The organism is Paenibacillus sp. UASWS1643 (assembly GCF_008693195.1).
Taxonomy (GTDB): domain Bacteria; phylum Bacillota; class Bacilli; order Paenibacillales; family Paenibacillaceae; genus Paenibacillus; species Paenibacillus amylolyticus_B.
The window spans coordinates 1-201,411 of sequence record NZ_VXKZ01000105.1 but is presented as its reverse complement, the minus strand read 5'-3'; the positions used below and the strand labels follow the sequence as shown (position 1 = coordinate 201,411).

The following is a 201,411-nucleotide window of genomic DNA, read 5'->3' as shown; positions in this document are numbered from 1 at the left end:
GGCTTGTTTCAAACTTTCGCGTTCATTCTGCAAGCAGAATGTTTACTCACTCGTTGTTCAGTTTTCAAAGATCAAACTTATTTCGTTACCGAATGTCGTTCTCTTCAGCAACTTTTATATCTTACCACATCCGAACCAACTTTGCAAGCTCTTTTTTTAAGTTTCTTTCGAAGCTTATTTCGTTTGCTTGCCGCACCGTGTAAACCGTGTTTTCTTGGCCGGAATTAGAATATACCATGTACAGATTTTGAATGCAACTCTTTTTTTGAGTAATTATATATATTTCTTTAATCTTTCTGTTTTTTCTATATTTCCACACCTTATCTCACTTAAAAGGCCTCTCTATAAAAGAAAGACCCTCTCATCAAGTTACGCTAATATCTATTGTTATCCGATAACCTCTTGGATGTGAAGCTGCCGTTGCTGCATCAGATTAATGATGTTTCCTTCTACTGACACCATAGGCCGTGTAGGATGATCTCGATCAGAGAATACAATCTCTCCAATTAGGTTATTGCTGAGTTTCACTCGAATACCATTATGGATCTGGGTCGACCGTTGAACAAATACCCTTACGATTGCAGGGTCCAATTTCCCAAATGCCTCACTTTGGATCTGTTCTAGGACTAGGTATGGTGATTGTGCCTTGCGGTAGATCTTCTCCAGCGTCATGGCGTGGAAAATATCAGCGATAGCTACAATCTTGGCATAAATATGAATCTGCGTCCCACTAAGCTGCAACGGGTAGCCTGATCCATCCACTTTTTCATGATGCTGCAAAGCTGCAAGTCTGGCTCCCTCATTAATGGCCTTTGCCTGTTTAAGGATCTGATAACCATATTTCGTATGCTGACGAATCTCTTCCTGCTCTGTAGCCGTCAACGTGGATGGTTTATGGAGAATCTGCGGATCTACTTTGTTGTTACCAATATCATGGAACAAGCCTGCAAAAGCCACTTGCATCCAATCCTTGGAGGGGAGATCAATCCATTGAGCCAGTTGATAGGATGTGATCGCACTCAGTACGGCATGGTGATATACATAATCATGTTCTTGCATTACTCGTGGACTGAAAGTAAGCACATTATATTGTTTGAGATGTGCAAACACAGCCTCCAACTGTGTACGTAACTCATAGATCGGTAATTCAGCCGCCAGAGAGGACAGGAAAGCATTTTTCGTTAGTCCGACCATCTTCTCATACTCATCCTGCAAAGACGTTACTACAGAAGCTGTAGTGACGTTCCCTGTCTTCCCTGCCCGTTCAGCATTGTTATCATTGGCAGAACTTCCTGCGGACACAGATGCACCTTTGGTCCCTGTACTACTCGACGCCATTCTTTCTTGTTCAATATCTACCTGTTGAATCATAAAGGCTCTGAGCACTTCCATATCCTTGGGTAAAATGACCTTCCCCTTCTGAAGCAGAACGTTGCCGCGAAGTGTTTGTACATCACTCCCAAGTTTGAGTCCTGGTTTGACTTCTGACAGGGTGATTAATCCCATGTGTATTCCCCTCACTCATCGTTCTTCTATGTTAATACAAACAAGACCATAGTCCCGGTTTTTCATGATATTTCCCATTATATTACTCAGGAATCAGGCTGTACATCCCAGATTCGGAAGAATAGATTCCTTTATACAAACAAAAGGGCTCCCCGTGGGAGCCCTCGCAATCTTCTTCCAATCTCAAAGAGATCAGTCTTTATAAAATTCTATTTTATGCTTCCGAACCAGAATCGTCGTCGCCCTCAACTTCATTAACCTCAGCGTCAGAAACGGTGCCTTCTTCCAAGCTTACTACCGGAGCTTGGGACTCCTCACCTTCCAAGCCTTCAAGCGACTCATCGTCTGGTTCCTCTTCATTTTTGTCAATTCGGCTGACTGTAGCTACTGAATCCTCGTCACGAATATGAATCAGCTTCACACCCTGCGTGTATCGACCCATAGTGGATATGCCTTCCATGCTCATCCGGATCAACGTACCGCTAGACGTGATAATCATCAGATCCTCTTCGGTTTTAACCATTTTGAGGCTGACTACTGAGCCGTTCTTCTCTGTGACATTAATAGTCTTGATCCCTTTACCGCCACGAGTCTGCATCCGATAATCACTGACAGGTGTACGTTTACCGTAACCTTTGGCTGTAACGATCAGAACATCAAGCTCTTTATCAACTACATCCATGCCGATAACAGCATCCTGTTCATCCAATGTAATCCCTTTGACCCCGGTTGCGCTACGTCCCATGGAACGTACGTTGCCTTCCGAGAATCGAATAGACATTCCGTGAGCTGTACCCATAATGATCTCTTGCAATCCATCGGTCAGCTTAACATCGATCAGAACGTCATCATCACGTAAGGAAATACCGATCAAGCCGCCTTTGCGAATATTGGTGTAATCCTCAAGTGGCGTCTTCTTCACAACCCCTTGGCGGGTAGCAAAGAACAAGTATCGGTCACTTTCGAATTCCTGGACCGGAATTACGGCATTGACCGATTCGCCCTGCTCGATCTGGATCAGGTTGATAATCGGCGTTCCCCGTGCGGTACGTCCAAGCTCTGGAATCTCGTAAGCTTTGAGACGGTACACTTTACCTTTGTCAGTGAAGAACATGAGGTAATTGTGGGAGTTGGTCACAAACAGATGCTCGACAAAGTCGGTATCTTTCGTATCCATACCCACGACCCCACGTCCACCACGTTTCTGGCTGCGGTATGTGGATACCGGCAGACGTTTCACGTAGCCTGTATGAGTAATCGTAATGATAACCTCTTCACGTGGAATCAGGTCCTCATCCAGAATGCTCTCTTCACCTACAGTGATCTCCGTACGACGATCATCGCTGAAGCGGTCGCGGATCTCTTGCAGCTCCGTACTGATAATCTCAAGCACCAGATGCTCATTGGCCAGAATTTCGCGATACTCTCTGATTTTGACCATCAGTTCGTTATATTCATTTTCAATACGTTCGCGTTCCAGACCTGTGAGGCGTTGCAAACGCATATCGAGAATAGCTTGAGCCTGATCATGACTGAGTGAGAAGCGCTCAATCAAACCTTCTCTTGCTGCATCCGCATTACTGGATGAACGAATCAACGTAATAATCTCGTCGATATGATCCAGCGCAATACGTAAACCTTCTAGAATGTGTGCACGAGCTTCAGCCTTTTTCAGTTCAAACTGCGTACGTCTGCGAATAACCTCAATCTGATGTTGCAGGTAGTGATACAACACTTCGCGCAAGTTCAGGATTTTAGGTTCTTTATTAACAATCGCAAGCATGTTAATCCCAAAAGTGGATTGCATCGATGTATGTTTGTACAGGTTGTTCAGGACAACCCCCGGATTCACGTCTCTGCGAAGCTCAATTACAACCCGCATACCATTACGGTCAGACTCATCACGAAGGTCAGTAATGCCATCAATCTTTTTATCACGTACCAACTCGGCGATTTTCTCAACGAGTCTCGCCTTGTTTACCTGATAAGGCAGTTCCGTAACGATAATTCGCGCCTTGTTGTTATTCTCTTCGATGTTGGTTTTGGCCCGCATCGTTACAGAACCACGTCCAGTCTGATACGCCTGGCGAATACCTGAACGGCCCAAGATGTAGCCGGACGTAGGGAAGTCTGGTCCTTGAATGTAATCCATGAGCTCCATGGATGTAATGTCCGGATTTTGAATCATGGCCTGTACACCATCAATGACCTCGCCCAGATTATGAGGAGGAATATTGGTGGCCATACCTACCGCGATCCCGCCGACCCCATTGACAAGCAAGTTAGGAAAACGAGCAGGCAGAACGATTGGCTCATGTTCTTCACCGTCATAGTTCGGCTGGAAATCAATCGTATCCTTGTTGATGTCTCTGAGCATTTCCATAGCAATCTTGGACAAACGTGCTTCGGTGTAACGCATAGCTGCTGCCATATCACCATCGACCGATCCAAAGTTACCATGTCCATCTACATGCATATATCGCAGGGAGAAATCCTGTGCCATCCGTACCATCGTCTCGTAAACAGCAGAGTCACCGTGTGGGTGATACTTACCGATAACTTCGCCGACGATTCTGGCTGATTTTTTATGTGGTTTATCGGGTGTCATGCCGAGCTCTGACATCGCGTACAGAATACGCCGGTGAACCGGCTTCAATCCATCACGCACGTCAGGTAAGGCACGGCTAACGATGATGCTCATCGCATAATCCATAAACGATTCACGCATCTCGACGCCTATATCCCGATCTGTAATCTGAGAGTTCATTTCTTCCGCCATGCTGGACCTCCTTCTTGTCCTTCAACAAACGTTCCATTCCGTCATGCAAAAAATTGATTATATGTGAAAAGCCTAACAAGGCTAAAACCGCGCAAGAACGTTACTCTTTATTATATTACTTTCACAAAAGTTACACAATTAAACGTTCGCTGGGCAATAGCCTTTCTTCCGGGAACTTCTGCGTGTATGGGGATACGCCCTGCCTTCCTCCCCAATTGCACATACAATGCTAGAAAAACGGCATATGTACTGTGCCTACCGAGGCTAAAGCCGTTCCCGTCCTACGATCAAACTGCAAATTGTGCAGCTCATCGCACAAAACGCCATATTTCTCTATTATACCACTGAAATCGTCTCTTGTCCTTTGATTTCTCCGTGTCTGTCCCTCTTTAGAACTGAGCAAAACATGAAAGGACTGATGGATCTTGGGTATCCAACGCGTCTCCAGCAAATGGGCCAAAACAGCTGTGTTACAACGCAGTCGCATTGTGAATGAATATATCCCAGTGACCCGAAAATATAGCCGTCAAACTCTCGAACGAATGACTGAATTATTTGAGTCAAACTATATCAAACCGGACCGTGGTACTTACGGTAATGGCGTTATGCGAGTAAAAACAACCCGTTTATACGAACCTGTCGTTCATTCAGAAGATTCCACCACAGATGCGGAGGTTCCGGAAGAACCTACTGATCGGGACCTGCCTGATGAACCGGAAGCAAGTGCTGTTATCTCCAGAGATACCTATCTCACAACAACATATCAACTCCAATACGGTACAGAGGAGAGATCATTTCATTCCCTGGACGAACTCGAACGAGCACTGAATGATCGCATTCAGGAACGTGATTATATCATTCAACAGGGAATATCGCTGATGAAGCATGGAGATTTGCCTTTTGACTTGCGTGTGTTAACTCAGAAAAATCTGCAACACAACTGGGAAACAACAGGTATTCTGGGACGTGTTGCTGCGCCGGGCAAAATTATCACCAACATTCACGGTGGTGGGCGATTGGCCACGTTTGAAGAACTCGTACTCCCCCATCTTCACCAGGATGGCTTCAAAAAACTTCGCACAGAGCTGTACCGCTTAGGTATTCATACCGCTGTGCAATTGCAAACATCATTTCCAAGGCTCAAAGAGATTGGTATTGATATTGCGCTAGACGAAGCAGGGCGTCCCTGGATTCTTGAAGTCAACACACTGCCAGGCATTTATGCCTTTGGCTTATTACCGGACAAGGAGGCATACCGGAAGATTAAACGTTATGCGATTGCATACGGTCGTTTGCCCTCCAAAAAGAGTAGGAGCTCTCGTACATCCCCTAAAGCACAGGCCTCATCTGCCAAAAAACGTGTTCGCAGATAACAAAGGGATACGGAAGTCTATGTCTACTGCCTTCCCTATTCCATACTTCCCCTAATATAAAAAGGCGCCCTCGCAGGCGCCTCTTCGAATATGTTAAATGTCGAGGTTTTTCACGTATTTTGCATTTTCCTGGATAAAGTCACGACGCGGTTCAACGTTATCCCCCATCAGGGTGTCAAACATGGCATCAGCAAGGATGGCATCATTAATCGATACTTGCATCATGGTCCGACTCTCCGGATCCATCGTCGTTTCCCACAATTGTCCGGCATTCATCTCGCCAAGACCTTTGTAACGCTGAACGTTGAATTTTGCATTTTCGCCGAGCGTTGCAATAATTTCATCGCGCTCTTTCTCGGAACCGGCATAACGAATCACTTTGTTACGCTCAATCTTGAACAATGGCGGTTGTGCAATATATACATAACCTGCCTCAATGATTTTGCGCATGTACCGATACAGGAATGTCAGCAATAGTGTTCGGATATGAGCACCATCGACGTCGGCATCGGTCATCAAAATGATTTTGTGATAGCGGGCTTTGGCAATATCGAAGTCATCACCAATACCTGTACCCATTGCTGTAATAATTGCTCTAATCTCCGCATTCCCCAAGATCCGGTCGAGACGAGCTTTTTCCACGTTCAAAATCTTACCACGCAGCGGCAAAATCGCTTGGAAATGACGATCCCGGCCTTGCTTCGCTGATCCGCCGGCGGAGTCACCTTCGACGATGTACAATTCGCTGATTGAAGCATCCTTGGATGAACAGTCTGCCAGTTTACCTGGAAGTGAGCTTACTTCGAGTGCACCTTTACGACGTGTCAGTTCACGGGCTTTACGGGCAGCTTCACGCGCACGTGCTGCTTGCAGCCCTTTTTCCAAAATGCGACGGGATACGGAAGGATTCTCTTCCAGGAACTCCTGCAGCTTCTCGGCAAACAAGGATTCGACAATCCCACGCACTTCGCTGTTGCCCAGCTTGGTCTTTGTCTGTCCTTCAAATTGCGGTTCCGGAATCTTGACCGAAATAATAGCTGTCAAGCCTTCACGCACGTCATCCCCGGAAAGGTTCCCCGTGCTGTCCTTGATTACCCCTGCCTTACGGGCATAGTCATTGATAATCCGCGTAAGGGCACTCTTGAAACCTGATTCATGCGTTCCGCCCTCATGCGTGTTGATATTGTTGGCGAAGGAATAGATGTTCTCGGTGTAGTTGTCATTGTATTGCAGAGCAACTTCCACCTGGATGTTATCTCTGGAACCTTCAACGTAAATTGGATTCTCATGCAATACTTCGCGCTTCTGGTTGAGGAAGGAGACGTATTCGATAATGCCGCCTTCGTACAGGAATGAGTTGGTTGCACCTGTACGCTCATCGGTCAGTGTAAGACCAATACCCTTGTTCAGGAACGCCAGCTCACGAATACGGGCAAGCAAGATGTCATAGTCGTAAACTCTCGTTTCCGTGAAAATTTCAGGATCCGGGTGGAACCTAACCGTTGTTCCGGTTTCGTCGGTTGTACCGATCGTTCTCAGGTCATACTGCGGAGTACCACGACGGTATTCCTGTTGATAGACATGCCCGTCAACCTTAACTGTGACAACAACTTTTTCGGATAGTGCGTTAACTACGGATACACCTACACCGTGCAGACCACCGGATACTTTGTACCCGCCGCCACCAAACTTACCTCCTGCATGGAGGACGGTCATAACGACCTCAAGCGCAGGACGTTTCATTTTGGCATGTTCACCGACAGGAATCCCACGTCCGTTATCGACAACAGTGACACTGTTGTCTTCATGGATAGTAACCTCGATATGGTCACAATAACCTGCGAGCGCTTCATCGATACTGTTGTCCACTACTTCCCAGACCAGATGATGCAGACCTTTGGAACTGGTGGAACCGATATACATCCCCGGACGTTTCCGTACGGCTTCCAGTCCTTCAAGAACCTGAATTTCATCTGCACCATATGACGGTTGATTCATAGACATGCTTTCACCTACTTCTATAAGATTCAATATCGTAATTATGCGTTAACTAAGAATGTTTACTGAAAAAGGCAATGTACTTCATTCCAGCCAGCTGTCCAAATTAAAGACAAGCAGCAAAAGACACACCTTTTATGCCACACAACCGCTAGAGATCAGGAAAAATGTGAGCCCGCTTCTTCAGCGTGGCTGAGGAGATCGGCGAGTAGTACACAATGTTTTTGGTCACCACAATGGACTTGGCTTCCTCTTCCCCAATGTGTTCCACGGTTTTTTCCTGCTCGGCATGTGTCACATACTGCTTGGAGATCTTTGAGGATTTTTCAATCGATATATCAAAAATAGCGACCAATTCGGAAGAACGGATGATCTTCTCACCGCCCAGATGAATGTACATAAGCCCTCACTCCTTAGCGTTCAACCTGTCCGGCATGAACATGATAAATACTGGCATCTTTGAGCTTGTCAACGTTCAGGCTCTCGATCCCCGTAGCTGTAATAAAGGTTTGCACCTTGCTCTGGAACGTTTCGATCAGCTGCGTCTGGCGAAAAGGGTCCAGCTCTGACAGAACATCATCCAGCAGCAGGACCGGATATTCTCCGATTTCTTCGTGAATCAGTTCGATTTCCGCAAGTTTAAGGGACAACGCCGTTGTGCGCTGCTGCCCCTGCGAGCCATATGTTTGTACTTCCCGATCGTTAATGAAAAAGGACAGGTCATCCCGATGCGGCCCACTAAGGGTTGTGCCTCGGCGAATCTCCTGCTCTTTCATTTGTGATAATTTTATCATAAATTGGTCCATTAAGACAGCTTCATCTTCCTCAGTGGCTTCGCTGAAGGACGGAAGATAGGCCAGGCGCAAGACTTCTCCGCCTCCGGTGATCCCCTGATGAATCGTTTCTGCCCACTTTTGCAGTTTCTTTATGAATTGTTTCCTTTTTTTGACGATCTTAACACCATGCTCAACCAGTTGTTCATTCCAAACCTCAAGCATGGTCTGGGCTGATGCCCCTTGTCCCCAAAGTTGCTTAAGCAAATTGTTTCGTTGGACGAGCACTTTTTGGTATTGCTGCAGGTGATACAGGTAACCTGGTGCAACCTGTCCAATCTCCATGTCAAGAAACCGGCGGCGGACCCCCGGTGTGCCTTTTACAATCTCCAGATCCTCCGGTGCAAACATCACAACATTGAGCGCTCCGACAAAATCACTTAACTTGCGCTGCTCCAGGCCGTTAATCTTTGCTTTTTTGCCTTGTTGCGACAAAGATAGCTCAAGCTTGACCGATCCGTACTTTTTGTCGACCTCTGCTGCAAGTCTGGCACGTTCCTCACCGAAACGGATTAACTCCTTGTCACGGGATGTACGGTGGCTCTTGGTGAGTGCAAGTACAAAAATCGCCTCTGCAAGATTGGTCTTGCCTTGGGCATTTTGCCCGATCAACAAGTTTACGGGACCAAAAGAATCCAGTCTCAGATGTTCATAATTGCGGAAATTCTGCAGATCAATGCTGTTCACAAACACGCGGTAACCTCCCTTTTATCCCGTCCGTCAGGAGGCAGCAGGATCGAACTGGTCTTCTTATTCTGCAGCAACTTCGAATGTGCCTTCTCCGTCCACTTCAACGATATCCCCAGGGTATAACTTACGTCCCCGTCGTTCCTCAGGCTCTTTATTCACACGTACAAGTCCTTCCTGAAGCAGAGCTTTGGCCATACCTCCAGTTGGGATGCAATCAGCCAGTTTCAAAAATTGATCAAGCTTAATATATTCCGTACGAATCGTAACTTGGTTCACTGTGATCTTCCTTTCGTTAGTTGGTCGTCCGATATGGCAATATCACGTAAAGGCTGTGACTGTCATCCAGCGGTTTCAAGATGATTGGACTCATGACTCCTGTAAAAGCGATCATCAGCTGCTCACTTTCAACAACTTTCAGCACATCCAGCATGTATTTGGAGTTGAATGAGATTTTTAACGGGTCTCCTGTAAACTCGGCAGGTTCGATTTCTTCTCTTACTTTACCTAGCTCGGAAGAGCTTGAAGAAATTTCAACGGATCCAGAATCCATCGTTTGCATACGCACGATGTTTGTTTTCTCTTCACGCGACAGCAAATAAGCCCGGTCAATGGATTCACTTAATTTTTTTGTATCTAAAACAAGTTCTGTTTTGTATGACGTTGGAATAATTCTAGAAGTATCCGGATATGTTCCGTCCAAAATACGGGAGTAAAACAATACACGGTCGATTTTGAACAGGACCTGGTTATCTGCAACAACGATATCCACAAGGGTATTTTGATCCGGAACAATTTTGCTGAGCTCATTCAGCGTTTTACCGGAAATAACCACGTTGTTGAAGCGGATACCTTCTGCATTATCCAGCATTGCTGATCGAGTAGCAAGACGGTGACGGTCTGTTGCCACAAATTTCAATTCGTTGTCACCCAAACTCCAGAGTACACCTGTCAGGATTGGAGTAGTCTCATGTGTGGAAATGGAGAAGACCGTTTGTTTGATCATATTTTTCAACAAATCTCCTGGAATGGAGACCGTTTGATTTTCTTCGATGCTTGGCAGTACCGGGAATTCTTCCGGATCGAGACCTACCAGTTGAATCTCGGTAGCCCCTGCGGAGATAAAGGTGTTGAAGTTCTCTTTGACTTCCATGTGCACTTCCTGTGATGGCAGCTTCTTGATGATCTCCACGAAAAACTTGGCTGGCAAAACTACACTGCCGGGTTGATCTACCTGAACTACGCTTTTATCTCCATCTTCAAGCGGGATGAAGGATTGAATGGATATATCGGTGTCACTTGCTGTCAATGTTACACCTTGATGATTCACGTCGAATTTGATACCGCTCAGAATCGGAATTGTCGTACGGCTCGAGATCGCTTTGGATACTTGCTGTATGGAATCGTTTAAGTAGTTTTTCATTATGCTGATTTTCATGGTTTCACTCCTAGCTGATTTTTTGGGTGTTGGGGTGTTAAAAGGTGTTTTTCAAAGGCCGAAGGCTAAGCTCCGAAATGGCTATTTTGGAGATGATATCTTTAAGATCTTTTTAGTAATAATAGTAATAGGGGCACTGAATATGTGGATAAGTGGGTATAAACCCGTACACCCAAGCCTATCCACATGTGTATACGTTGTGCATAGGCTTGGGACTTGTTCAGGTTGGATTCTTGATTTTTTCGGTTAAGTTGTTGATAACTTTATAGAGATCCTGATCGTTTTTAATCGCTTGGGAGATTTTTTCGTGAGCATGTATGACAGTGGTGTGATCTCGTCCTCCGAATGCTTCCCCGATTTTGGGTAGAGAAAAGTCTGTCAGTTCACGAGAGAGATACATGGCAATCTGTCTTGGAAAAGCAACTGCCTTGGTCCGTTTCCGTGCTTTGAAATCTTCAAGCTTAAGGCTATAATACTCGCCGACCTTTTGTTGGATGTCATGAATAGTGATCATTTTGGGACGACTGGAAGGAATAATATCCTTCAGTGCTTCAGCTGCCAGATGAGTGGTTACATCTTGATTAGTCAGTGAAGAATAAGCAACGACCCGAATCAGGGCACCTTCCAGTTCACGGATGTTGGTGTCAATCTGGTTGGCAATGTACATCATCGCTTCATTCGGAATATCCAAGTTTTCCGCACGTGCCTTTTTCCGCAAAATTGCGATCCTTGTCTCCAAATCTGGAGGCTGGATATCCGTAATTAACCCCCATTCAAAGCGAGAACGAAGCCGTTCTTCCAGTGTCGGAATTTCCTTCGGTGGTCTATCGCTGGAGATGATAATCTGCTTCCGTTCCTCATGCAGCGCATTAAACGTATGGAAAAATTCCTCTTGTGTTGATTCCTTTCCCGCCAAAAACTGAATATCATCAATGAGCAAAATGTCGACGCTCCGGTATTTGTTACGGAAGCTCTCCCCGCGGTTGTCACGGATAGAGTTAATGAATTCGTTCGTGAATTTCTCAGACGACAAATAAACGACTTTGCTGCCCGGATCATGCTCCAGAACGTAATGTCCGATCGCATGCATCAAGTGAGTTTTACCGAGACCTACACCCCCATACAGAAAGAGAGGGTTGTAAGCTTTGGCGGGCGCTTCAGCGACCGCCAGCGATGCGGCATGGGCAAAACGGTTGCCCGGCCCGATGACAAATGTATCGAACGTATATTTCGGATTCAGCATGCTGAGTACCGCTTCTTCCTGTACAACTGTAGGCGTTGGTGCCGGCAGTTGCGGGTCCGGTTCAGCAGGCTTGTTCTCTTCGATGACAAATTTCACATCGACTTGCTTGCCAAGCAGCTCGTATACCGTCGAGCCAACCAATTTGGTGTAACGGCTCTCCAGCCATTCGACGGCAAACGTGGTTGGTGCGGAAATGACGATTGAACGATCATTAAGCTTGGTGGCTTTGGTTGCTTTGAACCAGGTGTCAAAGCTGGGTTTGCTGAGTTTGTTTTGTATGATTGATAAAATTTGCTGCCATAAATCGGAAGTATGGCTGTCCACAGACTGTCACTCCTTTTACATGTTCCAAGTGTGGCTTAAGCCATGATGCAGTGTCGAAATACGAGATATATTGTTGAATTTATCCCCAAACCCCCGCAGGTCGAAAACAAAAAAAGTATGAACAACGGAAAATTGTTCACAACTTTATCCACAGGCTGTTGATAATATTATGGGTCAGATCACATATTCACATCCAAAAGTAATACAATCATAGCAAAAGAAACCCCGCATTTCAACGTATCGCGTGATTTTATCCACAAATTCAATAACTTGTGTATAATTTTTAGTCACAACACAATATATTGTTTATAAACTGTTTAATTTTCGACAGAATGACCCAAAAACCAAAAATGTTTTATACACAGGTTATCCGTCAAATGATGCCAAATTGTGTGTAAAAGTATTCTTCGTTTGTGAATAACCTGTCTGTGGATAACCATGAAGTGAAAATGAAGTATGATTGAGATCGGAAAAAGCCTGACCCCTCACCCTCGTGTTTTTTTGCCAATGGGGTGATAATGAAAGCGACGAATTCAGTGTCTGGATGGGAGACGGAGAAGGGAGTAAACTCAATGCTTTTAATTGAACAAGATCAGTGATGTATTTTCTGAGCAGATGGTAATTCTGTGACGGCAATGTATAAGAATAATGGACATAGATGATTTCATTTTGAGACATATGTATGTGAATTATTAGGATCAAGAGGTAAGCTGATGCTCGAATATGGAGGTTGAAGTGTATGAATGTATAATATGAATTCAAAGGATAGATTATGCGTGTATAGCAAAAGAGGTTGTCGCCCAAAACCGATTTTTGGTTTTGGGCGACAACCTCTTTTTTTGGTGCAGAGACGAAGTATGGATTGATGATTTAGAGACGGGGAAGGGACATCTTACGCTGGAATTCAGCGATATCTGCGTATTCCTCTTCCAGTTTGCGAGAGATCCGAATAAAGATGGGCAGCAGCTCCTGGTAGACTACAGCATTCTCTTTGACAGGGGTATGCCGATGCGTTGTACCCACCATGGAAGAAACGGCATGAAGCGATTGGATCCGCCCTGTAGCGTACAAACCAAGCACGACGGCACCCAGACAGGAACTTTCGAAACTCTCGGGTACAACCACTTCCTGATTGAAGATATCGGACATCATCTGGCGCCAGAGAGGAGAACGCGCAAACCCACCTGTGGCTTGAATAGAGGTAGGTTGCCCAATCTGTTCTTCCATAGCTAGCAGTACCGTGTATAGGTTGAAAATAACCCCTTCCAGGACAGCACGGATCATATGCTCTTTCTGGTGATGGAGGGTTAAGCCAAAAAAGGAACCACGGGCATCGGGATTCCATAAAGGGGCACGTTCGCCCGAAAGGTACGGATGAAACAGAAGTCCTTCCGATCCCGGCCGGACACGTTCGGCAATTTTGGTCAGCACATCATAGGAATTGATGCCAAGTCGCTTCGCTGTCTCCACTTCAGACGCAGCGAATTCATCCCGTACCCAACGAAACAGCATGCCACCGTTATTCACAGGTCCACCAATGACCCAAAGATTCTCTGTGAGGGCATAACAGAAGGTTCGACCTTTGGGATCGGTAACCGGACGGTCTACAACGGTACGAATGGCACCGCTGGTTCCGATGGTTGCTGCGACAACACCAGGTTCAATGGCGTTTACGCCGAGATTGGATAAAACCCCGTCACTTGCGCCAATAACAAAGGGTGTGGAGGGGGAGAGAGCCATTTTTTCAGCCGCTTCGTGATTCATTCCTTCTAATATATGTGTTGTGGGCACGAGCTTCGAGAGATGTTCTGGTGTAATGCCTGCAATCTCAAGGGCTTCCACGTCCCAGTCCAGTTGTTCCAGATTGAGCAAACCTGTGCAAGAAGCAATGGAATGGTCGACGACATATTGTCCGAATAGACGGAAGAACAGATATTCTTTAATAGAAATAAATTTCGCTGTACGCTCAAAAATTTCAGGCTCATCGTGGCGCAGCCACATTAATTTGGTCAGTGGTGACATGGGATGGATGGGCGTACCTGTGCGCAGATAGATGCGATGCCCCAATCCATTCTCTTGCAGCTGGGCAGACCATGCTGCACTTCGATTATCCGCCCAGGTGATGCAACGGGTTAAGGGTGTGTTATCCTGTCCCATGGCAATGACACTATGCATAGCCGAGCTGCAGGATACAAACAGGATCTGCTCGGCAGCAACACCACTCTGTTCCATGACTCCACGCACAGAGCGGAGGGCCGCTTGCACAATCTCTTCAGGGTCCTGTTCGGCAACATCGGGTGCAGGGGTGTACAAAGGGTACTCCTGTGTTGAGGTGCTGATGACGGAGCCTTGCTCGGTAAATAACACGGATTTGGTACTGGTTGTACCAATATCGATCCCAATCATATAGTTGTTCATGTATTTAATCCTTCTTTCTCCAGAAAGCGATGAGATTTTAATTTCTTTCTACTATAGAGACCCCATTTATACCACTGTACTCAGAAGCAAAATAAAGATCAGTCCAACCACGGATAATAGTGTTTCCATAACGGTCCACGTTTTCAATGTCTGGGAAACGCTCATATTAAAGAATTCTTTGATCATCCAGAATCCCGCATCATTCACATGAGACAAGATGAGCGACCCTGCACCTGTAGCGAGTACAACCAGCTCAATATTGACACCTGGTGTGAGTGCAAGCACTGGAGCGACAATGCCGGCAGCAGTTGTCATGGCTACGGTTGCTGAACCGGTAGCTACACGAATGAGCGCAGCGACAAGCCAGGCAAACAGGATGATGTTGATGTTGGCATGGGTAGCGACATCAGCAATGGCGTTACCTACACCACTATTGATCAATACCTGTTTGAAGGCACCGCCTCCACCAATGATGAGAATGATGGTCGCCGTAGGTGCCAGACATTCACTGGTGAAGCGAGAGATATCATGTTTGGTGAATCCACGTGCAAAGCCTAGTGAAAAGAGGGCAAACACAACTGAAATGAGCAGAGCAATGATCTCATGACCGATAAATTCACTGAAAACAGTGAAGCCGCTCGTGGCATTTGGGTCAATGATGCTTGCTATGGAACCAATCAGCATCAAAATAACCGGCAGCAATATGGTAAACAGGGTAATACCAAACCCGGGCATGTTGCTGTTTGTTTTGGTTGCGAATTGTTCAGCCAGTTCAGCTGGCGGTTCGGTGTGTATTCTTTTACCTATAAATTTACCAAACAAAGGACCTGCAATAATTGCTGTAGGAATACCAACAATCAGGGAGTACAAAATGGTTTTACCCAGATCCGCGCTGTAGGCTTCAATCGCTATCATTGGCGCGGGGTGGGGAGGAACCAAACCGTGAACAGTCGACAGACCGGCCAAAATGGGAATACCGATCTGAAGCAGAGACATATTAGTTTTGCGTGCAACGGTGAAGATGATCGGAATCATCAAAATTACGCCGACTTCGAAGAAAACAGGAATACCAACGATAAATCCAACAATCATCATGGCCCAGTGCACACGTTTCACACCAAACCGATCCACCAATGTAGTTGCAATGCGCTCGGCACCACCAGATTCGGCCATCATCTTACCAAGCATCGTACCGAGAGCAATAACAATTGCGATGGTTCCAAGTGTGCCGCCAAGTCCCCCGGTAATGGAAGAGATTACATCGGCAGGTTTCATGCCTGTAAGCAAACCAAGCATTAATGCGGACAACAGCAGGGTGATAAAGGGATTCCATTTATACTTGGAGATCAAAACGATCAGAAAAACGATCGCAATTAACGTCCAGATCAATAATGTTGCGTTGTGGGATAGTCCAAAAAGAGTGCTCATGATGTTGTGTGCTCCTTTATTTCTGATATAGAACGCTTACAAGTAAAATTATCGTCAACAATTAATTGTGTGCCAGTACTGCAGAAGGTGTTGGCGAAAAAATGTAGTTTTATCATGCCCAAATTTGAAACAAAATCGCATTTTGTATACTTGTCGACAAGTTAAGCCGCAATCACTCACAGCGGATATGATTGCAAACACCCTGCTCCTTTTAGGAATCAAAGCTTTCGTGCAGGGTTTTACCGGAATCCTGGAAATACGTGCGGACTCCAGCCTGAATGAGCATTTTGTCACCGGATTCAAGTGCTTCAACGAGCAAACGGTGTTTTTCAATTACAGCGCTTACTTTCTGCTCACCTTGAACAAATACTCTGCGCGTCGTGAGCAGCATAACGGTCATCACAACATATCGAATACTCTTCCATAGATGTGAAATACGGGAATGCTGAGCAGCCTCAATGATGGTTTCGTGGAAAACGAGATCCTGATAGGCAAATTCGACGGCGTCCTGATGCCGTCCAGCAAGTTGCATTTTGTCGATCACGTTACGCAGCTGGGTGATTAATGATTCTGGGACTTCACCAGCGAGTCGCTGCTGCACAAAACTTTCAATCAGGAAACGGACATCATACAATTCTTCGACATCCTTGATTCGTAGTCCAATGACAACAACACCCATACGTTCAAGTCGAATAAGTCCTTCATTGGACAATGTTCGTAACGCTTCTCGGACAGGTGAACGACTGCTGTCAAAATCAGCCGCAATTCGATTTTCCGACAAAATCTCTCCAGGTCGAAGGGTACCGCTAATGATCCGCAGCCTTAATTCGCAGGCAATAGCTTCGCCACGGGAAGCCCCTTGAAGCCAGGAAGAAGGAAATAACATATGGCTAACGCTCCTATTAATAAGTAATCAGTTCATTACTGATCATAACATAACTATTTTGCAGACTGGACATTCAGTTCAATCCATAGTCTGTAGCCACAAGCTAACGGCTAATGTTTTTTTCAAAGGACTACTTGTATACAAGATGTGATTTTTATCCTACACCTTTCTCAAAAGCTTGTAAACCATAATTGAAGCGGATACAACATTATTGGAATTCGGCAATATCAATAGCCTATAATCATTATCCACATGTGAATAACTTCAAACAGAATGGAATAAAGGAGATAGCAGGCATTGGAGGGTGTGGATAACTATAAATGATGAAATATGGTGTTCTGATTAGGGTCTGGGGATAACTTTCAGGACTCTCTTTGAGGCTTGGTAACGGGATTCAAGTGAACGGACTGTGGTCATTACTTTGGATGAGCTGGAGAGGATATATAAAAGAGGGAGAAGCTGTGCGTCTTGCAGTTGACTTTTGCAGGTGGACATGGTTAAATATATAAAGGTGTTTTCTGTGAAGATGAAAGTGATTCATCACATAAGTATTTCCTTGTGAGGAGGTGCAATACATTGAGACCTACATTCAAACCGAACGTTAGCAAACGTAAAAAAGTTCATGGTTTCCGGAAAAGAATGAGCACGAGCAACGGCCGTAAAATTTTGGCCGCACGTCGCCTTAAAGGCCGTAAAAACCTGAGTGCTTAATGCATTGAAGACCACCGAGGTGGTCTTTTTTTTCTTAATGAGCTCAATTCAGACTGGATGCTGGTACAGATCAGGTCTGAAAGGTCTGCGAAAAAGTGCTGAACACACACGATGTATGTGGAGTGAGTTTTCCATTTTACGAAAACTTACCTTTATATAAGGATGAATGTTGTTTCGTTTCATTTGGCCGAGTAGCAATTATCCCGGATGAATGATTATGCGGTTCAATTAGCCGATCAACAATTCGTCCAAATGAAGTTGTCGCCAAGACGGTTTACCGTCATTCAAGAAAGCCTATACTAAATCAGTAATGAGGCCTCCGTCAATAACAATGATGGAGAACAGCAAGGAGAAGTGCCGTGTATAAAAGACTGCGTCTACGAAACCGGGCGGACTTTAGCCGCGTATACCGGTATGGAAAATCGTTTGCCAATCATCAATTCGTGGTGTATGGCTGTCGCCGTAAAGATACGGAACAATTCCGGGTCGGTGTATCCTGCAGCAAGAAAATCGGAAACGCTGTCGTACGCAACCGGATGAGACGCATGATTAAGGAAATTGTTCGTCATCATGAACATGAGATCGTTACGCAGATGGATCTGATTTTTATCGTCAGAAAAGGTGCGCTGGACATGCCCTATAAGGAAATGGAAAAAAGCCTGCTCCATGCGATGCGCAAGGGCTCACTTTTGAAGTCAAGTAAGCGGTAAGCTTCGGTTTATTTGTCCTCCTAATTATGGTATGATTTACGGTGGAATGGAATGGTTAAGAGAGGGGTTATGAAGTGTCGCGATTGAAGACATCAAAGGGGAAGTGGATTCTCCTCATTGCAGTCATTGCAATGGTCACCGTACTCGCCGGATGTACTCCACAAGGAGCCGGGGTTACTACGGAAGATCTGAAGAACAGTGGCTCATTCTGGCAAAGTAATGTTGTATATTGGTTTTCACTAGCGCTCGATACATTCGCCAACTGGTTTAACGGTGAATATGGACTGGCTGTCCTCGTGATGGTGCTTATTGTACGGACATTGATTTTACCATTAACAATGAAACAAGTCCGTAGCTCCAAAGCCATGCAGGCAATTCAGCCGCAACTGAAGGAGATTCAAGCGAAGTATAAAGATACACCTGAGAAAGTTCAGCAAGAAACAATGAAGTTGTTTCAGGAGAACAAAGTTAATCCGATGGCTGGTTGTCTGCCGCTTATAATTCAGATGCCGATTTACATCGCACTTTATAACTCAATTTATGGTAACTCCAGTCTGAGAACCCATGATTTCTTGTGGCTCCAGCTCGGGGAACCGGATCACCTGTTTATTTTGCCAGTGCTTGCTGCCATCACAACATTCATTCAAACATGGATGATGATGCGGATGAACCCTGCACAGCAAGTTGGTCCGATGCAGTTTATGCTTTGGGTATACCCAATTTTGATCTTCGTGATGTCTTACCAGTTCCCGTCAGCACTTCCGCTGTACTGGTTCTACAGTAACATCTACACGATCGTGCAAAACTATTTCCTTTACCGGAATAATGATAAAATCGTGGCTGAGGTCAACGTGAAGCAGAATAGCTCTTCCAAAAATGGAGCTAAACGCAAAAACGGTGGCAAAGCGACCGTCTCTGGAAAAGGGTCGAAAGGGGCCAAAAAATCGAAATGACCAAAGTCATTACGTCAGGAAAAACCGTTGAAGATGCTGTAAACCAAGGATTGACCGAGCTTGGCGTAAGTCGGGACAAGGTCGAGATACAAGTGTTAGAGCAGCCGTCAAAAGGATTCCTGGGTTTGTTCGGGGTGAGGGCGGCCAAAGTAGAAGTGAAATTATTGCCTTTACCGGAAGTTGTTCCACAGCCGATCAAGCCAGCTGCATACAAACCTGAAGTAGATGCATTACTTGAGGATGTTGCAGCTAAAAATCCCTATGAAGAAGCGGTTGCTTTCTTGAAAGAGGTCGCAGCAGGTATGGGACTGGATGTTGAAGTGCATATCAAAAAACAGCGGGATGGACATATCTTCAATATTGCCGGCGAAGATCTGGGCATGATTATTGGCAGACGTGGACAAACGCTGGATGCGCTTCAGTATCTAACGAACATTGTAGCGAACCGATATTCGGAAAGCTTCGTTCGAATTGTGCTCGACGCGGAGAATTTCCGTCAACGTCGGCGGAAGACGCTGGAGGACCTGGCCGAAAGGTTGGCTGGACAAGCAATCCGTACCGGTAAGGAAGTTGTACTGGAACCAATGCCTCCACTCGAACGAAAAGTCATTCATGCAAAACTGCAAAACCACCCGCAGATTAAGACGTTAAGTAAGGGTGAAGAGCCTAATCGGCGTGTGGTTATTACGACGAAATAACACGAAATTGAAGACGCAATGGCTTCCTGCCCGGTGCAGAAGCCATTGCTTTTTTCGTACAGAAGCAATTTGATAAGGTGCGTTAGAACAAGTCAAGAGTGAACTTAATACGATAGGCAACATGTCATATGCTATATCATTAATAGATTTGAAAATGGATATGGCGTCCCCCGAGGGGCGGCAATTTTAAAATAGAGCAAGGAGAGATAAACCATGATCAGTGATACGATCACAGCGATATCAACGGCTGTCGGAGAGGCGGGCATCGCCGTGATCCGGGTCAGCGGCCCGGATGCAGTGTCGGAGACGGAAAAGATTTTTCGTAGTAAAACCCCTTTAACTCAGGCAGCATCTCACACGGTTCATTATGGTCATATCATAGATCCCGTTAATGGGGAAAAGATTGAGGAAGTACTGGTTACGGTAATGCGGGCACCACGCTCGTTCACAACAGAAGATGTGGTGGAGATCAGTGCGCATGGCGGTGTAGTGTCTGTTAAACGGGTCATGGACCTGTTGTTGCAACTTGATATTCGTCTGGCTGAACCCGGTGAGTTCACAAAGCGTGCTTTCCTTAATGGGCGGATTGATCTGTCTCAGGCTGAAGGTGTCATGGATCTTATTCGTTCCAAATCGGACAGGGCTTTCTCGGTTGCATTGAAACAGGTTGAAGGCAAACTGTCTTCCAAGTTGCGTGATCTACGATACACGTTGGTGGAAACACTGGCTCATATTGAAGTAAATATCGATTACCCCGAGCATGATGTGGAGTCGTTAACGTCTGATTTTATTAAAGAAAAGTCCAGTCAGGTTATGACTGAAATTGATAAATTGCTGACTACAGCAGAGCAAGGAAAGATCCTGCGAGAAGGTATCACGACTGCTATTGTTGGACGACCTAACGTAGGTAAATCCTCATTGATGAATACACTTGCGCAAGACAACCGGGCCATCGTCACGGACATTCCAGGAACAACTCGTGATGTGATCGAGGAGTTCATTACGATCAATAATATCCCGCTCAAGTTGCTTGATACGGCAGGAATCCGGGAAACGATGGACGTTGTAGAGAAGATCGGGGTAGAACGTTCTCGTTCTGCGGTAAGTGAAGCCGATCTGATCTTAATGGTTGTCAATGCTGCGGAGCCACTTCATCCCGATGAGATTGAATTATTGGAACAAATCCGCGGTAGACAATCGATAATCATTATGAATAAAATGGACTTAACGCCACAGGTAGAACGTGACGTGCTGCTTCGTTACATTCCGGAAGAACGGCTTGTACCGATGTCGGTGAAAGATGATCTGGGTGTGGATCGACTGGAAGATGCCATCTCTACGCTATTTTTCAGTGGTAAACTGGAGTCCGCAGACCTGACCTATGTCAGCAATGTGCGTCATATTGCTTTGCTCAAGAAAGCGAAGCAGTCCCTGGTTGATGCCTATGAAGCAGCAGAGCAGTTCATTCCAATCGATATGATTCAGATTGATGTTCGTTTGGCGTGGGAGCATTTGGGCGAGATTGTTGGAGATACAGCACATGATGCATTAATTGATCAGATTTTCTCCCAGTTCTGTCTAGGAAAGTAAAAAAATATACTGCGGATTGACTTGAATCGTAGTGTATGATGGAAAGGTACAATTTCTGCCTGTTGTCAAAGGATGGAATGATGTTGTAGCCATTACGTGTTGGTTTTATATAGATAGGAATGCAAGTTCCGAGGAACGGTTAGAAGTAGTTTCATTATTGTAGAACATGATCCGTCTGTGTGAGTTACACCAAATACAGCGGAATAAGGAGGTAAACGGGAATGGCTTTTGATGGCGGCAGTTATGATGTAATCGTCGTTGGTGCAGGACATGCTGGTGTGGAATCCGCGCTGGCCGCAGCTCGTATGGGGTCCAAAACACTAATGATTACGATCAATCTGGATATGGTGGCCTTTATGCCTTGTAACCCATCTATTGGGGGACCGGCCAAAGGACATGTTGTACGTGAGATTGATGCACTTGGTGGAGAAATGGGACGGAATATTGATAAAACCTTTATTCAGATGCGAATGCTTAACACGGGTAAAGGGCCTGCTGTTCACGCGCTTCGAGCTCAGGCAGATAAATTCTCCTACCAGCATAAAATGAAGGAAACGATGGAGAATGAACGTAATCTGACAATGCGTCAGGGTATGGTTGATCGACTGATCGTTGAAGACGGAAAATGTGTAGGCGTTGTGACTCAGACCGGAACAGAGTATCGGGCTAAAGCGGTCGTTCTGACGACAGGCACATACTTGCGTGGCAAAGTGATCATGGGTGAGTTGATGTATGAGAGTGGACCAAACAATCAACAACCATCTCTTAAATTGTCAGAGCATCTGCGTGAACTGGGCTTTGATCTGGTTCGTTTCAAAACAGGTACACCACCACGTGTGCATAAGGATACGATTGATTTTAGCAAAACCGAAATTCAGCCTGGCGATGATGAGCCGAAGTTCTTTTCCTATGAAACGGAATCTTCTGATAATGAGCAGTTGCCTTGCTGGTTGACGTATACATCTGTGGAAACACATCAGATTATTAATGATAATCTGCATCGTGCACCGATGTTTTCCGGTGTAATTGAAGGGACTGGACCGCGTTATTGCCCATCCATTGAGGATAAAATTGTCCGGTTCAGCGACAAACCGAAACATCAGATTTTCCTGGAGCCTGAAGGCAAAAATACATCGGAGTATTATGTGCAGGGACTATCTACAAGTCTGCCAGAAGATGTCCAACTTGCGGTTCTGCGCTCCATTCCAGGTATGGAAAAAGTGGAAATGATGCGTAACGGTTATGCGATTGAATACGATGCGATGGTGCCAACACAATTGTGGCCATCACTTGAAACCAAACGTCTGCCAGGTCTGTTCACAGCAGGTCAGATTAATGGTACTTCAGGTTATGAAGAAGCGGCTGGACAAGGCGTTATGGCTGGCATTAATGCAGCACGCAAAGTACAAGATAAAGAGCCGATCGTGCTTGATCGTTCTCAAGGTTATATTGGCGTGTTAATTGATGATTTGGTAACAAAGGGTACAAATGAACCGTATCGTCTGTTGACTTCACGCGCTGAATATCGTCTGTTACTTCGCCATGATAATGCAGATATGCGTTTGACGGAAATTGGACATGACATTGGCCTGATCCCTGAAGAGCGTTATGCGAAATTCCTGGATAAAAAGGCGAAAGTCGAGCAGGAAGTTGCACGTCTGAAAGTGGCTAAAGCTCGCCCGGTTGAAGTGAATGCCAAGCTGGAAGAGTACGGATCTACACCTATTCAGGATGGCAGTACGTTGCTTACCTTGTTGCGTCGCCCGGAGCTGGGGTATGAACTGATTGAACAGCTCTCACCATCTGAGGTAGAACTGACAGCAGATATGAAAGAACAAGTCGAAATACAAATTAAATATGCGGGTTATATTGAGAAACAATTGATTCACGTGGAACGTTTGCAAAAGATGGAGAAAAAGAAAATTCCGGACACCATCGTATATGATGAGATTCATGGTCTTGCTATGGAAGCCAAGCAGAAGCTCGCTACGATTCGTCCAATCTCGATTGGTCAGGCGTCTCGTATTGCTGGAGTTACTCCTGCCGACATCTCCATTCTGCTGGTCTACCTGGAGCATTATAACCGTGTAACCGCAGCAAGGGGACAATAATGGACGATATTCAACGGCAGCTTCAGCTGCGCTTGAAAGAACATGGGTTGGAACTGGGCGAACTCCAGTTGGAGCAATTCGAACTGTATTATCAGGAGCTGGTATCCTGGAATGAAAAGATGAATCTGACCGGAATTACGGATCGTGAGCAAGTGTATACCAAACATTTCTATGATTCGGTATCGCTGGCTTTTTATACTGACATGACCAAAGTGAATAAGCTTGCTGACATTGGATCTGGAGCGGGTTTTCCGGGATTACCCCTGAAGATCTGTTTCCCGCACATTAAGCTTACGATCATCGATTCATTGAATAAACGCATTGGCTTTCTACAGCATGTGGTAGATATCCTTGGCCTGACAGACGTAGAGTTGGTCCATGGACGTGCTGAAGAGATTGGACGCAAAGAAGGGTATCGTGACAGCTACGATCTCGTTACGGCGCGTGCAGTAGCCAAGCTGGCTGTGCTGAATGAATTCTGTCTTCCGTTTGTTCGTAAAAGTGGAATGTTCGCTGCGATGAAGGGCGGAGACCCCCGTGGGGAAATGAAGGAAGCGGAGTTCAGCTTCAATCAACTGAAAGGACGGGTTAAGGCCGTTCATCCATTCCAACTGCCAGTTGAAGAATCAGAGCGTCATATCATTCTGATTCAGAAATTTGATAAGACACCCCATAAGTATCCGCGCAAACCAGGCACTCCAATGAAGACTCCACTGATATAGTTACGTGATGGTTTTGAAGTGAGTCAAAATATAATATAATTTTAGACATAGATAAAGAGGATGTTTCACGTGAAACATTCTCTTTTTTTTGTTTTCTGAAATGGAGGACTGGATCAACATTACAGATACTCCGTATTACATACCTCTTGAAGAACCTGTAATGATGAATTTTACGTACACTAACTCATGAACAATTTCATTAATTGAATGTGTGCAAGTCGTCATATTTCCAATATTCACAAAGAAAAAGCAGGAAAATTAGCAGAGTTTAAAGAATAGGTAAGCATAGGATTATGATAGAAAAGATGATAGAATAGAAGTATCCGATCCTGGGTCACAGCGATCATAGATTATATGTATAGATAGATGGATATGCGTTCGATGTTGTATGACAGGAAGCGTTATGAAAGGCAAAACTTATTCCAAGAACGATGCATGTGAAAGGTCGCTTATTGAATAAGAAGCACCTGCAAAGACTGTGGGAGCTATTACGAAACTAGGTGGTAATCTGCGGAATGAAAGAACAATTTTCGAAGTTGTTTGGTTTGGCGGAGCGCAATAACGGAGATGAGATCAAACAGATTCCGGTTAATGAAATTGTGAGCAGCCCATATCAACCCCGTACTATTTTTGATGATGATAAAATTGATGAGTTGTTGCAAACGATCAAAACACATGGTGTAATTCAGCCTATTGTCGTTCGCGTGCGAAATGGATCATATGAGATTATTGCCGGGGAACGTCGCTGGCGTGCAGTTCGAAAATTGGGTTTGGATACGATTCCGGCTATTGTGCGTGAATTCAACGACTCTCAGGCCGCATCCATTGCACTGATTGAGAACTTGCAACGTGAAGGATTGACCTCAATTGAGGAAGCTGTCGCTTATCAGAAGCTGATCGACTTGCATCAACTGACACAGGAAAGTCTGGCACAACGACTCGGCAAAAGCCAGTCAACCATCGCCAACAAAATTCGATTGTTACAGCTTCCAGAAGGCATTAAGGCCGCATTGATGGAACGCAAAATTTCTGAACGGCATGCAAGAGCGTTACTTTCTCTGGATACGGAAGAACTGCAGATGAAGTTGCTCGGTGAGATTATCGAAAAGGAATTGAATGTGAAACAGACAGAGGCACGTGTTGCCTTCTACAAGGAATCTTCTAAGATTAAAAAGTCTAGACGTGTTTCCTTTACCAAGGATGTAAGGCTTGCACTTAATACAATTCGCCAATCCATTGATATGGTAACTGGCTCTGGTCTGGACATCAAAACAAAAGAAGCAGACCATGAGGATCATTATGAGATCGTTATCCATATTCCAAAACGCAAATAATTGAAGCTTATGGCGGCAATAGGCCGCTTTTTATGTCTATAAAGCAAGTTAGGTCTGACATTTTTAAAGAACGGTCGGTATATTGATGGAACGGTAGTTGTTGTTTGTGTGGACGATAGCCGCCTGCTTTTTGTTAACAATATCTCACAACCTACAGAAAAGACTCCTATTTTATTTGAGGTGAAGTAATTGTCTAAGATTATGGCCGTAGCAAATCAAAAGGGCGGTGTGGGGAAAACGACGACATCTGTTAACTTGGGTGCAGGACTGGCTTCACTCGGGAAAAGAGTATTGCTTGTCGATATTGACCCTCAGGGGAATACAACCAGCGGAGTCGGAATCAATAAAGCAGATGTGGCTAATTGTATATATGATGTCATTATTAATGAGGTTCCTCCTCAAGAAGCGATTGTGGAGACTCAAATTGAAGGCCTTCATATCATACCTGCAACGATTCAGCTTGCCGGAGCCGAGATCGAATTGGTGTCCACGATATCACGGGAAGTTCGCCTGAAAAAATCACTCGCCATGGTGAAAAAAAACTATGATTACATACTGATTGATTGTCCACCATCTCTTGGTATGTTAACGATCAATTCGTTGACTGCTTCCGATTCGGTGATCATTCCGATTCAGTGTGAGTATTATGCACTTGAAGGATTAAGTCAGTTGCTCAATACGGTTCGCCTGGTACAGAAACATCTGAATACATCCCTGCAGATTGAAGGGGTATTGCTGACGATGTTTGATGCGCGGACCAATCTGGGGATTCAGGTTATTGAAGAAGTGAAAAAGTATTTTCAACAAAAAGTATATCAAACAATTATTCCGCGTAACGTACGGCTTAGTGAAGCACCATCTCATGGTCAATCCATTATTACGTATGACCCTCGTTCAAGAGGGGCGGAAGTGTACTTAGAGCTCGCAAAGGAAGTGATTTCTTATGAGTAAGCGGCTTGGAAAAGGTCTTGATGCCCTCATTCCTTCGCTTTCAATTAATGACGATGATAAAGTCGTAGAAATCCCGATTAGTCAACTGCGGGCTAACCCCTATCAACCACGTAAAGTATTTGATGAGGGCGCAATACATGAACTGGCTGAGTCCATTCGTCAGCATGGTGTCATACAACCCATTATTGTTCGTCCTGTATTACGAGGTTATGAGATTATTGCCGGAGAACGAAGGTTCAGAGCTTCGCAATATTGTGGTAATGCCACGGTACCGGCTGTAGTCCGGAACTTCAGTGATCAGCAGGTAATGGAGATTGCTTTGATTGAGAATCTGCAACGGGAGAATCTTAACGCCATGGAAGTTGCAGTTGCTTATCAGGGGTTAATGGATCAATTCGCGTTAACTCAGGAAGAGTTGTCTGTAAAAGTAGGTAAATCACGCTCTCACATTGCTAACTTCTTGCGTCTGTTATCGTTGCCGGAAGAAGTAAAAGACCATGTTTCACGTGGAACATTATCTATGGGACATGCACGTGCGATCGTTGGTGTGAAAGACGAGGTTGTGGTGAAGCAACTTGCCAAACAAACCATTGATCAGCAATGGAGTGTACGTGAGTTGGAGGAAGCTGTTCAACAATTGGATCGATCCAAAACAGGTGAGGCTAAAGCCAAATCGAAGTTAAAAAAGAAAGATCCATTCATTGATACGTTGGAAGAATCTCTGCGTGAACGTTTCAAAACAACAGTGAAAATCAAGCACAATAAAGATAAAGGTAAAATTGAGCTCAACTACTACAGTCAACAGGATCTAGAACGGCTATTGGAATTGTTACAATAACAGTCGGGTCTATGATTCATTAACAACATGCGGGGCTTACTCATGTCATGACATATCGCCTCTGTACCATGGAGAAACGATATGTCATTCTTTGTTTATAGGGTTATATGTGCACTATGTGCAGGGGAATTATTAAATTATGGGACAGAGGTGGTTGTGAGGTGGAGGGAGTTATCTATCTAGATCATGCAGCAACATCTTGGCCCAAACCACCTGCTGTCGGTGATGCGATGTTGAGTGCATTGGAGATTGCCGGAGCCAATCCTGGCAGAGGAAGTCACCGGATGGCTGTTCAGGCAAGTCGTGTATTGTTCGAGACGAGAAAATCCATATCCAATATCTTTGGAATCAAAAATGCGAATGATATTGCATTCGGATCAAATACGACAGAAGCACTGAATCTGGCGATTCAAGGCTCGCTCAGAGAGGGCGACCATGTGATTGCCACCATGGCTGAACATAACTCAGTCAGACGACCACTAGAGTATATGCGCAGACTCCGAAATGTGGAGATTGATTATGTACCTGTTGATGCTTCGGGAGCCATTGATCTGATGCAAATGGAACGTATGTTTCGTTCCAATACCAGATTGGTGGTATGTACACATAGTTCGAATCTGCTTGGCAGTATTCTTCCTATTGGAGAAATTTCGCTCCTATGTCGTAAACATCGGGCGATCTTATTGGTAGATGCGGCGCAGAGTGCTGGGGTTATGCCTGTGAATGTACAACAATTGGGCATTGATATGTTGGCTTTTCCAGGGCACAAAGGACTGCTTGGTCCTCAGGGTACAGGGGGCTTGTACATTGCGCCAGAGCTCGATATAGAGCCTTTACTTCATGGAGGAACAGGAAGTCAGTCAGAAGCTCTGGAGCAGCCAAAGGTGCGTCCTGATCGGTATGAAGCGGGGACGCCGAATACAGTCGGGATCGCAGGGCTGAATGCGGGTGTAAAGCATGTACTTGAGATGACACCAGCGGTCATCTACCAACATGAATGGGAACTGACCCAACATATGATGGATGGGCTATCATCCGTTAAGGGCATTCGAATGCTTGGTCCAGAGATTGGACAGCCACGCACCGGATTAGTATCTTTTACTGTAGATGGGTATGATTCGGCACAACTCGCTTTCCGATTAGATCGGAATTATGGGATTGCGGTTCGCTCCGGTTTTCATTGCACACCGCTTGCACACGAATCTGCTGGTACAACCGCTACCGGAGCAGTAAGAGCTAGTGTGGGATACAATTCAACTAGAGAACATGTGGAAGCACTCGTTAAGGCAGTGCTGGAATTGACTGGAGCAGACTAAACTAGAGTTGAAATGATGAACTCACTGGATACAGGATTGCTTGATTAAGCTTATGGATATCGGGTTGATTTATAATGAATGATAATATTACAGGACAGACGTTAATCTGATCAAAAATATAGAGGGGTAGTTGCAATTACATGGCTGAATTAAACGAGCTGATTCTGGAACAGCTGTTATGGATTATTGGCGGAATGGCATTACTTACGGTGATCTTGCTGATTGTGAGTATTGTTCAAGGGGCAAAGTTACGAAAGTTTAAACGTAAATATGAAGCCATGATGGCTGGCAGTGGAGTAGAGGACCTGGAATCGTTGCTGATTAATCTGAAAATTCAGATGGACAGCATTGAGGATGAACACAAACTGCAAACGAATCAGCTGCAAGTTGTCATGCAAAAGCTGACCCGCATTCAAGGTAAAGTTGGCGTGAAAAGGTACAATGCTTATGGAGAGCGTGGCAGTGATCTGAGCTTCTCCATGGCCATGATTAATGATAGCCAGGATGGCATGATCCTTACGGGGATATATAACCGCGACGGTTCTTACGTATATGCCAAACCTCTTAAAGGGGGAGAGTCCACGTATACTCTGTCCCCAGAGGAAAAGGAAGCTATTACTCTGGCACAGCAAGCAGAGTAGAACGTGTATGCCATTCCCGGATGGCAGAGTACAGACTGCTGGATATAATCTCGGACATACGCATAACAAGACTGAGCCGTGTGTTCTGTAGAACAAAGTATTCCATAAAGCCGCCGACGTTAACGATACCTGTCAGATGGATATCGCCGACCGGCGGTAATTCTTTATTTACCCCCGCACCCGGCTTGAGTGGACCATTCACAACTTGAATGCATCCCACACTGGATGATTGTCCGAGACAGGCGTCAATGCCAATCACATAAGGGTTATGGTGTGTTTTCTGTATGTTGTGGAGTGTATCTTGCAGGTTCATCGCATGGACTGGTTCATCCAAGGTACCATATAGATGGAATAAAGGGCTGTCCCACTTGGAAAGGGCTGATCCGACCAGAGGACCAAGGCAGTCGCCTGTTGAGCGATCTGTGCCGATGCAGACAATCACTACATTTTGCAGAGAATGGGCTTTATAGAGATGGAACATTAAACGATGGGTAATGGCCGAGTGAATACCTGGATCGGTATGGGGGATTTTCAAACTGGTCATGTCTTGTGATGAAAAGGAACGCGAAGTAGGATTCATAGGATCTATCCTTTCCCTTGGAATAGTAGTAACAGTATATGGAAAGGTAGAGCGTTTTATACTTCACGAGGACAAGCTTTTTCTCCAGGGTTGGCCGTAAGGCGAAAGGAGCCGGATATGGACGAATGGATTAACGATTGGATGCTGATAGCATTTGATTCAACCCAGCAGGCAATGCGTGCTGAAATGCTGCTGGAGTTTGCTGAAATAGAAATCGACTTGTTCCCTACGCCAAAAGAAATTACAGCAGGGTGTGCGCTATGTATTCAGTTTCCAAAAGAGGATCTGGAGCGAGTGCAGAAGATCATTCGTAATGAGTTTGTAGAAATCCGAGGCCTCTATTTCAAAACAGAAGACAGCTATGATAACATACCGATGTAGAGGAGGCAGGATGGATGTTGCCATTTCAATTTGCTCAAGGGACTACGGCTAGCAGTCCCTTAACCGCCGTTGGCGAAGCCCTTCGTTGGACAGATAAAGTATGGAACAAAATTGCAGATCCCGATATGTGGCTTAACATTATGTTCAGCTCAATCCGGATCATCATTATTTTTATCATCACCCGTATTGTCATTAAGGTGGTATATCGCATTATAGATCGTTCCATGGAACGCAAGCAGGAAGGCAAGATTCGCGTGAATCCGCGCAGATTCGTGACCGTAGGGGAACTGTTGAAAAATGCGACCTCCATAACATGTAATTTCATTATGATTCTGCTACTGTTATCTGAGATCAATATCCAAGTTGGACCGTTACTCGCGAGTGCCGGTGTGCTCGGGCTTGCCATTGGTTTTGGTGCACAGGGTCTGGTCAAGGATGTTATTACCGGTTTCTTCATTATATTGGAGGACCAGTTCGCTGTGGGGGATGTTATTCAGACGGGAACCTACAAGGGAACGGTTGAAGTGATCGGACTTAGAACAACAAAACTGGTCAGCTGGCAAGGTGAGGTACACATTATCCCAAACGGGGCGATTGCAAGTGTAACGAACTACTCCATGTCGAATTCGCTGGCGGTAGTGGATATTCCGATGAAGGCGGACTTAAGTCTCGATGAGTCAGTACATTTGGTGAAAAAGTCTTTGGTGGGGATTGAAGAGCGTGATCTAAATATTGTGAAGGTGCCGGATGTGCTCGGTATTCAGTCGATGTCTACATCTGAGTATGTGGTGCGAATTGTGGCTGAATGTATGCCTAACTCTCGTGCTTCGGTGGAACGTCAGATTCAGGGCGATGTGAAAAAAACGTTGGAGTATCATGAGATGAGCAATCAAGCCGTATTGGAACAGGCAGTAGCTTTGGAGAAAGATGAGGGGGATGGCACAGGTGGAGCGTAAAAGTTTCCAGCTTGGGGATATCGTGCAGATGAAGAAGCAGCATCCCTGTGGCAGCAATGAGATGGAGATCATTCGTATGGGTATGGATATTCGGATCAAGTGTGTCGGATGTAAACACAGCGTGTTGATTCCAAGAGCGAAATTCGAGAAAAACATGAAGAAGGTACTGCGTTCAGCCGACGATTCCACTGAATCCTGATCTTGTAATAATTCGGTATGTAGTACGCGTAATAACGGTTACATGCAGGCCCCGCATGGGTGTTGCGTTCTGTAAATGATCATGCTATAATCAATATTGCTGCGGAAAGGTACCCAAGAGGCCCAAGGGGGCTGACTCGAAATCAGTTAGGCGTGTCACAGCGTGCGTGGGTTCGAATCCCACCCTTTCCGCCACTTCAATTGTAATTTACTCAATACACATTGAGTTTAATAAAAAGATCGATAAGAAGACTTTCCATTAGGAAAGTCTTTTTTGTATAACGTTTTATTGAATATGTATTGACCACGTATCCATATCAGATGCATCATTAATGACTAAAACGAAAAATAAAGAGCCCCGAAGGGCTCTTTATCCGGCGGTGCATTTGTTTGTTAGGAAACAATCGGTCGTAACAATCAGACACTTGGTGTACTGCACGTAGCAATACGCGTGCTTCAGACGAAGGGCCTTACAACACATAACCACTTGCTTCTTAAATTACGTGATGAATCTCCAACAGCGAATGATCGGCTTCGTTGTCCAACGGAACCACACCTCTCTCGTGCACCGCCTAATTGTATTATGTGCTTTATTCCGTTTTGTATACATGGATTGTGAAAAAAGTATTGCGATTAATGGACGCGGGCTTTGGTCAGCTTCTTCCACTTACGATTATGATTGCTTGTTTCGGGAAAAGCTTCACCTTTTTGCAGCGTTACCCGCTTTGGGTTCTGAATTTCAGTGACAAAACTTTTTTCCCCAACTTCCGTGTACTCTCCATCGTTTGGGGCTTTGTCTCCTGGTTCAAACTCGGTTTTTTCACCCATGATAAAACCTCCTCTGCAGATTATGTTACTTTGTTGCTTCTGTAGTGTGCTCCATAGCCGGGCTGATCATGTGCCAATATGTACAGGGAACGTTTGCTTGCACTTTAACTCGGTATTTGTTATATTAATATAGTTCGAGTTTGTGCTCGTTCCTTGCTCTCAACCTAGATTGAGGGCCAGAGTCCATAAGGAGGTGAAAATTATGCGCAAATATGAAGTGATGTACATTATTCGTCCTGACATTGAGCAAGAAGTTGTTCAAGCTACAGTCGATAAATTCCAAGGCATCATCTCCAACGGCGGTGGTGAAGTTACAGCTCACGACGTTATGGGTAAACGCCGTCTTGCGTATGAGATCAAGAAATTCCGTGATGGTTTTTATGTTCTGGTACATTTCACTGCTGAACCAGCAGTTGTAACTGAACTTGAGCGTCTCATGAAGATTTCTGACGAAGTAATTCGTTATCTCATTACCAACGACGTTAAGTCTGCTTAATACTACTCGTGATTAACGCACCAATACGCTCTGAAGGAGGGGATTACATTGTTGAACCGTGTCATTCTGATCGGACGGTTAACCCGGGATCCTGAGTTGCGTTACACTCCAGCAGGAGTAGCAGTTACGCAATTTACTTTGGCAGTGGACAGACCGTTTACAAGCCAAGGGGGAGAAAAGGAAGCCGATTTCATTCCGGTCGTAACCTGGAGACAGCTTGCCGAGACCTGTGCGAACTACTTGCGCAAAGGACGCCTGGCTGCAGTCGAAGGACGCATTCAAGTACGGAACTACGAGAATAACGAAGGAAAACGTGTATACGTGACCGAAGTCATTGCCGATAATGTCCGTTTCTTGGAGTCAGCTAACCGTGATAATAGCGGTGGCGGCGGTGGGCAACCAATGCGTGAAGAGCCTTCTTATGGAGGCGGCGGACGCGCGAACAATAACAATAATTCGCGTAGCAACAATCAGGATCCTTTTTCCGATGACGGAAAACCGATTGATATATCGGATGATGATTTGCCATTTTAACATGAGCTGATACTCTTCAGAGATATGGGTTACATGATAGGAAAGGACTGAAAAGCATGGGCTTCAAGCAAAGAGAAGGCGGAGACAACGATAAAAGACCGGCACGTCGTGGCGGCCGTAATAAACGTCGTAAAGTGTGCTTCTTCACAGCTAACAAAATTACTCACATCGATTATAAAGATACGGACTTGCTTCGTAAATTTATCAGCGAACGTGGAAAAATTTTGCCACGCCGTGTAACAGGTACTAGCGCTAAATATCAACGCATGCTGACGATTGCAATCAAACGCTCCCGTCAAATCGCATTATTGCCATACACAACTGAGTAGTTTTTACTCAGCTTGCATACGAAGCAGTCGGCTTATAGCCGGCTGCTTTTTTTGTATGTATAGAATAAAATAACATGTTCACTCTAGCTAATCAGAGAATCCAAACTATGGTGATAGAAGCATTCAAGGCTCAAATGGATTATAATAGAGTCTAATCTACTGAAAAGGCTCAGTTAGCAAGAATAGCTTTATTTCAGAATAATCATCAGGAGTGGATATGAATACATCAAAACGTAAAGGCAAACAGAGAAAAAAGAGCAGTCTGAAAACCTGGATTATAGCTACTCTTTTACTTTCCATTATATATGTGTGGTTACAGCAAAAAGGTGATATAGATAACATGTGGCCTGGGACAACAATCCAAGAGGCTCTGCCAATCACCGGCCTACATCCTGTGGTAGCAGAAAATGAGAAATTATTGGTACGTAAGGCAGCGAGACGTGGAATAGAGATTGTCATCACCCACGGCTACCGAAGTTCCGAGGAACAAGATGTACTATTTAACCAAGGACGCTCAAGCGCAGGCAATATCGTTACTAATGCACGTGGTGGTGAGTCATATCATAACTACGGATTAGCAATTGATTTTGCACTGAGGACGCCTGAGGGTGATGTGGTGTGGGATATGGAACGTGATGATAACGGGAATGGCAAGGCAGACTGGATGGAAGTTGTGGATCTCGCCAAAGAGTTAGGTTTCACTTGGGGTGGAGACTGGGCAAACTTCCCGGACTATCCTCACTTGCAGATGGATTTTGGCTTGAGTATCAATGAGTTGAAGCGTGGTAAAAGACCTCCTGATTCTCAGTAAAGGGTGTTATATATACATTTAAATGAATAAATATTAGACAAGCTCTGCATTTTGCAGGGCTTTTTTCTTTCTTTTGTAAAATAAATGATAAAAGATGACAATTTGGTCTTTACATTAGCAAATAAATAAAACTATACTAGATTAACTAGATTTTTTGCTTTGATCGCACATATTATTTCAATTGTAAGCATAACAGCTCCGGTTCAATAAAATTCAGCTATGGATCGATATATAATCATCACTCATATATGTAACATTTACCTCACGCAAAATTAAGATTGTCTACTTAAATTAAAGCATACATATACATTAGATGTAACTACTATGTTATGTATATGTTATTTTGACTAATTGCCTATGTACACCTCACAGCCAAAAACAAGATAACACCTCTCAAAATTCCTGATATATGCCTTTATAGTATTACTAATATCCAAATCTGTAGTATAAAAAACATTTATACCAAAAATCTCAAAATAAGCATTGACGTTAGCTAAAATTACACGTATGATTACATTAATTATTTTGATATATAATTCCGCTAGGAATTATCAACATTAATTGACCAATGGTCTAAATATAAGTCTCTTAAACTTGTTTCTCCTAATGATTTGGTATTTTGTATAAGCTATTGTTCGTTATCTTCAAGAACTTGGAAATATACAGTGGATGCATTCCTCTACACACGAATACAATCTACGGAAATTATGGGGTTAGGGTGATTGATTTGAATACAGAGCTATTGGAAGTCAGAAATCTAACAACATCATTCAGAATTGAAGATGACTATTATGCAGCAGTGGATCACGTTAACCTTAAGGTGAAGAAAAATGAAGTGTTGGCGATTGTAGGTGAATCCGGGTCAGGTAAAAGTGCTTTTGCATTCTCTCTTATGGGTTTGCATAACAAAGCAAAGATCGAAGGCCAGATTCTCTATAAAGGACAAGACATTGCCAACATCTCCCCAAGCAAGTTAAACAAGCTACGCGGCAAAGAAATGGGCATGATTTTTCAGGACCCATTGTCCGCACTAAATCCTCTAATGATTATTGGTGAACAGATTGAAGAGATTCTCACACTTCATCAGTCCAAGCTTTCTTCCAGAGAGAAGAGAGAAAAGGTCATTCACTTATTGAATCAGGTAGGGATTCCACGTCCCGAACAAATATACAAGCAGTATCCCCACGAACTATCTGGTGGTATGAGGCAGAGAATTGTTATTGCCATTGCGATTGCCAACAAACCGGAACTACTCATAGCCGATGAACCAACGACGGCGCTTGACGTTACGATTCAACTACAGATTCTGGAGCTAATCCGTGATCTGAAGAATGAAATTAACGCAGGCATTATTCTGATTACACATGATCTGGGTGTCGTAGCTGAGATGGCTGATCGCGTAGCAGTTATGTATGCAGGCGAAATTGTTGAAATCGCAGATATCTTCACATTGATGAACGATGCGAAGCATCCATATACCCGCTCATTGTTGAACTCTATTCCCACCCTGTCTGAAGAAAGATCCAAATTACATGTCATCCAAGGTATCGTACCATCACTCAAAAATCTTCCTCGCAAAGGGTGCAGATTCAAAGCCCGAATTCCATGGATTAGTGAATCGGCTCATGAAGAGAACCCACAGATGCATGAAATTGCACCAGGTCACTTTGTACGGTGTACCTGTTACCAGCACTTTCATTTCCCTGACCAAAGCTGAGGAGGAATAACATAATGGCATTACTCGAAGTAGAAGGGCTCAAGATACACTTTCCGATTCGCGGTGGATTGCTTAAACGGGAAATTGGCAGTGTAAAGGCTGTTGATGATGTTAGCTTCTCCATTGAAGAAGGACAGACCTATGGTCTGGTTGGCGAATCAGGTTCAGGTAAGACAACAACAGGCAGAGCCATTATTGGGCTAAACCATGTCACTGACGGAAAGATTCTATTTAACGGGAAAAACTTGGCTACGGAGCGACGTAAGAACAAGCAGCTCCAGCGGGATGTACAAATGATTTTTCAAGACCCATATTCATCACTGAATCCTAAGAAGCGGGTTATCGATATTATCGCTGAGCCGTTTCGTAACTATGAGCGTCTGACAGCTACCGAGGAGAAAAGACAAGTAAGAGAATTACTTGAGAAGGTTGGCCTGAGTCCGGAATCAATCTACAAATATCCGCATGAATTCTCAGGGGGGCAGCGTCAACGGATCGGCATTGCACGGGCTATTGCACTGAAGCCGAAGCTAATTATCGCGGATGAACCTGTATCTGCACTCGATGTATCGGTACAGGCTCAGGTACTCAACTTCATGCAGGAAATTCAAAAAGAATTAAATCTGACGTATCTGTTCATCAGTCACGATCTGGGCATCATCCGCCATATGTGTGATGAGATTGGAATTATGTATAAAGGTCGATATGTGGAACAGGGCACAACAAATGATATTTTTGAGAATCCGCAACACATCTATACCAAACGTCTCATTGCAGCCATTCCGGATATGGACCCAACCAAACGAGAGGAAATGGTAGCCTTCCGTCAACAGGTCAAGTCCGAGTATGAACATTCATACCGAAATTTCTTTGATGAGGAAGGGCTTGCATACTCGCTCAAATCCATTTCCGATACTCACCGAGTAGCTCTACCTCAGAAAGGTTGAAGGCCATATGTGGAAAACGATAGTACGCAGAATTATCATAATGATCCCTCAGATATTTTTACTTAGTCTTTTGGTCTTTCTGATGGCCAAGGCCATGCCGGGCGATGCACTAACGGGATTACTTGATCCAAGCGTTGATCCCAAAGCATTGGAAGCGCAGCGAGAGAGACTGGGATTGAATAATCCTTGGTACGTGCAATATTGGGACTGGATCAAAAACGCCATCCAAGGTGATTTTGGACAATCCTTCCGTTTCAAAATGCCGGTTACCGACTTGATCGGTCAGCGTGTAGCAAACACATTCTGGCTCGCACTGGCGACGCTTGTACTGACTTACCTGATCGCTATTCCACTGGGTATCATCAGTGGTCGTTACAATGATACCTGGTCTGATCGGTTAATCACGGGATACACCTACCTGGGCTTTGCCGCACCATTGTTCATCTTTGCACTGGTAATGGTATGGATCTTCGGATTCCACTTCGGCTGGTTCCCGACAGGAGGTAGCGTTGCGCCAGGACTTACACCAGGCACATTCAGCTACGTAATGAGTAAGTTCTATCATCTATTATTGCCTGCACTATCCATGGCACTAATTACAACGGTATCTACGGTTCAATATTTACGTAGTGAGATCATTGATATCAAGCATAAGGAATTCGTTATTACTGCCAGAGCCAAAGGTGCCTCGGAATCCCGGATCTATAACAGACATATCTTGAGAAACTCGTTATTACCTATCGCCGCATTCTTCGGATATGAGATTACAGGGCTTATCGGAGGTACGGTATTTATCGAAAGTATATTCAGTTATCCAGGTATGGGGCAGTTGTTCCTGAGTTCCATCTCATTGCGTGACTTCAGCGTTGTGACTGCACTCGTATTGTTGTATGGCGTAGCTTCCATTCTCGGGGCATTGCTGTCTGACATAATTCTAGGAATTGTAGATCCACGTATACGGATCAAGTAAGAACTTGAAGATTTCGGGGTGAAAACAAGATGAGCAAGGCCAACGAGGTAGTTGTAACTTCACAAAAGGTTGATAAAAGCCCCTCCAGCTTGAGTATTTTATGGAGGGAGCTTGTCAGAGATAAGGTGGCACTAATCTCGCTCATTTTCTTGGGCTTGGTCATGTTGCTGGTATATGGCACGTCTCTCATTCTGAATCAGGATGATATCGTACGCGTAGATCTGTTTGCCTTATATGAACCACCATCAGCGAAATATTGGCTTGGAACGGACTATGGAGGTCGTGATGTATTTGGTCAACTGGTCATCGGTACACGTAACTCCCTGACCATTGGAATTATCGTAACGTTAATGACTGGCTTCATAGGTATCTTAATTGGCCTTTTATCCGGTTATTTCGGTGGAATGATAGACAATCTGTTTATGCGTGTTGTTGATTTCTTCATGATCCTTCCAATGTTGATGATTGTTATCGCGTTTGTTACGGCAGTACCGAAATACAATATCATCTCGTTCTCTCTAATCATGACGGCATTTCTCTGGATGGGTATTGCCAGATTGATTCGCTCCAAAGCATTACAGGAACGGGAACTGGATTATGTAAAAGCTTCAAAAACATTGGGCTCTTCTCATCTGAAGATTATGCTCTCACAGGTTCTTCCGAATCTGAGCTCCATTATTATCGTAACGATGACATTGAATCTCGCTGCCAACATTGGCCTCGAATCCGGGCTGTCTTTCCTCGGGTTTGGTTTTCCCGAAAGTACGCCTAGTCTTGGAACACTCGTAAGTTATGCACGTAATCCGCAAACCCTGGAATCCAGATGGTGGATATGGCTACCCGCATCGGTACTGATTCTGGTATTGATGTTGAGTATAAATAATGTCGGTCAAGCCCTAAAGCGTGCGACTGATGCAAGACAAAGAAGAGGTTAAAAAAAGGGAGGAAAGGTTCATGAAAAAGGGATTATTTTCACGGGGACTATTTTTCACGATGATGTTGGTCTTTGTATTGGTGCTCGCAGCGTGCTCTGAGAAAGAAGCAACTACTCCAGCTCCAGCTTCTAACACAGAAGAGGGAAAAACGGAGGAAAAACCCGCTAATGAAGAGGGCGTTTACTCCATTGAAGACTTCAACAATGTCAAAACGAATGAGGGTACTGCGATCGAGGGTGGATCGATTACATTCGGACTTGTATCGGATACTGCTTTTGAAGGTACATTGAACTTTAACTTCTATTCCGGTAACCCGGATGCACAGGTTCTTCAATGGTTCGATGAAGGCTTGCTGACTTGGGATAAAGACTATGTGTACACCAATGATGGTGCCGCAACATATGAGACTTCCGAAGATGGCAAAACGTTCACACTGACCATTCGCGACAATGTAAACTGGCATGATGGCAAGCCGGTAACGGCTGAAGATCTGCAGTTTGCTTATGAAGTTATCGGTAACAAAGCGTATGATGGTCCACGTTACGACTCCAACTTCACTAGTGTAGTAGGTATGGATGAGTATCATGCTGGAAAAGCAAAAACAATCTCTGGTATTAAAGTGCTGAGCGACAAACAAATCAGCATTACGTATAAAGAATCTACTCCGTCCCTGCTGACAGGTGGCGTATGGACATATCCGCTGGCTAAACATATCTTCGGAGATATGGATGTAGCAAAAATGTCTTCTTCCAAAGAAGTACGTGAAAAACCAATTGGTTTTGGTCCATTTAAAGTGGATGTTATCACTCCAGGTGAGTCTGTAACTTTTGTTAAAAACGATGACTACTGGCGTGGAGCTCCAAAACTGGATGGTGTAACTCTGAAAGTTATCAACCCGACAACGGTTGTTCAAGAACTGAAATCTGGCGGGGTAGATCTCGTGGATGCATTCCCGACAGATCAATACAAAGACAATGCTAACCTGTCCAACGTAGAATTCCTGGGCACAATCGATCGTGCTTATACGTACATCGGTTTCAAGCTGGGTACGTGGGATGAAGAGAACGGAAAAGTTAAAAGCAATGCCGAAGCAAAAATGGGCGACAAAAACTTGCGTAAAGCAATGTGGATGGCTGTAGATAACGATCAAGTAGGTAAACGTTTCTATAATGGCCTGCGTTGGAATGCAACAACCCTGATTCCACCGTCTCACCCAGAATTCCATGATTCCAACAATCCGGGTGTAGCATATGATCCAGAAGCAGCGAAAGCATTGCTCGACGAAGCTGGTTACAAACTGGATGGTGAATTCCGTACGAATCCGGATGGAACACCACTCGAAATCAACTTTGTATCCATGACTGGTGGAGACACAGCTGAACCATTGGCTCGTTATTATGTTCAATCATGGGCAGCTATTGGATTGAAAGTAAACCTCGAAATGGTTGAGTTCAACAGCTTCTATGACCGTGTAGGTAATACAGGTAAAGATGATCCGAACATTGATGTGTATCAAGCCGCATGGGGCGTTGGTATTGACGTAGATCCATCTGGTCTATATGGCCGCGATGCACTCTATAACTTCTCCAGATTCTCCAGCGAAGAGAATGACAAATTGCTGGCACAAGGTATCTCTGCTGAAGCATTTGATGTAGACAAGCGTAAAGAGATCTACAATCAATGGCAACAATACATGGTAGATGAAGTTCCTGTATTCCCTACACTGTATCGTGCAGTTGTAGCACCAGTTAACAAACGTGTAATGAACTATGCGATTGGTGATGGAACAGGCGTTTACCTGAGCGACCTGCAAGTTAATGCAGACAAAGCAGTTGTAGCTGAGTAACACTCTTAAATTAGCAGCTGTAAGGATTGGGGTCCTTTAAGAAGTCGGTTGCTAGATTATTAATGAAGAATTCTCCTGGGAAAATGAATAAAAAGTGTCTTTAAAAACATGGATTCTGTACACTCTGGCATGGGTGTATGGGGTTCATGTTTTTTTTGTAACCAAAAAATAAAAAAAATTTAACTTTTTTTCAAAAAAGTGCAGACAAAATGCCTCTTTACTTCGTCTATATAGGTAAGAGGTGATCATCTTATGAAAAAATGGTGGAAACGGGCAGGTATGCTGCTGGCTCTCTTGCTTATTATATATTTGGGTGTGAAACCGGACATGCTCGTAGGCAAACCGGGAATTAAAGCTGAATCTGCGGTATTAATGGATATGAACTCTGAACAGATCTTAATGGATTATAACGGTTCCGATGAGATTGCCCCGGCAGGCGTCAGTAAGTTGATGACAGAACTGCTAGTGATGGAGGCCGTAATCAATGGTGATATAGGCTGGAATGATCTTGTTAATGTGAGTCTGTATGCCAGCTCCGTGGGGGGTAGTCAACTGACCCTGAAACAGGGAGAGCAATTCACCGTTCAGGAGTTGTTTGAGATCGTAGCTGTCTATTCAGCCAATGATGCAGCGGTTGCTCTGGCTGAACATATCAGTGGTACAGAGCAGAGGTTTGTGCAACAGATGAATCAGAAAGCAACTCAGATTGGACTTTCTGAGGATACACAATTCACGAATTCAACGGGCCTCAGTGAAAAGCTACTTGGTCCTAACCGTCCGATGGAAATACAAGGGCAGACCTTAATGACGGCTATAGATGCATGCAGGCTTGCGCGATACCTGCTGAATAACCATCCCGAGATTTTAAGAATCTCCAGTCAAATGCAAGTATCAATGCATCAAAAAGGGATGTACATGAGTAACACGAACTGGATGTTGTCCTCTATTGGTGGGCCGTATGCCTACGATGGGAATGACGGATTAAAGACCGGGTATGATGAAGATTCCGGATATCATTTTGTGGGGACAGCTGAACGTGATGGCAAAAGACTGATTTCAGTTGTATTTGGAACAGATACTCGTGAAGGGCGTTTTGTGGAGACTCGGAAGTTATTCAACTATGGGTTTTCGGGCTCAAAATAAAGGGTGAACAAGGACATCATATAGGAGACTCTTCTCGCTGTTATATAGTGGTTAATCATGGTAAAATAACTTACGTATAATTCCATATTATTCTGCAATTCACTTTAAAGGGGGAAATCGTTTGAACGCGATTAGCAAAAAGGTATACGCTCTCACGCTTACCATGGCCATGTCCATTGCATTGATTCAACCAGCTGTACAGGCGGCAGAAGCCGTAAAACCTACAGCGGTAGTCTCGGAGGCTATTGCCTCCAAGGCGACACAAACACTACAGCAACTGGGATACATAGATGAAATCACAGAGTTAACAACTCCGATCACTCGTGCCGAAGCAGCGATCATTCTGCAACGTGTACTTAAAATGGATGCGCCTGCATCACTTACAGGTTTCGCAGATGTTTTGCCGGAAAATGAAGCTGCGCCTGCCATCTACGCTCTGAAGCAAGGCGGGCTCATTCAAGGGAAGGCAAAGGGCTTTGCCCCGGATGCGCCACTTACACGTGCACAAATGGCATCGTTGTTTACGCGTGCATTTGAACTGAAGGACAACGGAATTCAGGTAGTATACAGCGATGCCGATCAGATTCCAGTTGTGCATGCGAATGACGCTGCACGGGTTAAGCAGCATTTTATTATCGAAGGTAGTGCATTTAATGCCAAACAATCGGTGACTCATGGCGAATTCGCAGATGCGCTGTATCTTGCGCTCGGACTCGATGTAAAGTCAGAGGGGCTTACACCTCTGGAAGACTTCTTCAAACAGCCTGCTCAGGCAGGGTTCCAGATGTCACCTGACGGTAAACATCTCGCTTACCTGGAGCCATGGAACAACCGTATGAATATCGTAGTTACCGCAAACGGCCAGGATAAGCCTGTACGCATTACGAGCGAAACAGAACGTAATATCGCAGCATTTGCATGGGCGACCAATGACAAGCTGCTCTATGTGCAAGATAAAGCAGGCGATGAGAACTATCATTTATATATTACGGATATCGATGGTAAAAATAGCAAGGATCTGACACCGTATCCTAACACAAGAGCCATCCTGGTAGATCCGCTTGAGAATATCCCGGATGAGATTCTGGTAGGCATGAACAAGCGTGATCCACGCATCTTCGATGTATACCGTATTAACATCAAGACAGGGGAGGCTGTACTTGCCGCAGAGAACCCGGGTAATATTACAGGCTGGCTGACGGATCACGAAGGTAAAATTCGTGTTGCCGTGTCCAGTGATGGTAATGTGTCTTCGTTACTGTATCGTGAATCAGAGGATAAAGAATTTGAGCCGCTACTGACAACGAAGCTGGGAGAGACTTTTGCTCCAGTCATGTTCACGTATGACAACAAAAACATCTATGCCGTATCTAATTTGGAGCGGGACAAAACAGCAATTGTAGAGTACAGTCCAAGCAGCAAGAAGGTAACCAAAACTATTTATGAGAATAAAGATGTGGATGTAAGCAGCTTCATCCCTTCCAAAGAAAAAGGAACTATTCTTGCTGCTGTGTATGAGACAGATAAAGTGAACTATGAATTCTTTGATCAAGAGTTCAAAACGTTAGTGCAGGATATCAAAGCGAAAGTGCAGGGTAAGGAAGTTAGTCTCAGCAGCATAAGCGAGGAAGGCCAGGTACTGTTTGTAGCCTATAACGACAAAACGATGGGCACGTATTATTTCTACGATTCCAAAACAGGCAAACTCGATAAATTGGCTGATGCCGCACCTTGGATTGATGAGAGCCAAATGTCGGACATGAAGCCCATTACGTATAAGTCACGTGACGGTCTAACCCTTCATGGTTATCTGACACTGCCTCAAGGAGCGGAGGCTTCCGACTTGCCACTGGTGGTTGTTCCACATGGTGGTCCTTGGGCACGCGATTCATGGGGCTTCAATCCTGAAATTCAATTCCTGGCAAGTCGTGGTTATGCCGTTTTACAGGTGAACTTCCGTGGCTCTACGGGGTACGGTAAGGAATTCCTGGATGCAGGTAATAAAGAGTGGGGTAAAGCCATGCAGAACGACCTCACAGACGGCGTGAATTGGCTAGTTGCAGAGGGAACGGTTGATGCGAAGCGCGTAGCGATCTATGGTGGATCTTACGGCGGATATGCGGCTCTGGCAGGATTGGCATTCACACCGGACGTCTATGCTGCAGGCATTAGCTATGTCGGACCTTCCAACATCTTCACCCTTCTTGATTCACTGCCACCTTACTGGGAATCGGAGCGCAGCATGTTCTATGAACGTGTAGGAGATCCCGAGAAGGACAAGGAACTGTTAACAGCCATTTCACCACTCTTCCACATCGATCAGATGAAGGCTCCATTATTCGTGGTTCAGGGCGCTAATGATCCACGTGTCAAACAAGCCGAGTCAGACCAGATCGTTGAAGCATTACGCAAGCGTGGAGTTGATGTACCGTATATGTTAAAGAATAATGAAGGTCATGGCTTCGCAAACGTGGAGAATCGGCTTGATCTGTACCGTGCGATTGAGAAATTCCTGAATCGTCACCTGATGCAGCCATAGTACGTTAGACATTGAAGACTGGCCCGCAGGTTCGACCGAATCTGTGGGCAACTTATTTTATCGGATCAGAGGTAAAATGAACCATATAACCATATTATTAAATTGACATATGGTTTTCTTTTGTTTTAAAATGACCAGTGAGTCATTATTATTCAACTCATTTTAATATATATGTACCAAACCAACTGTACGATACTGAATTTACGATCTGATCGGGAGGTATCATGTGATGCAAAAACAAATGAAATGGCCGCTAATCCTGTTTGCCATAGGGGTATTTATGGCTGCGCTTGATAACGGGATCATCACCTCTTCACTGACCACCTTAAATGCATCATTTGGTGTGTCGCCAACATGGGGAGCATGGACGATTACGCTTTACACGCTTGGGCTTGCGGTGAGTGTGCCTATTGCGGGCAAACTGTCGGACCGTTATGGTCGCAAGAAACTATTTCTGATTGAAGTGGCGTTGTTTGGGATCGGGTCCCTGCTCGTCGCGCTGAGCACATCGTTTACCTTTTTCCTGATTGCTCGTGTCATTCAAGCTTTGGGCGGCGGGGGGATATTTATCATTGCCAGCTCATACGTATTAAGCAAGTTCCCAGCGGAGCGCCAGGGTACAGCTTTGGGTCTGCTCGGAGGTATGAATGGTGTTGCCGCTATTTTGGGACCCAATGTCGGTGCTTTTATACTGGATCTGACTGGAAACTGGCATTGGTTATTCCTGATCAATGTACCTATCGCCATTCTGCTGTTCATTGCAGGTATTCGATATATTCAGGAAGAGCAGGAACTGAATCGTGCAGCAGTGGACTGGAGCGGTATTGCTGTCCTAACGTTGGGTGTACTCAGTTTGATGTATAGCTTCAGCAATCTGGACGGTGTGAACATGCTTCAAAGCCTGGGGTCACCGATGTTCTACGGCTTTTTCTTGGCAGGTGTAATCATTCTGGTGCTCTTTTACTTTATGGAAAAAAGGCTGGAAGGATCTGAACGTGAACCTGTTGTATCGACACAGCTTCTGGGCATTGCGTCCTTTCGCTGGACGCTGTTGATTGCCTTTTTCTCGGGAGCCATTCTGGCCTCGGTGATCTTTATTCCCGGATTTGTTGAGCAATATCTCGGCGTATCCAATACAGCTTCCGGGTACTGGTTTACTCCACTCGCGCTGGCATCCGGCATCGGGGCAGGTGGAGGTGGATACCTCGTTGACCGCAAAGGTCCAATCTGGACGTTATCGGTTGCGGGCCTATTATCTGCGATTGGATTCCTGCTGTTCCCGCTATGGGTGGAGCATATCTGGCAATTTGTCATCGCGAGTACGCTCGTAGGTATCGGCTTCGGCATGATGCTTGGTGCGCCAGTTAACGTACTTGTCACAGAACAGGCAGGGGAGAACAACAAAGGCATCGCGGTAGCGACCAGCTCGTTATTCCGCCAGATGGCGATGGCTATTGCACCTACCATTTTTGCCGGATTCCTGGCACGTTCTTTCATTAATCTGGGGTCCAACATTCAGGCAGGATTCGCTGACATAGGAATTCAGGTGCCGCCCGAGATGCTACAACAATATGCCTCGGGAGGGGCATCAGGGAGTGACGTCTCCAGTCTGACAGAGGGCCTGTCCCAGATTCCTGATGAAGGTATCCGCGATGTGTTGCTCCAGGCAGTACATCAAACGACAGGGCAGGGTTACAATGGCCTTTTCTGGTCTGCGGTGGTATTCAGTGTGCTTACGCTGGTAGCTGCGCTTATAACGGGACGTCTGCGTCAAAAAGAGAAGAGTCATCATGTGGAAAGTGTATCCACGAACGGATAGGATCGCGTGTGAAAATGAAGAGAACAGTGTACCTTTTGTAGCTAAAAAGGAGTCGCTGTTCTTTTCAATTTAACCGGATTGTAACTTTTCTTGCTCCCGCAATGATTACAATAGAACGAGCGTAAGCGGTGTCTTGATTCAAGAGAGAGAAAACTTCAGTGAACACCGAGTCACAAGGCATCCCAGACGTTTAATTGGTATTATATAAGTTCAACGAATCGTTACACTGCATCACTGCGAGTTCAGAGTAACCTTCCGATCGCTGTTATCCCCAGATTTTTTGATTTCCTTTCCAAAGGTTAAAATCCGGTAATAAAGGCGAGCGCTACGCTTCTTCAGGTTTTCTCTGACCTCTCCGTTATTTGTGTAAATATTAGATGAAACTTATATAGCCAGGCAGTATCATTTTCATAGTGAAGAAGGAATCAATGGATGAAAAGCAGAACTAAAGATAAGAAGAAGAAAAGAAGAAAAGGCCTATATATAACGCTCGTTTCACTTGTTGTTTTGTTAATCGGAGGTTATTTGTTCCGTCAGCAACTGGCTGTAGCGGCATTTGATCTGTTTCTCGCCGGTTCGGTGGAAGATCAGTTATCCCGTTCTTATGTACCGCAAGAAGGCAACAATACGCCTGATCCAACGGTATACCGTAAGGAACCTTTCTCCGTGTTACTGCTGGGTTCGGATAAACGTGCCTATGAGAAAACGCGCGGACGTTCAGACACGGTTATCTATGCTGTAGTACGCCCCAAGGAATCCCGTGTGCTGTTGGTATCCATTCCACGTGATACGTATGTGCAGATTGTAGGACGGGATGCCAACAAGGACGGCGAAGATGATTATGATAAGCTGGCGCATGCCTATGCTTTTGGTGGGGAGAATATGTCCATCAATACCGTGGAGAAATTTCTTGATGCTGATGTGGGTTATTATGCAACGATCAACTTCGATGGAATCAAAAAAGTGGTTGATGCGCTTGGTGGTGTAAAACTGCCAATTGATGAGGACATTGTGAACAAGAACCCGGATCATGTGCAATTCACGATTGAAGGCGGTAAGCCGATCTATGACGGGCAGGAAGCACTGTATTATGTAAGATATCGTGAGGATAGCGATTTTAATCGTACCAAGCGGCAGCAGATTTTCCTCAACGCGATGGCGAATGAGATGCTGAATTTGAATCAAATCGCCAAAATTCCGGAATTGATTCAGATCATGGGAGACAGTTTCCAGACGGATATGCGAGCTTCTTTTATTATTGATCTGGCTAAACAAGTGCTTACTCAGGAGAAACCGCAGATTTCAAGCTTCACCATTCTGGGTGAGGGGATGAAAAAAGACGGTATCTATTATGGTCAGGCTGACGAGAAAGATGTCCAATATGCCAAAGAGCTGATTAACAACTGGATGGATCAATCGACCCCAGCCGGTGAAGTAATGATCCCTGACCGGCAAAAGATTGAATAACTAATTCCATACCAATGATGTGTTGTAGACCACAATCAGCAGTACGTTTATTCGCGGGCTGCTGTTTTTTTTCTTTGTAGTGAGAACTATTATCCTTTTGGAACATCCTGCGTTCTGATCCGTATAATATAAGTTGAGCGAGATAAGTTGAACGAAGAAATTCACAAGGAGGATACACAAGGGTATGAACATCGCATTTTTTTTGCTACCCAAACAAGAGGTTACGTGCGTGACGTCGGATTCTACGCTGCGGCAAACGTTGGAACGGATGGAATATCATCGTTTTACGGCGGTACCCATTTTGAATAAAGAGGGCAAATATATTGGTACGGTTACCGAAGGCGACTTACTGTGGTATATGAAGAATGCTGAGGGAAAGATTTCATTTGAAAACGCTTCAAAATTCTTGCTCAAAGACGTTCCACTTCGCTTGGATATTAAACCCGTATCCATTGACGCCAACATGGAGGACCTGATTAATCTGGCTAAAGTTCAGAACTTTGTTCCTGTGGTCGATGATATGGATCGGTTCATTGGTATTGTCAGACGGAGTCAGATTATTGAGTACTGCGAGGGTATTGTAGCCAAAGAATCGATCAAGGCTAAGTAAGGCTGTTACGAATTTAAACATTATTGTGTCATTAGGGATAATCACAGCCGTCCGGTATCATGTTAAACTTAAGAAGTCCTGAACCAAGGGCGCATTCGAAGTTTTTTACAAATATATAGGTCGATAGGATGTACGGAGGACTCCGCATAAGTACCTGACATCAGTTCCGGAGAACTTCTCCGCTTTTTGGGGTAATTTTGCGGGCCCTCTTTTTATGCTATAATCGAGAATAAAGCTTTTTCGGGGAGAGTGACTTTCGCCAAATGCCTAAAGAACTGGATGTAGCCAAACGCGCTAAAGTGATTGAATGGCTGAAAACCGAAGTGCTTGATCAGGTATCCCGATTATTCAAGGCGTTATGGGAAGGCAGTACAACTCGAATCGGGGACAGTCTTGCCAGTTTGATTATGAGTAGTTACATATTGGGCCGCAGGCTCGGTATTCCTTTCAAGGATCTGGATGCACTGCTAGTTGAGAAGTTGAAAAAGCATAAACAGGAAGGTCACCAGCTTGAAGACTGGTACCAGGATATTTCCTCGCTAGAAGATCATATGCGTAAGAGGTGAATTTGTTGAAATTTAGCTTTAAATCAGCTGTTTGGAGCGCAGTTTATCTGCTCTTGCTACTTTCGCTGTTAACTCCTTTATCGGTACTTGCCATATTTTTTATGATGATTCCGGGAGTTATTTTGTATGCTTCATTATCTTTAAAATCATTTATATGGCATCTCGTGCCCGTAGCCGTTATTTTGGTCGTATTCCACCCCATCTATCTGTTACTATTACTCATCTTTACCCTGCCTGCGATCGTTATGGGTCACGCGTATAAAACACGCAAATCGGCCCTGTTCGCGCTGATGGCGGGAAGTGGCATGATGTTGGCAGAATACTTGTTGTTGCTCTTGGTCGGCAGTGTCATTTTCCAATTCGACCTGTCCAGTTATATTGAAGATGTGGTCAAATTGACTATTGAACCGTTAACCAATACATCGAATCAGATGATCAACGGGTTTGCATGGACACCTGAGATGACCGAGGATGTTGCCAAACAAACACAGCTTATGATTCCGTTTGCTCTCGTTGTTACATCGATGGTAATGGCCTTTATTACACACGCCATTGCTCGTCCGATTCTGAACGTGATGGGTGTGGTGGTATCCAAACTTCCACCAGCGAGAGAATGGCGTATGCCGCGTGCGTTGATCTGGTATTATTTCCTCGCATTGTTGATTGAAGTGATCTCCAGACAAAGTGATGGAACATACTGGACCATGATTGCCATGAATCTGTCCCCGTTAATTAATCTGGGCTTCATGATTCAAGCGATCGGTTTCTTCTTCTTTCTCTCACATACAAAGAAATGGAATCCGGTTATACCATATTTTCTGGCGGCTGCGGTCTTCTTCATTGGTCCGCTTCGGATTATCGGAATTATCGATCTGGCGTTCCCGCTTCGTGAGGCAATATCGAAATCAAAACGATAGGGTGATGAGTCATGCCTAAATTTCTGAAGAAACGCTGGCACGGCTACTATACCGTATGGGCGTTCATACTGCTGCTGTTGCTCGTTATGTTCGTTACCATTTATAACTGGACGCTTGGTTTGATTAGTCTGATACTGGCTTCGGCGCTGGGAATCGTCATGATTAAGGCGGAGCTCGCGTTCCGCCGTGAGCTTAACGACTACATTAATGGCCTATCTATTCGGATCAAACGGATGGAGGGGGAAGCGGTCAGCATGCTTCCATTCGGAATTGTGCTGTACAGCGAAGATCGTACGGTAGAGTGGCATAACCGCTTTGTCGCGGAGATGTTCCAGGAGAAGACAATGGTGGGTAATCCGCTACTTAATTTGTTTCCCAAACTTCCTCAGCCTAAAGAGAAGAAGGATGGGACGAAGGAACATACATCCAAGGAGTTCCATGACGAATTCCAGTTGGATGATCGGCATTATGGAGTTATTCATAACCCGCAGGAGCGGTATGTATATGTATACGAGATTACGGAGCTAGCCATTCTTCGTGATAAATATGAAAATGAACGCCTTGCATTGGGAATTCTCGTTCTGGATAATCTGGACGAGGCTGCCCAGGGCATGGACGACCAGCAGCGTACAGCACTGATTGCCCGTGTGACTAGCGAGATTACATCATGGGCCAAGCAATATGAAGTGTACCTGCGTCGGCTGTCTTCTGATCGTTATCTGTTGATGCTGAATCATAAGTCTTTGCAGGAACTGGAGCAGAGCCGATTTGTCATTTTGGATGAAGTTCGGGAGATGACGGCTGACCTCAAAGTGCCAATGACACTCAGTGTCGGACTGGCGTTTGGATCAGATAGCATCAGCGAGATGGGAGAACTGGCACAATCCAGTCTGGACATGGCACTTGGACGCGGTGGAGACCAGGCTGCTGTGAAGTCCGGACAACGCCTGTCATTCTATGGCGGCAAGTCCAATGCAGTAGAGAAACGGACACGGGTAAGAGCACGTGTTATTGCGCACGCGCTGCGTGATCTGATGCAGGAGAGCGATCGGGTGCTCATCATGGGGCACAAAATTCCGGATATGGACGCGATCGGCGCATCCATCGGCGTATGGAAAGCGGCCAGTCTGTACAATGTGGAAGCCCGAATTGTTCTGGATGGGATTAATCCATCGATTGAACGCATGATGGAGCAAGTGAACAAGGATGAGAAGTTATCCAAGGCATTTGTATCACCGGAACAGGCAACTCAGATGATGACCGAGCACACGTTGTTGGTGGTAGTGGATACGCATAAGGCCTCCATGACCATGGAGCCGAAACTGGTGCAGTCTGCTACCCGTGTCGTAGTTGTGGATCACCATCGCCGGGGTGAAGAGTTCATCAATGACGCAGTGTTGATCTATCTGGAACCTTATGCGTCTTCTGCTGCCGAACTGGTAACCGAACTCTTGCAATACATTCATGACAAGGTACAGTTCACTCCGCTCGAAGCTACGGCTCTACTTGCCGGAATTACGATGGATACGAAGCACTTTGCATTGCACACGGGGTCCAGAACGTTCGAAGCTGCAGGCTTCCTGCGTCGTAGCGGTGCGGACACCATTATGGTCCAGCGGTTGATGAAAGAGGATCTGTCAGAATATATTGCTAAGGCAGAAATCATAAAGCATGCTAAAATGGTATATGGAAACATTGCGCTGGCGGTCACGGACCCTGGCAGCAAGATTTCACAGATGATGATTGCCCAGGTGGCGGACACATTGCTGAACATGACTGACGTAGCTGCTTCATTTGTTATTAGCGAGCGCCCGGATGGATTGATTGGCATCAGCGCTAGATCGCTGGGACGCATGAATGTTCAGGTTGTTATGGAACGACTGGGCGGTGGTGGGCATTTGACGAATGCTGCCGTGCAGCTTGAAGGAACGCTTGGAGAGGCAGAAAAACGGCTGACGAACGTACTGGCTGAAATCGAAAAGGAAGAGGGGCTGTTCGAATGAAAGTCATTTTTATAAAAGATATGAAGGGTCAAGGCAAGAAAGGGCAAGTGAAAGAAGTATCTGAGGGTTACGCACAGAACTTCCTATTGCCACGGGGAATCGCACGTCTGGCAACGGACGGGAACATGAAGACACTGGATAACCAGAAGGCGGCTGAAGAAAGACTCAAACAGGAAGAGAAAGCGGAAGCGGAAGCACTTGCGAAGAAGCTGGAAGCAGAAGTGACTGAACTGAAAGCCAAGTCCGGCGAAGGTGGTCGTCTGTTTGGCGCAATTACCAGCAAACAGATCGCGGAAGCTTTGTCTAAAAAGGGTCTGAAAGTAGACAAACGCAAAATTGAGCTGGACGAGCCTATTCGTACACTCGGCGTAACACAAGTAACTGTCAAGGTTCACCCTGAAGTGAAGGCAACCTTGAAGGTACAGGTAACGGAAGAGTAAGATGGGCGGAGAAATGTTATTCGACCGGATTCCCCCGCAGAACCTGGAAGCCGAACAGGCCGTGCTGGGTGCAATCCTGTTGCAGGGCGAGGCCCTGATTACAGCGATGGAACGGGTGCAAACCGAGGATTTCTATGATAAGCCCCATCAATTAATCTTTGAAGCGATGATCCAGCTTGGCGAGGGAAATCAACCGATTGACCTCGTGACACTGACTTCGCTTCTGAAGGATAAAGGTGAGCTGGAGGACATCGGGGGCGTTAGTTATCTGGCTAAGCTAGCCCATGGTGTACCTACAGCCGCGAACGTAGACTATTACGCTCAGATTATCGAAGAGAAATCGATGCTGCGTCGCCTGATTCGTACGGCAACACAGATTGTGAGCGAAGGATATACAGGCGGCGAAGATGTTGCAGCGATGCTTGGAGAAGCTGAACGTCGCATTCTGGAGATCTCCAACCGACGCTCCAGTAGTGGTTTTATAGCCATTCAGGACGTACTGATGGAAGTATTCGATCGTGTGGAAACACTTCATCAGAATAAGGGTACAACGACAGGTATTCCGTCCGGGTTCATCGATCTGGACAAAATGACTGCCGGATTCCAGCGCAGTGACTTGATCATTGTAGCGGCCCGTCCTTCCGTAGGTAAGACGGCCTTCGCCCTGAATATCGCTCAGAACGTTGCCATTCGGGCACAGGAGACGGTAGCCATCTTCAGTCTGGAGATGTCAGCTGCCCAGCTGGTGCAACGTATGATCTGTGCGGAAGCCAACCTGGATGCCAGCGTGATGCGTATGGGTGACTTCAAGGGTGATGAAGACTGGCAAAAGCTGACGATGGGTATTGCAGCTTTGTCAGAAGCCAACATCTTCATAGATGATACGCCAGGGATTACCGTAGCGGATATTCGTGCCAAATGCCGTCGTCTGAAGAAAGAGAAAGGCCTTGGCATGATCCTGATCGACTATCTTCAACTGATTAGTGGACGTGGTAAAGCAGGGGAGAACCGTCAACAAGAGGTATCCGAGATCTCACGTACACTGAAACAGATTGGCCGGGAACTGGAAGTTCCGGTTATTGCCTTGTCCCAGCTGAGCCGGGGTGTAGAGCAACGTCAGGACAAACGTCCGATGATGAGTGACTTACGGGAATCGGGTTCGATCGAGCAAGATGCCGACATCGTAGCGTTCCTGTACCGGGATGACTACTATAACCAGGAGACCGAGAAGAAAAATATTATCGAGATCATTATCGCTAAACAGCGTAACGGTCCGGTAGGTACGGTGGAACTGGTCTTCCTGAAAAACTTTAATAAATTCGTCAATTACGAGAGGGCACACAATGACGCCTTCGCGATGTAACGGGCAGATGCTGACAGCTTCGATCAGGAAGCAAATCCGTCTGTCCCGAAGATCAACCATTAGAGCAACTGAACTCAAACATGTCTTATAATTACCAGATATAGATTCACATTGAAATGGTTATCCTTGAACCGGTGATAGCAGTCAAGCAAGATTGGACTGAAGTCTCCGGTTTTTTGTGTTGAAATTACGGGTAAATCCCGAACATTACAGTTGTACTATATCTAATTGTTCGCCATTTGATTTGACTTTGAAAAAGGGTACTGGTACACTAATACTGCTGCGTTAAAGCAGCGAAAACCTTCCCTTGAATGTAATGGAAGGACATTTTTACTGTCCGTTAGCACGCTTCTCAGTCGGTTTATTGCGTAACATGCCTGCCGGGATAGAGGACGGACAGACCAATACAAAGGTGCGCAAGGCACCCACGGAGGAATGTTAACTATGTCAACGGTAGTTGTAGTGGGAACGCAATGGGGAGACGAAGGAAAAGGTAAAATCACGGATTATTTGGCGGAGAGCGCTGATGTGGTGGCTCGTTATCAAGGTGGTAACAATGCGGGTCATACAATTCTGATTGATAACAAAAAATATAAACTGACGATGATTCCATCAGGGATTTTCTACACGGATAAAGCGTGTGTTATTGGTAACGGAATGGTTATCAACCCGAAGGCACTCATCGAAGAAATTAATTATATTCATGACAATGATTTTACAACGAAGAACCTGTCCATCAGTGAGCGTGCACATATCATCCTGCCATATCACATGGTATTGGATGCACTGGAAGAAGAGAGCAAAGGTCCGAACAAAATTGGTACGACTGGCAAAGGAATTGGCCCATGTTACATGGACAAATCAGCTCGTATTGGTATTCGGATGGTTGACCTGATGGATGCTGAAGATTTCGAACTGAAACTGCGTCATCTGGTCAAAGAAAAGAACCGTGTCATCGAGCAAGTCTACGGCGGCCAGCCTGTTGATGTTGAGGAGATTCTGCAAGATTACCTCGGATATGCCGAAATTCTTCGTCCTTACGTACGTGATACATCCGTTGTTCTGAACGAATATATTGATGAGGACAAAAAAGTATTGTTTGAAGGCGCACAAGGCGTTATGTTGGACCTTGATCAAGGAACTTATCCATTTGTTACATCATCCAATCCGTCCGCAGGTGGCGTATGTATCGGTTCTGGCGTAGGCCCGGCTCGTATCCAGCAAGTCATTGGGGTAGCGAAAGCTTACACAACCCGTGTAGGAGATGGCCCATTCCCTACGGAATTGCATGATGCAATCGGTGACCAAATCCGTGAGACTGGACATGAGTACGGTACGGTAACTGGACGTCCACGTCGTGTAGGTTGGTTCGATAGTGTTGTTGTTCGCCACGCGCGTCGTGTCAGTGGAATCACGGGTCTGTCCCTGAACTCTCTGGACGTAATGACAGGTCTGGAAACCGTAAAAATCTGCACGGGATACAAATTCCGCGGCGAGGTCATCACACACTATCCGGCAAGCCTCAAAATGCTGGCAGAATGTGAAGCGGTATACGAAGAGATGCCAGGCTGGAGCGAAGATATCACTGGAGCTAAGAAACTTGAAGACCTGCCAGTGAACACACAGAATTATGTAAAACGTGTTTCCGAGCTGACAGGCATTCCAATTGCCATCTTCTCCGTTGGTCGTAACCGTGAGCAAACGAATCAAGTTCTTCCAATCTACGAGTAATCGAAGAAATAGAGAGATTGTTTCTTGAATTATAAAATAGGATCCTCTGCCGACTTAGGCATGTTAAGCCTCCAGTTGTTGCTTTTATAGCGATGACTGGAGGTTTTTTGTATGTTTTTCGGATATAATCCCGAGATTTCCGTCAATACTGGTTAACAGTAGAGTCACAGACCCGGATATGTGCATGTTAGACGGGTGGGATAATTGGAGGGAGAGAACGGAATGAAGTTGCTTGTGTGGTTTGTCAAAATCGTGCTAACCGTGTTGCTGGTCAGTTCACTGACACTGCTCACGACCGGATTAATTGTACAGTCATATGCGAAGTCGCTACTCGCGAGTTTCAATATTCAGTGGGAAGGTCAACCCATGGGGTTAACCGCCATGTTCCAAGGTGCCTTGGGCGGTAAAACCAGCGAGGGGAATAAATCGGGAAATGGGACGACAGATCAGCCGACAGGAGCGGACGAAGAGCAGGTTCCGGAAGATGCAGTTTCAGTTATGGGGAACGGGACAGAGAGCGGTCAATCTGGCGTAGATGCGGGCAACAATGCGTCCCAAGGGAGCGGCTCAAACGAGGGCACAGGGGAAGGTTCAGGTACAGATACGACTGTAGGATCAAACTCAGGCACAAGTGCAGGCAATGGGACGGATACGGGCACGGGTAATGACTCAGGAACAGATCAGGGTAGTGGTTCAGCTTCAGGCAATGGAACCGGAGCGGCCAGCGGCGGTGCTTCTTCAGGCAATGATGCCATTGTTGTATCACCGGATGACATTACAGGAGCGAAGGACAAGCTGCCAGCAGAGGAGAAAGAAAAAATCTTCAGCCTGCTCATGAACAAGCTGCCACAGAAAGAAATGCAGCAGATCTCAGGTGCCATGGAAGGTGGCCTAACGGAACAGGAATTACGTGAGATTGAACAGGTGATTTCGAAGTACCTGACCAGTGAAGAGTACGACAACCTGATGGAAGTACTGCAAACAGAATAAGATTGGAAGGTAAAGCAGGCGTGCTCATAGACGGGTATCGCCTGATTCATAATGTAATGGACTTGTCGATGGTGATTGAATATAATCTATTTAAATAAATACTGGAAATGCCTGTAGGAGGGAAAAGTGTATGAACTATAAAGGTAAAGAACACAACATATAAAAACGTTCAGGCAACAATGTAGAAACCTCCAGTCCAATTCGTGGACCTCCGTTCATGGGTGCATTCAAGAGAACCAATGGACTTGTGTTTATGAATACACTAATTGGAGGTTGTATTGACCATGAACTTATATCATTCTAATTCAGAACCATCAGTAAAAAAGTTTGCCGAGGCGGCGAAAGAGCGATACGAGCAAGGGTTGCAAGAGGCGGATCAGCCGTTTAGTGGCTGGGATTTTAGCTATGTAACAGGGAGTGAGCGACTTCAGAGTGGAATGTTGCCCTGGTCCTATGGAACGATGGCTCGTCGATTGTTGAATCAGACAGATCGAATGCTCGACATGGGAACTGGTGGAGGAGAAATGCTGTCTAGACTTCGCCCCCTTCCTCCATACACATGTGCAACTGAAGGCTATCTCCCCAATATACCGATTGCAGAGGAACGTTTGCAGCCGCTCGGTGTGAAGGTACTCCCGGTGACTGATGATTCGCAACTTCCTTTCACAGATGAGGAATTCGATCTGATTCTTAATCGGCATGAGTCGTATGATGAGCAGGAAGTTAGGAGGATTCTATCCGCAGGAGGACTGTTTCTGACTCAACAGGTAGGTTGGTCAGATTGCAGGGAGATCAATGATCGGCTCGGCATTCCTATGCCAGCGGATTACGCTGGATGGGAACTGGATCGTGCTGTTCTTCAGCTGGAGCAGTGTGGATTCCGTATTCTGGAGCAACGTGAAGCAACCCCTGCACAACGCTTCTATGATATAGGCGCACTGGTATATTATCTAAAGACCATCCCGTGGCAAGTACCTGATTTCAAGGTGGAACGGTTCCGTGAGACATTAATGGATATTCATATGGAGATGGAGCAAAATGGATTCTGGGAAGTTCAGCAGAAGCGATTTGTAATTCTTGCAGTCAAAGAATAGTGACATGAAAGTTAATTTCTATTGTGGCATGAGATGAAATCCAGTTTAAGATAAACGACAAACAGGTTGTTTACGTAATCCCTTATCAGAGTTGATCTGGTGAGGGATTTTATTTGTATTTTTATGAAAAATAAAGCATATTTCACTGGGTCTTAGAACCTAGTCTTAATTTGCGAACAAAAGTACATAGTACAGCCGATGTTGAGGCATAATGGGTGATGGACCAGTTGTGCCACCTTATGGATAATTCAGGGAAACCAAGCGGGGCGTGGCTTTGAGGTGTGACGTGTAGAGTTGAAATGAGTGTAAAACCTGTGTTAAAGTATACGGGTGTGATAAAATGTTAAAATTTTGACACTTTTACGAGCGCAGTTAAAGTCCTGATTTTGCGGACACCCAATACAATTATCAACGAGCATGGGACAGACACGATGGGTGATGTCTTGACAGAAATGCGAACTGAGAAGTGCTGAAAAGGAGAGAATCATGAAAGGTTTCAGAGGCATACGCCAACCGGGCAAAGACCGGGTACACGAACAATCCGGGGAACACCGGACGGCCGAAGACAAAAACAACATGAGCATGTCCACCTTCAGTGTGAATAAGAAGCGCGTTCTGGCCTCGCGCAAATGGATCATTACAGCAGCATGTGGTGTATTCATCGCAGCATCGCTCGGGTTCGCAGGCAAACAATATGTTACTGCAAACACCGTACCGTACTATAAAGTAATGGTTAAAGGTAGCGAAATTGGTACCATTGCAGATGAGGCACAATTACAACAACTATTTACAGACAAAACTGAGGAATATCAAAATAAATATCCGGATGCAGAGATGGTGCTGAACACGGATGGCATCACAACCGAAACGGTAAGAGCGTACAAACCTGAAGTGAACAGTGACGAAACGCTGGACAAACTGGGTCACATGCTGACAGCCTACGCTAAAGGTGTGGAGCTTAAGGTAGACGGTGAAGTCATTGGTATTGTGAAGGATCAGGCAACAGCGGATGCAATCCTGGAACAAGTGCAGAGCAAATACATATCGGCATCGGCTGTGCGAAGTTCGCTTAAGACGAAGTCGGTATCGGCTAATTCCTCGAAGAAAAACGAAGGACCAAGTACAACCCTGAAGTCGGTAGGCATCAAGGAAGATGTAGCGACAGATGTGGTGAAGGCTGATCCAAACAAAATATGGGATGTGTCCGAGGCGGTTAAAGCATTAACCGTTGGTAAAGACGCGCCTGTAACTTATGTGGTTCATGAAGGAGATACAATCTCTTCGATTGCTGCCAAGTATGAAATTACACAAAGCGAGATTCGCCAGCATAACCCGGGCATCAAGGAAACATCGCTTCAAATCGGTGACGAACTGACCTTGACCGTTCCGAAACCAGCGGTAACCGTTAAATCAGTTGAGCAGGTTGTTGAACAGATTGAGATTAAACCGCAAGTGGAAGTACGCAAAAGTGCTGAGTTGAAAGCGGGTATCACAAAAGTTGTGCGCCCAGGACAAAGTGGATTGAAAAGCATGCAGTACCGTATAACCAAAGAAAATGGTGAAGTCGTTCAGGAAGAGTGGCTTGGTCAGGAAGTGATTAAAGCGGCTGTAACTGAAGTGGTCCTTAGCGGAACAAAAGTTGTTGGTGAGGGCACAGGTGAATTTGCTTGGCCGGTATCCAATGCAACGATGAGCAGCAGCTTTGGCCAACGTTGGGGTCGCCAGCACAAAGGTGTCGATCTGGTAGGTAACCGCGATGTGAAAGCGTCTGATGAGGGTGTAATTACTTTTGCAGGACAGAAAAGCGGTTATGGTAATGTCATCATTATTAACCACCGTAACGGATACGAAACACTGTATGGACATCTGAACAGCATTGGCGTTAAGGTTGGACAAGTGGTTGAAAAAGGCGAGAGTATTGGCGTTATGGGTAACACGGGTCGTTCGACTGGAACACATCTGCATTTTGAGATTATTAAGAATGGAACGGTAGAAAATCCGTTAACGTATCTGAACTAATATAGAGCTTAAGTAGGCAAGGTTGGCAATGATGCTGGCCTTGTTTTTTACTGCTGTAAAAAATTTTCAAATGAAAGACCTTACAAGCCTCGGATCGGGATGTGACGGTGCTTCAGGTATGTTAAACTAGAGAGTATATACAACAAACTAGAGAAACCAATCAAGCAGGCTTGGTACAAGCTAAACATAGAAGAGAGATATAAACGCTAACGCGGATTAAGCAGGATATAGGGGTGAACTTAGCCGATGCAGGGGAAGATTTTGGTGGTGGACGATGAACAGCCCATCGCGGACATTCTGAAGTTTAATTTGGAAAAAGAAGGGTACGAGGTCATCTGTGCATTTGATGGCATTCGTGCGGTTGAACTGGCGTTATCCGAGAAACCGGATCTGATGCTGCTGGATCTGATGCTCCCGGGCAAGGATGGTATGGATGTATGTCGTGAGGTGCGCGCTCATCTGGAGATGCCGATCATCATGCTTACCGCCAAGGATGGCGAGATCGACAAGGTGCTCGGGTTGGAATTGGGTGCGGATGATTACGTGACCAAGCCGTTCAGTACGCGTGAGTTGCTTGCACGGGTGAAGGCACAGATGCGTAGACGGCAAAAGCTCGCGATTACGGCAGAAGCGCCGGAAGATGAGGAAAAGCAGGTCATGAGGCTATTTGATCTGGCGTTTGATATGGACATGTACACGGCTTACAAAGGTGGGGAACCACTCGATCTGACCCACCGTGAGTACGAACTTCTCTACTATATGGCGAAGCACTCTGGCAAGGTTATGACACGGGAACATCTGCTGCAAGCGGTGTGGGGATATGAATATTTCGGCGATGTACGTACTGTGGATGTCACGATCCGTCGTCTGCGTGAAAAGATTGAGGAGAATCCAAGCAAACCGGAAACGATTCTGACACGCCGCGGGCTCGGTTATCTCGTGCGCAGTGCCAAAAGCGTGGGGATATAATGGGCCGATTCGCGCGATTCTCGTTCTTCCGAACGATTCAGGCGAAATTGATCATTATCTATGTACTGCTGATTCTGATTGCGATGCAATTGATCGGGGTTTATTTTGTGAGCGCGATGAAGAACTCACTAACGAGTAACTTTACGGAAGACTTGCAGGCGCGTGCGGAAATGCTATCAGTTCTCGTGGGGGAGACGATGGCGGGTGGAGAAGCAGAAGCTGGCGAGGACAAAACGGAAAATCTGCGTGTGCTGGTGAACAACCTGTTCAACATTAACGGTGCCGAGATTCAGGTGCTGGATGCCAGCGGCAAAGTTCTGACAACCTCGCTAAGTTCACATTCGGATTATGTGGGGCGCAAAAATACCCAGACCGTTGTCAGCCGTGCGCTGCAAGGCATTCGGGACAATGAGGAATATATCGTGGACGAGGATAATGTTCGCAAAAAAGTCGTCGCCAAGCCGGTGCTGTCCGGCGGCAAGATCATTGGCGCGGTCTACATCGCGGCATCCATGAACGAGCTGTATTCCACGATGGAGGGAATCAACAAAATCTTTATCTCCGGCATTCTGATTGCCTTGGTGTTAACGGCGGTACTTGGCGTGATCTTGTCCCATACGATAACGCAGCCGATTAAGGAAGTGACTCGGAGAGCGACAGCGGTCGCAGAAGGTAACTTTGATCAGCAGACACCTGTATTTGGCACGGATGAGATTGGTCAGCTCAGTCGGGCTTTTAACTATATGACCAGCAGGCTTCGGGATGCACTTTCACTGAATGAAGAGGAGAAGGAGAAGTTGACTTCCATTCTGACGAATATGAGTGATGGTGTGGTGGCTACGGATGAGTATGGTAAAGTCATTCTCGTAAACCGTCGTGCCAGCAGCATTCTGGGTATGCATCCTGCGGATATTGAAGGAAGACACTTCGCCATATTACTCGGCATTGATCCGGAGGATGCGGAAGCCCTCGCGAGTGGTTTCACAGGTTCAACTTTGCTGCAGATTGCACCCGCTGGACAAGAAGAGCCCGTGGTCATTCGGATGACGTTCACACCAGTTCATCGGCGTGAACGGGGGATCACGGGAACGATTGCCGTACTTCAGGATGTTACCGAGCAGGAAGAGCTTGAGGCATCCCGGCGTGAATTCGTGGCCAATGTATCCCATGAACTGCGTACACCACTGACTACGATTAAGAGTTACGCGGAAGCACTGGATGACGGTGCACTGGAAGATCCGCAGCTTGCCGGTCGTTTTGTTGGTGTTATTCAGAACGAGACGGAGCGAATGATACGACTGGTTACGGATCTGCTGCATTTATCGCGGCTTGATTCCAAAGAGGCTTTGCTGCGGAAACAACCAACCGACATTCTGGAAATGTTGGAGGAAGTGACGGATCGCTTCTCATTTCAGATGCATCAGAAGGATATTCAGCCTGTACTATCTGTGGAGAATGATATTCCGGCTGTTCCACTGGATCGTGACCAGATTGATCAGGTGCTCGATAATGTCGTGTCCAACGCGCTGAAATATACATTGGAAGGTGGCACCATTACGATTGCGGCTAGACGCAGTGAAGAACACACACTTGCCATCTCGGTATCGGATACCGGAATGGGTATCCCACAGCGTGATCTGGATCGCATTTTTGAGCGGTTTTATCGGGTGGACAAGGCTCGTTCCCGCAGTATGGGAGGCACAGGGCTAGGACTGTCCATTGCCCGGGAAATTGTGAAGGCACATGATGGTAGCATTTCTCTGGAATCTGAAGTAGATGTGGGAACGACAGTAACGTTCACACTGCCGATGCGTGAGAAAGGGGGTGAGCACCGTGAAGGAACGGATTAAATCCTTGGTGCTTGCTGCCCTTGTTGTAGCCAGTCTGGTTCAGAGTTATTTTCTGATCTACCGTTTGCCCGGAGGCGGGGATTCCATCGTGACGTCAGAGACGAACTATGTGAAGACGGAAAATATGGGTCAGGAACGCAATATTGAAGAATTGATTTTCCCCGATCAGATGATTATTCATCTGGGCCAGGATAAACATACGGTGTTTTACCCTGGCAATACGTTCTATCAGTTGATCTATTCAAGGTTGCAGGGGCGGGCGTTCGATGATTTTCAGCGCCGCAGTGTGCAATCGGTGAACTGGGATCAGATTCGCAAGGAGAACCCTGGGTTTGAGCTATCGTTCAAAGAAGGTATTCCAGTAGCATTGTTACAGCGAGTGATGAGGCTTGGGACGGATTCCTTATTCCAGGGGGAGACCATAAACCGAATCTCGATCTATACGTCCAAAAATGAAACGAAGGCCCATGCGCTGTTCTTCAGCGCCAAGGGAGACGTGGTATACGAAGCAACGCAGGCGGACCTGACAGTACAAGACGTGCAGCAGCATGTTGACTTCGGTACGAACTGGACGCCATACACGTTGATGGAAGGCGGGTATTATATCCCGGCGGAATCGTTGGAGACGATTGAGGCGGATGTGCCAACAGGCCAGTTCACGGTTGAGCAGATGCAGCGCAGTCTGTTCTTCGATCCAAGCATGACCCGGAATATCCGGGAAAAAGATGGATCGGAGATCTACACGGACAGTAAACGTAGTCTGCAGGTAAAACAGGAACAGCGCTGGATCAGTTACACCGATCCGGCGGCACCGCCTGCGGGACAGATTGATCCCGCGAAGGACGCGCTGTCTGCGGTTGATTTTGTGAATCAGCATGGTGGCTGGAAAGGCCGGTCGCGCATGATGCTGGAGACCGCCGACAGCAAGACACGGCTTGAATTCCAGCAGTATTACGGCAGTTATCCGATTATGGATTCCATGCAGTTCCGCTTTGGCACGATCAGCATGGAGATGCAGCAGGAGACGGTATCCAGCTATGAACGATCGCTGGAATACCTGAACGAAGGTGCAGAGACGAAGAAATCGGTAAAGTTGCCTGGCGGAGAAAAGCTGAAGGCTCTTATTAAAAAGGTAGCAGGTGAGAATCGTCAGGTTGTGGACGTATACCCGGCTTATCGTCCTTCTTCGATTGAGGACGGACTAAAGCTGATTCCGGTATGGGTGATCCGCTTTGGCAATGGTGAAGAGACCACCGTATCTTGATGGGTTGTAGTCATTGAACTAAAGAGTAGCTGTACTTTATCACTACGCGTGCAGCATAACCTTCCGATCACTGTTACCCCCAGATTTCTTGAATTCCCTTTTAACAAGGGAGAAATCTGGTGGTAGCGTATGCTTTCGAAGTAGCTTTCTTTCAGAAAGCTTTTAGGCGAACGCTCCGCTTCTTCAGGTTATTTCTGCCCTCTCCGTTGTCGTATAGCTTTAAGTTCAAAGGCTAGTAAACGGCTAGTTTCGGTGGAAGGGTAGGTAATTTGAGAAAGTATTTCAGCCAGTTAACTGAAGGAGGTGGATGTTTTGGATTGGGGACGGGCAAAAAATGTGTTGATCTATGCCTTTCTGCTGCTTAATCTGGTGCTGGGATACCAGATCTGGATGGATGCACGAGAGACGGCCGGAGCCAATCTGGACTTCACCTCACTGGCAGATAATACACAGCAGGCAATGGAAGAGAAGGGCATTCAGGTGCTGGCTCCGATTCCAAATGAAACGCCGAAGCTGCCAAAGTTGTCCTATGAGTTCATCGAAGAGGACAAGGCCGGCGTTGATATGGAACTGGAACAGCCTGTAGATAGCAAGCTGATCTTCTCGCAGAGTGAGCTGGAAGATGCATTAGAGCGTGAGATTCCACAGATCGGGACATACCGGCTGGATCAGCTGATGGCCGAGGATGGGGCTTTTGTGCTTCACCCACTGGTGGATGGCAAATGGCCGCTCTTCAATGTGAGTCTGGAGCTATTCTACAGCGACCAGAAAATAAAGGGTTATCGTCAGACTCCGGTGCGGATTACGACCGCAGAGGAGAGCGATCAGCAGGTGCTTCCGGCGTCGAAGGCGCTGGGAACGCTGATCGAGAACTTTTTGCCAAATGATGCAATTGTCAAAGATATTCAGCTGGGCTATTACGGCCAGTTGTTCAATTCAGATATACAGGTAGCGATGCCGGCATGGCGGTTCGTGCTGGAAAGTGGCGAAGTGTTGTACGTGCAGGGCATCAGTGGGGATGTATTCAGTCCCAAGACAGACAAATCAGGGGAGTAATGCGTTATGGGGATATATTTTACCGTGTTATCCAGCGGTTCGACAGGTAATGCCACGGTCATACAGCATGGGGGGACTTCTCTCATGATTGATGCGGGTCTTAGTGCGAAGCGATTGGATGCACTGTTTCAGGAAAGGGAGATTTCTGGGGCAGAACTGGACGGGATTCTGGTTACACATGAACATTCCGATCACATTAAAGGACTAGGCGCGATGTCTCGGAAATATAATTTACCAATCTACGCGAATCTGAATACGTGGGCGGCACTGGAGAAGTCGGTTGGGGCGATTCCAGAGGAAAACCGGAGGGTATTTGAGACGGGTGAAAAGCATGATTTTGGGTCACTGCGCGTGGAATCCTTCGGGATATCGCATGATGCAGCTGAGCCGGTAGGTTATACGTTCGATGATGGTACGGAGAAGCTGTCTGTTGCAACAGATCTTGGGTACATGAGCGACAAGGTTCGCGATGCCATCTCTGATTCTGACGTGCTGGTGCTGGAGGCGAATCATGATGTCGAATTGCTGCGTATGGGGCGTTATCCGTGGAACACCAAGCGCCGGATTTTGAGCGACATTGGGCATTTGTCGAACGAAGCGGCAGGGGCAGCGCTTAGTGAACTGATGAACGGACGCATCAAGCGCACGTATCTGGCACATCTTAGCCGAGATCATAATATGATGGACTTGGCGAAAATGTCGGTGCGTGACGCGATGGAGAGCCGTGGATGTTTTTATCGGGATCATGAGTTCAAACTCTGTGATACGTATTACGACCGTCCTACGCCATGGGATAGGGTGGGTGAGCCATAAAGCTGTCCAGTTCGGCGGCTTTGCGCTCAACTTCCTCGCGGGTCAGGATGCCTTTATCAATAAGCAGTTCAATGATGGTACTGAGTGCAAGAGTGTTGCGATAGTGTTCTTCCTTGAGATCGGCCAGCTTGGCCGCCATATGAACTTCATCCATGGCTGTGAGTGTACGCGTGCGATCCATATATATCCTCCTCTATGAAGCTTCGAATTGTCTTTTACTATTATTGTAGTCAGGCTTGATGGAAAACATTCCTCTTTTTGCCGCTAACATTTGTGTGATGAGACGTGTATGCTGAACCTGTGACTATGCTGGGGTGAAAAAGTTCGTCAAATTTACCAAAATGGCGCTTAGCGGACCGGATTTTGTGGTGATAGATACTATGGACCTTTATTGTTAAGCGCGTTATAGCTGAAATTTGCGTTAATTTTCGTAAATATGCAACTTTTTGGGTTTTGACGTGTTTAGTATATGAGGAGCATTGTGATTTTGGCTGTTTTGCGTGTGAAATGGCATGTCATAGAATGCGAGAGCATGATTGATAGAGTCACTGACAGAATGGCGTGTCCGTTCTGTTGTACATAGACGCTGTATCTTGATTTGATGCCGGGATGCGGCGATATGCAAGACCATTTTATAAAAATGCAAAAAAAGCATAGAAAAGCGAGAGGTTATTTACGGTACGCACGTAACGAAAGACACAGAACGAGGCTGGAGAAGCGTAGCGTTCGCCGGAAAGTTTTCTGAAGGAAAGCTACTTCGGGAGCATACGCGATGAACAAATTTCACCCTGAAAGTGGGATGAAAATTTGTGAGTAACAGCGATCGAAAGCTCGGCTGTGGCTGGAGTGGGGTAACGTAAGAAAACCATCGTTGATCCATGCGACAACTTAGGCGGCAGTCAGGGTCTTGATGCGTGACAACGAAGGGGAGAGGATCACGATGGGATTGTTTGGAGACGATTTTTATTCAACCAAAGTATCAAGACGCGCCGAACCTGAACAGAAAGGCAAACTTCAGATCATCCGCCCTGGAGGCAGGGCACGTGGACGTGACCGCTGGAGCAATCCGCGCAGATCGCGTACGGGAATCAGTTCCACAGTGAAGGTAGCTGTGATTAGCTCGGTGATCAGCTCCATCGTGACCGTCATGCTGTTTAGCTTCATCACACAGCCCACATCGTTACCGCTGGCGAATGCTACAGGCAACGGTGGTGGAGGCAGTGCACAGGCAACACAGGCAGCTGATCCATACGACCGGATTATCCAGGCAGCAGCACATGTTCGTCCTTCCGTGGTGAGCATTGTGAACCATAAAACGGGTAGCAGTCTATCGATGGAAGATTCGGCGCTGGGCTCAGGGGTCATTTTCAAGAAGGAAGACGGCAAGGCTTATATTATGACCAACCACCACGTCGTGGAGGGTGCGAGTGATCTGGAGATTGTGACCGTAGATGGGGAGACACACAAAGCGAAGCTGGTCGGTAAGGACCGTGTGAGCGACATTGCTGTATTATCCGCAGAAGATAAAGGGCTGGGTGCAGTGGCGGAGATCGGTGATTCCAGCAAACTTCAGCGCGGTCAAACGGTGCTGGCGATCGGGAACCCGCTCGGTCTGGGCGGTACGCTGACATCCGGTATTGTCAGTTACACAGATCGTATTCTGCCTGTATCGATTAACCAGGATGGTGTTTATGACTGGGAGCAGAACGTAATCCAGACGGATGCGGCGATTAACGAAGGCAATAGCGGTGGTGCTTTGGTCGATTTGAACGGTAAAGTCGTAGGAATTAACACGATGAAGATCTCGGATACGGGTGTTGAAGGACTCGGCTTCGCGATTCCGATGAACGAAGTGATGAAAACGGTAGATTCCCTGCTCTTGAACGGCAAAGTATCTCGTCCATACCTGGGCGTATATACGGTCGATCTGAGCAACCCATATGCACCACTGGATGACGAGCAGCGCAAAGATCTGAAGCTGCCATCTCATGTGGACAGCGGTGTGGTTGTGCTGGAAGCATCCGGTCCGGCATCTGATGCAGGTATGAAGCTGAATGACGTCATTACGGAATTTGACGGGCAAAAAATTACCTCTACGCTGGATCTGCGGAAATATCTGTACGATGAGAAGAAGATTGGGGATACGATTGAAGTGACCTTCTACCGGGATGGCAAAGCGGAGAAAGTATCAGTGAAGCTGACGGATAAACCGGAATAAGGGAAGTTCAACGAAACCTATACTGTTGCGTTGATTGAAACAGGGAAAGCTAGAAGAGTGATCAGATCAACTGACCACTCTTTTTTAGTTATTATGGGTGGACTTGTTCGTTCGACAGTAAATGAGTAGATCAACCATTTTTATGTTCTCATGATCAGTTAGACCCGGAGCCAAAGGAGCAGATACATAAGACTAGGGCTGTGGTAAACTGTTGTCAATATGTTGGAGACGGTCGCTGATGCAATAACATCTGTTTGTCGATCTGATTTTATTTCAGAATGGAAGGGGTATTTATAATGAAACATTTGAAGAAAAAGATGCTTGGGGGAACGAGTTTGGCGCTGTCACTGTTTGTGCTGTCCGCCTGTGGATCTGAGGTAGCTCCGACGGGAGCATCCGTGGATACAAGTGCTCTGCAAGAGAAGATTGCAGGGCTTGAGAAGAAACTGGTGGAACAGGGAGCCAAGAGCAGTGAGCAGGAACAAAAGATCGCAGAGCTTGAGGCCAAGTTAAATGAGCTAAGTGCAAATGTGATTGCGGTAGGTCAGGCTGGTGGTCAAACGCCTGTAACATCGGGAAACAACGGATCGGCCGGGAAAGGCGATGGGGTGCTGATTACGTTTGCCCAGTATGAGAAGCTTGAGGTTGGCATGTCCGTGGAAGATGTCATTGAGATCCTTGGCGGCGAAGGTGAAGCGCTGAGTGAAGCGGAGAACATGGTGGTGTACAACTATAAAGGTACAGCCGGCAACGGTGCTAATGCTGTTATTGCTTTCCAAGGTGGCAAGCTGTTGACGAAGGCGCAGTCGGGATTGAATTAAAAGAGTATGGGTTAGAGGCTATTCTTAGAATGGATTGGAACAGAATAGGGGAATACGTAACTCTGTTTTCGCAATTCAGGCGTAGGCGCAGGATTCATTCGCTATGTTGAGTGATTGTTGCTGTTACAGGAGCATTCTTTTCGGTACCGTGGAGGTATCGGGAAGAATGCTTTTTGTGTTCTTTTACGGCGTACGGAGGGGTTTGGGAGATGTTGGGCACGATAAATTTGGACTGGGGGTTTCTTTTCGGTGGCAGGTGTGATAGAACTGAGAAGTGGCTATCCTGTAATGGGATACGCGGTTGTGAATCGGGAACATAGCTGGTTACAGAAAGGATGCTTAACGGATGTACGTTGTATGCAAAGAACACGTGGACATTGCCATCGACATGTTTGTCGATGAGTATGAGGACGCTCCAGATATCGTTGATCTGAAGGAGACGGAATTTGCCGATTGGGACCCGCCTGCGAAATGCGCCGAGTGCGAACAGCACGCGGAATTCCTCGTCGTTTAGCGTACTGTAGGATTTAGACGGCTGGAGGCGTGACTTAAGGTGGCGCCTCGGGCTGACTTTCCATCCGGTATGAACATCACAGCAAGAAGCCAAGGAGAGCGTGATGAGCGCTCTTTTTGTCTTTGTGGGGGAATCGGTGGTGGTTGGTAGGTAGCGAGGTAATTTAGGGATGTGGGTGTGAATCTGCCGAGTAGCGCTAACGAACCTGACGGACCTTATTTGTGGCAAATACCGCCTGGTTGAAATCTAACGAATCGTAGACAAGTTATATTTCCGAAATGGTCTCGAAAGAGGTGGGGAATGCGCATTTTGACTGGGATAGCGTGTTTCAGATTCGTTAGATTTTAAAGGGGCCGAAATGGGGCTGAATAAGGTGTGTGGTGTTCGTTAGAATTGGACAATTTAGGAGGAATGGATTGATATGTTTATTCAGATTATTGGCGTAGGCAAATTGAAGGAAAAATATTTAACGCTGGGCATTCAGGAATATGCCAAGCGGCTCGCCCCGTACATCAAGTTTCAGATGATCGAGGTCGCAGACGAAAAGGCGCCCGATACCCTGAGCGAAGCTGAGGTTCGGGCGGTGAAGGAGCGCGAGGGCGAACGCATCCTCGCGCATGTGAAGAGCGAGGCGCATGTCGTCGCCCTCGCATTGGATGGCCAGCTCTGGAGTTCTGAGGAGCTGGCATTGGAGATCGACAAGCTCGGCACGTATGGGACGAGCCATGTCGTGTTTGTCATCGGAGGAAGCCATGGGCTCTCCGATGAGGTATTGCGCCGCGCGAAGCAGCGCTTGAGCTTCGGGCGCATGACCCTGCCGCACCAGCTTATGCGGCTGGTATTGGTGGAGCAGATTTATCGCGCGGTGAAGATAAATCGGGGTGAACCGTACCACAAGTAGGGCGAAATTTTGATGCATAAGAATTAGAGAAACATTTAGTGTATATAGTGTTGATTTTTTTATCAACATACTATATCATGTATATTAGAAGGGTGATGAGACGTTGAACGAGTTTGGAGAAATGCTCAAAGATCTTCGTAAAGAGCGTAAAATCAGTCAACGCAAACTCGCTGATATGATCGGCATTGACTTTACGTATATCAGCAAGATTGAGAATGGTTCTATGACTCCCCCAGCAGAAGATAAAATAGTGAAGATAGCCGAGATTTTTGGTATTGATCCTGATCGGTTTCTGATAGCAGCAAATAAAATACCGAGTGAGCTTCAAAAGGTTATTACTGAAATTGAAGAGGTTCCCGTTTTTCTAAGGAGCGCACCAAAGTTATCACAAAGTCAGTGGGTTCAGATCCAAAAAATTATAAATGAGACCACTAAAGAAAAGGAGTAGTTGTAATGTCACGTGTTCCCTATATTTCTGCAGAAGAAATGGAAGACATAGCATTGAATATACTCACCGATTATGGATTTGATTGTGAAAACATGGTTCTTCCAATGGCTACTCCTATTGAAGAGATAATCGAGTTTCATTTTGAATTGGATTTCGCTTGGGAACCCATTGATCATTTTGATCCATCAGGAATTGTGATGGCTGCCATACTCCCTGGTCAAAAGCGAATTATCATGAATGAAAGCAGGAAAGAACTTTTTGAAGAGAAAATTGGAACGATGAACTTTACTATGGCTCATGAACTAGGGCACTGGGTGCTTCACGTGAACGATAAAGATAATTTACAGACGAGTTTGAATCTAAATAAGAGTAAAGAGGTCTTTTATTGCAGAAGTCATTCCACACGTCCTCCAGTGGAACAACAAGCAGATATGTTTGCAGGTGCAATACTTATGCCTAAGCCAGCACTGGAGAAGTTTGTCGGCAAACTTAAAGCTGCTAGAAATATAGATATGGGTAGCTTATATACTTTGGCAGGTTTTTTTAAAGTATCAATTAGTGCCCTCTGTGTGAGGCTAAATCGCTTAGAACTGCTTTATGTCCACAAAGGACAAGTTTACAACTCAAAGGAAGAATACGATGGTCAGATAGCTTTTGAATTTTGAGCTATCTATCTTTTTGATAATAATGTTGAGTTGATTATCAACTCAACATTGAAGGGAGGTGAGTATTTTGGCTAAAAACGGAGCAAAAGGCGGCGGAAGAGTTGGTGCAGTAAAAGGAAGAAGTCAATTCAAAGCGCCTAATGGCAACTGGGTAAAGAGAGACACATCGACAGGTAAGTTTATGGATCAAAAAACTAGCAGTAGCAAACCATTCAAAGGCGTTACAAAAGAATAATATTAGGAGAGTGAGTAGATTATGGCAAGCAGACACGAGATACTCTGTGTAAACAAAAAAGAACGGTACAATCCATTTGAGAGAATTGAAAGCATTGGAGGCAAAAATCAGGACGGAACAAGATGGAAGGTCTCGCAAAAACGAGCTATTGAGGGAATTGAAGATGGAAAATGGGAGTTTTTTGTAAGTAGAGGAGGCCATACTGTGAATGTAATTGTATCTAAAAGTCGTTATGGAAACAAATACTTAAAAACTGAAGCGGATGGAGAAAGTCCTGACAATCTTCTAAGTTTATCTGAATGTCCGATGTAGTTATACTAAGTTGGTACACAATATTGCAGATGACAACAGTGAAACTATACTTAGGTTTTTTTTACTCTTCTAAGGTTAACCCCCCTTCCGTTATTGCCTTATTGGAAGGGGTAACCTTTAAAAACTGCTTCTCCGCCTTTAGTTAATATAAGTTTGTAAAACATGTGAAGAGGTCTCTTTCGCTGCTGGGACAGTGGATGGTGGAGTAAGGTATCCTAATTTATCATCAGGATGGTACAAGTTTGTAGGGTACTGAACTGGGTTGATTATCTTACTTCATCAGCTACATGCCTTTATCTTTAATCTTTTACAATCACATAACGTGAAAGCTTAATGCCTTTGCTAACTTCTGTGGCATATGAGGGGTTAATTCCTGAGGCTGCAACTATTTCTTTGACGCTGTAATGGTTTTTGAGTATAAGATCGGCATATTTAACTCCAAACAAATGAATATGTGCAACTTGATCACCATGAGGTGCCGTATTGTACATGGAATGTAACAATTTCCCTAAACTATCTATATTCATATTACAACCATCCTTCGACAGGTTTATTCGCTAGTAATTGAATATTCTACAGGTTAGTATATGAATCCTTCCAAGTAATACTACATAGCAATGTTTATATTAGCATTTAGAATATATCCTTTCATAGTCAAGAAAGCAAACAACATATATTTATCTATATAGGGACTTGCAATCAGGAGTGGTTGCCGAGAAATCACTGGAATTTCTAGGCGAGCGTAAACAGTGACTGTCTATCTACAATGTTGAACTTATCGAATACTCATTCAAATTAAAATACTCCTAATTTTAGATAACAATTGTAATTACCTGATTAAGCAAGAGATTATCTTTTGAACAGGAAAAAGCCCCTTCTGCAATGGATTTAACAGAAGGGGCTCCGCTTAAAAAATGATTTTGAGTTTCTTTACTAAATGCAAGTTCAACTTCTTCAATACGCCTCTTGTCATCTAGAGTTATATTCTTTACGATTAGGTGCAAGAGCGTTTTACGCTGCTGGAACGGTGAATAACTTAGCAGGGCATCGAACTTCGTCATGAGGAAACACACAAATTCGTAGGATACTGGATCAGCCTGATCATCCCGAAGCTCTAATTCCAGTTTTGATCTGCGGGTTAGCTCGGAATCCAGCTCCTTGTTTAATACACTCAGGCGTTCAGAAAACATATTGCGGTCAATATTATCTATTTCATATAATTCGAGGTACTTACGTTTCTTATCCTCCAGACTGGTGATATGTGTCTGTATTGCTGTTAACTCATCACGTAGTGGTTTCATTCGTCCAGAACGTCTTTCATTGATGCTGCGAACAACTCTTTGCAGAATCTCTGGATTGACCACGGCTTGCCTGATACGATCAGTTACCGCTTGTTCTGCTTCCACCTTTCGGACGCTGTTGGCGTGGCATACGGCGCTTCCCTGGCTTCGGAATCGACCACAGGAATAGTACATCCGAGTGATCTTCTCGCCATCTTTCGACCGATTGACAGTGCGACTGGCGGTCATGGCGGCACCGCACTCAGGACAACGAATCAGTCCAGTTAGCAGATATTCTCCTTCAAACCGCTTCTTGGGCAACGTAGCCTTCTTTTCCCGGAGTAGCTGAACCTTATCCCATAATTCTTGGCTAATAATCGGGGGATGATGGCCTTCTACGAGAATCGGCTCCTTATTCTTACCTTTACGTCTTCGTTCAGCCCAATTCTCGTAACGATTGTAGCGGATTTTACCTACAAACATCGGATTATCTAGCAGGTCTCGGATCGCTGTAGTGGAGAAAGGCTTGCCAGTTTGGGTTCTATGCCCTCTGTGGTTCAATTCATTGGCAATGGTCTTTAATCCATGACCAGAGGCATATTGTTCAAAAATATGACGTACAATGACTGCTTCTTCTTCAGCTATAACGACTACGGATTTACTCTCCCGCGAACTGCCGGTGCCTGCAATTACTTTATATCCTAATGGAACTTTACCGTTATGGTGTCCCATTTTGGCTCGTTGCCTATGTCCCATCTTTACATTGTCTACTATGGTATTTCGCTCCAGTTCACCTACTGCACCCATCATTTGGAGGGCGAATCGTCCCATAGGGGTACTGGTTTCAAAGTTTTCGGTAAAAGATCTGAATGAAATATTGTTTTTCTCCAACAAATCTACAATATGGAGTAGATCGATGCTCTTCCGAGCCATCCGATTGAATTTCCATACGATGACTTCATTGAACTTATTTTCTTCTGCATCTTTCAAAAGCCGTTGAATCTCGTAGCGTCCTTTGATGCTTTTTCCACTGACCCCACGATCCACGTATTCATCGACAATCTCTCCGCCATACAGCTCACAATATTTTCTCAGGGTATCAAGCTGTGCATCAATAGAATAGCCGTGTTCGGCTTGTTCTTCTGTACTGACACGCGCGTAAATAGCAACTTTCTTCGGTAGTCCTTGATTCATTTCTTAAGCTCTCCTTCATGTTGTAGTGTTGGAATTTCCAGATTAAGTAGCGCCACAGAACCTTGAATCACTGCTTGTTTGATATTACGATCAGCAGGGAGGGTGATCTTTGAAATCATGCTTCGTAAAAGTGCTTTTTGTTGCTGTGACGTTGCCCTTTGGAATACAAGCTGAAAGTCTTTAAGCACACGGCCTATACTTCCAAGCGGAATAGGTTGATCTGGATCATCAGCGATTCTTTTCTCCAGTTCCTTTTTTTCCTGCTCAAACATAGCTGTTTGGTTTTGAAGTTTACCGAGTTTTAGCTTCAGTTCCCGACTGTCAATATGTCCATCTTCAAAAAGTTCGTAACATCGGAGAGTTCGTTTCTTCAATAATGCTTTCTGTGTCTCAATCTCTTTAAGTCTTTTTCTGAAAGGCTCCAGTTTTTTGTCTCGTCTTTGATTAAGCTTTACCGCCAACTGTTCTGCTATGGTAGGCTGCGAAAGGAACTGATGCACATGTTTGTTTACCCAGTCCTCAGCTTGTTCAGCAGGAACGTGATGAGGCTGACAAGCTGCGTATCCCCCAGAGTTATATCTACCACATACATAATAATGATCTACGTATGAGGCTTTTCTTTTCCGTTTGCGGGATACATGGGCCGTAACCATGCTGTTTCCACAGGTTGGACATTTAAGCAATCCAGTTAGCATAAAGACATGAGAAGTGCGCTTATTAGGCTGGTGGGAGCGGTGAGCCAATTGTTGCTGTACCTGCTCCCACAGCTCTATTGAAATAATCGGCTCATGCTCTCCGTCTACTATTTTTTTGTGTTCCGAGGCAGACTTGTCGGTATAGGTTATCTTGCCTATATAGTTAACATTCGTTAAGATGCCTCGCACCGACGCAATATGAAATAGTTTTCGTTTTTTAGTTCGATATCCGTTTTTGTTTAGGCGATTCACGATTGCTTTTAGACCAAGACCACTGGCATACGATGTGAAAATAGTTTGAACCAGCTCTGCTTCATCAGGAATAATTTCTACATAGGAGAGGTTTCGGTTCACAGGATGGGAGACCCAGCGATATCCCAATACTAAATTCCCAATATTCCATTTACCGAGTTTGTTACGACGGTTCATTCCAAGACGGACGTTCTGCGTAATCTGGCTACGCTCATGCTCAGCGATGGAGCCGAGCATCTGGAGCGCAAACTTCCCCATGGGAGTAACGGTTTGAAGATTTTCCGTAAGGCTATGAAGTGTAATACCATGTTTGTCAAAGAGTTCAGTGATGAATAATAAATCTTTCAAACTTCTGGATAGCCGACTTAAACGGAGGCAGAGAACCTGCTGAAAGTGCTCTGTACGAGCATCTTCCAGCAATTCATTCAGTGACGGTCTACCAGAAATAGACTTTCCTGAACGCCCTGCATCAATATAGAGTTTGTAAATATCTAGCTGTCTTTCTCGGCAGTAATCATAGAGTGCTGATTTTTGTGCTTCTAAACTAAAACCTTGGACTTGTTCTTCCGTTGATACGCGAATATAAAGTGCGACAACCTGTTTTTCCATCATGTGTATCACCTCTATGCAGCATCTGGTTGTGACTCAGGGACAAGCTTATCTGTTTCGGTGGAAACTTCTTCAGCTTGAAGATAGCAGCAGATCATATCTGCAAGAATATCGATGAATAAATCGAGATTGTTGTTTTCCGTGGAATGGTTCATTGTATAGGTGCCTCCTGTAGTGAATGTTAGTTAGTTGTTGTAGCTGTGATTACATCATTGCCTTCTCCTTCATACTAATGAAGCATTCATTCCCCAAAATAATGTGATCCAACAGTTCAATACCAAGCAAGCAGCCGCTATCTCGCAACCGCTCCGTCAGCTCAATGTCCTGTGGACTCGGATTGGGATCTCCAGAAGGGTGATTGTGACAGGCAACGATGGCGGCAGAGTTAGCGAGGATTGCCAACTTGAACGTCTCCCTGGGGTGAACCAGAGAAGCGTTTAGTGTTCCTGTAGAGACAGTATGGATCGCAATCGGCTCATTTTTGGCGTTTAGACAAAGAATGGAGAAAATCTCCCTATCACAATCACCAGTGAACTGACGGAACAAGTCAGCGGCGTCCTGAGGCTTGCGGATTTTTCGACCAGGGTAAAGGATGGATGATGACTCCCTGACCATCCGTAAACCGACGACCTGGATGCGTTTTGCTGGGATATTTCCCTTCTTGACCCTTTGATTACTAGGTGCTTGGTTACCCGTCATATATGAAACCTCCATGATAAAAAGTAGTTAGTTATTCGTTATCATGGTTATATTAAATATTTTAAAAATGAACAGAATCGGTTTTCCCAGAAGGGTTGGCCACGCCCCGGACCTCATTGGTTGAAACTCCATCTGGCACATGGGTTCCTTTGTCATGCCCCCGGTGCCCCCTGGATCTCAAGGGAGAAAGAAACAATTACTTTTGTCAGAGGGGGGATTCTTTTTTTATTTTTTTCTTATTTTTTTCGGGGGCAATGGGGGCAGTTGACCGTAATCCTCTGCCCTGCATGAGCCTTCTTCGACCCCAAGTTTTCGAATCACAGGGGGCATAGCCCCCGCTTCTGGGGCAGCGTTTTAAAATCCCTCCAATGGAGCAAGTTCCTCAGCATCATGGGTAGTTGCCAGAATCTCTTCACGAGTCTTTTGTTTAGTGTGGGTCTCCACATTCTCATGTAGAGCCTCTTTTTTCACCCAGAGTAATCTCTGGCGATGTTTTTTGATAGTTTTTTTCACGAGGCAGTGGCGGCGATTTTCACCCTTCTCTTTTGAAACATCCGTGTGTGTCAAGCCAGCATCTGCTAATTCCTTCCAAAGAGTAGCAGAGGTGATAGGGAAATGCTCCCCACGTATGGACAAAAAACGGCTAACTTCGTTATAAATTAACTCGGGTAAGAAGTAATAGTAATTCTCATCCTTCCAGCCAACAAGGGCACTATTGTTTGGTAAGGTCTTTGGGACGAGATCTTGATGCACGTTATCACAGTGAATGCTTTGGTTAGCCAGCAGTTGAGAGACAATAGTTAAGAAACGGGATGATGGTTTAATATCAGTAACTTGTTGGCCTTGTTCTTTAGCGATCTCAAGAAAAACATTCCAGCCCTCACTACGAAGTTCATCTCCCATCTCGGTAGTTACTGCTCCAACACTTTCAGCGTATTCTAGACCCGAGTTCAGTCCCAAGTACAACCAAACCGCTGCTTCTACCATTCTGCCGTGTACGCCTAAGTTGGATGCTGCTTTTCTTCTTTCATTAAACAACTGTTTCAGTTCATTGTGGTCGGGTTTACTCATGGACTGTCCGACCCATTCCAAGTAACCTTTCATTGCAGCACTCAATTCTTCGAAATTATCCTGAGCCTGGGTTAAACGGTCCAGATTTACATCTGTTTTAAGCAGTTCAGCAGGGAACAAACGGGCTACGCTTGAGCCGCCACCAATTAAATCTTCTGCGGTGACGAGTGCATTGCCCCGTGGCGGGTAGTCTGGTCTGAGAGACGTATCCTGTTTCATACGCCCCCGACCTACGCGATCCCCGTAGCCTCTGAGTATCTGTTGCGCTAGTGTTTCCATGCTGTTCTTCTCTCTGGGTGAAGTGGTAGGATGATAGTCATCAATGAGAAGAAGCGAATCCTTTGTATCAAAACCACGTTTTTCAACCGAGTTAGCTGTATCCTTAAAGCTTGCTGGCGGGTGCTCCAGCAGGTTACCAAAGTGACAGAGAAACAACTTGGCTAAGGTTGTTTTACGACTGCCTGTGTAGCCGTGAAGCCAAACCAAAAACTTTGGTTCAATACCCAGCATGCGAAGCCATTCACAGAGCGGTGATAAGTAAGTCAAAGCCCACAGGACAAGTGTTACCCGATGTGGTGCGACATTTAACAGGTTCAAACTTGCTTTCATTGCTTCTGTGTCACTGGTGTTGAAGTTGGAAAGATTATAGTTTTGAAGCCGCGCTTCCAGTTCAACTTTGACATTGGGAATGCCTAATGCACCGCCAGCATGTAAGTACGTCCACCTATCGTCAAGGTTAATCCAGCCCAAATGGGTGTAAATTCGTTCTTTTATCGCCTTTTTAGAAGTGGATTGAATGGCGAAGCGAACCAAGTCGCGGATTTTATAACCTGGAAAGAGAGACGGTTCAGGTCCCCACATGGTTAACCACTTCATACTTTCGAAATCCTGAGCAGGCACCTGAATGGAAGGTAGCCTTCTCTGTGAGTCAATGAGTAACCCATCAATCTCATAAAAAATATTCTTATCGGTGCCATTATCTTTAATAATGGATTTTACAATTCTAGCGACAAAGTTAGCGATTGGGACATGCTCTGTTTCCCCGTCAATTTTATATTTGGCCACACAAAGAGAATTATGGTGTATGGCATGATTGCCCCCCATTAAATGAATGTAATCTTCGGAGGACATTTTTTTTAAGACAGTTTTCTTAGTCTTTGCTGAAATTAATAGTGTCACAGGAGAGTTTTTAGGCTCTTGAGTATCCTCATCCAAACTCACACTAGGATGGCATTTCGCAATTTGATCTAAGCCACATCCCAATGTGGCGCATCGGGTAGGGCCGTAGGGAGCACTGGAACGTTCTGCTTGCAATTTCCGAATACGATCTTCACTGTGATGATCATGCTTTTGACTGAGTTGTGAAAAGGTCAAGGCGGTTTTGCTGTATCCTGCCCTAACCAGCATGGACACAATGTGAAGCCACTGAGTTTCACTGCATCCATGTAGTTGTTGTTCTGACATTGCCTCTTTCATCACCTTGCATTTACTTGAAAGGCGTTGTAACTTGTCTTCACTAATCAATGTATGTGCAGGCTTTGCTATCTTGGAAACAGAAGCAGCCCTTGCAGGGAGTAGCGAAGATGCTTTTGGTGAAGTTGACTGTTTGCTGAGTTTTCCTTTGATTAGCTGATCCAGTACATTCTTGGGCAAGTCGGCTAGTGGAAGGTCACCGGGACCTCTATCTTCAATCCAAAGGTATTGCCCACCATTTTGATGCCGGGAAGGTGGAATGACCGTCATTTGTCCATCAGCCAACAGAGACAATTCTTCGTGCACCACTTCGGAATTGACGTCAGCTTGTTTTCGCAAAGCCACGTGCTTCGGTACACGATACAGATATCTCGACCCTCCTCCTGGAGTTGAAAAATGCCAAGTGGGAGGAATATTTCCATCAAATAACTGCTCCATTTTGGTTTGTCCGTATTCACCGTCAATGTCGAATCCGACCATTCCCACTTCTCCGCCAAGGATCATGCCTAAGTTCAATTTCGGTCGGTTGTTGAACCACTTTTCGAGAACAGCGGGATCTTCGGAGGCCTTGGAAGGCCAATTGGCGATCAGGGGCACCTTTCCTGGTCTAGAGCAGTTCTGCTTATGTTTTTCAGAAGCACCCTTATGATCTGCCGGGCACAATGGGAGAAACTTAAAACCCATGTTAGCTTGGGCTAAAGTTAACGCTGCTGTATGAACAGTCATTGTATTTAAAATACTTGCTGAAAATGCGGTATTCGTTTTAAGAGTTGTCATGCGGGACTCACCTTCCATATTGTTTTCAAACGGGGGCGTAGCCCCCCATTATGTTCTCATCAAAGGTTGTTCGTGAGATTTATTCATTGACGACTTTACGTCTGCGTTTGTGTTTAAAAGGACTAGATTTTGGTACTCGGTTGATCATACCTCCATCATTGTTCTGGTCATGGTCTGCGACAATCCATTCATCTTCATCATTCAATTCAAACTCCACGTCAGTCAGTTCTTCTATATCACGCGGGTCAAGATCGTTGTCGATCAATTCGTCTTCATCGCTTGGATCGCCGTATGTGTTGACCAAGCTAATTAAATTTGGGTCGGTTTCAAAGTCCCCCTCCTTGTTATTATCGTTCGTAGTGTGAATATTACTGGCGAGTTTGGATGCAGGGTTAGTCATGTCATGAGATGGCTTTAATTTATTTTGGATTATCTTGAAAAAAGCAACCTTATGTGATCCAATATTTAAATATCTAACTCTCTGAAATGAGATGGAAGATACATTGGAGAAATCAAGAGAAAAGGCGTCAATTATTTCGTTAACAAGTTGACTGGAATAAATATTGAATTTTTTCCCGAATTTTTTTAAAGGAAAATAGTTCTCGTCACAAGTGAACCCCAAACCAATAGCAATTCCTTCGGGATTGAGAGCAACTTGAACATTTTCCGTAGCGCCGATTTTCTGTATGACCTCAGGGCTGAAGGTGAGGCGTGTACTGCTTTTATGTTTCACTACTGTCAAAACACTGTTTGGAATAACTTTTCTACCCGAGTGTCTGCTTGCAGAAGGGCGAAAATTCATCTCTGTTAGGATAGATACTTTTTCGTTTGTTTCATTTTTTTGTGTCATTGTGCATTCTCCTTTTATTTAAATAATTCTGTTAGAGACACAAGGCACGAAACAAAAAACGCGCCAGCAAAAATACCCTGAAAAAGGTAATTTTACTGGCGCGTTTATAGAAATCGTATGATAACACCGAAGTGTTACTTCATTACGATAATATTCGCTTTTGTCGTGGCTTTTCGAATACGTTGTATTCCTTCATCGCCCCGGCCAACGTGTATGTTTTATAGATCACATTTTGCCACAAGGAAGAATCCTTGTCAATCCATTTATAATATTTTCTTTTATGTTAGGATTCTTTACTCCTATGATCCTACGTGTTGTAAGCTGAGCGTCACAGCTCCATACAAAAATATAATATACACTTATTTTTACTACTGTTTCTAATAACTCATACACTGATGAAAAAAAAGAATGGCTACATGTGTGTAACCATTCTGTACGCTTTTTATCCGAGATTTTTGAAATTTGAAATACCTTCCCAAATTGTTGTAATGATGAGCCATAGAGATGGGAAGAAGTTAAGTAAGCTCTGTATGGGGTGAAATAGCAGTCCGATAATGCTTCCCAAAAAGATCATGAATGAAGCGAACCAAATCCCGCTTATTGCGTGTAAGACATCCCAAATAATAAAGGTCATACGTTCAAAATTGGTCAACTGTAACGTTTCATTAAAGTTCATCTTTAGATTATGGATGAGTTTACTTGGGGTGTTCACAATGTATGAAAAGTTGTATAGCACATTGGTGGACAGATCAAGCGTTACAGGCACCCATGCTCCCTTAATGAATTTCAAATGATACCGGAGATCTGTCTCGCCGTAAGCTAATGCGATTGTCCTTTTGGACTTCGCATCTGTTTGTCTCATTTCCTTACCCAATGCACCCGAATTAAATGTGTCCATGTACATGATAAAGAACGCCTTGCTGGAATTTTCAATTTGATCATTGTTCATTTGACTCATACTGGTGAGTGCGGATGAATTCTGATTTTCGCCAAGAACAGAAAATGTCGATAATAATACTTTTGTTTGATATTTCTCATCCAGGTTTGAAAAACTTGTCCAAGCATAAAGAATAAGTGTAATAACAATTGCTATTTTTGAAAAGTTTTCATATATTTTTTCCATTAACGAAAATTTCCCTTCATGCTGTAAAGCATCAACAGCGGTTAGTTTTTAATGAATGATCCATTGTTAAATACATATTCGTCAAAAAGCCCCTGTGACCCAAAGGGTAAAAAAATCTTGTTCCCTTCTAGAACAACATCGGATTGCCCTTCCCCGTACCATACCGGTTCTAGAGGGGATGTATCTGTTTCGCTAAAAATGTAGTTATAGCTGTATACCCAAACGTATGTTTCAAGTAATCTGTCACTGGCCACAATTACAACCTCTGGCACGGAATCGTTATCGAAGTCATGCTCCTTTACGTAAAGAGTGAAGCCTTCTCTCAAATCACCAAAATCATCAAAAGGGCTGGACATGCTTTGTGGAGCATTGAATGGAAGTTGCCATCCCTGTTGAAGAGATTGACTAACGGCGAGAGCCTTAACGCCATTCGGTGAATCCATTCCAATCATGATGTCTATGGACTCCCCATCCAATACTAAAGGCAGATTAAGATCAGCATTAGGAGGACTCCATTGGCTAAAGGTACTTAGAGTAGCGCTATCTGTCGCCATGGTTACCTCTGTTGTTGCTGTTTGCTCGGGAGAGGTTACTGTCGATATCGGATCTGTTGTAACTACAGTCGGTGGCTCTTCTTCCACAATTGGATTGCTCACATCCTGAGAAGTCGTGTCTTCTTTTGGTTTAGATTCAATCACAGTGGCTTCACCCTCTAACCTGTCCAGAATATGGGCTGCAAATAGAGTCCACTCCGTAGTAGCAGGTTGAAATTGCTCTCCATCTATACTGAATTCAATGACATCGAAGCTAGCATTACCAAACACCTGAAACACGGTTCGAGCCAATACATTCACTCCTGAATCCGAAAATGTACCTTCATACATAACGTAGTGATCCAGATCAGATGAACCTTCAAATGAAACATTCTTCCACGAAACATTGCTGAAATAGTTGGGATGCTCAACAATATCCTTTAATTTGTATTTCGACTGTCCAAATGAAGCATTCTGTACAACAGATATGTATTGCTGATTTTCACTCATCGTCATTGAAAGTATAGCTGACCCTGCAATGATGATCGCGGCACCGGAGGCAATGACTGCTACTCTGGTTTTGCCCTCACGAACAACTTGGATTTGTCCTGGTCTTGTGTTATCGAGTTGTTGGACCAGTTGTTTGAGTAGGGTTTCTATTGACACTTTGGAGTTGCTGATCACTCGCATCGTAACACCTATTCGATTCGTGAGTGTTAGATACTTACTTCGAAAGGAAAGCCAAAAGAACACGACTGAAGCGACCAAGGCGAGCCAGCGAACACCTGACCCTGTCGACAAGAGGATTGCGCTGATTGCTGCAAATAGGATTGCAAATAACAATTGGAACCAGTTAATACTATTTCCCACTGAAACTTTTTGAATATCGGAATAGGTGAGCTGTTCATGTTTTGTACCTAAAGAAAAGATGCCTAAGATTTTGTTGACTGTTTGTACTTGAATTTCCTGTTCACGAAGCGTCACGTTGGATTCTCTTAGCAAATAGATTAGATAGCTGAACCCGCCTCTCCAGGTTAGCTTAAAGGAATGAGGGTGAGGGTTATTTTCTGTTGTCATATGGAGCTCCTTTTTATAAATGGTTATTTTTGTGGACTAATTCGAATCTTTTCGAAGGAGAAAGTAGTAAGGCGGGAGTTACAAAGAAATATTAGTAAAATCTCGTTTCAAGGTCGTTTTAATTTTAACATACAATTGTGAGGTTTTGAATAAAATACCTCATTACTGTATACTCCTAATTTTCATGTATCCTCTCTAATCTTAAAGGTGTAGGAGTGGATGCGATGGAAGGCGATGTATTGTTGACGTTAGTAGGAGCCAGGATAAAGACGTTGCGAACACAAATGGGATTGTCTCAGGTAGAGCTTGCAGAAAAAGCTAAATCACAAGACACATACATCGGAGAAATTGAACGCGGCAATCGTAATATTTCCTTAAAAATGCTTGCCAAAGTTGCGAGTGCACTGGGAGTATCGGTCGAGGATCTCTTTTCGTTTGGTGAGATTACGGAAACAGAAAGCATGATCAAGCAAAAACAGCTTATTGAAATCTTAAGGTCGAAACTCGAAAGTCGATCGTTAGAGGATGTACAATTAGCACAACGAATTCTCGAAGATCTTTTCAACACTATTGATAAGCATTACAGTAGAAAGTAGAGTAACAGGCAAAGAAATAAATATTCTTTGCCTGTTTTTTATTTAATTGGTGGAACTAACTATAAATTTTGAATTTACTTTTATCCCAAGAGTGGCATGAATTCTATGAAAACTCATATTTCTAGTGGACTGGTTTGCTTGATGCGTAAAGGACTCAGCCATGGAGGGATTTTCAAATAGAAAGTAGTCTCTGTCCTTCTGTTTACCAAGCATGGCAATGAAGGCATAGTTGTAACTGCCTGAATTGCAGATACCTCCACTGCCTAAAGGAATCAAATTCATGATGTCCTGAATAGTCATCTCTTCAGGCATTTCAGGTTGCTTATCCAATGCAAGCAATAGACAAGCGAACAGTCGGTCTGCATTCGCCCTCTCGGTAATCAGGTTCAGATTGAATCGTTGACTGCTGGCGGTTTCCCAGTCCAGTGTGGTTATGATCGGCTCGGGTAGATTTGATGAGCTCTCAGCTACTTTGCTGAGGACATCACGGTATCCATAGGCAAACAAAAAGCGACCTAGCTTCACGGAAGCCTGATCGCCAAGTATAGATTGTGTCTTGGGTAGGAGCTGATGGTAAAAGTCACTGTATTGCTCTATAGTTGCGGACACATCTTCAAGTACTACGCACTCATTCGGCATTTCAGCTTCTGTGAGCAGGTCGTTCATGCCTTTGACTCGACGGGAATCTGTGAGTTCGACCTGATCGGGACATAGAAGATGAGTAAGAAAGGTGATTGTATTGAACGCATATTCGTCTTTTCCGAGTAAGTCTTTCCAGTATGAGATAACAGATGACGATTCTGGTTTATACTGTTCCACGAAGTTCTTCCAATTGCTAATGACAGTTAGGTGGAGCTTTTTGTACTGGTAAGGGATGCTTTGCTGCTGCCACTTGCTGCAAGACCATGACAGGGCAGAGCGTAGAGTATGGGCTTCGATGTTGGAAGGATCAGTGAACTGTTGCTTCCAGGCCTCCAACGGTTCAACGGGATATTTGGCAAAGGGAAAGCGGCTAAGGTGTTGTTCATAATGTGTTTTCACAAGGGCAGTCAGTGATTTTTTCTTGGCATCAGTCAGTTGCAAGGACATTTGAAGGATGCTCCTTTCATTGGTAGAGTAGGCTTAGTTGGCGTTGGCAAGGAGCCATTGCTCAGTCTCAGTCGAATGGATACCTTGTAAAGTAAAAAACGTCATGCTGCACTCATTGTCTAGCATGACGTGGATTTTATACAAAGTGTATTCATTATTAAAAGTGTAATGTTCGATGTATTCAGGGTAATACGTACCCGCTGAACAGGAGAAGGCAGTTCCATCGTGTTGAATGGGAGTCAGCTGATCTGCAGTTTCTAGGATGAAGTACGATTGACTGGGTAAAGGGAAGGCTTCATCTTCATGTGCATTGCGAAGTTGATGCATGTAATCGTGGATGAAAGTAAGACAGTCTGTAGGAAGTGCATTGGTTTGGATTAAGGTAGTGAACTGCATATCAAATGTCAGGTCGATCATTTTTCTGATTCCTCCTGATAGCTGTTACCTTGTGGGTTATTGCAATAGCGTGGATGGTTGTTAGTTTCCGCTGCTGCAAGTGCTTCGGGTGAAACATAGAACGGTTCAGCCAGTTCCGCTACCCAGCCAAGCGCGAACTCAATGGGACTTCCTTCGATAGTCGGAGGTCCATCTGTCCATTCTTTTTCCAGCGTAAATTGGATGTTGTCCTCACCCATGAGTACGAATAAATCTGTACCGTCATAATAAAGATTTAGTGTGTCTCCTTCCTGAAACGTAAGAGCGACCCGCACTTGATGCACGGGTCGCTCTTTCTCGTGTACTTGGATTTGTTTTTCTGCAATTGCCAGGAAATGAATATCGCCTTCCGGGTTGAAGGTTGACTCCAATAGTGCTAATAGTTTTCTTTGTGTAATTTTCATTTGTATACCTCCATAGATTGTATTCAAAGGTATGATATAAAAATGAAACTTGGTTTATTACAAATTCTTAGTACCCTCTAGGGATAGAAGTAGTGAGCTCAGTTTGGGAGACAAGAACAAAAATTAAAGAGAATTAACTATAACATGACTATTTCTTAAAACTTAATTTGGCCACTTTTGGAAATTTATTTGGAAATTCTAAGGACAATGTACATGCTCATAAAATTTTTGAGTGATAATCTAAATCACTTTTTAAAAGCTGATAGAGTGAGTCCGAGTTTGTAAATTAGACTTGGGAGTAAATGTGGGATAATAAAGAAAGGAATATCTCATTTGAGATATTCCTTTCTTCTTAACCGATTTACTTTTAGTTGCCTATAACATTTAGAATAATAAATGTTGTTTCTCAAAAACCATCTCACAAAACTCATACAAAGAAAGGATTTGATCTTTAAACTCTTCAGGATAATAGTCGTGGTATCTCTTAGGGACTACTAATACCACATTAGATTCTTGCATCTGTCGTAACTGGTCTTTTGATATTCCCTTTTCCATAGTTGCTAGATACTTTGTTCCTATCCGATTAGCTTCATCAAGAATTTGTCTCCATCTGTCTTTACAGGTTGTTTTCGCTCCTAAGAATGTTAATTTTTCCGTTGGGAATGTGAAATCTAAATATTCGTTACTCCCTGGGAAAATAAAATCTGGTTGCTTCTTAAGTTCTGTTCTTCCTGGATTAGAGAAACTTAGTCCCCATTGTAAAAAGATATACGCCAAATGATGTTCAAATGATTGGCCTGCACGCTTCTTTCTTCTATTCAAAGCTGAGTTTGCGAAGGTTATCAGGGCATCAGTATTCTCAAAGGGTGAACTAATTGTATCCTCATATAAACTAACTTCCAATCGTTTGAAAATACTGTACTCGATATCAATCCATTCTAGAAGTATGTCATCAGTAGCTTCTTTTATAAATTTACCACCATTGTGTCGACTAAAGGAGGAAAAGTAAATTTCTCTTGCTTTATCTGCAATTTGAGCAGTTGTTGGAAATTTACTTTTGGTTAGCGTATATTCATCTATTAAATCATTTAAAGATGAATCTAACCCCTCACTTTCGAGTCCATAGGTTGCGGAATTTTTTACGGGAGAAATTGCAAATGTGGCCAAAAATGCTTCTGCGTCCTCTCCAGACAATACGTAACCTAAATAATCATCAGAGTTAATCTGAATGAGTATGAACAGATCACCAACATGATTTTCTGTAAACAGGGGGAATCTTCTTCCGAATTTTGTAATTCTATACTCACTTTTACTCCCGTACCATTTAAACATATTAGTCGTTGATGCATCTAGTTGTTCCCAAAAAATACTTACGGACCGTTCCTTCTTCATACCCTTAATTCCTGGTTCATCGAACAAAAGAGGCCAAGCTCTTTTGGCAATATAAAAACCACTTTGATTAGCCCCGGTCAGACCAGTATCATTCGGTGAGAGGAATTTGCAGTAAAACTTTTTATACTGAGATGCACGCGCAATTACTTCGTCTCGAATGTTTTCAAAGTTAAATTCTCCCCTGTAGTAATCTGATGAGCGTTTGCTCTCAATTAACGAGTCCATCATACAGGCAGCTATTCGTTCAACAACAGGTACTGAAACTGAATTGCCAAACTGTTTGTAGGCAGCAGTGTCTGCTACAACTATCTTGAAATCATCTGGAAAACCTTGTAGTCTCGCACATTCCCTAGGGGTTAAGCGTCGAGGATTCTTTCCTTCTTGGGGTATTAAAATCTCTGACCCATCTTTATAATATCTAGCCGATAGAGTACGTGAGGGAGCTTGCAAGTTAACTAGACCAAATCCAAATCCATTACCAGCTTCACGATGTTTATTGGCATAGTCCTGAAGATACTTCCACAACTTGTCAGTCAAAGTGTATTTATCAGGAACTGTTTCCTCTAAGATTGTTTCTACCCCTAGGCTGCGCAAAGGCAACTCTGGAAACTCAAATTCAAGGGGCTCTCGGAACCCGACCATATAAATTCTTTCTCTATGTTGGGGCACGAGTCCTTTTGCGTCCAAAATTGAAGCATAAAGTTTGTATCCGAGTTCTTTTTCCAGAACTCTTCTGATTGTTCGATATGTGCGCCCTTTATCATGTGAAACAAGATTTTTTACATTTTCCAGTAAAAAAGCTCGTGGTTTTTTTTCTTTGATTATTCTAGCAATTTCAAAGAAAAGAGTTCCTTGTGTTTCGTCAGCGAAACCATGTTCTCTACCAAGGGAGTTCTTCTTGCTTACACCAGCCAGACTAAAAGGCTGACAAGGAAAACCAGCAAGGAGGATATCATGATCGGGAATTACGTCAGTTGGGACATCCCTAATATCACCAAGAGGTGTTTCTCCAAAATTTGCTTTGTATGTCTCTTGTGCCTTGGCATCCCACTCGCAAGAAAATACGCATTCACATCCATGCTTTTCAAATGCAAGCCGAAGTCCTCCAATACCGGCAAAAAGATCTATAAATTTATACATAATTTGACCTCTTTCTAAAGCTAAGTCTGAGTTTTCGGCATAGTTGCTTTAATTATACCATACTACCTTGTGTGGGAATATACGTTCTCGATGACTAGTCGTGTAAAATAAAGGGTTTTAAAAATATCTTTGAGGACAGTACTGATTTGTCAGATCCGATAATATTTAAATAGATTTTACAAGAGGATATGAAATTAAAAACTGCTGGGATTTCGTCAGTTATATTGATAGCAAAAGAATATATTATCATGTCTTGTTTAGGAACGTTAAGATAAACTTTTAAGACGTGATTGTTTGAAGATGGTTTTATTAGCTTGAAATACACCTTAAGAAAGGGACTCCCATCTAACAGATGGGAATTTTCTTTCTTATGCTTAATTGATAAAATTAAAGTTTTTTTTGTTGGATCTATAATCATGTTATTCATTGTAACCTCCAGAGTCTGATCGTTAGATTTATTGCTTGTAGAGATGGAACCACAGTAACCCGAAAAACCAAATATTATGATTATAAAAACTAATCACTAGAAAATGGTAGGCCGATAGTCTTCATGTAGATCCTCTTTCTACTTGAAGGGTTTTTATGGTATTTTTATTATATAATTTGTTTTTAGATCGATATTCTTTGCTACTATTAAATAGGTATTCAGAAAGAGGACGCCCTATGGAAAAGGCATTTTGGAAGTTAACTAATGATAATACTCTTGCAATTGAAAGGGAGAATGGTGATGTATACATACCTTCTTCAATGGAGATTTTTCTATCTGAGTATAAGGGAGAGGCTCCTCTAAGCAATACTTTACTTAATAGCCCGTCTTCTACTTTTCCCCAATTAAAGTTTTCAAAGGTTCCTGCTAAAATAAGAATTTTGGTGAAAAGCGAGATGGTTGGATCGGAAACTACCCTTGGCTTAGAGTTAGCAGTAGCGTTACCTAGAAATAAAGAGGTACAAATTGTTAAAAAATTAGGGGTAGATTACCTTATCCACGACAATTTATGGATCCCATTTGAACAAGGGGCATTGGAGGAAATAACTGAAAAATTAAACAAAGCGGGAATTTTCTCGATCGGGCGCATATCACTTAAGCAATACCTTACCCTCAAAAATTTGGCTTACTACCTAATTGATGATTCACAGTTAAGTTATCGGGCATCCTCAGTACAAAGAGAAAGTGAACCCGATGAGATTCCATTATTTAAGGGAGTACTTTATCCATATCAGCTGCAAGGGTATAAGTGGTTGAAAATGATTTCTGAGGAGGATGCTGGATGTATCTTGGCTGATGAGATGGGGTTGGGTAAAACACCTCAAATAATTGCAATTATTGCAGCTGAAAAAATGCGTTTGAATTATACATCAATGGTAATTGCCCCGGTCTCCCTTATGGAAAACTGGAAAAGAGAGCTGAATAAATTTGCCCCAGATTTGAGGGTGTACATACATCAGGGCAATGGTCGTACAGGATTCTATCAGCAACTTTTAGACTTTGACGTCGTAGTCACCACTTATGATACCGTTGTTCGAGACTTGTCGATGTTACAAATGGTAAATTGGAATGTTGTGATTTTGGATGAGGCACAGGCCATAAAAAATCCTGTAGCGAAGAGGTCGCTGTCTGTAAAACAGATCCCAAGGAGAACATCAATAGCAGTCACAGGTACACCAGTTGAGAATAAGTTAGTTGATTTATGGTCACTTTTGGATTTTTCTTTCCCTGGTTATTTAGGTAATTTAAAAGAGTTTGAATCTAGATTTACAAATGATAGTGAAGGCGCTCAATCTTTGGAAGGGTTTGTGTCTCCTATTATGTTGAGAAGAAGAGTTCTTGAAGTTGCACAAGACCTTCCAGCTCGTATTGATATCCCACAGGTTCTTGAGATGAGTGACTCTGAGATTAACGATTACGAAAATTTGAGACAAGAAATTATCGATGAATATGGTAGGAGTGCATCACTGATTTCATTAGTAAAACTACGAATGTATTGCGCTCATCCAGCTCTTCAATCGAAGAAATTTGAAGATCCTGCACGATTTATCAAGTATCAGCGAATGTTGGAGATAACTGAAGAAATTATTGAAAACAAAGAAAAGGTAATAATCTTCACATCATATAATCAAATGGCCGATATTATGGTTGGAGATTTATCGGAGCGATTTGGGGTTTACTGCGATTTCATTGACGGGCGTGTTTCAGTTTCAGAGAGACAAGCTAAGATTGATACATTTACAAATGAAGTGAATTCGGCAATTTTAATACTAAATCCGCGAGCCGCAGGTGCAGGGCTTAATATTACAGCTGCTAATCATGTAATTCATTATAACCTTGAGTGGAACCCAGCCATAGAGGATCAGGCTTCGGCGCGGGCTTATAGAAGGGGACAAACTAGACCGGTTAATATATACAGGCTTTTTTACGCCAACACAGTAGAAGAAGCAATCAATATGCGCTTGGACAGAAAAAGGGAACTTTCTGAGATAGCAGTGGTTGGAAATGATGGTACAGCAGACGACTATATAGATATTTTGCAAGCATTGACAATGACGCCTAAACATAGGAGCTGAAACGTATATGGAACAACCTAGAACACAGGCTATTTCAAAAATTTTAAGTGCTAACGATACAGGCGAAACAAGGGCCCACCAAGCGGGTATTTTAGTCCCAAAGAACGATAAGATATTATCTTTTTTCCCTAATCTAGGGAAAGAGGTAAAAAATCCGAGAACAGTACTGATTTTCGAGGATATCGCAGGAGAGCAATGGAAATTTAATTTTATTTATTACAATGGTAAATTTTTTGGGGGTACTCGAAACGAATATAGACTAACTGGTATGACAGCTTTTATTAAAAGAAACAATTTGAGAACTGGCGACAAGATAACTTTTCACCGCCTTAGTGATGATAAATTGTTGGTTAAACATCAACGAATGAGCGAAACAACAAAAGATAATTCAAGCATTCTAAAACTAGGTAATAATTGGAAGGTGGTAAATTTATGAGTATGTCACTGCAAAGATCAGTGGTAGTAGCTCCAGATGCAACCCGTATGATTGAGGGCTTGAGAGATACTGGGTATGAATTTAACACGGCAATGGCGGATATTATTGATAATTCCATTGCTGCGGGAGCTACCCTTGTTGATATCAGATTTATAATGGATTATTTGGGTGAAATAAGTATTTATATTGCTGACAATGGTTCGGGGATGGACGAGGACGGACTCATTAATGCAATGAGATATGGTTCGAATCAAAGGCCAGACCCAGGAAGCCTTGGTAAGTTTGGGTTGGGCCTAAAGACCGCCTCAACTGCCTTTTGTAGATGCCTTTCTGTTACTAGTCGATCTAAGGATAGTAATACTGTTTCAAAGGCCAGATGGGATTTAGATCATGTGAGCGAAATCCAAGAATGGCAGTTGTTGTTTTTGGAGCCGGAGCTTGAAGAATTGGATTTACTTAATGAAGTTACTGATGGAAAATCAGGGACAATTGTAACGTGGGAAAAGGTCGATCGTATACTAAAATCATACTCAGATCAAGGTGGATCATATGCAAGGAAAGCCCTAGAACGTATTAAGGAGAGTCTTAGGGATCATATATCTTTGGTATATCAAAGATTTCTTAATTCCGAATTTATAGAAGCACCTAAGGTAACTATTCGTCTTGATAAAGAAATCATAGAAGCTTGGGATCCCTTTTGTTCCAATGAACCACTTACAGAAATAGTTGCTGAAAGAATACAGGAAGTTGAACTTCCTAATGAGCAGATGACATCATTTTCAATTAAAGCCTATGTTATCCCGAGAAAAGAGCAATTCAGTAATGAAGAAAAAGCTAAGAAGGCAAAATTGACTAATGATCGTCAAGGCTTCTATATATATAGAGAAAATAGACTGATTCATTTTGGTGATTGGCTGGGCATGTTCAGGAACGAACCACACGGTACACTACTACGAGTGGAGTTTTCCTTTGATCACACTTTGGACGATGCTTTTAACGTAGATATTAAAAAATCAAAGATATTATTAAATGATGATTTGTATAACTGGCTCAAAGATCAATTTTTGCCTGCTCCCCGGAGAGCTGCTGATGATCGCTACCGGAAAGGTGTGAACAATGGAGTAGCCAAAGTCACAAAGGGTGCTCATGATAGCTCCAATACCAATATTGGATCGAAGGAAAAGGCAGTACAACTTGCAAAAGTAGAAATTACAAATGCAGACCAAAATGAAGTTGAGGTTACCAATAAAAAAGGGATATTTAAGATAAAGTTGCCTGTAATTGATTCCGTCAAGGAAGGGGAGGTACATGTAACTACTGCTGACTCTGTAGATGATGGACTGCTATGGGAACCATGCCTAATTGATAAACATAATGCAGTAAGAATTAATACTTCTCATCCTTATTATCATAAAGTTTATGTCCCCAACTTAGCATCAGGAGTGACGATTCAAGGTATGGACTCGTTACTTTGGTCTATGTGTGAGGCTGAACTGGGGACCATCAATGATGAGACAAAACATTATATAAAAGAATTAAGATATGAGGTTTCTAGGCTCCTACGGAAACTTGTAGAGGATCTTCCTGAGCCGGTGTTGAAAGATGATAACTAGTATTGATAAACCACACTTACAACGTTTGTTTACTGAGTTATATGGCATTGAGTTTTTGATAAGTGAAGGGAACGATTATATTGATCTTCGTCCGTCTGACCTTGCACTGGGAGAAGGTTTTGTAATTCGTATTAATTTTTCTTGGAGAAGCTTGACTTGCGAATTTCTACCTGATAACTATGCTGTTGCTTTGATAAGTGCTATGGGTGATGCATCCGAAGACCAAAAGCATCTGTTTCAAACCATTTGCAATTCTCTAAGGCGGAGATCCTCGGTTCACTTAGAAATGAAATTAAATAAAATACCTGTTGATCCGGAAAAGGCGTGGGAATGGCCGTCCACTTGGAGAAACATACAACTGTCCTTCACAGTAATGCCATTTGTCTTTGAAAACATGGAATCTTCGGATCTCGACCATGTGGTTACAGATTGGGGAGGGGCAATGATTTCATTGATCCTTCCGCTGATTCCTATGGAGGTTGAAGAGGAGGAACTATTTGAAGGAGTTATGGAAGGTTCTTTAAGCAGAATTGAAGTGAATAAGTACGAAAGGAATTTAATTAATAGACAGGCATGTCTTTTAATTCACGGGACTGATTGTATAATTTGCAAATTTTCATTTGAATCCCGGTATGGCTCTATTGGAAAAGACTTTATACATGTACATCATACAACGCCTGTCTCAGTTTTAGGAGAAAATTATAGAGTTGATCCTGCAAAGGACTTGGTTCCAGTATGTCCTAACTGTCATGCGATGCTTCATAAAAGAAACCCACCATATTCAGTAGATGAGCTTATAAGAATTATCGAGGAAAGCAATTTGAAAAATAAACCTTTTGAGGGGCGCTAACTGTGCCTCTCTTTTCGTAGAAAAATATCATGAGTAAGTTTTTCTTAAACTATCAGAGAATTGGCACGTTTTGTTGATTTTTTCAATGTGTTACTACGGTGCGATGAATTTTGTTTCAAAGTCATTTAGAAAAGTTAAACAACATTCCTAAATCGAAAGTATCTAAGTAGCCGTTGGATGCAGAAAGCCTGTAATTATTTATAGTTAGCGTTGCAGACAACAGGAGGTAATATATGGAATTTGATTTGAATGGATTCACTAGTGCAATTATTGGTACATTAGGAGCTCTAGGGGCTGTTTACTTGACGGTTCATTTACAAGACAAAAGAAACAAGCCTGTATTAAACAAGGGTAGATATCGAATTGTAGTTAATGCATTTATCGTAATGACTGAGGCTAGGAATAAGATTTTATATACGCTTCATGAAGAGGAGCCTCTTGATGCGATAGCAAATGAGGCTATTTTATTACAAGATAAGTTGTTTCTACTGGAAGCAGACGCAATTGAATGTGATTTAGAACTACATGATGCCCTCAGTAGTATGTGCCTTTATATTCAAGATATGCTATCAAAATACGGTGATCAGTCAGAAATTAATGAACGTTCAACAGACACGGAGCTTGCGGAAGAGTTCAAATTAGAGTTCAAAGATCTTACCAATAACTATTCTAAATATTTTGGAAATTTAAAGGAAGAAATTCGCAACGCTGTAAGGTAAATATTCGTTGTAGTGGTAACTGATGATACAGTTTTAGATTGGCATGGGGAGCATTGGCTTACAGTGCACTTACCTTAGGAATGCCATCTTTTTACGGCTTTTTACTGACTTAAAGGTGAGTGGTTTTTTCTCTATCTTTGAAGTAATAGATATAATTAAATCCAGTACTCCTTTATACATGGGCATTCAATACATTTTTACATTCTTGTCTTTGGGTTTTTTAACCTCTTTATTGGATATGGAAGAAATGTTTGAAGATGCAGCTTTTGAAAATAGATCAGCACCTTATGTAGCACTTATTTAATGGCTAGTATGATTGTGATTTTTATAGTTCTATTTTCCGAAAAGAAGAAAAGAAGAAAAGAAGAAAAGGACATCTTTCACGAGAGTTCACTGAAAAGACTCCTTCAAAAAACATGCCTCTAGAATCGCTTCTAAGGCTTGTTTTGCGTTCTGTGAGTTATATCTGACCCTCCAAAGTTTGGATTTTTCCAAAACAGTTAGTTTTTCAGTCACTTCTTTCAGAGGACGTCCTTTTCGCTCTATACAAGATACGGTTGACCTTCTGTGAACTAGACAGAAGGTTTTTTAATTGTGATTGTTTTGGAGGAGTAACGATTAGATCAACCGAATGTAATTAGCTTTAAAAAATAGCAGCTAAATTAAAAATGGATAAAAATCCTTAAAATAGCCCATTTTTATTTAGCTGCTAAAATGTAAGCGTTTCCTTTTTTTATTATTGTTGACTGAATAATCCGGAGCATAGTATTATCCGATTATAAAGACGAGAGGCGGATAAACTATGGCTATTAAGATCAATAAGAATTTGGAGATGTTTTCGACTTTCGATCCGACAAAGGAATCCAAACCAGTTTCATTGGGAAATCTGTGTAAGGATATTGAAGAGCGGAGACTAAGCCTACCAATTTTCCAGACATACATTAGATGGAAAGTTGAAAAATCCATTGACCTGTTAAATTTTCAACTGAGCGGTAAAGCTGCTGTTGCTCCCATATCGATTAACATAATTGAAAATAAGGAGCTTGCTGTACCGCAAGTTTCATTTATTGAAAGGGAACGCATCGATATTGAAGAATCAGCCGGTAAACACTCTGTCAATGATGGTCAACAAAGACTTAGTTGTAATTTTAAAGCGTATACTGACCATGAAGAGTTTAAATGTGTTGTCCTCGACATTACGACAGGGAAGTTCGTTATGAATACTAGCGCTTTTAGAAAATCACAAATTCCAGTTGGAAAACTGTACAATAAAGACCCAAAGGTATTCTCGCAATATTTGAAAGAAAATAAGGATCTGCAAGTTTTCGAGGTTCAGGATCTACTTACTAAGGTTAGAAATAAATTTATGGGTTACTATTACACTGTAAACTATGCTCGAGACTTGTCTGAAAAAGAGCAGCGCGAATGGTTTGAAGTACTTAACCTTGCTGGGAGTAAGGTGACAGATGTCGAGGTTAATCTTACCGAGATGCTTATAAAAGGTGTAGACTTCTATAAGGAGTATTCGGATCAGTTTGTTGAGAAATTAAAAGAGTCAAGCTTAGACCAACTAATTGTATTTAAGGCTACTGAGGTTTCTATTCCTTTAGCGGCGTTAAACCCGGCGTATGAGGTGCTTAAAGACAGAGAGCACAAGGCAAATTTTAGTCCCATGCCCTCCGATGTGAAGGCAAGTTTAATTAGCAAATTAAATAAAGAAGATATAAGGAAATTATTCAGCATGACATTAGACGCCCTAGACCGTGCTATAGGATTTATTGAGGAAAACAATTTTAAGCAACCTAATAGAATAGATTATTTAACATATTTATTAGGGGTTTTTGTTTACCTTAAAAATGAGGCTGTGTCAGAACGACAACTTGAGCACATGATTGAATGGTACAATACCGTTGAATTCTCAAAAAAGGATAACGGCGAGAGAAGGAGATATTTTGAGAATTTGATTAGAGTTAGAACCCTCTAATTTGTGGGCTGCATCAATCTCCAGTTGACATTGGGGTTATACCCCAAGAGCAAACCACCCGTTGGACGGGTGATCCTGATTTCGCCCTACAAATGATACGGTGAACCGTACCACAAATAGTAGTAATATTTATGATATAAAATACTTTGAGAAATCCGAGGATGAGCATCAACATAATGAAATTATTATTATGACTGCTGCACTTCGCTCCACCCTAAATCCACTACCATATAAGGTTGTGGATTTTTGCGTATTAAAGTCTTTTAGCTATTATTAAAAGCTATAACCAGCCATGCATTTTTCATATAACATGCTATCTTTTCAATCATGCTATACTCAGTGAACCAAAAAGTTAGAAGGAGAAATAGTTATGATACCTTTTCGTAATGATCATGTAGGCAGCTTTCTACGTCCTGCAGACTTAAGTAAGGCACGTGAACAATATAAATCAGGCAACATCACATATGAAGAATTAAGAGCTGTGGAAGATAAAGAGATTATTCGAATTATTGAAAAGCAGAAGGAAAATGGCGTATTCGCCGTTACGGATGGTGAATTCCGCAGAAGTTGGTGGCATTTTGATTTTCTGGGCGGCTTGGATGGCGTAGAGTTGTATGAGCAAATAGATGGACCGAAATTCCATAATATGCAAACGCGTAAGGGCGGGATTCGTGTTGTTGGTAAAGTTGATTTCTCGAGTCATCCTTTTGTTCAGGATTTTGAGTTTTTGAAAAAGCATGCAGGTGACGCAGTGGCGAAACAGACCATTCCAAGTCCTAACATGCTTCTATATCGATTGGAAAATGACGCTAATATCTATACGGACCGAGAGCAATTCCTTCAGGATACGATTGCGGCGTATCAAAAAGCCATTCAAGCCTTCTATGATGCAGGATGTCGATACCTGCAATTAGATGATACCGCTTGGGCAGACCTATTCTCAGACGCTGGTCACGATAAGCTGCGTGCCAAAGGTCTGGAACCGGCGGAAGAGTTGAAAACGATGCAACGTATGATTAATGAATCTTTGTCTCATAAACCGGCAGATTTAGTTGTGACGATGCATATTTGTCGCGGTAACTATAAATCAAATTATTTCTCAACGGGTGGTTACGAGTACGCTTCTGAAGTTATCTTTGGAGGCTTAAACGTAGATGGATTATTTTTAGAATTTGATGATGAGCGTTCAGGTGGATTCGAGCCATTAAAATATGTGAATCGAACAGATTTGAAAATCGTACTTGGTTTACTCACATCAAAAACAGGCGAGTTAGAGGATAAAGAACAGATTAAAGCCCGAATTGCAGAAGCGGTAACTTATGTTCCTCTTGAGCAACTTTGTTTGAGCCCACAATGCGGCTTTTCTTCCACGGAAGAAGGCAATATTTTAACGGAAGAACAACAATGGCGTAAACTTCGTTATGTGAAGGAAATTGCAGAAGAAGTTTGGAATTAATCCATCTAAATAACGGAGGGGATGTAAAATGACGATCCAAGCAGACCAAGAGACAGTTATCGTTGAAACGTTCATTAATGGTCAATATGTAAAATCCCTTTCGCAGTTAGCAAAAGAGAATCCGGCCAACCCAACTGAGATCGTAGGCTATTTCCCTGTCACTACGAAAGAACAAGCCGTTGAAGCGATTGAAGCGGCGGCAGTGGCTTTTAAAACCTGGAAGCAGACCTCCATTGATGAACGCATTATGATGATGCGCAAGGCGATCGAGAAGATTAGAGCAGCTGAGAATGAAATTGTATATTTGCTGTCCAGAGAGCATGGCAAGCCCTTGTATGATGCGCACGGTGAAATTTATGTTTCTTTAATGTGGATGGAGTTTGCTTGTAATGAAGTTACATCGGCTCTACAGGAAGAGATCAAAACGCATGAGAATGGTAAAACGATTCTTTCCTATGATCCCATTGGTGTGGTAGCAGCGATTAGTCCATGGAACTATCCCATTGCTTTATCTACGATTAAGATCGCTCCTGCCTTACTTGCGGGAAACACAATTGTGCTTAAACCGAGTCCGTATGCGCCGCTGGCGGCAGCGAAGGTGGCAGAGATTATTGCGAGTGAGTTCCCGGCTGGGGTAATCAATGTCGTTCATGGTGATGCGGATGTGGGCGTTGAACTGACTACGAATCCTCATGTTACGAAGATCGCCTTTACAGGTGGAACCGCGACCGCTAAGCATATTATCAAAGCAGCTTCGGAAACGATTAAGGATATGACGCTTGAGCTTGGTGGTAATGATGCGGCGATTTTCTTGGAAAGTTTTGATGTTCATGATGAGCGAGCAATGCGCCGGATTGTCATTTCTAACTTTTTGACAACAGGCCAGATCTGTATGATCGCCAAACGTGTGTATGTACACCGTTCTATTTATGATGAGTTTGTGGAAAAATATATAGAAGCGGCGAATCGCTGGATTCGAATTGGTGATCCATTTGATTCAAATACGACAGTAGGTCCGGTTAATAACCTGAAACAGAAAAATGTCGTGCTTGGTTTGGTTGAAGATGCGCAAAATCGCGGGGCTAAGGTCATCCCTCTCGGCCAAATTTTGGATCAGAAACTGTTTGACCAAGGTTACTACCTACAACCTACGCTTGTCTTAGGTTGCGATGTTCATGATCCGATTGTCGTAGAGGAACAGTTTGGCCCTACGGTTCCGATTCTGCCATTTGACGATGAAGAGCAGGTAGTTCATCTACACAATGAAAGCTTATATGGATTGACGAGTTCTGTGTGGGGGAAAGAAGAGGATGCCATCTCCGTCGCACGTCAACTCGAAGCTGGAACGACCATGATCAATACCGCTGCTGTGCAGGGTCTCGATGTTCGCTTCCCTTTCGGTGGCTTCAAGCAATCGGGAATTGGCCGTGAATACGGCACGGAAGGTATCCGCACGTATACAGAAAAACATGTCATCAACGTTCCGAAGACACTGGATCTTCCTTATATACCCGAATAAATGGTATAGAGGTTGTTCAAAAAGGCTCTAACTTTGCGCTTTGTTTACTGATTTTTAAGAATCAGTAGACAGGGCGTTTTTTTGTCAGATCAGTTTGTCTGTGGTGACTTTTTTAGAGAAAAAAACCATATCTGGTAGAGATGACGCAGAAGAAATAAAGAAGCCACTCCATTTTTGGAGTGGCTTTGTATTCAGCTATTACACGGTGAACGGCGGCTATCTTCTACCTAGTGTCTCCCAAATTCCATGGAGCCAGGAGTCGAACTCAGCATCTTTGTCGCCCTCGTAAGTATCATAGAGATCCAGACGTGTCTTTTGCAGTTTTTCCTTAAATTCCTCAAATGTATGACCTTCAGGAAGGCTTTTTTTGATCCGCAGCAAAATTTTGTTAGTCCCTTTAAACAGCTCACCTTTGTTTTTGGCAGGCATTTGTACATCTTCATCCAACTGGTTCAGCTTGAGATATGCGGCTTCGCGCACTTGAAACACTTGATCATTTTTCAAAACATGCTGCAGCAACTTAATGGTAGGTTCTGTATTCCAGTTCCCCAATTCGTTCACCGCATTCAGTCTGTCTCTCCAGCTTGACGTCCGATTAGCCGCTCGTTTGAGCTCTTCAAAGTTTTCCGGTAGTTGGTTAACTGCTCCAGTATCATGGTTGTTCGTCAAAATTCAATCTCCTTAATCATCGCCATCTCGGCAGAATGATGAATGTTATTTATGTGATCACTATTATAGCACGAACCTGACTAAACTACTCCTATGATGCCAATTGGCTAGCCTTTTCCTTAATGAAGTCCACCATGTACACCCAACCAATCAGTCCACATAAAACAAAACCAAACGCATACAGAGATCCGTAAATGGGAATAAAATCGAGTATGGTTAAGGAGTACATATTTTTCAGTAACGGATAGAAGATGGAAATAACAACCACTGTGTAAAAGGCTAGGCAAGAAAGACCTAAAAAGATGGTTGCCTTAATATCCAAAGCGTTTTTTCTCAAGTAAGTAAGGAGATAAGCGGTGTATACCACAATATTACAGGCGAACAAAGTGACACCAATGTATTCAATTGGCTTGGAGAAAATCATACCAATAGCAATCAATATGGGTCCGATGATATCGATGGCAACAACCCAAGGATACCAGTTTTTCTTCGTCATGATGCGTCCCAGTGCACCAATAAAAATTGGAACGATCGCAGATGAAAAATGAAAGTGAACCGAGCTTAATGCATGCGTTGCAGGATTAGCCTGGAAGAGGTTTATTTGATATTGATATAAGGTAAACCAAATGCCCCCGATAAAAAAATAAACGAGCCCCGCGCCAATCGCTATTTCCGCTGCTTTTCCTTTAGAGATCACAATAGTGGTCAAGCCATAGATGCCAAGCAGCAGTGTGAACAGTAGCCACCCAAGGGACAGAATCCCTGGGATTGTCGTACTTTCTAACCCCCACATCTTATTACTCATTACCGAAGCTAGAGTAAGAAGCGCAGCGGGAAATTGAAGCCATTTCATAGCAGCATAAATCACTCGTTGATGTTTATTTTTTACGTCATGGTTCAAAAGCGAAATTACAAGAGGCACAATAACGAAAGCCGCAAACAGCAGAAATTTTTCAACAAGTTCGAATTGAAAATAATCAAGATAAAATATCAGAATGGTTATGATTCCACCGGGAAATACGGGTGATTTCATGAGTTGCTTTAAGGAACTATTCATGGGGTTTCCTTTCTAGCTACGTTTATCGTAATACTTGCCTGCCGATCAGTACTATGATTTTTCCAAGAAGGCGAAAGCTGGTATATATGAAACAGCGCTTTAGTAAAGGAGCTGTGGTATCAAATGAATAAGAATAAAATTTCTTCCTCGCATAATATTGCAGGGTTAAACATGCCGATACTGATTCCCTTAGCTGGGTCTGTCTGGCGAAACTCTTATTGTAATTCTGTGGTTCTGAAATGTAATATTTGTTTCAAGAATCTTAAGTTGAATCTTGTAAGGGTGCGCTTTGGCCATTAGCTTTTCGTTCATAATTTTTCTTCACAGGAATTTCGAAGCTCCAGTCTCCGGGGAGCAGATCCTGCTGACCCGGGCCATCGGATAGGATTAACTGGTATACGTTGACTTTCAACAGGAACTGGTCTGGAGGTGGCAAGCTCCCAATAAAGTAAAATCGGATCGTTCCGTTTTTGGCCAAAACTACACCTGAATCCGTGGCGATGCCGGGAACCGCCTTTATAGTTGAAGCATCCAAAGTAAAAGTTGGCTTGACCGATTTTTTTTTCACCCACTGCAACTCCGATATCTGGTTAGAATGCTTCATTGAGTATTGGATACTCAGGCTCTGACCGTCGAAAAGGTAATCATGAATGAGAAGTGTATAGCCTTTGTCTGTCTTGCCTGTTATTAAAGCCATCTCGTTATTTCCGCTTGTTGACGTCAACGTTGAATCGTCATTTTCAGAGAAGATGGAAGGCAACTTCACCACTAGATTAGAGGTAAATGAATTCTTCATACTGAATAGAACCACCGAACAGACGAGTAACAAGATCATGGGTACAGCAGATATCCTGGAGAGAGACAGGTATCGAAGCTGAGGAAATATTCTTTGTTTTGGTAAAAGGTCTTGTTCCGGAAGCACGTTCGGTATCCGATTGATTTCGTTTTGGGCTTCTTCCGCAACAGCCACTTGCGTCTGATTAGGTCCGAACCTCGATAACCGTGTTTCAAACCAGGTTGCCTTTTTGCTGCTTTGCGCAGTGATGCCTCCTCCGTGCACCTCGACAATACTTTTTGTTATGGCGAGACCGAGACCTGTACCTCCGGTCTGCTTCGACCTGGAGCTGTCTACGCGGTAGAAACGATCGAAAATAAAGGGTAAATCCCGCTCGGGAATAGGGGATCCATAGTTTTGGATTCGCACAACTAGCATATCTCCATCTTGTGCAATATCAATATCGATATATTTGCCCGTCCGCCCATACTGGATGGCATTGGCGAGTATATTCTCATAAGCCCGTACCAACAATGCTCCGTCCGCTTGAATTTTGAAGTCTCCCTCTTGGACGTTCAGCCTAATTTCCATGCCTGCACTCTCGGTAATCGGCACGAATTCTTCGGCAAGCTGGCCAATTAACCCGGTCATATTAAGCTCGCTGAGTTCCAGAGGCATGCCGTTGTTGACCCGTGTATATTCGAATAATTCGTCGATCAATCGCTGAAGCGCCAAAGATTTCTCATATGCAATGTTGACGTAATAACGCATCTCTACCTCATCCTGATAACGATCGTTCTCAATGACTTCGAGAAAACCGAGAATCGAGGTCAGTGGAGTTCGCAGGTCATGAGATACACCGGTGATCAGATCATTTTTGGTCTTTTCCGCCTTGCGTTCCTCTGCAATCGAATGCTTCAACTGCATGCTCATCCGATTGATGCTGAGTGCTACCTCTCCCAGTTGATGATCGGCAATTTCCGGGATTTGATGGTCAAACTGCCCGCTCGCAATCTCTCCCAGACCGCGTGTGATTTCCGCAAGATAATGATCCCATTCGCTGCTCAATTGATTCATACTCTCCGCGATGACGCTTAACTCATCCTTGCCCTTAACCCTTACAACCTGCCCAAACCGTCCTGCCGATATTTCCTGCAATCCTGTGGTGATTTCGCGTAAATCCCGAACCAAGCGGAGGCTGGTTAGGAAGAAAGTGATGGGAAACAGAACGATACCGGTAATGATCATCACGCGAACGGACCCGGCATATTCAATGAGCCAATTAATCGGGACAGCCACATATTCAATTTTTTGCAGCGCTCCCGCCATGACATACCCCAAAAAAATAGCTGCGCCTGTTAAAACCAGGCTTGCAACCATGATCAGCATTAATCTCCACCGAATCGTATACAGCCACTGTGGTTGGATCCTACTCACCCCTTGCTTTTAAATCACTTTCGATTTTGTATCCAATCCCCCACACGGTTTTAATGATCCGCGGTTCACGTGGATTGGATTCTATCTTCTCACGGAGCTTACGGATATGAACCATGACGCTATTCTTCGACTCCATAAAAGGCTCGTTCCAGACTTCTTCGTAGATGCGATCCATACTCAGCACCACCCCTCTATTGACAGCCAGCATATGAAGGAGCGCGAACTCGCGGGGAGTCAATTTGATTTCCTGCTGATCGACCGTTACCGTGTGGGATGCATTATTAATCACTACGTTTTCGATATGTATTTCGTTCGCATTGCCCAAAACGGAGTTGAACTGGTTCATTCTTCGAAGCTGCGACTTGATCCGTGCGATCAGCTCGAGCGGGTTGAATGGTTTGGTTACATAGTCGTCAGCGCCGATGCTGAGACCGGATATTTTATCGATATCTTGGCTTTTAGCGGACAGCATAATGATGGGAATTGGATTCGTCTCTCGTATTTTCATACACGCCTGCAAACCATCCATCTTGGGCATCATTAGATCCAGTACAATTAGATCAACTTGCTTGGTCTGCAGAATCTTCAGCGCTTCCATCCCATTCGCTGCTTGTAGAAGTTTGTAACCTTCGTTATTGAAATAAATACTCATTAATTGGATAATTTCTGCTTCATCATCCACCATTAGAATTGTGCTTTCCGCCATAGATCCTCCCTTGGTTCCTGTATCTTCCTTAAATTGAAGAGTAACACGATAATTATAAGCGATATTTCTTATGCATTGAATAACGTCAGGATGATTTAAGGAAATGATAAGAAGTTCGGTAGTGAGATGATAAGCTTTCACTTCTATACTGAGTACAACACAAGCGAATAATCGTTTGAACAATACATGAGTGGAGGTTTTATTTTTGAAGCATAAGGTATTACAGAAGGCCATGCTTGTTAGTCTAAGTGTTATGTTAATCGGTATTTCAACTGTTTTTAGCACAGGCAGGCAAGTTTTTGCAAATTCGGACAACGAGGCAGATTCGACACGTACTTTAAAAGTATTGTACTGGAATGAAGATGATTTCAAAATGACGTATGGAGATCTGTTTAGTCAGAAGTACCCGAATGTAAACATTGAAGTAGTTACACCTGGAGGTATGGAAGCGATTAAGGATTACAACGGGGCCATCCAAAAGTTTTCACCGGATCTTGTGATGATACCCCCTTACCAATACCAACAAATGTCTAAAGATAAAAAACTGGTCGATTTAGAACCTTTAATTAAACGAGATACGTATGACACGACAACGTTATACCCCGGCTTGCTTGATGAATTGAAGGAACAAGGCGGTGGCAAACTTTATGGGTTAAGCCCAAAAGCGGATTCGTACGCTCTTCTGTATAATGCTGATTTATTTAAAAAGTACAATGTTAAAACACCAACGGATGGGATGACATGGGAAGAGATATTAAATCTTGCTAAGAAATTCCCAACCAAGGGAGATAAGAACTCCCGAATTTGGGGCCTAAGTTCCTTTGGATCCAGCAATTTGGTAATGGATATCGCCAGAACAGAAGGATTAACGTACTTGGATCCAAACACCCTAAAGGCTACTGCAAATACAACTGCATGGAAAAATGCTTATCGTCTATCGAGTGAGGCAACGAAGTCCGGAGTACTTGACGAGCAGATCAGTCTGTCCGGCAAAAGTTACTTGGAAAGTAATTCGTTCATTATGGGACGATCTGCTATGAAAGTAGCCTCTATTAGTCAGTTGGAGTCCCTGCAAGCAGCAAAAAATAGTGTGAAGAATTACAAACCTTTTACACTTGGTATTGCTGCCGGCCCTGCGGCTAAGGACCGAAAATCAACAGGCAACGTATATATTCATGAGATATTCGCGATTCCAGCAGGCGCATCTCATGTTGATGCCGCTTGGGATTTCATCAAATATTTCAATGGAGAAGAATACGCTAATGAATACTATAAACCCAAGAACTCGAATAATAGTATCGGTGCTCCTCTATCTCGCATGATTAAAGAGTACTCCGGTTACAAGTTGGATGCATTCTACAAATTAAAACCTAATTTGGATTCATCGATAACAAGTTATGTTCTCATGAACAAGTCACCAAATTTTGAATTGAGATTTCGGTCAATTGTATTGAAAGAATTGACACAGGTAGCAAACGGGAAGAAAACATTGGACAAAGCAACTTCTGCTATCCAATCCAGCACTCAAGCCGTTGCTGATAAATTGAAAAAGGTTCAGGCGGCAAAGTAATAGAATCTCTAGCCTTTTATAGTTCCCCGTAATATAGAGATCGGGACAGTTCATACGACAGTATAAAGAGGTCAACCGTTTTTACTGGTTGGCCTCTTTTTGTTAAGTGATGGGTCTATCAACTTCCTCGGAAAACAAAAAAAGAGCCGCGTATCACGCAGCTCTCCATCGTACTTTAGTTCATTCCGTTCCAGTTCTCTTCTCTTTTAGCGCCCGCCCGTATTCGAAGCCCAGACAGGAATCCAACTGTTCGGATAATTGCTATTGGTCAGCGTTGTGTTATACAGAACTAAATTGCCATCACTTTGCATGACTAGTGTGTCACCCGTTGTGTTAGCTGGTAAGCTGCTCCCGTGATGACCTGGAATCCATGAGGTGGTATTGGGAGACCAAGCATCTACCTGTACAGAAGTATCAATCATCAGAACTTTATCCCATCCCCAACCGGTGTAATATTCGAATTTTCCTGTAGCCGGGTTGAAACCATAGCGATAGCCATATTGGTACACATCTTGATATTTCATTCCATATTTATACATGACGGGTTTCCCGTATTGTGGTTCAAACTTGAACGAAAGAGCCCCACTGTTACTGGTACCGCTACTCCAAAGAGAAGAACCATTCTGATAGATGACAAAATTCCCGTCATTCTGCCATATGGCTGAAAATCTGCCATCTTGCGAAGTGAGATAGTCTCCCTTAGCCATACTTTGGCCGATCGTGAGCTTATCTCCAAGATAGCCGGCAGAAGCGGTCGCTGGTACGGCAAATGCAAGAATCAACAAGCAAGCCAAAAAAACTCGAAAAGATTTGGGGAAAAATAGATTATTCATTGGACACACTCCTATATTCCTTAGAATGGTTAAGGCTTCATACGTAATACAATAAACCCTTACAGATATTGCATATGGCGACGCAGTGTTCGGTTAGGAGTGGTGAAAGAGCAATCAACACATCCCCCAATGATAATTAAAGGGAAATCAGATATACAATGCTCTCCGGTTCACCTCCTTTAATAGACAAAATTAGTTGCTTCAATGCACTATATGTAAATGGATATATTACTTTTTATTCCATTATAGCAACTAAAAAGATAAAATACATTATTTTCTATGAAAATCTATCTGTTCAATAGAGGAAGACATCAATGAATAATGCTACTGGTTTCGATCTCGACTTACGGTTCGTAATTTCAGCTTGGGGAACGATTTATTTTTATTTGTGGGTGTAGGAATTCGAACGTATGTGTCGAATTGATTAGATTAAAATTGAAGTATTTCAAAAGAGTTTCAGATGATTTTTTTCATCCAGAGGAAAGATACGAGGAGGGTCATATGTATTTAAGGAAGAAGATTGGAATTATTGTTCTGGTGGTATCCCTAATGGCAGGATTGTTGTGTCTCAAAGTATCAGATAAGGTGTATGCCGCGGCTCCAACATCAACGATTTCGATGGAATACACGCTGCTGAAAATTGGCAGCACATCACAGGTAACCTTTACTTTCTCGGAAGCGGTACAAGGGTTGGATACTGGAGACTTAACGGTTCCAAATGCTACATTGACTGCACCGTCATCTTCGGATGGAGGCACTACTTGGACCGCAACTCTCACACCTAAACCAGATATTACAGATGCAACCAACGTCATAACCCTGGACAACGCAGGTGTGATGAATCTAGGCGGTATTGTAGGTGTGGGCACGTCCACTTCGAGTAATTATACTATTGATACATTAAGACCGACAGCAACCATTGTCGTAGCCGATACGGTCCTTACCGCTGGGGAGACATCACTGATCACCATCACATTTTCCGAAGCAGTGACCGGCTTTAGCGTTGCCGACCTAATAGTTGAGAATGGTACGGTTAGTGGCCTTAGTTCCTCCGATGGAGGTATAACATGGACCACGACATTAACGCCAGCTTTTGGTATCACCGATGCAACCAACATTATCACGCTTGATAATACGGGCATTAGTGATAATGCAGGCAATACGGGCACGGGGACAACGCCTTCGAATAATTATGAGATCTATACCGCCCGGCCAACGGCAACGATTGTCGTAGCCGATACAACGTTGAATATTGGCAAGACGTCTGATGTGACCTTCACATTCTCTGAAGCAGTGACCGATTTTACGCTTGCCGACCTTGTGGTGACGAATGGAAACATTAACAATCTGGCTACGAACGATAATATTACGTATACAGCAAAATTGACCCCTACTCCCGGCATCACTGCCGGAACGAACAAGATTACACTCCATAATACGGGTATAGAGAATCAAGGTGGCATAACAGGTATAGGTACAACGGATTCCAATAACTTCGCCATTGATACGGTCAGACCCACGGCAACGATTGACGTCGCCGATATGATCCTGACCGCCGGCAAGACATCAGAGGTCACCTTTACGTTTTCGGAAGCAATTACAGGCTTTACCAATGAGGACCTGACTGTTGCAAACGGCACGCTGAGTGCTGTGCATACATCTGATGAGGGGGTTACATGGACTGCGACATTGATACCAACTGTAGGAATTGATGATGGAACCAATGTCATCACGCTTGATAATTCGGGCATTAGCGATATGGCAGGCAACGCAGGCACAGGAACTACTGCTTCGAATAATTACGCAGTCTATACCTCCCGACCAACGGCAACGATTGTTGTAGCTGATGGAATGCTTACTCTTGGCAAAACATCCTTGGTAACAATCACATTCTCTGAGGCAGTGTCAGGTTTTAATAACGCAGATCTGACGATCGCAAGCGGTACACTGAATACTGTCCGTTCAACCGATGGGGGAGTGACGTGGACAGCAACGTTAACCCCGCAAGCGAATGTGAGCAAATCGCTCAATGTCATCACCCTTCAAAATACGGGAGTGTCCAATGGTGCAGGTAACGCAGGAGAGGGAATAACGGAGTCGAATCCGTACTCTGTTTTTACTGTACAGCCGGTACAAACAACAAGTCCGAGCAGTTCTTCTGCACCAATCGCCCCGATAGACAATACAGTCAAATCAACAACGGGTAAAATAACCGTTCCGATTGGTAAGTCAGGGTTGGTTAGCCTGGGCAAAGAGATTCAAATCTCAATTCCAGCAGGGGCATCATCTCGCGAGCTGACATTATCCATTGATAAAGTTTCCAATACGGAACCTTTGCTAACACATAAAGAAATTCTGGCCAGCCCGGTATTTGAACTTCTGAAGAATTTTACGGAGAACTTCCTCGTACCAGTAAAACTGACATTTACCTTTGATTCAACAGGTCTTGAGCGTCATCATTCGGCAGCTGTTTTTTATTTTGATGAAGCGAACAAGACATGGGAGAAAGTAGATGGAGGTATTATAAAAGGGAACCAAATCATAGTCGAGGTCAATCACTTTACGAAGTTCGCCGTCCTTGTTGTAGACAAAACCAGCGGAAAGCCGGTCTTGAATAATCCAGTTGAACCCACCACGGAACCTGGTTTTAGCGATATCTCGGGACATTGGGCTGAAGTAAGAATTAAACAGGCTTCAAGCAACGGCATCATCAACGGTTATCCGGATGGAACGTTCAATCCGGGGAAGAACGTCACACGTGCCGAGTTCTCAGTCATGCTGATGGGTGCGTTGAATTCACAAAAAGAAGAAGTGGAACTGGTATTCTCAGATAAAACCGAGATCGGAGCTTGGGCCAAAATGGCAGTCTCGCAAGCCGTGCAAGAAGGCATTATTAGCGGTTATCCAGACGACACGTTCCGGTCGAACGCCAATATCACACGTGCCGAGATGGTAGTGATGGTTGCGAATGCACTCAAGGTATCTAATATAGACAATGCTACAACGTCTTTTGCAGATGACAAATCTATTCCTGTTTGGGCGAAAACCTCTGTGGAAACTCTGAAGGAACTTGGTCTTGTAGAAGGAATGGGTAACAACGAATTCAAACCTAAAGCACAAACCACCAGAGCAGAGGCTGTTGTTATATTAATGAACATGTTAGATAAAACCAAAGCGGAATAGTGGTTAACCGAGAAACATCTCTAACTCTGTAGAGAGGAAAGCAAATTGGAGTGAAAGATACCTTGAGTCTGAGTGTTTTGAGCTATTATATGAAGAAACTAAGGCACCCTGCAGGGTGCCTTTTCTTTAGCCAGTGTACTATGTTGAACGTAACCTCTTCTCTATCAATCTCCCAACTTTTTTACATCAATTTTATATATTTAATGATTTTTATGAATTGAACTATGGTAAAATATCTCAGGATCTAAAATTGGAGAGGGGTTTTTTCATTCATGTTTTGGAAAAAAGTTTTGGGCAAAAGCACACTGCGTGTAGCTACTGCCGCACTATTACTCACGCAACTATTGGGCGCAGCGGGTTCTGTCTCTGCCGCAGGTAACGATGTAGAAGTACACTTGATTGGAATCAATGATTTCCACGGTCAGTTAGATACCACATCAATCGTGGGTGATAAGAAGGCAGGAACGGCTCCAATTCTATCAACCTATCTCAAAGAAGCTCAAGCCAAATATGAACACTCCCTACTCTTCCATAATGGGGACTCTGTTGGTGCATCTGCTCCAGCCTCATCTTTGGATCGTGACGAGCCTACCATGGAATGGATGAATATGATGGGCTTTGATGTAGGATCCTTAGGGAATCATGAATTCGACCAAGGTGTCGCTGCTTTAAAGGCACAGATCTTTGGTGGCCTTGATCCAAAAGAAGGCAAGGTAACGCATGCCGGTGCAAAATTTGATTACGTCAATGCAAACGTGATTGAAACTGCCACAGGAAAAACATTGATTCAGCCCTATGTGATTAAAGAAGTGGGTGGAGTCAAAATTGGATTCATCGGACTAGTGACGAAGTCCACTCCTGCTAAAGTATCCCCGTCGGGTACCGCTGGTGTGCGCTTCTTAAGCGTAGAAGAAGAAGTTGAAGCCGTTAATAAATATGCAAAAGAATTGCAAGATAAGGGTGTAGAAACGATCATTGTTTTGGCACATGATCCAGCAACAACCAAAGAAGGCGTAACCACTGGAGAAGCAGCCGATCTGGCAAAAGCTTTACCGGCGGACTCCCCTGTTGACGTTATCGTTGCAGGTGACAATCATGCTTTGGCTAACGGTGTAGTGAATGGAAAGTTGATCGTTCAGGCTTATTCCTATGGTACGGCGTTTGAAGATATCAAGCTGATGATTGATCCTGCCACCGGGGATGTAACTGAAAAATCAGCGACTGTTACAACGACTTTCCAAGAGGGCGTAAAAGAAGACCCTGAATCTTTAGCTATTATTAAAAAATCATTAGACAAGCATCCTGAGCTGACAAAGCCAGTAGGTACAACGGATGGTTCTGTTACCCGTACAGATGCTTATAATAACGAAGCCCCTCTGGGTAACCTCATTGCAGATTCAATGCGTGAAGCAGACTTTGGGGATAAGGCCAGTGCTGCTGACTTTGCATTTATGAATCCAGGCGGTATTCGTGCGGATCTGCCACAAGGCGATGTGACCTTTGCTGATCTTGCCAAAATTCAACCATTTGGTAATACTCTAGTAAAACTGGAGCTGACTGGCGAACAGGTTAAAACCTTGTTGCAGCAGCAATGGGGTACCAATGCTGACGGTACACCTAATACCAAAACACTCCAAATCTCTGGTTTAAAATACACTGCAGATTTCAATAAGCCGGTCGCAGAACGCGTTACTGGTCTCAGTCTGGAAGATGGAACAACGATTGATCCTGCAAAAACATATACGGCTGTAGTTAACAACTTTATGGCTGCAGGTGGAGATAACTATAAAGTGCTGCTGGATGCTAAATCATCCCTGGCAGGTCCTATCGATCTGGATGTATTCTACCAATACATCGTAGACACGTATAAAGGCGGTAGCATCGAAGCTAAAAATGAAGGACGTATCACAAACCTGGCTGCATCTACCGAGCCAACAGAAACACCTGTAACAACAGAAGTCATTTCTCGTGCTGAATTTGTAAGTGCTCTGGTCGACATGTTGAAACTTAACGAAGTAGCTACATCACCTGCATTCAAGGATGTTGCGGCTAATGCTGCATATGCAGATGCGATTGCTGAAGCTACGCATGCTGGATTCATTCAAGGTTATGGTGGAAACTTCTATCCTGATCGGGATATCACGCGTGAAGAAGCTGCTACCATTCTTGCTAAATTGGTAAAAGATCAAGCGACTGATAAAGATGCTGCTACGATTATTGCTAGTTTTGAAGATGGTAAATCCGTGTCTGCTTATGCAATTAAACCTATGGCAAAACTGATTGACAAAGGTATTTTTGCTGGAACAGATAAAAAATCACTTCAACCTAAACAAGGTCTGACTACTAACGATGCAAAAGCATTGATTGAAAAAGCTGTTGCAGCAAAAGCTTCATAATGTAGAACTTATTCAAACCTTATATTAAAAGGGGCTCTTCCTGGTAAAGGAAGAGCCCCTTTTCCTTTTTCCATATGGCGTCTGGAAGAGGTAGACGATGCTCTATCATTTACTTCAGGTTGATCGACAAAAGAGTGTTTCTATGATAGGGTTGAGGCAACCCAAAGGCATTCTACTCTTCCGAGTAGAGTGCCTTCATGTATATCATGGGTGCTTACATTAAATGTATTTTAAAATCAATTGGATCGTATATGGAGGTGGTGATGCTATGTTTCTCTCTTTAGCCCCAACAGGGGATGGTTGGATGCGTATGAAAAATGTGAAAATATCATTTAATAAAGAGGAGCGAACATAGCATGACTACTAGTTTTCAGGCGGAGACCCGCATTCCATTAAATTCTTCTCGACTTAAGGATCTACGTAAATCCGGGCGTTTGCCAGGTATTGTGTTTGGCAAAAATACGGAGAATGAGATGATTCATATTCCAACAATAGAATTTCAAAAATGGTTGAAGCATGGAGCGTCTGGTTTTATTGAATTGCAGTTTGAAGAGAAAGGCTCATTGACCGTATTATTGGAAGACCTTCAACGGGATTCGGTTACACGAGATTTGATTCATGTGGATTTTCAACAGGTGCAGACCAATGAGATCTTGCGGACAAAAATTCCTGTCAAGTTCAATGGCACGCCGATTGGCACAAAGCAGGGCGGAGTCGTGCAAGTTCAATTATCTTCTATTGAAGTGGAGGCATTGCCGAGACACTTGCCAACGTCGATTGAATTTGACATTAGTGCTATGGAAGTTGGAGAAACGCTACATGTAAGTGATGCTACGTTTGCACCAGATGTGACGGTGATCTCTGAGGGGAATGAGTCTCTACTCTCTGTAGTTAAACCTTAACAATTCCAAATTTTCAAAGCTGAATAATTCAAAATTAGCCGTACGGGTGATAATCCGTACGGCTAATTTGTGTTGATTACGAGGTGTCGCGTGCTTCCATCCTCACAAGGTGGGTAGTCTGGAATTCACGTCACGTATGTCTTTTGCTCGCGTACAGGCGCAAATGATCCTGATATTTCGTTACCCTTTCAAAGTTCACTCGCAAAATTCAGGTGTAAAGTAGGTAGACTCAGGAAAGGTAATCACTATAATGGAAATAAGATACATATATAGTTGAACCTGAACCGCTAAGGTCATTGGCATAACATTTCTAAACAGGGCGGTGAGCGAAAAGAAATGGACAAATTAAAGCATAGTGGATTCTATAAACTGAGATTCTTCATCACTCCTGAAGAGTTTAAAAGCCTTTTGCAGCTTTTGGAGCATCGGCAAGCGCAATTCTATCGTACCAATGCTGCCCGAACAGAGCATGATTATAATCAGGTGTACGAGGAGTATCAGACGTTCTATCAGTATTTTGTGGCAGGAGAAAAGAGAGATGACATCCATCCCTTCTTTGTTTACTCTATTTCTATTGCATCGGATCAAGAAAGTTCAGGATTTTTTGTGAGAAATGAAGGGGTTTCTTTTCCATATCATGGACAATGGGCAGAGGATGAACTGCCGTGTATCTTACTTTCATTTCCGAAAGGATTCCAAGTTAATTTGGAAGATGAAAAAGGAAAGTACTATATATATGAGGATATCCGGGAACATAAACCGGCAACTTATGCGTTTTTCGATGAAATAAGAGACTCTATCAAAAAAATAACTAAACCCCTTCGCTTCTCAGCCCTTGATGCAGATGCGATGAAGGAGCAGAAGCCCTCTGTGCGTATAAGCCATGATGCAGTCCACGACTTGAGCCAATCGTGGATATTCGGTAAATATAGACTTGTGATTCATGGCAGATAGGAGGGGGACGGAATGATGTTCGCCCTAAAGCTTATCTGTACCTGGGTACTGCTAGTTGCCTCATGTTCAGCAGTATGGTGGAGCTTCAGGACAGAAAAGCTTATAACCGTCTCCTGGTTGGCATTTTTGCTACCTGCTGTCTTCCAGCTTGTTACCGCTTTCCGGATGGGTCCAGGCCAAGCAAAGTCACTCATCGTGTTCGGCTGCATTAATTTGGTGTTTGCTGCCCTTGTGGGTGCAGGTGTCTGGTATCTAGTCCAAATAGCCAATTCATATCGAAGGGGCAAATGATCAACGAATGAAATGGGGAACGTTACTATTATTGTACGTAATACACTACTGGCGAGGGACATGCGCCAAGCATCTCTGCATGGTCGTGGGAAGCTTTGGCGTTGGAATCAGCTAGGCAAGCAGAGGAAAGTGATACGCCGGTATCCACGATTGCAGATCTCATCAAATGGTCGTATGCGGATTCGCCCTATGTTGTTTTGGGGATGATCACTTTGACGGTGTCAAACAACGATATAACAAGCGTCCTTTCATTGCGGAAATGGAGAGTGATGATTGGAATCGCGAATTGGATGTGAGGCTGAACGCCATGGAGCTGGCGATGAAAATGCTCAATGATAAAGGCATATTTGCCTTAAATCAACGGCGAGAGTCCGTATGTGTCCTTGTTGAAGTCATACCGCCGGATGAGATCAATACTGAAATCGCCTTACGTTTGAATCGGGAAGAATCTCCGGTTATGCAAGCATGGTTGGCGGAAGCGGCAGAATAGTAGCATCTGCATGTGGGGAGTTTTGACCGTCTATGATATATCGTTTCGACTCAATTGGCCAATAAGATGATACTGACAGTAGTTCTATAATTTGCAAACCACCTTGGTATAGTAAAGGGTGGTTTTTTTGTGTTTGAGTCATGACATCAAGCTACTAGTTTCCCTCTACCACTGTACAAACACACTTTTTCTACCTTGTCCACATCTATACCTTACCAAAACCATTCAATTGCATTTAATAGACTATCAATAAAAAAGGAGGTTTTGAGAATGGGAAATAGAAGACCTGAAGCACCTAGAGGTGGTTATGACCCTGTTCAGATCTATAACTCTACTTCGTTTAATGCGATTGGAGTAGTGGAGTATGCATCCATCTTTTGTAGCAACGATAGATATAGTGTTCAGCGTGACGAGACTTGGAGATCTTCCGACCGTGGTGTGTGCCTGATAACTAGAATCACCGCGACGGTTAGAACACCGAGTGGAAATATTGAGGCTGAACCGTATACCTCTTCTGGTACGTCGTACAGCCAGTTCGCCATTATACAGGTAGGGGTAAATCAGTTCCGAGTGACACGTGTTACAAGTGCGATTAGAAAATGCCGGAAATAACCGAAGAGAGTTAATATCGAGATTAGGTACGAAACATGAAGAGACGACTTGCCCGGGCTAGCAGGCAGGTCGTCTCTTTTCGTTTTAATGTTTCTTGTACCATAATATTCTGCGGTGCATTGAGGAGTCTTTCATACGTCGGAAAGGGCGCAAATCCGGTTGATAGTTTCCTTCGATGATCCAAATTCGCCGTTTCTTGTCGACGGCAATATCGAACCCGACTTGTCTAAGCATGGGGTAATGCTCTCCCAATCGTATCGCGGCTAATCGTGCAACTTGTTCCGCTTTGACAAGCAAGCGCCTATCTCCAATTCGAGCCAATTTTAATGCCTTAAGCACTGGAATGGGGCGGTTATTCACATTGGTAACCTGATATCCTCGTGCCGCAACTTTAGCATAGGAACCTGTCACGTTCCAAGTGGACGAGGGGCCTTTTTTGCGCTGAACCATGATCCGAATGTCGAACGGCCTGTGTTTAATTTGAGCAAGCTGCAGACGCTTTTGGACAATATATTCATCACTTTTGTTTGTTTGTTCGAGCCATTCGAGTAACTGATCGTTGTCTCTCATGGTGACCGTGTTATTTTCATTTTGAATACGATAGGCTTTTGCCCCGTCGCGTCTAATGAACAGGATATCCCTTCCGTAACTCCCATTGCGAGGCTTCAGTACAACGCTGGGATATTGAAGAAGCATCTCCGTTAGCGTATCCTTTTCAAGCAACTGTGTTTCTGGCAACCGTTCTGCAAGAGAGGGCTCATCGCGCAGAATGCCATACTGCAACCATTTGTCTCTTTCGAATAACATTGGAACCACAGCCTTTTTCAATCGTCTACGGTAATTCTAATTCAAATTCGTGATTCGCATAAGTGGCCATCCGTCTAGATTTGTAAGTCGAAGCATGTCCAATCGGTCGATGGAGACAGAAGATGAACTATTACGAGAAACGATTGCATTCTGGGGAGGCATTCATTCACGCTTCGAGTGGCTTCTGGATACGCAGGCGCACTTCTATCACCACCGTGGACAACTGCATGCCATGCTGGTACATGGGCTGAAACGAGAGCCGAATGTGCAATTGTTCGAGTAGTGTTAGACTAACCCTCAACTAGTATTTTTCACCTATGAATTAGCTTATAAAAGAGTGCAACTTTTTTACCAATATATAGACAAGTTATTCGTTTACTGTATCCCTTTTCGATGTTATACTCACAATATTCAAAAAAGATTTTGCAAAAATATGTCGAATTGAGGCTTATCAGGATGATTATGGGTAAACAAAACGGCGAAACGATCATCCTCATTCCATCGCTTGAACCGGATGAGAGACTTCCAGCCTATGTACGACAATTGCGAGAGTATGGCTTGACGAATATTGTTATTGTGGACGACGGATCTGGTGATGTCTACCAGTCGATTTTCGAGGAGCTTCGTGAGAACGGTTGTGCTCTGCTGACACATACGGAAAATCAGGGGAAGGGTGCGGCACTCAAGACCGGATTTGAGTATATTGGTCAACAATTCGACGCATCTTCCTTCGTCGTAACCGCTGATTCAGATGGACAACACGCAGCTGAGGATGTATACCGCATAGCCCAAGAAGCAAGGCTTCATCCGGACTCATTGGTGCTCGGGGTAAGGAACTTCAGTGAGGGGAATATACCGCCAAAGTCCCTGTTAGGCAATCGGATGACCTCCTTTATTTTTGCCATGCTCTATGGTAAAAAACTGTCAGATACCCAGACTGGGCTTCGTGCCTTCGGTCCAGGGTTACTTGCGTTTATGCAGGATGTTCGCGGCACTCGATTTGAATATGAGCTGCAGATGCTCATCTCGTGCATTCAGTCTGGGATACCGATTCATACCATGCCAATCCAAGTCATTTATGAGAATGGCAATGCGGGCACTCATTTTAAAGCGATCCAGGATAGTGCTCGGGTCATGGGGGTGTTGTTCTCCAATTTCCTGCGGTTCATCTCATCATCGGTGGCCAGTTCTGTTGTGGATTTGGGCATTGCCTGGTTTTTAATAGACGCGTTGCGGCCCGTGTTGGGTGAGCAGCACTATTTAAGAATTCTGCTTGCAACCGTGATTGCGAGAGTTATTTCCATTGTAGTCAACTATGTACTGAACAGACACTTTGTATTCCGCAAGGAGGATAGCCAGGGAAGTCTATGGCGCTATCTAACGTTATGCGGAGTAGTGATCTTGCTGTCCAGTACCGGTGTATATATATTCCATACCGTTCTCTTCGTAGATGAGAAATTGGCGAAATTCGTCTGTGATGCCTTGCTGTTCCTGCTCAGTTTCCAATTGCAGCGAAGATGGGTATTTGCAGCAAGGAGGAAGCAGTTGTAGTGCAAAACGAAAAAAGGCAGAATATCTTTTTTGTCATCACGATGATCCTGATGTCGATTTATTTGGTGTGGCGTACGTTCTTTACATTGCCATGGGGTGAGGGCGTTCTGAACGTCATTTTTGGTATGCTGTTGATTGTGGCTGAAACGGTCACCGTACTGACAACCTTTGAATTATTCTTTCAAAAGATGCAAAAAGAACGTACACAGCTCGATTTTCCAATCGTTCCGCCGGAGTATTATCCGGATGTGGATGTATTTATTGCTACGCATAATGAGCCTGTTGATCTGTTATATAAAACCGTTAATGCCTGTACGTTCATGGATTACCCGGACAAGCAGAAGGTTCATATCTATCTCTGTGACGATGGAGCGAGACCAGAGGTGGAGGAGCTTGCCAAACAGTTTGGCGTGGGATATCTGGGGTTCCCCGGAAACAAGGATGCCAAGTCTGGTAATCTGAACAATGCACTGAGCAAAAGCTCTTCGCCGCTCATTGCAACGTTTGATGCGGATATGATTCCACAGCACACCTTTTTGATGAAAACGGTACCCTATTTCATGCTCTCCACGTTTATTAAGGAGAATGAGGTATGGCGTCCTCGCCGAGAGGACGAGATGGACCCTAAGTTCAAGCTTGGTCTGGTACAGACCCCGCAAAGCTTCTACAATCCGGATCTATTCCAGTTTAACCTGTATGCAGAGCAAGGCATTCCGAATGAACAGGATTTCTTCTCCAGAGAAGTGAACATCCTGCGTAATGCCTCCAATGCGGTAGCCTATACAGGAAGTAATACGATCATTTCCCGGCAGGGCATGGAAGACATCGGAGGTTTTCCACTCAATACGATCACCGAAGACTTTGAGACAAGCATCCGCTTGCAGCAGGAAGGTTACATTACCTATGCCACTCAAGAGGTTCAAGCTGCCGGGCAGACAACAACAACAGTGAAGAGCATGATTAAGCAGCGGATTCGTTGGGCACGGGGTATCATTCAGAGCCTGCAGAATACGCGTGCACCCTTGTCTGGGAAGCTTCCTTTCTGGACGAGAGTGACTTACTTAAGCAGTTTCTTATACTGGTGGTCCTTCTTTAATCGGTTGATTTTCATTTTGGCACCTATTTTATTTGCGTTATTCGACTTCCAGATTGTGAACACAACCTTCTGGCAAATCTTAATATTCTGGCTTCCATCTTATTTCTTCTACAGTGTATCCATGCGATATCTGTCCAGCAATATTCGGAATCAGCGCTGGAGTCAGGTTATCGATACCATATTTATGCCTTATCTGATCTGGCCGGTTCTCCTGGAGACGCTGGGTATTCGTGAGAAAAAATTCAAGGTTACCAACAAAAGCAGAGCAAGCGGTCGACAATGGATGTCTGCTCTGTTATATGCACTTCCGCATATCTTCTTGCTGTTGCTTTCCATTGCAGCCGTGATTCGGTATGTCAATGGCAAGTACGGCATTGCATTGTTCTTCAGCAGTATCATTATTTTCTGGCTGATTCATAACATGATTGCGCTGTGTTATGCCCTGTTCTTCATGATCGGCCGTCGTGCGTATCGGGAGACAGAACGGATTCGGGCGCAGGAAGATGTCACGATTCACGACCAAGCCAACAATCTGCGATATCAGGCCAAGACGGTGGATGTATCTGAGCAAGGTATTGCCTTCTATGTTCCTTATCCCATTTATTTGGCTGAACAGAAAATCATCTCTTTGGTCGTCAAAACCGACCGGTATGAGGCCAATCTCGATGCAGTCATCGTTTATGTGAAACAGGATGGAGAGGGCTGGCGTTACTCCGCAACGGTTCAGCCGATTGATGAGAATGATAACCGCCAATACATGCAAATCATCTACGACCGTAAACACTCATTGCCAGAGCAGATGAATCTGTGGGATACGGCTTATGACGATATGTTACGCAATGTGAAAAAACGGATTGTTCAACCCAGATCAGATCAGCGAAAAATGCCGCGGCTTTCCCTTCAGCTTCCAGTTCATTTCACCAATGATGCTAGCTGTACGCTGCGCAGCTTCAATTATCGTTTCTTTTCCGCGACGGGTTTCCATGGTGATATTGCGGCAGGAGCGGTGGTTACTTTTTATACGAAGAGTAATATTGAAGTCATTCTGCAACATACGGGAAAAACGACAGCCCGTGAGCGCGAAGTGCTTCTCTCGGTGGAGAATATCGATGATATTGTGGAGAAGGGCCTGATCGACCAATTGCTGACGGATCTGATTCAGCCACATTCCGATCGTTCCACCAGAGAGGGTTAGGAGAGATAGAGATGCTCATTGTGCTTCATTTTGTGATGGGAGTTTTATTGATATTCTCCTTTCTTGGTTATATGCAGTTTGTACGGAAGGCACTATCACTACGTTGGGAGTTCATCCCTGTATTTGTGTTTTCCTCGATTGCCTGCTTTGTTTTTCTGTGTGGTTTGGCAGGGCAGCTCTTTACGGGCAGCCTTGTCATTCTAATTGTAGGTTTACTTTTGTATGGGGGAATGCTGTTTCTCAGGCTGCGCCGAGGGGCATCATTACGTATGTCCTTTTCCATATTCCAATTTTCATTCCTGGCAGGGACTTTTGTTTTCTTGCTGGTACTCTTTCAGAACCAATTAACACATTACGATAATTTCTCACACTGGGCTATCGTATTGAAGCAGATGTTGAGTACAGATGCCTTTCCGACGCCAGACTCCAACCTGATTGATTTTAAAAACTATCCGCTGGGGACTTCGTCGTTTATTTATTATGTCTGTCGCTTCATGGGGCACTCCCAGTCCGTGATGCTTTTGGCACAAGGTCTGCTTATCTTTTCTTGTTTTTATGCCATGTTTGGCATTGTTTCGGAGAAGAAACGCTTTCTTCTGTACGCTTTTCTCGGCCTCGGATTATCTACACTTTCTTTTTTCAATCTTACGATTCGGATCACCAATCTGCTCGTGGATTTCTTGCTTCCGATCTACGCGCTCGCAATCCTGGCGGTGATCTACCAATATCGTAATGAGATCAAAAAAGCATGTATTGTTGTTCTTCCGCTTGCGGGATTACTGACCATCATCAAAAGCACAGGAATTATTTTCGCCGCGATCGGTCTGATTTTCCTAGTGTATACATGGCTAAAACATAAGCAAAAGCTCAGTTGGAAAACAGCGCTCGCTGTAGTGGGTACGATCTGTGGTGCGCTGATTCCCTACTTCGGCTGGAGCTGGCGAATGGCAACGGTGTTCCAAGGGATTGATAACAAGTTCGATGTGGCTACCTCGGGGATTCAAGCCGGCAAAACGCCAGAGCAGATGCGTGATATTCTGTGGACTTTCCTCAAGGCCAGTACGGATCTGACGACACGGCCAGTGATCGGCATTGTTATTTTCCAGCTTATCGCGATTGCAGCATCTGTATTTGCCATCGTTGTGCTTAAGAAGAAGTGGAACTTGTGGAAAGCATTGATTGCTTTGGACGTTGTTCTGTTACTGTACTATGCGGGTATTCTGGCGTTGTATCTCTTCTCCATGCCATTGGATGAAGCAATTGTCCTGGCTGGATTTGAGCGTTATGCGTCCAGTATCGTGGTGCTGTTCGCCGGTGGACTGGTGTTGTGCGCTGCGATCGACCTGGAGCGTTCGTTCCACTATCGGATCGGTGAAGTGCCTGATTATCAATCTTTTAAGACGGTTGAGACGAAAGGTCATTATCAAAAAGGCATTATCGGCTGTATGGCGGTTGCGGCCACCATCCTTTTGTCCGAATACAATGGTATCGTGTCTATCGCCCAAAGCTATGATACAACGCTCCCTTACAAGATTCATGCGGTTACTGGTGATCGATGGTACTCAGGTGGGCAAGAGGATAATAACAGATATCTCTTCTACGCCTCAGACAGGGACCAACAGGTCACGAACTACTACATGCAATATGTAGGGAAGTATTTCTTGTATGCTCCTCATGTGGACGGAATCGTGTTGTTCTATGAGGATAATATGGACAACCTTCTGAGCGGCTACGATTATCTAGTGGTCGTCGAGACGGATCTCAATGCCAAGTGGTTGCTCAAAAAGCATTATGGCATCGACATGCAAGAGGGTATCTACAAAATCACCCGTTCCGGGGATCAGATCGTTCTTACGTTGACTTGAGATCATAGATGTTGAGATCCTGCCCGGGTATCCGGTCAGGTAAGATTGAATACATGATTGTATATAGAGTTTCCTTAAATATAGCCCGCTATAGCTAACACCTATAGCGGGCTATAACTCTTTCGTAGAACAGCTATTCCGATCGGATATGTTATATTTAATTCTATAATGATAAACGGGGAGATTAAACTATGAGCCTACAAACAAAATCTAAACAACGAACAGTCACTCCATTTCGATATGATATTGTGGGCAGTTTCCTGCGCCCGAGTGCGTTGAAGGATGCCCGATTAAAATACCAGAACGGCGAAATTACCACGGAACAGTTGAATGAAGTGGAGAATGCCGAGATTGTGAAACTTGTACAGAAGCAGAAAGAGGTTGGACTTCAGGCTGTAACGGACGGCGAATTCCGCCGCTCTTGGTGGCATCTGGACTTTTTCTGGGGACTGGATGGTGTAGAGCGGACAATCATTGAGGAAGGATACCGATTCAATGGTGCGACATCCAGACCGGAAACAGCTCGTCTGAGCGGCAAAATCAGCTACAGCAGTCATCCATTTGTAGCGCACTATGCCTTCTTGAAAGAAGCGGCTGGGGAAGACGTTGTTGCCCGTCAATCCATTCCAGCAGCAGCCCAGTTCCTATTCGAATTGGACCGGGCAGATAATAAGGAAAGCACACAGGCCATCTATCCGAACCGCCAAGAGCTTCTCTCGGACATTGTCGGGGCGTACAAAGCATCCATCCTGGCTTTCTATGAAGCCGGCTGCCGCAGCATCCAGATTGATGATTGCACGTGGGGTGCATTGTGTGACCAACAGTTCATCGCGGTGATGGAGCAGATTGGCGTTAATGTGGAAGAGTATGCAAACGAACTTGCAAAACTGAACGAAGAAGTGGTATCTGGCCTGCCGGAAGACCTCGTGGTAACGACTCATGTCTGCCGCGGTAATTATGTTTCGACATTTGCAGGAGTCGGTGGCGGTTATGAGCCGATTGCGCAGACACTTCTGAGCATCGATAACTACTCTGGTTTTTACTTGGAGTTTGATACGGAACGGGCTGGTGACTTCAAGCCACTTCGTTTCCTGCAGGACAATCAGCAGGTTGTACTTGGCCTCTTCTCTTCCAAATTCGGAGAGTTGGAGAACAAGGAAGATATCCTGAAACGGATTGAGGAAGCTACACAATATGTTGATCTGGATCGAATCTGCCTGAGCCCGCAATGCGGCTTCGCTTCTACGGAAGAAGGCAACCATCTGACCGAGGAACAGCAATGGCGCAAGCTTGCCTTCATTAAGGAAATTGCTGAAGAGCTCTGGAAGTAACATTTGCAGCGTCATTCATCATTTACGCATGTGTTATGTATAAGAAAAAAATTGCCGAATCAGCCGTACGGACCATCATCCGTATGGCTTTTTGGTGTAATCCTCACTTTTGAGTGTATGTTTGATCAGAGCCCATAACAGCCAAGAGAGTGAAGCAATGGGTAGAGATGAGAATAACGGTCAGGATGCGGCATGACTGAGGAAGAGTTGTGGTGGACAAAATAAAATAGCGACAGTTAGGACAAAGGGATCTTTGTCTCAACTGTCGCTATTTGTCTACTTCGCATGATATCGCCCTTTGGGCACCACCATTGGTGATCCTGAAACGGGATCTTCAATGACAGTACATTCCAATCCGAAGATGTCTTTCACTTGTGGTGCAGTTATTACCTCTGCAGGCTTACCCTCAGCCACAAGTTTACCGGTATGGAGCGCAAAGATATGATCCGCATACCGTGCCGATAAGTTGATGTCATGCAGTACCATCACAATGGTCGTTCCATGTTTGCGATTCAGCTCCGTAAGCAGGTCCAGAATCTCGACTTGATACGTGATGTCCAAGAAGGTCGTTGGCTCATCGAGAAACAGGATATCCGTCTGTTGTGCCAGCGCCATGGCAATCCAGACACGCTGGCGTTGACCGCCTGAAAGCTCATCAATATTGTGATTAGCAAACTCGGTGATGTTCATGATGGTCATGGCTTCAGCGACAGCCTCATAATCCCTTTTGGTCCATCCACTGAACAAGGATTGGTGTGGAAATCTTCCACGGCCAACCAGATCCGCTACCGAAATGCCTTCCGGAACAATAGGAGACTGCGGGAGTAACCCGATCACGCGGGCCAATTGCTTGGGCGGGATCTTGCTAATGCCTTTGCCATCCAGTGTAATGCTGCCGGATGTAGGCTTAATGAGTCTGGCCATCGTTTTCAAAAGGGTAGACTTACCGCAACCATTAGAACCAATAATGACACTTATTTTATTACTCGGTATTACGATGTCCACACCGTGGATAATCGTTTTATTTTCATATCCCGCAACGAGTTGTTTCGCTTCAAATACATGTGTCGGTTTCATTATAACTCCCCCTTACGATTCATTCGGATTAACAGGAAGATCAGATACGGTGCTCCGAGTAATCCGGTAATGACGCCTACGGGGAATCTGTACTCAAAAGCAAACTGTCCGATGAGGTCGGAGGCCAGAACCAGATTAACGCCAACCAAACCTGCTGGGATGATGTTCGAGGAGCCAACACCTACGAGCCTCTTTGCGATAGGTCCCGCAAGGAAGGAGACAAAGGCGATCGGACCTGTAGTCGCGGTAGCAATGGCAACCATGCAGACAGCACTCACAATAAGCGCAATTCTGGTTTTGTCCGTATCCACACCTAGTGAGAATGCCGATTGTTCTCCGAGTTCCAATATACTGAGGTGTTTGCCCAGCATCATGATGATGGGTGAGCAGATCAGTACGGTAATCACGAGAGGTGGCAGTTCACTCATTTGAGATCCGTTCAGACTGCCTGTGAGCCAGCGGATTGCAGCAGGAATATCCTTTTCAGAACTAACCAGTAGGAGATAGGAGATGACCGCATCAAGCATGGCTTGAATACCGATTCCGATAAGTATTAACCTTCCGATGGAGAATACTTTTCCTCTGGAGAGTACATATATGAACAACACCGTTGCGAGACCTGCAATCACTGAAGCCAAAGAAACAATAGCGCCGCTTGCATGAAGTACGACGATACAGAACACAGCCGCAGCGCTTGAACCTGACGTGATCCCGATAACATTAGGATTCGCCAGCGGGTTCCGCAACATGGTCTGGAAGGTATAACCTGCAATACCGAACGCAAATCCGGCAAAGAGACCTGTAAGCATTCTTGGTAGACGTATCGTATTTACGGCAAAAGACACACCTTTGATCTTCTCTCCAGAAAGGGAGCTGATGACATCTTTAACCGGATAGATTGTGTTGCCGAGTAAAAGCATGGCGCAGCAAAGAGCACATGCAAGTATGGCAAGGAGACTGGTGACAATTATCCAGCGGCGACGTCGATGACGTCTGCCCGCCATAATAAATTCAATCGATTGATCTCTCATAATGAACGCACTTTCGATCGCATCGCAAGGATGATTAATATTGGAGCACCTATAAAGGCAGTAACGACGCCGACTTCAAGCTCTCCAGGGTTGCTGATGAGTCTGCCACCGACATCGGATATCGTTAGAATGATGGCTCCAGCTACGGCTGACATAGGTATGACAAAACGTAAGTCAGGACCCAGTATAAGGCGTATGACGTGGGTAGATAACAATCCGATGAAACCAATCGGTCCAGCCAGTGCAGTAGCTGCCCCGCATAATAAAACTCCTGCAAGGGCCGCGATGAATCGAAGTGTTCCTGTGCGAACACCGAGTCCTGTTGCAACATCGTCACCCAGAGCTAAGGCGTTTAGTGCCGGTGCTGTAAGAAATGCAATGAGTATGCCGATGAGCAGGAACGGGATGAATGTACTGATTCCACTCCAGGTTGCCGATCCTACGCTGCCCACTTGCCAGAACCTGAACTGGTCCATGACATACGAACGAGGGATCATAATGGCGGTGACGAGTGAGGAGAGCGCGGCGCTGATGGCCGCTCCGGCCAAAACAAGCTTAATGGGCGTGGCCCCGCCACGCCCCATTGAGCCGATTCCGAATACAAACACAGCCGTTATTGCAGCTCCGGCCAGTGCCAGCCAGATATATTGATTGGCGCTGCTGATGTTCAGGAAGGCAATACCGATCACCACAAACAGGGACGCTCCTGTGTTGACGCCCAATATACTTGGGTCGGCAAGTGGGTTCCGGGTAACGGCTTGCATAAGTGCTCCTGATACACCGAGTGCTACTCCGCATAACAAACTGAAGAGCGTTCGGGAGATCCGTTTGCGCACGATGTTTGCCCCATATGAGTCTACTTCCGGGTGGAATAATCCGTCGATTAACTCATGAAACCTCACGGGTCTAGAGCCAAAGACCAGTGAGGCAATCAGAGTTGCACCGAGGAGGATAAAACAAATCACTAACACCAAGATGAAGTTCTTGGGGACATGTGCTCGTATTCGATTATCGTTCGAAAGCGATGTACTATTCATTGATTTTGTCGATTGCTCCACTAATTAGTTTCAGGTAGTCATCGATCGTGTAGGAAATGGACAGTGGGTTTGGCGTTCCAGCAGCAACCAATGGTGTGTCTGCTTCAATGAACGCTACAGAACCACGTTTAACCGCAGGGATTTTACCCAGCAAAGGATCAGCCTGAATAGCTTTCAGCAACTCAGCATCTCCGTATCCAACTAGGATATCTGCATCATTAAGGGCTTCAGCATTCTCTGCGCTTAAGCTCAGGGAGTAGCTGTTAGGGTCTGTAATTTGGCTAGTGATACTCTCTGGAACAACCAACCCTAGCTCACCAAGGAAGGCCACGCGTGAATCTACAGGTGTATAGATATGGAGTTTGGACATGTCTTCAGCGGAGAAGTTAACCCAAACCACTTTTTTGTCTTTGATCTGAGGATATGCGGCTAATTTTTCGTTGACCATAGCCTCCGTATCTTTGATCAATTGCTCACCTTCTGCTTCCATCCCCATACCCTTCGCATTGAAAGTAACCTGCTCACGCCATGTTGTTGCCCATGGAGCCGTTGGATAGGCTACAACTGGAGCAATTTCACTAAGGAGATCGTAGTCTTCCTGAGTGATACCGGAGTATGCTGCAAGAATAACATCCGGATTGGAATCGGAAATCGCTTCAAAATCAAGTCCGTCTGTATCTTGGAAAACGTTCGGGTCGGTTACACCGAGTTCATCGAGTTTCTTCGCAGTCCAAGGCAGCAGTCCGCTGTCATCCTGAACACCGAAGTTAGCTGCCGAAAAGCCTACAGGAACTTGTCCAAGCGCGAGAACGACATCTTGGTTCGCCCATTGAACAGTAGCTACACGCTCAGGCTTTTTCTCAATAACCGTTTCACCCAAAGCATGCTTGATTGTAATTGGATATCCGGCATTCTCATCTGTAGCGGCTGGTGTTTCGGTAGCTGCTGAGTCACTTGCAGCAGGAGTTGCTGCTGGTTCTTCAGTCTTATTTCCACAACCAACTAGTGCCAGGATAAAGACCAGTGAGATCAGTAATGCTGTTAATGGAAACTTTCTCTTTGTATTCATGTGTTTCCCCTTCCTGAATCCTAAAATGTATTGGGTGGTGCTTAACATCCCGATTGGTTCGTTACATCCATTGAGATGTTGATGAAATGGATGTAAAACGTTTTATGTATTTGATAATGATTATCAACATCAATAAATATATCTTTTTATTAAAGACAGTGTCAATAAAAAAATTGTAAACGTCCATATTATATTCGGTTTACATTCGTTGGGAAAGTAGTCCATTATCCGTTCTTAACGGAACAGCTAGAGGATGAGAGAGAGGGGGATATTAAATAGAGCTAGAGATGTTATCCATGTATTTCATTCCAGATCATGGTATATTTCTAGTATTAAATAATGTAGGGAGAATCTATATGCGTAATCAATTCATCAAAAGTATGATCGCTGTATGTATGGTTTTTGTGCTATTACCGACCACTATTATCTCGGCTGCATCGCTTATCAAAGACCCGGTCTTGGCCAAAGTTATTCGAGCAGATTTGAAGATGTCGGCTAAGAAGGAACTAAAGGCTGCCGATTTGAAAAAATTAAAATCCATATATGCTATGGAAACGAAAAGTAAGATTTCCAATCTGCAGGGGCTTGAACATGCCGTTAATATGACGGATTTATTCTTGCCTGGCCAAAATATAAAAAATATCAAACCACTTAACAAGTTGAAGAAATTGACGTTCTTAGCTGTTGAAGGAAATCAGATTACAGATATCTCACCACTTTCAGGTCTGGCTAATCTGCAAAATCTGGTTATGGACGATAACAAAATCAAAAGCTTGGCTCCATTAAAAAATATGCGTAAGCTGACCAGTCTGCTCGCCAGTGGAAATCAGGTGGCCGATCTGAGTCCTCTTCAGAAGTTAAAGCTGGAATGGATCATTATGAATGATAATAAAATTCAGGATCTGACTCCTTTAAAAAATCATCCGACCTTGGAGTATCTATATGTAGAAGATAACCTCATCACAGATATTGCAGTGCTCGAGACCATCCCACATCTGACAGAGGTATATCTGGGGAACAATCCGTTGAATGATCGTGCTGAGCAGGTAGTAGAGAAACTGGAGAAGAAAGGCGTCGTTGTAAGTTTGGTAAGCGAAGAAGCGGATCAGGCGAAGTAGTTTTGATTAGAGAAGATGTATATGTACGAAAAGGTTGATCCTTCATTATATTGTAAAAAACAAAGAAGGCCGCAGATATTCTGACGGTCTTCTTTAGGTATGCTGGAAAGAAACGCTCAGTAACACCTTAACGCTACTCCGTTCCCGTACGAATACTATTCCACTTCGATCTCCTTCACCGTCTCTCCCTCAACCAGCACTGGTTGATAGTAGGTGTTGGTGGGCAAATCTTTTTTGCCTTGCAGATTCTTGATTACCCAATCGGCAGCATCACGGCCCATCTGCTCTTGAGGATGGGTTAGCGTGGTGAGCCTGATGTTGGCGTTCTTGGCGATGTACGAATTGTCCTGTCCAATGATGGATAACTCATCCGGGATCGAGATGCCGAGTTGCCTACAGGCGTTCACGACCTCCAGTCCCACCTCATCGTTGTAACAGACGATCGCGGTGAGCGCATCCCTGTTTTCGTCCAGATACGTGGCTACATTGGAGGATAACTCCGGTTTCGATGCGGTATCAAAGGAAAGCACTTGATCAGGATGGAACCGTAACTTCGCTTCACCAAGTGCCTTGATGTACCCCTTCATCCGGTACTTGCCCTGCAAATCATCCATTTTGGCAATAATGCCGATCTGGGTGTGGCCTTTGGCAATCAATTCACGTGTGGCGAGATAACTGGATTGCACGTCATCCAGACAGAAGAAAGGAACCTCCAGCTCTTCATAGAACGCGTTAATCATCGTAAATGGCACATCCTGCTCTTTGAACGAAAGGTAGTACGCAATATTGGGATTGTACAGATTACTTTTGGTCGGTTCGACGATCAGGCCATCCACACCGTAGGAGAGCATCATTTCGAGTGCTTTTTTCTCCTGTGCCACATCATTATTGGTGCTGGCGAGCAGTAATGAGTAGTTGTCCTCATTCAGACGACTCTCTATACCGCGGATAATGGACGGGAAGATGTAATCCGAGATGTATGTCGTGATTACTCCAATCGTTTTCTTCGATGTATTACCGCCTGATCGGGATCGATACTGATTGCTAACGTAGGTCCCTGAACCCTTTTCGCTTCGTAAAAACCCTTCGTTTGATAACTCCAAAATGGCCTTCCGCACCGTCTGGCGACTTACATTGTAGTTTTCCTGTAATGCCAACTCGGTTGGAATTTGTTCGCCTATGCTATATGCCCCCGAGAGGATATGACTCTTTATATCATCAATGATGATCTGGTATTTTGGCTTCACGTAGTCCACTTCTTTCATCGTTACTCATCTATATCAACCTTGTTGTTCAAATAGTTGTACGTACATATTTTAGCATGATTCAGTTTGAATGCATATAAAACAGCACATTTTTCGAAATAAACCGTACATATCCTGCCTTTTAGCAGAGAGGTGTACCTTACAGCATAGCCATTTTATAGCCGTATACGACCTTTGAATGCTCAATTAGAGTACAATATGTGTCCCTTGTAAGTATAACTATTATATATTATTGACAAATGTACGTACAAAAAATATACTAAGGCTGTCAGAAAAGGAAAGCGCATTCTTTGAAAACACAACAGAACGCATCTATACAAAATTCATTATTAGCTACTGTCATAAGTAAGGGTTTCACCTTATATATGCATCCTTAGGGATGTGAAATCGCGACCGGAGAGGGGATACACGTGATTATGAGTCAATTGGACTTGAAAGAAGCCATTACCAAGGGCGCTACTTCGCTCGGAATAGAATTTGGATCAACGCGGATTAAGGCTGTGTTGATTGACGAGCGTTTTGAAACCATTGCTTCAGGCAGTTATGAATGGGAGAACCTCCTGAAAGATGGATATTGGACCTACAACCAGGAGGATATCATCACAGGTCTGCAAACGGCTTATCGTGAGATGAAGCAAGATGTGGAGCAGAAATACGGAATCACGCTGAGAACAGTCGGCTCGATCGGATTCTCAGCCATGATGCACGGATATGTGGCATTGGATAGCACGGGCGAACTGCTGGTACCTTTCCGCACCTGGCGTAACGCTACGACGGGAGCAGCTGCAAGGGAGCTGACGGAACTTCTGCAATTCAATATTCCTGAACGCTGGAGCATTGCTCATTTGTACCAAGCCATCTTAAACGAAGAGGTACACGTACCTCAGATCGATCATCTGACTACTTTGGCTGGGTACATCCATTGGTTGCTGACAGGCAATAAGGCGATTGGTATCGGCGATGCTTCGGGCATTTTCCCAATTGACGAGTCTACGCATAATTACCACCCATCCATGATCCAACAGTTCGATGAACGGATCGCAGGCAAAGGTTATCCGTGGAAGGTCGAGGACCTACTTCCGAAGGTATATCTCGCTGGTGAGAACGCAGGAGCATTGACGGAAGAGGGAGCCAAGTTGCTCGACCCTTCGCAAGATCTGCAAGCAGGCACTCCGCTCTGTCCGCCAGAGGGCGATGCCGGAACGGGTATGGTGGCAACAAATAGCGTGAGAAAACGTACGGGGAACATATCCGTCGGCACATCCGTATTTGCGATGATCGTACTGGAGAAGGAATTATCCAAAGTGTATCCCGAGATTGATATGGTCACCACGCCAGATGGTAGCCCAGTAGGCATGGTGCATGCCAACAACTGTTCCAGTGATATCAACGCATGGGTTGGATTGTTCCGCGAATTCTCTCAAGCGATGGGATATGAAGTGGATAACGGCAAGTTGTTTAGCGTGTTGTTTAACAAGGCTTTGGAGGCAGACCCTGATGGGGGTGGCTTGCTCAGCTACGGATACTACTCCGGTGAGAACATTACGGGACTTGAGAAAGGCCGTCCATTGTTTGTCCGCTCCCCGGAAAGCAACTTCAGTCTGGCGAACTTCATGCGGACACATCTGTTTAGTGCCTTTGGTGCACTTAAGCTTGGCATGGACATTTTGACGGAGGAAGAGAATGTAGCCATTGATAGTATTTTGGCTCACGGTGGCCTGTTCAAGACCCCTGTCGTCGGACAACGGATTGTAGCTGCTGCGATGAATGTACCGGTCTCGGTAATGTCTACCGCTGGTGAAGGCGGCGCATGGGGCATGGCACTACTGGCTTCGTACATGATCAACAAGGATCAAAAGGAGAGCCTGGATGTATTCCTGGAGCAGAAAGTCTTCAACGATGTTGAGGGAGTCGAAGTGGCGCCGGATGCATCGGATGTGAAAGGGTTTGAAACATTTATCGAACGCTATCGGAGTGGGCTCACGATTGAGCAATCAGCTGTAGATCATCTGCTAGAGGTTGTTCAAAAAGACCGCTTTTGATTACGAAGGATGCCTAATGGCATCATCAACGTCGAATATGGAATTCAGCCGAAATGTCCGTTGCTCACGTAGCTCTATCTACGCTCCGCTACTCCATTTCTAGCTTCATCCCATCTTCTCGGTACTGAAAACCGACTTTTTGAACACGCACTATTAGAGAACGGGAGGGAATAACATGTTAGAACAACTGAAGGAAGAGGTATTCCAGGCGAATCTGGAACTGCCCAAGCACGGACTTGTAAAATTCACTTGGGGTAACGTCAGTGCAATTGATCGGGAAAGCGGTCTGTTCGTAATTAAACCAAGTGGCGTTAGCTACGATGTGATGAAAGCAAGCGACATGGTTGTGGTTGATCTGGACGGTAACGTGGTGGAGGGTGAGATGAGACCTTCCTCGGACACCGCAACACATGCCGTACTATATAAGCATTACTCGGAGATTGGCGGTATTGTGCATACACACTCCACGTGGGCGACGATCTGGGCGCAAGCCGGACTGGATGTTCCTGTAATGGGAACCACACATGCGGACACGTTCTATGGGGCTGTGCCTTGCGCACGTTTCCTGAACCAGGACGAGGTGGATCGCGGATACGAAGCGGAGACAGGACGTGTCATTATTGAAACGTTTGAACAACGTGGGATTGATGTGATGGCGGTTCCGGCAGTGTTGCTTCATGGTCATGCACCGTTTACGTGGGGGAAAGATGCCAAGTCAGCGGTGGTGAACAGTGTTGTACTGGAGGAAGTATGCAAAATGAACCTGTACGCGCGGCAGTTGAATAACTTCGCGAAGGAACTGCCGCAAGGCATCCTGGATAAACACTATCTGCGTAAACACGGAAAAGACGCGTATTACGGACAAAAGTGATTAGTTTGCGTATCGATCGGATGACACTAATCCAATCGAAAAGGTCTTGTGCTACTACTGCCAACGAAGTTGTATAAAACTTTTTACACGATAACGGAGAAGACAGAAGAAAGCTGGAGAAGCGGAGCGTTCACCTTTATCCCCGGATTTTCCCTTTAGAGAAGGGAATCAAAAAAATCTGGGGATAACAGTGATCGGAAGATTATTCTGGCTTCGCAGCGGTCCAGTGTAACCCATTTGTTCAACTATACTTTTTACACGATAACGGAGAGTGCAGAACCAATCTGAAGAAGCGAAGCGCTCGCCTTTATAACCGGATATCATCCTTATTAAAATTGATCAAAAAAATCCAGGGATAACCAGCGATCGGAAGATGGTACTGCAATCGGAGTGGTAAGTGTAAACCCATAATGTTCAACTATAAAAAATGAAATGAGGATGATTATATGTCAGCAACAAAAGAGTTCTGGTTTGTGGTCGGTTCACAGCACTTGTACGGAGAAGAAGCACTGGGCGAAGTAAAAGCTAACGCACAGAAAATTACGGATGCCCTGAACGCCAGCGGCGTACTGCCGTACCCGCTTGTATTGCAGGATCTGGCGGTAACCGCAGATAAAATCACGAGCATCATGAAGGAAGTCAATTATCGCGACGAAGTAGCAGGTGTCATCACATGGATGCATACCTTCTCCCCGGCGAAAATGTGGATTCGTGGTACAAAATTGCTGCAAAAACCTTTGCTGCACTTGGCAACCCAATTCAACGAAAGCATTCCGTGGGCAACCATCGATATGGATTTCATGAACTTGAACCAAGCAGCACATGGTGACCGCGAATATGGCTTCATCAATGCTCGTTTGAAAAAACAAAACAAAATCGTGGTTGGCTACTGGGAGCGCCCTGAAGTTCAACAACAGGTTGCAGACTGGATGGACGTAGCGGTTGCCTTTAACGAAGGCTTCAACCTCAAAGTTGCTCGCTTCGGAGATAACATGCGCAACGTTGGCGTAACTGAAGGTGATAAAGTAGAGGCACAAATCCAATTCGGATGGACGGTTGATTACTTCGGCATTGGCGACCTCGTGCAATACGTGAACGCCGTAACGGAGCAGGAAATCGATGATCTGATTGCTCAGTATAAAGACCTCTATGAATTTGATTATGGTACGAACAGCAAGGAAGCTTGGGAAGCCAGCGTACGTGTGCAAGCGAGCTATGAAATTGCGATCAAACGTTTCCTGGACGAAGGTGGGTACAGTGCCTTTACGACAAACTTCGAAGATCTGCATGGCATGAAACAACTTCCGGGTCTGGCAGTGCAACGCCTGATGGCGCAAGGGTACGGATTTGCCGGTGAGGGTGACTGGAAAACAGCTGCACTGGATCGTTTGCTGAAAATCATGGCCCATAACGAGAACACGGGCTTCATGGAAGACTACACCTACGAGATGGCTGCTGGACAGGAAGCAATCCTGCAATCCCACATGCTTGAAGTAGATCCTACACTGGCTAGCACGAAACCAAGAATTATCGTGTCCCCACTGGGCATTGGCGATCGTGAAGACCCGGCCCGTCTTGTATTCGATGGCAAAGCAGGCGAGGGTGTCGTGGTATCCATGGCAGACTTCGGTACTCACTACAAACTGCTGATCAATGAAGTCTCTGCATTCGAGCCTACCGTCCCAGCACCTAACCTGCCGGTAGCACGTGTATTGTGGAGCGTGAAGCCGAACTTCCAGGATGGCGTTAGAGCATGGATCGAAAATGGTGGCGGTCACCATACGGTCGTATCCTTGAACCTGACGACAGATCAGATCGTGACATATGCGAAGCTGGTGAATCTGGAGTACGTTATTATTAAGTAAAAGTAGATTGGCAGCTACTGCATGAACTTATACAATTTTTCTCTGTGGCCGGGGGTTAACCCTCGGCCCTTTGTTTGTTATGCTGAGAAGCATGATGTGAAACTGAGCATGGGTTTACTTTTCCATCGAAAAGAGATAAGAAATGAAGGAGGTAAGGAAAGGATATGTACACAAAAGAAAGCTTGATGCAGCAACTAGAGCAGCTTGGTTTGGATCGCCAAGGTACGTTGCTTATGCACTCTTCAATGAAGAGTTTGGGCGAGGTTGAAGGTGGAGCAGATACGGTGCTGGATGCCTGTAGCGACTATATGAAAGACGGATTGTTGGTGCTTCCCACCCATACGTGGTCTACCATTAATGCGGATAACCCAATGTTCCACGTGGAAAATTCTGTATGCTGTGTGGGTATTCTACCTGAACTTTTCCGTAAACGTCCGGGCGTGGTTCGTTCGTGGCATCCTACGCACTCAGTAGCGGCACTCGGGAGAGATGCAGAGGTATTTACTAAGGACGATCATCTCTTCGATACACCATGTGCGAGAGGTTCCGCATGGGGGAAATTGCTCGATCAGAAAGCGACGATCTTGTTAGTAGGCGTTGACTTGAAGCGGAACACATTTATCCATGGGGTCGAAGAGTGGGTGGACATTCCAGGCAGAATGACAGACGAGCATGAGATGCTGTATACGGTTTTACCAGATGGAAGCCAGATTTCAGTACCGTCCCGCAGACATAGTGGGTTGCCATGGTCGGAGCATTTCTGGAAAATAGACGAGGTATTGGTTCGCGAAGGTGCGATGCGTAAAGGAAAGTTCGGTGATGCGGTTGTTAGAGTGTGTGATGCGGCTAAGACGTCAGAGGTAATTACGGAGTTGCTGAAGGACAATCCAGATTTATTCTCGGACAACGAACCCTTTTATTCTCCTAAATATGAAGCTAATCTGGTCGGAATGAGTCATGAAGCATATCTCAGAAACGAGGCACGTTATAGGCAACAATTGGAGCTGTTGATCGCTGAGAAGCAGGTCGCTGAAGGCGGACGTTTACTTGATCATGAACAAGTCATAGCCAAAATGCGGGAAGAGTAGATGTTCCTGGTCATAGGGTTAAGTACTACTGTCGGAGAGATGAACTCCGCGAATGATATGGGTCATTTGAATCAAACTAATTGCTGGCTGGCCGCTCCGTTGGATATGGGCGGTTTTTTTGTGGAACAGTCAGTCAGATTCCTTCACAAAAACGCAAAATAGATCAGGATTTCGATCAGAGGTTGGTCGGACTTCCAGTGTATGGGCTACTCACCCTTATGGTGGTGTGATAAGATATGGTTAAATTAACCAATAAGTTTGGCGTAGCAGTATTGTATAGGTGTTTATTGAAGTTTTATATAAGTATCCCATAGAATTATGAGCAATCACGTTGTCATTGTAGCATCTAAGAAGGAGAAGATTCGTGAACCCATTAGTATGGTATGATCTTTTTTTATTTGTCCTATTGTTCGGTGTAGGTGTATATGTGTTTGCTACGGTTAGAATTACGAACTTACATAAGGTGTATTTTTTGTTTCACGGGTTGATGATGCTCTGGCCTTTCTGTCAATTCGCCAGTACGCTCACGGATGATTCCGGCCTGCAGTTGTTCTATGTTACGTTGTCTTTCGTTGCGGTCTCTCTGCTTGGGAGCGGGTGGCTTCTACTGACGATCTTCATTACCGGTTATGCGGAGCGGTTGAGTGCAAAAGGAACTTTCTTGCTATTTGTCCCTGCAGTGATCGGGGCTATAGGTGTGGTCGCCAATCCATGGAACGAGTTCGTCATTTCCCTGGAGGGCGGGTACATCGAGCGGGCTTACGGCCCTTGGTTCTGGGTTGTAATGGTTATTCTGGTGAGCTATTTCTTGGCGTCCCTCGTCGTTCTGTTCCGGGCGGTGTATTCATCACAGACGTCTGCCATGATCAAAAAACAGGTGCGGATCACCCTATGGGGCATCTTGGTGTTGGCTGTGTTTGCAACCATTGATGCAATTCTGAATGTTGTTCTAGCCCGCTGGTTGCCGATCATTCCTGGCATGACATCGCTGGGGATCTTTCTGTCAGACCTGTTCTTTGTCTATGTGATCAAAAGATACAATGTGTTCGATCTGGTCTCCATCGCGCATGAGGACGTAATCAATACGATTCCATATGGCATCCTTGTACTGGATGAGAATGAAGTTATTGTTGAAGCGAACAAAGCCTCACGATCCTTTATGGATCTGCATGTGGGGGATTCTTTTGATATGGAGGTATTTCTGGAGTCTGTTCAAGTTGTGGGCAGCTGTCGGGAGTTCGTGAATCATTATAAGAAAAAGGAAAATACCCTATCTCACATTGAAGTGATCGTGGAGCGGGACAACAACATTCGGCACTATATTCTGCAATCGTCTCCGATTGTGGATTCGGCTCTTGTGCCGATCGGCCATATTCTTACGTTCCAGGATGTCTCGCAGGAGCGTTTCTATGTGAAAGAGATGAATCGCCAGAACGTAACGCTTCAGGAGCGCAATCAGGCGCTAGACTTGATACGTCAGGAGTTATCCGAGGCCAATCGCAAACTGGAGGAACTCGCGCTGACGGACAGTTTAACCAACTGTTACAACCGACGTTATCTGACCCAACACCTGAATCACGAGGTCATTACCAATATTCAATACAAAACACCATTTTCACTCCTGCTGCTCGATATCGACTACTTCAAAGCGATCAATGATCGCTACGGACATGTCATCGGGGATGAAGTGCTCGTCCGCACGGCGGAGGCCGTCAAACAATCGATTCGCAGCACCGATATCCTGACGCGTTATGGCGGGGAAGAGTTCATGATCTACCTTCCGCACACGGAGCATGACTTGGCGAACCAGATCGCGGAGCGCGTGAGAACAGCTGTGGAGTCCAACCGCATCATGGTGGATCACGAGATTATGCAGGTGTCGATTACGATTAGTATTGGGATTCTGTCCTTTGAGGACTTTGAAGTGGAGCATGTGCCAGACAATCCGGAGGGATATTTGACCCAGCTGTTTGCTGCGGTGGATAAGGCCTTGTATCAGGCGAAGCAGAATGGGCGGAACAGAGTGGAGTTTGCGGAGTTTGAGCGGGAAGTTATTTGAAAAGAGAAATAAGAGAAGAGTGGAGACGTACTCCACTCTTTTTGGTGTTAACGTATGATTTTGATGTAGAGATATTTATTCGGAATTTTTATGTGATTTTTCGATAGCATTTAAAACTTCTTTGCTAATTTTGGTCAATGATACGATTGTATCTGTACTTTTTCCACTTATTAAAGTTATATGTTCGTCCAAGGCTCTTTTGTACTCAGAGTCTTCTTTGAATTTAAAGACTTCTTCAGCAGTGACCTGCAATCCATTCATTATTTTCTCAAGAGTTTCCAAAGAAATGTTACGATCTCCCCGTTCAACCCCACCAATATAGCTGTAATGAAGACCTGCTGCTTCCGCCAGTTGTTCCTGAGTCCAGCCTTTTGCCTTCCTTAACTCACGTATTCGATTTCCTACGTCCTCTGGTAAACTCATTTGATCACCTCCACTTAAGGTTAGAAGAGGTTATAGAATCCTTACAGACTAATATGTGCAAAGGAGAATATTATTAAACAGTACTTATAAGTACAATTTATATTGATCTTCTTTTGGTTTATCTATACAATTATAAGAAAATCGATAATTAAGGAGGATTATCTTTGCGGAAATCTATCCTGAAATCACTCAAACCGGACATTATTGTTGAAATGTTGGAGATGCTGTGGCTTTTGAAAATTGGAACAAGGTGATGGAGAGGGCGGACATGTTATATCAATGTGTGCAGTCGATCCATGAAGAGCGGCAGGAGTATCAGACAAAGGGAGTGCCTGCACCACATATACATACCGAGCATCCGCTGGTCTACTATTACGGTTGCAGTCAATTAATGCGGGGTATGGCTCACCAGAAGATGGGACAGGTAGATCAGGCGCGAGCATGTATCGATCAATATGCAGAACTAGGCTGGATGGAGGATTTGGATGAGGTAGGCATGCAGGCGGTGCAGGAGTTCAGGCATAAGGCACAGGTGAATCGGTATGCTCTTGAGATTGAAACCGGGCAGGTGGAACTGCTGGAGGAGTTTGTAAACTTTTTGCTTGAGCATCCGGAGGAATGGTTGGTGGGTCTGAAAGTGATTACGGAAGCAGCAGTGCGGCATAGATGGCAGATTGATCGGCTTTTACAGGTATTCGAGGATCTGATACAGGGCGATGGCAGAGAAAATGGTTCTTCAAACAACGACGATATGTACTATCACTGTTATCAGCGGGCTTTGTATGAACAGTGGATGGGAAGGCCACAGGTGGCCGTGGAGTTCATTTTTCAGGCGATTCGGTTAGCGGATAAGCTTGGGATGGATCGGTATTTTATAAGATGCACGGCATTGTTGGAATCATTGCGGGAAGAGGCAACAGCGGAGCAGATTGGACGGTATCGGGTGATGTTGGAGGGGATAGGACAGGAGCGTATCTAAGTTGATTAAATAGACACACACTCTGAGCGTTGAAAAGACTGCCTACGATTTAATTGATCATACGCAGTTTATATTTTAGCTGAGTCACAGTCGTATACTTAGTCACGGTCAGGAAAGATTGGCTTTTTATTTACTAAATTAAACCAATCTTCAATATGATCACTTAAAGATGGAATGTCGTTGATCCCTTTTTCGCATATTTCGTTATACTTATCGCCTAAAATTTCTTTTAGATTATAATTTTTCTTATATTCGTCCGTTAATCTTGCCTGATATACTTCATATGGTTCCAAGCTGTAATTCTGGTTGCGAGTCTCAAGACCAAGATACAACTTCCATTGTAACTCGCCCTGGAAAGCATCTATACATGTAGCTAATTCGTTGTACACTTTCCCTGGATTGAGAAATCTGAAATAAAATCCAGGCGTGTGATGATAAAGATCCTCTCTTGCAAACATATTATATCTGACCCATTCGTAGGTACGAAGCTTAGATAATGTATAGCCTATGAAGTGCGGCAGTTCCAGAATTTTATTCGCAATATTTGTACATGACTCTAAACTCTCAGTGAATATATCGCTCCCAAATTTTCCCCTGAACATCGTGTATATTTCTTTAGCTAAGTCATCTTTATCCAAGTTGGCGTTACGAGTACATTCTTCAATTTGTTTTACCTCATCCTCATATTCATCCTCAGGAGCGTAGGGGAATAGATCAATGGGGTCCCATTCGTCTATTATTTTTTTAACTAACATATGTAACACCTCTTTTAAAATCCTTTATAGATCCTACGGGGCCGGTCATTACACAAATATTTTCCCGAATCAGAAGCTTTTATCGGTTATCATGAGAGCATCCTTTCAAGATTCCAAAATAGACCCCATCCTTACTGGATGAAGTCAGATTGTTTAATTAAATTGTTGGATAAACGATGTAAAGTCTGTGGCGGCCACATGACCACCCAAGGGGTTGGCAGAATTTATCGTTTCAATATAGATAATATTAGGCTGAGAATTGTGGCTGTAATTAAAACAAAACAGGTTACCCTCTAAATCTATAGCAAAAGGAAAATGATTAGGAGGAAGGTTGCTCTTTTGCTCATTATATACATCCAATATATCAAGCTCATCAAATGCGATGAAGGTTAAGAAGGAAGAAAACATTACTTTTTTTCCACTGATGTTCAACGTCCGTTGGGCAGGTTCTGCACCGTGATATTTTTCTATGAAATGAATGTACTCAGAGGGGAATTGTATCCCCCAAGTCTTTTCCACTGTCTTTACGGTATGAATATCAACAGGAGGATACTCCGTGCTCCATGCATTATTATTATCGACCATTTGATCTACTCCCTATTAATAATTGAATTTAAACCTGGAGCTATTTAATCCAATTTATATCATCATCTGACCAGTATGTGCTCCAATTAGGATCATCTACCTGACTAACTTGGATGATTTCTCCCGTGTCGTTTCTTCTAACGGCGTAACCGCCATCTTCATGATAGTATACAGTGACGGGCGCATTATTCTGTCCTTTTCTTTGGTCAATCCAATCCACTGTGCCTGCCGGCTCATGCATAGCTTCACCCAATCGTTGATCATTCCAACCACGTTCAGCAATTTGATCTGCAATACTTTTGCCACCTCTTTTTGTAGGCTCTTGGCTGTAGTGAAAGGGAGCTCCAGAATAACTATTTAAATTCGTATCTGCTTCTTTTCCCTTTCCCCCTCCAGTATCCGTATGGGGCGAGTGATGCTGTTTGCCATCAATGGACTTGATCCCGACTTTTCTACCGAAGATTCCGAGGAGCATAGAAGTTGTGATATTTGCAGCGTACTCTGCTCCGCCTTCTTGCTTCATTTTATCGAACTCGGCTGAAATCTGCTTCTCTGCCTGTTTTCGGGTATCTCCGTTATCCCACACATAGTTCCAACTAAAGGCGATTCCGTTCCCTACGTCTTTAATTGTACCAATGGTATTATCATATAAAAAGTTACCCGCGGTATCCACCGGATGTTCAATAAGGTCTTTACCTAGTTGCAGGGCAGAGTCACCAATAGCTAATATGTTTTCTCCGGCCTGATTGAAAAAGGCATCCACATGTTCCTCAACGCTTCGTTTAGGAGGGGGATCATTTGGGCCGCAAACAAGATCATTAGTACGAGGTGTGCCCGGATTGGCCTGATACTGTAGTAAAGCAGAGATGTTAACCATAGTGGAATCGGTATCCACAAAGCGTTCCCGGATTTGCTCCAAACGAAGAGATATTATATGGAGTAGCTCCAGAGTGGTATTCAGGTTTTTCTCTGCATAGCGGTATAAGTGGGCAAAGCGCTCGGCTGTCTCGCCTTCAAAACCATCGAGTAGGGGAGTAAGTTGGCTATTTAATCTAGCCAGAGTTTGTTGCAAGTGCCCGTGTCCTACCTTAAACACGCCAATCGTGTGTGTCATTTGATCCACAGGGATCTGTATCTTTGTCATCGTCTCAATCCTCAGTTCTTGATCTATACTATATTTTAATCCATGTTAGATGCTGTTTGTGAGGACCTATAGTTCTATTTATGTATAGCCTTTTTAATAAAACTTTCAAACGGATAATAAGAATAGGGATCTGGCAATCAGATAAGCTTGACGGTGTCTTGTATTTTTAGAGGAAATGAAGTAGGAAAGCTATTTACTGAAACTGGTAGGATATGTCTTGAAGTGGGTATATGCATATAGGACCATAGCACCGATGAGGAGCATAGAGTGTGTTTTTACCATGGTGAAATCAGGATGTTAGCCGGATAGTTTACATATTACACTTCTGCTAACATAGGATAATCTTATTTCGAATGAGCGGAGAAACGTTATGAGTACAATCAAAGTTACCCCTGAACAACTACATCACGTATCGAATCAGGTGGATCAAGCCAGACAACAGTTGGAGAGTATACGAAGTGATCTGACGAGACAGATCATGTTTGTTCAGATGATGTGGATGGGCGCGACGCAGGAGCGATTTTACTATGAGTTCGAGCAGTCACGACCTATACTGAATAAAGCGCTGGAGAGTATGGTGAATACATCCAAGGAATTGAAGGATATCGCCACGCGTTTCCAAGATGCAGATGCTCAGAAGGGAAGTCTGGGCGGTGCAATTGGAGCTATCGGCGCCGCAGCTATGATGACCAAATCAACAGGTGATTCCGGTTCGGGTGACAAGGGCTATCGGATGGCGCAAATCAATATGTTCGGTAAATTGGTCTGGATGCCTGTCAACGAGAATGGTGTTGCGGATCAGGCTGCTCTTCAGGCTTATCAGAGGGATCAGGGAAATCTGGACTTTAATCGCATGCAAGCTGTGAACGTTGAGCCGCCTGGGGAAGATATTTTTGCGTTACAGATCAAGGCGTTTGAGATGGGCATTCATCCTACGACAGGAGAGCCTGTATCGGATAAATATGCTCAGATGATGGTTGCGTCTCTGAAGTTCAGTCAGATTTTCATGGGGATTCAGATGGTTCGTGGGAGTATGCCAGGTGGTAAAGGGCCGTTTCGATTGCCTTCTTCTAATCCTGCTGTGGCGGAAATTAAGCAGCATATTGAAAAAGCTGAATCGGAAGCGAAAGTAGTTAATAAGCCAGCGGAGAGAGCGGCAGAGGGAACACTGAACTCGCCTATCGTCGGGGACCTTTCTAGAGCGCAACAAAGAAACCTTACAACATTAGATAATATAGTTGATAAGCATCTTACTGAGATGGATTTTTCGGGTACTTTACGTGATTTACAAGGAAACCCAGTGCCGAACAAAAAAACAGGTGGGTATTGGAATCATTTACAAGAGATGCAGGACTCATACAAAGGATTAAGTAAAATAAAACGCGGATTGGAAGGTTCTCTACAGAACCCTAATCTATCGCCTTCACTGAAAAGTACATTGGAGGGGGCCTTGGACAAGGCCAATACTAATTTAAAAAAAATCGAGGATTTATTTGAACCATTTGGAGGAATAAAATAAATGAGTAAATTAATTAAAGAAATATATTCAATAGATCAAAATATTCAGACTGATAACTCTGATTCACCTTTGGATCATTGGTACGATAGACTTATTAATAAGAAAGTGAGTGAGCTTGACTTAGAAGATGTTAGTAGAATGTTGGGCCAACATGTGCTTATAGATCTTGGTATAGAAAAGGCTATAGAAATTTTATCAAAAGATCCTCTTGCTGGGGAGATGTATGATGGACATCTGTTGAAGCTTCTTTATTCTATTGAAACGAATAATTTCAGAGACTTATCACAACTAAAAAGATTACTCCAGACTATCAAGAGAGATCTTTCTCAATTCGAATGGGCTGATGAAGAAGATCAGGAAGAGTACGCTGAGTTATTAGAACTTTTTTTGAAAAAGGTTGGCCTTTAAAGTTATGAAAAAAAATTTAGACCTTAAATTTGAGCTTCATAAAAAATGGGTTGAGACTAGTGGTCAAGAAGGTGAGAAGCTACGATTACAGGAAGCTGATTTTCAACATTATGAGTTAACTGGTGTGTGTTTGGAACAATCGTATATGACTAGCTGTAATTTTGATAATCTTAGTCTGAACAACATGGATTTCCATGCCTCAGGTTTAAGTTCGTCAACTTATAACGACGCAGAATTAGTAAATTGTGATTTTTATAAGTCGGACCTATCTTATACTGAATTTTCTAATGCAACTTTGCGAATTTCCATAGCATTAATGTCGGTACCCCTGACAACCCAACAGTCCTTCTAGGTCAAGATGCAGCAAAATGGTGAGAAGCTACCGTGGGAGAATGAATTTTAAATTATATCTTAAAGACAAGTACTGAATTTAAATTAACGGAGTAGGCATGTTGATAACATATATGGACTTAGATTCTTTTAAGGAATACTTACTAAAAACTGTAGATGAATTATCCACCTATCATAACGAAGTACTGGGTGAAAACAGTAAATTCATAATTACTCCGATTGAGGAGCGGGGTAAATCTTTAAATTCTACAGACGAATATCTTTACCGGGGAATGTTAAATTCGAATAATTTAGATGGACGCGAGTTCGATATTGATTCTGTTATAAAGATGTTGGGTTGTAGAGTACCCTTGTGCCCCCTTTGGGTAAAAGTTTTGCTTAAAGAAGTCAGGGCGGAAGCACCTGTAATTGAACTGCAGACGAGTTTAAGATTTCGTAAACCAAGTTTGTTACAAAACCAAGAAACGGGACATCCTCCGTTCATAGCAGTTCTAGAGTCCTTAAACTAATAAAGAAGAGGATAACTAATGGGAACCACTGCATTTTTCTTAACGGAGCGTGAAAAGTATACGCCAGAAAAGTTTTTGTCTGACACTATGATTGCAGCATTTAACTCCGACAACCGGATTATTTTTGATAATCATAAAAACCTTAAAAATGGAAAATTCTCTTCTACAACGTTGAACATTCTGGCTCATTCCTACAACAGCGACGATAATAATCATCAATTCATTATGTATGTGAAGGCAAAGGAAAATAAGATTGGAATATTCGGTGACTATGGAGATCTTGATTTGGATCCTGATCACGAACTCATTCGAGTAGGTACAATAGAAGAAGTGTTTGGAGCAGAAGAGGTCATTCTTCGTTTCGTTTATGAATATCTGAATCTTAATAGATCCGACTATTTTTGGGTGTCTGATTACGATTGGGTCTACACTTGGGAAGACATACAAAAGATATATTCAGAGACTTATGACTCTGATTGGTGCTATAAAGATCCTAAAATGATTTGAATAAATCGATTGGGCTGGATCTTCTAAATGGAGGTCACAATAAATGATTGTAGAGTCTAGAGAAGTAATACGAAAAAGAGCGGCTCTTCATATGAACGATCCAGTAATCGAGCATTACAGAGTTGAACTAATTAATATACTAAGCCAAAATGAAGATGAGACGATTCAATTCCTCAAGAACTGTAGTAAGGACGAACTTAATTGGGTTAGTGAGGTGTTTGAAGAAATAGCTTATAATCTCCACAGTACAGAATATATCAACACCCTCAAGGAATATGATAAAAAATATCCTGAATTAAAATTAACGAATATTATCAAGACGGCCATTTCTTACATGGATTAATCTTACCGGTATCCAGACAGGATCAAACTGGGAGATGACTAAGATAGAGGTTAATTTTTAATATGTACAAACAATTAGATAATCTATTATCAGCTGTTACCACAGTTGATTCCTGGTATGATGACGGTTGTATTATAGCAGCAGAATTATTGGAGGATTTCGGACAAAGTGATTGGGATCAGTTAACCATTGAGGTGCTGGATAAGCCACTGTACTGGAAGAAAAAGCTGGCTTACTGTCTGGATAGTACACAGCACACACAAGAATTTGAAATCTTGCTTTCTCTACTTTCTGTTGAAGACAGCGAGTTGTTTGAAATATGTATAGATACATTAAGAAGTTACACATCTACTGAATATAAGCAACGAATTTTAAATCATCCAATGATATTAGATCGTGTGCATAATGCAATTTCAGGAGCAGGAACTGCCAGCAAAAAGATTCTAGAGGATTTTCTTAAGGGGTTAAAATAGGTGAAATGAGTATAATGAAAAATCCACCTATTTTTTTGATTTTAGTATGCTTCTAGAGAGGATTAGTATGGATTTAGCATTGTATCTATTTTATAAAAAAGACACGAAGCAATTAGCAGATTTACTATTGAGTTCTCTAAAAGATTTTTCTCAGGAGACTCTTATGAAATCGAGGGGTGGTTATTACACGATTGCCAATCCTAACTTCTCAGTTATCGTACAAGACGATGATGAGTTAGTGGGTTTTACAAGAAAAGAGTTGAATTTAAATATTAATTATTGTATCAATATTTCCGTTTTCTCACGCTCACCCGAAGAGGGATTACAAATCATATTCCAAGCGATTGATACTCTAACAGACAAATTAGATGAGGATATTGCATTGACAGATAGTGAAACTGGTGTGATCTTTCTGCGGTCTGATGGTCAACTTGTCATTAACTCGCATTGCAGAGAGAACCCTGATGTCTATGATTGGCCTTATGATTTACTGGATGGAAACTTTATTGAGAAGGATATGGCAGGGTTGATTTAAGGAAGCTGGAAGCTCACTTTCAAAAGGGTATCTTCACATTTCGAACGGGTTAATGTATAGAATCGGTCAGAGTACATTTTTATTAAACCGGTTTCTTAGGGAGAATGGTCTTTAAAGTTCGAAATTGATAGTAAGTCATATACTACGAGGTAATTTAATGGCTAAAACACAACATAGTAAATGGCTGAGGTTAAGTAGGTAAGGACGAAAATGAACTAAATTGCCCTAATTGTGGGCATTCTAATATACACTTTCAGTATGTCGGAGATACACGGTCAAGAATAGGGTTTTTAGATATATGGTGTGATTCTTGTATTCATGGGATTCATATCTCTCGTACCAAAATTCCTAAAGGTGTAGATATGATCTCATTTGAAGAGGAAGATGAGTATTATAAGCGAGTACCTAAGTTGATTCTGGTAGAGCGAGGGTAATGCTCTTTAAAAGCGTTGGAGCGTTGATGAACTATGAAAGAAGAAAAAGTTAATGACTTTTATTATGTTGGATACGAGGGGCATCCGGAAATATTAATTCTCTTTGAAAGAACTACTCAAAAGAATGTTCTAAAGATATGGATTGGATATTTTGAGACATTATTGGATCTTATGTGCCAGTATGAGTCTACTGACAATGATATTCTACAAGCATACTATGCCCATGAAGGTTGGTATGAGGGAAGTCCATGGGAAATACAGAACCTTGATTCAGCTATTCATTTATTTAAGTCCTTCAATGTGAGTAAAGTAACTGATGAGCAAATAGTGAATGTTAAGAACATTGTTCCTACTCTCCCAGAAGTAGCACATCAGATATCAACATTTTTAGAATTAGCCAAAACGAACGGTTGCAGCGTGTATATTGAATACGACTGATTGAGATTAAAGAACATACTTTAAAACGATAACGCAGTTGCCAGGGCTGCGTTATTTAGTCGTTACCTTGTACGTAACTCTAATAGGTTTAATAGTTAATCGACAGGAGAGCAATACATGGGGCAGCTACTAACCAAAGCTATTGAACGATTATCGTCTATTTCATTTGAGGATACAGAAGATAGCTCACTAGAATCCTCATCTCATGTTTTGATTAAAGAATATCTTAGACGCGTTAATCAATTATTAAACGAGATGGATGCTTCAATAGATCAATATCCCCTACTTAGTTTGGCTAAAATTCTTGGGAAAGCTATAGATGAAGAGGTATATCAAGCTTGTTCAAAACTGGACACACTAGGAAATCCTTATGTAAAGCTAATTTACTACTGTTATTTAGAAATCTCCGAATTAGCAGATCAAGGAGTGGATGAGGCAATTCAATACATAGACCTCTACGAACCGATGATAAAATTCTTTGAACGAGGTGGGAGTTTCATCATAAGACAAGGCGAAATGGTTGTAGGTAGTTTAGCTTATCCTCTTAATTATTGGAGACATTTAAATATTTCAGTTCAAGATATTAGCGACATCAATTAGGATCATGTTTGATCAAAGGGGGGAGAATATTGCTACTCAGGAATTTTATGATGAGTACTGGGAGGCAGCAATACATGAATTAGGAATAATCCTGATTCGGGATGGATCTAAAATATATTTTCACCAATTAGAAGCTGCTTTGGTTGAGTTAAAACGATTAAGTGAGTGGGCAAAGGAACATTTAAACGGGAGTGAACTAGAGTATATGACGGGTAGAATTGAAAATTTACTAGATATATTGCCTAGCGCATCTATTAGTGAAAGTACAATTCTGTATATATTCTGAGGGTGATAGCTTGATGTGGGAACTTATTAGAATTGAGTAGTTGTCTCTATAGGAGGAGGTATTAATGAATCAATTATGTAAAGGTATAGAAAGAATAAACAGCATCAATTGGGGTACTTCCGGTAGAACAGATGAGCCCCCAAACATGGCATTATTACAGGAGTATATTAGAAGAGCAGCAATATTGACCACTACATACCATTTGAAAACATCGTATCCCTTCTTCAACGCTTCTCGTGCGTTCGGATATGACGTTGATCTGGATATAACTGAAAAATGTCCTCAATTAAAGGAATTGAAAAACGGTTTCCTAAAAGGAATGTGTGAAGCATTTTTGGAATGGTTGTTATTATTTGATTCCGGAAATGAAATTGCGTCGGAGTTTCATGATTTGTATGAACCTTTGATTCTTTTAATTGAAAGAGGAGGAACCATTAGAAGAAAGCATGGTGAGATTATTACAGGTGGCTATGCATTTCCTCTAGCAAATGCCGAATACATGTCTAAACAGGCACCAATTGATATAAGTGATGAGGGACTGGAAGCCTGGATGCACCACCATTGATTTCTTAGATAAGTCGTATAGCTCTAGCTCAAGCATTTTAAAAGTTAGAGGAGTGAGAGCATGAATTTTGATATCGTTGAGATAAAGGACTACTATGACACGGAAATAATTAATTATGACTTTACTAATCTAAAAGATTGGGGCATAAGTGAAGAGAATGCTCATTTTTTAATCGACATAGGAGTTCCAGAACAATATGATGATTTTTCCTTTTATGAATCTGAAGCTTTCCAAGTGAAAGTTATTGAAGGAGAGGAATATATTCAGATTGGTCACTTCGCAAGTTATGGTATGCGTGACTCGTATGGTCTCTATCTAAAACAAGGGAGCGATATGTTTTTCGCAACGTCATCATTGGATAAGTCCAACGTATATATGCTCAATAAGAATTTGGGAACCTTCTTTTTGTTTCATCTAATTAGAAGTGAACTGGCAACTAAAATGAGACTGGAAGGTACATATACCTCAGATGAGTATGCCAGAGCACTTCGTGGTTATTTTGAGCAGATTGATCCGATAGCAATGAAGAAGGACGAAGGTTACTGGTCACATATGCTGGAAGACTACGAAACTGGATTGTAACTCTGCGAAAAATCTTGCATGGTGCTAGATTTAAACAATCCCAAATCGGGAAGAGAATTAATCATAATAAAGTCCTCATATGTAACAAAAAACATGAAGAATCCGCTCTCATCTGAGAGTCGGATTTTTTCTCGTTTTAACACCAATATAACTCTTGTCAAAACGTAATCATTACGATAAGATAATACTCATTGTGTTTAAATAATAATAATTACGATTAAGAGAAAGGGGCATTACCTTGAATAAAAAGACGCCACTGTTAGCGCTGGTCTCCTTGGCCTTAAGCGCTGGACTGTTGAGCGCCTGCGGATCATCTGAGTCCAGTCCCGCTGCGCAACCATCCACCGACAATAAAAATGTTCACTTCCTATATAACTTCTCCACCAGTTCGCTAGATCCGCATGTGGATTCCAGCTATGTGCCGCTGCGCGCGGGCATTACGGAAACGCTGGTTCGCCTTGATGAAGAGAACTTGACGGTTGCTCCATGGCTCGCCGAGAGCTGGGAGAGCGAAGATGGTCAGCATTGGACAATCGACCTGCGAGATGATGTGAGTTTCCAGAACGGCAAGCCGATGACGGGTGAATCCGTTAAGGCATCGCTTGAGCGGGCACTGGAAGAGAATGTAGCCATCCAGAACGCGCTGAAGATTGATACGATTGAAGCTGAAGGCGACAAGCTGGAGATTACCACAACTCAGCCGTTCCCGGAGTTCGCTTCAGAACTGGTGAACCCCAACACGGCGATTATCGACGTGAGTGAGCCGGATATTGTGAACAAGCCCATTGGTACAGGCCCGTTCAAACTGACTTCTTTTACCCCAGGCAGCAAGCTGGAACTGGACCGCTATGATGAATACTGGGACGGAGCATCGCCACTGGATTCCATTACATTCTCATTCAATGAAGATGCTAATGCCCGCACACTTGCGCTCAAATCTGGTCAGGTTGATATCGTATACCGTCCAGAGGTCGAGAGCCTCGAATCGCTCAAAGCAATGGACGGCATGACTGTGGAGTCCACGTCGACGTTCCGTGTGCATCAGATGACGACGAATATGCAGCGGGAGAGTATGAAGGACATTAACGTCCGTCGTGCGGTGGATGCGTTGATCGACCGTCAGGGCATCGTGGACACGATCCTGCTCGGCTACGGGGAAGCGGCCATCGGACCATTCCTGCCATCGCTGCCGTTCGCGCCAACCTATACGGATACTACAACAGAATCCGGAGCTGATGTGGCTGTAAAATATCTTGGCGAAGCAGGGTACACCCTACAAAACGGCGTGATGACCAAGGACGGCAAACCGTTGCAGTTGACGCTGCTGACGTATTCGGCTCGTGCCGATCTGCCATTGATTGCCCAAGTGTTCCAATCTGATGCGAAGAAGATTGGGATCGACGTGCAGATTCGCCAGATTGACACGCCAGAAGATTATATGGCATCCAACCGTGACTGGGATATTGCGACGTACAGTAATTTGACAGCCCCGCGTGGGGATGCCGGTTACTACCTGAATGCAACGTACCATCCGAAGGGTGCTCTTAACTTCAGTGGATCGGAAGACCCGGAATTGACCAAGATCATCGACGAACTGAATCTCACGGTTGCACCTGAGAAACGCGCAGAGCTTGCCGAGAAGGCAGCCAACTACGTGCATGACAACGTGCTGAATTCATTCGTGCTGCATCCGGGTACGATCGTTGCCTATAACGGCAAGAAGATCAAGAACTGGGTTACCACCCGCAGTGAATATTACATGATTACCAATAAGCTGGATGTGATGTAATGTTTCGCATTTTGCTTCGAAAGTTCCTTGAGGTATTTATCTTTCTGTTGTTCATTATGTTTGTGAGTTTCCTGTTCATTCGTCTGGCTCCCGGTGATCCCGTACTGACGATCCTGAATGTGGACGAACTGTCCGTTAGTCAGGAGCAGGTCGAAGCTGTACGCGAAGAAATGGGCTTCAACGATTCGCTTCCTGTCCAGTTTGGCAATTGGTTGCTCGATTTCGTTCGGCTCGACTTCGGTGTATCGTATTCGACAGGTCAGCCTGTCATGCAGACCTTGATGCGTGCGCTGCCGGCTACGGCTGAGCTGACGATAGGCGCTCTGCTGGTCATGCTCGTGATAGCGATCCCGCTCGGCTCGCTTTCAGCGCTCCATCGCGGAAGTTGGATTGACCGGGGCAGCCGCATGCTCTCCATTGTGGGTGCGGCGGTGCCAAGCTTCTGGCTGGGTCTGATCCTGATCGATATGTTCGGCGTACGCTTCGGCAATCTGCCGACCATGGGCCGGGATGGATTCACATCGCTTATTCTGCCATCTCTGACGCTGGGACTTGCCATCTCCAGCGTTTATGTGCGTCTTTTGCGTTCCAGCCTATTAGATTCTCTTAGCCAGGAGTTCGTTCGGTCTGCCCGGGCAAGAGGGTTGTCCGAAGGCCGAATCTTCATGCTACATGCGTTTCGGCATAGTCTGCCGCCTGTCATTACGGTATTCGGCGTGAGTCTTGGCAGCCTGATTGGCGGAGTTGTCGTAATCGAAGTGTTGTTCGCCTATCCGGGCATCGGCAAGCTCGTCGTTGATGCCATCCGCCAGCGGGACTATCCACTGATTCAGGGTTATATCCTGATCATGGCTGTCGTGGTATTCCTCGTGAATACGGCGGTTGATTTGTCTTATCGTTATTTGAATCCTGAAATGAAACTCAAGGAAAAGGAGGCCCACCAATGAAAACCATACCCCTGCCCATTCCACCTACAAAATCTAAAAAACATAGCTGGCAGGCGATCGTTGGTTTGCTATTTGCACTGCTAGTCATCGCGGCCTCCATATATGCCTTTTTAGTTCTGAAACATGATCACACGTTAACCGATCTGCGCGGACGATTGCAGGATGCTAGTGCGCTCCACCCGTTTGGCACGGACCATCTGGGTCGTGACGTACTCACACGTCTGCTGCTTGGCGGCGGCCAAACGTTGGGTTATAGCTTGCTGGCACTCGGTGCTGCATTGCTGATTGGCATTCCGTTTGGACTGATCGCGGGTTACAAACGTGGCTGGGTCGATAAACTGTTCATGCGGATCGCCGATGCCTTTCTTGCTTTTCCTGATACCATCGTCGCAATTGTACTAAGTGGTCTGCTAGGGGCCGGAATCGGCAATCTGGTATTGGCGATCGTGATTGTAAAGTGGGTCAGCTATGCGCGTCTCGTTCGAAGTACGGTTTTATCGGAGTCACAAAAGGATTACATTCGGATCGCCCGCACCAACGGACTATCGGACGGTCGAATCATGAGGAAACATCTGCTTCCGCATATCGCAGGGCATGTGCTCGTGTTAGCCAGTCTCGATCTGGGCAAAATCATCCTGCTCATCTCATCCTTGTCCTACATCGGGCTTGGCGCACAGCCGCCAACACCTGAATGGGGTGCGATGCTGAACGACTCGCGGCCTTACTTCCAGTCTCGGCCGGAGCTGATGATCTATCCGGGCCTCGCTATTGTCTCGGTAGTCCTGCTAGCCAACATGCTGGGCGACTATCTGCGAGACCGGTTTGACGTGAAGAAGGAGGTGCAGCCATGATTCTCTCCATTGAGGAACTGAGCATCTCCAGTCGGGATCGCACAATTGTAGATCAAGTCTCTCTGGCTGTTCGCGAAGGTGAGTTCATGGCACTCGTTGGACAGAGCGGTAGCGGCAAAAGCTTGCTCTCGCAAGCGATTGGTCGTCTACTGCCGCCCAACCTGCATGCGTCAGGACGAGTGATGTTCGAAGGCAGTAACCTGCTCGAACGGAAGCCGAAGGAGATGCGCGCCCTGCGGGGAAGTCGCATCTCATATATTTTTCAAGACTATCAGGGAGCGTTTACACCCTTTCGCAGTATTGGCGGACACTTTGATGAATACCAGAAGGTACATGGGGAAAAGTCTTCTGCCACCCGCAAGAAGCGGGCGGAGGAAGCGTTGGAATCGGTTGGGCTTGGCGCTGAATTGCTGCGCCGCTATCCGTTCCAGTTGAGCGGTGGACAGCTTCAGCGGGCTTCGATTGCCACCTCGCTGATGCTGTCTCCTCGCCTGTTGATTGCTGACGAAGCAACAACAGCACTGGACAGTGTGTCTGGGCATCGTGTGTTGGAGCTGCTGGCACGCAAGCAAGCGGAGACGGGGTGTGCGATTCTGTTTATCACACACGATTGGCGTCATGTACGCCGCTATGCCAGCCGTTTGGCTGTGATAAAGGAAGGTCAGATCGTCGAATCTGGCGGAAAGCATCGCATTCTCGACCATCCTCAGCATGAATATACGCGTCAGCTGATTGATGCGGCTCCCGTCCTGAGTCGCTCGCTGAAGTCGGGATTGAAGGAGGCAGGAATCGAATGAAGACGACCGCAAATGATGAACGCCGTGGACTCGTGCGGTCCGAAGAAGAATCTGGTGTGCGAAGCCACGATTTTGCAAAAGACGTAAACCTTGCATACACAGACAATGCAGTCATAGATACTGCCGTTGCAGCTCATGCAGTCATAGATACTACAGATACAGATCAAGCGGATACAGATGCGAATATAGATTCCACCGATGCAAAGACTTCTTCATCGTTCAGCATCACCTCCGACCCCGTGCTTCACGTAGAACATCTCAGCCGAACGTATGCAGGTGCAGACCGCCCTGCTGTGAATGATATTTCCTTCTCTCTGAACCGCGGCGAGTGTCTTGGCCTGGTTGGCGAGAGCGGCTGTGGGAAGAGTACACTCGCCCGCTGTCTGCTACGGATCGAAGATGCGGATAAGGGCTCGATTATACTGGGCGGACAGGATATCGCGCGGCTGAGCGGCCGACGGTTGCGACCTCATCGACGGAAAATCCAGATTGTTTTCCAGAACCCGATGGCTGCACTGAATCCAAAGCTCAAGATTGCCGACTCGCTAATCGATCCGTACGAACAACTTGGACGGAACGCCGAACTGTCCCATTTTACCTATACTTCGAAGGACGCTTACGTCCAAAAGCTGCTTGAAGCGGTCGAGCTTCCAAGCGATTTGGCTGGACGTTATCCGCACGAGCTAAGTGGTGGACAGCGTCAGCGGGTCACGATCGCGCGTGCCATTGGGATTGAGCCGGACGTCGTCGTTCTGGATGAGCCGACCGCCAGCCTGGACGTGATCTCGCAAGGTGCAGTTTTGCAGTTGCTCACCGATCTGCGGACATCGCTTGGTCTTTCATACGTGTTCATCTCGCATGACTTGGCCGCGGTACATCGCATGAGCCAGCGCATCATCGTCATGCGGGAAGGTCAGATCGTTGACCGCTTTGGCGCAGATGCGTTGTTCGCTGAAGAACGCCATCCGTACACGAAGGAACTGATTTCGATCTTCTGAGTACTTCCTGAAACGCCGTTGGCTGTGATAGTCTTTTCAAATCAATAAAGAGCCGCTTAGCGAAACATTCGAGAGCGGCTCTTTAGCGCATCCATTTTCACGGCTATACAAAATTTCATGTACCAAGTCCCACTAAATCCGGGTTCCTTTCTTTGTTTTGAACAAATATATCTTTCAGGCCTATAACCGGGCTAACGTTCCGATGTAAACTAGCGTATACTGATGGAATAGCAAATATCTTGAAATTGCATATTTAAATTGCTCTATATTATTGATACACTAGATCAAGGTTATAATCATTCAGAGAAGGTGCGATCCCGTTCAAGAATGGGCTTGCTGCAAATGCCAAATCGATAACGCTTACATCCTTTTGGCAAATATAGGATATAAGGACGGTAGACATGAGCCAGGGACAAACGAGTACAGATGTTATCTTGATTGGTGCCGGAATTATGAGTGCAACTTTGGGAACTTTGCTAAAAGAATTGGCACCAGACTGGAATATTAAGGTTTTCGAAAAGCTAGCCACTGCAGGAGAGGAAAGCTCCAACGAATGGAATAATGCCGGAACCGGGCATGCTGCATTGTGCGAACTTAACTATACCGTTGAACGACCAGACGGAACCGTAGATATTAGCAAAGCGATTAAAGTGAATGAACAATTTCAGATCTCAAAGCAATTTTGGTCCTATCTCGTCAATAGCCGTCTGATTCGTAATCCACGGGACTTCATTATGCCGATTCCTCATTTGAGTTATGTACACGGAGAGAGCAATGTCCAGTTTTTGAAAAGACGTTATGACTCCTTGTCGAATCACCCGCTGTTCGCAGGCATGGAATTCTCGGATGACAAGAAAGAGCTGGCGAAATGGATGCCGCTAATGATGAAAGATCGTACCAGTAATGAACCTGTTGCAGCGACCAAAATTGACTCCGGTACGGACGTTAACTTTGGTGCTTTAACGCGTATGCTGATCAAACATTTAAAGGAACAACACGTGGGCATCCACTACCAACATAGCGTGAAGAATATGAAACGCACCAGCGATGGACAATGGGAACTGTCCGTGAAAAACCTGAAGAGCGGTGCAGTCGAACGCCATAAGGCAAAATTCGTCTTTATCGGTGCAGGTGGCGGAAGTCTGCATCTGCTACAGAAGACGGGCATTCCGGAAGGTAAACATATCGGCGGATTCCCGGTCAGTGGAATCTTTATGGTGTGCAAAAATCCAAAAGTTGTGGAACAGCATCACGCCAAGGTATATGGCAAGGCTTCGGTAGGGGCTCCGCCGATGTCTGTACCACATCTGGATACCCGTTTTATCGACAACAAGAAGTCGCTGTTATTTGGACCGTTTGCCGGGTTCTCACCAAAGTTCCTGAAAACGGGTTCCAATGCTGACTTAATCACGTCGGTTAAGATGCATAATCTGCTTACAATGCTCGCAGCAGGCGTCAAAGAAATTTCTTTGACCAAATATCTAATTCAACAACTCATGTTATCCAAAGAACAACGTATGGCTGAATTGCGTGACTTTGTTCCGGGCGCCAAGAGCGAGGATTGGGATATGGTTCTGGCGGGGCAGCGTGTGCAGGTGATCAAGGATACCGTTCAAGGTGGCAAGGGCACGTTGCAATTTGGTACGGAAGTGGTCACGTCTGCAGATGGGACGATTGCGGCTTTGTTAGGTGCATCACCGGGTGCATCCACCGCGGTTCAGGTCATGCTTGAGATTCTTCAGCGGTGCTTCCCGCAACATATGGAGGCATGGGAGCCAAAGATCAAGGAAATGATTCCTTCCTACGGCATATCCCTTGTGGAGAACTTGGATCTTCTCAAAGAGGTTCATTCTTCAACAGCCAAGGCACTGGGATTATCGGATGAAAAACAAGTCTTGCACGTATAACGTTTAGCTTATCGTGTTAGATAATAATTAGGCCATAGAAAAGAGAGCTAAGCCGGGACGAAACCCGTGCTTAGCTCTCTTTTGGTTTATTTGGTACGTCAGAACCTGAACTTGAGCTTGGAATTGAACTTGAACATGCCCGCTATCATTACGTTCCCCGTAGACCTTACACTTAAGCATCTGGATACGGATCGTACAGTACAGTATCGCCCGTTGTAGAGTCGCAGAACGTACATATCGCTCAGGCTCTCATGCTGCGGTCGAAAGGGATGACAAAGGAAACTTTCGTACCTTGGCCCGGCGAACTGACGATGGTCAAACCTTGTCCGTACATCTGGGTCAACCGGCGATGTGTATTGGTTAATCCAATGCCTCCGGTTCCGCCGGGGCCTTTCTTGGGCCACGCCAGTGCCCGTTCGATCTGCTCGGGCTGCATCCCCACACCGTCATCCTCGATCTCAATCAAGGTGGACACTGTTTGGTTGATGATTCGGATATGCACGGTTCCACCCTCAACTTTGCTGAGAATACCATGTCGAACAGCATTCTCAATGAGCGGTTGAATGGTGAGTGGCGGCAGGGATAGATCAAGATCATCGGGAATATCCCAGATGACGCTCAACCGATGCATGAATCGTTCTTTCTCAATGTAGAGATAGGCGCGGGAGAGATCCAACTCATGAGTGACCTCAACCATTTTCTCCGAATTAACAAAATGAAAGCTGGTCTGAAGGTACTCGATAAAAGCATCGCCCAGTTTCTGCATTCGCTCCGTGTCCATCTCACTAAGAACCATGATTGAGTTGAGCGTATTAAAAAGAAAATGGGGCTGAATCTGTGCTTGTAAGTAAGCAGCCTCCATGCGCAGTCGCTCATCGATGGATTGTTTCAGCACGATTAGTGATCCGATGCGATGCCTTAACTCAACGGCATCCACGGGTTTGGTAACATAGTCCGTTGCACCAGCCATGAATCCGGCGTAAACATCCGCTGGTTCGTTACGAGCCGTCAACAACAGGATGGGTAGCTCTGATACCGAATAACGTTTGCGTACGTTCTCTGTCAGTTCATAACCGGACATATGAGGCATCATGACATCGGCAATCAGTAAGTCCCACGGCTCCTGATCCAGCAATTGGAGTGCTTCAAGGGCCGAGGCCGCAGGTTGAATATGATAGGGTTCATTACCCAGCATGGAGATTAGCACTCGCAGGTTTACAGGATCATCATCAACGGCAAGAATGCGGGCGACAGTCTTGTCATGAGAATGGGACAAGGTCTGCTGCTGCGGCTCTGCAATCGCGATTTCGTCAAAGCTGTGATCCTCCCATCGCTGTTCAGTCTGATCCGTTTGCGATGTGGTATCTTCCCGTGGAAGCGAGATTTGGAAGCTCGAACCTTGTCCAGGTACAGATTGCACAGTGAGCTGGCCGCCATGGAGTTCGGTAAGCTGCCTGCTGATATGGAGACCAAGGCCGATTCCTCCACTTAATCGAGCCTCTGGGGTCCCTTGTTCATACGCTTCGAATATTCGCTGTTGCATCTCCTCGCTTATGCCCACGCCTGTATCCGAGACTTGAATTAAAATGCTTTCTCCATGTTCCCGGACAGATACGGTAATTGTACCTTCATCAGTAAATTTGAGTGCATTATGCAACAAATTGTAGAGAACCTGAACAAGTCTTCTCTCATCGGCCTGAATAAGTGGTAGTGTATCTGGAATGTCCACCTCCATATGGACAGGCCTGCCCTCTGCCATGAATCGGAACATGCCGATCACGCCTGGAATGACAGATGCAAGAGATAAGGGTTTCTTCTGAAGCGTAATCCGCTTCTCCTTCAGGCGAATCACGTCAAGGAGATCATCAACCAGTTGGGACATGCGTCGGCCAATGGTAACCAACAGTTTCATGTCTTCTGCTTGCTGTCCGCCTGATTTACGTCGTTCACGGACCGCGATGCTCTCCGCAATATTGATGATCCCGTGCAGCGGTGTACGCAATTCATGAGCCGTATTCACAAGAAACTGATCCTTCTGGCGATCCTCCTCTTTGAGCTGTTCGTACAACTTCTCGATCTCACTTGAATTGCGGAAGTATTTTCTGAACCAATAGGCGGAGAAGCCGAATATGGCCGCAATCACATCAATTGGGTAATACACGTTGGTAATTTCGTTACGCGAATTCACGATTCCCCACAATACGCTGGATAAGCTGCTGGTTGCAGCAAAGAGCAGAAAGCTTGCGTCACTTCGCTTCTCTGCTGCCATTCGGAAGAACAGGTACACAGACCATCCAATGGCAAACAGGTAAAGGAAATCAGAAAGCCCAATCTCAAGTACATGATAGATTAGGGTCACTGGTGCGACGAGCAAAAATAAACAGTAAACGCCAAGCACGCTGGCATACATACGGAACAGTTTACGCCATTGTAGATTATGGGAGAAGCTCTTAGCCATCTGTAAAAGAAAGAATGCGAACAACGGATAGGACAACGCTTTGGCCTTAACGATCCAAGTGAAGTTGAGTGGAATCCAACTCAATAACAGATTGTCATGGTCGGAAGCGACCGTTAGGGCAGCTACCAGTGTTAGCATCGAGAACGTCAGCAGAGCTCGTTCCTTTCGGATAAACAGAAACATGACAAAAGCGTATAGGCTGTGCAAAATCAGTATGGCGAATGTAATCTTTTGCAAGTCAATGGATAGTCCTCGTTCACTTCCAATGGCTTCTGGAGAACCAAAATAGAGAGAGCGTGTGATCCCTCCGCTATAAGGATCATCAAAATTGGCTGTCTGCACCAAAAGATTGAGTTCGGTAGAACCGTCAAGCACATAGGAAGTTGTAAATGCAGTCCTTTCTGGTCGATAGGCTTCGGCATGAGTGGCAGGTTGGCCGAATTCGGCAACAATGGTCCCGTTCATCTCGATGATCGATGATGTCTGGATTTTCTGAGCCCAGAGAGAGACTTCCTCCACAGATGGATCTAACAGTATGCGAAGACGGTACGTCCCATATCCGAACGATGATGAGGATTGTGGTAATGCATTACGCCAGTCACCGGGAACTTGAATCCGTGTGGATAGGTTATCCGCTATTTTCGCGTCAGAATTAGAGATTAACGCTTGGGGATAAAACTCCCATTCTCCATCCAGGGATATGGGTGAAGCGTTGGCGAGGTCCCAACCTCGAAGATCCAACACGCCTTTAGTAGGTTCAGGATGTGCGGGTATAGCGAAAGACTCGGACCATATCCAGCGAAAGCCAAGCAAAATAGTCAGAAATAGAATCGACAGCAATACATATCGGGGTATCTTTTTATAGGTTATAGGTTTCATGGCAGACTTTAGTTTTCGACAGTTTATTTCAAATTCCTGCATGCCCTCTGCCAAAGAAGAACATTTTTTTGAATACCGGAACATAGATTCTATATTCAAATGATAGCGGTCCCACATCAGGATTTATGGTAAAATTATAGATTAAAGGGTGATCAGTGAGCCAGAGGAGTTGTGCATATGAGAGTGATTTTGGTAGATGATGAATATCTCGCTCTGAGCAGGTTGAACAAACTGTTGCTAGAGAGAGAGGATTGCGAAGTTATCGGCTCTTTTCTGACGGCACAGGAGGCCATAGATCAGATCAAAATTCATCTGCCGGAAATCGTCTTCATGGACGTTCAAATGCCGGGGATGAACGGGATCGAGGCAACGGAACGTATCCATGAGGTTTCTCCTGGAACAGAAGTTATTTTCACAACCGCATATAACGAACATGCACTGACGGCCTATGGGCTTGAAGTACTGGACTATATTATGAAGCCTGTAACGCGTGACCGCTTGGAAAAAACGATGAAGATGTATCAACGCCGAACGGTGTCAGCAAGTCTGAATATAGCAGAAGGGCCATCCATGTTAATCCGTTGTCTGGGGATGCTCCAAGTCCAAGTGCACCCAAATGAGCCGCCAAAACATATGAAGTTCAGAACAACCAAGATTAGAGAGTTATTTGCCTATTTGCTCCACCATCGGAACAAACCGATTAAGCGGGATAAGCTACTTGAACTGTTGTGGCCAGAGTTGGATGAGCGGAGAGGTATATCCAATCTGCACAGTGGCATCCATCGCTTACGCAACATGATGAACGAATTCATGGGTGAGGACAAGATGGTCATTCGTTATCAACAGTTTGGATATCTATTGGAAACGGGTGAATTCAGGATTGACGTGGAAGAATGGGAAAGTCGTCTTAACCGATTGCCTCTATTATCTTCGTCTACAATAGCTGAACATCGGCAGACCTTAGATCAATATGAAGGCAAATATTATGGCGAGGACGATTACGTATGGGCTGAGCTGGAGCGCCAGCGATTGCATGCACTATGGCGTAATCATGCCATGCAACTTGCACAATATTACATCGATCTGGGACAGAATACGGAAGCACTCACGCTATATCATCGGGTACAGCAATTCGAGCCATCATTGGAGCAAGTCGGATTGGCCTTAATGAAGACCTATGATCGATTAGGTAATAAAGATCCTGTGATCGCTCAATATAATCAGTTGGTTACCACGTTAGAACAAGAGGCAGGTATACGTCCTGGCCTGGAAGTTGAGTTATGGTACCAACAATGGAAACAATCGAATATTTAATTGGATATAAACAGCCTTGCAGCTTCATTTGCAGGGCTGTTTTTTTGTTGTATTTGCTAGAGAAAGGTTTGGTAAGAGTTTGGTAAGAGACTATGTGTAGAATAAGTGCGATGTGGTAAGATTCCGCAACCGAGCACAAGATCCATTTAGAAGCGATGAACATTTTAAATAAGGGAGGCATGTGCATTAAGCAAAGGAGCCATTTCAGCTAGATGAGTCCCATCAGAAGTGCATTTGAATCGAATAATAAATAATAGTGAGCAAAAGGAGGCTGTACAACGTTGAGAATAATTAAAGTAATTCTAATGTCGATATTGTCACTTGTAATTGTGACCACATCTGCGTTCACACCAATGCCTATTGCCATGGCGGCGGACAGTATATTCTACGTATCATCGATCGGAAATGACGAGAACGTGGGGACAGAGGCAGAACCCTTTTTAACAATGAATAGAGCTCTGACTGAAATTACAGGCTCGGGGAAGATTGTTCTACTAAGCAATCTTTCACTGAATGAAATGTGGACTGTTGCTGCTTCAGGAAAAACGGTTACTATCACATCTGAGGAAGGTAACAGATACTCTATTCTTCGAGATGAGGAGTTCAAGAACAGAGATCTGATTCGGGTGTCAAATGGAAACATTACATTTGAGAATGTGAATATAGACGGTAATCATGTTGCCACTAGCCCAGCGATCTATGGGATGCAAGTAACGGGCGGTAAGGTGATGTTAAAAAATGTTGAGGTTAGAAATCATTATGTCACAACTGGAGGTTCAAGCACCGCAAGCGTCATCGCAGCACTTGGAGGAACGGTAGTGGTTCAGGAGGGAAGTCGGATTCACCACAACCGGATCACGGGGACGCTGGCAAGTAACCCTCCTTCTCTCCTTGGTGCAGGTAGTGGGGGAGTTGTAGAGATTCAAGAGGGAATCATTACTGAAAATGAAATTTCTGCGGATGGCAATGGTGTCATTGTTGGTATTGGGTTATCCGGCAAACCCAAGTTTATTATGACAGGCGGGCAGATTACGGGAAATATTCTTTCAGGTAATGGATTAGATGCTGATGGGCAAACGATTGGGAATGTTGCTGTGTATATGCGGGGAAGTGCCGCCGATGCTCGTTTTGATTTCGGAGGAACAGCCTATGTGTATGATAACCTGAATACCAGAGGTGAACAGCGTAACGTTTACTTAAAAAACACGTCGGCCACCGGCAGTGCATACTTGACACTGATTAACCCTTTGCAGACTGGCGCGAAGGTTGGTGTATACGCCAATATTATGCCTGATGACGTGACGAATCCAGTCGTTGATATTGCTATTGGTGGAGGAAGTTACCTTGCACAAGCAGCCGATCAATCCTATTTTGTATCAGATATCAATACGACGGCAGCGGTTGCGTATGATAATCAAGCTAATAAAGTTGTTCTAACATACCGAATGCCAGTCAACCTGGAACTGGATACTCCCCAGGATCTTTCTACTGTGGGTGTCAAACCTACTTTGAAAGGTTCAGTTACAGCCGGGGCCGTGGTGACCATTACAATGGTGAACAAATCTGATCCGGCTAAAAACATAGTTGGAGAAGCTACTGTGAACCCAGACGGGACATGGGAATTCACACCTTCCTCTGTGTTGCTACCTGGAGAATATACATTGAGGGTCGCAGCAACGAATAACGGAATCTCTGCTGAACCAATACGCAGGGATATTACTGTAGTAGATAAGTCAGTTGGAGGCACAGCCGGTCCAGGTGGAGTTGGTGCTCCTTCACTATGGCTTCGATCTGATCTGGGCATGGAAGTTACCAGCGGCCAGAAGGTGAGTACTTGGGAAGATCAAGGTAATAAAGGAAATAACGCAACACAAGTTGAGGTCGATAACCAACCGACTTATTGGGATGACAAGAATCATAATATTAATTTTAATCCTGTATTGGAATATGACGGAACAAAAACTTTTATGAATCTGGATGTAAATAAGCTTCCACAAGGGAAGACTCCCAGATCAATTATTACGGTTAGCAGAACCAGTAAACCTGGAGGCCTCAATTATATCATTTCCTGGGGAGCCCAAACGAGTGGTTATACTGGTATAGGGATGCTTCAGAATAACACAAGAGGCGGCTTGACGACATTTAACAGTGATAAGAACCAGACATTATATACTGCCGAAGGATTTATGGGAACGACGTTCCCGAACGAGCAATTTGTTACTTGGACAGGCGGGGATACTGGTATAAACCAAGCTAGATTGTACAGTAAAATGAAACAGGTACAGCAACTAAATGACTGGGGAAAAGATAATGTTAAGCTATGGGATACTGGTAACTCTGGCGGAGCAGTAGTCGGTAAGCTGATCCCAGCAGCTACAGGCATTGAACATTGGCAGGGCACAATTGAAGAAATTATCGTATACGATTATGCTCTGACGGACGAGGAACGCCAAAAAATAAGCACATATCTGGCGATCAAGTACGGCTATACGCTGGATCAGACGACAGCCAATTCATATGTCGATTCAAACATGGCTACGATTTGGGATTCAAATGTGAACGCAGTCTATACCCATCGCATTACAAGCATTGGTCGAGATGATCAGAGCGGCTTGATGCAAAAACAAGCCAAAGCGCAGGAACAGGGGTCAACGTTGACGATTGCATTGGGCAACAGTGTTGAGGATACCAATTCTGCAAATAAAAATAATATTTCAAACGATTCTTCTTTCTTTACGTTTGGTGACAATGGAGCAAGTACTGAATTCAAAACACCGATCACAAAAGATGAGAAAAAACTAGTTGGGATGGAGCGCATCTACAAAGTACAGAAAGCAAACTGGACTGAATCACAAATAACACTTCAGGTAGATGTAACGGGAGGTAACCCGGCGTTGCCTCAATATGTTGTGATCAGTGATGATACTCAATTTGGTAATCCAAACTCATTACATTTAATTGAGAATGGGCAAGTAACCCTGAATACCTCAAATTTTGGTCCAAATTCGTACTTTACCATTGCAACTGCTACCACTCCTTTGTCGGCGCCAGTCATCACACTGACCGAAGATGAGTTGACATGGGAAGCAGTTGAGCATGCAGATAAATATGAAGTAACAATTGAACTGGAAGATGGTACGAAGCGGACGGTGGAGGTAACCGGAACAGTGCTTAACCTGTCGCAATTGGAACCATCTCTGAAAGCTGGCACCTACACGGTGACACTCACAGCGAAGACGAACAATCCAGCATATGCAGATTCAGAAAAATCAAATGCGAAAAGTTATGTTGTTATTATTGACAAGGCGAAGTTGAAAGCCAAAATTGATGAGATTAACGGGAAGACTGAAACAGGCGAACTGGACAAAGAGGCGTACACGCCTGAATCATGGCAAACGCTACAAGATGCCCTAGAAGTTGCTCAATCCGTGTTCGACGATGAAGACGCAACACCTGAACAAGTGGAAAAAGCGTATCAGGATTTGGTGGATGCGCAGGAGAATCTTACCAAGGAGCCTGGTACTGGCATCGACACGTCAGCGCTAAAAAGCGAATATGATAGAATCAAGGCTGAAAATCTAACTGAAGCGGAATATACGCCAGGCAGCTGGGCAGCACTCGATAATGCGATGAACGAAGCAGAGCGAGTGTTGAATAATCCAACGGCAACCCAAGCACAGGTAGATCAGGCGCTTCAAGATCTAACTGATGCGAGAACGGGCCTTACCAAAGTGATTGGAACGGATACATCTACCTTGCAAACACTGGTCCCTTCCGTGGGAGGCTTGTCTCCAGCCTTTGATCCGGCTAAAGATACCTACACCATTTCTGTTCCGAATAGCGTATATCAATTCCAACTCACGCCAACGGCACTTGATCCACTTGCGAAGATTGAAATAGCTGTTGGAGATGGAGAATGGAATGAGGTTACAAGTGGTAGTGCAAGTGGGAATTTACCACTTCAAGTTGGTGGAAATAAGATCGTTGTTAGAGTAACAGATTCACTTGGCCATGTTACGTCGTACAAAATCAACGTGAACAGAGCATCCAGTGACAATGGTGGAGGCAACAACGGCGGCGGGAACAATGGCGGTGGAAATACGGGAGGTAACGGTGGAAGCACACCTGCCCCTGCGCCAGTACCAACACCAACGGCACCCGTGAAGGATAATTTGGAAACAACTCGGGATGGCAGTCATCAACCATTTGCTACATCCAAACCATCTGACAACAAAGAAACATTGGTTCAAGTTGATCCAGCCAAGTTGAATGTTGCCATGTCACAAGGCACAGGTCAGCAGTTTGCCATTCATTCGCCGAATGATGGGGATATGAAGGTGGATGGTTTAACCCTCGAAACACTGAAACAATTAGTAGATCAAGGTTCCAAATTGAACATTAGCAATCCGTTGGCGATCTATCCGGTACCTGGTGGCAAAATGGACCTGAACGGTGTGTCCAAGCAACTGGGCAACGTTGCAATGAAAGATATTGCTGTACATGTCGACATTGCACGTTCTTCGGATGCCTTGATCAGCAACGCGAAAAACAAGGCTGCAACCGAAGGGTATGAGCTTCTGGTGAATCCGGTCGATCTGGATCTTACATTTACGAAAGATGGACAGACAGTTAGATCCGGCCAGTTGAACGGCTATGCACCGAAGTATATTGCACTTCCAGAAGGTATCGATCCGAACCGGATTACTACAGGCGTAATCATTAATCCGGACGGTAGCATCTTCCATGTACCAACGGTTGTTACCAAGATCGATAGTCGTTACTATGCACTCATTAATGATTTGCGTAGCAGCGGAAGTTATTCGGTCATCTGGAACCCGCAGGATTTTGAAGATGCCAGATCTCATTGGGGTAAAACTGATGTGAACAACATCGCTGCAAGACTGGATTTGAAAGGTAACGGAGATAACACATTCTCACCGAACCGTCAGGTTACTCGTTCCGAGTTTGCCGAGATTGTTGTGCTTGGACTGGGCTTAATGCGTCAGGATGCACCACAGAATCTATTCCCTGACGTTAACGATTCCGCATGGTTCCGCTCCGCGGTAGCCCTTGCGAATGAATTCGGTATCGTTCGGGGTTACGATAATGGGAACTTCTACGGTAATCAGGAGATCACACGCGAGCAGGGATTTGCAATGGTTGCTCGTGCGTATCGTCTGATTGAACCGAAAGCGGCAATTAGCCCGAATCAGATGAACTCTGAACTGGAACGTTACAGTGATGCAGCGGATGTATCAAATTGGGCGAAAGAAGATGTAGCCCAGTTGATTGCAGCCGGAATCATCCAAGGTAATGGACCAGAGGTTCTGAGTCCGAAGACTACGATGACCCGTGCTGAGGTCACTGCATTGATTGCAAGAATGTTGAAAGTAACAAACTTGATTGATCAATAAACACAATTTAAAATGAAAAGCCTTTGCTGACATTGGGGGTCGGCAAAGGCTTTTTTAGGCATTTTTTTGTAGGGCCAGATCGTTGCTACAAAATCATCTTTCGTGCCTCTTCATTAAAGAACATAGTGACGTCTGGATAAGCGTCAAGATTGACCTGCTGTAGTCTCATGATCTTTTCAAGGAAGATGGAGTCGTTGAACAGTTTACTAACAATTATTTCGCACCAGGCCGGGGTATGCCTGAAAGCATCTACCAGCAATTGAACCTCATCAAATCGGAAAAACAGGATATATGAAGCATAGTTCTGAAGCAGTGTCTTGAAACAGTGGTTAGCGTATGTACTGGAGTGACCTTCAGCTTGAATAAGGAAATCCCGCATGATCTGGAATAATGCCTCCGGTTCCTCTGTATACAACTGTAACATCTGACTCACGTTGTTGATTAACATGATGATTGGTTCCAAACCTTCCTCTGAAGGCATATTTAACTTGGGAGATCGGCCTTCAATGGTATATAGCAGTTCCAGCGTCAGGCGTTTGCAGGCTTGGATCTCTTCAGCAGTGATTACGATTTGTTCCCTGTATTCATTTCGAAGTAAGGTGTAGTGATCATGGTATGCCGAAAAATAATCCTCCAATGAAATGTCGGTCTTCGTATGTACAAGGTGTTGTTCGCTGAATGAGCAGGCATATAATGTATCTTCATTAACCGGGTGTGCATAGAGGTAAAAAAAGAAGAAAAAGTCACGTAACAGATGCTTTTGTTCCTCGCTGAATTGGGGAATTTCGCTTAGCTGAGACAATTGGAAGAAGCTATAGCTTTTCATAAATTCATTCATGGCACTGTAGGTGTTATACGTGTTGATCGACAGCGTGGTGTTGATGGTAAATAACAGATAATACATAATCATTTCGTCATAAACATCGAGCTGTTCAAATGGTTCTGAGAGAGTCGGCTTCCAGTCTGGCCTTGATCCATAATAGGGATCTTTCGGACGCAGTCTCGACATCCAGCTTGTAAATGTCTCATCTGGGTGGGATACCATAAACAGTTCGGCACTATTATCCTCATACAAACCATACTCCATATAATCTGTGCACGAAGGCTCAGGCTTAACTCCACAATTGAATTTGAGCCGTATACAATCAGAATATAATTTTTGAAGTTCCATCGTCCTAACCTCGTTTCTGCATCATTCTCTAGGGTTCTTCTTCGTTATATTCGACACAATTTTGAGCACTCCCCCTGGATTTGGGAAAGATCATAAACCACATATATCTTTTGGTGGATATAAAAAAGAATTTCAATGGGGTGTCGTAATACTTTCGCCCTGTTGGCAGATCGTGGAATCTGAGATGATGGGTTCACCAGAGGTTCGGGTGACGAACTTCGAATCGCTGGCCTTCAGGCTATTGCGATCCTTCCTTCTACATCATTGGAGATCATAGGGTCGCAGCTCTCCTGAAGATTTCATTATCAGAGAGGAGGCGTCCAGGCTATCACATTCCTTCCTTCTAACCCTAACCTTTCATGTTATATAGGGATGTGGCTTTCCTGGACTCTTTTATCATGAACAATACGATCTATTTGCGCAGAGCGAACAAACTCATTATTGAACCCAACGAAGGGAAGCAACAGTTGCCGAAGACACACCTGGCGACTGCCCTCAAAAATATTGAAGCACTCGGATACACCTTCTCGGATGAGCTAATGCAGGCGATGCGGCAGCTGTCCATGGAACAGTTTGGAACCGTATATATTCAACTTGTGGCTGATCTGAGAGTCATGGTCGGCGCACATGTGAAGTACACACCGATGTACGCAGGATTCCCGATGCAGGTGATGCAAGCGGATGAGGCGGAGTTATATCTCAATGCGATTATTCATTATCTGACCAACCTGACTGTGGTCTACCCGGATCAACCATCTGTGGAGAGAATGCCTTTGCTGGAGAAGACGGACTTGAAAGTCATTGGTTTGGGAAACAAACAAGCATTCCAGACGCTCATTCGTCAGATCATTGAAGCAAAAGGTTCCATCTCTGAAACGGACAAGGCGGATATCGACACGGTATTGGAGCACGCAGACCCGGAAGACGTGGATGCGCTATTACCCGCTGAGATTCCGTTCAAAGAAAATGTAGGCTTTGTGGTTGCCTCGCTGTTGAAGCATGAAAAGGCGAACATCGACCGAATCGGCATGTATTTTAAAACCGCAAGTGATGTTCTCCGTCTGGCTGTTGCCTGGTCCAATGGTGATGTCAGCCTCGCTGCGGCTTCTCCCTTCCGAAAATTCAAACGCCGTGAGAGACGCCTTTTGCTCGGATTATTGGAGCAATGTGGCTCCATCACGGAGGATATGCTGCGTTATAAAGATCGCTGGATTCGTCTCGGCGAAATTCTGCATCCTTCGGAATATAAGCTTCGGTATCCACGATGCGAAGAAGCCTTTGATATTTTGCGTAATAATAAACCGTATTCGACCTTCAACGGAAGTGTGGAGCTTGCCTTCCAATATCGGAATGTCTGGAGTCTGATTGATCTGTTGTCACAGCGTCCAGGTGAATTCGCGAGAAGACTGGATCACTTGCTGCGGATGACCGAGGATGAAGCGTATGTACTGCTGGCATTTGGTGAGGTATTGGAGCAAGTCTCTACCCCGGTGTTATTGCAGGTGAGACAGCATTTTGCGCAGCGTAATGAACGGCAGGATCTGCGTGTCTTCTTCCCGAAAGGCAATGTAGCGAAGGCTTTTGGCATCCCGAATGAGCTGCCAGACATCGATGAAGCCACGTGTCGTGATGTCGTGCAATTGTGCGAGCGGGCACTGGTAGAGCGCTTCGCAACCCTTCCCACGCTTGGAAAGACCTATGTCGATCCGCAGCTTCATGATTATCTGGTGCCCTTTTCCCAGAGATCGGCAAGCAAGGCTCTGCATACCATCGTTCGTGGAAGCCGTGTGCCGATGGCAGAGGGTGATACCATTCGTTTCTTCAACTGGTGGAAAGAGGGGGACGTGGATGGAAAGTCTACAGGGCGCGTGGACATTGACTTGTCTGCGGTGATGTATGATAAGGACTGGAACTATGTGGAGCATATTTCCTATACGAATCTGCGATCCTCTAACTATAAGGCTGTCCATAGCGGAGATATCGTGACTGCACCTAACGGAGCAAGTGAGTTTATTGATCTGCATATTCCATCCATCGTGGCCTATGGAGGACGATATGTGGTGGCAACACTGCTTTCGTTTACAAGCCATCCGTATTGTGATCTGCCCGAATGTTTTGTAGGGTGGATGATGCGGAAGAAGCCGGGGTCTGGCGAGATTTTCGAACCGTCTACCGTAGCTAACAAAATCGATATTACAGCGGATACGCAGATTGCGATCCCTGTCATTATGGATCTGGTCGAACGCACCGTCATCTGGACAGACCTGGCGCTGACCAGATATCCGGACTACTACAATAACGTAGAGGGGAATCAGAAAGGTATCGTGCTGATGGGTAAAGCACTAACGACTTTACGCAAACCCGATCTGCATGACTTGTTCATGCTCCATGCCAAAGCTAGAGGAGAACTGGTGGATACAATAGATCAGGCGGATACAATCTATTCGGTGGATCAAGGCATTACACCGTACGATATCGAGCAAATTATGGCGGAGTATCTGGTTTGACCTGTTTGACTTAAATACTGGCGTTATGTGAGTATCAAGATTAGAAAAGAGTAGCTGATGCTGCTCTTTTTTCTGGTTTGGGTGCAAAGAGCCTACAGAATGGTGCAGGTAATGTCGGATGCAAAGAGAATGACTTTGCTAAGCTTAAATTAACGTGGGAGGGATGATATGGATACGCTGAGGCGGTTAAATGAAGCCTTGAATTATATTGAGGAGCATCTGATGGACGTCGTGGACATGAAGGAGATTTCCCGGATTGCCTGCTGCTCGGAATATCATTTTACACGCATGTTCTCTTTTCTTAGTGGTGTAACGCTCTCGGAATATATTCGACGTCGCCGCTTGACACTTGCAGCCATGGAGTTAAGCCAGAGTGACAGCAAAATCATTGATACTGCACTAAAATATGGGTATACATCGCCGGATTCTTTCACTAGGGCATTTCAAAGCATGCATGGCACTACGCCCTCCGAAGCGCGAAACCATGGCCCATCCCTTAAAGCCTTCCCACGGATGACATTTCAACTGACCATTCAAGGAGGAAGCGAAATGAACTACCGCATTGAGGATAAAGAGGCGTTTCGAATTGTGGGTATTCGTAAAAGGGTACCAATTGTATTTCACGGGGTAAATCCAGAGATCGCTGCGATGTACCAGAGCCTTACACCGGAATTGATTGATACGATCAAGGGGGCATCGAACGTCCAGCCCCTGGGCTTCATCAGTGCTTCGGCCCATTTCAGTGAGGGGCGGATGGCAGAACAGGGAGAACTGGATCATTACATTGGTGCAGCTACGACAAAAGAAGCACCTGAGGGCTTGGCACAGCTTGAGGTTCCTGCTTCAACGTGGGCAGTATTTACTGTCGTGGGTCCGTTTCCTGGTACGCTTCAGGAGGTGTGGGGCCGGATCTACGCAGAGTGGTTTCCTTCATCGGACTATGAGTTGAGTGAGGGTCCGGAAATGCTATGGAATGAGCACAAGGATGTTACTGTAGAGCAATATAGAAGTGAGATATGGATACCTATTCGGAAGAGATGATACGTCTCTAGCTTGGTATCTGCGGGCGCAGCCTTTGAAGCTGCGTTTTTTTGTTTTCAGAATTTGCTATCAGATATAAGAGCCGTTTTCATTGCGAACATATGTAATATAATGGTATTATTTTATTGGAATTGTAAGAATACTTGTATGTAGAAGAGTGATTTAAAAAGGGGGTGGCGAGATTAGATTTACATGAAGTGATGACTCTATTCTATACGCACGCAGACATAACATTCCATTGATTATAGACAGGCTCACATAGCAGACATATCAATATGAGACGGAAGTGTCAGTTATTATACATTATAATGTAAGCGCTTTATCGAATGAGTTCCAAGGAGGGATTTACTCATGACTAAAAGTATATTGAGAAAGGCACTTGGTTTGTTTTTAATTGTCGTCATGATTGCAACAGCTGCTGTATACCCTGCATCTACCGGACACGCGGCAACCATTAATGTTTCCGATAACGGCTCAAGAATCGAAGTAAACACCGGTTCAGGATTAGTCTATGTGGTGAACAAAACCAATGGCGATATTATATCGGCCAAAATGAACGGTACGGAGCTGAACAGCAATAGAGGATCGCATATCGGCTCAGGTTTGGGCTCCTCCGCCAATGTGACGTGGAACACCTCTCCTTCAGGATCAACCGTGTTAATCACGGTATCCACTAGCACACTAACTCACTATTATGCTTCGCGTGGTGGCGAGAACATCATATACATGGCAACGCATATCACGGCTCAACCTTCGATCGGAGAGTTACGGTACATTTTCCGCGGTAATGGTAGTGTGTTGACAGGTGTTCCGGCGAATTCCAATAATCGAGGTAACACAGGAGCAATCGAGAGTCAGGATGTATTTGGTTTCGCAAACGGTCAGAGTGCCTCGAAATATTATGGTAATGATCAGGCCAAAGACTTATCCGTTCGTGGAGTTACGGGTAATGGCGTCGGTGTATTTATGGCCTACGGCAATCGGGAAAAAAGCTCGGGTGGTCCATTCTTCCGTGATATCCAGTTCCAAAGCGGAACAGAGACGGAAGTATATAACTATATGAACTCGGGACATGCACAGACGGAGAATTGGCGCCTGGGTCTGCATGGGCCGTATGCTTTGATCTTTACAACGGGCGGTACGCCGAGTGTACCCGACTTCAGCTGGATGTCTGGTCTGAATCTGCAGGGTTGGGTATCCAGTCGGGGGAACGTGGTGCTTAATGGTCTCTCCGGGATGGATACCGGATATGCTTACACAATTGGGTTCGCTAATAGCAATGCCCAGTATTGGGTGGGGACGTCTTCAAGTGGGGCAGCCACCAAATATAGCATGATTCCGGGGACGTACACCATGACAGCATATAAGGGAGAACTGGCTGTATATACGGAAACGGTTAATGTCACGGCAGGGCAAACGACGACTCTGAATACACGTACGATCAACAATGACCCAAGTAAAGCCTCTAACATCTGGCGAATCGGTAACTGGGATGGTACGCCACGGGAGCTCCTGAATGGACAGACGATTCCGATCCGTCACCCTTCCGATAGTCGTAATCCAAGCTGGGGGCCTGTCACCTATGCTACCGGTAGCGCGACCAATCGATTCCCGGCAATCCAGTTCCGTGGTCAGAATTCTCCAACCACAATAACGTTTAATTTGAATGCATCTCAAGCGGCATCTTCTCATACGCTCAACATCGGTATTACCGCAGCTTACAATAATGGCAGACCTAGTGTAACGGTTAATGGACATGCTTTAACCAATCCTGCTGCATCTTCACAGCCCAATTCTCGTAGCTTCACCATTGGTACGTATCGTGGGAACAACACAACCTTTAGCTGGAATGTTCCAGCATCCTACTTCGTGAATGGTTCCAATACCATCACGATTACGCCAATCAGCGGTTCCAGTGACTTGGGTAACTGGTTAAGTGCAGGTTGGGTCTACGATTGTGTTGAGTTGCTGAATTGAATGAAGAATTCAATATAGTGGAAGGAATAGAGGAGGTAGCCTGCCTGGTTTTCTTAACCGGGTTCAGGTTACCTCTTAGCTTTGTCATCGGAAATGAAAAGATATCGATTCATGATATCCCTAAGGATCTTGCTTTGCTGGAGATGGTGATCCGGATAGTGGTATAATTTTCAATACGTAATCATGAGTGAATGAACGGGGAGGAAAAGAGAATGAGAGACGATCTGTTGGTTCAATTGCAAGAGTGGCATGAAGAAGATGAATTTCAGGAAATTGTAGATGCAATCCAAGCGATTCCTGTGGAAGAAAGGGATTATGAGCTGGTTAACCATTTGGGACGAGCGCTAAATAACCTGGAACGGTATGATGAAGCGGTTGAACAATTCCTGACGGTTGCTAAAGAGGGCACAGGTGACCCACTCTGGCATTATCGGATTGGACTGGCTTATTATTATCTCGAGCAATATGCGCATGCGCTGCAGGCGTTCGAAAGAGCGGATGAATTGGACCCTGAGGATGAAGATACGCTGGAGTTTCTGGGATGGATTCGAAGTAAAATGGAGGAGGAACCCTCAGAGGAACTCTTAGAGGAATCCCTAGACGAATCGGTAAGTACAGATCCAGCTGTCCCTGAGATCTCAACCGCACCTTTTAGGGATAGCCATCTGGAACCAACAGGTTTTTGGAATGACAGTGCTGAAGCCGTGGATCAATATGTGTTGGCCCCGCCTACCGATGGACAGATCGAGTCAATGGAGGAGCAGTTGGTGTTCAAGCTGCCAACATCCTATATAAACATGATGAAATTACATAATGGCGGTGTTCCCCACTATCGGTATTATCCTGTTAGCCAAGCAGAGGCTGCCAAGAAAATCCGCGTTGAGGTCAAGGGAATACTGGGTATTGGACGTGAGAAAGCACATTCGTTAGGTGGTCAATCGGGTAGCCGGTACATCATCGAGCAGGGCGGGTACCCCGAGATTGGTGTTGTGTTATGTGAGTGCCCTTCCGATTCGGAGATCGTGATGCTGGATTATCGTGAATCCGGCAATGCTGGTGAGCCCGAGGTTGTTCATGTGGATAAAAAAGAAAGCTACAAGATTACTTGGCTTGCACCCAATTTTGAAACCTTTATTCAAGGTCTGGTGAATGAGGAAAATCAACCTGCAAACCTTGAAGGTTCACTGTAAGTAAGGGTATGAGCTTCTCTTGATACAAATCGTTGAAATTGAAAAGGCTGCACCCTAACGAAGGGAGCAGCCTTTTTTGCTGCCTGGTTAGTTGTATAAACGGCCATGTTGCCGAGCTATGTTTTTGTCAAAGAATGAAAATAGATGAATTAGATTTGTTATAAAGATCCAAAATAAGCATATAGAGGCGTTCGCATTGCATAAAGGCAGTTACTCTGATAATATTTAGACATCTAATATTTAATTATATAAATTTTAGAGATCTAAATAATAATGGTTTCTCCAGGCGAAATTTCACTGGATTAGATTCATCCAAATAAATAAAATACGTTAGGAGCATTTTACATGGGAAAATTAGATAATAAAGTAGCCATTATTACTGGCGGAGCCTCGGGAATCGGGGAGGGCATGGTTGATCTTTTTGCACAGGAAGGCGCCATCGTCATTGCAGCAGACATTAATGAGGAAGCTCTGGAGAAAGCAAGCCAAAAAGAGAATGTGTACGGAATGAAGTTGAATGTATCTTCGGATGAAGGTTGGCAGGCACTGGCGAAAGTAGTGAATGAACGTTTTGGGAAAATTGATATTCTGGTCAACAATGCAGGCATATCTTCAGAGAAGCCATTTGAGGAAATCAATGCACAGGATTGGGAGAAAATGCTCTCCATTAACGGTTACGGCCCATTCGCTGGCATGAAACATGTCACTCCTTATATGGCGGCCCAGAAGAAAGGTTCCATCGTCAATATCTCATCGTACACCGCTTTGATTGGACAAGGATTCAACCATTACTCGGCATCCAAAGGCGCGGTACGTGCATTATCCAAAGCCGCTGCGACGACCTTCGGACGTCAAGGTATTCGGGTGAATGCTCTTTTTCCTGGGATCATCGAAACACCAATGACCCAATCCTTGAACACATCAAAGGAACTGCTTGAACGATTAATTCAGGCAACGCCTCTGCAGCGTCTGGGCCAGGCTATCGATATTGCCAAAGCCGCGTTGTTCCTGGCGTCGGATGATTCTTCGTACATTACAGGATCTGAACTGGTGATCGATGGTGGCTACTCAGCCCAATAGCGTGTAAAATGATGACAGCCCTTAAGTTGAATGAGGGCTGTTGTTTATTTTTTCGAGGAGGATCTAATGGAAGAACAGAACATTTTTGAGCTTATACACAACATGGATAATTTCACCAATAAATTAATCATACAATGGAACAAATCATTCAATGAGGACCTCGGTGTCTCTCATGTGCTTGTACTCAGCCATCTCCATCAAAATGGAAAAAGCCGACCTTCGGATATTGCAAAAATGTTAGGGTTCACGCCGCCTACACTCAGTTATTTATCTGACAAGATGGTAGCCAAGGAATTAGTCGTCAGAATGGTAGATGAAGCGGACCGTCGCATTATTTATTTGAACATTACGGATAAAGGGGCCGAAGTCCTCGGAAGAGCAATATTGGAGGGCCAGAAGCTGCGTAAGAATTTATTCCAGAAATTAAACGAAGAGGATCGAGCGCAATTAGTCCATATTTTTGAGAAGATGAATCGGGAAGATTGAGCCATAGCCTGGAAGGGAGACAGAAGGTGATATGGAGGAACCGCTCAAAGTATATAACACCGCAGTTGAAGCTTTTCTTGAGGTAATCGGGGGAAAGTGGAAGCCTGTTATTCTATTCCATCTTACCTTTGGCAAGAAACGTAATGGTGAGCTGATGAAACTGATCCCTGCGATCACTCAGAAAGTGTTGACTCAGCAACTTGGTGAACTAACGGAGGCGGGGGTTATTGTCCGTATTTCCCATCACCAAGTCCCACCTAAAGTGGAGTATGAGTTAACAGAGTATGGATGGAGTCTTAAAGAGATTCTTCATCTAATGTGTAGGTGGGGCGATATACACGTGGAGAATGTTTATGGTGATCGAGGGAAAATTCTGTTTAAGCCGCCAACGACTAATGACGTTGAGTGACTTATATAAGCCGATTCTGGAATTCAGGAATCGGCTTATTATGCATTTATCTAAGTTACGGAAGGATCTTGCGATCACGTAGATTTCTGAAAATATCCATAAACATAGCCTCAGTGTCAATGAAATCATGAAATCCGAAGCGGCGAGCTTTGGAACCATCCGCGAAGAAGTCATAATCCCACGAGAAGACAAAGTCTCCAAATGCCCAAGAAGAGACGTCGTCATAAGGGGTGTTTACCAAACCATACTTTCCAATCATGGAATTCCAAAGATTTTCTTTATCTGCCATCACGGTTGTAAGTGAAAGGGGCAGTGGAGGTGCTGTTTCCAATTCGAAAAATGCAGCGATTTTGGGCCATAGTTCATTCCAGCGAAACAGATCGCCATTGGTGATATTAAATGCCTGATTGGCACATCGCGGATCGGTTGCTGCCCATACGGTTGCATGAGCGAGCAATGTGGCATCCGTCATTTCAAGCAGCGAATGATACGCTCCTGGTTTCCCAGGGAATCGAAGTGGCAAGCCAAGTTCCTTGGAGATAGCCGCATATACGCCAATAACCATGGCAAGGTTCATTGGATTACCCAGGGCAAATCCACACACCACAGACGGGCGAAGGGCTGACCAGGTCCAGCTGCTTCCGGGTTGCCGTTTCTCGAGAAACTGTTGCTGATCGACATTGAATTCAGGGGGCATATGATGTGCATCCGTTTCTTTGGCAGGTGTTTTGAATGGGCCCAGATGCGCACCGTACACTTTATAACCTTGCATTAGGCTAATATGTTGGAGATTTGGAGCGATCGGTTCAATCGTATTCACCACATTGACGAGCATGGCCAAGTTGGGCTGTACCAATTCGGCCCAGGTTGGGCGATCCTGATACGCGGCATAGAAAATATGCGTAACCGTCGTTAAATGACTTAGTTTGTCTTGTGTGTCTGCTTCGTTCAGTAAATCAGCTGATATATAACGTAACCCAGGGGCATCTTCCCCTCCGCGGCGAGATACACCAATGACATTCCACTCGGGAAGTGTCATCAGATAATCAATAAGGTTTCTTCCAATGACGCCTCCAGCACCAATGACAAGTGCGGTGTAACGGGTAACGGATTGTTCGGGTTTCAATGGACATGCTCCTCTCTTCTTCTGTTCATATTGTGGGTCAGAAAAAGAAGGATGAGAAGTACGCACCTCAAAGTCATATACGTACTTTGAAGTAATATATGAGCCTGGAGCAGGATACGAGCTTTATAATCTGTACGTTCAATGGATGTTATTTGTTACTTGCCTCTAACGACAAGAAGCTGTAAAAGGAACAATCGCTCCTTTCACAGCTTAGAGTGTGTGTATATTCGTTCACTAGATCTGATGTAACTATGGTTTACGCTGGATATCCGCCACCTGGAGGCGGCCATGCACCGTAGAAGCGACGCAGCAGAACAATCTCCCCTAGATGGTACGAGTTATGAGAGGCGATATTGCGCAGAAGTCCTGCTTTGGTTTCCCCCGGGAAATAAAGTAGTGGCTCATCTAATTGTGCTGTTTCTGCAATGGTTACCGCTTGATCAACCCCATCCAGGAATGCCTGAATATCTGCCTTCCAGGTTGCTTCGTCCTGAGGACCTTTCTCTTCAGGCCAGCTCTCACTCGCGTTAGCAGGGGGCTGTGGCTTGCGTCCTTCCAAGTGTTCGAGCATGAATTGCTGCCAATAATGCATATGTTTCACCAACTGATAGATCGTATAAGGCATGGCCTCGTGCGTACGAGCAGCAAGTGTGACATCGATATCGGGTAGAGCATGGGCGATGCGGATATGACCGCGTTCCCCCACTAATGATTTAACAAGGGCTTGCCCGAAGCTTTGATTCACATCTGACATATGGAACCTTCCTTTCTTCCAGACCGGATTGTTAACCTGTCTTCTATTTAATATTATACAATTAAATTTCTAGAAATTGAAATTGGGAAATGATAACCATAATACTTAAAATGCCTATGATATAATAGTGAAAATAAATCTCAAGACCTCAGGGTCGAGGAGGAAGCTCCTGTGAAAGTGATATTGGTTGACGACGAACGTCTAGCGTTGATAGGCCTTCAAAAATCACTAGAAAAAGAAGTAAGCGACATCGAAATTATTGCTACATATATGAATCCAACAGAGGCTGTGGCGGGTATTGTGGAGCACCGTCCTGATGTTGTATTTCTGGATATTCATATGCCGGAGATGGATGGTATGGATCTGGGAAGACAGATTCAGACGGCAACACCGGGCACCGAAATTATATTTGTGACCAGTTACGATCAATATGCAGTGCATGCTTTCGAACTACAGGCCTTGGACTATGTGATGAAGCCCATCCAAAAGGATCGATTGAAGCAGACGGTAAGCCGAGTAAGAGAGAAACTGAGCGTAAAACGGGAGCAGCGGTCAAAAGATACAAACGTACCTTTAATTTGCTGTTTTAATCAGATTCAGTTTAAGCTTCCAGGCAAGGATATTCAGGTTGCCAAATGGCGCACAAGCAAGGCGCAGGAGCTGTTTGCATACCTGCTTCACCATCGGAACCAGGTTATTCATCGCAGTGTTCTGCTGGAGCTTCTGTGGCCGGGAATGGAAGAGGAAAAAACGGCACACCAACTCTACACTGCGATTTATCATGTCCGCCAAACCCTAAAAACTTGCAATATGGATATGATCACGATTCAGAGTGGACACCTGGAGGCAGGCTATCGACTCGAATTGGGTGAGGCTCAGCTGGATAGTGAACAGTGGGAACGGGAAATCAGGCAATGGAAAGTCGTAGACGCAAGTACCGTTCATGCCTATGAGCAAGCGCTTCATCTATATAAGGGTACCTATCTTGGCAATTATGAATACATGTGGGCTGAACCTGAGCGGGAAAGATTACGCTATCTGTGGCTGTATCATATGAGACAACTAAGTCTGTATTACCAGCAGCATGGGCTGGTGGAGAAAGTGATCGAGAGTACACAACGTATCCAGCATATGCTTCCGGATGAAGAAGAAAGTTATTTTATGCTAATGAAGTTATATGATGAAATGCACAACGATCTCGGTGTAGAGGAGCAGTATCGTCTCTTAACCACCAGAATGGAGCAAGATTTGGAGATACCGATTAGTGAAGAGGTCCGCGAATGGTACAGGGACTGGAAGCTGGGACTGATCAAATCAGGGCAGCGTATCCAATGAAGTTACGACAACCAAAGTCCGCAAGCCGTTTCAAATATGTTCTGATCCTGTCGATTATTTTAGTGGCATTGGTTGGCATGCGTTGGGTCTGGTCGCAGTTCTTCCCTGCCTTGGATGAGCATCACGCTGTGAATGGTGTACTTGACTTGCGAGGTGTTGATCTGGAGCGAACGCCGATCATGTATCTGAATGGAGAATGGGAACTATATTCGAATGAATTACTGACCAGTAAGGATATTTCAGGTAGGGGAGGAGCTACGGCAGGCGTAGTTCAAGTTCCGGGCAATTGGGAAAATACCGAGAAGAATCGGGGTCTGGAGAGTGCAATTGGCTATGCCACATACCGATTACGCATTTTGACGGATCCCCTCCAAACACCTGTGGGCTTCTGGTTCAAAAACATTCGAAGTTCATCGGAGATTGAACTCAATGGGGATATCACAGGTGGAATGGGGAGGATATCGGAGGATGCAGATACATATGTACCGAGAAGTAACTCGTATACGGCGACCTATGAACATGACGGAACCACCGAGATTGAATTACTCATTCGTGTAGCCAATTATGATAGCCCGTACATAGGCGGAATCGGTAAACCCGTTCGCTTTGGTTCTCAAGCGGCGGTTGATTACGCACGTTGGTATTCCATTGGTTTTCAACTGGCCATTTTTCTCGTTCTACTCCTTCATGGCATGTATGCCTGTATTCTGTTTGTGTTCAACCCCCAGGAGCGGGCCTTACTTGTTGCAGCTATATTAACCTTATCTGTGGGCATCGTGGTTATGGCTGGTCATGATAACATTCTGATGTTATGGCTCCCTATTAACTATACGTGGGGGATCAAGCTTCGTCTGATTGGTCTGCTGCTGCAAAATGCCTGTATTCTGCTGTTGTTCCAGAGATTGACCTTGGTACATATACGAACAGTGATCCTTCAATTAGGTATTGTCACGACAATGGCTTATATTGCTGTTATTTTGGCTGTGCCCATTCACATTGTCTATACCATGGTTCATTACGCTTTCATCGACGTATTCTTTCTCGTCTCTTCTCTCTGGTTCCTGTACATTGTAGGTGTCATGCTCTTTAGGAAACAGGCTGATCGGGATATGGTCTTTCTACTCCTGACAGCCGGAGGCATCATATCCAATATGTTGTGGAGTACAAGTGAGACATCGAAAGATGTGACAACAGTCTATTATCCAATTGACATCATCTTTGCCATTACCGGCTTCTCCGCCTATTGGTTCAAGAAATACTTCAGAAATGCCAAGGAGAACATGAAGTTGAATACAGAACTGCAGAAGGGTGACAAAATTAAAGATCAATTCTTGGCGAATACATCACATGAACTGCGGACCCCACTGCACGGGATTATTAACATCGCTCACAACGTGGTCACCCGAGAGAAAAACCGGTTGGATGAACGGAGCCTGGAGGATATGGAGTTGCTGGTTACGATCGGTCGACGGATGTCACATCTCCTTGGTGATCTACTGGATGTAGTCCGACTGAAGGAGCACCGCATTGTGTTGCGTCAGAGTCCTCTTTCCATACAGTCGGTTGTGCCTGGCATTATCGCCATGCTGCAATTCATGGCAGAACGAAAACCAGTCCACCTTCATATGGAGATTCCGGAATCGTTCCCACTGGTCATGGCTGATGAAGAAAGGCTCGTTCAGATTTTGTATAATCTGCTGCATAACGCGCTTAAACATACAGAGGAAGGAACGATAACCGTAAGTGCCGAAATTTGTGAAGAACATGCTCTGATTCATGTGACGGATACAGGCATTGGCATGGATGAGGACACACGGATGCGCATTTTCCTTCCGTATGAACAAGGGTCGTATGGAATAAGCGATGGACAAGGCATCGGACTTGGACTGAACATCTGCAAAGAGCTCGTAGAACTGCACGGCGGGGCACTTACGGTTCACTCGGAACTCGGAAAGGGCTCGATATTCAGCTTCGATCTGCCACTCGCGGATGAAGCCGCCGATCAGGCTCAGTCACAGCTACCTCTAATCTGGGAACAGGCAATGGAGATGATGGAAGATGCACCTAGCGGATTCCTGTTACCCCGCCCAGGTATGGGGGACGCGGAAGCCTTGGCGACGGCAGAGATGGCTCCTTTGTTAAAAGAGGGAAAAGCCACCATTCTGGCTGTCGATGATGATCCGGTGAATCTGGATGTGCTGGTCAGCATTCTTTCGACCGAACCATATGATATAACTACAGCAGGTTCGGGTCAGGAAGCGATGGAATTGCTCGGCACACGTCAGTGGGATCTGCTCATTACAGATGTGATGATGCCCAATATGTCTGGATATGAGTTAACCCAGAAGGTGAGGGAACAGTTCTCGATGTCTGAGCTTCCTGTGCTTCTGTTGACGGCACGAAGTCAGCCGCCAGACATCTACACGGGGTTTGCATCGGGGGCCAATGATTATGTCACGAAGCCTGTAGATGCGGTAGAACTGAAATATCGGATACGTGCATTGACCATGCTAAATCAGTCTATCCAAGAGCGCCTGCGCATGGAGGCCGCTTATTTACAGGCTCAGATTCAGCCTCACTTCCTGTTTAATACGCTGAATTCACTTATGGTTTTAAGCGATATTGATACAGAGCATATGCGGAAACTTGGTGAAGCTTTTTCGTCCTATTTACGGATCAGCTTCAACTATCTCAATACAGGGGAACTGGTGAAATTATCATACGAGCTGGAACTCGTTGAAGCCTATCTTTTTATTGAAAAAACACGATTTGAAGATCGATTGTCGGTGGTATTAAACGTAGAGCCGGACCTTCCGTTGCTTCTCCCGCCGCTATCGATCCAGCCTTTAATCGAAAATGCTGTCAGACACGGTCTATTAAGCCGCAATGTAGGTGGTACGTTATGCCTATCCATCACTCGTCATGAGGGTTATACCCGTATTGAGGTGAAGGATAATGGCAAAGGTATGGAACCGGAGAAGGTTGCAGAACTGCTACATGCTACGCCGGGTGGGAAAGGCGGAATAGGCATTGTGAATACAAACCGCAGATTGCTGCAACGGTATGGTCGGGGATTGTCGATCGTAAGTGAGCCGGGTGAGGGCACGATGGTATCATTTGATATTCCGGATAAGATATAAGGAGAAGGCCGCAGAAGTGAAGACTTCCGGCCTTTTTGTTTTGCTTGCGCATTCAATCCCTATTTTTAATTATTTCTAATGCATCTTTCATATGTTAGTATGTTTAACATTAGAAGCGCGAGTTCCGGCAGTAGGCGCTAAACGTTGTTATAGTGGGTGAAGAGATCGATGCGCAATTGGGTCAAAAATGAAAATGTACAGATGATGGCTATTGCCTTTGCTACAGCGGTAGGGGCGCAATTCAAGATAAATCCGTTCCGGGAAGATTACTTCCGAATCGGGCTGGGGGTTAGCATCCTTTTATTTCTGCTGATGATCATGCCACACTTGTCTTATGTGAAGACAGGAATCCTGACAGGCATCGCGAATTTGCTGTTTCAGTCGGCAGATCTTATCAATCATGTACAGACCGTGTCCATACTGGAAAGCATGCGGGACAATCTGGGGGCAGGCGTGTATTATGTGGTCTTTGCCTATGGGCTTAGCAAATTCAAGCATCGATTCCATGAGATACAGCCTCTTCTGCTCGGCGGGTTAATCACATGTATCGATTTCTCCTCTAATCTTGTGGAGCTTCTTTTTCGCGGAATGTTAAGCGGGACCAATATCTTTTATATGAAGGAATGGTTGTATCTGCTTGTGGTAGGTGGTCTGCGAAGTTACTTTGTGATTGGGCTATATAACAGCATTGCGGTGAGGCAGATGCGGCTTTTACATGCAGAGCAGGAGAAGCGGATGGAGCAGATGCTGAGTGTGAACTCGGGTCTGTATAGCGAGGTCTTTTATCTGAAGAAAGCGATGAATACGATCGAAGGCATTACGGCAGACAGCTATGATCTATATCGCGATCTCCGGGAGCAGGACATGAATCAATACAGTCAGCGCACGCTGGGCATTGCTCAGCAGATTCATGAAGTGAAGAAGGATTCACAACGCATTCTCGCGGGTCTGCTGAAGCTGTATGATAACGAAAAAGCGGTTAATATGAGCCTGTCTGAAGTACTGAACTTTGCCAGCAAAGCAAATCGAAAATATAGCGAAATGCTGCATAAGCAGGTCGAGATCGATATTGAGCAACAGTATGATTGTGAGTCTCCGTATTACATTCCTCTTCTAACGGTAATGAATAACCTGATTGCCAATGCGGTAGAAGCGATTGAGCATGACGGGGCGGTCCGAATTCGTGTGTATGAACAGGAAGGTGACGTGCATTTTGTCGTGATGGATTCTGGTAAAGGCGTACCTGAAGCCAAACGGGATGTTATCTTCGAACCGGGCTATACAACAAAGTTCAATGAAGTTGGCATTGCCGCGACGGGCATTGGCCTGTCCCATGTGCGTGATATCGTCCAGTCATTGGCGGGACAAATTAAGGTAGAGTCGGCGCCTCCAGGAGAGACAGGGACAACATTTGCTATAGCTTTTCCCAAAATGAATTTAATCAAGGGGGCCGATGTCGATGACACTTTCTATCATGATCGTGGATGATGATGTGGTGAGCCGGAGCATGCTGCATGATATCATTGAATCCTGTGGAATCGGCGAGCTTGCAGGCATGGCTGAGGGCGGCATAGAAGGAGCGCGGATGATCATGGATCTGCGTCCTGATGCGGTGCTGATTGATCTGCTGATGCCGGATCAGGACGGAATTGAGATAGTAGCGAAACTGAAGCGCAGGCCTACCAGAACGGCATTGAATTCTTCATTCATAAACCGATTAATCGGGTGGAAGTGGAGCATGTGCTCAACAAAGTGAATGAACAGTGGAAGTACGAACGTTACGTGCTGGAGATCAAGCAGTCGATGGCTCGATTGAATCTGGTGGAAGCGGCGGCCCCTGCTCAAGGTCGTACGGTGCGAGATGCGGCAAGAAGCATTCTGATAGCAACCACAAGTTTGAACATTATGCTCCCCTCTACTTTGACTTCCAGGATGTTCGAATGAAGATGAGAGCCATGGAAGAAGATCAGGCAGGTGACAAAGGCAAGGTTAATATCAAAAAGTTCCTGCATGTGTTCTACATGGAGACAATTGAAAAGATGAATAATTGAACAACTGAATAGCTGAGATATGTTATCTCTTAACCCAAAGCCGAATTTCAGAGGAGGAGAAAGTGAAATGAACATAACTATTGATCAACAAGGCAATTCTAAGGTCGCCATAATTGAAAGTAATGACATCGTCATCAACAATGCTCAAGATGCACTGGATTTGATGGCTTCGGTAAGGTATACCGATGATGCTGATAAACTCATTATCGACAAATCGAACATCACGGAAGAGTTCTTCGAACTGAAAACCAAGCTTGCAGGCGAGATTTTGCAGAAATACGTGAACTATCATGTTAAGCTTGCTATTGTGGGAGATTTCGAAGGACATAACAGCAAAAGCCTGAGAGATTTCATCTATGAGTGCAACAATGGCAAGCATGTTTTCTTTTTGAAAAACAAAAAGGAAGCGCTTCAAAAGTTGCATAGTATCAGTTAAGGTACATCCGAGACATGTAGAGAGCCTGCTTATAATTTGAGCCAAACGTAGGAGGTTTGCACCGTGATATCTAATGAGAATTTAAAGGTATATGCTCTGCCTGAGATCGGAAATCTTAAAGTGCATGGCAGAACAACTGAAGAGCGATCGCCGTTGACGTTATTTTGGACGGGGAGTGCAGTTGAACTCAATGTACGGGGCTCCGAACTATGGGTTGAGGTAGAGTCACAGTATGACATGTATGAGTCGTGGATCAGCATTCTGATCAATGGTGTTCCAGTGAGCAGACAGATGTTAACGGCGGGAAGGTACTGGGTCTGTATATTCCGAGGAATGAACACGAATGTGGTGAAGAATGTACGGATCGTCAAAGATGTTCAAGCGATGAGTGGTGACCCGGGTTGTGCCTTGCAGATTCATGCGGTGAAATCCGATGGAGCGTTCCTGCCTGTTCAGGAAAAACCGTACAAGATCGAGTTCATTGGTGACAGTATTACATCTGGCGAAGGTGCGATTGGAGCGAAAGCGGAGGAAGATTGGATTCCGATGTGGTTCAGCGCCATACATAATTATACATCCATGACAGCAGAAGCGCTGAATGCGGAGTATCGGGTCATCTCGCAAAGTGGCTGGGGTGTGCTGACAAGTTGGGATAACAATCCAAAAGGGAACATCCCCGAGTATTACGAACAGGTCTGTGGCTTGCTTACTGGTGAGCGTAACGAAGCGCTCGGTGCAGGAGATCAGCATAATTTTGGTTCGTGGCAGCCGGATGCGGTGGTCGTGAACTTGGGCAGCAATGATGGGGGCGCATTTCAGTCACCTGAGTGGAAAGACCCCGACACTGGCAAGGTGTACAAGCAGCGGCTGAACGAAGATGGTACGTATCATGAGGAGGATCTGGCTGCTTTTGAGAAAGCGGTGGAACAGTTCCTGTTCAAACTTCGGAAAAACAATCCGGCGGCACATCTCGTATGGGCATATGGCATGCTTGGTTTTCCCATGATGCCCGCCATCTACCGTGCGGTTGATGCGTATGCAAAGGAGACAGGGGACCGCAAGGTCTCAATCATCCAGCTTCCTGATACTACCGAAGAGACGGTAGGGGCGCGCACCCATCCTGGCGAGTTATCTCACCGTAGGACGGCAGAGGTGTTAGCGGAATATGTACGAGGAATGATAGGATAGCTTGAAATATGGTAAAGGAAAGACCACTCTTTCATGAAATGTACCCCGATGGTTAGATTGTGTCTAACTTTATGGGTCCCTTCATCATAAGAATGGTCTTTTTCCTTTTCTACTTATCTAGACATTCGAGGGTGTGTCCGTTGTGCCGCTGTTCTGTACCTCATAACGAATCGAAATGATCTGTCCCAGCGTCTGGGTTCGGATCATTTTGAATTGGCTTGGCACAGTGCCTGTCGGGAATAAGGGAATGCCTTCGCCAAGAATTTTGGGAATGATGGCAACTTCAATCTCATCCAGCAATTTTTTTGCTAACACAGCTTCAACCAGTATTCCGCCACCCACAATCCACACGTCTCCATCAGAAGTTTGTTTTAACCGGGGAATGAGCGTATCTACCGTCTCGGTTGTAAACTGTACATGCGGAGCGGGCGGCTGTTCTGAGCGGGTCAGTACATACGTTGGGCGATCCGCATAGGGGAATTCTTCAGAAAGTGTGAGCACCTCTTCATACGTGTAACGTCCCATAACGACGCTACCGATCGTCTGATAAAAGGCGGCATACCCGTTGTCTCCACCGTCACCCTCCACATCAAATAACCAATCGACCGAACCATCCAGTCTTGCGATATATCCATCCAAACTCATAGCAATGTACAAAATTGTTTTGTTATCAGACATATTCATCGCTCCCTTCTAAAATGTATGATACACTTTAACTATGACAAAAGTTGACGTAGTTAGGATGTTGAATTCATGAATAATCGGAAGCTGGCTATCATGCGTCTCATGGATTCCAGACAGAAATTCACTGCCCGGGAACTGGCAGAACGGTTCGACGTTTCGGTTCGTACGATCCAGCGAGATCTGGATGCATTGCAGGCGCTGGGTTTTCCTTTGTACACAGAAGTTGGCGTGAACGGAGGATACCGGGTGTTGCCCAATCGGATTTTGCCACCTCTTCAACTGACACAGCAGGAGGCATTAGGACTGTTTATGATGCTGGAATATCTACAGCAAGTCCCGGATTTTCCATATGGATCAATGCGTGAACATCTGGCTGAACAGTATTTCTCTACTTTGCCTGAGGATGTACAGGATCTGATTATGCGAATGAGAGAGCATATTACCTTTGTCCAGCATCCTGGTGAGCATTCCGAGCCTTTAACAACCGAGATATTGGGTGCAGCGGTAGAAAAGAGAGAAATCGAATTTATGTATCATGCCCGCAGTGGTCGCAAAAAAGTCGAAGTCTTCCCCTATGGTATCTACTATGAGCAGGGAAATTGGTACATGCCAGCCCGGAATAAGGATCGCGTATTGTTGTATCGGGTGGATCGCATGCAGCAATTGGCTGTTATGGAATCGGTGGATGCATCTGTTCCGAGCCTGAAGGCGTGGCTAGATGCCAAAGAAGACAGAGCAAGCGTAGAAGTGGTGCTGCAATTCACGGAATTTGGAGCGAGGATTGCCGCGTCCGATGTGTTGTTCAAGTCGGTTGATGGCCATGAGTGGCTCGGACTGGTTCCGCCTGAGGAGTTTTCTTTTACAGCGCGAAAGTTACTCTCCTATGGCCCGGAAGTGAAAGTGATCTCACCTCCTGAATTGAAGCAACAGGTTAGAGAGCTGCTCGAACGAAGTCTAAGCCAGTATAGTAGGGGATAAAAGTTATATACGCTCGATATTTGGGTATCCAGGAAAAGATAAGAGAGGTGGTAGAGGAATGAGCAAAGTTTGGACGAAAGACATCATCTCGACTGTATCCGATAAAGTAGTAATTGTGACAGGGGCGAATGGCGGATTGGGGTATGAAACGGCATTAGCGTTAGCTGAAAAAGGCGCGAGAGTTATCCTTGCAGTTCGTAATTTGGAAAAAGGTGAAAAGGCAGCTAATCAGATAAAGTCGTCTGTCCATGTCGCTGGAGAGGTAAGCGTTATGCAGCTTGACCTTAGTGATTTAGCCAGTATCCGTAAGTTTGCAGCCGCTTTTCTTGAGCAATACGATTCCTTGTCTATTCTCGTCAATAATGCAGGAATTATGAATCCTCCATTCCAGTTAACGAAGGATGGCTTTGAATTGCAGTTTGGTAGTAATCATCTGGGCCATTTTGCGCTTACGGGCCTGTTATTGCCACAATTGATTTCTACTCCGAAATCGAGGATAGTTACTATAAGCAGTTTGGCAGCTGGAAATGGTGCAATTGATTTTAATAATTTGGATGGCTCCAAAGGATATGCTCCCATGAAGTTCTACAGTCAGAGCAAGCTAGCCAATCTGATGTTTGCGAGAGAACTGCAGAATAAGTTCAATTCCGCTCATGTTGATTCCATGAGTATCGCCGCTCATCCGGGAATTTCGCATACCAATCTATTTTCCTTCGGTTCGGGGAAACAGGCCAATATTTTCATGCGCAGTCTATTGAAAATCATTAGTCAACCTGCACATATGGGGGCATTACCTACCTTGTATGCTGCAACAGATCCGACAATTACGGGAGGAGAGTATATTGCTCCCAGCGGTATAGGTGGCACTAGGGGCTATCCCAAGAGCGCTACGATTATTGAAAAATTATATGATGCCAACATTTCAAGCAAGCTATGGAGCGTTTCAGAAGAATTAACAGGGGTTTATTACAGATTTGACGTGTAGATTTTGCCAATTAGGAAAATAAACCTTATTATGGTATGGATAGTTGAAAGTTCTTCAACACGAATATGATTGAATGGGGGGCTACCATGATTCGATTCATAAGAAGTTTTACGATCAGCTCTATGCAGAGTCCATGCGATGAACAACGGCGGTTGTTTGCATAGAGCCTGAATTTCTTTTCCGCCACATCATTTTATTGCTTAACCAATGCGTTCATTGTACGACTCTGCTGCCTTAAAGATTTTAACTTTTAAGGAGTGGAGTAACGTGAAATATATTAATGCGGATACCATCTTCCCGGAAGAATTGCTGCGAGAAATACAGCGTCATATCCCCGGAGGCCTGATCTATATTCCGAGGCCCAAGGATGGCCACAAGAAGTGGGGCGAGAATTCGGGTGGCAGAAGGATTGTCCGGGAGCGGAACGACGGGATCCGCCAGCTTTTCGCTGCCGGAACAACCATCGATCAGCTTGCGGACCAATATTGTCTATCCATTGATAGCATCAAGAAAATTGTGTATTGCAAGAAGGGATGAAACTATAGAAGCCATGTTCGAGCAATCGAATGTGGCTTTTTCCTGTAAGAATAAAAAATGGTTATTAAAGGTTTTTTACATATTCGAGGTTGTTAACTGCGCTTACAATTAAATTGACAGTGCAAGGATGCGCGATGAGAGTTCTTGAAACAAGTTTTCAAATCATCTGGTAAGGTTGGTGAATATGAATAATATGAATATAGAATTGAAATTAACGAATAAAGACGAGGCGTATGTGATTAAAAATATGTACCCGCTATACCTTCATGATCTATCCGGACATTATGGTCTGGGTGGAGAGCATACCCCGAACGAACATGGCATTTTCGAACCAAGTCCTGATTATAAAACGTTACAGGATCAGTATAATGTACAGAATGTGTGGTGGGAAAAACCGGAGTGTCTTTATCCATTCCTCATGATTGTGGATGGCATACCGGCAGGTTTTGCGTTCATAGCTACTCCGCCATATTGTTCACAAGGCACGAATTTCTTTGTACATGACTTCTTTCTGATGCAGCCGTTTCGAGGTGTAGGCGTTGCTGAACACGCGGCATCGACGATCTTCGGAATGTTTAAAGGAAACTGGGAGTTGTTCACCAATCCATCGGAGAAAAATAAGATTGGCCAATCTTTCTGGCGGAAAACAGTGGCTAATTATACCGAAGGTAACTATCGGGAAATGTACGGGCATACCTTTGATGGCTATAAATTGATTTTTCAATTCTCCAATATATAAAGAGAGACCGTCTCCCTTTGAGGAAAACGATCCCTCTCCATTGCCTTCTATAAACTACCGTTGAAATAGTGATACTCAGAATTCACTTCAAAACCAACACTGCGGTACAGATTCAAAGCACGTTTGTTCTCAGTAACCACAGACAGGCGAATATCTGTGTAACTTTGTTTTCTTAGGAGATTCACCAGGATGCTAAGCGCAGTGCGCCCCAGTTTCTGTCCCTGATAAGCAGGCAAGATACAGAAGTTATGAATAAATGCGGTTGTTGCATTAATGGAGTTGACCCGTACCAGCCCAACAGGCATTTGATTCTGCCATGCAATATAGGTGACTCGGCTGGGTTCATTTGTTTGCATAAAGTACTCGCGTGTCCAGTCCTCCGAATCTTCAAAGGCTTGGGATGAGCAAGTGACCATGAATTCCATATCCTCGGCTTCTGCTACGGACAACGTTACTTCATGCGGCTCCACAACCGAAAAGACCTCATTCACAAGTTGCATCGAGTACTCCGCACGATCATAAATGGCTCCAAGAGATTGGGCAGTGAGAAGGCCCGGAGATAAGCCCTGAGGAACACGATAACTGAGTTGGTTGATCCCTTGTGGTTTCATATCCATGATGGCCCTTTTCAGTAGGCTGCTGAACACACCTTGGCGACGATACTGTGGGTGTACGATGGCATTAATATTCCCGGTTACACCATCGGATGGATACCAACTGAGGAGTCCTACCAGATCACCGTGGCGATAACAGAGGAGCGCATGGTCTCCGTCTTTTTTGCTGATATGGTCAAGGTCTGCTTTCAGATGAATGGAATCAAGCTGCTTACATTGTTGTTCGAGTAAAATAATAGCTTCAATCTGTTCCTTGGAATCATAGATCATAGGAACGACTTGATAAGTTGACATAGCTTTTACACCTTCATTGTTGAAGGAAACACGCAGTTATTGGACCCGCAGGCGCTATCCTTCGAAAGTTGGTCCAGTTGTAATTTTGATCATCATCATTATCTCCTCCAAATCACTTCCCGATGACTATAACACAATTTGTTATGAAGATGACACCCAATGGATGTAATTCACTGGATGCCTGTTCAGATGTGCCCAATAACTGGACATTATATCCTATTGAAGAGATAATTGAGAGTGATAATGACGAGAAAGGGAGGGATTAACCATGCGCAAGTTGGCATATGTGATGGGTACATTATCTCTTTCCGCCGCCATGTTAATGGGATGTACAACATCTGAACCAGCGGAAAGCACTGAACCCATCACTCCACCAGCAACGGAACAGCCAAGTGATACAGGGGACCAGAAGGCGACGGCGGAAGAGCAGCAACAAGCGCTCGAAATGTCGCTGGAGTATAAGACAACAGAACTGACTGTGGATGGTAAGGACTATGAGGATACGTTAGAGATGGAAGGGTTATTGGCCAAAGGAGACACCATGAAGCCGTTCCTGACCTCCAGGAATTATGAGGCTTATATGGCTAATCGATATATTGTCTTGCCTCTTCAGGTTGCACACATTGAACAAGCGAAACTGCATCCTGAAAATATACAAACCAAGATCAAAGATAACAAGAGCGACTGGATTCTTGTGGAATATACGCTCGATCTGAAATTTACAGACGAGAACGGCAAGGAGTTCAAGTCCATTCCGTTATCGGGGGATATCACCTTTTTGCAGGATCAGGGAGAATGGCGCATTCAGGATGATACGTACAATAGGGATGCATTCGCAGACATCATCAATAATTCACTAACCATTACGAATAAGCTCTTTCATATTAAGTACGCACTTCAAAGTGCGTACTTTTTTGTGGGTGTGTACAGCTAAGCGTGCGTCGTCAAAAGGGCTTCATCGTGATGATTGTTCTTGTCTCTTCCTAGAAATTTGCAGGGTACATTCTCCTGTAATGATGATATCATTTGGATAAATAAACTTACTTATTGCGCTTGTAGAGATTGGGGTTGGATTCATCATGAGGGGAATTCTCCGAGTTGGTTCTCGTAAGGTGTGGTTTTATATCGTTGTTGCCGTTATTGTTGGCTTGGTTGCAGGCTATGTCGTCCTCTCTGAGCCGGCCTCTCCTAAGTTCCAAAGTGAAAAAGGTATTCTGGATTTAAGGCAGGTTCAGCTCAGTACGAATCCACAAAAGTTAACAGGGGAGTGGTCGTTCTACTGGCAAGAGCTACTGTCGCCTGAGGACATACGGGTTCGTTCGGCAAGGGAAGGAAATCAGGACCACTGGATCAGCATCCCAAGCTCCTGGCTTGGCTATCCGTTAGAAGGTCAGCGGCTGAGTGGTACAGGCTACGCAACCTTTCGACTGGTCATACAACTAAGTGAGAACGATCGAAACGAGCAGCTTACTCTGCGGTTGCCGAGCATTTTTCATGCGTACAAATTATGGGTGAATGGCGAACTTCTAGAAGAAGTTGGTGAGGTGGGTCAGGACAAGAGCCGCGTGACCCCGCATCTGGAGACGAAACTGGTGTATTTTCAGCCTAAAAACGATACGATAGAGCTGGTTATGCAAGTAGCCAACTTCAATCATAAGCGTGGCGGCATTACCAAGGATATCGAGCTAGGTGGTAGTGACGTACTAACTTCCAAGACCAATCTGAATCTTGCCAGGGATATGTTCATCACGGCAAGTTTGCTAGTGATCGGCTTGTATAATCTGCTGTTGTTCATGCTGCGACGTAAGGATAGGGCTCCGTTATATTTTGGCCTGTTTACTGTACTGCTTGGTATTCGATCCTTGTTCAACGGGGAGCTTATCTTTACACAATGGTTGCCTCAGTTTCCTTGGGAATTGCAGTTCAAGATTGAATATCTGATTCTTTGTGTCAGTGGTTATATCATCAGCATGTATTTTGATAGCATTTTTCCCAATTACATATCACGATGGTTTCGTCTTTTTAGCTTGATCACAACCGGCGTATTCTGTGTCCTTGTGGTGGTAACTCCTGCACTTATATATTCGAAATTTATGCTGATGATCGGTGTGATGGTAGTTCTACATATGATTTATCTGATGATCGGACTGGTTCAGGCGGCTGTGCGACGTATGGAGGGAGCGTTGATCTTCCTGCTGGTGTCGGTGGTTACGTTGGTCACGGTTGTCAACGATTTTTTATATTTTAACGGATGGTCGCCGATTGGAAATACATCTCCGCTTGGGTTATTGATATTTACGATTGCGCAGTTGATTCTGCTGTCTTCGCGATCTACGAGGACGGCATCGAACGAAGAGAGAATTACACGTGAATTACAGAACGTTAATGACAAGCTGATTGAAATGAATATGAATCTGGAACAGACCGTTCAGGAGCGAACACAGGCCTTATCTACAGTGCATGATGATCTCCAAACCTCGTATGACCGACTGCTTCACTCCGAGCAAGGGAGGAAGAAGCTTCTTGCTTATATTACGCATGATCTGCGTATGCCGTTGTCCAGTATGCTCGGATATGTAGAAGCTATACAGGACAGGGTCAAGCCGGAACGCAATGAACAATATCTGAAGTACATCCGGGAGAACACGATAAGGATTAACCGTATGATCGAGGAGTTGTCCTTCTTGTCTCATTTGGAGACCGGACAGGTCTCGTACCGAATGGAGCCGATTCAGATGATTCCTTTCTTGCATGGTTTTTTTGAACAGTATGAGTTGGTAGTGCGTGACGCAGGATTAGACTTCATACTGGATATCGGAGATACCGAGGATAGACGATCTATTTTGCCAGTTGTCGAGATGGATGCGAAAAGAGTAGAGCAGGCCTTATTTAATCTAGTATCTAACGCCATGAAGTTCACCTCCAGCGGGGGGCTGGTGCGTATTGCACTAGTTGTGGAAATGGTGAATCATGCTCCTCATGCAGTTATTAGCATACAGGATTCTGGCATGGGGATTCCTCCGGATCAGCTTGAGCAAATCTTCGAACGTAATTACAGATACGATCGGCCGGGAATGGGCATAGAGGGCAGTGGACTGGGGCTGGCAATTTGCAGGGAAATCGTACAAGCGCACGGAGGCATGGTTCGAGCGGAGAGCGACGGCAAGATGGGGGCGACATTCTATATAACGTTTCCTTGTACGGTGATTGAAGGAAAGGGGTGATGAGATGGACACGCACAAAATCATGATCGTTGATGATGATCCTCATATATGCGAGATTGTGCAGGTGTATTGTGATAGGGAGGGATTTGTCTCCACCTGCAGTCATAGCGGGTCAGAAGCGATGGAGCTGCTTGCATCGTTTGAGCCGGATTTAATTATACTGGATATATTACTGGCTAATGAAAACGGTATTGACTGGTGCAGGAATGCGCGTAATCTCACCAGTGCGCCGATTGTGTTTCTGAGCAGTCAAGAGGAAGACGAAATAAAAATTAGCGCATTATCCTATGGCGGGGACGATTATGTGACCAAACCGTTCAGTCCGGGAGTGCTCATGGCCAAGATCAAGGCTCACCTTCGCAGAGTGTCGACGGGTAGAAGGGAACAACTGCTGGAGTTACCGGGTTTGACACTGGATTTCTACACGCAGTCCGTCAACATGGGGAGTATACCTATCTCTTTATCGAAAAAAGAATTCAGTCTGCTGTCCTATATGGCACAAAACGTGAATCGTGTCGTCAGTGTCGATACGTTGTTTCAAATCATCTGGGGAATGGAAAGTCTGGAGGATACAAGAACGGTTGCTGTACATATCAGTAATTTACGCAAAAAAATTGAGTCTGACCCCGCTGATCCTGAACGAATCATCACGGTTCGGGGGAGTGGATATATGCTGGTTGCTACCAGTGTGTCACAAGCATGAATACAGCGGTAAGGATGGTAGCCTTCCATAAGTAGGGCGAGATATTCGTAAAATATTAGGGGTAATTTGCCCGAACCGGGTTTGGGATAGTTTTTTCTAAATGGGAAAATGGCGTTGGAGCAGTACCTGACGCTATTGGCCCATTTTTTGTTCTTTCCACTAGCTTCGTAACCGACTCAAGATATTGAATCCCTCGACAGAAGTCCGCGCTTTTCCATCCTCGTCAAAATGATGTGCCATCTCTCAGAGGAATTTAACGATCCAACACGCATGGTTTAAAGTTTTCTTTAGGTTTCTCAGTAGGATAATCCATCATGATAAAATTACAGTGGTCGATATAACGACATATTTCATCAAATTGTAACTGAAGAATAGCTACGAGAACGGTACATTCAAGCCGGATCAAACGATAACAGTGAAGAAATGGTTGTCATGCTGTCTCGCATTAGTATTTGAAGAAGGAAGTGGCTCCAATGGCACGAGTTATATGTATTACATCAGGGAAAGGTGGCGTTGGCAAGACGACGGTGACGGCTAATCTGGGGACTGCCCTTGCCTTATCGGGGAACAGAGTTTGCCTGATCGACGCTGATTTTGGATTGAGAAATCTGGATATTCCACTTGGTTTGAGCAATAGGGTAAACTATCATATTTCCGATTTTCTGATCGGTCGATGTGCTTTACATCAAGTGATTGTCAAAGACAAGCGAATTAGCACCTTGTTCTTCATCTCCTGTAGTAACGACGTGATGCATCACGATGATCCGCAAGTTTTTCGCGAGGTCGTGCAGCAAATAGCCCAAGATTATGATTATGTGCTGATTGATTCGGCGGCAGGCATTGAAAATGGATTCTGGAATACAGCTTTAGCTGCAGATGAAGCTATTGTCGTCACTACCCCTCATCGTACGTCGCTTCAGGACGCTGATCGCGTAATCGGATTGTTAGAAAATATATTTCAGGCTCCTCCGCAGCTCATCATTAATATGGCCGACAGGCAGGAAGCTCGTTCGGCAACGGTAAAGATGGAGGATATCATCGATATTCTCAATATCGGTGTGATAGGCGTGATCCATAGCGATGTAGAAGTTATACGTTCCGTACATAAAGGCATCCCGATTGCACTTGATCCCGAGTTTGAAAGTGGGCAGCGTTTCCGGCACATCGCCCACAATGTGGCGAAGAATCAGCAGAAGAATTTTATTTCATTAAATTCCAAGAAGCATAGAAGTATTTTTTTGCTTTCTCAAAGACTGCTTTGGGGGGAGAGCAGTTGATATATTTGATTCTGGTATATGGATCGTTTAGACGCGAATCATCTGGATGGTTTACAGACTAGCTAAAAGAATTCATGAAAATTAGTGGTGTGGGGAGTTACCTTCCCTAGCCGCTATTTTTTGATGTCTATGATGTTCTCGTTTGCGAGTAGTTGCTTACTTAAAGTTTTCTTTATAATTCACAAGTGTCCCTATCTCGCATGATAAAATACGGAAGAAAAAACGACATAATTTGCTGTGTCGGTGTCACAATTCGACTGCGACTGATCAGAAAGGTCGGTGAACGAATTCAATCTGTAAAGTTGGCATTATCGTACCTTAAAGCAGTCGGATCTCTCCAGTTGGATGTTTGAGCTGACGTTGATGTTCTGAATGTGCTGAACGCCGCAACTAGGTTGTAAAGTTTTTCCTCGCTTGATCTCCACGTGCCGAGCGAACTGACTCGCAGGAGACCACTGACCCCGATCTGGGTCAGTGGTTTCGGCTATTAGTCTGGCTTTGTTGATTAGCTTGGTTAGAAACCAATTTTGGATGGTTTTTTTTAGTTTGATCTATACATAGAAGGGATGAATAAAAGTGAAGAAAGTAATACAGGGATGGAAGGTGAGCCGGCAGATCCTGATGTGGATGCTGGTGGTCAGCTTAATAGTTTCTGCCGTGCCCCTATTACCAGCGCAATCGGCAGTAGCGGCTGAACTGCCGATGCAAAAGACAAAAGTAACCACATCCACTGGATTCCAGGATGTGAGTCCCACCGACTGGTTCTATGATGCAGTCGTCCATGTGCAGGAGAAGGGCATATTCAGCGGAACGAACGCGAGTAGCTTCTCTCCTAAGGGGACAATGACACGTGCCATGTATGTAACGGCACTTGGACGGATGGCCGGAGTCGATGCGGGGGCGTACTCCACTTCGAGCTTTGCTGATGTACAGGCGGGCAGCTGGTATGCGCCATATGTCGAATGGGCGGTTAAGAAGGGAATTACCGATGGCACGGGGGATCGGAAATATTCGCCGGATGCTACCGTATCTCGGGAGCAAATGGCAACGATGACGTTGCGGTATTTTGAAAGCGAACAGATTCCATATCAGACCGAGAATCCGGTCACGAAAGAGCCGGGTGATATCGCGAATGTATCGCCTTGGGCGGCTGACGCGGTCGTCAAGCTGTGGCAAGCCGGTGTGTTCACCGGAGACGCCAAGGGCAACTTCAATCCGCGTGCGCAAGCAACTCGCTCGGAAGCTGCGGTTCTTTTCATGCGCAACAATGCAGTTGTAGAGGCGTGGAAACAGCAGAATTCAACGCCAGTGACGCCAACACCTGAACCAACGCCAACGGTGACACCAACACCAACACCGACATCAACACCAACACCAACGCCGACGCCTGGCGGTAATAATGGTGGTGGAACGCCTGGAGACAACGGAGGCGGTAACACCGGTGAGGCTACATACACACTCACCTTCGAGAGCAACGGAGGTACGCCAGTTGACGCGCAGAAAGTGCGGAAAGGCCAAGCGCTAAGTACTCTGCCTGCCCCAACAAAGGAAGGTTACATTTTCCAAGGGTGGTTTGTGGATAGTGACCTTTCACTCATCTTCGCAAGTGGCACTACCTTGACTGCGGATACGAAGTTGTATGCGAAGTATACGGATAGCATAGATAATGCCGTACAGAGCACACCAAGCTATTCGGTGCTGGATGTGGCACCAGACTTCACGATCGCGGTACACGATGCATCAGGAAACCTGACAGTATCCGAGGTTCAAGCGGGCATGACGTTCACAGACACGGCGAATCCCGACTTTGCTGGAGTTACCGTCACTGGCGGGAACGGTGCTTTCACGGTAGCGTCCGCAGCTGAAGACGGAAAATTCGTTGAAGGCAATACGTATCAACTTACGTTGACGGATAACAGTTTGTCCTTCCAAGGCCAAGATGCGACGACGAGTATTTACGTTTTTAGTGTCGCTAAGCAAGAGGTTCTGGACATTCCGCTGAACCCTAACATGATCTACCTTCCATTTACGGATGTCACGGATATGATATTGAATGGCGAAGCTGTGGGTTCACCTGCGATTTCGGTAGTTGCCACGACGGTGGGCGGTAGCGAAAATGCGCTTGCCGAGGCGAATGCGAGCAGTGGAACGTTCGTGTATTCCGGCAGCACCGTGATTCAAGTCGGCAATACTGTCGCCATATATCAAGGGGTTCGTCCCGATCGACGCACGTTAGAAACCACCGGCGCTGACGACGGCGATGTGGCCTATGTCCAGATTACGGCGGTAGACGGAAGCACTTATACCTACGATCATGCGGATATCAAACAAGTATTGCTCAAGCCGGATGTTCTGCCGGTGAGTGTGGAAGCGGACACAGATGGAGATCGGAACAACAATTCCATCACAGTTGAGCATACCCAGATGAACTACAGCGACAGCCTGTATGAGCCTTTTGGCTTGGATGAGTTAACCACGGTGGATGTGGGTGACTTTATCGGTTTTTATGAAGGCAACTTTGCTGAAGATGGTTCTCGAATTGTCAGTTATGGACGTATCACTTCAATTACGCCTGAAGCTGAGATGGACGTCATCGAATATACTGATGCCACGATTGGAGATATTGAGAATGTCTTCAACATCTATCAGCAGCAAGCGATTGACGGCGACGATCTGTTGTCGGAAGAACAGATTGCACAGCTCGAAGAGCAAATTGAGCAGCAAGCGAGGGACAGCGGATTCGTCAATGAAGCCGCGGATTATCTGTCTGACATCGCCATGGAGACGAAGGAAATTCAGGAGATCAAGGCTCAGTCCTCCCTTGCGTCCGGTAAAGGGAGCCGGGTAAGTGTGGAGAATCTGACCGTTGTTGCTTCACTCGGCACGAGGCTGAAGAATATTGACGGCCGAACCTCAGGCGTAAGCGCTACATTACAAGTGGGTGCCGATATTGTTGTCAATATCAATGAAGACAGCGATCTTGTTATCCATATGACGGGTACATTCGTTCAGGAGATGAGCCTGGATCTCGGTATTAATGGGGATATGCAAGGGCATTGGTTGAAAAAGTGGGGAATTCCTTACTGGTACAGCATTGATGATTATGTAATTACGGCGAATCTGGATGCTTATAGCTATACCGGGATGAACATCACGGCAGAGATAGCTCTCGTTGAACACGATAAGTTAAATGATGCACTGAATGACTGGTTGGGCGAGAAGAACGCTGGCAGGTTGGGAAAGGTTCAGGACATTGCGACACAGATTAAAGCGGTAATGGCGGGTGTGCAGGATACTGCCGTAGATGCGGAATCGTTGAAGGAAAAGTATCAAGAGATGTTGGAGCAAGACACGGAGTGGGTTCCGTTAATCAAGAAAGAGCTCTTTGAAAAGAGCGTACGCGTGGCTTTAGGTATTGTGGAAGTCAAATTTGAAGCGGAGTTTGTGGTCAGCGCCCAGGTGAACCTGACGGTGGGGGCAGATTTCTACTATAAGATGGCCAAGCGCTACTCGGTTAGCTTGCGCGTATTGAGTTTTAGTGGTTCGAGCAATACGGTCAGCTTGCCGGGAGACGGAGATTACCAATTTACCTTCTATGTGATGGGGACGATCGGTTTACGAGCTGGTATTCATATGGAGGTCAAAGCGGGGATTGGAAGCGTCAAGTTGAATAGTATCGGGCTTGCTGTAGAACCCGGTGTGTATGTGAATCTGTGGGGCTACTTCTATTATCAGCTAAAAAATATTAGCGGGGTGAAGACTACGAAGTCTTTAGGCGCCCTGTTTGTTGAGATCGGCATCTATCTGGAGGTCGAACTCGGCGCTCAATTAGGCGATGGAGCGCTTTCCGACGGTGTAGAGCTGGTCGATGAAGAGTGGCCGCTATACACGATAGGTGAGCAGCAGAACGTATATGATTTCGCCTATCCGCAGGATGATGAGCTTGGGTTGCTCTTTAGGGGAAATGCTGACTCTCGCAATTTACCAGAGTCATTTTTCAAGATGAATACTCTTGATTTGAAAACAGGTATAACTACGGAACAAACATATGATAGTTCACAATTTGATATTCAATTAAGCGGTGATAATTTCAGATTTTTGCTAGATAAAAAAGGGGTACAAGTTAGAAACAAGACGATTCCATCGAGTGCGGCTAAATTAGTTATTACTTGGAAGGGAGCGCCGATGTCATTCACGTCAGATCCAATTCAGCGTACATTTCCACTGAACTGGATTAAGAGTGAGGATGGTGACCTTACGATTGAATTAGATCCAAGGAATGGTGAACTGTCTGAGATTGTGACTGCTGCCTTTAATGCAGCCATTCATGTGAAAAATAAAATCCCAGTAAATCCGGGATATACTTTCAATGGATGGTATACCGATGCATATAATGGAACAAAAGTGGAAATTCCCAATCGGATGCCAGCAGGTATTTCGAAACTGTATGCACATTGGACTGTGAACACGAATACACCATACAAAGTTAATCATTATTTGATAGATGCAAATTCACAGAATTTATCTGTGCTTGCGGATTCCGAAACGCAGACGGGAACAACAAATACAGAGATTCGTATAACCTCTAACAAATATAGGGATCGTGGTTATAATGAAGTTGTAGTAAAAGGTATCCATATTAAAGGCGATGGTTCGACGGTTGTTAATATTTATTACAAACCGATAAGTCGGACACTAACTTTTAATTTAGGTTATGAGGGAGCAACAGAAGGTAAACTAACAGATCTAATTTATAAAAATATCGTTAATCGAATTCCAGTTCCAACAAGAGCGGGATATACGTTTGCGGGTTGGTCACCGAATGTACCAAATACGATGCCT

At 44.7% G+C, this 201,411-nt stretch carries 172 protein-coding genes, 1 tRNA gene and 2 pseudogenes; 127 read left to right on the top strand and 48 right to left on the bottom strand.

The genetic code is table 11. The features are described from left to right. Positions 1-387: 387 nt before the first annotated feature. Together FE296_RS12505 and gyrA are read right to left on the bottom strand one after the other, a co-directional pair. Positions 388-1,506 (bottom strand): HD-GYP domain-containing protein, encoded by a 1,119-nt coding sequence (locus FE296_RS12505; RefSeq protein ID WP_150365096.1) that lies wholly within the window; start codon positions 1,504-1,506, stop codon positions 388-390. Positions 1,507-1,720: 214 nt separating this feature from the next. Further along, a complete protein-coding gene (gene gyrA / locus FE296_RS12500; protein ID WP_036671890.1) occupies positions 1,721-4,285 on the bottom strand; it encodes a DNA gyrase subunit A in 2,565 nt (854 codons plus the stop codon). A 425-nt stretch (positions 4,286-4,710) separates the two neighbouring features. Here gyrA and FE296_RS12495 point away from each other — a divergent pair, with 425 nt between their 5' ends. Continuing rightward, entirely contained in the window at positions 4,711-5,658 is a 948-nt protein-coding gene (locus FE296_RS12495; protein WP_150365095.1) for a YheC/YheD family protein, read from the top strand. A gap of 93 nt (positions 5,659-5,751) precedes the next feature. Here the strand turns inward: FE296_RS12495 and gyrB are convergent, their stop codons facing one another. From gyrB to FE296_RS12450, 9 genes are all read right to left on the bottom strand, one after another. Beyond that, a complete protein-coding gene (gene gyrB, locus FE296_RS12490; protein WP_124118706.1) occupies positions 5,752-7,662 on the bottom strand; it encodes a DNA topoisomerase (ATP-hydrolyzing) subunit B in 1,911 nt (636 codons plus the stop codon). Positions 7,663-7,807: 145 nt separating this feature from the next. Beyond that, entirely contained in the window at positions 7,808-8,056 is a 249-nt protein-coding gene (gene remB, locus FE296_RS12485; RefSeq protein WP_017691405.1) for an extracellular matrix regulator RemB, read from the bottom strand. A 13-nt stretch (positions 8,057-8,069) separates the two neighbouring features. Next, on the bottom strand, positions 8,070-9,182 hold the full coding sequence (gene recF / locus FE296_RS12480) for a DNA replication/repair protein RecF (RefSeq protein WP_124118705.1): 1,113 nt from the start codon (positions 9,180-9,182) through the stop codon (positions 8,070-8,072). A 57-nt stretch (positions 9,183-9,239) separates the two neighbouring features. Next, positions 9,240-9,455 carry a S4 domain-containing protein YaaA gene (gene yaaA / locus FE296_RS12475; RefSeq protein WP_036611994.1) on the bottom strand — a complete coding sequence of 72 codons (216 nt, stop codon included), beginning with the start codon at positions 9,453-9,455 and terminating at the stop codon, positions 9,240-9,242. A 16-nt stretch (positions 9,456-9,471) separates the two neighbouring features. Beyond that, a complete protein-coding gene (gene dnaN / locus FE296_RS12470) occupies positions 9,472-10,614 on the bottom strand; it encodes a DNA polymerase III subunit beta (RefSeq protein WP_017691408.1) in 1,143 nt (380 codons plus the stop codon). A gap of 220 nt (positions 10,615-10,834) precedes the next feature. After that, positions 10,835-12,181 (bottom strand): chromosomal replication initiator protein DnaA, encoded by a 1,347-nt coding sequence (gene dnaA / locus FE296_RS12465; protein ID WP_036611990.1) that lies wholly within the window; start codon positions 12,179-12,181, stop codon positions 10,835-10,837. A gap of 870 nt (positions 12,182-13,051) precedes the next feature. Next, positions 13,052-14,599: a gluconokinase gene (gene gntK, locus FE296_RS12460; RefSeq protein WP_150365094.1), complete on the bottom strand. Its 1,548-nt coding sequence runs from the start codon at positions 14,597-14,599 to the stop codon at positions 13,052-13,054. Positions 14,600-14,665: 66 nt separating this feature from the next. Further along, complete coding sequence (locus FE296_RS12455) at positions 14,666-16,027, bottom strand: GntT/GntP/DsdX family permease (protein ID WP_150365093.1); 1,362 nt, start codon at positions 16,025-16,027, stop codon at positions 14,666-14,668. Between the two features lie 211 nt (positions 16,028-16,238). Next, on the bottom strand, positions 16,239-16,913 hold the full coding sequence (locus tag FE296_RS12450) for a GntR family transcriptional regulator (protein ID WP_124118702.1): 675 nt from the start codon (positions 16,911-16,913) through the stop codon (positions 16,239-16,241). 576 nt (positions 16,914-17,489) lie between these two features. On the opposite strand from FE296_RS12450, the gene rpmH reads away from it, so the two are divergent. The 12 genes from rpmH to FE296_RS12390 all read left to right on the top strand — a co-directional run bounded on the left by rpmH (position 17,490) and on the right by FE296_RS12390 (position 29,488). Beyond that, positions 17,490-17,624, top strand: coding sequence for a 50S ribosomal protein L34 (gene rpmH / locus FE296_RS12445; protein WP_017691413.1), 135 nt, complete (start codon positions 17,490-17,492; stop codon positions 17,622-17,624). A 359-nt stretch (positions 17,625-17,983) separates the two neighbouring features. Next, complete coding sequence (gene rnpA / locus FE296_RS12440; RefSeq protein WP_036611981.1) at positions 17,984-18,334, top strand: ribonuclease P protein component; 351 nt, start codon at positions 17,984-17,986, stop codon at positions 18,332-18,334. 74 nt (positions 18,335-18,408) lie between these two features. Then, positions 18,409-19,287, top strand: a complete 879-nt coding sequence (locus FE296_RS12435; RefSeq protein WP_124118701.1) for a YidC/Oxa1 family membrane protein insertase — start codon at positions 18,409-18,411, stop codon at positions 19,285-19,287. Next, positions 19,284-19,985, top strand: coding sequence for an RNA-binding cell elongation regulator Jag/EloR (gene jag, locus FE296_RS12430; protein ID WP_150365092.1), 702 nt, complete (start codon positions 19,284-19,286; stop codon positions 19,983-19,985). The genes FE296_RS12435 and jag overlap by 4 nt, the downstream gene beginning before the upstream one ends. Before the next feature lie 213 nt (positions 19,986-20,198). Then, on the top strand, positions 20,199-21,575 hold the full coding sequence (gene mnmE, locus FE296_RS12425) for a tRNA uridine-5-carboxymethylaminomethyl(34) synthesis GTPase MnmE (RefSeq protein ID WP_124118699.1): 1,377 nt from the start codon (positions 20,199-20,201) through the stop codon (positions 21,573-21,575). Positions 21,576-21,796: 221 nt separating this feature from the next. Further along, the gene (gene mnmG, locus FE296_RS12420) at positions 21,797-23,686 is read left to right on the top strand and encodes a tRNA uridine-5-carboxymethylaminomethyl(34) synthesis enzyme MnmG (protein WP_091035227.1); all 1,890 of its coding nucleotides are present in this window, start codon (positions 21,797-21,799) and stop codon (positions 23,684-23,686) included. Then, complete coding sequence (gene rsmG / locus FE296_RS12415) at positions 23,686-24,408, top strand: 16S rRNA (guanine(527)-N(7))-methyltransferase RsmG (protein ID WP_150365091.1); 723 nt, start codon at positions 23,686-23,688, stop codon at positions 24,406-24,408. Before mnmG ends, rsmG begins: the two co-directional genes overlap by 1 nt. Positions 24,409-24,923: 515 nt before the next feature. Beyond that, entirely contained in the window at positions 24,924-25,742 is an 819-nt protein-coding gene (noc, locus tag FE296_RS12410; protein ID WP_091012196.1) for a nucleoid occlusion protein, read from the top strand. 189 nt (positions 25,743-25,931) lie between these two features. Beyond that, positions 25,932-26,693, top strand: a complete 762-nt coding sequence (locus FE296_RS12405; RefSeq protein WP_024629525.1) for a ParA family protein — start codon at positions 25,932-25,934, stop codon at positions 26,691-26,693. Continuing rightward, positions 26,686-27,531, top strand: a complete 846-nt coding sequence (locus tag FE296_RS12400) for a ParB/RepB/Spo0J family partition protein (RefSeq protein ID WP_017691423.1) — start codon at positions 26,686-26,688, stop codon at positions 27,529-27,531. Before FE296_RS12405 ends, FE296_RS12400 begins: the two co-directional genes overlap by 8 nt. Positions 27,532-27,692: 161 nt before the next feature. Then, positions 27,693-28,847, top strand: coding sequence for an aminotransferase class V-fold PLP-dependent enzyme (locus FE296_RS12395; RefSeq protein ID WP_150365090.1), 1,155 nt, complete (start codon positions 27,693-27,695; stop codon positions 28,845-28,847). A gap of 140 nt (positions 28,848-28,987) precedes the next feature. Then, a complete protein-coding gene (locus tag FE296_RS12390) occupies positions 28,988-29,488 on the top strand; it encodes a DUF4446 family protein (protein WP_036671879.1) in 501 nt (166 codons plus the stop codon). Here the strand turns inward: FE296_RS12390 and yyaC are convergent. Then, the gene (gene yyaC / locus FE296_RS12385; protein ID WP_036611957.1) at positions 29,463-30,068 is read right to left on the bottom strand and encodes a spore protease YyaC; all 606 of its coding nucleotides are present in this window, start codon (positions 30,066-30,068) and stop codon (positions 29,463-29,465) included. The two genes, FE296_RS12390 and yyaC, sit on opposite strands and share 26 nt — an antisense overlap. A 117-nt stretch (positions 30,069-30,185) precedes the next feature. Between yyaC and FE296_RS12380 the strand changes: the two genes are divergently transcribed. The 4 genes from FE296_RS12380 to FE296_RS12365 all read left to right on the top strand — a co-directional run bounded on the left by FE296_RS12380 (position 30,186) and on the right by FE296_RS12365 (position 31,798). After that, positions 30,186-30,449, top strand: coding sequence for a putative Se/S carrier protein (locus tag FE296_RS12380; protein WP_190945171.1), 264 nt, complete (start codon positions 30,186-30,188; stop codon positions 30,447-30,449). Positions 30,450-30,463: 14 nt separating this feature from the next. Continuing rightward, positions 30,464-31,405, top strand: coding sequence for a mechanosensitive ion channel family protein (locus FE296_RS12375; protein ID WP_150365089.1), 942 nt, complete (start codon positions 30,464-30,466; stop codon positions 31,403-31,405). After that, entirely contained in the window at positions 31,395-31,604 is a 210-nt protein-coding gene (locus FE296_RS12370) for a DUF951 domain-containing protein (protein WP_150365088.1), read from the top strand. Before FE296_RS12375 ends, FE296_RS12370 begins: the two co-directional genes overlap by 11 nt. Positions 31,605-31,707: 103 nt before the next feature. Beyond that, positions 31,708-31,798, top strand: a tRNA-Ser gene (locus FE296_RS12365). 438 nt (positions 31,799-32,236) lie between these two features. Here the strand turns inward: FE296_RS12365 and FE296_RS12360 are convergent. Continuing rightward, on the bottom strand, positions 32,237-32,431 hold the full coding sequence (locus FE296_RS12360; RefSeq protein WP_036671877.1) for a YjzC family protein: 195 nt from the start codon (positions 32,429-32,431) through the stop codon (positions 32,237-32,239). Positions 32,432-32,633: 202 nt separating this feature from the next. Between FE296_RS12360 and rpsF the strand changes: the two genes are divergently transcribed. From rpsF to FE296_RS12220, 28 genes are all read left to right on the top strand, one after another. Then, on the top strand, positions 32,634-32,927 hold the full coding sequence (gene rpsF, locus FE296_RS12355; protein WP_036611944.1) for a 30S ribosomal protein S6: 294 nt from the start codon (positions 32,634-32,636) through the stop codon (positions 32,925-32,927). 48 nt (positions 32,928-32,975) lie between these two features. Then, positions 32,976-33,461, top strand: a complete 486-nt coding sequence (gene ssb / locus FE296_RS12350; RefSeq protein WP_017691432.1) for a single-stranded DNA-binding protein — start codon at positions 32,976-32,978, stop codon at positions 33,459-33,461. 56 nt (positions 33,462-33,517) lie between these two features. Beyond that, the gene (rpsR, locus tag FE296_RS12345) at positions 33,518-33,790 is read left to right on the top strand and encodes a 30S ribosomal protein S18 (RefSeq protein ID WP_017691433.1); all 273 of its coding nucleotides are present in this window, start codon (positions 33,518-33,520) and stop codon (positions 33,788-33,790) included. Between the two features lie 217 nt (positions 33,791-34,007). Further along, the gene (locus FE296_RS12340) at positions 34,008-34,601 is read left to right on the top strand and encodes a M15 family metallopeptidase (protein WP_150365087.1); all 594 of its coding nucleotides are present in this window, start codon (positions 34,008-34,010) and stop codon (positions 34,599-34,601) included. A 727-nt stretch (positions 34,602-35,328) separates the two neighbouring features. Next, the gene (locus FE296_RS12335) at positions 35,329-36,318 is read left to right on the top strand and encodes an ABC transporter ATP-binding protein (protein WP_124118694.1); all 990 of its coding nucleotides are present in this window, start codon (positions 35,329-35,331) and stop codon (positions 36,316-36,318) included. A 14-nt stretch (positions 36,319-36,332) separates the two neighbouring features. Beyond that, positions 36,333-37,265 (top strand): ABC transporter ATP-binding protein, encoded by a 933-nt coding sequence (locus FE296_RS12330; RefSeq protein ID WP_150365086.1) that lies wholly within the window; start codon positions 36,333-36,335, stop codon positions 37,263-37,265. 7 nt (positions 37,266-37,272) lie between these two features. Continuing rightward, entirely contained in the window at positions 37,273-38,235 is a 963-nt protein-coding gene (opp4B, locus tag FE296_RS12325; RefSeq protein WP_036611942.1) for an oligopeptide ABC transporter permease, read from the top strand. 29 nt (positions 38,236-38,264) lie between these two features. Next, positions 38,265-39,170: an ABC transporter permease gene (locus FE296_RS12320; protein WP_036611941.1), complete on the top strand. Its 906-nt coding sequence runs from the start codon at positions 38,265-38,267 to the stop codon at positions 39,168-39,170. Between the two features lie 19 nt (positions 39,171-39,189). After that, positions 39,190-41,016, top strand: a complete 1,827-nt coding sequence (locus tag FE296_RS12315; RefSeq protein WP_124118692.1) for an oligopeptide ABC transporter substrate-binding protein — start codon at positions 39,190-39,192, stop codon at positions 41,014-41,016. Between the two features lie 252 nt (positions 41,017-41,268). After that, the gene (locus FE296_RS12310; protein WP_150365085.1) at positions 41,269-42,159 is read left to right on the top strand and encodes a D-alanyl-D-alanine carboxypeptidase family protein; all 891 of its coding nucleotides are present in this window, start codon (positions 41,269-41,271) and stop codon (positions 42,157-42,159) included. A gap of 121 nt (positions 42,160-42,280) precedes the next feature. Continuing rightward, complete coding sequence (locus FE296_RS12305; RefSeq protein WP_150365084.1) at positions 42,281-44,698, top strand: S9 family peptidase; 2,418 nt, start codon at positions 42,281-42,283, stop codon at positions 44,696-44,698. A gap of 229 nt (positions 44,699-44,927) precedes the next feature. Next, on the top strand, positions 44,928-46,517 hold the full coding sequence (locus FE296_RS12300; protein ID WP_150365083.1) for an MFS transporter: 1,590 nt from the start codon (positions 44,928-44,930) through the stop codon (positions 46,515-46,517). 432 nt (positions 46,518-46,949) lie between these two features. Then, positions 46,950-47,984, top strand: a complete 1,035-nt coding sequence (locus FE296_RS12295) for an LCP family protein (protein WP_036671869.1) — start codon at positions 46,950-46,952, stop codon at positions 47,982-47,984. Positions 47,985-48,168: 184 nt separating this feature from the next. Then, positions 48,169-48,594 (top strand): CBS domain-containing protein, encoded by a 426-nt coding sequence (locus FE296_RS12290; protein WP_091035263.1) that lies wholly within the window; start codon positions 48,169-48,171, stop codon positions 48,592-48,594. 263 nt (positions 48,595-48,857) lie between these two features. After that, positions 48,858-49,160 (top strand): MazG-like family protein, encoded by a 303-nt coding sequence (locus tag FE296_RS12285; RefSeq protein WP_036611930.1) that lies wholly within the window; start codon positions 48,858-48,860, stop codon positions 49,158-49,160. A gap of 5 nt (positions 49,161-49,165) precedes the next feature. Continuing rightward, on the top strand, positions 49,166-50,077 hold the full coding sequence (locus FE296_RS12280) for a DUF2232 domain-containing protein (RefSeq protein ID WP_036612044.1): 912 nt from the start codon (positions 49,166-49,168) through the stop codon (positions 50,075-50,077). Between the two features lie 11 nt (positions 50,078-50,088). Next, the gene (locus FE296_RS12275) at positions 50,089-52,080 is read left to right on the top strand and encodes a DHH family phosphoesterase (protein ID WP_124118689.1); all 1,992 of its coding nucleotides are present in this window, start codon (positions 50,089-50,091) and stop codon (positions 52,078-52,080) included. Further along, a complete protein-coding gene (rplI, locus tag FE296_RS12270; RefSeq protein ID WP_036611925.1) occupies positions 52,077-52,520 on the top strand; it encodes a 50S ribosomal protein L9 in 444 nt (147 codons plus the stop codon). The genes FE296_RS12275 and rplI overlap by 4 nt, the downstream gene beginning before the upstream one ends. A 1-nt stretch (position 52,521) precedes the next feature. Then, positions 52,522-53,883 (top strand): replicative DNA helicase, encoded by a 1,362-nt coding sequence (gene dnaB, locus FE296_RS12265; RefSeq protein ID WP_036611922.1) that lies wholly within the window; start codon positions 52,522-52,524, stop codon positions 53,881-53,883. Between the two features lie 444 nt (positions 53,884-54,327). Next, the gene (locus FE296_RS12260; RefSeq protein WP_091012210.1) at positions 54,328-55,614 is read left to right on the top strand and encodes an adenylosuccinate synthase; all 1,287 of its coding nucleotides are present in this window, start codon (positions 54,328-54,330) and stop codon (positions 55,612-55,614) included. A 222-nt stretch (positions 55,615-55,836) separates the two neighbouring features. Then, entirely contained in the window at positions 55,837-56,604 is a 768-nt protein-coding gene (locus FE296_RS12255; protein ID WP_150365082.1) for a hypothetical protein, read from the top strand. 284 nt (positions 56,605-56,888) lie between these two features. Continuing rightward, entirely contained in the window at positions 56,889-57,698 is an 810-nt protein-coding gene (locus tag FE296_RS12250; protein ID WP_223868856.1) for a class I SAM-dependent methyltransferase, read from the top strand. 486 nt (positions 57,699-58,184) lie between these two features. After that, positions 58,185-59,717, top strand: coding sequence for a peptidoglycan DD-metalloendopeptidase family protein (locus tag FE296_RS12245; RefSeq protein WP_150365081.1), 1,533 nt, complete (start codon positions 58,185-58,187; stop codon positions 59,715-59,717). Between the two features lie 246 nt (positions 59,718-59,963). Continuing rightward, positions 59,964-60,686, top strand: coding sequence for a response regulator YycF (gene yycF, locus FE296_RS12240; protein ID WP_074092884.1), 723 nt, complete (start codon positions 59,964-59,966; stop codon positions 60,684-60,686). Next, entirely contained in the window at positions 60,686-62,536 is a 1,851-nt protein-coding gene (gene walK / locus FE296_RS12235) for a cell wall metabolism sensor histidine kinase WalK (RefSeq protein ID WP_150365080.1), read from the top strand. Before yycF ends, walK begins: the two co-directional genes overlap by 1 nt. Next, positions 62,520-63,800, top strand: coding sequence for a YycH family regulatory protein (locus FE296_RS12230; protein WP_150365079.1), 1,281 nt, complete (start codon positions 62,520-62,522; stop codon positions 63,798-63,800). The genes walK and FE296_RS12230 overlap by 17 nt, the downstream gene beginning before the upstream one ends. A gap of 312 nt (positions 63,801-64,112) precedes the next feature. Beyond that, positions 64,113-64,856, top strand: coding sequence for a two-component system regulatory protein YycI (gene yycI / locus FE296_RS12225; protein WP_124118685.1), 744 nt, complete (start codon positions 64,113-64,115; stop codon positions 64,854-64,856). Between the two features lie 6 nt (positions 64,857-64,862). Continuing rightward, positions 64,863-65,669 (top strand): MBL fold metallo-hydrolase, encoded by an 807-nt coding sequence (locus FE296_RS12220; protein WP_036671861.1) that lies wholly within the window; start codon positions 64,863-64,865, stop codon positions 65,667-65,669. Here the strand turns inward: FE296_RS12220 and FE296_RS12215 are convergent. Further along, positions 65,638-65,850 carry a hypothetical protein gene (locus tag FE296_RS12215; protein ID WP_036611899.1) on the bottom strand — a complete coding sequence of 71 codons (213 nt, stop codon included), beginning with the start codon at positions 65,848-65,850 and terminating at the stop codon, positions 65,638-65,640. The genes FE296_RS12220 and FE296_RS12215 overlap by 32 nt on opposite strands. A gap of 759 nt (positions 65,851-66,609) precedes the next feature. Between FE296_RS12215 and FE296_RS12210 the strand changes: the two genes are divergently transcribed. From FE296_RS12210 to FE296_RS12180, 8 genes are all read left to right on the top strand, one after another. After that, positions 66,610-67,887, top strand: a complete 1,278-nt coding sequence (locus FE296_RS12210) for a S1C family serine protease (protein WP_091012220.1) — start codon at positions 66,610-66,612, stop codon at positions 67,885-67,887. A gap of 296 nt (positions 67,888-68,183) precedes the next feature. After that, on the top strand, positions 68,184-68,708 hold the full coding sequence (locus FE296_RS33305; RefSeq protein WP_223868855.1) for a hypothetical protein: 525 nt from the start codon (positions 68,184-68,186) through the stop codon (positions 68,706-68,708). 346 nt (positions 68,709-69,054) lie between these two features. Continuing rightward, positions 69,055-69,222, top strand: coding sequence for a CxxH/CxxC protein (locus FE296_RS12200; protein ID WP_017691462.1), 168 nt, complete (start codon positions 69,055-69,057; stop codon positions 69,220-69,222). A gap of 421 nt (positions 69,223-69,643) precedes the next feature. Then, positions 69,644-70,123, top strand: a complete 480-nt coding sequence (gene rlmH, locus FE296_RS12195) for a 23S rRNA (pseudouridine(1915)-N(3))-methyltransferase RlmH (protein ID WP_017691463.1) — start codon at positions 69,644-69,646, stop codon at positions 70,121-70,123. Positions 70,124-70,226: 103 nt separating this feature from the next. Further along, positions 70,227-70,571, top strand: coding sequence for a helix-turn-helix domain-containing protein (locus tag FE296_RS12190; protein ID WP_150365078.1), 345 nt, complete (start codon positions 70,227-70,229; stop codon positions 70,569-70,571). Positions 70,572-70,576: 5 nt separating this feature from the next. After that, on the top strand, positions 70,577-71,236 hold the full coding sequence (locus FE296_RS12185) for an ImmA/IrrE family metallo-endopeptidase (protein ID WP_150365077.1): 660 nt from the start codon (positions 70,577-70,579) through the stop codon (positions 71,234-71,236). A gap of 67 nt (positions 71,237-71,303) precedes the next feature. Further along, positions 71,304-71,471 carry a hypothetical protein gene (locus FE296_RS32720; RefSeq protein WP_190945169.1) on the top strand — a complete coding sequence of 56 codons (168 nt, stop codon included), beginning with the start codon at positions 71,304-71,306 and terminating at the stop codon, positions 71,469-71,471. Between the two features lie 21 nt (positions 71,472-71,492). Next, the gene (locus FE296_RS12180) at positions 71,493-71,783 is read left to right on the top strand and encodes a DUF3892 domain-containing protein (RefSeq protein ID WP_150365076.1); all 291 of its coding nucleotides are present in this window, start codon (positions 71,493-71,495) and stop codon (positions 71,781-71,783) included. 299 nt (positions 71,784-72,082) lie between these two features. Here the strand turns inward: FE296_RS12180 and FE296_RS12175 are convergent, their stop codons facing one another. From FE296_RS12175 to FE296_RS12140, 9 genes are all read right to left on the bottom strand, one after another. Further along, entirely contained in the window at positions 72,083-72,310 is a 228-nt protein-coding gene (locus FE296_RS12175) for an HTH-like domain-containing protein (protein ID WP_150365075.1), read from the bottom strand. A gap of 285 nt (positions 72,311-72,595) precedes the next feature. Beyond that, positions 72,596-74,257, bottom strand: coding sequence for a recombinase family protein (locus FE296_RS12170; RefSeq protein ID WP_150365074.1), 1,662 nt, complete (start codon positions 74,255-74,257; stop codon positions 72,596-72,598). Further along, positions 74,254-75,813, bottom strand: a complete 1,560-nt coding sequence (locus FE296_RS12165; protein WP_190945168.1) for a recombinase family protein — start codon at positions 75,811-75,813, stop codon at positions 74,254-74,256. Before FE296_RS12165 ends, FE296_RS12170 begins: the two co-directional genes overlap by 4 nt. 14 nt (positions 75,814-75,827) lie before the next feature. Beyond that, positions 75,828-75,968: a hypothetical protein gene (locus FE296_RS32715; RefSeq protein WP_190945166.1), complete on the bottom strand. Its 141-nt coding sequence runs from the start codon at positions 75,966-75,968 to the stop codon at positions 75,828-75,830. 49 nt (positions 75,969-76,017) lie between these two features. Beyond that, entirely contained in the window at positions 76,018-76,512 is a 495-nt protein-coding gene (locus FE296_RS12160; RefSeq protein WP_150365072.1) for a JAB domain-containing protein, read from the bottom strand. 354 nt (positions 76,513-76,866) lie between these two features. Next, positions 76,867-79,833: a bifunctional DNA primase/polymerase gene (locus tag FE296_RS12155; protein ID WP_190945164.1), complete on the bottom strand. Its 2,967-nt coding sequence runs from the start codon at positions 79,831-79,833 to the stop codon at positions 76,867-76,869. A 79-nt stretch (positions 79,834-79,912) separates the two neighbouring features. After that, positions 79,913-80,683, bottom strand: a complete 771-nt coding sequence (locus FE296_RS12150; protein ID WP_150365070.1) for a hypothetical protein — start codon at positions 80,681-80,683, stop codon at positions 79,913-79,915. Between the two features lie 442 nt (positions 80,684-81,125). Further along, the gene (locus FE296_RS12145) at positions 81,126-81,806 is read right to left on the bottom strand and encodes a hypothetical protein (RefSeq protein WP_150365069.1); all 681 of its coding nucleotides are present in this window, start codon (positions 81,804-81,806) and stop codon (positions 81,126-81,128) included. Positions 81,807-81,847: 41 nt separating this feature from the next. Further along, on the bottom strand, positions 81,848-83,416 hold the full coding sequence (locus tag FE296_RS12140) for a hypothetical protein (protein ID WP_150365068.1): 1,569 nt from the start codon (positions 83,414-83,416) through the stop codon (positions 81,848-81,850). A 224-nt stretch (positions 83,417-83,640) separates the two neighbouring features. Here FE296_RS12140 and FE296_RS12135 point away from each other — a divergent pair, with 224 nt between their 5' ends. Next, positions 83,641-84,012 carry a helix-turn-helix domain-containing protein gene (locus tag FE296_RS12135; protein ID WP_150365067.1) on the top strand — a complete coding sequence of 124 codons (372 nt, stop codon included), beginning with the start codon at positions 83,641-83,643 and terminating at the stop codon, positions 84,010-84,012. A 42-nt stretch (positions 84,013-84,054) separates the two neighbouring features. Here the strand turns inward: FE296_RS12135 and FE296_RS12130 are convergent, their stop codons facing one another. The 4 genes from FE296_RS12130 to FE296_RS33910 all read right to left on the bottom strand — a co-directional run bounded on the left by FE296_RS12130 (position 84,055) and on the right by FE296_RS33910 (position 88,472). Further along, positions 84,055-85,101 (bottom strand): hypothetical protein, encoded by a 1,047-nt coding sequence (locus FE296_RS12130; RefSeq protein ID WP_150365066.1) that lies wholly within the window; start codon positions 85,099-85,101, stop codon positions 84,055-84,057. Positions 85,102-85,134: 33 nt separating this feature from the next. Further along, entirely contained in the window at positions 85,135-85,518 is a 384-nt protein-coding gene (locus tag FE296_RS12125; RefSeq protein ID WP_150365065.1) for a hypothetical protein, read from the bottom strand. Beyond that, positions 85,515-85,940 carry a hypothetical protein gene (locus tag FE296_RS12120; RefSeq protein ID WP_150365064.1) on the bottom strand — a complete coding sequence of 142 codons (426 nt, stop codon included), beginning with the start codon at positions 85,938-85,940 and terminating at the stop codon, positions 85,515-85,517. The genes FE296_RS12125 and FE296_RS12120 overlap by 4 nt, the downstream gene beginning before the upstream one ends. A 384-nt stretch (positions 85,941-86,324) precedes the next feature. Then, on the bottom strand, positions 86,325-88,472 hold the full coding sequence (locus tag FE296_RS33910; protein WP_150365063.1) for a type II restriction endonuclease: 2,148 nt from the start codon (positions 88,470-88,472) through the stop codon (positions 86,325-86,327). A gap of 663 nt (positions 88,473-89,135) precedes the next feature. Here FE296_RS33910 and FE296_RS12110 point away from each other — a divergent pair. The 9 genes from FE296_RS12110 (at position 89,136) to FE296_RS12075 (ending at position 99,611) form a co-directional block, all read left to right on the top strand. Then, entirely contained in the window at positions 89,136-91,034 is a 1,899-nt protein-coding gene (locus tag FE296_RS12110; RefSeq protein ID WP_190945162.1) for a DEAD/DEAH box helicase, read from the top strand. 7 nt (positions 91,035-91,041) lie between these two features. Then, a complete protein-coding gene (locus FE296_RS12105; protein WP_150365061.1) occupies positions 91,042-91,470 on the top strand; it encodes an EcoRII N-terminal effector-binding domain-containing protein in 429 nt (142 codons plus the stop codon). Beyond that, on the top strand, positions 91,467-93,083 hold the full coding sequence (locus FE296_RS12100; protein ID WP_223868854.1) for an ATP-binding protein: 1,617 nt from the start codon (positions 91,467-91,469) through the stop codon (positions 93,081-93,083). The genes FE296_RS12105 and FE296_RS12100 overlap by 4 nt, the downstream gene beginning before the upstream one ends. Next, positions 93,073-93,933 (top strand): HNH endonuclease, encoded by an 861-nt coding sequence (locus FE296_RS12095; RefSeq protein WP_223868853.1) that lies wholly within the window; start codon positions 93,073-93,075, stop codon positions 93,931-93,933. The genes FE296_RS12100 and FE296_RS12095 overlap by 11 nt, the downstream gene beginning before the upstream one ends. 233 nt (positions 93,934-94,166) lie before the next feature. Beyond that, positions 94,167-94,652, top strand: a complete 486-nt coding sequence (locus FE296_RS12090; RefSeq protein ID WP_150365060.1) for a hypothetical protein — start codon at positions 94,167-94,169, stop codon at positions 94,650-94,652. Positions 94,653-94,830: 178 nt separating this feature from the next. Then, positions 94,831-94,956, top strand: a complete 126-nt coding sequence (locus tag FE296_RS33755) for a hypothetical protein (RefSeq protein ID WP_263364166.1) — start codon at positions 94,831-94,833, stop codon at positions 94,954-94,956. 498 nt (positions 94,957-95,454) lie between these two features. Next, positions 95,455-96,636, top strand: coding sequence for a hypothetical protein (locus FE296_RS12085; RefSeq protein WP_150365059.1), 1,182 nt, complete (start codon positions 95,455-95,457; stop codon positions 96,634-96,636). A gap of 370 nt (positions 96,637-97,006) precedes the next feature. Further along, positions 97,007-98,092 carry a 5-methyltetrahydropteroyltriglutamate--homocysteine S-methyltransferase gene (locus FE296_RS12080; RefSeq protein WP_150365058.1) on the top strand — a complete coding sequence of 362 codons (1,086 nt, stop codon included), beginning with the start codon at positions 97,007-97,009 and terminating at the stop codon, positions 98,090-98,092. A 28-nt stretch (positions 98,093-98,120) separates the two neighbouring features. After that, positions 98,121-99,611, top strand: a complete 1,491-nt coding sequence (locus tag FE296_RS12075; protein ID WP_150365057.1) for an aldehyde dehydrogenase family protein — start codon at positions 98,121-98,123, stop codon at positions 99,609-99,611. Between the two features lie 216 nt (positions 99,612-99,827). Here the strand turns inward: FE296_RS12075 and FE296_RS12070 are convergent, their stop codons facing one another. The 4 genes from FE296_RS12070 to FE296_RS12055 form a co-directional block, all read right to left on the bottom strand. After that, complete coding sequence (locus tag FE296_RS12070) at positions 99,828-100,280, bottom strand: HEAT repeat domain-containing protein (protein WP_150365056.1); 453 nt, start codon at positions 100,278-100,280, stop codon at positions 99,828-99,830. 91 nt (positions 100,281-100,371) lie between these two features. After that, a complete protein-coding gene (locus tag FE296_RS12065) occupies positions 100,372-101,337 on the bottom strand; it encodes a YndJ family transporter (protein WP_150365055.1) in 966 nt (321 codons plus the stop codon). Between the two features lie 262 nt (positions 101,338-101,599). Next, on the bottom strand, positions 101,600-103,501 hold the full coding sequence (locus FE296_RS33905) for a sensor histidine kinase (protein WP_190945160.1): 1,902 nt from the start codon (positions 103,499-103,501) through the stop codon (positions 101,600-101,602). Positions 103,502-103,541: 40 nt separating this feature from the next. After that, positions 103,542-104,255 (bottom strand): response regulator transcription factor, encoded by a 714-nt coding sequence (locus FE296_RS12055; protein ID WP_150365054.1) that lies wholly within the window; start codon positions 104,253-104,255, stop codon positions 103,542-103,544. Between the two features lie 205 nt (positions 104,256-104,460). Between FE296_RS12055 and FE296_RS12050 the strand changes: the two genes are divergently transcribed. After that, positions 104,461-105,825, top strand: a complete 1,365-nt coding sequence (locus tag FE296_RS12050) for an ABC transporter substrate-binding protein (protein WP_150365053.1) — start codon at positions 104,461-104,463, stop codon at positions 105,823-105,825. A 206-nt stretch (positions 105,826-106,031) separates the two neighbouring features. Here FE296_RS12050 and FE296_RS12045 read toward each other — a convergent pair whose 3' ends face one another. Further along, a complete protein-coding gene (locus FE296_RS12045) occupies positions 106,032-106,658 on the bottom strand; it encodes a hypothetical protein (RefSeq protein ID WP_150365052.1) in 627 nt (208 codons plus the stop codon). A 501-nt stretch (positions 106,659-107,159) separates the two neighbouring features. Here FE296_RS12045 and FE296_RS33750 point away from each other — a divergent pair. The 6 genes and pseudogenes from FE296_RS33750 (at position 107,160) to FE296_RS12015 (ending at position 115,486) form a co-directional block, all read left to right on the top strand. Further along, positions 107,160-109,841: an Ig-like domain-containing protein gene (locus FE296_RS33750; protein ID WP_150365051.1), complete on the top strand. Its 2,682-nt coding sequence runs from the start codon at positions 107,160-107,162 to the stop codon at positions 109,839-109,841. 272 nt (positions 109,842-110,113) lie between these two features. Continuing rightward, positions 110,114-112,237, top strand: a complete 2,124-nt coding sequence (locus FE296_RS12035; RefSeq protein ID WP_150365050.1) for a 5'-nucleotidase C-terminal domain-containing protein — start codon at positions 110,114-110,116, stop codon at positions 112,235-112,237. 356 nt (positions 112,238-112,593) lie between these two features. Then, complete coding sequence (locus FE296_RS12030; RefSeq protein ID WP_124118677.1) at positions 112,594-113,139, top strand: 50S ribosomal protein L25; 546 nt, start codon at positions 112,594-112,596, stop codon at positions 113,137-113,139. Between the two features lie 336 nt (positions 113,140-113,475). Then, entirely contained in the window at positions 113,476-114,093 is a 618-nt protein-coding gene (locus tag FE296_RS12025) for a hypothetical protein (RefSeq protein WP_124118676.1), read from the top strand. A 386-nt stretch (positions 114,094-114,479) separates the two neighbouring features. Further along, positions 114,480-114,874, top strand: a pseudogene (locus FE296_RS12020) (DUF4303 domain-containing protein). A gap of 270 nt (positions 114,875-115,144) precedes the next feature. After that, positions 115,145-115,486, top strand: coding sequence for a hypothetical protein (locus FE296_RS12015; RefSeq protein WP_124118675.1), 342 nt, complete (start codon positions 115,145-115,147; stop codon positions 115,484-115,486). 84 nt (positions 115,487-115,570) lie between these two features. Here the strand turns inward: FE296_RS12015 and FE296_RS12010 are convergent, their stop codons facing one another. Next, on the bottom strand, positions 115,571-116,293 hold the full coding sequence (locus FE296_RS12010; RefSeq protein ID WP_124118674.1) for a YheC/YheD family protein: 723 nt from the start codon (positions 116,291-116,293) through the stop codon (positions 115,571-115,573). Positions 116,294-116,387: 94 nt separating this feature from the next. Here FE296_RS12010 and FE296_RS12005 point away from each other — a divergent pair, with 94 nt between their 5' ends. From FE296_RS12005 to FE296_RS11985, 5 genes are all read left to right on the top strand, one after another. Continuing rightward, positions 116,388-116,576, top strand: a complete 189-nt coding sequence (locus tag FE296_RS12005; RefSeq protein ID WP_190945158.1) for a hypothetical protein — start codon at positions 116,388-116,390, stop codon at positions 116,574-116,576. A 179-nt stretch (positions 116,577-116,755) separates the two neighbouring features. Beyond that, entirely contained in the window at positions 116,756-117,844 is a 1,089-nt protein-coding gene (locus FE296_RS12000) for a bifunctional glycosyltransferase family 2/GtrA family protein (RefSeq protein WP_167483862.1), read from the top strand. Next, complete coding sequence (locus tag FE296_RS11995) at positions 117,844-120,135, top strand: glycosyltransferase family 2 protein (RefSeq protein ID WP_167483861.1); 2,292 nt, start codon at positions 117,844-117,846, stop codon at positions 120,133-120,135. Before FE296_RS12000 ends, FE296_RS11995 begins: the two co-directional genes overlap by 1 nt. An 11-nt stretch (positions 120,136-120,146) precedes the next feature. Next, the gene (locus FE296_RS11990) at positions 120,147-122,000 is read left to right on the top strand and encodes a hypothetical protein (protein ID WP_150365049.1); all 1,854 of its coding nucleotides are present in this window, start codon (positions 120,147-120,149) and stop codon (positions 121,998-122,000) included. A 191-nt stretch (positions 122,001-122,191) separates the two neighbouring features. Beyond that, a complete protein-coding gene (locus tag FE296_RS11985) occupies positions 122,192-123,331 on the top strand; it encodes a 5-methyltetrahydropteroyltriglutamate--homocysteine S-methyltransferase (RefSeq protein ID WP_124118670.1) in 1,140 nt (379 codons plus the stop codon). A gap of 276 nt (positions 123,332-123,607) precedes the next feature. Here FE296_RS11985 and FE296_RS11980 read toward each other — a convergent pair whose 3' ends face one another. The 4 genes from FE296_RS11980 to FE296_RS11965 are packed head-to-tail and all read right to left on the bottom strand — an operon-like array spanning position 123,608 to position 127,545. Beyond that, on the bottom strand, positions 123,608-124,408 hold the full coding sequence (locus tag FE296_RS11980; RefSeq protein WP_150365048.1) for an ABC transporter ATP-binding protein: 801 nt from the start codon (positions 124,406-124,408) through the stop codon (positions 123,608-123,610). Further along, positions 124,408-125,439, bottom strand: coding sequence for a FecCD family ABC transporter permease (locus tag FE296_RS11975; protein ID WP_124118668.1), 1,032 nt, complete (start codon positions 125,437-125,439; stop codon positions 124,408-124,410). The genes FE296_RS11980 and FE296_RS11975 overlap by 1 nt, the downstream gene beginning before the upstream one ends. Next, complete coding sequence (locus FE296_RS11970) at positions 125,436-126,476, bottom strand: FecCD family ABC transporter permease (RefSeq protein ID WP_124118667.1); 1,041 nt, start codon at positions 126,474-126,476, stop codon at positions 125,436-125,438. The genes FE296_RS11975 and FE296_RS11970 overlap by 4 nt, the downstream gene beginning before the upstream one ends. Beyond that, positions 126,469-127,545: an iron-siderophore ABC transporter substrate-binding protein gene (locus tag FE296_RS11965; protein WP_124118666.1), complete on the bottom strand. Its 1,077-nt coding sequence runs from the start codon at positions 127,543-127,545 to the stop codon at positions 126,469-126,471. The genes FE296_RS11970 and FE296_RS11965 overlap by 8 nt, the downstream gene beginning before the upstream one ends. Positions 127,546-127,901: 356 nt before the next feature. Here FE296_RS11965 and FE296_RS11960 point away from each other — a divergent pair, with 356 nt between their 5' ends. Next, positions 127,902-128,663, top strand: a complete 762-nt coding sequence (locus FE296_RS11960; RefSeq protein ID WP_190945156.1) for a leucine-rich repeat domain-containing protein — start codon at positions 127,902-127,904, stop codon at positions 128,661-128,663. A 155-nt stretch (positions 128,664-128,818) separates the two neighbouring features. On the opposite strand, the gene FE296_RS11955 is transcribed toward FE296_RS11960, so the two are convergent. Beyond that, positions 128,819-129,910: a GntR family transcriptional regulator gene (locus FE296_RS11955; RefSeq protein WP_150365100.1), complete on the bottom strand. Its 1,092-nt coding sequence runs from the start codon at positions 129,908-129,910 to the stop codon at positions 128,819-128,821. Between the two features lie 434 nt (positions 129,911-130,344). Here FE296_RS11955 and FE296_RS11950 point away from each other — a divergent pair, with 434 nt between their 5' ends. From FE296_RS11950 to FE296_RS11930, 5 genes and pseudogenes are all read left to right on the top strand, one after another. Then, complete coding sequence (locus FE296_RS11950) at positions 130,345-131,970, top strand: xylulokinase (protein ID WP_150365046.1); 1,626 nt, start codon at positions 130,345-130,347, stop codon at positions 131,968-131,970. Between the two features lie 175 nt (positions 131,971-132,145). Then, positions 132,146-132,841 carry an L-ribulose-5-phosphate 4-epimerase gene (locus FE296_RS11945; RefSeq protein WP_047840995.1) on the top strand — a complete coding sequence of 232 codons (696 nt, stop codon included), beginning with the start codon at positions 132,146-132,148 and terminating at the stop codon, positions 132,839-132,841. 446 nt (positions 132,842-133,287) lie between these two features. Further along, positions 133,288-134,706 carry an L-arabinose isomerase gene (gene araA / locus FE296_RS11940; protein ID WP_150365045.1) on the top strand — a complete coding sequence of 473 codons (1,419 nt, stop codon included), beginning with the start codon at positions 133,288-133,290 and terminating at the stop codon, positions 134,704-134,706. A gap of 164 nt (positions 134,707-134,870) precedes the next feature. Beyond that, positions 134,871-135,620 (top strand): annotated as a pseudogene (locus FE296_RS11935) (AAC(3) family N-acetyltransferase); the annotation flags it as partial. A gap of 538 nt (positions 135,621-136,158) precedes the next feature. Next, on the top strand, positions 136,159-137,853 hold the full coding sequence (locus FE296_RS11930; protein ID WP_150365044.1) for a histidine kinase N-terminal 7TM domain-containing diguanylate cyclase: 1,695 nt from the start codon (positions 136,159-136,161) through the stop codon (positions 137,851-137,853). 75 nt (positions 137,854-137,928) lie between these two features. Here FE296_RS11930 and FE296_RS11925 read toward each other — a convergent pair whose 3' ends face one another. After that, on the bottom strand, positions 137,929-138,276 hold the full coding sequence (locus FE296_RS11925) for a helix-turn-helix domain-containing protein (RefSeq protein ID WP_124118660.1): 348 nt from the start codon (positions 138,274-138,276) through the stop codon (positions 137,929-137,931). Positions 138,277-138,544: 268 nt separating this feature from the next. On the opposite strand from FE296_RS11925, the gene FE296_RS11920 reads away from it, so the two are divergent. Further along, positions 138,545-139,255, top strand: a complete 711-nt coding sequence (locus FE296_RS11920) for a DNA-binding protein (protein WP_223868852.1) — start codon at positions 138,545-138,547, stop codon at positions 139,253-139,255. A 98-nt stretch (positions 139,256-139,353) separates the two neighbouring features. Here the strand turns inward: FE296_RS11920 and FE296_RS11915 are convergent, their stop codons facing one another. The 3 genes from FE296_RS11915 to FE296_RS11905 all read right to left on the bottom strand — a co-directional run bounded on the left by FE296_RS11915 (position 139,354) and on the right by FE296_RS11905 (position 141,739). Then, positions 139,354-140,010 (bottom strand): DUF1871 family protein, encoded by a 657-nt coding sequence (locus tag FE296_RS11915; protein ID WP_150365043.1) that lies wholly within the window; start codon positions 140,008-140,010, stop codon positions 139,354-139,356. Positions 140,011-140,163: 153 nt separating this feature from the next. Beyond that, complete coding sequence (locus FE296_RS11910) at positions 140,164-140,595, bottom strand: SMI1/KNR4 family protein (RefSeq protein WP_150365042.1); 432 nt, start codon at positions 140,593-140,595, stop codon at positions 140,164-140,166. Positions 140,596-140,635: 40 nt separating this feature from the next. Beyond that, on the bottom strand, positions 140,636-141,739 hold the full coding sequence (locus FE296_RS11905; protein ID WP_150365041.1) for a colicin E5-related ribonuclease: 1,104 nt from the start codon (positions 141,737-141,739) through the stop codon (positions 140,636-140,638). Positions 141,740-142,109: 370 nt separating this feature from the next. Here FE296_RS11905 and FE296_RS11900 point away from each other — a divergent pair, with 370 nt between their 5' ends. The 19 genes from FE296_RS11900 (at position 142,110) to FE296_RS11810 (ending at position 156,578) form a co-directional block, all read left to right on the top strand. Beyond that, entirely contained in the window at positions 142,110-143,258 is a 1,149-nt protein-coding gene (locus FE296_RS11900) for a WXG100 family type VII secretion target (protein ID WP_150365040.1), read from the top strand. Further along, positions 143,259-143,666 carry a contact-dependent growth inhibition system immunity protein gene (locus FE296_RS11895; RefSeq protein WP_150365039.1) on the top strand — a complete coding sequence of 136 codons (408 nt, stop codon included), beginning with the start codon at positions 143,259-143,261 and terminating at the stop codon, positions 143,664-143,666. Between the two features lie 4 nt (positions 143,667-143,670). After that, the gene (locus tag FE296_RS34020) at positions 143,671-144,018 is read left to right on the top strand and encodes a pentapeptide repeat-containing protein (RefSeq protein WP_150365038.1); all 348 of its coding nucleotides are present in this window, start codon (positions 143,671-143,673) and stop codon (positions 144,016-144,018) included. 112 nt (positions 144,019-144,130) lie between these two features. Next, the gene (locus tag FE296_RS32710) at positions 144,131-144,526 is read left to right on the top strand and encodes a hypothetical protein (protein WP_190945152.1); all 396 of its coding nucleotides are present in this window, start codon (positions 144,131-144,133) and stop codon (positions 144,524-144,526) included. Positions 144,527-144,544: 18 nt separating this feature from the next. Further along, entirely contained in the window at positions 144,545-145,033 is a 489-nt protein-coding gene (locus tag FE296_RS11885) for a hypothetical protein (RefSeq protein ID WP_150365037.1), read from the top strand. Between the two features lie 43 nt (positions 145,034-145,076). Further along, complete coding sequence (locus FE296_RS11880; protein WP_150365036.1) at positions 145,077-145,376, top strand: hypothetical protein; 300 nt, start codon at positions 145,077-145,079, stop codon at positions 145,374-145,376. Positions 145,377-145,438: 62 nt separating this feature from the next. Next, the gene (locus FE296_RS11875) at positions 145,439-145,849 is read left to right on the top strand and encodes a hypothetical protein (protein WP_150365035.1); all 411 of its coding nucleotides are present in this window, start codon (positions 145,439-145,441) and stop codon (positions 145,847-145,849) included. Positions 145,850-145,916: 67 nt separating this feature from the next. Next, positions 145,917-146,384, top strand: a complete 468-nt coding sequence (locus FE296_RS11870; protein WP_150365034.1) for a hypothetical protein — start codon at positions 145,917-145,919, stop codon at positions 146,382-146,384. Between the two features lie 467 nt (positions 146,385-146,851). Then, positions 146,852-147,256 carry a hypothetical protein gene (locus FE296_RS11860; protein WP_150365033.1) on the top strand — a complete coding sequence of 135 codons (405 nt, stop codon included), beginning with the start codon at positions 146,852-146,854 and terminating at the stop codon, positions 147,254-147,256. 117 nt (positions 147,257-147,373) lie between these two features. Then, positions 147,374-147,856 carry a hypothetical protein gene (locus FE296_RS11855; RefSeq protein ID WP_150365032.1) on the top strand — a complete coding sequence of 161 codons (483 nt, stop codon included), beginning with the start codon at positions 147,374-147,376 and terminating at the stop codon, positions 147,854-147,856. Positions 147,857-147,860: 4 nt separating this feature from the next. Next, positions 147,861-148,142 carry a hypothetical protein gene (locus FE296_RS11850; RefSeq protein WP_150365031.1) on the top strand — a complete coding sequence of 94 codons (282 nt, stop codon included), beginning with the start codon at positions 147,861-147,863 and terminating at the stop codon, positions 148,140-148,142. 64 nt (positions 148,143-148,206) lie between these two features. Continuing rightward, entirely contained in the window at positions 148,207-148,707 is a 501-nt protein-coding gene (locus FE296_RS11845) for a hypothetical protein (RefSeq protein ID WP_150365030.1), read from the top strand. Between the two features lie 60 nt (positions 148,708-148,767). Further along, entirely contained in the window at positions 148,768-149,289 is a 522-nt protein-coding gene (locus FE296_RS11840; protein ID WP_150365029.1) for an SUKH-4 family immunity protein, read from the top strand. Positions 149,290-149,527: 238 nt separating this feature from the next. Next, a complete protein-coding gene (nikA, locus tag FE296_RS11835; protein ID WP_150365028.1) occupies positions 149,528-151,078 on the top strand; it encodes a nickel ABC transporter substrate-binding protein in 1,551 nt (516 codons plus the stop codon). Then, entirely contained in the window at positions 151,078-152,025 is a 948-nt protein-coding gene (gene nikB / locus FE296_RS11830; protein WP_150365027.1) for a nickel ABC transporter permease, read from the top strand. The genes nikA and nikB overlap by 1 nt, the downstream gene beginning before the upstream one ends. Then, positions 152,022-152,876 (top strand): nickel transporter permease, encoded by an 855-nt coding sequence (gene nikC / locus FE296_RS11825; RefSeq protein ID WP_150365026.1) that lies wholly within the window; start codon positions 152,022-152,024, stop codon positions 152,874-152,876. The genes nikB and nikC overlap by 4 nt, the downstream gene beginning before the upstream one ends. After that, positions 152,873-153,673: an ABC transporter ATP-binding protein gene (locus FE296_RS11820; protein ID WP_150365025.1), complete on the top strand. Its 801-nt coding sequence runs from the start codon at positions 152,873-152,875 to the stop codon at positions 153,671-153,673. Before nikC ends, FE296_RS11820 begins: the two co-directional genes overlap by 4 nt. Further along, positions 153,670-154,671, top strand: coding sequence for an ABC transporter ATP-binding protein (locus FE296_RS11815; protein WP_317889412.1), 1,002 nt, complete (start codon positions 153,670-153,672; stop codon positions 154,669-154,671). The genes FE296_RS11820 and FE296_RS11815 overlap by 4 nt, the downstream gene beginning before the upstream one ends. A gap of 401 nt (positions 154,672-155,072) precedes the next feature. Then, the gene (locus tag FE296_RS11810; protein WP_150365024.1) at positions 155,073-156,578 is read left to right on the top strand and encodes a malate:quinone oxidoreductase; all 1,506 of its coding nucleotides are present in this window, start codon (positions 155,073-155,075) and stop codon (positions 156,576-156,578) included. Positions 156,579-156,819: 241 nt separating this feature from the next. On the opposite strand, the gene FE296_RS11805 is transcribed toward FE296_RS11810, so the two are convergent. Continuing rightward, entirely contained in the window at positions 156,820-159,915 is a 3,096-nt protein-coding gene (locus tag FE296_RS11805) for a hybrid sensor histidine kinase/response regulator (RefSeq protein ID WP_190945150.1), read from the bottom strand. 177 nt (positions 159,916-160,092) lie between these two features. Between FE296_RS11805 and FE296_RS11800 the strand changes: the two genes are divergently transcribed. Beyond that, positions 160,093-161,229, top strand: coding sequence for a response regulator (locus FE296_RS11800; protein ID WP_150365022.1), 1,137 nt, complete (start codon positions 160,093-160,095; stop codon positions 161,227-161,229). A 281-nt stretch (positions 161,230-161,510) separates the two neighbouring features. Then, a complete protein-coding gene (locus FE296_RS11795; protein ID WP_150365021.1) occupies positions 161,511-166,643 on the top strand; it encodes a DUF8202 domain-containing protein in 5,133 nt (1,710 codons plus the stop codon). An 85-nt stretch (positions 166,644-166,728) separates the two neighbouring features. Here FE296_RS11795 and FE296_RS11790 read toward each other — a convergent pair whose 3' ends face one another. Further along, complete coding sequence (locus FE296_RS11790) at positions 166,729-167,814, bottom strand: hypothetical protein (RefSeq protein ID WP_124116876.1); 1,086 nt, start codon at positions 167,812-167,814, stop codon at positions 166,729-166,731. A gap of 398 nt (positions 167,815-168,212) precedes the next feature. Here FE296_RS11790 and FE296_RS11785 point away from each other — a divergent pair, with 398 nt between their 5' ends. From FE296_RS11785 to FE296_RS11755, 7 genes are all read left to right on the top strand, one after another. Continuing rightward, positions 168,213-170,321 (top strand): cytoplasmic protein, encoded by a 2,109-nt coding sequence (locus FE296_RS11785; protein ID WP_150365020.1) that lies wholly within the window; start codon positions 168,213-168,215, stop codon positions 170,319-170,321. Between the two features lie 168 nt (positions 170,322-170,489). Next, positions 170,490-171,362 (top strand): AraC family transcriptional regulator, encoded by an 873-nt coding sequence (locus tag FE296_RS11780; RefSeq protein WP_124116874.1) that lies wholly within the window; start codon positions 170,490-170,492, stop codon positions 171,360-171,362. Between the two features lie 351 nt (positions 171,363-171,713). Next, complete coding sequence (locus tag FE296_RS11775) at positions 171,714-173,339, top strand: rhamnogalacturonan lyase B N-terminal domain-containing protein (protein ID WP_150365019.1); 1,626 nt, start codon at positions 171,714-171,716, stop codon at positions 173,337-173,339. 212 nt (positions 173,340-173,551) lie between these two features. Further along, on the top strand, positions 173,552-174,529 hold the full coding sequence (locus FE296_RS11770) for an SMI1/KNR4 family protein (protein WP_150365018.1): 978 nt from the start codon (positions 173,552-173,554) through the stop codon (positions 174,527-174,529). Positions 174,530-174,874: 345 nt separating this feature from the next. Beyond that, the gene (locus FE296_RS11765) at positions 174,875-175,609 is read left to right on the top strand and encodes an SDR family NAD(P)-dependent oxidoreductase (RefSeq protein WP_124116871.1); all 735 of its coding nucleotides are present in this window, start codon (positions 174,875-174,877) and stop codon (positions 175,607-175,609) included. Between the two features lie 66 nt (positions 175,610-175,675). After that, on the top strand, positions 175,676-176,095 hold the full coding sequence (locus FE296_RS11760) for a MarR family winged helix-turn-helix transcriptional regulator (RefSeq protein WP_074092829.1): 420 nt from the start codon (positions 175,676-175,678) through the stop codon (positions 176,093-176,095). A 31-nt stretch (positions 176,096-176,126) separates the two neighbouring features. Next, positions 176,127-176,504: a winged helix-turn-helix transcriptional regulator gene (locus FE296_RS11755; RefSeq protein ID WP_124116870.1), complete on the top strand. Its 378-nt coding sequence runs from the start codon at positions 176,127-176,129 to the stop codon at positions 176,502-176,504. 55 nt (positions 176,505-176,559) lie between these two features. Here the strand turns inward: FE296_RS11755 and FE296_RS11750 are convergent, their stop codons facing one another. Further along, complete coding sequence (locus FE296_RS11750) at positions 176,560-177,630, bottom strand: SDR family oxidoreductase (RefSeq protein WP_124116869.1); 1,071 nt, start codon at positions 177,628-177,630, stop codon at positions 176,560-176,562. A 256-nt stretch (positions 177,631-177,886) separates the two neighbouring features. Next, complete coding sequence (locus tag FE296_RS11745) at positions 177,887-178,384, bottom strand: DinB family protein (RefSeq protein ID WP_124116868.1); 498 nt, start codon at positions 178,382-178,384, stop codon at positions 177,887-177,889. 171 nt (positions 178,385-178,555) lie between these two features. Here FE296_RS11745 and FE296_RS11740 point away from each other — a divergent pair, with 171 nt between their 5' ends. The 8 genes from FE296_RS11740 (at position 178,556) to FE296_RS11715 (ending at position 186,534) form a co-directional block, all read left to right on the top strand. Then, the gene (locus FE296_RS11740; protein ID WP_150365017.1) at positions 178,556-179,719 is read left to right on the top strand and encodes a response regulator; all 1,164 of its coding nucleotides are present in this window, start codon (positions 178,556-178,558) and stop codon (positions 179,717-179,719) included. After that, complete coding sequence (locus FE296_RS11735) at positions 179,716-182,859, top strand: hybrid sensor histidine kinase/response regulator (RefSeq protein WP_150365098.1); 3,144 nt, start codon at positions 179,716-179,718, stop codon at positions 182,857-182,859. Before FE296_RS11740 ends, FE296_RS11735 begins: the two co-directional genes overlap by 4 nt. Before the next feature lie 156 nt (positions 182,860-183,015). After that, positions 183,016-184,347, top strand: a complete 1,332-nt coding sequence (locus FE296_RS11730) for an ATP-binding protein (RefSeq protein WP_223868851.1) — start codon at positions 183,016-183,018, stop codon at positions 184,345-184,347. Next, positions 184,319-184,615, top strand: coding sequence for a response regulator (locus FE296_RS33270; RefSeq protein ID WP_223868850.1), 297 nt, complete (start codon positions 184,319-184,321; stop codon positions 184,613-184,615). The genes FE296_RS11730 and FE296_RS33270 overlap by 29 nt, the downstream gene beginning before the upstream one ends. Next, positions 184,612-184,803 carry a hypothetical protein gene (locus FE296_RS33265; protein WP_223868849.1) on the top strand — a complete coding sequence of 64 codons (192 nt, stop codon included), beginning with the start codon at positions 184,612-184,614 and terminating at the stop codon, positions 184,801-184,803. Before FE296_RS33270 ends, FE296_RS33265 begins: the two co-directional genes overlap by 4 nt. Next, complete coding sequence (locus FE296_RS33260) at positions 184,800-184,910, top strand: hypothetical protein (protein WP_223868848.1); 111 nt, start codon at positions 184,800-184,802, stop codon at positions 184,908-184,910. The genes FE296_RS33265 and FE296_RS33260 overlap by 4 nt, the downstream gene beginning before the upstream one ends. A 67-nt stretch (positions 184,911-184,977) precedes the next feature. Continuing rightward, positions 184,978-185,346, top strand: a complete 369-nt coding sequence (locus FE296_RS11720) for a DUF4180 domain-containing protein (RefSeq protein WP_124116865.1) — start codon at positions 184,978-184,980, stop codon at positions 185,344-185,346. A 63-nt stretch (positions 185,347-185,409) separates the two neighbouring features. After that, positions 185,410-186,534 carry an SGNH/GDSL hydrolase family protein gene (locus FE296_RS11715; RefSeq protein WP_150365015.1) on the top strand — a complete coding sequence of 375 codons (1,125 nt, stop codon included), beginning with the start codon at positions 185,410-185,412 and terminating at the stop codon, positions 186,532-186,534. Between the two features lie 117 nt (positions 186,535-186,651). On the opposite strand, the gene FE296_RS11710 is transcribed toward FE296_RS11715, so the two are convergent. Then, the gene (locus FE296_RS11710) at positions 186,652-187,218 is read right to left on the bottom strand and encodes a dihydrofolate reductase family protein (RefSeq protein ID WP_150365014.1); all 567 of its coding nucleotides are present in this window, start codon (positions 187,216-187,218) and stop codon (positions 186,652-186,654) included. A gap of 69 nt (positions 187,219-187,287) precedes the next feature. Here FE296_RS11710 and FE296_RS11705 point away from each other — a divergent pair, with 69 nt between their 5' ends. The 4 genes from FE296_RS11705 to FE296_RS11690 all read left to right on the top strand — a co-directional run bounded on the left by FE296_RS11705 (position 187,288) and on the right by FE296_RS11690 (position 190,457). Continuing rightward, entirely contained in the window at positions 187,288-188,196 is a 909-nt protein-coding gene (locus tag FE296_RS11705; protein ID WP_150365013.1) for a helix-turn-helix transcriptional regulator, read from the top strand. A 58-nt stretch (positions 188,197-188,254) separates the two neighbouring features. Beyond that, a complete protein-coding gene (locus FE296_RS11700; protein ID WP_150365012.1) occupies positions 188,255-189,181 on the top strand; it encodes an oxidoreductase in 927 nt (308 codons plus the stop codon). Between the two features lie 267 nt (positions 189,182-189,448). Beyond that, complete coding sequence (locus FE296_RS11695) at positions 189,449-189,718, top strand: CD3324 family protein (protein WP_150365011.1); 270 nt, start codon at positions 189,449-189,451, stop codon at positions 189,716-189,718. Positions 189,719-189,923: 205 nt separating this feature from the next. Then, the gene (locus FE296_RS11690; protein WP_223868847.1) at positions 189,924-190,457 is read left to right on the top strand and encodes a hypothetical protein; all 534 of its coding nucleotides are present in this window, start codon (positions 189,924-189,926) and stop codon (positions 190,455-190,457) included. A gap of 47 nt (positions 190,458-190,504) precedes the next feature. Here FE296_RS11690 and FE296_RS11685 read toward each other — a convergent pair whose 3' ends face one another. Continuing rightward, entirely contained in the window at positions 190,505-191,365 is an 861-nt protein-coding gene (locus tag FE296_RS11685; protein WP_150365010.1) for a GNAT family N-acetyltransferase, read from the bottom strand. A gap of 268 nt (positions 191,366-191,633) precedes the next feature. Between FE296_RS11685 and FE296_RS11680 the strand changes: the two genes are divergently transcribed. The 5 genes from FE296_RS11680 to FE296_RS11660 form a co-directional block, all read left to right on the top strand. Then, on the top strand, positions 191,634-192,299 hold the full coding sequence (locus tag FE296_RS11680) for a hypothetical protein (protein WP_124116857.1): 666 nt from the start codon (positions 191,634-191,636) through the stop codon (positions 192,297-192,299). Positions 192,300-192,444: 145 nt separating this feature from the next. Further along, a complete protein-coding gene (locus tag FE296_RS11675) occupies positions 192,445-194,589 on the top strand; it encodes a sensor histidine kinase (RefSeq protein WP_124116856.1) in 2,145 nt (714 codons plus the stop codon). Between the two features lie 4 nt (positions 194,590-194,593). Continuing rightward, a complete protein-coding gene (locus FE296_RS11670) occupies positions 194,594-195,292 on the top strand; it encodes a response regulator transcription factor (protein WP_124116855.1) in 699 nt (232 codons plus the stop codon). A 452-nt stretch (positions 195,293-195,744) separates the two neighbouring features. After that, the gene (gene minD / locus FE296_RS11665; RefSeq protein ID WP_190945148.1) at positions 195,745-196,569 is read left to right on the top strand and encodes a septum site-determining protein MinD; all 825 of its coding nucleotides are present in this window, start codon (positions 195,745-195,747) and stop codon (positions 196,567-196,569) included. A gap of 576 nt (positions 196,570-197,145) precedes the next feature. Continuing rightward, positions 197,146-201,411, top strand: a 4,266-nt coding sequence (locus FE296_RS11660) for an InlB B-repeat-containing protein (RefSeq protein WP_190945146.1), incomplete at its 3' end; no start/stop codon positions are given.

Bases quoted from the DNA above. Each gene is read 5' to 3' on its own strand.
- FE296_RS12505 (WP_150365096.1), bottom strand. From the start codon at position 1,506: ATGGGATTAATCACCCTGTCAGAAGTCAAACCAGGACTCAAACTTGGG.
- gyrA (WP_036671890.1), bottom strand. From the start codon at position 4,285: ATGGCGGAAGAAATGAACTCTCAGATTACAGATCGGGATATAGGCGTC.
- gyrB (WP_124118706.1), bottom strand. From the start codon at position 7,662: ATGTCTATGAATCAACCGTCATATGGTGCAGATGAAATTCAGGTTCTT.
- remB (WP_017691405.1), bottom strand. From the start codon at position 8,056: ATGTACATTCATCTGGGCGGTGAGAAGATCATCCGTTCTTCCGAATTG.
- dnaN (WP_017691408.1), bottom strand. From the start codon at position 10,614: ATGAAAATCAGCATAATGAAAAACTACTTAAACGATTCCATACAGCAA.
- gntK (WP_150365094.1), bottom strand. From the start codon at position 14,599: ATGAACAACTATATGATTGGGATCGATATTGGTACAACCAGTACCAAA.
- FE296_RS12455 (WP_150365093.1), bottom strand. From the start codon at position 16,027: ATGAGCACTCTTTTTGGACTATCCCACAACGCAACATTATTGATCTGG.
- FE296_RS12450 (WP_124118702.1), bottom strand. From the start codon at position 16,913: ATGTTATTTCCTTCTTCCTGGCTTCAAGGGGCTTCCCGTGGCGAAGCT.
- jag (WP_150365092.1), top strand. From the start codon at position 19,284: ATGACCAAAGTCATTACGTCAGGAAAAACCGTTGAAGATGCTGTAAAC.
- mnmE (WP_124118699.1), top strand. From the start codon at position 20,199: ATGATCAGTGATACGATCACAGCGATATCAACGGCTGTCGGAGAGGCG.
- mnmG (WP_091035227.1), top strand. From the start codon at position 21,797: ATGGCTTTTGATGGCGGCAGTTATGATGTAATCGTCGTTGGTGCAGGA.
- rsmG (WP_150365091.1), top strand. From the start codon at position 23,686: ATGGACGATATTCAACGGCAGCTTCAGCTGCGCTTGAAAGAACATGGG.
- noc (WP_091012196.1), top strand. From the start codon at position 24,924: ATGAAAGAACAATTTTCGAAGTTGTTTGGTTTGGCGGAGCGCAATAAC.
- FE296_RS12400 (WP_017691423.1), top strand. From the start codon at position 26,686: ATGAGTAAGCGGCTTGGAAAAGGTCTTGATGCCCTCATTCCTTCGCTT.
- FE296_RS12390 (WP_036671879.1), top strand. From the start codon at position 28,988: ATGGCTGAATTAAACGAGCTGATTCTGGAACAGCTGTTATGGATTATT.
- yyaC (WP_036611957.1), bottom strand. From the start codon at position 30,068: ATGAATCCTACTTCGCGTTCCTTTTCATCACAAGACATGACCAGTTTG.
- FE296_RS12380 (WP_190945171.1), top strand. From the start codon at position 30,186: ATGGACGAATGGATTAACGATTGGATGCTGATAGCATTTGATTCAACC.
- FE296_RS12375 (WP_150365089.1), top strand. From the start codon at position 30,464: ATGTTGCCATTTCAATTTGCTCAAGGGACTACGGCTAGCAGTCCCTTA.
- FE296_RS12360 (WP_036671877.1), bottom strand. From the start codon at position 32,431: ATGGGTGAAAAAACCGAGTTTGAACCAGGAGACAAAGCCCCAAACGAT.
- rpsF (WP_036611944.1), top strand. From the start codon at position 32,634: ATGCGCAAATATGAAGTGATGTACATTATTCGTCCTGACATTGAGCAA.
- rpsR (WP_017691433.1), top strand. From the start codon at position 33,518: ATGGGCTTCAAGCAAAGAGAAGGCGGAGACAACGATAAAAGACCGGCA.
- FE296_RS12340 (WP_150365087.1), top strand. From the start codon at position 34,008: ATGAATACATCAAAACGTAAAGGCAAACAGAGAAAAAAGAGCAGTCTG.
- FE296_RS12330 (WP_150365086.1), top strand. From the start codon at position 36,333: ATGGCATTACTCGAAGTAGAAGGGCTCAAGATACACTTTCCGATTCGC.
- opp4B (WP_036611942.1), top strand. From the start codon at position 37,273: ATGTGGAAAACGATAGTACGCAGAATTATCATAATGATCCCTCAGATA.
- FE296_RS12320 (WP_036611941.1), top strand. From the start codon at position 38,265: ATGAGCAAGGCCAACGAGGTAGTTGTAACTTCACAAAAGGTTGATAAA.
- FE296_RS12315 (WP_124118692.1), top strand. From the start codon at position 39,190: ATGAAAAAGGGATTATTTTCACGGGGACTATTTTTCACGATGATGTTG.
- FE296_RS12310 (WP_150365085.1), top strand. From the start codon at position 41,269: ATGAAAAAATGGTGGAAACGGGCAGGTATGCTGCTGGCTCTCTTGCTT.
- FE296_RS12300 (WP_150365083.1), top strand. From the start codon at position 44,928: ATGCAAAAACAAATGAAATGGCCGCTAATCCTGTTTGCCATAGGGGTA.
- FE296_RS12295 (WP_036671869.1), top strand. From the start codon at position 46,950: ATGAAAAGCAGAACTAAAGATAAGAAGAAGAAAAGAAGAAAAGGCCTA.
- FE296_RS12290 (WP_091035263.1), top strand. From the start codon at position 48,169: ATGAACATCGCATTTTTTTTGCTACCCAAACAAGAGGTTACGTGCGTG.
- FE296_RS12285 (WP_036611930.1), top strand. From the start codon at position 48,858: ATGCCTAAAGAACTGGATGTAGCCAAACGCGCTAAAGTGATTGAATGG.
- FE296_RS12275 (WP_124118689.1), top strand. From the start codon at position 50,089: ATGCCTAAATTTCTGAAGAAACGCTGGCACGGCTACTATACCGTATGG.
- rplI (WP_036611925.1), top strand. From the start codon at position 52,077: ATGAAAGTCATTTTTATAAAAGATATGAAGGGTCAAGGCAAGAAAGGG.
- dnaB (WP_036611922.1), top strand. From the start codon at position 52,522: ATGGGCGGAGAAATGTTATTCGACCGGATTCCCCCGCAGAACCTGGAA.
- FE296_RS12260 (WP_091012210.1), top strand. From the start codon at position 54,328: ATGTCAACGGTAGTTGTAGTGGGAACGCAATGGGGAGACGAAGGAAAA.
- FE296_RS12255 (WP_150365082.1), top strand. From the start codon at position 55,837: ATGAAGTTGCTTGTGTGGTTTGTCAAAATCGTGCTAACCGTGTTGCTG.
- FE296_RS12250 (WP_223868856.1), top strand. From the start codon at position 56,889: ATGAACTTATATCATTCTAATTCAGAACCATCAGTAAAAAAGTTTGCC.
- FE296_RS12245 (WP_150365081.1), top strand. From the start codon at position 58,185: ATGAAAGGTTTCAGAGGCATACGCCAACCGGGCAAAGACCGGGTACAC.
- yycF (WP_074092884.1), top strand. From the start codon at position 59,964: ATGCAGGGGAAGATTTTGGTGGTGGACGATGAACAGCCCATCGCGGAC.
- walK (WP_150365080.1), top strand. From the start codon at position 60,686: ATGGGCCGATTCGCGCGATTCTCGTTCTTCCGAACGATTCAGGCGAAA.
- FE296_RS12220 (WP_036671861.1), top strand. From the start codon at position 64,863: ATGGGGATATATTTTACCGTGTTATCCAGCGGTTCGACAGGTAATGCC.
- FE296_RS12215 (WP_036611899.1), bottom strand. From the start codon at position 65,850: ATGGATCGCACGCGTACACTCACAGCCATGGATGAAGTTCATATGGCG.
- FE296_RS12210 (WP_091012220.1), top strand. From the start codon at position 66,610: ATGGGATTGTTTGGAGACGATTTTTATTCAACCAAAGTATCAAGACGC.
- FE296_RS33305 (WP_223868855.1), top strand. From the start codon at position 68,184: ATGAAACATTTGAAGAAAAAGATGCTTGGGGGAACGAGTTTGGCGCTG.
- FE296_RS12200 (WP_017691462.1), top strand. From the start codon at position 69,055: ATGTACGTTGTATGCAAAGAACACGTGGACATTGCCATCGACATGTTT.
- rlmH (WP_017691463.1), top strand. From the start codon at position 69,644: ATGTTTATTCAGATTATTGGCGTAGGCAAATTGAAGGAAAAATATTTA.
- FE296_RS12185 (WP_150365077.1), top strand. From the start codon at position 70,577: ATGTCACGTGTTCCCTATATTTCTGCAGAAGAAATGGAAGACATAGCA.
- FE296_RS12180 (WP_150365076.1), top strand. From the start codon at position 71,493: ATGGCAAGCAGACACGAGATACTCTGTGTAAACAAAAAAGAACGGTAC.
- FE296_RS12175 (WP_150365075.1), bottom strand. From the start codon at position 72,310: ATGAATATAGATAGTTTAGGGAAATTGTTACATTCCATGTACAATACG.
- FE296_RS12170 (WP_150365074.1), bottom strand. From the start codon at position 74,257: ATGAATCAAGGACTACCGAAGAAAGTTGCTATTTACGCGCGTGTCAGT.
- FE296_RS12165 (WP_190945168.1), bottom strand. From the start codon at position 75,813: ATGGAAAAACAGGTTGTCGCACTTTATATTCGCGTATCAACGGAAGAA.
- FE296_RS32715 (WP_190945166.1), bottom strand. From the start codon at position 75,968: ATGAACCATTCCACGGAAAACAACAATCTCGATTTATTCATCGATATT.
- FE296_RS12160 (WP_150365072.1), bottom strand. From the start codon at position 76,512: ATGACGGGTAACCAAGCACCTAGTAATCAAAGGGTCAAGAAGGGAAAT.
- FE296_RS12155 (WP_190945164.1), bottom strand. From the start codon at position 79,833: ATGACAACTCTTAAAACGAATACCGCATTTTCAGCAAGTATTTTAAAT.
- FE296_RS12150 (WP_150365070.1), bottom strand. From the start codon at position 80,683: ATGACACAAAAAAATGAAACAAACGAAAAAGTATCTATCCTAACAGAG.
- FE296_RS12145 (WP_150365069.1), bottom strand. From the start codon at position 81,806: ATGGAAAAAATATATGAAAACTTTTCAAAAATAGCAATTGTTATTACA.
- FE296_RS12140 (WP_150365068.1), bottom strand. From the start codon at position 83,416: ATGACAACAGAAAATAACCCTCACCCTCATTCCTTTAAGCTAACCTGG.
- FE296_RS12135 (WP_150365067.1), top strand. From the start codon at position 83,641: ATGGAAGGCGATGTATTGTTGACGTTAGTAGGAGCCAGGATAAAGACG.
- FE296_RS12130 (WP_150365066.1), bottom strand. From the start codon at position 85,101: ATGTCCTTGCAACTGACTGATGCCAAGAAAAAATCACTGACTGCCCTT.
- FE296_RS12125 (WP_150365065.1), bottom strand. From the start codon at position 85,518: ATGATCGACCTGACATTTGATATGCAGTTCACTACCTTAATCCAAACC.
- FE296_RS12120 (WP_150365064.1), bottom strand. From the start codon at position 85,940: ATGAAAATTACACAAAGAAAACTATTAGCACTATTGGAGTCAACCTTC.
- FE296_RS33910 (WP_150365063.1), bottom strand. From the start codon at position 88,472: ATGTATAAATTTATAGATCTTTTTGCCGGTATTGGAGGACTTCGGCTT.
- FE296_RS12110 (WP_190945162.1), top strand. From the start codon at position 89,136: ATGGAAAAGGCATTTTGGAAGTTAACTAATGATAATACTCTTGCAATT.
- FE296_RS12105 (WP_150365061.1), top strand. From the start codon at position 91,042: ATGGAACAACCTAGAACACAGGCTATTTCAAAAATTTTAAGTGCTAAC.
- FE296_RS12100 (WP_223868854.1), top strand. From the start codon at position 91,467: ATGAGTATGTCACTGCAAAGATCAGTGGTAGTAGCTCCAGATGCAACC.
- FE296_RS12095 (WP_223868853.1), top strand. From the start codon at position 93,073: ATGATAACTAGTATTGATAAACCACACTTACAACGTTTGTTTACTGAG.
- FE296_RS12090 (WP_150365060.1), top strand. From the start codon at position 94,167: ATGGAATTTGATTTGAATGGATTCACTAGTGCAATTATTGGTACATTA.
- FE296_RS33755 (WP_263364166.1), top strand. From the start codon at position 94,831: ATGGGCATTCAATACATTTTTACATTCTTGTCTTTGGGTTTTTTAACC.
- FE296_RS12085 (WP_150365059.1), top strand. From the start codon at position 95,455: ATGGCTATTAAGATCAATAAGAATTTGGAGATGTTTTCGACTTTCGAT.
- FE296_RS12080 (WP_150365058.1), top strand. From the start codon at position 97,007: ATGATACCTTTTCGTAATGATCATGTAGGCAGCTTTCTACGTCCTGCA.
- FE296_RS12075 (WP_150365057.1), top strand. From the start codon at position 98,121: ATGACGATCCAAGCAGACCAAGAGACAGTTATCGTTGAAACGTTCATT.
- FE296_RS12065 (WP_150365055.1), bottom strand. From the start codon at position 101,337: ATGAATAGTTCCTTAAAGCAACTCATGAAATCACCCGTATTTCCCGGT.
- FE296_RS33905 (WP_190945160.1), bottom strand. From the start codon at position 103,501: ATGCTGATCATGGTTGCAAGCCTGGTTTTAACAGGCGCAGCTATTTTT.
- FE296_RS12055 (WP_150365054.1), bottom strand. From the start codon at position 104,255: ATGGCGGAAAGCACAATTCTAATGGTGGATGATGAAGCAGAAATTATC.
- FE296_RS12045 (WP_150365052.1), bottom strand. From the start codon at position 106,658: ATGAATAATCTATTTTTCCCCAAATCTTTTCGAGTTTTTTTGGCTTGC.
- FE296_RS33750 (WP_150365051.1), top strand. From the start codon at position 107,160: ATGTATTTAAGGAAGAAGATTGGAATTATTGTTCTGGTGGTATCCCTA.
- FE296_RS12035 (WP_150365050.1), top strand. From the start codon at position 110,114: ATGTTTTGGAAAAAAGTTTTGGGCAAAAGCACACTGCGTGTAGCTACT.
- FE296_RS12030 (WP_124118677.1), top strand. From the start codon at position 112,594: ATGACTACTAGTTTTCAGGCGGAGACCCGCATTCCATTAAATTCTTCT.
- FE296_RS12025 (WP_124118676.1), top strand. From the start codon at position 113,476: ATGGACAAATTAAAGCATAGTGGATTCTATAAACTGAGATTCTTCATC.
- FE296_RS12015 (WP_124118675.1), top strand. From the start codon at position 115,145: ATGGGAAATAGAAGACCTGAAGCACCTAGAGGTGGTTATGACCCTGTT.
- FE296_RS12010 (WP_124118674.1), bottom strand. From the start codon at position 116,293: ATGTTATTCGAAAGAGACAAATGGTTGCAGTATGGCATTCTGCGCGAT.
- FE296_RS12005 (WP_190945158.1), top strand. From the start codon at position 116,388: ATGTCCAATCGGTCGATGGAGACAGAAGATGAACTATTACGAGAAACG.
- FE296_RS12000 (WP_167483862.1), top strand. From the start codon at position 116,756: ATGGGTAAACAAAACGGCGAAACGATCATCCTCATTCCATCGCTTGAA.
- FE296_RS11990 (WP_150365049.1), top strand. From the start codon at position 120,147: ATGCTCATTGTGCTTCATTTTGTGATGGGAGTTTTATTGATATTCTCC.
- FE296_RS11985 (WP_124118670.1), top strand. From the start codon at position 122,192: ATGAGCCTACAAACAAAATCTAAACAACGAACAGTCACTCCATTTCGA.
- FE296_RS11980 (WP_150365048.1), bottom strand. From the start codon at position 124,408: ATGAAACCGACACATGTATTTGAAGCGAAACAACTCGTTGCGGGATAT.
- FE296_RS11975 (WP_124118668.1), bottom strand. From the start codon at position 125,439: ATGAGAGATCAATCGATTGAATTTATTATGGCGGGCAGACGTCATCGA.
- FE296_RS11970 (WP_124118667.1), bottom strand. From the start codon at position 126,476: ATGAATAGTACATCGCTTTCGAACGATAATCGAATACGAGCACATGTC.
- FE296_RS11965 (WP_124118666.1), bottom strand. From the start codon at position 127,545: ATGAATACAAAGAGAAAGTTTCCATTAACAGCATTACTGATCTCACTG.
- FE296_RS11960 (WP_190945156.1), top strand. From the start codon at position 127,902: ATGCGTAATCAATTCATCAAAAGTATGATCGCTGTATGTATGGTTTTT.
- FE296_RS11950 (WP_150365046.1), top strand. From the start codon at position 130,345: ATGAGTCAATTGGACTTGAAAGAAGCCATTACCAAGGGCGCTACTTCG.
- FE296_RS11945 (WP_047840995.1), top strand. From the start codon at position 132,146: ATGTTAGAACAACTGAAGGAAGAGGTATTCCAGGCGAATCTGGAACTG.
- araA (WP_150365045.1), top strand. From the start codon at position 133,288: ATGTCAGCAACAAAAGAGTTCTGGTTTGTGGTCGGTTCACAGCACTTG.
- FE296_RS11925 (WP_124118660.1), bottom strand. From the start codon at position 138,276: ATGAGTTTACCAGAGGACGTAGGAAATCGAATACGTGAGTTAAGGAAG.
- FE296_RS11920 (WP_223868852.1), top strand. From the start codon at position 138,545: ATGTTATATCAATGTGTGCAGTCGATCCATGAAGAGCGGCAGGAGTAT.
- FE296_RS11915 (WP_150365043.1), bottom strand. From the start codon at position 140,010: ATGTTAGTTAAAAAAATAATAGACGAATGGGACCCCATTGATCTATTC.
- FE296_RS11910 (WP_150365042.1), bottom strand. From the start codon at position 140,595: ATGGTCGATAATAATAATGCATGGAGCACGGAGTATCCTCCTGTTGAT.
- FE296_RS11905 (WP_150365041.1), bottom strand. From the start codon at position 141,739: ATGACAAAGATACAGATCCCTGTGGATCAAATGACACACACGATTGGC.
- FE296_RS11900 (WP_150365040.1), top strand. From the start codon at position 142,110: ATGAGTACAATCAAAGTTACCCCTGAACAACTACATCACGTATCGAAT.
- FE296_RS11895 (WP_150365039.1), top strand. From the start codon at position 143,259: ATGAGTAAATTAATTAAAGAAATATATTCAATAGATCAAAATATTCAG.
- FE296_RS34020 (WP_150365038.1), top strand. From the start codon at position 143,671: ATGAAAAAAAATTTAGACCTTAAATTTGAGCTTCATAAAAAATGGGTT.
- FE296_RS32710 (WP_190945152.1), top strand. From the start codon at position 144,131: ATGGACTTAGATTCTTTTAAGGAATACTTACTAAAAACTGTAGATGAA.
- FE296_RS11885 (WP_150365037.1), top strand. From the start codon at position 144,545: ATGGGAACCACTGCATTTTTCTTAACGGAGCGTGAAAAGTATACGCCA.
- FE296_RS11880 (WP_150365036.1), top strand. From the start codon at position 145,077: ATGATTGTAGAGTCTAGAGAAGTAATACGAAAAAGAGCGGCTCTTCAT.
- FE296_RS11875 (WP_150365035.1), top strand. From the start codon at position 145,439: ATGTACAAACAATTAGATAATCTATTATCAGCTGTTACCACAGTTGAT.
- FE296_RS11870 (WP_150365034.1), top strand. From the start codon at position 145,917: ATGGATTTAGCATTGTATCTATTTTATAAAAAAGACACGAAGCAATTA.
- FE296_RS11860 (WP_150365033.1), top strand. From the start codon at position 146,852: ATGAAAGAAGAAAAAGTTAATGACTTTTATTATGTTGGATACGAGGGG.
- FE296_RS11855 (WP_150365032.1), top strand. From the start codon at position 147,374: ATGGGGCAGCTACTAACCAAAGCTATTGAACGATTATCGTCTATTTCA.
- FE296_RS11850 (WP_150365031.1), top strand. From the start codon at position 147,861: ATGTTTGATCAAAGGGGGGAGAATATTGCTACTCAGGAATTTTATGAT.
- FE296_RS11845 (WP_150365030.1), top strand. From the start codon at position 148,207: ATGAATCAATTATGTAAAGGTATAGAAAGAATAAACAGCATCAATTGG.
- FE296_RS11840 (WP_150365029.1), top strand. From the start codon at position 148,768: ATGAATTTTGATATCGTTGAGATAAAGGACTACTATGACACGGAAATA.
- nikB (WP_150365027.1), top strand. From the start codon at position 151,078: ATGTTTCGCATTTTGCTTCGAAAGTTCCTTGAGGTATTTATCTTTCTG.
- nikC (WP_150365026.1), top strand. From the start codon at position 152,022: ATGAAAACCATACCCCTGCCCATTCCACCTACAAAATCTAAAAAACAT.
- FE296_RS11820 (WP_150365025.1), top strand. From the start codon at position 152,873: ATGATTCTCTCCATTGAGGAACTGAGCATCTCCAGTCGGGATCGCACA.
- FE296_RS11815 (WP_317889412.1), top strand. From the start codon at position 153,670: ATGAAGACGACCGCAAATGATGAACGCCGTGGACTCGTGCGGTCCGAA.
- FE296_RS11810 (WP_150365024.1), top strand. From the start codon at position 155,073: ATGAGCCAGGGACAAACGAGTACAGATGTTATCTTGATTGGTGCCGGA.
- FE296_RS11805 (WP_190945150.1), bottom strand. From the start codon at position 159,915: ATGAAACCTATAACCTATAAAAAGATACCCCGATATGTATTGCTGTCG.
- FE296_RS11800 (WP_150365022.1), top strand. From the start codon at position 160,093: ATGAGAGTGATTTTGGTAGATGATGAATATCTCGCTCTGAGCAGGTTG.
- FE296_RS11790 (WP_124116876.1), bottom strand. From the start codon at position 167,814: ATGGAACTTCAAAAATTATATTCTGATTGTATACGGCTCAAATTCAAT.
- FE296_RS11785 (WP_150365020.1), top strand. From the start codon at position 168,213: ATGAACAATACGATCTATTTGCGCAGAGCGAACAAACTCATTATTGAA.
- FE296_RS11780 (WP_124116874.1), top strand. From the start codon at position 170,490: ATGGATACGCTGAGGCGGTTAAATGAAGCCTTGAATTATATTGAGGAG.
- FE296_RS11775 (WP_150365019.1), top strand. From the start codon at position 171,714: ATGACTAAAAGTATATTGAGAAAGGCACTTGGTTTGTTTTTAATTGTC.
- FE296_RS11770 (WP_150365018.1), top strand. From the start codon at position 173,552: ATGAGAGACGATCTGTTGGTTCAATTGCAAGAGTGGCATGAAGAAGAT.
- FE296_RS11765 (WP_124116871.1), top strand. From the start codon at position 174,875: ATGGGAAAATTAGATAATAAAGTAGCCATTATTACTGGCGGAGCCTCG.
- FE296_RS11760 (WP_074092829.1), top strand. From the start codon at position 175,676: ATGGAAGAACAGAACATTTTTGAGCTTATACACAACATGGATAATTTC.
- FE296_RS11755 (WP_124116870.1), top strand. From the start codon at position 176,127: ATGGAGGAACCGCTCAAAGTATATAACACCGCAGTTGAAGCTTTTCTT.
- FE296_RS11745 (WP_124116868.1), bottom strand. From the start codon at position 178,384: ATGTCAGATGTGAATCAAAGCTTCGGGCAAGCCCTTGTTAAATCATTA.
- FE296_RS11735 (WP_150365098.1), top strand. From the start codon at position 179,716: ATGAAGTTACGACAACCAAAGTCCGCAAGCCGTTTCAAATATGTTCTG.
- FE296_RS33270 (WP_223868850.1), top strand. From the start codon at position 184,319: ATGACACTTTCTATCATGATCGTGGATGATGATGTGGTGAGCCGGAGC.
- FE296_RS33260 (WP_223868848.1), top strand. From the start codon at position 184,800: ATGAAGATGAGAGCCATGGAAGAAGATCAGGCAGGTGACAAAGGCAAG.
- FE296_RS11720 (WP_124116865.1), top strand. From the start codon at position 184,978: ATGAACATAACTATTGATCAACAAGGCAATTCTAAGGTCGCCATAATT.
- FE296_RS11710 (WP_150365014.1), bottom strand. From the start codon at position 187,218: ATGAATATGTCTGATAACAAAACAATTTTGTACATTGCTATGAGTTTG.
- FE296_RS11705 (WP_150365013.1), top strand. From the start codon at position 187,288: ATGAATAATCGGAAGCTGGCTATCATGCGTCTCATGGATTCCAGACAG.
- FE296_RS11700 (WP_150365012.1), top strand. From the start codon at position 188,255: ATGAGCAAAGTTTGGACGAAAGACATCATCTCGACTGTATCCGATAAA.
- FE296_RS11685 (WP_150365010.1), bottom strand. From the start codon at position 191,365: ATGTCAACTTATCAAGTCGTTCCTATGATCTATGATTCCAAGGAACAG.
- FE296_RS11680 (WP_124116857.1), top strand. From the start codon at position 191,634: ATGCGCAAGTTGGCATATGTGATGGGTACATTATCTCTTTCCGCCGCC.
- FE296_RS11675 (WP_124116856.1), top strand. From the start codon at position 192,445: ATGAGGGGAATTCTCCGAGTTGGTTCTCGTAAGGTGTGGTTTTATATC.
- FE296_RS11670 (WP_124116855.1), top strand. From the start codon at position 194,594: ATGGACACGCACAAAATCATGATCGTTGATGATGATCCTCATATATGC.